This is a genomic window from Variovorax sp. 10N420, assembly GCF_056394705.1.
Genome location: NZ_JBFTIJ010000004.1, coordinates 282,524 through 506,027, shown reverse-complemented (window position 1 = coordinate 506,027; position 223,504 = coordinate 282,524). Strand labels below are relative to the sequence as shown.

At 64.1% G+C, this 223,504-nt stretch carries 219 protein-coding genes, 1 tRNA gene and 2 pseudogenes (2 of these 222 cut by a window edge); 108 read left to right on the top strand and 114 right to left on the bottom strand.

The window, feature by feature from the left end:
- Window positions 1-27 carry the 3' portion of a RibD family protein gene (locus AC1DEK_RS13565; protein WP_478125741.1) on the top strand. Its footprint begins 708 nt before the window's first position, so the window shows 27 of its 735 coding nt (coding positions 709-735); its start codon lies off the left edge, out of view; it ends in the stop codon at window positions 25-27.
- A gap of 394 nt (window positions 28-421) precedes the next feature.
- On the opposite strand, the gene AC1DEK_RS13560 is transcribed toward AC1DEK_RS13565, so the two are convergent.
- The 4 genes from AC1DEK_RS13560 to AC1DEK_RS13545 are packed head-to-tail and all read right to left on the bottom strand — an operon-like array spanning window position 422 to window position 3,804.
- A complete protein-coding gene (locus AC1DEK_RS13560; protein WP_478125740.1) occupies window positions 422-1,303 on the bottom strand; it encodes a hypothetical protein in 882 nt (293 codons plus the stop codon).
- Entirely contained in the window at window positions 1,300-2,346 is a 1,047-nt protein-coding gene (locus tag AC1DEK_RS13555) for a glycosyltransferase family 4 protein (protein WP_478125739.1), read from the bottom strand. The genes AC1DEK_RS13560 and AC1DEK_RS13555 overlap by 4 nt, the downstream gene beginning before the upstream one ends.
- A gap of 20 nt (window positions 2,347-2,366) precedes the next feature.
- On the bottom strand, window positions 2,367-2,780 hold the full coding sequence (locus tag AC1DEK_RS13550; protein WP_478125738.1) for a 6-pyruvoyl trahydropterin synthase family protein: 414 nt from the start codon (window positions 2,778-2,780) through the stop codon (window positions 2,367-2,369).
- Between the two features lie 25 nt (window positions 2,781-2,805).
- The gene (locus tag AC1DEK_RS13545) at window positions 2,806-3,804 is read right to left on the bottom strand and encodes a zinc-dependent alcohol dehydrogenase (protein WP_478125737.1); all 999 of its coding nucleotides are present in this window, start codon (window positions 3,802-3,804) and stop codon (window positions 2,806-2,808) included.
- A gap of 104 nt (window positions 3,805-3,908) precedes the next feature.
- Here AC1DEK_RS13545 and AC1DEK_RS13540 point away from each other — a divergent pair, with 104 nt between their 5' ends.
- The gene (locus AC1DEK_RS13540; RefSeq protein WP_478125736.1) at window positions 3,909-4,136 is read left to right on the top strand and encodes a hypothetical protein; all 228 of its coding nucleotides are present in this window, start codon (window positions 3,909-3,911) and stop codon (window positions 4,134-4,136) included.
- Window positions 4,137-4,151: 15 nt separating this feature from the next.
- On the opposite strand, the gene AC1DEK_RS13535 is transcribed toward AC1DEK_RS13540, so the two are convergent.
- From AC1DEK_RS13535 to AC1DEK_RS13505, 7 genes are read right to left on the bottom strand one after another with little or no spacing between them, the layout of a single operon-like run.
- Window positions 4,152-5,156, bottom strand: coding sequence for an XdhC family protein (locus tag AC1DEK_RS13535; protein WP_478125735.1), 1,005 nt, complete (start codon window positions 5,154-5,156; stop codon window positions 4,152-4,154).
- 26 nt (window positions 5,157-5,182) lie between these two features.
- A complete protein-coding gene (locus AC1DEK_RS13530) occupies window positions 5,183-5,776 on the bottom strand; it encodes a CoxG family protein (RefSeq protein ID WP_478125734.1) in 594 nt (197 codons plus the stop codon).
- A 42-nt stretch (window positions 5,777-5,818) separates the two neighbouring features.
- Window positions 5,819-6,967 (bottom strand): vWA domain-containing protein, encoded by a 1,149-nt coding sequence (locus tag AC1DEK_RS13525; protein ID WP_478125853.1) that lies wholly within the window; start codon window positions 6,965-6,967, stop codon window positions 5,819-5,821.
- A gap of 56 nt (window positions 6,968-7,023) precedes the next feature.
- Entirely contained in the window at window positions 7,024-7,953 is a 930-nt protein-coding gene (locus AC1DEK_RS13520) for an AAA family ATPase (protein WP_478125733.1), read from the bottom strand.
- 9 nt (window positions 7,954-7,962) lie between these two features.
- Window positions 7,963-8,754 carry an FAD binding domain-containing protein gene (locus AC1DEK_RS13515; protein WP_478125732.1) on the bottom strand — a complete coding sequence of 264 codons (792 nt, stop codon included), beginning with the start codon at window positions 8,752-8,754 and terminating at the stop codon, window positions 7,963-7,965.
- Between the two features lie 21 nt (window positions 8,755-8,775).
- A complete protein-coding gene (locus AC1DEK_RS13510) occupies window positions 8,776-11,220 on the bottom strand; it encodes a xanthine dehydrogenase family protein molybdopterin-binding subunit (protein ID WP_478125731.1) in 2,445 nt (814 codons plus the stop codon).
- A gap of 10 nt (window positions 11,221-11,230) precedes the next feature.
- Window positions 11,231-11,725 carry a (2Fe-2S)-binding protein gene (locus AC1DEK_RS13505; protein WP_478125730.1) on the bottom strand — a complete coding sequence of 165 codons (495 nt, stop codon included), beginning with the start codon at window positions 11,723-11,725 and terminating at the stop codon, window positions 11,231-11,233.
- A gap of 189 nt (window positions 11,726-11,914) precedes the next feature.
- Between AC1DEK_RS13505 and AC1DEK_RS13500 the strand changes: the two genes are divergently transcribed.
- From AC1DEK_RS13500 to AC1DEK_RS13490, 3 genes are all read left to right on the top strand, one after another.
- On the top strand, window positions 11,915-13,048 hold the full coding sequence (locus AC1DEK_RS13500; protein ID WP_478125729.1) for a helix-turn-helix domain-containing protein: 1,134 nt from the start codon (window positions 11,915-11,917) through the stop codon (window positions 13,046-13,048).
- 172 nt (window positions 13,049-13,220) lie between these two features.
- Window positions 13,221-14,381 (top strand): ABC transporter substrate-binding protein, encoded by a 1,161-nt coding sequence (locus tag AC1DEK_RS13495; RefSeq protein WP_478125728.1) that lies wholly within the window; start codon window positions 13,221-13,223, stop codon window positions 14,379-14,381.
- Window positions 14,382-14,440: 59 nt separating this feature from the next.
- Window positions 14,441-14,770 (top strand): thioredoxin family protein, encoded by a 330-nt coding sequence (locus AC1DEK_RS13490; protein ID WP_478125727.1) that lies wholly within the window; start codon window positions 14,441-14,443, stop codon window positions 14,768-14,770.
- A 4-nt stretch (window positions 14,771-14,774) separates the two neighbouring features.
- Here AC1DEK_RS13490 and AC1DEK_RS13485 read toward each other — a convergent pair whose 3' ends face one another.
- The 3 genes from AC1DEK_RS13485 to AC1DEK_RS13475 all read right to left on the bottom strand — a co-directional run bounded on the left by AC1DEK_RS13485 (window position 14,775) and on the right by AC1DEK_RS13475 (window position 17,162).
- Window positions 14,775-15,152 (bottom strand): nuclear transport factor 2 family protein, encoded by a 378-nt coding sequence (locus tag AC1DEK_RS13485; RefSeq protein WP_478125726.1) that lies wholly within the window; start codon window positions 15,150-15,152, stop codon window positions 14,775-14,777.
- Between the two features lie 89 nt (window positions 15,153-15,241).
- The gene (locus AC1DEK_RS13480; RefSeq protein ID WP_478125725.1) at window positions 15,242-15,814 is read right to left on the bottom strand and encodes a phosphonate degradation HD-domain oxygenase; all 573 of its coding nucleotides are present in this window, start codon (window positions 15,812-15,814) and stop codon (window positions 15,242-15,244) included.
- 37 nt (window positions 15,815-15,851) lie between these two features.
- Window positions 15,852-17,162, bottom strand: coding sequence for a D-amino acid dehydrogenase (locus AC1DEK_RS13475; protein WP_478125724.1), 1,311 nt, complete (start codon window positions 17,160-17,162; stop codon window positions 15,852-15,854).
- 128 nt (window positions 17,163-17,290) lie between these two features.
- Between AC1DEK_RS13475 and AC1DEK_RS13470 the strand changes: the two genes are divergently transcribed.
- On the top strand, window positions 17,291-17,758 hold the full coding sequence (locus AC1DEK_RS13470) for a winged helix-turn-helix transcriptional regulator (protein ID WP_478125723.1): 468 nt from the start codon (window positions 17,291-17,293) through the stop codon (window positions 17,756-17,758).
- A gap of 17 nt (window positions 17,759-17,775) precedes the next feature.
- Here AC1DEK_RS13470 and AC1DEK_RS13465 read toward each other — a convergent pair whose 3' ends face one another.
- From AC1DEK_RS13465 to AC1DEK_RS13455, 3 genes are read right to left on the bottom strand one after another with little or no spacing between them, the layout of a single operon-like run.
- On the bottom strand, window positions 17,776-18,801 hold the full coding sequence (locus AC1DEK_RS13465) for an alcohol dehydrogenase catalytic domain-containing protein (protein WP_478125722.1): 1,026 nt from the start codon (window positions 18,799-18,801) through the stop codon (window positions 17,776-17,778).
- A gap of 23 nt (window positions 18,802-18,824) precedes the next feature.
- Window positions 18,825-20,117, bottom strand: coding sequence for an SUMF1/EgtB/PvdO family nonheme iron enzyme (locus tag AC1DEK_RS13460; protein WP_478125721.1), 1,293 nt, complete (start codon window positions 20,115-20,117; stop codon window positions 18,825-18,827).
- A 29-nt stretch (window positions 20,118-20,146) separates the two neighbouring features.
- Window positions 20,147-21,199, bottom strand: coding sequence for a TRAP transporter substrate-binding protein (locus AC1DEK_RS13455; RefSeq protein ID WP_478125720.1), 1,053 nt, complete (start codon window positions 21,197-21,199; stop codon window positions 20,147-20,149).
- 116 nt (window positions 21,200-21,315) lie between these two features.
- Here AC1DEK_RS13455 and AC1DEK_RS13450 point away from each other — a divergent pair, with 116 nt between their 5' ends.
- The 5 genes from AC1DEK_RS13450 to AC1DEK_RS13430 all read left to right on the top strand — a co-directional run bounded on the left by AC1DEK_RS13450 (window position 21,316) and on the right by AC1DEK_RS13430 (window position 25,956).
- A complete protein-coding gene (locus AC1DEK_RS13450; RefSeq protein ID WP_478125719.1) occupies window positions 21,316-22,482 on the top strand; it encodes an ABC transporter substrate-binding protein in 1,167 nt (388 codons plus the stop codon).
- Between the two features lie 154 nt (window positions 22,483-22,636).
- Window positions 22,637-23,518, top strand: coding sequence for a branched-chain amino acid ABC transporter permease (locus AC1DEK_RS13445; protein ID WP_478125718.1), 882 nt, complete (start codon window positions 22,637-22,639; stop codon window positions 23,516-23,518).
- 61 nt (window positions 23,519-23,579) lie between these two features.
- Window positions 23,580-24,443 (top strand): branched-chain amino acid ABC transporter permease, encoded by an 864-nt coding sequence (locus tag AC1DEK_RS13440; RefSeq protein ID WP_478125717.1) that lies wholly within the window; start codon window positions 23,580-23,582, stop codon window positions 24,441-24,443.
- Window positions 24,440-25,237 carry an ABC transporter ATP-binding protein gene (locus AC1DEK_RS13435; protein WP_478125716.1) on the top strand — a complete coding sequence of 266 codons (798 nt, stop codon included), beginning with the start codon at window positions 24,440-24,442 and terminating at the stop codon, window positions 25,235-25,237. The genes AC1DEK_RS13440 and AC1DEK_RS13435 overlap by 4 nt, the downstream gene beginning before the upstream one ends.
- Window positions 25,234-25,956 (top strand): ABC transporter ATP-binding protein, encoded by a 723-nt coding sequence (locus AC1DEK_RS13430; RefSeq protein ID WP_478125715.1) that lies wholly within the window; start codon window positions 25,234-25,236, stop codon window positions 25,954-25,956. Before AC1DEK_RS13435 ends, AC1DEK_RS13430 begins: the two co-directional genes overlap by 4 nt.
- Window positions 25,957-25,962: 6 nt before the next feature.
- On the opposite strand, the gene dxs is transcribed toward AC1DEK_RS13430, so the two are convergent.
- From dxs to xseB, 3 genes are read right to left on the bottom strand one after another with little or no spacing between them, the layout of a single operon-like run.
- Window positions 25,963-27,819, bottom strand: a complete 1,857-nt coding sequence (dxs, locus tag AC1DEK_RS13425) for a 1-deoxy-D-xylulose-5-phosphate synthase (RefSeq protein ID WP_478125714.1) — start codon at window positions 27,817-27,819, stop codon at window positions 25,963-25,965.
- Window positions 27,820-27,834: 15 nt separating this feature from the next.
- Complete coding sequence (locus AC1DEK_RS13420) at window positions 27,835-28,752, bottom strand: polyprenyl synthetase family protein (RefSeq protein WP_478125713.1); 918 nt, start codon at window positions 28,750-28,752, stop codon at window positions 27,835-27,837.
- Window positions 28,749-29,033 (bottom strand): exodeoxyribonuclease VII small subunit, encoded by a 285-nt coding sequence (xseB, locus tag AC1DEK_RS13415; protein ID WP_478125712.1) that lies wholly within the window; start codon window positions 29,031-29,033, stop codon window positions 28,749-28,751. The genes AC1DEK_RS13420 and xseB overlap by 4 nt, the downstream gene beginning before the upstream one ends.
- A gap of 196 nt (window positions 29,034-29,229) precedes the next feature.
- On the opposite strand from xseB, the gene AC1DEK_RS13410 reads away from it, so the two are divergent.
- The 7 genes from AC1DEK_RS13410 to AC1DEK_RS13380 are packed head-to-tail and all read left to right on the top strand — an operon-like array spanning window position 29,230 to window position 35,374.
- Complete coding sequence (locus AC1DEK_RS13410; protein ID WP_478125711.1) at window positions 29,230-30,363, top strand: aromatic ring-hydroxylating oxygenase subunit alpha; 1,134 nt, start codon at window positions 29,230-29,232, stop codon at window positions 30,361-30,363.
- A 14-nt stretch (window positions 30,364-30,377) separates the two neighbouring features.
- Entirely contained in the window at window positions 30,378-31,295 is a 918-nt protein-coding gene (locus AC1DEK_RS13405) for a DMT family transporter (protein ID WP_478125852.1), read from the top strand.
- 10 nt (window positions 31,296-31,305) lie between these two features.
- The gene (locus tag AC1DEK_RS13400) at window positions 31,306-32,211 is read left to right on the top strand and encodes a sulfurtransferase (protein WP_478125710.1); all 906 of its coding nucleotides are present in this window, start codon (window positions 31,306-31,308) and stop codon (window positions 32,209-32,211) included.
- A complete protein-coding gene (locus AC1DEK_RS13395; RefSeq protein ID WP_478125709.1) occupies window positions 32,208-32,777 on the top strand; it encodes a DUF2796 domain-containing protein in 570 nt (189 codons plus the stop codon). Before AC1DEK_RS13400 ends, AC1DEK_RS13395 begins: the two co-directional genes overlap by 4 nt.
- Window positions 32,774-33,496, top strand: coding sequence for an ABC transporter ATP-binding protein (locus AC1DEK_RS13390; protein ID WP_478125708.1), 723 nt, complete (start codon window positions 32,774-32,776; stop codon window positions 33,494-33,496). The genes AC1DEK_RS13395 and AC1DEK_RS13390 overlap by 4 nt, the downstream gene beginning before the upstream one ends.
- Before the next feature lie 13 nt (window positions 33,497-33,509).
- Window positions 33,510-34,772 (top strand): ABC transporter permease, encoded by a 1,263-nt coding sequence (locus tag AC1DEK_RS13385; protein WP_478125707.1) that lies wholly within the window; start codon window positions 33,510-33,512, stop codon window positions 34,770-34,772.
- A 2-nt stretch (window positions 34,773-34,774) separates the two neighbouring features.
- Window positions 34,775-35,374, top strand: coding sequence for a DUF3299 domain-containing protein (locus AC1DEK_RS13380; protein WP_478125706.1), 600 nt, complete (start codon window positions 34,775-34,777; stop codon window positions 35,372-35,374).
- 30 nt (window positions 35,375-35,404) lie between these two features.
- Here the strand turns inward: AC1DEK_RS13380 and AC1DEK_RS13375 are convergent, their stop codons facing one another.
- Complete coding sequence (locus tag AC1DEK_RS13375; protein ID WP_478125705.1) at window positions 35,405-35,860, bottom strand: GNAT family N-acetyltransferase; 456 nt, start codon at window positions 35,858-35,860, stop codon at window positions 35,405-35,407.
- Between the two features lie 74 nt (window positions 35,861-35,934).
- On the opposite strand from AC1DEK_RS13375, the gene AC1DEK_RS13370 reads away from it, so the two are divergent.
- Window positions 35,935-36,144, top strand: a complete 210-nt coding sequence (locus AC1DEK_RS13370; RefSeq protein WP_478125851.1) for a dodecin — start codon at window positions 35,935-35,937, stop codon at window positions 36,142-36,144.
- Between the two features lie 147 nt (window positions 36,145-36,291).
- On the opposite strand, the gene AC1DEK_RS13365 is transcribed toward AC1DEK_RS13370, so the two are convergent.
- The 4 genes from AC1DEK_RS13365 to AC1DEK_RS13350 all read right to left on the bottom strand — a co-directional run bounded on the left by AC1DEK_RS13365 (window position 36,292) and on the right by AC1DEK_RS13350 (window position 39,438).
- Window positions 36,292-36,537, bottom strand: a complete 246-nt coding sequence (locus AC1DEK_RS13365) for a hypothetical protein (protein WP_478125704.1) — start codon at window positions 36,535-36,537, stop codon at window positions 36,292-36,294.
- Window positions 36,538-36,655: 118 nt separating this feature from the next.
- Window positions 36,656-37,558: a ZIP family metal transporter gene (locus AC1DEK_RS13360; RefSeq protein ID WP_478125703.1), complete on the bottom strand. Its 903-nt coding sequence runs from the start codon at window positions 37,556-37,558 to the stop codon at window positions 36,656-36,658.
- 75 nt (window positions 37,559-37,633) lie between these two features.
- Window positions 37,634-38,410, bottom strand: coding sequence for an aspartate/glutamate racemase family protein (locus tag AC1DEK_RS13355; protein WP_478125702.1), 777 nt, complete (start codon window positions 38,408-38,410; stop codon window positions 37,634-37,636).
- A gap of 146 nt (window positions 38,411-38,556) precedes the next feature.
- Window positions 38,557-39,438, bottom strand: coding sequence for a transporter substrate-binding domain-containing protein (locus AC1DEK_RS13350; RefSeq protein WP_478125701.1), 882 nt, complete (start codon window positions 39,436-39,438; stop codon window positions 38,557-38,559).
- Between the two features lie 220 nt (window positions 39,439-39,658).
- On the opposite strand from AC1DEK_RS13350, the gene AC1DEK_RS13345 reads away from it, so the two are divergent.
- The gene (locus AC1DEK_RS13345) at window positions 39,659-40,870 is read left to right on the top strand and encodes a D-amino acid dehydrogenase (RefSeq protein ID WP_478125850.1); all 1,212 of its coding nucleotides are present in this window, start codon (window positions 39,659-39,661) and stop codon (window positions 40,868-40,870) included.
- Window positions 40,871-40,887: 17 nt separating this feature from the next.
- On the opposite strand, the gene AC1DEK_RS13340 is transcribed toward AC1DEK_RS13345, so the two are convergent.
- The 6 genes from AC1DEK_RS13340 to xdhC form a co-directional block, all read right to left on the bottom strand.
- Window positions 40,888-42,099 (bottom strand): beta-ketoacyl-[acyl-carrier-protein] synthase family protein, encoded by a 1,212-nt coding sequence (locus AC1DEK_RS13340; protein ID WP_478125700.1) that lies wholly within the window; start codon window positions 42,097-42,099, stop codon window positions 40,888-40,890.
- Entirely contained in the window at window positions 42,096-42,356 is a 261-nt protein-coding gene (locus tag AC1DEK_RS13335; protein WP_478125699.1) for an acyl carrier protein, read from the bottom strand. The genes AC1DEK_RS13340 and AC1DEK_RS13335 overlap by 4 nt, the downstream gene beginning before the upstream one ends.
- A 51-nt stretch (window positions 42,357-42,407) precedes the next feature.
- Window positions 42,408-43,142: a phosphatase PAP2 family protein gene (locus AC1DEK_RS13330; protein WP_478125698.1), complete on the bottom strand. Its 735-nt coding sequence runs from the start codon at window positions 43,140-43,142 to the stop codon at window positions 42,408-42,410.
- Window positions 43,143-43,209: 67 nt separating this feature from the next.
- A complete protein-coding gene (locus AC1DEK_RS13325; protein WP_478125697.1) occupies window positions 43,210-44,544 on the bottom strand; it encodes a glycerate kinase type-2 family protein in 1,335 nt (444 codons plus the stop codon).
- A gap of 121 nt (window positions 44,545-44,665) precedes the next feature.
- The gene (locus tag AC1DEK_RS13320; protein ID WP_478125696.1) at window positions 44,666-45,871 is read right to left on the bottom strand and encodes a urate hydroxylase PuuD; all 1,206 of its coding nucleotides are present in this window, start codon (window positions 45,869-45,871) and stop codon (window positions 44,666-44,668) included.
- A gap of 206 nt (window positions 45,872-46,077) precedes the next feature.
- The gene (gene xdhC, locus AC1DEK_RS13315) at window positions 46,078-46,890 is read right to left on the bottom strand and encodes a xanthine dehydrogenase accessory protein XdhC (protein ID WP_478125695.1); all 813 of its coding nucleotides are present in this window, start codon (window positions 46,888-46,890) and stop codon (window positions 46,078-46,080) included.
- 53 nt (window positions 46,891-46,943) lie between these two features.
- Here xdhC and AC1DEK_RS13310 point away from each other — a divergent pair, with 53 nt between their 5' ends.
- Complete coding sequence (locus tag AC1DEK_RS13310; protein ID WP_478125694.1) at window positions 46,944-47,489, top strand: hypothetical protein; 546 nt, start codon at window positions 46,944-46,946, stop codon at window positions 47,487-47,489.
- On the opposite strand, the gene uraH is transcribed toward AC1DEK_RS13310, so the two are convergent.
- Window positions 47,474-47,836, bottom strand: a complete 363-nt coding sequence (uraH, locus tag AC1DEK_RS13305) for a hydroxyisourate hydrolase (RefSeq protein WP_478125693.1) — start codon at window positions 47,834-47,836, stop codon at window positions 47,474-47,476. The two genes, AC1DEK_RS13310 and uraH, sit on opposite strands and share 16 nt — an antisense overlap.
- A gap of 73 nt (window positions 47,837-47,909) precedes the next feature.
- Between uraH and AC1DEK_RS13300 the strand changes: the two genes are divergently transcribed.
- The 4 genes from AC1DEK_RS13300 to AC1DEK_RS13285 all read left to right on the top strand — a co-directional run bounded on the left by AC1DEK_RS13300 (window position 47,910) and on the right by AC1DEK_RS13285 (window position 52,758).
- The gene (locus tag AC1DEK_RS13300) at window positions 47,910-48,584 is read left to right on the top strand and encodes a GntR family transcriptional regulator (protein ID WP_478125692.1); all 675 of its coding nucleotides are present in this window, start codon (window positions 47,910-47,912) and stop codon (window positions 48,582-48,584) included.
- A 175-nt stretch (window positions 48,585-48,759) separates the two neighbouring features.
- Window positions 48,760-49,707 carry an allantoinase PuuE gene (puuE, locus tag AC1DEK_RS13295; RefSeq protein WP_478125691.1) on the top strand — a complete coding sequence of 316 codons (948 nt, stop codon included), beginning with the start codon at window positions 48,760-48,762 and terminating at the stop codon, window positions 49,705-49,707.
- A 4-nt stretch (window positions 49,708-49,711) separates the two neighbouring features.
- A complete protein-coding gene (uraD, locus tag AC1DEK_RS13290) occupies window positions 49,712-51,517 on the top strand; it encodes a 2-oxo-4-hydroxy-4-carboxy-5-ureidoimidazoline decarboxylase (RefSeq protein WP_478125690.1) in 1,806 nt (601 codons plus the stop codon).
- A 5-nt stretch (window positions 51,518-51,522) separates the two neighbouring features.
- On the top strand, window positions 51,523-52,758 hold the full coding sequence (locus AC1DEK_RS13285) for a M20 family metallopeptidase (protein ID WP_478125689.1): 1,236 nt from the start codon (window positions 51,523-51,525) through the stop codon (window positions 52,756-52,758).
- A 53-nt stretch (window positions 52,759-52,811) separates the two neighbouring features.
- Here AC1DEK_RS13285 and AC1DEK_RS13280 read toward each other — a convergent pair whose 3' ends face one another.
- From AC1DEK_RS13280 to AC1DEK_RS13250, 7 genes are all read right to left on the bottom strand, one after another.
- Window positions 52,812-53,009 carry a hypothetical protein gene (locus AC1DEK_RS13280; RefSeq protein ID WP_478125688.1) on the bottom strand — a complete coding sequence of 66 codons (198 nt, stop codon included), beginning with the start codon at window positions 53,007-53,009 and terminating at the stop codon, window positions 52,812-52,814.
- Window positions 53,010-53,033: 24 nt separating this feature from the next.
- Window positions 53,034-53,282 carry a hypothetical protein gene (locus AC1DEK_RS13275; RefSeq protein ID WP_478125687.1) on the bottom strand — a complete coding sequence of 83 codons (249 nt, stop codon included), beginning with the start codon at window positions 53,280-53,282 and terminating at the stop codon, window positions 53,034-53,036.
- Between the two features lie 107 nt (window positions 53,283-53,389).
- Window positions 53,390-53,707 (bottom strand): hypothetical protein, encoded by a 318-nt coding sequence (locus AC1DEK_RS13270; protein WP_478125686.1) that lies wholly within the window; start codon window positions 53,705-53,707, stop codon window positions 53,390-53,392.
- Window positions 53,708-53,794: 87 nt separating this feature from the next.
- Window positions 53,795-55,837 carry an AsmA family protein gene (locus AC1DEK_RS13265; RefSeq protein ID WP_478125685.1) on the bottom strand — a complete coding sequence of 681 codons (2,043 nt, stop codon included), beginning with the start codon at window positions 55,835-55,837 and terminating at the stop codon, window positions 53,795-53,797.
- An 11-nt stretch (window positions 55,838-55,848) separates the two neighbouring features.
- Window positions 55,849-56,448, bottom strand: coding sequence for a DUF2939 domain-containing protein (locus AC1DEK_RS13260; protein ID WP_478125684.1), 600 nt, complete (start codon window positions 56,446-56,448; stop codon window positions 55,849-55,851).
- 45 nt (window positions 56,449-56,493) lie between these two features.
- Complete coding sequence (locus AC1DEK_RS13255) at window positions 56,494-57,180, bottom strand: hypothetical protein (protein ID WP_478125683.1); 687 nt, start codon at window positions 57,178-57,180, stop codon at window positions 56,494-56,496.
- Between the two features lie 22 nt (window positions 57,181-57,202).
- Window positions 57,203-58,609 (bottom strand): selenium-binding protein SBP56-related protein, encoded by a 1,407-nt coding sequence (locus tag AC1DEK_RS13250; RefSeq protein ID WP_478125682.1) that lies wholly within the window; start codon window positions 58,607-58,609, stop codon window positions 57,203-57,205.
- Between the two features lie 204 nt (window positions 58,610-58,813).
- Between AC1DEK_RS13250 and AC1DEK_RS13245 the strand changes: the two genes are divergently transcribed.
- Window positions 58,814-60,298 carry a nucleobase:cation symporter-2 family protein gene (locus AC1DEK_RS13245; RefSeq protein ID WP_478125681.1) on the top strand — a complete coding sequence of 495 codons (1,485 nt, stop codon included), beginning with the start codon at window positions 58,814-58,816 and terminating at the stop codon, window positions 60,296-60,298.
- 143 nt (window positions 60,299-60,441) lie between these two features.
- On the opposite strand, the gene AC1DEK_RS13240 is transcribed toward AC1DEK_RS13245, so the two are convergent.
- Window positions 60,442-61,308, bottom strand: coding sequence for an aldo/keto reductase (locus AC1DEK_RS13240; protein WP_478125680.1), 867 nt, complete (start codon window positions 61,306-61,308; stop codon window positions 60,442-60,444).
- 65 nt (window positions 61,309-61,373) lie between these two features.
- On the opposite strand from AC1DEK_RS13240, the gene AC1DEK_RS13235 reads away from it, so the two are divergent.
- Window positions 61,374-62,030 (top strand): alpha/beta hydrolase family protein, encoded by a 657-nt coding sequence (locus AC1DEK_RS13235; RefSeq protein WP_478125679.1) that lies wholly within the window; start codon window positions 61,374-61,376, stop codon window positions 62,028-62,030.
- Between the two features lie 9 nt (window positions 62,031-62,039).
- Here the strand turns inward: AC1DEK_RS13235 and AC1DEK_RS13230 are convergent, their stop codons facing one another.
- Entirely contained in the window at window positions 62,040-63,329 is a 1,290-nt protein-coding gene (locus AC1DEK_RS13230; RefSeq protein ID WP_478125678.1) for a LysR family transcriptional regulator, read from the bottom strand.
- 128 nt (window positions 63,330-63,457) lie between these two features.
- Between AC1DEK_RS13230 and AC1DEK_RS13225 the strand changes: the two genes are divergently transcribed.
- The 5 genes from AC1DEK_RS13225 (at window position 63,458) to AC1DEK_RS13205 (ending at window position 68,342) form a co-directional block, all read left to right on the top strand.
- Window positions 63,458-64,486 (top strand): amidohydrolase family protein, encoded by a 1,029-nt coding sequence (locus AC1DEK_RS13225; RefSeq protein ID WP_478125849.1) that lies wholly within the window; start codon window positions 63,458-63,460, stop codon window positions 64,484-64,486.
- Between the two features lie 2 nt (window positions 64,487-64,488).
- Entirely contained in the window at window positions 64,489-65,196 is a 708-nt protein-coding gene (ligK, locus tag AC1DEK_RS13220) for a 4-carboxy-4-hydroxy-2-oxoadipate aldolase/oxaloacetate decarboxylase (RefSeq protein WP_478125677.1), read from the top strand.
- A gap of 13 nt (window positions 65,197-65,209) precedes the next feature.
- Window positions 65,210-66,514, top strand: a complete 1,305-nt coding sequence (locus AC1DEK_RS13215) for a gallate dioxygenase (protein ID WP_478125676.1) — start codon at window positions 65,210-65,212, stop codon at window positions 66,512-66,514.
- A 34-nt stretch (window positions 66,515-66,548) separates the two neighbouring features.
- On the top strand, window positions 66,549-67,529 hold the full coding sequence (locus tag AC1DEK_RS13210) for a Bug family tripartite tricarboxylate transporter substrate binding protein (protein WP_478125675.1): 981 nt from the start codon (window positions 66,549-66,551) through the stop codon (window positions 67,527-67,529).
- Between the two features lie 99 nt (window positions 67,530-67,628).
- Window positions 67,629-68,342: a substrate-binding domain-containing protein gene (locus AC1DEK_RS13205; RefSeq protein ID WP_478125674.1), complete on the top strand. Its 714-nt coding sequence runs from the start codon at window positions 67,629-67,631 to the stop codon at window positions 68,340-68,342.
- A gap of 13 nt (window positions 68,343-68,355) precedes the next feature.
- Here AC1DEK_RS13205 and AC1DEK_RS13200 read toward each other — a convergent pair whose 3' ends face one another.
- The 3 genes from AC1DEK_RS13200 to AC1DEK_RS13190 all read right to left on the bottom strand — a co-directional run bounded on the left by AC1DEK_RS13200 (window position 68,356) and on the right by AC1DEK_RS13190 (window position 78,129).
- The gene (locus AC1DEK_RS13200; RefSeq protein WP_478125673.1) at window positions 68,356-70,275 is read right to left on the bottom strand and encodes a PAS domain-containing hybrid sensor histidine kinase/response regulator; all 1,920 of its coding nucleotides are present in this window, start codon (window positions 70,273-70,275) and stop codon (window positions 68,356-68,358) included.
- Between the two features lie 79 nt (window positions 70,276-70,354).
- Window positions 70,355-72,595 (bottom strand): response regulator, encoded by a 2,241-nt coding sequence (locus AC1DEK_RS13195; RefSeq protein WP_478125672.1) that lies wholly within the window; start codon window positions 72,593-72,595, stop codon window positions 70,355-70,357.
- Between the two features lie 53 nt (window positions 72,596-72,648).
- Entirely contained in the window at window positions 72,649-78,129 is a 5,481-nt protein-coding gene (locus tag AC1DEK_RS13190; RefSeq protein ID WP_478125671.1) for a HAMP domain-containing protein, read from the bottom strand.
- Window positions 78,130-78,429: 300 nt separating this feature from the next.
- On the opposite strand from AC1DEK_RS13190, the gene AC1DEK_RS13185 reads away from it, so the two are divergent.
- The 5 genes from AC1DEK_RS13185 to AC1DEK_RS13165 all read left to right on the top strand — a co-directional run bounded on the left by AC1DEK_RS13185 (window position 78,430) and on the right by AC1DEK_RS13165 (window position 83,982).
- Window positions 78,430-79,680 carry an ABC transporter substrate-binding protein gene (locus AC1DEK_RS13185; RefSeq protein ID WP_478125670.1) on the top strand — a complete coding sequence of 417 codons (1,251 nt, stop codon included), beginning with the start codon at window positions 78,430-78,432 and terminating at the stop codon, window positions 79,678-79,680.
- A 78-nt stretch (window positions 79,681-79,758) separates the two neighbouring features.
- On the top strand, window positions 79,759-80,634 hold the full coding sequence (locus AC1DEK_RS13180) for a branched-chain amino acid ABC transporter permease (protein WP_478125669.1): 876 nt from the start codon (window positions 79,759-79,761) through the stop codon (window positions 80,632-80,634).
- An 8-nt stretch (window positions 80,635-80,642) separates the two neighbouring features.
- The gene (locus tag AC1DEK_RS13175) at window positions 80,643-81,575 is read left to right on the top strand and encodes a branched-chain amino acid ABC transporter permease (RefSeq protein ID WP_478125668.1); all 933 of its coding nucleotides are present in this window, start codon (window positions 80,643-80,645) and stop codon (window positions 81,573-81,575) included.
- Window positions 81,576-81,591: 16 nt separating this feature from the next.
- Window positions 81,592-83,046 (top strand): ATP-binding cassette domain-containing protein, encoded by a 1,455-nt coding sequence (locus AC1DEK_RS13170; protein ID WP_478125848.1) that lies wholly within the window; start codon window positions 81,592-81,594, stop codon window positions 83,044-83,046.
- A gap of 114 nt (window positions 83,047-83,160) precedes the next feature.
- Window positions 83,161-83,982: a YihY family inner membrane protein gene (locus tag AC1DEK_RS13165; RefSeq protein WP_478125667.1), complete on the top strand. Its 822-nt coding sequence runs from the start codon at window positions 83,161-83,163 to the stop codon at window positions 83,980-83,982.
- A 17-nt stretch (window positions 83,983-83,999) separates the two neighbouring features.
- On the opposite strand, the gene AC1DEK_RS13160 is transcribed toward AC1DEK_RS13165, so the two are convergent.
- The 6 genes from AC1DEK_RS13160 to AC1DEK_RS13135 all read right to left on the bottom strand — a co-directional run bounded on the left by AC1DEK_RS13160 (window position 84,000) and on the right by AC1DEK_RS13135 (window position 89,090).
- Window positions 84,000-84,497 (bottom strand): flavodoxin family protein, encoded by a 498-nt coding sequence (locus tag AC1DEK_RS13160; protein ID WP_478125666.1) that lies wholly within the window; start codon window positions 84,495-84,497, stop codon window positions 84,000-84,002.
- Window positions 84,498-84,537: 40 nt separating this feature from the next.
- Window positions 84,538-85,866: an erythromycin esterase family protein gene (locus AC1DEK_RS13155; RefSeq protein ID WP_478125665.1), complete on the bottom strand. Its 1,329-nt coding sequence runs from the start codon at window positions 85,864-85,866 to the stop codon at window positions 84,538-84,540.
- 12 nt (window positions 85,867-85,878) lie between these two features.
- On the bottom strand, window positions 85,879-86,055 hold the full coding sequence (locus tag AC1DEK_RS13150; RefSeq protein ID WP_478125664.1) for a hypothetical protein: 177 nt from the start codon (window positions 86,053-86,055) through the stop codon (window positions 85,879-85,881).
- A 127-nt stretch (window positions 86,056-86,182) separates the two neighbouring features.
- Window positions 86,183-86,512, bottom strand: coding sequence for a four-helix bundle copper-binding protein (locus AC1DEK_RS13145; protein ID WP_478125663.1), 330 nt, complete (start codon window positions 86,510-86,512; stop codon window positions 86,183-86,185).
- 152 nt (window positions 86,513-86,664) lie between these two features.
- The gene (locus AC1DEK_RS13140; protein ID WP_478125662.1) at window positions 86,665-87,906 is read right to left on the bottom strand and encodes a D-alanyl-D-alanine carboxypeptidase family protein; all 1,242 of its coding nucleotides are present in this window, start codon (window positions 87,904-87,906) and stop codon (window positions 86,665-86,667) included.
- A 182-nt stretch (window positions 87,907-88,088) separates the two neighbouring features.
- Window positions 88,089-89,090 carry a phosphotransferase enzyme family protein gene (locus tag AC1DEK_RS13135; RefSeq protein WP_478125661.1) on the bottom strand — a complete coding sequence of 334 codons (1,002 nt, stop codon included), beginning with the start codon at window positions 89,088-89,090 and terminating at the stop codon, window positions 88,089-88,091.
- Window positions 89,091-89,192: 102 nt separating this feature from the next.
- Here AC1DEK_RS13135 and AC1DEK_RS13130 point away from each other — a divergent pair, with 102 nt between their 5' ends.
- The gene (locus tag AC1DEK_RS13130; RefSeq protein WP_478125660.1) at window positions 89,193-89,756 is read left to right on the top strand and encodes a dihydrofolate reductase family protein; all 564 of its coding nucleotides are present in this window, start codon (window positions 89,193-89,195) and stop codon (window positions 89,754-89,756) included.
- Between the two features lie 112 nt (window positions 89,757-89,868).
- Here the strand turns inward: AC1DEK_RS13130 and AC1DEK_RS13125 are convergent.
- Window positions 89,869-91,137, bottom strand: a pseudogene (locus AC1DEK_RS13125) (MFS transporter); the annotation flags it as partial.
- Window positions 91,138-91,276: 139 nt separating this feature from the next.
- On the opposite strand from AC1DEK_RS13125, the gene AC1DEK_RS13120 reads away from it, so the two are divergent.
- Both AC1DEK_RS13120 and AC1DEK_RS13115 read left to right on the top strand, forming a co-directional pair.
- The gene (locus tag AC1DEK_RS13120) at window positions 91,277-92,188 is read left to right on the top strand and encodes a LysR family transcriptional regulator (RefSeq protein ID WP_478125659.1); all 912 of its coding nucleotides are present in this window, start codon (window positions 91,277-91,279) and stop codon (window positions 92,186-92,188) included.
- Window positions 92,189-92,280: 92 nt separating this feature from the next.
- A complete protein-coding gene (locus AC1DEK_RS13115; protein ID WP_478125658.1) occupies window positions 92,281-92,598 on the top strand; it encodes a hypothetical protein in 318 nt (105 codons plus the stop codon).
- Window positions 92,599-92,621: 23 nt separating this feature from the next.
- On the opposite strand, the gene AC1DEK_RS13110 is transcribed toward AC1DEK_RS13115, so the two are convergent.
- Window positions 92,622-93,575 carry a LysR family transcriptional regulator gene (locus AC1DEK_RS13110; protein ID WP_478125657.1) on the bottom strand — a complete coding sequence of 318 codons (954 nt, stop codon included), beginning with the start codon at window positions 93,573-93,575 and terminating at the stop codon, window positions 92,622-92,624.
- 165 nt (window positions 93,576-93,740) lie between these two features.
- Between AC1DEK_RS13110 and AC1DEK_RS13105 the strand changes: the two genes are divergently transcribed.
- From AC1DEK_RS13105 to AC1DEK_RS13085, 5 genes are all read left to right on the top strand, one after another.
- A complete protein-coding gene (locus AC1DEK_RS13105) occupies window positions 93,741-95,477 on the top strand; it encodes an FAD-dependent oxidoreductase (RefSeq protein WP_478125656.1) in 1,737 nt (578 codons plus the stop codon).
- Between the two features lie 24 nt (window positions 95,478-95,501).
- Window positions 95,502-96,479: a Bug family tripartite tricarboxylate transporter substrate binding protein gene (locus tag AC1DEK_RS13100; protein WP_478125655.1), complete on the top strand. Its 978-nt coding sequence runs from the start codon at window positions 95,502-95,504 to the stop codon at window positions 96,477-96,479.
- Complete coding sequence (locus AC1DEK_RS13095) at window positions 96,415-98,094, top strand: tannase/feruloyl esterase family alpha/beta hydrolase (protein ID WP_478125654.1); 1,680 nt, start codon at window positions 96,415-96,417, stop codon at window positions 98,092-98,094. The genes AC1DEK_RS13100 and AC1DEK_RS13095 overlap by 65 nt, the downstream gene beginning before the upstream one ends.
- Before the next feature lie 265 nt (window positions 98,095-98,359).
- The gene (locus AC1DEK_RS13090; protein ID WP_478125653.1) at window positions 98,360-98,578 is read left to right on the top strand and encodes a hypothetical protein; all 219 of its coding nucleotides are present in this window, start codon (window positions 98,360-98,362) and stop codon (window positions 98,576-98,578) included.
- On the top strand, window positions 98,575-106,740 hold the full coding sequence (locus AC1DEK_RS13085) for a glycoside hydrolase family 94 protein (protein WP_478125652.1): 8,166 nt from the start codon (window positions 98,575-98,577) through the stop codon (window positions 106,738-106,740). Before AC1DEK_RS13090 ends, AC1DEK_RS13085 begins: the two co-directional genes overlap by 4 nt.
- A 416-nt stretch (window positions 106,741-107,156) precedes the next feature.
- On the opposite strand, the gene AC1DEK_RS13080 is transcribed toward AC1DEK_RS13085, so the two are convergent.
- The gene (locus AC1DEK_RS13080) at window positions 107,157-107,843 is read right to left on the bottom strand and encodes a Crp/Fnr family transcriptional regulator (RefSeq protein ID WP_478125651.1); all 687 of its coding nucleotides are present in this window, start codon (window positions 107,841-107,843) and stop codon (window positions 107,157-107,159) included.
- Window positions 107,844-107,956: 113 nt separating this feature from the next.
- Window positions 107,957-108,676 carry a Crp/Fnr family transcriptional regulator gene (locus tag AC1DEK_RS13075; protein WP_478125650.1) on the bottom strand — a complete coding sequence of 240 codons (720 nt, stop codon included), beginning with the start codon at window positions 108,674-108,676 and terminating at the stop codon, window positions 107,957-107,959.
- Between the two features lie 274 nt (window positions 108,677-108,950).
- Here AC1DEK_RS13075 and AC1DEK_RS13070 point away from each other — a divergent pair, with 274 nt between their 5' ends.
- From AC1DEK_RS13070 to AC1DEK_RS13060, 3 genes are all read left to right on the top strand, one after another.
- Complete coding sequence (locus AC1DEK_RS13070; RefSeq protein ID WP_478125649.1) at window positions 108,951-109,217, top strand: hypothetical protein; 267 nt, start codon at window positions 108,951-108,953, stop codon at window positions 109,215-109,217.
- The gene (locus AC1DEK_RS13065; RefSeq protein ID WP_478125648.1) at window positions 109,192-109,464 is read left to right on the top strand and encodes a DUF1488 family protein; all 273 of its coding nucleotides are present in this window, start codon (window positions 109,192-109,194) and stop codon (window positions 109,462-109,464) included. The genes AC1DEK_RS13070 and AC1DEK_RS13065 overlap by 26 nt, the downstream gene beginning before the upstream one ends.
- 118 nt (window positions 109,465-109,582) lie before the next feature.
- On the top strand, window positions 109,583-110,626 hold the full coding sequence (locus AC1DEK_RS13060) for a Cj0069 family protein (RefSeq protein ID WP_478125647.1): 1,044 nt from the start codon (window positions 109,583-109,585) through the stop codon (window positions 110,624-110,626).
- A gap of 72 nt (window positions 110,627-110,698) precedes the next feature.
- Here AC1DEK_RS13060 and AC1DEK_RS13055 read toward each other — a convergent pair whose 3' ends face one another.
- On the bottom strand, window positions 110,699-111,343 hold the full coding sequence (locus AC1DEK_RS13055) for a glutathione S-transferase family protein (RefSeq protein ID WP_478125646.1): 645 nt from the start codon (window positions 111,341-111,343) through the stop codon (window positions 110,699-110,701).
- 231 nt (window positions 111,344-111,574) lie between these two features.
- Between AC1DEK_RS13055 and AC1DEK_RS13050 the strand changes: the two genes are divergently transcribed.
- Both AC1DEK_RS13050 and AC1DEK_RS13045 read left to right on the top strand, forming a co-directional pair.
- A complete protein-coding gene (locus AC1DEK_RS13050; RefSeq protein ID WP_478125645.1) occupies window positions 111,575-112,342 on the top strand; it encodes a LysR family transcriptional regulator in 768 nt (255 codons plus the stop codon).
- Between the two features lie 22 nt (window positions 112,343-112,364).
- Complete coding sequence (locus AC1DEK_RS13045) at window positions 112,365-112,544, top strand: hypothetical protein (RefSeq protein WP_478125847.1); 180 nt, start codon at window positions 112,365-112,367, stop codon at window positions 112,542-112,544.
- A 55-nt stretch (window positions 112,545-112,599) separates the two neighbouring features.
- On the opposite strand, the gene AC1DEK_RS13040 is transcribed toward AC1DEK_RS13045, so the two are convergent.
- Window positions 112,600-113,526 (bottom strand): LysR family transcriptional regulator, encoded by a 927-nt coding sequence (locus AC1DEK_RS13040; RefSeq protein ID WP_478125644.1) that lies wholly within the window; start codon window positions 113,524-113,526, stop codon window positions 112,600-112,602.
- A gap of 109 nt (window positions 113,527-113,635) precedes the next feature.
- Here AC1DEK_RS13040 and AC1DEK_RS13035 point away from each other — a divergent pair, with 109 nt between their 5' ends.
- From AC1DEK_RS13035 to AC1DEK_RS13010, 6 genes and pseudogenes are all read left to right on the top strand, one after another.
- Entirely contained in the window at window positions 113,636-114,370 is a 735-nt protein-coding gene (locus tag AC1DEK_RS13035; protein ID WP_478125643.1) for an SDR family NAD(P)-dependent oxidoreductase, read from the top strand.
- Between the two features lie 15 nt (window positions 114,371-114,385).
- Entirely contained in the window at window positions 114,386-114,985 is a 600-nt protein-coding gene (locus AC1DEK_RS13030) for an NADPH-dependent F420 reductase (RefSeq protein WP_478125642.1), read from the top strand.
- A gap of 33 nt (window positions 114,986-115,018) precedes the next feature.
- Window positions 115,019-115,276, top strand: a complete 258-nt coding sequence (locus AC1DEK_RS13025; RefSeq protein WP_478125641.1) for a helix-turn-helix domain-containing protein — start codon at window positions 115,019-115,021, stop codon at window positions 115,274-115,276.
- Window positions 115,277-115,279: 3 nt separating this feature from the next.
- Complete coding sequence (locus AC1DEK_RS13020; protein ID WP_478125640.1) at window positions 115,280-116,596, top strand: M16 family metallopeptidase; 1,317 nt, start codon at window positions 115,280-115,282, stop codon at window positions 116,594-116,596.
- A 30-nt stretch (window positions 116,597-116,626) separates the two neighbouring features.
- A pseudogene (locus AC1DEK_RS13015) lies at window positions 116,627-116,900 on the top strand (VOC family protein); the annotation flags it as partial.
- Between the two features lie 60 nt (window positions 116,901-116,960).
- A complete protein-coding gene (locus AC1DEK_RS13010; protein ID WP_478125639.1) occupies window positions 116,961-117,512 on the top strand; it encodes a GNAT family N-acetyltransferase in 552 nt (183 codons plus the stop codon).
- Window positions 117,513-117,579: 67 nt separating this feature from the next.
- Here the strand turns inward: AC1DEK_RS13010 and AC1DEK_RS13005 are convergent, their stop codons facing one another.
- Entirely contained in the window at window positions 117,580-118,287 is a 708-nt protein-coding gene (locus AC1DEK_RS13005; protein ID WP_478125638.1) for a class I SAM-dependent methyltransferase, read from the bottom strand.
- Between the two features lie 1,022 nt (window positions 118,288-119,309).
- The gene (locus AC1DEK_RS13000) at window positions 119,310-120,188 is read right to left on the bottom strand and encodes an aldo/keto reductase family oxidoreductase (protein ID WP_478125637.1); all 879 of its coding nucleotides are present in this window, start codon (window positions 120,186-120,188) and stop codon (window positions 119,310-119,312) included.
- A gap of 115 nt (window positions 120,189-120,303) precedes the next feature.
- Here AC1DEK_RS13000 and AC1DEK_RS12995 point away from each other — a divergent pair, with 115 nt between their 5' ends.
- The 5 genes from AC1DEK_RS12995 to AC1DEK_RS12975 all read left to right on the top strand — a co-directional run bounded on the left by AC1DEK_RS12995 (window position 120,304) and on the right by AC1DEK_RS12975 (window position 127,404).
- Window positions 120,304-121,203, top strand: a complete 900-nt coding sequence (locus AC1DEK_RS12995; RefSeq protein ID WP_478125636.1) for a LysR substrate-binding domain-containing protein — start codon at window positions 120,304-120,306, stop codon at window positions 121,201-121,203.
- A 1,092-nt stretch (window positions 121,204-122,295) separates the two neighbouring features.
- Window positions 122,296-123,636 carry a C4-dicarboxylate transporter DctA gene (locus AC1DEK_RS12990; RefSeq protein WP_478125635.1) on the top strand — a complete coding sequence of 447 codons (1,341 nt, stop codon included), beginning with the start codon at window positions 122,296-122,298 and terminating at the stop codon, window positions 123,634-123,636.
- 6 nt (window positions 123,637-123,642) lie between these two features.
- On the top strand, window positions 123,643-124,359 hold the full coding sequence (locus AC1DEK_RS12985) for a GntR family transcriptional regulator (RefSeq protein WP_478125634.1): 717 nt from the start codon (window positions 123,643-123,645) through the stop codon (window positions 124,357-124,359).
- Between the two features lie 178 nt (window positions 124,360-124,537).
- On the top strand, window positions 124,538-125,620 hold the full coding sequence (locus tag AC1DEK_RS12980; protein WP_478125633.1) for an AI-2E family transporter: 1,083 nt from the start codon (window positions 124,538-124,540) through the stop codon (window positions 125,618-125,620).
- Between the two features lie 53 nt (window positions 125,621-125,673).
- On the top strand, window positions 125,674-127,404 hold the full coding sequence (locus AC1DEK_RS12975) for a peptidoglycan D,D-transpeptidase FtsI family protein (RefSeq protein WP_478125632.1): 1,731 nt from the start codon (window positions 125,674-125,676) through the stop codon (window positions 127,402-127,404).
- Between the two features lie 9 nt (window positions 127,405-127,413).
- Here the strand turns inward: AC1DEK_RS12975 and AC1DEK_RS12970 are convergent, their stop codons facing one another.
- On the bottom strand, window positions 127,414-128,319 hold the full coding sequence (locus AC1DEK_RS12970; protein WP_478125631.1) for a LysR family transcriptional regulator: 906 nt from the start codon (window positions 128,317-128,319) through the stop codon (window positions 127,414-127,416).
- Window positions 128,320-128,428: 109 nt separating this feature from the next.
- Between AC1DEK_RS12970 and gcl the strand changes: the two genes are divergently transcribed.
- The 8 genes from gcl to AC1DEK_RS12930 all read left to right on the top strand — a co-directional run bounded on the left by gcl (window position 128,429) and on the right by AC1DEK_RS12930 (window position 138,188).
- A complete protein-coding gene (gcl, locus tag AC1DEK_RS12965; protein ID WP_478125630.1) occupies window positions 128,429-130,222 on the top strand; it encodes a glyoxylate carboligase in 1,794 nt (597 codons plus the stop codon).
- 33 nt (window positions 130,223-130,255) lie between these two features.
- On the top strand, window positions 130,256-131,035 hold the full coding sequence (gene hyi, locus AC1DEK_RS12960) for a hydroxypyruvate isomerase (protein WP_478125629.1): 780 nt from the start codon (window positions 130,256-130,258) through the stop codon (window positions 131,033-131,035).
- Between the two features lie 45 nt (window positions 131,036-131,080).
- Window positions 131,081-131,977, top strand: coding sequence for a 2-hydroxy-3-oxopropionate reductase (locus AC1DEK_RS12955; protein ID WP_478125628.1), 897 nt, complete (start codon window positions 131,081-131,083; stop codon window positions 131,975-131,977).
- A gap of 678 nt (window positions 131,978-132,655) precedes the next feature.
- Window positions 132,656-134,956 (top strand): NADP-dependent malic enzyme, encoded by a 2,301-nt coding sequence (locus AC1DEK_RS12950; RefSeq protein ID WP_478125627.1) that lies wholly within the window; start codon window positions 132,656-132,658, stop codon window positions 134,954-134,956.
- A 149-nt stretch (window positions 134,957-135,105) separates the two neighbouring features.
- Window positions 135,106-136,134 carry an ABC transporter substrate-binding protein gene (locus tag AC1DEK_RS12945; RefSeq protein ID WP_478125626.1) on the top strand — a complete coding sequence of 343 codons (1,029 nt, stop codon included), beginning with the start codon at window positions 135,106-135,108 and terminating at the stop codon, window positions 136,132-136,134.
- Window positions 136,135-136,145: 11 nt separating this feature from the next.
- Window positions 136,146-137,006: an ABC transporter ATP-binding protein gene (locus AC1DEK_RS12940; protein WP_478125625.1), complete on the top strand. Its 861-nt coding sequence runs from the start codon at window positions 136,146-136,148 to the stop codon at window positions 137,004-137,006.
- A 16-nt stretch (window positions 137,007-137,022) separates the two neighbouring features.
- A complete protein-coding gene (locus AC1DEK_RS12935) occupies window positions 137,023-137,793 on the top strand; it encodes an ABC transporter permease (RefSeq protein ID WP_478125624.1) in 771 nt (256 codons plus the stop codon).
- A gap of 80 nt (window positions 137,794-137,873) precedes the next feature.
- Entirely contained in the window at window positions 137,874-138,188 is a 315-nt protein-coding gene (locus AC1DEK_RS12930; RefSeq protein ID WP_478125623.1) for an EthD family reductase, read from the top strand.
- A 28-nt stretch (window positions 138,189-138,216) separates the two neighbouring features.
- Here AC1DEK_RS12930 and AC1DEK_RS12925 read toward each other — a convergent pair whose 3' ends face one another.
- Both AC1DEK_RS12925 and AC1DEK_RS12920 read right to left on the bottom strand, forming a co-directional pair.
- A complete protein-coding gene (locus AC1DEK_RS12925) occupies window positions 138,217-138,615 on the bottom strand; it encodes an OsmC family protein (RefSeq protein WP_478125622.1) in 399 nt (132 codons plus the stop codon).
- A gap of 47 nt (window positions 138,616-138,662) precedes the next feature.
- Window positions 138,663-139,706: an aromatic ring-hydroxylating dioxygenase subunit alpha gene (locus AC1DEK_RS12920; protein WP_478125621.1), complete on the bottom strand. Its 1,044-nt coding sequence runs from the start codon at window positions 139,704-139,706 to the stop codon at window positions 138,663-138,665.
- Window positions 139,707-140,003: 297 nt separating this feature from the next.
- Between AC1DEK_RS12920 and AC1DEK_RS12915 the strand changes: the two genes are divergently transcribed.
- From AC1DEK_RS12915 to AC1DEK_RS12880, 8 genes are all read left to right on the top strand, one after another.
- Entirely contained in the window at window positions 140,004-141,032 is a 1,029-nt protein-coding gene (locus AC1DEK_RS12915; RefSeq protein ID WP_478125620.1) for an ABC transporter substrate-binding protein, read from the top strand.
- Entirely contained in the window at window positions 141,029-141,550 is a 522-nt protein-coding gene (locus tag AC1DEK_RS12910; RefSeq protein ID WP_478125619.1) for a nucleoside deaminase, read from the top strand. Before AC1DEK_RS12915 ends, AC1DEK_RS12910 begins: the two co-directional genes overlap by 4 nt.
- Window positions 141,551-141,576: 26 nt before the next feature.
- Complete coding sequence (locus AC1DEK_RS12905; protein ID WP_478125618.1) at window positions 141,577-141,924, top strand: winged helix-turn-helix domain-containing protein; 348 nt, start codon at window positions 141,577-141,579, stop codon at window positions 141,922-141,924.
- A gap of 133 nt (window positions 141,925-142,057) precedes the next feature.
- On the top strand, window positions 142,058-142,741 hold the full coding sequence (gene modB / locus AC1DEK_RS12900; RefSeq protein WP_478125617.1) for a molybdate ABC transporter permease subunit: 684 nt from the start codon (window positions 142,058-142,060) through the stop codon (window positions 142,739-142,741).
- A gap of 18 nt (window positions 142,742-142,759) precedes the next feature.
- On the top strand, window positions 142,760-143,521 hold the full coding sequence (modA, locus tag AC1DEK_RS12895) for a molybdate ABC transporter substrate-binding protein (protein ID WP_478125616.1): 762 nt from the start codon (window positions 142,760-142,762) through the stop codon (window positions 143,519-143,521).
- The gene (locus AC1DEK_RS12890; protein WP_478125615.1) at window positions 143,518-144,297 is read left to right on the top strand and encodes an ABC transporter ATP-binding protein; all 780 of its coding nucleotides are present in this window, start codon (window positions 143,518-143,520) and stop codon (window positions 144,295-144,297) included. Before modA ends, AC1DEK_RS12890 begins: the two co-directional genes overlap by 4 nt.
- Window positions 144,298-144,324: 27 nt before the next feature.
- A complete protein-coding gene (locus AC1DEK_RS12885; RefSeq protein ID WP_478125614.1) occupies window positions 144,325-145,155 on the top strand; it encodes an urease accessory protein UreD in 831 nt (276 codons plus the stop codon).
- 26 nt (window positions 145,156-145,181) lie between these two features.
- Complete coding sequence (locus AC1DEK_RS12880; protein WP_478125613.1) at window positions 145,182-146,606, top strand: MFS transporter; 1,425 nt, start codon at window positions 145,182-145,184, stop codon at window positions 146,604-146,606.
- Window positions 146,607-146,626: 20 nt separating this feature from the next.
- Here AC1DEK_RS12880 and AC1DEK_RS12875 read toward each other — a convergent pair whose 3' ends face one another.
- Together AC1DEK_RS12875 and AC1DEK_RS12870 are read right to left on the bottom strand one after the other, a co-directional pair.
- Window positions 146,627-147,571 carry a VTT domain-containing protein gene (locus tag AC1DEK_RS12875; RefSeq protein WP_478125612.1) on the bottom strand — a complete coding sequence of 315 codons (945 nt, stop codon included), beginning with the start codon at window positions 147,569-147,571 and terminating at the stop codon, window positions 146,627-146,629.
- Between the two features lie 132 nt (window positions 147,572-147,703).
- Complete coding sequence (locus tag AC1DEK_RS12870) at window positions 147,704-148,915, bottom strand: YVTN family beta-propeller repeat protein (RefSeq protein ID WP_478125611.1); 1,212 nt, start codon at window positions 148,913-148,915, stop codon at window positions 147,704-147,706.
- A 133-nt stretch (window positions 148,916-149,048) separates the two neighbouring features.
- Between AC1DEK_RS12870 and AC1DEK_RS12865 the strand changes: the two genes are divergently transcribed.
- Window positions 149,049-149,624, top strand: coding sequence for a sigma-70 family RNA polymerase sigma factor (locus tag AC1DEK_RS12865; protein ID WP_478125610.1), 576 nt, complete (start codon window positions 149,049-149,051; stop codon window positions 149,622-149,624).
- Window positions 149,611-150,291, top strand: a complete 681-nt coding sequence (locus AC1DEK_RS12860; RefSeq protein ID WP_478125609.1) for an anti-sigma factor family protein — start codon at window positions 149,611-149,613, stop codon at window positions 150,289-150,291. Before AC1DEK_RS12865 ends, AC1DEK_RS12860 begins: the two co-directional genes overlap by 14 nt.
- 19 nt (window positions 150,292-150,310) lie before the next feature.
- On the opposite strand, the gene urtE is transcribed toward AC1DEK_RS12860, so the two are convergent.
- From urtE to ppk2, 8 genes are all read right to left on the bottom strand, one after another.
- Complete coding sequence (urtE, locus tag AC1DEK_RS12855; protein WP_478125608.1) at window positions 150,311-151,003, bottom strand: urea ABC transporter ATP-binding subunit UrtE; 693 nt, start codon at window positions 151,001-151,003, stop codon at window positions 150,311-150,313.
- Between the two features lie 627 nt (window positions 151,004-151,630).
- Window positions 151,631-152,506, bottom strand: coding sequence for an urea ABC transporter ATP-binding protein UrtD (gene urtD, locus AC1DEK_RS12850; protein ID WP_478125607.1), 876 nt, complete (start codon window positions 152,504-152,506; stop codon window positions 151,631-151,633).
- Window positions 152,503-153,744: an urea ABC transporter permease subunit UrtC gene (urtC, locus tag AC1DEK_RS12845; protein WP_478125606.1), complete on the bottom strand. Its 1,242-nt coding sequence runs from the start codon at window positions 153,742-153,744 to the stop codon at window positions 152,503-152,505. Before urtC ends, urtD begins: the two co-directional genes overlap by 4 nt.
- 127 nt (window positions 153,745-153,871) lie before the next feature.
- Complete coding sequence (urtB, locus tag AC1DEK_RS12840) at window positions 153,872-155,452, bottom strand: urea ABC transporter permease subunit UrtB (RefSeq protein WP_478125846.1); 1,581 nt, start codon at window positions 155,450-155,452, stop codon at window positions 153,872-153,874.
- A gap of 117 nt (window positions 155,453-155,569) precedes the next feature.
- Window positions 155,570-156,838, bottom strand: coding sequence for an urea ABC transporter substrate-binding protein (gene urtA, locus AC1DEK_RS12835; RefSeq protein WP_478125605.1), 1,269 nt, complete (start codon window positions 156,836-156,838; stop codon window positions 155,570-155,572).
- A 333-nt stretch (window positions 156,839-157,171) separates the two neighbouring features.
- Window positions 157,172-158,020 (bottom strand): lipase family protein, encoded by an 849-nt coding sequence (locus tag AC1DEK_RS12830; protein WP_478125604.1) that lies wholly within the window; start codon window positions 158,018-158,020, stop codon window positions 157,172-157,174.
- Between the two features lie 14 nt (window positions 158,021-158,034).
- Window positions 158,035-159,078, bottom strand: coding sequence for an extracellular catalytic domain type 1 short-chain-length polyhydroxyalkanoate depolymerase (locus AC1DEK_RS12825; protein WP_478125603.1), 1,044 nt, complete (start codon window positions 159,076-159,078; stop codon window positions 158,035-158,037).
- Between the two features lie 87 nt (window positions 159,079-159,165).
- Window positions 159,166-160,080 carry a polyphosphate kinase 2 gene (gene ppk2, locus AC1DEK_RS12820; RefSeq protein WP_478125602.1) on the bottom strand — a complete coding sequence of 305 codons (915 nt, stop codon included), beginning with the start codon at window positions 160,078-160,080 and terminating at the stop codon, window positions 159,166-159,168.
- A gap of 195 nt (window positions 160,081-160,275) precedes the next feature.
- Between ppk2 and AC1DEK_RS12815 the strand changes: the two genes are divergently transcribed.
- The 7 genes from AC1DEK_RS12815 (at window position 160,276) to AC1DEK_RS12785 (ending at window position 166,618) form a co-directional block, all read left to right on the top strand.
- Window positions 160,276-161,316: a transporter gene (locus AC1DEK_RS12815; RefSeq protein WP_478125601.1), complete on the top strand. Its 1,041-nt coding sequence runs from the start codon at window positions 160,276-160,278 to the stop codon at window positions 161,314-161,316.
- Between the two features lie 91 nt (window positions 161,317-161,407).
- Complete coding sequence (locus tag AC1DEK_RS12810) at window positions 161,408-162,262, top strand: 3',5'-nucleoside bisphosphate phosphatase (RefSeq protein ID WP_478125600.1); 855 nt, start codon at window positions 161,408-161,410, stop codon at window positions 162,260-162,262.
- Window positions 162,259-163,200, top strand: coding sequence for a DMT family transporter (locus tag AC1DEK_RS12805; RefSeq protein WP_478125599.1), 942 nt, complete (start codon window positions 162,259-162,261; stop codon window positions 163,198-163,200). Before AC1DEK_RS12810 ends, AC1DEK_RS12805 begins: the two co-directional genes overlap by 4 nt.
- A 60-nt stretch (window positions 163,201-163,260) precedes the next feature.
- Window positions 163,261-163,896, top strand: coding sequence for an L-threonylcarbamoyladenylate synthase (locus tag AC1DEK_RS12800; protein ID WP_478125598.1), 636 nt, complete (start codon window positions 163,261-163,263; stop codon window positions 163,894-163,896).
- 41 nt (window positions 163,897-163,937) lie between these two features.
- Window positions 163,938-164,609, top strand: a complete 672-nt coding sequence (locus AC1DEK_RS12795) for a site-2 protease family protein (protein ID WP_478125597.1) — start codon at window positions 163,938-163,940, stop codon at window positions 164,607-164,609.
- Window positions 164,610-164,618: 9 nt separating this feature from the next.
- Window positions 164,619-165,947: a tryptophan--tRNA ligase gene (locus AC1DEK_RS12790; protein WP_478125596.1), complete on the top strand. Its 1,329-nt coding sequence runs from the start codon at window positions 164,619-164,621 to the stop codon at window positions 165,945-165,947.
- Window positions 165,948-166,015: 68 nt separating this feature from the next.
- Window positions 166,016-166,618: a LuxR C-terminal-related transcriptional regulator gene (locus AC1DEK_RS12785; RefSeq protein WP_478125595.1), complete on the top strand. Its 603-nt coding sequence runs from the start codon at window positions 166,016-166,018 to the stop codon at window positions 166,616-166,618.
- Between the two features lie 54 nt (window positions 166,619-166,672).
- Here AC1DEK_RS12785 and shkS read toward each other — a convergent pair whose 3' ends face one another.
- Window positions 166,673-168,109, bottom strand: coding sequence for a surface-behavior sensor histidine kinase ShkS (gene shkS / locus AC1DEK_RS12780; protein ID WP_478125594.1), 1,437 nt, complete (start codon window positions 168,107-168,109; stop codon window positions 166,673-166,675).
- A gap of 199 nt (window positions 168,110-168,308) precedes the next feature.
- A complete protein-coding gene (locus tag AC1DEK_RS12775; RefSeq protein ID WP_478125593.1) occupies window positions 168,309-168,569 on the bottom strand; it encodes a hypothetical protein in 261 nt (86 codons plus the stop codon).
- A 245-nt stretch (window positions 168,570-168,814) separates the two neighbouring features.
- Here AC1DEK_RS12775 and AC1DEK_RS12770 point away from each other — a divergent pair, with 245 nt between their 5' ends.
- A complete protein-coding gene (locus tag AC1DEK_RS12770; protein ID WP_478125592.1) occupies window positions 168,815-169,819 on the top strand; it encodes a cation diffusion facilitator family transporter in 1,005 nt (334 codons plus the stop codon).
- On the opposite strand, the gene AC1DEK_RS12765 is transcribed toward AC1DEK_RS12770, so the two are convergent.
- Genes AC1DEK_RS12765 through AC1DEK_RS12740 form a run of 6 tightly spaced genes read right to left on the bottom strand, consistent with a single transcriptional unit; the run spans window position 169,812 to window position 176,345 of the window.
- Entirely contained in the window at window positions 169,812-171,548 is a 1,737-nt protein-coding gene (locus tag AC1DEK_RS12765) for an acetyl/propionyl/methylcrotonyl-CoA carboxylase subunit alpha (protein WP_478125591.1), read from the bottom strand. The two genes, AC1DEK_RS12770 and AC1DEK_RS12765, sit on opposite strands and share 8 nt — an antisense overlap.
- The gene (pxpB, locus tag AC1DEK_RS12760) at window positions 171,545-173,158 is read right to left on the bottom strand and encodes a 5-oxoprolinase subunit PxpB (protein WP_478125845.1); all 1,614 of its coding nucleotides are present in this window, start codon (window positions 173,156-173,158) and stop codon (window positions 171,545-171,547) included. Before pxpB ends, AC1DEK_RS12765 begins: the two co-directional genes overlap by 4 nt.
- Window positions 173,158-173,940, bottom strand: a complete 783-nt coding sequence (locus tag AC1DEK_RS12755) for a LamB/YcsF family protein (RefSeq protein WP_478125590.1) — start codon at window positions 173,938-173,940, stop codon at window positions 173,158-173,160. The genes pxpB and AC1DEK_RS12755 overlap by 1 nt, the downstream gene beginning before the upstream one ends.
- Before the next feature lie 17 nt (window positions 173,941-173,957).
- Window positions 173,958-174,632, bottom strand: a complete 675-nt coding sequence (gene pcp / locus AC1DEK_RS12750; RefSeq protein ID WP_478125589.1) for a pyroglutamyl-peptidase I — start codon at window positions 174,630-174,632, stop codon at window positions 173,958-173,960.
- Window positions 174,633-174,642: 10 nt separating this feature from the next.
- Window positions 174,643-175,599, bottom strand: a complete 957-nt coding sequence (locus AC1DEK_RS12745; RefSeq protein ID WP_478125844.1) for a DUF979 domain-containing protein — start codon at window positions 175,597-175,599, stop codon at window positions 174,643-174,645.
- A complete protein-coding gene (locus tag AC1DEK_RS12740) occupies window positions 175,599-176,345 on the bottom strand; it encodes a DUF969 domain-containing protein (RefSeq protein ID WP_478125588.1) in 747 nt (248 codons plus the stop codon). Before AC1DEK_RS12740 ends, AC1DEK_RS12745 begins: the two co-directional genes overlap by 1 nt.
- Before the next feature lie 245 nt (window positions 176,346-176,590).
- Here AC1DEK_RS12740 and AC1DEK_RS12735 point away from each other — a divergent pair, with 245 nt between their 5' ends.
- Window positions 176,591-177,280, top strand: a complete 690-nt coding sequence (locus tag AC1DEK_RS12735) for a GntR family transcriptional regulator (protein WP_478125843.1) — start codon at window positions 176,591-176,593, stop codon at window positions 177,278-177,280.
- 68 nt (window positions 177,281-177,348) lie between these two features.
- Here AC1DEK_RS12735 and AC1DEK_RS12730 read toward each other — a convergent pair.
- Both AC1DEK_RS12730 and serS read right to left on the bottom strand, forming a co-directional pair.
- Window positions 177,349-177,438, bottom strand: a tRNA-Ser gene (locus tag AC1DEK_RS12730).
- 47 nt (window positions 177,439-177,485) lie between these two features.
- Window positions 177,486-178,817 carry a serine--tRNA ligase gene (serS, locus tag AC1DEK_RS12725; RefSeq protein ID WP_478125587.1) on the bottom strand — a complete coding sequence of 444 codons (1,332 nt, stop codon included), beginning with the start codon at window positions 178,815-178,817 and terminating at the stop codon, window positions 177,486-177,488.
- A gap of 61 nt (window positions 178,818-178,878) precedes the next feature.
- On the opposite strand from serS, the gene AC1DEK_RS12720 reads away from it, so the two are divergent.
- Window positions 178,879-179,295, top strand: coding sequence for a VOC family protein (locus AC1DEK_RS12720; RefSeq protein WP_478125586.1), 417 nt, complete (start codon window positions 178,879-178,881; stop codon window positions 179,293-179,295).
- 4 nt (window positions 179,296-179,299) lie between these two features.
- Here the strand turns inward: AC1DEK_RS12720 and AC1DEK_RS12715 are convergent, their stop codons facing one another.
- From AC1DEK_RS12715 to AC1DEK_RS12705, 3 genes are read right to left on the bottom strand one after another with little or no spacing between them, the layout of a single operon-like run.
- Window positions 179,300-180,229 carry a threonine/serine dehydratase gene (locus AC1DEK_RS12715; protein ID WP_478125842.1) on the bottom strand — a complete coding sequence of 310 codons (930 nt, stop codon included), beginning with the start codon at window positions 180,227-180,229 and terminating at the stop codon, window positions 179,300-179,302.
- 29 nt (window positions 180,230-180,258) lie between these two features.
- A complete protein-coding gene (gene ispH / locus AC1DEK_RS12710; RefSeq protein WP_478125585.1) occupies window positions 180,259-181,224 on the bottom strand; it encodes a 4-hydroxy-3-methylbut-2-enyl diphosphate reductase in 966 nt (321 codons plus the stop codon).
- On the bottom strand, window positions 181,221-181,679 hold the full coding sequence (locus tag AC1DEK_RS12705; RefSeq protein WP_478125584.1) for an FKBP-type peptidyl-prolyl cis-trans isomerase: 459 nt from the start codon (window positions 181,677-181,679) through the stop codon (window positions 181,221-181,223). Before AC1DEK_RS12705 ends, ispH begins: the two co-directional genes overlap by 4 nt.
- Window positions 181,680-181,744: 65 nt before the next feature.
- Here AC1DEK_RS12705 and radC point away from each other — a divergent pair, with 65 nt between their 5' ends.
- Window positions 181,745-182,422, top strand: a complete 678-nt coding sequence (gene radC / locus AC1DEK_RS12700; RefSeq protein ID WP_478125583.1) for a RadC family protein — start codon at window positions 181,745-181,747, stop codon at window positions 182,420-182,422.
- 76 nt (window positions 182,423-182,498) lie between these two features.
- Entirely contained in the window at window positions 182,499-183,155 is a 657-nt protein-coding gene (locus tag AC1DEK_RS12695; protein ID WP_478125582.1) for a Smr/MutS family protein, read from the top strand.
- 22 nt (window positions 183,156-183,177) lie between these two features.
- Here AC1DEK_RS12695 and AC1DEK_RS12690 read toward each other — a convergent pair whose 3' ends face one another.
- Window positions 183,178-183,597 (bottom strand): group II truncated hemoglobin, encoded by a 420-nt coding sequence (locus AC1DEK_RS12690; protein WP_478125581.1) that lies wholly within the window; start codon window positions 183,595-183,597, stop codon window positions 183,178-183,180.
- 39 nt (window positions 183,598-183,636) lie between these two features.
- Here AC1DEK_RS12690 and AC1DEK_RS12685 point away from each other — a divergent pair, with 39 nt between their 5' ends.
- Window positions 183,637-184,668, top strand: a complete 1,032-nt coding sequence (locus tag AC1DEK_RS12685) for an isopenicillin N synthase family dioxygenase (protein WP_478125580.1) — start codon at window positions 183,637-183,639, stop codon at window positions 184,666-184,668.
- 33 nt (window positions 184,669-184,701) lie between these two features.
- On the opposite strand, the gene AC1DEK_RS12680 is transcribed toward AC1DEK_RS12685, so the two are convergent.
- Window positions 184,702-187,218, bottom strand: coding sequence for an ABC transporter permease (locus AC1DEK_RS12680; RefSeq protein ID WP_478125579.1), 2,517 nt, complete (start codon window positions 187,216-187,218; stop codon window positions 184,702-184,704).
- Between the two features lie 221 nt (window positions 187,219-187,439).
- Here AC1DEK_RS12680 and AC1DEK_RS12675 point away from each other — a divergent pair, with 221 nt between their 5' ends.
- Window positions 187,440-187,952: a hypothetical protein gene (locus AC1DEK_RS12675; RefSeq protein ID WP_478125578.1), complete on the top strand. Its 513-nt coding sequence runs from the start codon at window positions 187,440-187,442 to the stop codon at window positions 187,950-187,952.
- Window positions 187,953-187,964: 12 nt separating this feature from the next.
- Here the strand turns inward: AC1DEK_RS12675 and AC1DEK_RS12670 are convergent, their stop codons facing one another.
- From AC1DEK_RS12670 to apbC, 5 genes are all read right to left on the bottom strand, one after another.
- The gene (locus AC1DEK_RS12670) at window positions 187,965-188,330 is read right to left on the bottom strand and encodes an FHA domain-containing protein (protein WP_478125577.1); all 366 of its coding nucleotides are present in this window, start codon (window positions 188,328-188,330) and stop codon (window positions 187,965-187,967) included.
- Window positions 188,331-188,472: 142 nt separating this feature from the next.
- Complete coding sequence (locus tag AC1DEK_RS12665; RefSeq protein ID WP_478125576.1) at window positions 188,473-189,672, bottom strand: YncE family protein; 1,200 nt, start codon at window positions 189,670-189,672, stop codon at window positions 188,473-188,475.
- Window positions 189,673-189,710: 38 nt separating this feature from the next.
- Window positions 189,711-190,613, bottom strand: coding sequence for a LysR family transcriptional regulator (locus tag AC1DEK_RS12660; protein WP_478125575.1), 903 nt, complete (start codon window positions 190,611-190,613; stop codon window positions 189,711-189,713).
- A gap of 113 nt (window positions 190,614-190,726) precedes the next feature.
- Entirely contained in the window at window positions 190,727-192,427 is a 1,701-nt protein-coding gene (locus AC1DEK_RS12655) for an OFA family MFS transporter (RefSeq protein ID WP_478125574.1), read from the bottom strand.
- Between the two features lie 128 nt (window positions 192,428-192,555).
- On the bottom strand, window positions 192,556-193,647 hold the full coding sequence (gene apbC / locus AC1DEK_RS12650) for an iron-sulfur cluster carrier protein ApbC (RefSeq protein WP_478125573.1): 1,092 nt from the start codon (window positions 193,645-193,647) through the stop codon (window positions 192,556-192,558).
- A gap of 112 nt (window positions 193,648-193,759) precedes the next feature.
- Between apbC and AC1DEK_RS12645 the strand changes: the two genes are divergently transcribed.
- Window positions 193,760-194,986, top strand: coding sequence for a patatin-like phospholipase family protein (locus tag AC1DEK_RS12645; protein WP_478125572.1), 1,227 nt, complete (start codon window positions 193,760-193,762; stop codon window positions 194,984-194,986).
- A 46-nt stretch (window positions 194,987-195,032) separates the two neighbouring features.
- On the opposite strand, the gene AC1DEK_RS12640 is transcribed toward AC1DEK_RS12645, so the two are convergent.
- Window positions 195,033-195,506: a GNAT family N-acetyltransferase gene (locus tag AC1DEK_RS12640; RefSeq protein WP_478125571.1), complete on the bottom strand. Its 474-nt coding sequence runs from the start codon at window positions 195,504-195,506 to the stop codon at window positions 195,033-195,035.
- A gap of 95 nt (window positions 195,507-195,601) precedes the next feature.
- On the opposite strand from AC1DEK_RS12640, the gene metG reads away from it, so the two are divergent.
- Complete coding sequence (gene metG / locus AC1DEK_RS12635) at window positions 195,602-197,683, top strand: methionine--tRNA ligase (protein WP_478125570.1); 2,082 nt, start codon at window positions 195,602-195,604, stop codon at window positions 197,681-197,683.
- Between the two features lie 74 nt (window positions 197,684-197,757).
- Window positions 197,758-197,946, top strand: a complete 189-nt coding sequence (locus tag AC1DEK_RS12630; RefSeq protein ID WP_478125841.1) for a hypothetical protein — start codon at window positions 197,758-197,760, stop codon at window positions 197,944-197,946.
- 21 nt (window positions 197,947-197,967) lie between these two features.
- Here AC1DEK_RS12630 and AC1DEK_RS12625 read toward each other — a convergent pair whose 3' ends face one another.
- Both AC1DEK_RS12625 and AC1DEK_RS12620 read right to left on the bottom strand, forming a co-directional pair.
- A complete protein-coding gene (locus AC1DEK_RS12625; protein ID WP_478125569.1) occupies window positions 197,968-198,468 on the bottom strand; it encodes an outer membrane protein assembly factor BamE in 501 nt (166 codons plus the stop codon).
- 53 nt (window positions 198,469-198,521) lie between these two features.
- Window positions 198,522-199,190 (bottom strand): hypothetical protein, encoded by a 669-nt coding sequence (locus tag AC1DEK_RS12620; protein ID WP_478125568.1) that lies wholly within the window; start codon window positions 199,188-199,190, stop codon window positions 198,522-198,524.
- Window positions 199,191-199,323: 133 nt separating this feature from the next.
- On the opposite strand from AC1DEK_RS12620, the gene AC1DEK_RS12615 reads away from it, so the two are divergent.
- Window positions 199,324-199,530, top strand: coding sequence for a DUF3460 family protein (locus AC1DEK_RS12615; RefSeq protein WP_478125567.1), 207 nt, complete (start codon window positions 199,324-199,326; stop codon window positions 199,528-199,530).
- A gap of 126 nt (window positions 199,531-199,656) precedes the next feature.
- A complete protein-coding gene (locus tag AC1DEK_RS12610) occupies window positions 199,657-200,454 on the top strand; it encodes a segregation and condensation protein A (RefSeq protein ID WP_478125840.1) in 798 nt (265 codons plus the stop codon).
- Between the two features lie 12 nt (window positions 200,455-200,466).
- On the opposite strand, the gene AC1DEK_RS12605 is transcribed toward AC1DEK_RS12610, so the two are convergent.
- From AC1DEK_RS12605 to AC1DEK_RS12590, 4 genes are all read right to left on the bottom strand, one after another.
- The gene (locus AC1DEK_RS12605) at window positions 200,467-201,468 is read right to left on the bottom strand and encodes an NAD(P)H-dependent glycerol-3-phosphate dehydrogenase (protein ID WP_478125566.1); all 1,002 of its coding nucleotides are present in this window, start codon (window positions 201,466-201,468) and stop codon (window positions 200,467-200,469) included.
- 24 nt (window positions 201,469-201,492) lie between these two features.
- The gene (gene secB / locus AC1DEK_RS12600; protein WP_478125565.1) at window positions 201,493-201,957 is read right to left on the bottom strand and encodes a protein-export chaperone SecB; all 465 of its coding nucleotides are present in this window, start codon (window positions 201,955-201,957) and stop codon (window positions 201,493-201,495) included.
- 99 nt (window positions 201,958-202,056) lie between these two features.
- Window positions 202,057-202,317, bottom strand: a complete 261-nt coding sequence (gene grxC / locus AC1DEK_RS12595; RefSeq protein ID WP_478125564.1) for a glutaredoxin 3 — start codon at window positions 202,315-202,317, stop codon at window positions 202,057-202,059.
- A gap of 20 nt (window positions 202,318-202,337) precedes the next feature.
- Window positions 202,338-202,745, bottom strand: a complete 408-nt coding sequence (locus AC1DEK_RS12590) for a rhodanese-like domain-containing protein (RefSeq protein ID WP_478125563.1) — start codon at window positions 202,743-202,745, stop codon at window positions 202,338-202,340.
- 72 nt (window positions 202,746-202,817) lie between these two features.
- Here AC1DEK_RS12590 and gpmA point away from each other — a divergent pair, with 72 nt between their 5' ends.
- From gpmA to AC1DEK_RS12570, 4 genes are all read left to right on the top strand, one after another.
- Entirely contained in the window at window positions 202,818-203,561 is a 744-nt protein-coding gene (gpmA, locus tag AC1DEK_RS12585; RefSeq protein WP_478125562.1) for a 2,3-diphosphoglycerate-dependent phosphoglycerate mutase, read from the top strand.
- Between the two features lie 99 nt (window positions 203,562-203,660).
- Window positions 203,661-205,103: a S41 family peptidase gene (locus AC1DEK_RS12580; RefSeq protein ID WP_478125561.1), complete on the top strand. Its 1,443-nt coding sequence runs from the start codon at window positions 203,661-203,663 to the stop codon at window positions 205,101-205,103.
- Window positions 205,104-205,156: 53 nt separating this feature from the next.
- Window positions 205,157-205,915: a HesA/MoeB/ThiF family protein gene (locus tag AC1DEK_RS12575; protein ID WP_478125560.1), complete on the top strand. Its 759-nt coding sequence runs from the start codon at window positions 205,157-205,159 to the stop codon at window positions 205,913-205,915.
- Between the two features lie 190 nt (window positions 205,916-206,105).
- Window positions 206,106-206,519 carry a response regulator gene (locus AC1DEK_RS12570; RefSeq protein ID WP_478125559.1) on the top strand — a complete coding sequence of 138 codons (414 nt, stop codon included), beginning with the start codon at window positions 206,106-206,108 and terminating at the stop codon, window positions 206,517-206,519.
- Between the two features lie 229 nt (window positions 206,520-206,748).
- Here AC1DEK_RS12570 and AC1DEK_RS12565 read toward each other — a convergent pair whose 3' ends face one another.
- Window positions 206,749-207,381, bottom strand: coding sequence for a response regulator (locus tag AC1DEK_RS12565; RefSeq protein ID WP_028249172.1), 633 nt, complete (start codon window positions 207,379-207,381; stop codon window positions 206,749-206,751).
- Window positions 207,382-207,490: 109 nt separating this feature from the next.
- On the opposite strand from AC1DEK_RS12565, the gene AC1DEK_RS12560 reads away from it, so the two are divergent.
- The 6 genes from AC1DEK_RS12560 to AC1DEK_RS12535 all read left to right on the top strand — a co-directional run bounded on the left by AC1DEK_RS12560 (window position 207,491) and on the right by AC1DEK_RS12535 (window position 211,001).
- On the top strand, window positions 207,491-208,834 hold the full coding sequence (locus tag AC1DEK_RS12560) for a CHASE3 domain-containing protein (RefSeq protein ID WP_478125558.1): 1,344 nt from the start codon (window positions 207,491-207,493) through the stop codon (window positions 208,832-208,834).
- Between the two features lie 138 nt (window positions 208,835-208,972).
- On the top strand, window positions 208,973-209,137 hold the full coding sequence (locus AC1DEK_RS12555; RefSeq protein ID WP_286602063.1) for a DUF1328 domain-containing protein: 165 nt from the start codon (window positions 208,973-208,975) through the stop codon (window positions 209,135-209,137).
- Between the two features lie 53 nt (window positions 209,138-209,190).
- Entirely contained in the window at window positions 209,191-209,565 is a 375-nt protein-coding gene (locus AC1DEK_RS12550) for a hypothetical protein (RefSeq protein WP_478125557.1), read from the top strand.
- Between the two features lie 53 nt (window positions 209,566-209,618).
- Window positions 209,619-209,999, top strand: coding sequence for a hypothetical protein (locus AC1DEK_RS12545; RefSeq protein ID WP_478125556.1), 381 nt, complete (start codon window positions 209,619-209,621; stop codon window positions 209,997-209,999).
- Window positions 209,989-210,456: a hypothetical protein gene (locus tag AC1DEK_RS12540; protein WP_478125555.1), complete on the top strand. Its 468-nt coding sequence runs from the start codon at window positions 209,989-209,991 to the stop codon at window positions 210,454-210,456. Before AC1DEK_RS12545 ends, AC1DEK_RS12540 begins: the two co-directional genes overlap by 11 nt.
- Window positions 210,453-211,001 (top strand): ferritin-like domain-containing protein, encoded by a 549-nt coding sequence (locus AC1DEK_RS12535; RefSeq protein WP_478125554.1) that lies wholly within the window; start codon window positions 210,453-210,455, stop codon window positions 210,999-211,001. The genes AC1DEK_RS12540 and AC1DEK_RS12535 overlap by 4 nt, the downstream gene beginning before the upstream one ends.
- Before the next feature lie 89 nt (window positions 211,002-211,090).
- On the opposite strand, the gene AC1DEK_RS12530 is transcribed toward AC1DEK_RS12535, so the two are convergent.
- From AC1DEK_RS12530 to AC1DEK_RS12460, 15 genes are all read right to left on the bottom strand, one after another.
- Window positions 211,091-211,288, bottom strand: a complete 198-nt coding sequence (locus tag AC1DEK_RS12530; RefSeq protein WP_478125553.1) for a CsbD family protein — start codon at window positions 211,286-211,288, stop codon at window positions 211,091-211,093.
- A 129-nt stretch (window positions 211,289-211,417) separates the two neighbouring features.
- Window positions 211,418-212,245 (bottom strand): DUF429 domain-containing protein, encoded by an 828-nt coding sequence (locus AC1DEK_RS12525; RefSeq protein ID WP_478125552.1) that lies wholly within the window; start codon window positions 212,243-212,245, stop codon window positions 211,418-211,420.
- A gap of 51 nt (window positions 212,246-212,296) precedes the next feature.
- A complete protein-coding gene (locus AC1DEK_RS12520; RefSeq protein ID WP_478125551.1) occupies window positions 212,297-212,719 on the bottom strand; it encodes a BLUF domain-containing protein in 423 nt (140 codons plus the stop codon).
- A 5-nt stretch (window positions 212,720-212,724) separates the two neighbouring features.
- On the bottom strand, window positions 212,725-213,456 hold the full coding sequence (gene folE, locus AC1DEK_RS12515; protein ID WP_478125550.1) for a GTP cyclohydrolase I: 732 nt from the start codon (window positions 213,454-213,456) through the stop codon (window positions 212,725-212,727).
- 79 nt (window positions 213,457-213,535) lie between these two features.
- A complete protein-coding gene (locus tag AC1DEK_RS12510; RefSeq protein ID WP_478125549.1) occupies window positions 213,536-214,294 on the bottom strand; it encodes an endonuclease/exonuclease/phosphatase family protein in 759 nt (252 codons plus the stop codon).
- The gene (gene nudB, locus AC1DEK_RS12505) at window positions 214,291-214,758 is read right to left on the bottom strand and encodes a dihydroneopterin triphosphate diphosphatase (RefSeq protein ID WP_478125548.1); all 468 of its coding nucleotides are present in this window, start codon (window positions 214,756-214,758) and stop codon (window positions 214,291-214,293) included. The genes AC1DEK_RS12510 and nudB overlap by 4 nt, the downstream gene beginning before the upstream one ends.
- A 26-nt stretch (window positions 214,759-214,784) precedes the next feature.
- Window positions 214,785-216,590 carry an aspartate--tRNA ligase gene (gene aspS, locus AC1DEK_RS12500; protein WP_478125547.1) on the bottom strand — a complete coding sequence of 602 codons (1,806 nt, stop codon included), beginning with the start codon at window positions 216,588-216,590 and terminating at the stop codon, window positions 214,785-214,787.
- Window positions 216,591-216,618: 28 nt separating this feature from the next.
- A complete protein-coding gene (locus AC1DEK_RS12495; protein ID WP_478125546.1) occupies window positions 216,619-217,239 on the bottom strand; it encodes a DUF502 domain-containing protein in 621 nt (206 codons plus the stop codon).
- Between the two features lie 10 nt (window positions 217,240-217,249).
- Window positions 217,250-217,618 carry an FmdB family zinc ribbon protein gene (locus AC1DEK_RS12490; RefSeq protein WP_478125545.1) on the bottom strand — a complete coding sequence of 123 codons (369 nt, stop codon included), beginning with the start codon at window positions 217,616-217,618 and terminating at the stop codon, window positions 217,250-217,252.
- Window positions 217,619-217,701: 83 nt separating this feature from the next.
- Window positions 217,702-219,150 (bottom strand): high affinity choline transporter 1, encoded by a 1,449-nt coding sequence (locus tag AC1DEK_RS12485; protein ID WP_478125544.1) that lies wholly within the window; start codon window positions 219,148-219,150, stop codon window positions 217,702-217,704.
- Window positions 219,151-219,165: 15 nt separating this feature from the next.
- On the bottom strand, window positions 219,166-220,731 hold the full coding sequence (ubiB, locus tag AC1DEK_RS12480) for a ubiquinone biosynthesis regulatory protein kinase UbiB (RefSeq protein WP_478125543.1): 1,566 nt from the start codon (window positions 220,729-220,731) through the stop codon (window positions 219,166-219,168).
- The gene (locus AC1DEK_RS12475; RefSeq protein WP_478125542.1) at window positions 220,728-221,282 is read right to left on the bottom strand and encodes a ubiquinone biosynthesis accessory factor UbiJ; all 555 of its coding nucleotides are present in this window, start codon (window positions 221,280-221,282) and stop codon (window positions 220,728-220,730) included. Before AC1DEK_RS12475 ends, ubiB begins: the two co-directional genes overlap by 4 nt.
- Before the next feature lie 144 nt (window positions 221,283-221,426).
- Entirely contained in the window at window positions 221,427-222,470 is a 1,044-nt protein-coding gene (locus AC1DEK_RS12470; RefSeq protein ID WP_478125541.1) for a Tim44 domain-containing protein, read from the bottom strand.
- Window positions 222,471-222,494: 24 nt separating this feature from the next.
- Entirely contained in the window at window positions 222,495-223,226 is a 732-nt protein-coding gene (ubiE, locus tag AC1DEK_RS12465) for a bifunctional demethylmenaquinone methyltransferase/2-methoxy-6-polyprenyl-1,4-benzoquinol methylase UbiE (protein ID WP_478125540.1), read from the bottom strand.
- A 115-nt stretch (window positions 223,227-223,341) separates the two neighbouring features.
- Window positions 223,342-223,504 carry the end of a gamma-butyrobetaine hydroxylase family protein gene (locus tag AC1DEK_RS12460; RefSeq protein WP_478125539.1) on the bottom strand. 251 nt of this gene lie beyond the right edge of the window, so 163 of the gene's 414 nt are visible here — the last part of the coding sequence; the start codon falls outside the window, past its right edge; its stop codon occupies window positions 223,342-223,344.

Genomic DNA, 223,504 nt, shown 5'->3' with positions numbered 1-223,504 from the left:
TTGAATTTACGCGCAGCTCAGAAGTAGACCTGTAGATCTCTCCGGCTTGGGGAATTGAAATCTGCAATTTCGGAGGACAGATTGGCCCAATGGCTGGAATTGTTTATCCGGTCGTCGGAATGCGTCTGCGGAATTCCTCGCTCCGCAGACGCACGACCGGCAGCATTGGCAACCGAGCCGAGTGGCTCGCAATGCAATTCAATAGTTTTTTGCAGTCGCGGATGCAATATCTTTGCGATTTCTCCCGATCCGGCGACTCTATTGAATACCTCTTGCTGTGACAGCAAAAAGGATTCTATGAGCGGCACTGCGCCCAATCACGTGATCGCGGCGGAAATCAGATATTTCTCAAGGGCGAGGAATTGAGCTGCTCGAGTAAATCAAACGCTATTGCGACTAATCAGAATTTCTGAATATAAGTTCACGGAATGGCAAGAAGGTCCAGGTGGCCCACGGTCAGGCGGCTGCGACCTGTCAGGCGCATCCGCTGCGCCCTCCATTTGCTGACCAGCGCGTGGGCCGCAGGCGCCTGCTCGATTGCGGCATCATTCATTCCGTCCACCATGGCAGTGACCATTGCCGCAGCCTCGCCGTTGGCTCCCTCGATGCACCAGTCCGATGTTCTTTGAGCGACATTGAAACCGGCGGCGGTGAAGCGCTCCGCAGACAGCCGCGCGGCTTCGGCACCCATTGCAGGGCCGAAGCCCTTGGCTCCGCGCTGATGCGACATGAAAAACCCATGCACCTCTTCGTCCCCTTCGATGCCGGGGTCCCACGCCACGCGCCCATCCACAGTCAGGGCGAACAAAGCCGCCGCGTTCGCCGATTTCAGATGTCCTATCAATGCATCAAGCCATTCGATCGACACGAGATCGAGTAGCGCTGAAGCGGTGACGAGATGGGCCTTCGCAAAAGGGACGGCGTCCAACGCACCCGCGAGATCGATGCGCAAGGGTTGCACCTCTGCCGACCAGTCGACCCCCTCGATGCACAGGCCGCCCCCCGTTGCTTCAATCCCGAAGCCATGCACCCGCGCCCACGCACCCAATACGCCAGGCAGCGTGCTCAACAGCAGTGGATCGTGGTCTACGAGCAGCCAGCGCTGCGAACCGCGTAATCGCGGTGCGAGTTCGCGGAAATTGGCGCCGGTGCCGCAAGCCAGGTCCACGACCGTGAGTGCCGGACTGTCAGCACGCAGACGGCTTGCGAGTGCCGGCAAGTCGAAAGAAGCCGCCGCGGCCCGACGCGCCGCATGATCGAAGGGTTCGCGCATGGCGAGCCAATCGGCGCTGAAGCCGGTCATTCGTGGGCCGCCGACTGAAAGCGCGCGAGCGCTGCTGCAAATCGAACGGCGCTTTGCCGCCAACTGGGCAGCAGGCGGCCGGCAGCGCGGGCGCCCTCAGCCAATCCGGCCCGCCAGTCAGCGTCATCCATCAGGCGCCGCAAGGCCTCTCGCAATTCACCGCCGTCTCCGGGCGGTATCAGGACACCCGCTTCAGAGGGCACTGTGTCGGGAATGGCGCCGGCCCGCGAACTGATCACCGGTAGTCCCCGTGCAAGCGCCTCGGCCAGCGCCATGCCGTAGCCTTCGTGGAACGACGGCAGTACAAATACGTCTGCGGATTCGTACAGCGCATTCAGGCCGTTCTCGTCCTTCTCGCCATGGAGAATGACTCGCTCGCCCATTCCATGGTTTTGGATGGCGGACGAAAGCGCTGTGGCGCATTCCGGGTCCATGGTCAGGCTGCCGACGCAATTCAGCGACCAGCGCCGATCCATCAACCCTGCGAGCGCTTCGATCAAAAGACGGTGGCCCTTGCGCGGCGTCACGGTCGCGACGCAAAGAAGGTTCCATGCTTCGGAGCCGGAGCCGGAGCCGGTGGCCATCGCGGCCGGATCGGTCCCGGGCTCGACCACCGCGATGCGGGGCGATGAGACTCCATAGACTTCGAGCGCGCGTCCGGTCGAGGGACTGGTGACGATCACGCCTCGGGCCATTGCCAACGCCTTGCGCTCGCTTTCGAACACCGCGCGCCGCATCTCGTCAGACAGGCCCGTCTCCAACGCCAAGGGGTGATGCACCAGCGCGATCCATCGAATGCGCTGCGCATGCTCAGCCGCCAGGTCGGGCATGGCACCGAAAGCCAAGCCATCCACCACAGCCAAGGTGTCGTCCGGCAACGCCTCGACCCTGCGCCGTGCCAAGGCCAGCGCTTCGGCGCCGGGCGTAGGCCATCTTTCGCCGAGCGACACAACGTCGACCTTCCATCCTTCGGCACGCAAACCATCGACGATTCGGCGGTCATAGATATAGCCGCCGGTGCGAGTGCCAAGATCGCCCGGCACCAGAAAGCTGCAATGGGTGCTCAACGCGAGTGCGCTGGCAGCGCGCCCTCATAGGCCGCCCATGCGACGTGTGATTCATGCAGCTTCACTCGCAGTGACGACAAGCCGCTGGCGTGAGGCCCCAGTTCGCCCTTTTCGATGCGCGCCGCAACGCGATCGAAGATCACGCGGGCCATGAATTCCGTGGTCGTGTTCAGGCCCTCGAAGGCCGGATCGTCGTCGAGATTGCGCAGATTGAGCTCACTCACCACCGCGCGCAGCACCTCCGTTGCCAGGGCGATATCGACCACCACGCCGTCCGCATCCAGTTCGGCGCGGTGCAGTTCGAGATCGACGACATAGGTCGCCCCGTGCAGCCGTTGCGCGGGCCCGAATACATCGCCGCGGAAGCTGTGGGCAATCATGAAGTGATCTCGGACGTTGACGCTGTACATGCAGGCCTCCAGGTAGTGCGAAGTTTCAGGCGTAGTCAATGCGCTGGCACAGGGTGTCCGGCGCGCCGGCCGCCAAGCGGGCCAGCACTGCGGGCAGTTCGTCGAAAGCGGCAGTGTCGGTGATGAGTGCATCCAAAGCCGGTTCGCGCAAGAGCGACAACGCCAATGCGAGCCGCCGCTTGTGGCTCCAGCGTGCCCGCTGCGCCGGCGCCACATGCCCCACCTGCGAACTCTTGAGAACCAGGCGCCGCGAATGGAATCCCTCACCGAGCGGAAGCGCGACTTCACGCCGCCCATACCAGCTCAGTTCGACGACGGTCGCTTCGAATGCCGCCAAGCGCAAGGCGGTCACCAAACCTTGCGCGCGACCGCTCGCATGGACGACGAGGTCTGCATCGGGTGTTGCGTCGGTGGGACTCGCAAACGCGAGACCGAGCGCTTCGGCGATGGGGCGGCGCGATAGCAGTGTGTCGATCAGTTCCACCGTGCAGCCGGGCATCCGGCCCGCAAGCCACGCGACGAGCAGGCCGACCACACCTCCACCGACGACGGCAATGCGGTCGCCGACGCGCGGGGCAGCGTCCCACAGCGCATTGACCGCGGTTTCCATGCATGCGGCGAGCACCGCTCGGCCGGGAGGCACGTCATGCGGAAGCGGATGAACGGCCTCGGCTGGCACCACGTAATGAGTCTGATGCGGATAGAGGCAAAAGACAGCCCGGCCCTGCAATGCATCGGGGCCGTCCTCCACGATGCCAACGCTGGCGTAGCCGTACTTCACCGGCGCCGGAAAGTCGCCCTCCTGGAAGGGAGCGCGCATCCGTTCGAACTCGGACTCGGGCACCTCGCCGCGAAACACCAGCATCTCGGTGCCGCGACTGATGCCGCTGTGCAATGCGCGAATCCGCACGTCGCCGACGCCCGCCGCGTCACACGAGGCGGCTCGAATACCGGCGCGACCCGGCGCGTCGATCCAGCAGGCCCGAGCGTCGTTCGATTTCACGCGTGACGGATAGGCTGGCATGAAGCGGATCTTAGGGCGATGCCTGTACAGCCGGTGTTTGCCCTGAGGTGATCTTCGCCCCTTGCCACCGGAAAATTTCTGAATCTCTGATAGGCTGCACAGCCATGCGTGCTCTTGTCATCATTGCAAACATCGGACTCATTGCCGCCGCTTTCTATTTCGGCTCATGGGCGGGACTGCTGATCGCTCTTGCGGTTTGCATTGCGCTCATCGGCGCGTTCCTGGCGTTCTCCACTGACAAGGTGGAAGCCAGGGAATCGCGCGAAATGCGCAAGGCCATGGGGCGGAACACAACCTTCCTGGCCGGCCTCTTCGAACACACCAAGCGCTGAAGCGGCCTCTTCGATCTATTCGGCCGCGGCCTTCGCCACGGCGACCGCCGCTTCGCGCGGCAACGACACCGCATTCTTCACCGCCAGGATTTCCGCCATCACGCTGACCGCAATCTCGGGAGGCGTCTTGCTGCCGATGTAGATGCCGATCGGGCCGCGCAGCCGCGCCAGCGATTCGGCCGTCTGGTCGAAGTGCTCGATCATGCGATCTCTGCGCGCTTCGGCATTGCGGCGCGAGCCGATCGCGCCGACGTAGAACGCTTCGCTCTGCAGAGCCTCGAGCAGCGCCAAGTCGTCCAGCTTGGGGTCGTGCGTGAGTGCGACGACACAGGTGCGGCGATCGGGTTTGAAGGCGGTCACCGCATCGTCCGGCATTTCGGTCGTGATCGTCACGCCGGGCAAAGTCCAGCCGGTCCGGTATTCAGTGCGGGGGTCGCACAGCGTGACCGCGAAGCCGCAGAACTTCGCCATGGTCGCGAGGTATTCGGCGAGTTGACCGGCGCCAATCAGCAGCATGCGGTATTCGGGGCCGAAGGTATTGACCAGTTCCGTGTCGTCGACCGAAAGCTCCGCCGGCGATTCGGCTTCTGCCAGCTTGACCGAGCCGTCGGCGAGCCGCACGGTGCGCTGCATCAGGCGGCCCTCTTCAAGCGAGGCCACGAGCGTTTGGAGCGAGCCGGGGTCCGGGTCGTATTCGAGCAGCAGTTCCAGCGTGCCGCCACAAGGCAAGCCGAAACGATGCGCTTCGTCGGCGGTGATGCCGTACTTGACCAGCGCCGGCGCGCCCGTGGGCATGACGCCGTCCCCATGCGCGCGGCTGTAGCGCGCGATCAAATCGTCTTCGATGCAACCGCCCGATACCGATCCCACGACCGCACCATCTTCGGCAAGCGCCATGATCGATCCGATCGGGCGAGGCGAGGAGCCCCACGTGCGGACCACCGTCGAAAGCATTGCGCGGCGGCCGGCCAAGCGCCAGTCGCGCAGCGCGCGCAGCACCATGACATCCAGGTTTTCCATCTTCGTGTCTCGCTTTCCGGACCGCCTCAGTCGGCCGGCTTTTCTTCTGTGTCGGCGTCTCCATCTGACTTCTTGCCGAAGCCAAGCTTCTGCATGAATCCGGCCATCGCGCCCTTCTTTTCTTCTGCCGGGGGTGCGTCCGCCGCCACAGCTTCAGGAGGTGGGCCATAACGGCTTTGCATCTCAGCCTCGAAGCGCTTGAAGAAATCGTCGGCGGTCGACTTGGCGGCACCGTCGATCAGGCGCTGGCCCAGTTGCGCGATCTTGCCGCCCACCTGCGCTTGCACCGTGTAGTCGAGTTCGCAGCCTTCGCCGTTGTCGGCGACGGGCCTGAGCGAAACGCTCGACGATCCTTTGGCGAAACCGGCTACGCCGCCCTGCCCTTCAAAAGAAAGCTTGTAGCTGTCCGGCGGGGTGATGTCGGCCAGCGTGACCTTGCCGTTGAACTTGGCCGACACCGGACCCACCTTGACGGCCAACGCAACGCTGTATTGGTTGTCGCCGGTCAGCTCGAACTTGTCGCAGCCGGGGATGCATTTCCTCAGCGTCTCGGGATCGTTGAGCGCCTCCCAGGCTTGTTGCTGCGTGATGCCGAGCTTGCGGTTGCCGAGCATTTCCATGGTGGTTCTTCCTTAGAGTTAGAAGCGGGGCGGTGGCGACTGTTACCGGCCGGACCGCATGAGAGCGGCGAGGCTCGTCGCCAGTTGTTCGAGGGCACTGAGATTGTGGACCGCGAGCATTGCGTCCGCATGGCGATGCAACATGGCCGCACCGCGCGCAAGGGGAGCGTAGCCCTCATAGCGCATCAGCGGGTTCAGCCACAGCACGCGCCGCGAATGGCGCTTGAGCCAGAGCAGTTCGCTCTCCAGCGTCTCGGGCTCGCCGGTGTCCAGGCCGTCGCTGATCACGAGCACCAGCGTGCGACGTCCGGTCAGCCGGCGCGCGTGCCGGCGCCGCAGTTCTGCAAGCGATTCACCCAGGCGCGTGCCGCCCGCGAAGTCGTCGATGGCGTCGCTCGCTGCCGCGAGCATCGAATCGGTATCGGCAATGCGGAAGGCCGGCGTCAGGTCGGTCAGGTGGGTGCCGAAAGCGAAGACATCGCGCCGTCCCGAACGCCGGGTCGCAGCGTGGAGAAAGGCGAGGAGCAATCTGGCGTAGCGCTCCATCGAGCCCGACACATCCACCAGGACCAGCAACGGCAACGGCTGCTTGCGCCGCGCCCATCTCGGCAGTCGAAGGATTTCTCCGCCGGTGCGCGCAGCCTCGTGCAGCACGCCAGGCCAATGCATGCGCGAATGGGCGCCTGCATCGCCGGTAGCGCGCAAGCGACGGGCGGGCAGCGTCGGAATCGGCAGGGCAACGTCGCGCGCCAGGCGCTCCACCAGCCGGTACTCCGCAGCGCCGAGTGCGTTGAAGTCGGCATGGTGGACGCGCGATCGATCGCTCGCCGTCATCGCCGCGTCGAAATCAACCTCGCGATCGTTCTGCACAGGACGCACGGTATCGCGCGGCGCGGCGAGCGCCTCGCGAACGCGCGGGCGGCGCTTCGAAGGCTCCGCCTTGCCTTCCGCGGTCGGCAGCATCTGGGCCAGCAGCTTGTTGGCCAGTTCGGGATCGCGAAACCACGCGTCGAACAGCTCGCGGAACACCAGCCGATCTTCCTCACGGCTGATCATCACGGATTCGATCGCGGCAGCAAGATCGAAGCGGCTTTCCACACCGACGAGCGTGGCCGCTTCGGCGGCGAGCGCGATGCGCATCGAATCAGTGCGCACGCCAGCGCGCCGCAATGCCCGGCCAAAGCCCAGCATGTTGCCTGCAAGCTTGCCCTTTCGAGCATCGCCGAGCTGGTGAACCACACCGTCGGTCAAGGTGCCGCCTCCTCCTGGGGCTTGAGAAGGTCCGATGCCAATTCATGCGTCAGCGCCGCCACGTCGTCACGCTGCTTGAAGAGGATGCCCGCCGTGTCGACGACGATCTCGGGATCGAGTTCGATGGTGTCCAGCGCGACGAGCGCCTTGGCCCACTCAACGCTTTCGGCGATGCCGGGACCACGCTGGAATGCGCTCGCGAACGGCGCACTGCGCAAGCGGCCGACGAAGGCGGCCACCTGCTCTGAAAGCACGCTGCTGGCCTGCGGCACCTGAGCCCGCACGATTGCCAGCTCACGCTCTCGCTCGGGATAGTCGAGCCAGTGATAGAGGCAGCGCCGCTTGACCGCATCGTTGAGCTCGCGCGTGCGGTTGCTGGTCAGGATGGTGACCGGCGAAACCAGGGCTCGCACGGTTCCGAGTTCGGGAATGCTGACCTGATACTCGCCCAGATATTCGAGCAGAAAGGCCTCAAAGGGCTCGTCCGCGCGATCGACCTCGTCCACGAGCAGGACCGCTCCGGGTGCGGGCGCCTGCAGCGCCTGCAGCAGTGGCCGTCGGATGAGATAGCGCGGCTGGTAGACCTCGGATTCGACATCGGTCGAGATACCTTGCGCTTCCGCCGCACGCATGTGCAGCAGTTGCGCCGCGTAGTTCCATTCGTAGAGCGCCTCGCGCTGCTCGAGCCCGTCATAGCACTGCAGGCGCAGCAGTTCGCGCTGCAGCGCGGTCGACAAGGCCTTCGCCAGTTCGGTCTTGCCCACGCCGGGCTCGCCTTCCAGCAGAAGCGGTCGCTGCAGCCGCAGCGCCAGGAACACCGCCGTCGCAAGACGCCTGTCAGCGTAGTACCCGGCGCCCTGGAGCGCCTGCACGACCGCGTCAATGGTGGAGAAGGGTGCGGTCGCTGCAGGCGTGATGTCGGTCATCGCGAAAGCTTATCCGAGCGCCTTCGCGACTGCTCGCTGCGTGAGAACACCAATGAGATTCGCGCGGTAGGCGGCCGAAGCGTGCAGATCGCTGTTGAGATCGCTCGCGTCGATCTTCACGCCGGCTGCGGCTTCCGGCGTGAAGCTCTTGGTCAGAGCCTGCTCGAGCCCCGTGTGGCGGAACACGCCGTTGCCGGCACCGGTCACCGCGACGCGCACGCCGGCGTCGTACTGCGCGACGAAGATGCCGACGAGCGGGAAGTTCGATGCCTTCTGGCGGATCTTTTCATAGGCCGCGCGCTTCGGGATCGGAAAACGGATCGCCTTGATCAACTCGCCGTCCGTCAGTGCAGTGGTGAAGAGGCCCTGGAAGAAGTCGTCCGCCGCAATCTCGCGCTGCGTGGTGACGACAGTGGCGCCCGTCGCCAGCACCGCCGCGGGATAACACGCGGCCGGATCGTTGTTCGCGACCGAGCCGCCGATGGTGCCCATGGCACGCACCTGCCGGTCGCCGATGTGCGCGGCCAGCCAAGCCAGCGCCGGGAAGGAAGCCCGGACGTCGGCGTTGTTCGCCACATCCAGGTGACGTGACATCGCACCGATCACCAGGGCATCGCCAGCCTTGCTGATGCCGGTGAGTTCCTGGACGCCGCTCAGGTCGGCGAGTTGCTCCGGCGCCGAAAGGCGCAGCTTCATCGAAGCAAGCAGAGTCTGCCCGCCGGCCAGCGGCTTGGCACCCGCGGCTGCGAGCTTGACCGCATCCGCCAGAGTCGTGGGGCGTTCGAGTGTGAAGGCATACATGGTGTTTTTTTCCTTCTGTGATCAGGGGGCCGGACGGCCTTGCGTGCTGGCGGCGAGCGAGGGTTGCTGAGGCTGCTGGGTCGGGCTCACGCTGCCCTTCTGCATTGCTTCCCAGACTCGATGGGGCGAAGCCGGCATGTCGAAGTCCTTGACGCCGAGCGGCGCCAGCGCGTCGAGCACCGCATTGATCACCGCCGGTGGCGAGCCGATCGCGCCGGCCTCGCCGCAGCCTTTGGTGCCCAACGGGTTGTGCGTGCAAGGCGTGCACACGGTGTCGAGCTTGAAAGTCGGAAAGTCTTCCGCACGGGGCATGGCGTAGTCCATGAAGCTGCCCGTCAGCAACTGGCCCGTCTCGTTGTCGTAGACGCAGTTTTCCATCAGCGCCTGCCCGATGCCCTGTACGAGTCCGCCGAGCACCTGCCCTTCGACAATCATCGGATTGATGATGGTGCCGAAATCGTCCACGGCCGTGAAGCGGTCGACCTTGACCTCGCCGGTCTGCTTGTCGATCTCGACTTCGCAGATGTAGGTGCCTCCGGGGAAGGTGAAGTTGGTCGGGTCGTAGAACGCGGTTTCGTTGAGGCCGGGCTCGAGCTTGTCCAGCGGATAGTTGTGCGGCACGTAGGCGGTCAGCGCCACTTGCCCGAAGGGGATCTTCTTGTCGGTGCCCTTGACGGTGAACTCACCGTTGGCGAACTCGATGTCGGCGTCGCTCGCTTCCATGAGGTGCGCCGCGATCTTCTTGGCCTTGGTTTCGATCTTGTCGAGCGCCTTCATGATCGCGGCGCCGCCGACCGAGATCGAGCGCGAGCCGTAGGTGCCCATGCCGAAGGGCACGCGGCCCGTGTCGCCGTGCACCACATCGACCGCATCGACCGCGATGCCCAGGCGAGCCGCGACCACCTGGGCGAACGTGGTCTCATGGCCCTGCCCGTGGCTGTGCGAGCCGGTGAAGACCGTCACGCTGCCGGTGGGATGCACGCGGATCTCGCCACACTCGAACAGCCCCGCGCGTGCGCCGAGCGCACCGGCGATGTTCGAAGGCGCGATGCCGCAAGCTTCGATGTAGCTTGAATAGCCGATGCCCCGCAGCTTGCCCTTCGCCTCGCTGGCGGACTTGCGCTGCGCGAAACCGGCGACGTCGGCCAGCGTCTTCGCCTTGTCCATGCAGGCATGGAAGTCGCCCGTGTCGTACTGAAGCGCCACTGGCGTCTGGTAGGGAAAGCTCGTGATGAAGTTGCGCTTGCGGATCTCGTCCTGTCCCAGGTTCATTTCCCAGGCGCAGCGCGACACCAATCGTTCGAGCAGGTAGGTGGCCTCGGGCCGGCCCGCTCCGCGATAGGCATCGACCGGCGCCGTGTTGGTGAACCACGCATCGACTTCGACGTAAATCTGCGGCGTCGTGTATTGGCCCGCGAGCAGCGTCGCGTAAAGGATGGTGGGCACGGCCGTCGAGAACGTCGACAGGTAGGCACCCAGGTTGGCATCCGTGTGCACCCGCATCGCCAGGAATTTGCCTTGCGCGTCCATTGCCATTTCGGCGTGGCTGACATGGTCGCGACCATGCGCGTCGGACAGGAAGCACTCCGAACGCTCACCCGTCCACTTGATGCTGCGATTGAGCTGCTTCGCGGCCCAGGTGAGGCACACGTCCTCGGCATACAGATAGATCTTGGAGCCGAAGCCTCCGCCCACGTCCGGCGCAATCACGCGCACCTTGTGCTCGGGCAAGCCCAGCACGAAAGCCGTCATCAGCAGCCGCTCGACGTGCGGATTCTGGTTGGAGACGTAGAGCGTGTATTCCTCGTTCGCGCGGCTGTAGTTGCCGATGGCGACGCGCGGCTCGATCGGATTGGGCACGAGCCGGTTGTTGACGAGATCGAGCTTGGTGACGTGCGCTGCATTCGCAAATGCCGCGTCGACGCCCGCCTTGTCACCGATCACCCACTTGTAGCACTGGTTGTCGGGCGCCTGTTCATGAATGGTCACGCCACTCTGCTTTTTGGCGGCGTCGCCCACGCTCACGAGTGCCGGCAACTCCTCGTACTCGACCACGATCGCCTCGGCGGCATTCTTGGCCTGCTCGACCGTCTCGGCCACGATCATCGCAACGTGGTCGCCGACGTAGCGCACCTTGCCGATCGCGAGGATCGGATGCGGTGGCTCCTTCATCGGCGTGCCGTCGGGGTTGTTGATGAGCCAACCGCAGGGCAGTCCGCCCATCTTTCCGTCAATGTCCTTGCCGCTGAAGATGCCGACCACACCGGGCATCTTCGAAGCGGCATCGATGTCGATGGACGTGATCTTCGCGTGCGCATGCGGCGAACGCAGGAACACGGCGTGGGCCTGGTTGGCCATGGTCACGTCATCGGTGTATTGGCCAGCGCCGGTCAGAAAGCGATAGTCTTCCTTGCGCCGAAGTGCCTCGCCGATGTGCGGCAGGTTGGAGAAGTCGGATGCACCCATGTCGTTCTCCTCAGGCGGTGACCGTTGCCTTGGCGGGTGCGGCCGCCATGGCCTCGCCGCCCATCTGCACCGCCTTGACGATGTTCTGGTAGCCGGTACAGCGGCAGAGATTGCCGTCGAGCAGTTCGCGGATTTCCGCCTCGCTGGAGTTGGGGTGGTAAGTGCACAGGTCGATGGCGCTCATCACCATGCCGGGGGTGCAGAAACCGCATTGCAGGCCGTGGCACTCCTTGAAGGCGGCCTGCATGGGATGCATCGTGCCATCGGGCTGGGCGATCCCTTCGATGGTCGTGAGTTGGGCGCCCGCCACCTGGGCAACCAGCACGTTGCACGACTTGACGGCCCGGCCGTTCACGTGGATCGTGCATGCGCCGCATTGGGCCGTGTCGCAACCGACATGCGTGCCGGTCAGATGAAGGTGCTCGCGGATCGCCTGGACGAGGAACGTGTTGGGGGGAGCGTCGACCGTGACCTCGCGCCCGTTGACCGTGAATGAAACCTGCATTTGGCTGTCTCCGTTGGAAGGTGATGGCTGTTTTCAGCCACCGAATCTTGGACGTCGGACCTGACCGCAACCCTAGGCAAAACCCTATGCGCTTGCACGATCTCCCTGAAATTCTCAAAATGAAACAGCTCGCCCCTCTCGCCTCTCCGGCGAATCCGCAACCTGGGCCGATTCAGCCCGCCCCACACGATGACCGTCCAAGCCGCTTCGCCCGCACCCGAGCGTTCCCTTTCCATCGCCCAGGCGAGACGCGAATGGATCGATCGCGAGCCGATGCCGAGTTCCAGCTCGCCCGCAACGCGCATCGAGCCGTGGCTTTTGCGATCATGGCAGCGCTGCCTGGACGCCGGGCACCAGCCGCGGCAACGTGTGAGTTTCGATCCCGTCTCCGCACCGGCAGCGCGTCGAGTGGCAGAACGCAATTGCGCCCTGGTCGCCGCGGCACGGCCGGTACTAGATCGGCTGTCGCGCGCCATTGCGGACACGCGGTATTTCGCGATCCTCACCGATGCGGATGGCATCGTTGTCGACGTCGGCGATCTTCCCGGCGGCAGCGACGAATCCGCCCGCCGCGCCCGTGACATCGCCCGCATCGGGGTCGATCTTTCTGAACGCGCCGTGGGCACCACAGCCATCGGCGCCGCCTTGGCCGAGCATGAGTCTGTCTGGCTGCATCGCGGCGAACACTTCTTCGAAGACACCAGCATCTACAGCTGCGCGGGTGCGCCGCTGTTCGGGCCACAGGGCGAATGCATCGGCATGTTGGATCTGACAGGCGTGCAGGTCGTCGAGCGGCCGGAGCTTCGGCATTTGGCGGCGCTGTCGGCGCGCAGCATTGAGAACGGGTTGCTGCAGCATCATCCTTGCGAGCTGCTGCTTCATATCGGCTGGCCGGGGTGTCCCACGGGCGCCGACACCGAAGGGCTCTTGTGCATCGATGCCGACGGAAACGTGACCGGCGCCAATGCTGCCGCCCGCCACATGCTGCATCGGCCACTGGCGGCCGGGCCGCTCTTGAACTGCCACGATCTCTTCGCGCTGCCGCCGCAAATGCTTTTTGACGCGGCACGACGTGGCGAAGCGATGCTTGAAGTGCCGCTCTGGTCGGGTTTGCGCGTGCAGGCTCGGGCTCAGCTGACGAGCGCGCGCACGCTTCATGCGCCGGGCGGAACGAGCCGACCGCGGCTGCGCGACGTCGAAACCGCGCTGATCCGCAAGGCAGTGGACGAGGCGCGCGGCAACGTCGCCGAAGCGGCCCGTGCACTGGGCATCAGTCGCGCGACCGTCTACCGCAAGCTGACACGCAGCCGCCGCTTGAGCTGAAAAGGCAGCCGCTGAAACACGCTCAGCCCACCTGGGCAGACTTCGTGTTGTTTGCCACACCGGCGCAGGTTCAACCTACCCGAGGTAGTGACCGCTTTACATTTAGTTGCTATTGTCAGCAGTTGTTAAAAACAATTGCACGCCTTCCGGCGGCACGACTGGGAAGTTGACCATGAGCGCATCCGAGGCCCGTACCTTTTCCGTGTCGCCGAAGCCCACGCGACGCCAAGTGCTCGGCCGCCTGACGGGCGCTGCGGTTGCAGTCGGCCTTGGCTTTCCCGCATTTGCGCAGGCGAAGGCCATCCGTGTCGGAGCGACTTTCGACAACAGCAGCGTCGAAAAGGCGAACGGAACAGGACTTTTCCTCGGGTCGAGCGCCTACTTCAATGCACTGAACCGCGCTGGCGGGATCAACGGCACGAAGGTGGAACTGGTGATGGCCGACGACCAGTTCAAGCCCGAGAACGCGAAGGCCAACGCCCTCGCCTTCGCGGCGGACAGCTCGGTGCTCGCGATGGTGCATCCGCTCGGCACGCGCCAGACGGCCGAAGTGAGCGACGCCGTCCCCGGCATGGCCGTTGTCGGCCCCAACACAGGCACCGTCTCGCTGCGCAAGAAAGCGGCGCCGAACACCTTCTGGGTCCGCGCGAACTATGACCAGGAGATCGAAAAGCTCGTCGCCACTGCGGCCGTGCTCGGGCAATCACGCATCGGCCTCGTGTATTCGAACGATCCGCTGGGCCAGTCGCTGCTCGCGGGCTTCAAGGCGGCGCTCGCCAAGGCCAAGATCGAACCTGCCGTGATCGCCAGCACGCCGAGCACGACCAGCATGGAAGTCGACCCCGCCGCCAAGCAGATCGCCGAAGCAGCGCCGCAGATCGTCATCATCGGCCTCGCAGGCACAGCGCCCGCCTTCGTTCGCGCCCTGCGCGCCGCCGGCGGCAAGAGCAGCGCCTATGGCCTATCGATCACCGCAGGCTCGCTCGGCGCCATGGGCGAACTTGCGCACGGCTTGGGCTTTGCCATGGTGGTGCCCTCGCCCTTCGCGACCAAGTTCGAAATCGTCCGCCGCTATCAGGCGGACATGCTGGCCAACGGCTCCAAGGAGTTTTCGCTGCCGAGCCTCGAAGGCTACATGGACGCTGCCGTACTTGCCGAAGGCCTGCGCCGCGCCGGTCCTTCGCCCACGCGCGCAGCCGTGATCGCGGGGCTGGAGCACATCGAGGGCTACGACCTCGGCGGCGTGAAGATCAACTTCGGACGCAGCAACCGCGAAGGCAATCAGTTCGTGGACGTTGCCGTGATCAGCGCCAACGGAAGACTGCTGAGCTGATCCTTGCCCGCCAGCGATGCCGCGAGCGCGGTTTTTGCCGGTCGAGCAGAATCACACGAATGAACCAAAGCTATGCGACCGTTGCACCTTCACGCGCTGAAGTCGACGCACTCCCTGGCCTGACCTTGGTCGAATTCGGCACCGACTGGTGCGGCTTCTGCAAGGCAGCGCAGCCGCTGATTTCGGAAGCCCTCACCGGGGCGCCACCGCTGCGCCACCTCAAGATCGAAGACGGCAGCGGGCGACCCCTGGGGCGCTCGTTCCGGGTCAAGCTCTGGCCCACGCTGATCTTCATGCGCGAAGGCAAGGAACTCGCCAGACTCGTGCGCCCCGAAAGCGCAGCGGCGATCCGGCGAGAACTCGAGCAGGCGACCTCGGCCGGCGTCTAGCGACTCAAGCGGCCGCGGGCACCTTGTCCAGGAAGCCGGTGACCGACTGCAGCCTGCCTGCTTCGAGTTGCACGAAGTCAGTGCCTTCGATCAGGTCGTCCGCGCCGCTCGGGCCGAGCGTCCACGAAAAGCGCATTTGATCGCCGTGGCCGTCGGGCCGGCCCTTGAGCGCGAAACGAAAGCCCGGATAGCGCCGATGCACCACGCCGATCAAGGCGCTGATCTGCGCGCGTCCGCTGCCTTGTGCGACAGGGTCAACGTAGCGCGCATCGTCGGTCCAGTGCGTCTCGAGCAGGTCCAGGCGACGCGATTCGTCCGTTTCATTCCACACGGCGATGTAGTTCTCGGCCACATGTTGGGCATCGGGGATGGCGGTGTTCATGGCGATTCCTTTCGGTGTTCAACACCCGCAACGTCGCGGGGTGAGGGAATGGTCGCCGGGACAGCGCAGGCGGTCGATGACCTGGGAGGTCATGTGCGCAGCGGCGCGCTCCGATGCTCGGTCGAGCAGGATTCCATGTGACGAACGAAGTGCGCCAACGAAGGCGCTTCGGCATCTGCCGACTTGGCAGCGTCGTCCCACTGCCTCAGGCGCACGGCGTCGCCGGCATACGGCAGTGCCTCGAAGGCCCGCGCTTGAGCATCATCGAAGACGCCACCCTGCAGCACCAGGCTGCGCCGGGAGTCGGCAGACAGCGACGCGTGATAGCCCTCGACCCTTGCGCACAGGAATCGCTTGGCGTCCACGTGCAACCGGATCGGCTCGAGCGTTGCAGGACTGAACAGCGAGCGGAGAAAGGGCAAGCAACGGTATTGATGCAGATCGTCCAACCCTTGTCGCGTGGGTGTGCCGCCGAAGTCGTGCAGAAGATGCCCCAGATCGTGAAGCAGCGCCCCGGTGATCAAGGCGCTGTCCGACCCCGCCTGCTCGGCCAGATGGGCTGTCTGCAACGCATGCTGGAGCTGTGTGACGGGCTCGCCGTCATATTGGGCATGGCCCTTGGATTCGAACAGGGCGACGATGTCTGGAACGTTGAGGCTCATGCGACTGGTTGTACTTCAATTCCGTCACGGCGTGATGTCAGGCAGGCAAGCCCGCAGGGTGCGCAAGCCGCCTGCCGCGCGAGTCAGGTGCGAGATAGCGATCGACCGAAAGACCATCCGTGCGAATGTCCGGGCGGCGGCCCATCACCTGGTCGGCCACGAGCTTGCCGGAGCCGCAGGCCATGGTCCAGCCCAGCGTACCGTGCCCCGTGTTGAGAAACAGGTTCCCGTACGACGTGCCGCCGATGATGGGCGTGCTGTCGGGCGTCATTGGCCGGAGCCCTGTCCAGAAGGTGGCGCGGGGCAGATCGCCACAAGGGAAGAGATCAGTGATCACGCGCTCCAGCGTCTCGCGGCGGTTTGGATTCAGCCGCAAGTCGAACCCGCCCAGCTCGGCCATTCCGCCGACGCGAATTCGATCGTCGAAACGTGTGACCGCGACCTTGTAGGTCTCGTCGAGCACGGTGGATTGCGGCGCCAGCGCGGGATCGACCAGTGGCACTGTCAGCGAATAACCTTTGACCGGGTAAACGGGAAGGTCCAGGCCGAGCGGCGCGATGAAGTCACGCGAATAGCTGCCGAAGGCGAGCACATAGCGGTCGGCCGTGAGGACTTCCGGGTTCGCGCCAGCAAGGCGTACGCCAGTGATGCGTCCGCTTTCGGTGGCGAGCCCTTCAACCGACTGGCCGAAGCGAAAATTCACGCCCAGCCCGCGCGCAACCGCAGCCAGTCCTTGCGTGAAGAGATTGCAGTCGCCAGTTTCATCGTTCGGCAGGCGCAGGCCACCCGCGAGCAGATCGCCCGTGCGCGCCAGCGCTGGTTCGACGCTGGCCAGTTGGCTTCGGTCGAGCAATTGATAAGGCACGCCGCATTCCTCGAGCACTGCCAGGTCGCGCTGCACGGCATCGAGCTGCGCCTGGGTGCGGAACAGCTGAAGGGTGCCCTGCGTGCGGTGCTCGTAGCTCACGCCCGTCTCCGCGCGCAGCTCACGCAGGCAATCGCGGCTGTATTCGGCCACGCGCATCATGCGTTCCTTGTTGACGGCATAGCGCTCGGGCGAGCAGTTCTTGAGCATGGCGGCCATCCAGCGGAGTTGAAACAGCGAGCCATCGGGCCGAATCGACAGCGGTGCGTGCTTCTGAAATATCCACTTCAGCGCCTTGAGGGGAATGCCCGGCGCCGCCCAAGGTGTCGAGTAGCCGGGGGATACCTGGCCGGCGTTGGCAAAGCTGGTTTCCTGCGCCGGGCCGTCCTGGCGATCGACGAGCGTCACCTCGGCGCCGGAGCGTGCAAGGTAATAGGCTGTCGTGACGCCGATCACGCCACCGCCGAGAACGATCACTTTCATTGCGAGACCTCATTCATGCAGGACAGGCTGAAAGCTTATTGCTTCATTTGCCATAAACTTCGCTGAAATTTGGCACCGATGCAGCGATTTTTGCCGCCGAAGATCGTCCAGGGGCCTGCAAGGAGTGAATGATGGAACTCGACCGTACCGACAGGAAAATCCTGGACGTGCTGCAGCGGCAAGGCCGAATCTCGATGACGGATCTGGCGGAGCAGATCGGCCTCTCCACCTCTCCTTGCTCCGAGCGCGTTCGCCGACTGGAGCGCGGAGGCGTGATCACCGGCTACTACGCCCGCGTGAATCCTCAAGCGATCGGAAAGACGCTTCTGGTGTTCGTCGAAGTCACGCTTTCTTCAAAATCAGGCGACGTGTTCGACAAGGTCAGGCAGGAGCTGCTGCTGGTGCCGGAGGTCATGGAATGCCATCTGGTGTCGGGTGGCTTCGACTACCTCATCAAGGCGCGCCTTCGGGCCATGAGCGACTATCGCGACCTGCTCGGCAGCCTGCTGAAGAAACTGCCGGTGACTGCCGAATCACGCAGCTACGTCGTGATGGAAGAAGTGAAGGAAAGCCTTTACTTGCCCATGGACCGTTGAGTGCGGGCGCTTTAGCTCTAGCTTCGTGGGTCCAGCACGACGCGACCCGCAATGCTGCCGCTGCGCATGGCGTCAAAGACTTCATTGACCCTCGAAAGCGGGCTCGTTTCCACGCGGCAATGCAATTCGCCCCGGGCTGCGAGATCAAGCACCGCGCGCAGATCTTCGCGCGTGCCGACAGCCGACCCGACGATGTGCGCTTCGCTGCCGACAAGCGCCAGAGCGTGGAATCGCAGAGGATCCGACGGCAGGCCGATGACGCAAACAGTGCCGCCCGGGCGAAGGATCGTCATCGCCGCGTCATAAGCCGGGTGAGCGGCCGAAGTAACGGCAGCCACATGTGCGCCACCCTTCTTGCGGATCATCGCCAGGGCTTCGGGATCCGCCGCGTTCAACGCGTGATCCGCGCCCAGTTCGCGAGCCAGATCGAGCTTCGCGTCGCTCACATCGAGCGCGAAGACTTCGGCGCCCATCGAACGCGCGATCTGAACGGCCAAATGCCCGAGCCCCCCAATACCGAACACCGCCACGCGCTGCTTCGGAGCGATATTTGCTTTCTTGAGCGCGCGATAGCTCGTCACGCCGGCGCAGAGCAGCGGCGCTGCCTGCTCGTCGCTCAATGCATCGGGGATGCGGACCGCGTAGGCCGCATTCGCGCACATGAATTGCGCAAAGCCGCCGTCGACGGACATGCCGGTCACTGCCGATCCCTTGCGACACAGGTTCTCGTTACCTTCCAGGCATTGCTCGCATTTACCGCAGGCGCGGTAGAGCCATGGAACGCCGATGCGATCGCCTTCGCGAAGCTCCGTCACCCCATCCGCGATGCGCACGACTCTGCCGACGACTTCATGCCCGGGCACGACGCGCGGCTTGGTGTGCGCACGGAATCCGGGCTGGTCGCCTTCGACGATGTGCAGATCGGAATGGCACACGCCGCAGGCAAGCACTTCAATAAGCACCTCACCGGCCTGCGGCTCGGGCACGGGAATGTCCTCGATGACGAGGGGCTTGCCGAATTCGCCGAGCACGGCTGCTTTCATGGTTGGAGACTCCTGTGAGTGGGTCAGATGGCGCAAGTCCTGAAACCGCAAAATCCATCGTCGCGGTCCGGCAGCGCGAAGCCCCTTCGCTTCGGCGATCGCATTCGCGCCCGGGTCGCGAACGAAGCGCCGCGCAGCACTCTGGCCTTGCCGAATGCAGGCCGCGGATCGAACGGACCGCCTTCGCTCCAAGGATCGACGTGAAAGCCGGGCCATGGCTGGAGCGTGCCCGCGGTCCACTCGTGCACGTCCGACCAGCGGAAGCCGCGGCGCGTCGCAGTGTGAGCGGCAATCTCCCATTCGACTTCGGTCGCGATCCTCCGACCCGCCCATCGGGCATAGGCGTCGGCCTCCCACCAACTCACATGCACCACGCTGTGGCTGCCTGCCGCACGCATGGTCCTGCCGAAATGCTGCCGCAGCACAGAGCCACCGCTGCCGTGGTGCGCGGCGCCGATCTGCTCGACGTGCCGCGGGCCGCGCCGGCCTTCGGTCTGGGCTGCGAGCCATTGCAGGCCCTCCGGGCGCCAGAACTCCGGCCGGTCGTAGCCGCCGTCATCGACGAACTCGACGTACTGGCTCCACGTCAATGGCTGGGCGTCAATCTCGAATTCAGGAACGTCGACGCGCTGCATGCCGCCTTCCTGCGCGAAGATGAAGCCCGCATCCGGTTGTCCGAGTTCCCACGAAGTCGCCGGAACGAGCAGCGGTTCACGAGTCACGGCAGAGGCCGGAAATTCGACGCCCAGGGGCAGCCCGAGCGTCTGCGCCATCACCACGAGTTGCTCGCCGCGAAGGTCCTCATGGAACAATGCGAGCCGATAAAAATAAAGACCCGCATCCGTCTCAGCCGCGTGCTCGAGCAACTCCAGAGTGCTTTCGAGCGTTTCGAGCAGATAGGACTTGGTCTGCGCCAAGTCGGGCATGTCGGCGGACCAGCGCTCCGGCCGATCGATCTGCGAAGGATTCCACCAACCGTCGGCATTCGGTTCGATGGCCGCGAGCCGCGTGGGACGAACCGGACACTGGAGGCCGAAAGCGCGCTGCGTATTGCGCGCGATCCACCATTCCGCGAACCAGCCGATGTGACCCGCGAGCCAGACGGGCGGATCGATGCCCTCTTCCTGCGGCACCACGAGCGCCGCGGAGCCGAGCGCCTGTTCGTACAGCGACAGGAGATGCAGCGTATGGTTTCGCGCGTCGATCAGCGCAAGGGATAGCAATTCACGGCCCGCACTGCGCATGGCCGGGGAGTCGATCGAATGCGGCACGCCCGAGGCGCTGAATGGCGTGCTTGGCGGCAGGCTCGAAGGCATCTGCCATTATGGCGACACCGTGCTTCGACCTACAGCTTCGCGGATTGCATATAGGTGTCGAACGGTGACGCGAGGAAGCGGTCTCCGAAGAGTTGCTCCTTCTGGAATGCGCGGTAGTCGCCGTGGATCTTCTTCCAGAAGGCATCCGAGCCACTGAGTTCGCTGCAGACATCCATCGATGCCTTGAATGCTGCGTCGATCACGCGCCGCGGAAAGGGCTTGAACAATGCCCCGGCCCCGGTCAACTGCCGGATCGCCGCCGGGTTTCGCGCATCGTACTTGGCGAGGACCTCGGAATTTACCGATGCGCTCGCCGCCTGCACGATGGCTTTGTGATCGGCAGACAGCGCATCGAATGCCTTCTGATTGACCAGCAGGTCGAGCTGCAAGGCGCCAGCCCACCAGCCGGGGAAATAGGCATGGCGCACCCCCTTGGCAACGCCGCTCTTCTGGTCGTCGTAGGGGCTCGTTCCTATGGCCGCGCCGACGGCGGCGCCGGCCTGCTCCTGCGGGCTGGCTCCAAGGCGCGCGAAGATTCGCCCGGCCAAACCGCTCGTGCGGACCTTCAGGCCCCTGAAGTCCTGCACATCCCTGATCTCCTTGCGAAACCAGCCGAGCTGCTGCGCACCGGCACTCCCGCATGGAAAGTTGATCGCGTTGAACCCGGCATGAAATTCACGTGTGAGCTTCAGACCGTTGCCTTCATTCATCCAGGCAGCGAGTTGGCGTACGTTCATGCCGAACGGGATCGCCGCGCCGAATGCAAACGCCGGGTTCTTCGCGAAGAAATTGGCTCCCGACGTATGGCAAGCCTCGATCGCGCCTCGCTCCACGCCATCGAGCACGCCCAGCGGCGACATCAGTTCGCCTGCGGCATGAACGTCGATCTGGAATCTGCCGCCGCTCATTTCGCCGACCTTGCGGGCAAAGCTCTGGGCCGCACCCAGGAGGATGTCGAAGGGCGGCGCGAAGCTCGACGCAAGGCGCCAACGTGTCATGGCCTGCGCATGCACCGCTGGCGCGATGCCGGCTGCCAGCACACCGGCGATCCCTCCACGTTGAATCAGAAAACGACGCCGCATCGAACGAGACTCCAGGAAAACGAGAGACAAACAAGGGGGCCAATTGTAGGAACTGGTTACCAGCGGCCTTTAAAATGGCCGCCCCCGTTCCACCCGTTCCCTGAAAGAACCATCTGATGAGACAACTCTCGTTCAAGACTTCGCTGCTCGCAGGCGCCGCGCTTGCTGCCTTTGCCGCTTTTGGCACGGCCGCCCAGGCCGCCGACCTGAAGATCGGCGTGGCCGAAGCCCTGTCGGGCGGCGCAGCCCAGTACGGCGTCGCCATTCGCAACGGCTTCGAACTCGCTGCCGCAGAAATCAACGCTGCCGGTGGCATCAATGGCAACAAGATCGATCTCGTCGTCGCCGACGAGCAGGGCAAGAAAGAAGAGGCCATCAACGTCTTCAAGAAGCTGATCTTCCAGGACCAGGTCCTGATGGTCTTCGGCCCGACGCTGTCGAACTCCGCGCAAGCCGCCGACCCGATCGCCCAGGCTGGAAAGACGGTGGCTTTCGGCACGTCCAACACGGCTGACGGCATTACCTCCATCGGCGACTACGTCTTCCGCAACTCGGTAACCGAAGCCGACGTGCTGCCCGAGACCATCAAGACCGCCGTGAAGAACGCCGGCATCAAGAAGGTCGCCGTGCTCTATGGCAACGACGACGTGTTCACCAAGAGCGGCTATGACAACTTCAAGAAGGCGCTCGATGACCTGAAGATCCCCGTCACAACGACCGAAACCTTCGCCAAGGGCGACGTCGACTTCAAGGCACAGCTGACGAAGATCAAGGCCAGCGGCGCCGATGCGATCGTGCTGTCCGCACTGCTCGCCGAGGGCGCGCCGATCATGGTGCAGGCCCGCCAACTGGGGCTCAACGTGCCGATCATCGGCGGCAACGGCATGAATTCGGTCAAGGTCTTCGAACTGGCCAAGGGCCAATCCGACAACCTGTACGTGGGCAGCCCATGGTCGGCCAGCAATGCGACGCCGGAGAACACCAAGTTCATCAAGGCTTACACCGAGAAGTACAAGACGGCGCCGGACCAGTTCGCCGCCCAAGCGTACGACGCGATGTACATCGCCGCCCAGGCGCTCAAGAACGTCAAGGTCACGGGCAACCTCCCGGCCGACCGTGCCGCCGTGCGCGACGCACTGCCTGCCGTGAAGTGGACCGGTGCGACTGGCGCATTCCAGTTCCGCCGTGCCAACGACAAGAGCGGCAAGCCCGCAGGCTATGACGCGCAGCAGTTGCCGATCGTCAGCGTGACGAAGGGCAACGAGTTCGTCATCACGAAGTAGAGCTCGCCCCCAGGCTTCGCGCACTTCGTGTCGCTTCGCCTACCCCCTGCCGGGGGCAACACCAGCGGCCCGGCATAGCCGGTTCCGCGGTGTTTCACGAATAGCGGGGATCTCCGCCTTTGGGCGGCCCCGCTTTCTTCTGGATAGAAATTCCATGCTTGAACAGCAACTTGTCAATGCACTTTCCCTGGGGTGTGTCTATGCGCTTTTTGCGCTGGGCTTCACGCTGATTTTCGGGGTGCTTGGCGTCATCAATCTTTCGCACGGCGCGGTTTTCATGGTGGGCGCTTATGCGGCCGTGCAGGCCATGGCGCGATTCGATTTGCCTCTTTGGGCCGGGCTGCTGTTTGCGTTCGTGTTTTGCGGGCTTCTCGGGCTGCTGATCGACTTCCTGGTGCTCAGGCCGCTTCGGGCTCGCAACGCACCTCACCTGATTCCCATGATCGCGACGATTGGGGTGGCCATCATTCTCAACAACGGCACACAGGGCCTGTTCGGTGCGCAGAACGTGCGCTTTCCGGCAGGTGTGGTGTCGGGTGAATCGCTGGATCTCGCCGGCATCCATCTCACCGCGCTGGAGCTCGGCATCATCCTGCTGTCCTTCGTGCTGATGGCGGTGCTCATGGTCGCGCTCAAGCGCACGCAGCTCGGCCGCGCCCTGCGCGCCATCGCCGAATCGCCCAAGGCGGCCCACCTACTCGGCATCAATGTCGAAGGGCTGTTCTATCTGACCTCGTTCGCGGCGGCCGCGCTCGGCGGACTTGCTGGCGTGCTGATTGGCCTCTATTCAAATGCCGTGTTTCCGCTCATGGGGCAGCCGATGCTGCACAAGGGCATTGCAGTGATCATCCTGGGCGGCATGGGCGATATTCGAGGCGCAATGCTCGGCGGGCTCTTCCTCGGCTTCGCAGAAGTGCTGTCGGTGGCCTACATCGGTTCGACCATGCGCGACGCGGTCGCTTTCGGCCTGCTTTTCCTGGTGCTGCTCGTGCGGCCGAAGGGCCTCTTCGGCACCGTGCAGGAGCGCAAGGTATGAGCGCCGCGCCGAACCGCTTCAAGCAAGCTCGCTCCGCAGCGCGCAGCGCGGAGGTTTCCAAATGAGCGCTTTGGACAATCTCTGGTCGGTCTACAGCAATCTGGTTCTCACGCTGGGCACGAACGCGCTGCTGGCATTGTCGATCTGGCTCACGCTTTCGTGCGGCATGCTCGCGATGGCCAATGCCGCATTCATGGGAATCGGCGCCTACACCTCGGCGATCCTCACCATGACCTACGGCGTGCCCTTCCCCGTTGCTATCGCAGCAGGCATGGCGGCGCCAGCCCTCACGGCGTTCGTCATCGGCAAGCCGACGCTGCGGCTGTCTGGCGTCTACCTCGCCATGGCCACGCTGGCCTTCGGCGAAGTGGTGCGCATCATCGTGCTCAATGCTGAATCGCTCACGGGCGGTGCGCTGGGCCTGAATGGCATCCCTCAATCCACGCAATGGTGGCATGTCGGCTTGGCGGTGGTGCTCGTGCTGCTGGGCCTATGGCGCATGCGCCGCTCAAAAATCGGCCGCGCCTTCGAAGCCATCAAGGAAGACGAAACCGCCGCCGGCCTGATGGGCATCGACGTCGGCGGGCACAAGATGCTGGCCTTCGTGCTGGGCGCCGCGATCGCCGGCCTGGCGGGCGTGCTCAACGCGCACCTCACCTTCTTCATCGGACCGAACGAATACGGCTTCGACCGCGGAGTCGACATCCTGACGATGACGGTGCTGGGCGGCATCAACGGCCTGACCGGGCCCGTGCTCGGCGGCGTGATCCTGACGATCTTGCCCGAAGCGCTGCGTGCATTCGGCGATTTCCGGCTCGTGCTGAACGGCGTGATCCTGGTGCTGATCGTGCTGTTCCTGCCCAAGGGCATCTGGGACCCCGCGCGCTTCCGCCAATGGTTTGGACGCAAGGGGGTTACAGCATGACGGCGCCGCTGCTTACGCTCGATGGCGTTTCACGTCACTTCGGGGGACTCAAGGTTCTGCAGGACGTGAACCTCGAAATCCCAGAAGGCGGCGTGTTCGGACTCATCGGTCCCAACGGCGCCGGCAAGACCACCGTGTTCAATCTCACGACGGGACTGCTGCCCACCACGGGCGGCACGATCCGGTTCGAAGGACGCGATCTCGCCGGGCTCAAGCCCTACCAGATCACGCGCGGCGGCATCGCTCGCACTTTTCAGAACATCCGCATCTTCAAGGAGATGTCGCTGCTCGAAAACGTGATGGTTGGGATGCATGCGAACTTGCGCTATGGGCCCTTCGGCCTGCTCGCATCGTCGGGCCTCTTCCGCAGCGAAGAACGGCGCGCGCGCGACAGAGCTCGCGAATTGCTCTCATGGGTCAAGCTCGACCACAAGGGCGAAGACGTGGCCGACAACCTTTCGTACGGCGACCAGCGCAAGCTCGAACTCGCACGCGCGCTTGCGACGGACCCCAAGCTGCTGCTGCTGGACGAGCCTGTCGCCGGCATGAACAGCACCGAGAAAACCGACCTGATGCACGAGATCCGCAATATCTCGGCCCGCGGCTACACCATCTTCATGATCGAACACGACATGCGTTTCGTGATGGGACTTTGCGAGCACATCGCCGTGCTGAACTTCGGCCGCATCATTTCGCGTGGCGACCCCGACCACATCCGCAACGACCCCCAGGTGATCGAGGCCTACCTCGGACGCGAAGAGGACGAAGCGACGAACGAGGGAGTCTCTCCATGAGCGCGACACCTCTGCTGAAGGTCGAAGGGCTCAATGTCGCGTACGGCCACATCGAGGCCGTCAAAGGCATCGACTTCGAGTTGCATGAAGGCCAGATCACCACGCTGGTCGGCGCCAATGGCGCGGGCAAGTCGACGACGCTGCTGGCGCTGTCGGGCCTCGTGAAGAAGGCCGCGGGACGCGTCGTGCTCGATGGGCAGGACCTCACCAATCTCTCGCCTCACAAGATCGTCGGCGCGGGCATGGTGCAGGTGGCCGAAGGGCGCGCCACGCTCACGACGCTGACGGTGCGCGAAAACCTCGAACTCGGGGCCTATACGCGGCGCGATGGCCGCGCGCAACGCGCTGACGATCTGGACCACATCTACTCGCTCTTTCCTCGGCTGAAGGAGCGGGCCGACGGCCTGGCGGGCAATCTGTCGGGAGGTGAACAGCAGATGCTCGCGATCGGCCGCGCGCTGATGGCCAAGCCACGCGTGCTGCTGCTCGACGAACCGTCGATGGGCCTCGCGCCGATCATCGTGCAGGACATCTTCCGCACGCTGCGCGAGATCAATAAGGCGGGACTGACGATCTTCCTGGTCGAGCAGAACGTGCGGCAAGCACTCAAGATCGCCGAACGCGCTTATGTCATCGAAACGGGAAAGATCGTGCTGGCAGGCAGCGGCCGCGAACTGCTCGGCAACCCAAAGGTGCAGGACGCCTACCTGGGCGGTTGAGCCAAGTCAGGGCGCAGGCTCGAAGCGCGCGCGGATCGACTGCTCGATGCCCGCCGCATCGAGTCCGATGCCGGCGAGCAGCTTGGCCGGGTCGCCGTGTTCGATGAAGCGGTCGGGCAAGCCGAGCTGAAGCACCGGCTTTTGCAGTTGCGCCGCCTGCAGCGCCTCGAGCACGGCACTGCCGGCGCCGCCCATGATGGCGCCTTCCTCGACCGTCACGATGGCATCGTGCGAGCCCGCGACTTTCAGCAGCAGTTCGACATCGAGCGGCTTGGCCCAGCGCATGTTGACGACGGTGGCATCGAGCGCTTCAGCCGCCTGCAGGGCCGGATAGAGCAAGGTGCCGAAAGCGAGGATCGCGATGCGTTTGCCTTCGCGGCGGATTTCACCTTTGCCGTACGGCAGCGCTTCCAGCGTTTGGTGCGGCACGACACCGGCGCCCGAACCGCGCGGATATCGCACCGCCACCGGATGGCTCTGCTGGTAGGCAGTGGTCAGCAGTTGTCGGCATTCGGCCTCGTCGGCCGGGCAAGCCACGCTCATGTTCGGAATGCAGCGCAAGAACGAGATGTCGTAGGCACCCGCATGCGTCGCCCCGTCGGCACCCACGAGGCCTGCGCGATCGAGTGCGAACACGACGGGAAGATTTTGAATCGCCACGTCGTGAATGAGCTGGTCGTAGGCGCGCTGCAGAAACGTGGAATAGATCGCGACCACAGGCTTGAGGCCCTCGCAGGCGAGCCCGGCGGCGAAAGTGACCGAATGCTGCTCGGCAATGCCCACGTCGTAGTAGCGCTCAGGAAAGCGTTTTTCGAATTCGACCAGCCCCGAGCCCTCGCGCATCGCCGGTGTGATTCCGACCAGCCGCCCGTCCTGGGCAGCCATGTCGCAAAGCCAGTTGCCGAAGACCTGCGTAAACGTCTGCTTGGGCGCGGTCGCAGGTTTGACCAGGCCAACGGCCGGGTCGAACTTGGAAGGGCCGTGATAAGCAACAGGGTCGGCCTCGGCCAGCTTGTAGCCCTGCCCCTTCTTGGTGACCACGTGCAGGAATTGCGGCCCGCGCAAGTGCTTGAGATTCTCGAGCGTGGGCACGAGCGAATCAAGGTCGTGTCCGTCGATCGGTCCGACATAGTTGAAGCCGAACTGCTCGAAGAGCGTGGCGGGCACCACCATGCCTTTGGCATGCTGCTCGAATCGCTTGGCCAGCTCGAACAGAGGCGGGGCCGCGCGCAGCACGCTCTTGCCGACGTTCTTGGCGGCGGCGTAGAAGTTGCCGCTCATCAACTGCGCAAGGTAGCGATTGAGCGCACCGACCGGCGGGCTGATCGACATGTCGTTGTCGTTCAGGATGACGAGCAGCTTGCAGTCGTCGCACACGCCGGCGTTGTTGAGCGCTTCGAAGGCCATTCCGGCCGTCAGCGCGCCATCGCCGATGATCGCGACGGAATGGCGGTCCTCGCCTTTTTGCCGGGCGGCCATCGCCATGCCGAGCGCGGCCGAAATGCTGGTCGAAGAATGCGCGGTGCCGAAGGTGTCGTACTCGCTCTCGGTACGTTGCGGAAAGCCCGAAATGCCGCCGAGCTGACGCAGCGTCGGCATGCGTTCGCGCCGGCCCGTCAGGATCTTGTGCGGATAGGTTTGATGACCCACGTCCCACACCAGCCGGTCGTGCGGCGTGTTGAAGACGTGGTGCAGCGCGACCGTGAGTTCGACCGTGCCGAGATTCGAACTCAGGTGTCCGCCTGTGCGCGACACGTTGTCGAGCACGCAGCTGCGTACCTCGTCGGCCAATTGCTTGAGTTGAGCGCGGTCCAACTGCCGCAGCAGGGAGGGGTCGTTGATGGTAGGAAGCAGCGGAGCCATTGAGTATTCTTGTCGTTATCGATCGCGGTCGACGACCATGTAGGCCAGAGCGCGGAGCGCTGCGGTGTCAGCCAGTGCGCTGCGATCCAGCGCGTCAAGAGCCTGAGTCAACAGTTGACGCGCCTCTGCACGGGCGCTGTCGAGGCCGAGCAATGAAACATAGGTGGGCTTGTCGCTCGCGGCGTCCTTGCCGGCGGTCTTGCCCAGCGTCTCTGAATCGGCGACGACGTCGAGGATGTCGTCGATCACCTGAAAAGCCAGACCCACCGCGGCGCCGTAGTCGCGCAATGCTGCGAGGCTTTCAGGTGCGATGACCTCGCCGCACGCGGCGCCCATTTCCACGCTGCCTTGCAGCAACGCGCCGGTCTTCAGGCGATGCATGTTGCGCAACTGCGCTTCGTCGAGCGCCACGCCGACGCTCGCAAGATCGATCGCCTGGCCTCCCGCCATGCCCTGGCTGCCTGCGGCGCGCGCCAGCAAGCGGCAAAGGTTGGCCTGCACTTCGGCAGGGATCCGATTTCCTTCTGGCGTCAGCAATTCGAAGGCCAGCGCCTGCAAGGCATCGCCGGCCAGCAGCGCATCGGCCTCGCCGTACTTGACGTGCACGGTCGGCTTGCCGCGACGAAGGACGTCGTTGTCCATGCACGGAAGATCGTCGTGCACGAGCGAATAGGCGTGGATCAATTCAACTGAACAGGCGGCTCGGAGTGCGGCCTCGGGGCTGCCGCCGACGGATTCGCTCGCAGCGAGGACGAGCAGCGGGCGCAGACGCTTGCCACCGTCGAGCACGGCATAGCGCATCGCGTCGCCCAACTGAACCGGCGCGTCGACGCCGACCCATTCAGACAGTGCGGATTCAACGCGCGCGAGTAGAGGTTCGCTCCACGCTGCAAGCCGAACGGCGTCCCACCGGAGGGTTTCGGCCACCTTCATTCGGACGCCCAGACCTTCAGGCTGCCCGCATCGAGCACCTTGATCTGGTCTTCGACGGCCTGCAGCTTGTCGCGGCAGAAGGCGAGCAGCGCGGCACCTCTCTGGTAGCTGCCGAGCAACTGGTCGAGCGGCAGCTGCCCCGATTCGAGCTCGGTGACGAGTTGTTCGAGTTCCTGGAGACCCGCCTCGTAAGACGCCGGCAGTGCTCCGGTATCGGGCGCGGTCGGCGACGCCGGCTCAGACGAAGAAGGCGAAGAAGGCGAAGAAGGCACCTTGGGCATGCGGCGTTCGTGGATGAAACCCGCCATTTTAGGGCGGGGGGCTGATTTGAATCTCGAGGGGTACAATCCCCGACACTTTGAGGGCCGGCAATTGCCGGCCCATTTCTTCGGGCCGTCGCAAGCTTTAGCATTACCAGACGGCAGCCTTCCGTTCCTTCTTTCTTCTCTCCCTGTGGGGAGCTTGGTCAGGTCACCCATGTCTGATTTAAGTCTTCAACTGCAGCAGGCTTCAAGCCAACTTCCGGTTTCCGCGTACTTCGACGAGGCGCTCTACGCCCGCGAGCTGCAAACGCTTTTCGCCGCTGGTCCGCGGTATGTCGGTCACCGGCTCGCGGTGCCCGAACCGGGCAACTTCCACACCTTGCCCCAGGAACATCAGGGCCGCGCGCTCGTTCATACGCCGAAGGGCGTCGAGCTGATTTCGAACGTGTGCCGCCATCGCCAGGCGCTGATCCTCCAGGATCGCGGCCAACTCGACGCACAGAGCGGCGGAAACATCGTCTGCCCCTTGCACCGCTGGACCTATGCCGCGGCGGACCCGCGCACGACCGGCACATTGATCGGTGCTCCGCACTTCCAGCACGACCCCTGCCTCAATCTCCAGAACTACCCGTTGACGGAATGGAACGGCCTTTTGTTCGAGAAGAGCGGAATCGCCGAAAGCCGCGATGTCGCATCGGACCTGACAAACCTCGGCGCCCGCGCGGACCTCGACTTCGAGGGCTACGCGCTCGATCGCGTGGAACTGCACGAGTGCAACTACAACTGGAAGACCTTCATCGAGGTCTACCTCGAGGACTACCACGTCGGCCCCTTCCACCCAGGCCTCGGCAGCTTCGTCACCTGCGAAGACTTGCGCTGGGAATTCGGCCGGCATTACTCGGTGCAAACGGTCGGCGTTGCCAACCGGCTCGGCCGCGCCGGCAGTCCGGTCTACCAGCGCTGGCAGGAACAACTGCTGAAGTACCGCGAAGGCAAGCCACCGAGGCACGGCGCGATCTGGCTCACCTACTACCCGCACGTGATGGTCGAGTGGTATCCGCACGTGCTCACCGTCTCGACGCTGCACCCGATCGGGCCGCAGAAGACGCTCAACATGGTCGAGTTCTTCTATCCCGAAGAGATCGTCGCCTTCGAGCGCGAATTCGTCGAAGCACAACAGGCCGCCTACATGGAAACCTGCGCCGAGGACGATGAAATCGCCGAGCGCATGGACGCCGGCCGCCGCGCGCTGATGCTCCGCGGCGACGATGAGAGCGGTCCGTATCAGAGCCCCATGGAAGATGGCATGCAGCAATTCCACGAGTGGTACCGCCGCGAGATGGCCTAGTGCAAGCGCTCTGGATGGTGCTGGGCGCGCTGATCTTCGCCACGATGGGCGTGTGCGTGAAGTTTGCGTCGGCGTGGTTCTCCAGCGCCGAGCTGGTGTTCTACCGGGGCCTGATCGGCATCCTGTTTCTCTGGGTGCTCGCGCGCAGTCGCGGCGTCACCTTGGGCACCCGCTACCCGGGCATGCACGCATGGCGCAGCTTGGTCGGGGTGGTTTCGCTCGGCGCGTGGTTTTTCGCGATTGCGCACATGCCGCTGGCCACGGCGATGACACTCAACTACATGAGCAGCGTCTGGATCGCAGCATTCCTGGTCGGCGGGTCGCTGCTCGCGTGGGTGCCGGTGCCGCGCCGCGACGGCAGCGTACCGCGTCCGCCACTGCAGGGCCCCTTGGTGCTCACGGTGCTCGCGGGCTTCGGCGGCGTCGTGCTGATGCTCAAGCCCACTGTCAACGACAACGAGGGCTTTGCAGGTCTGCTGGGCCTTTTGTCGGGGCTCACTGCCGCATTCGCCTACATGCAGGTGGTCGCACTGTCGCGGCTCGGCGAGCCAGAGGCACGCACCGTCTTCTACTTCGCCGTGGGGTCCGCAGTGGCAGGCGGCCTCGGCACGTTGCTAGGCCCGTTCACCCCCCTGAGCGAATGGACCTGGAGCCATGCGATCTGGCTCTTGCCCGTCGGCGTGCTCGCGGCCTTGGGCCAGTTGTGCATGACGCGCGCCTATGCCACGGCCAAGACGCAAAGCGGTACGCTCCTGGTTGCCAATCTCCAGTATTCGGGCATCGTCTTCGCAGCGATGTACAGCGTGCTGCTTTTCGGCGATCGGATCGATGCGACGGGCTGGTACGGCATGGGCCTGATCGTCGCGAGCGGGATTGCGGCCACGGCGCTTCGCCAGCGCCAACTGCCGAAGGCGCCCGCTGAGGAACATTGAAGGAGTTCGCATGTACACCACCCTCATCACTGTTGAACAACTGATCGGGCTGCAATCAAACGATGCGCGCATGATGGTGTTCGACTGCAGTTTCGACCTGATGAACCCCGAGTCCGGGGCGCTGCAATATCGCGCTGCGCACATCCCGGGCGCCGTGTACGCGAACCTCGACTCCGATCTCAGCGCCAAGCACGGCGTGCCGGGCGCACACGGCATATTGGTGGCGCAGGACGAAGGCCCGCCAGCCTCGGGGGGCCGCCATCCCTTGCCGAGCCGCGAAAAGTTCGCTGCGTGGCTGTCGAGCGTCGGATTTGCCAACGACATGCAAGCGGTGGTCTATGACCGCAACGGCGCCAACTACTGCGGCAGGCTTTGGTGGATGCTCAAGTGGATGGGTCACGATGCGGCGGCGGTGCTCGACGGCGGGCTGCAGGCTTGGCAGGCGGCGGGGGGCGCGGTCACCAACCGCGAGGAACCTTCGCACTTCCAGTCGAATTTCGTCGCCGGCCGGCCGCTGCTCGCGCTGGTCGATACAAACAAGGTGGCAAGCCGGCTCGAGCAATCTGACCAGACGGTGATCGATGCACGCGCGGCGCAACGCTATCGCGGAGAGGTGGAACCACTGGACCCGATCGCCGGTCACATTCCCGGGGCCTTGAACCGGCCCTTTGCCGAGAACCTCGGTCCTGACGGGAAGTTCAAGCCGGCCGCGCAATTGCGCGCCGAGTTCGAATCATTGCTGGCGGGCCGGGACCCCTCGACGGTCGTCCACCAATGCGGCAGCGGCGTCAGTGCGGTGCCCAACCTGCTCGCGATGCAGATCGCGGGACTCGGTCCGACCGCGCTCTATGCCGGCAGCTGGAGCGAGTGGAGCAACACGCCGGGGCTGCCGACCCGGCAAGGCGCGCAACCATGACATCGATGAGCCGGCCAAGTGTTTCGGCGCTTTTTTCGCGACTGCTTTCGCTCACCCTGGCCGCTTTCCTCGCGACTCCATTCGCCGCCCTCGCCCAGGCGCAACGTGCGCACGTGCATGGGCAGGTCAAGCTTGACGTCGTGATCGACGGCCCCACCGTCGTCATCAACATGGATTCGCCGCTCGACAACTTCGTCGGCTTCGAGCGTGCCCCCCGATCCGACGTCGAAAAGCAGGCCGCCGACAGTGCGATCGCCCAATTGCGCGCCGCCGATCAGCTCTTCAAGATCGACCCCACCGCCAATTGCAAGCTCGGTCCCGTGACGCTGCGATCCGCTGCCCTCGGCCTGGGCAAGACGGAGGGCGACGCAGCCGAGGGCCACGCGGATCTCGACGGCACCTTCGCCTTCAATTGCACCAACGCCTCAGCGGCGAAATTCATCGACATCGGCCTCTTCGATGCCTTCAAGGGCCCACGACAGATCGAAGCCCAGATCGCATCGCCGCAGGGCCAGTTCAAGCGAACGCTGAAGCGCCCAGCCGAACGCCTGGTCTGGAGCAAGTGACCGAGCCCGTGAGCTTCATCCTCTCGGCAGAATCGCTGCGCTTCGGCTGGCCAGGGGCCAAGTCCAAGTCTCCCTGCATCGACATCGAGCGGCTCGACATTGCCGCGGGCGAAGCCGTGTTCCTCCATGGCCCGAGCGGTTGCGGCAAAAGCACGCTGCTGTCCTTGCTGGCGGGCGTGCTGGTGGCCGATGCAGGGCGGGTCACGCTGCTCGGGCACGACTGGTCCGCCTTGTCGGGCGCCACGCGCGATCGCCTGCGGGTGGCGCATGTCGGCTACGTCTTTCAGCAGTTCAATCTGCTGCCCTATCTCAGCGTCCTGGACAACGTACTGCTGCCGTGCCGGTTTTCGGCGCGGCGCATGGCGCAAGCCACGCGCGACGGCGCCGCGCGGGCGCAGGCAGAAGATTTGCTCACGCAGATGGGCCTGGATGCCAGCCTGTGGCGTCGGCAAGCCGTGCAGTTGTCGGTCGGGCAACAGCAGCGCGTGGCCGCCGCGCGGGCGTTGATCGGCCACCCTGAGATCGTGATCGCCGACGAGCCGACCTCCGCGCTCGACGAAGACCGGCGCGAAGCCTTTCTCGACGTCTTGCTGGCAGCTTGCAAGAGGAACCACAGCGCGCTCGTTTTCGTGAGCCACGACCAGCGCATCGCAGACCGCTTCTCGCGCCACGTGCTGCTGCCCGACATCAACCGGGCCGCATCCACGGAGGCCGCATGACCGGCCAGCGGCCATGACGGCACTCTTCGGCATCGCCTGGCACAGCGCCTGGAACCGCCGCTTCACGCTGGCGCTCACCGTGCTCTCGATCGCGTTGTCGACGTTTCTGCTGCTGGGCGTCGAACGCATTCGAACGGAGATGCGAGAGAACTTTTCCTCGTCGGTGTCCGGCACCGACCTGATCGTCGGGGCACGCACGGGCTCCACGCAGTTGCTGCTGTACTCGGTCTTCCGCATCGGCACGGCCACCAACAACGTGCAATGGAAGAGCGTGCAAGCGCTCGTCGCGCAACCCGCGGTGGATTGGGTGGTTCCGTTGTCGCTCGGCGACTCGCACCGCGGCTTCGCGGTGCTGGCGACCACGCCTGGATATTTCGAACACTTTCACTATGGCAATCGGCAACCGCTGCGCATGCGCGAAGGCAAGCCATTCGGTGATCTGTTCGATGCCGTGGTCGGTGCCGAAGTGGCCGACAAGCTCGGCTACCACATTGGCCAGAAGATCACGCTCGCGCATGGCGGCGGTGAACTCGACCTGTCCGATCATGCGGACAAGCCTTTCACGGTAGTCGGTGTCCTCGAACGCACCGGAACCCCGGTCGACCGCACGGTGCACATCGGCCTTCCGGCGATGGAAGCGATCCATCTCGAATGGATCGGTGGCGCGCCCATGCCGGGTGTGAAGATCCCGGCGGAGCAGGTGCGCAAGTTCGATCTCACGCCCAAGAACGTGACCGCTGCACTGGTGGGCCTGAAGAATCGTGCCGCCGTCTTCTCGGTGCAGCGCTGGGTCTCGACCTATGCCGGCGAACCCCTGATGGCCATCTTGCCCGGCGTTGCGCTGGACGAGTTGTGGAGCGTGATCGGCATCGGAGAAAACGCGCTGCTGCTGATGTCGGCGCTCGTGGCGCTGGTGAGCCTCGCAGGCCTGGTTTCAGTGGTGATGGCAAGCCTGAACGAGCGCCGCAGAGAGCTGGCCGTGCTGCGCGCGGTCGGCGCGAGCCTTTGGCATGTGATGGCGCTGCTCGCACTCGAAGGCGCTCTGGTCACCCTGCTGGGCGTGGCGATCGGCGTCGTGTTCACCGCATTCGGCATTGCCCTTCTCTCACCCTGGTTGCAATCGCAGTTCGGACTTGCCCTGCACTTGTCCGAACCTACACTGAATGAATGGACATTGCTCGCGAGCCTGATCGCGGCCGGCTGGATCGCCAGTCTGCTGCCGGGCATTCGCGCCTACCGTCTGTCGCTTGCCGACGGACTGTCTCCAAGGATCTGAACATGACACTGCGTCTTCCTGTCTCCTTTCTTCTGGCGGTCATTGTTGCCAGCGGCGCACTGGCGGCAGAGCCTTCGCCGCAGGCCACCTCGCCCACGAAGCCGCTCGGCGGCAAGCCTGCCGATGCCAAGACTTTGCCGGGCCAGCCGCGAATCATCTCGTGGGAAGAACTGGTGCCCAAGGATTGGGATCCCATGAAGGATCTCAAGGGCATGGACCTGAGCAAGCTCGACGACAGCGACCCGCGCGCCAACGAGATGCTGATGAAGCTCCAGGAAGCATCGAACAACGCGCCGACCAACGCCGCCATGAACGGCGTCGACGTGAAGATCCCGGGCTTCATCGTGCCGCTCGAAGAAAACAAGGGCGAGGTCACCGAATTCCTGCTGGTGCCGTACTTCGGGGCCTGCATCCACACACCGCCGCCGCCGGCCAACCAGATCCTGCATGTTCGCCCCAAGCAAGGAGCCAAGTTCCGCGCCATGGACACCGTGTGGGTCAGCGGCAAGCTGCAGACCGTGCGCAACGATTCGATGATGGGCGTGAGCGGCTATCACATCACCGCTGACGACGTCAGCAAATACACCGGCGGCGCGAAGTAGCGGCGACCGGGATTTCGACTGCGACGGCGACTACAGAGGCATCGTCATGAAGACGCTGTGCGGGTCATCGACGTAATCCGCGAACGGACCACAGCGCGTGAACCCGAACGATTCGTACAGCTTGTGCGCTGGCGCGAAAGCCTTCGTTCCGCCGGTTTCGAGGCTCAAGCGGGCATAGCCGCGCGCTTTCGCCTCTTCGATGATGCGGTGAACAACGGCGCGGGCGACCCCACGATTGCGATGTGCCTCCGCCGTTCGCATCGACTTGATTTCACCGTGCTCCGGCGAAAGCTCCCGAAGCGCGCCGCAACCCAGAAGCTGGTCGCCGTCCCACGCCGTCCAGAAGGTGACGTCCGGATGCCGCAGCTTCTCGATGTCCAGCGCGTGCACGCTGCCCGGCGGCGAAACCTCATGCATGCTGCGGAGGTGCTCGCCGAGCAATGCGTGGATCTGCGGACCTGAGAGATCGTCAACTCTGACTTGCATGACCAGAGAGGATATTCCAGCCCGAACGCCCCTGATGTGCCACCATGACGCAATCCATCGCCAAGGAAAACGCCATGTCCAACCACGTCTACAAGCTCATCGAGCTCACCGGCTCCTCCCCCACCAGCAGCGACGACGCCGTCAAGGCCGCCATCGCCAAGGCCAGCGAATCCGTCCGCAACATCCAGTGGTTCCAAGTCACAGAAACCCGCGGCCACGTAGTCAACGGCGAAGTCGCCCACTGGCAAGTAACCATCAAAGTAGGCTTCACCCTGGAAGCGTAAGGAAAACAGGGCCGCGCGAAGCGCGCCCGTTCCCCTTGGGGGCGAGCACCAGAAACACCGCGGAACTGGCTTTGCCAGGCCGCCGGTGTTGCCCCCGGTGGGGGGTGGAGAGCGACACGAAGTGCGCGAGCCTGGGGCGGAGCTCAGTCAATCAGGCGCCTGAATCACCCGATCGAATTCCTCGTCAGCCGGCACGTTGTCGGCATCCAGTTCGCTCGCATCCGTAAGGTCGATGCCCGTTTCTTCCGAAAGGTCGTCAGGTCCTTCGGCCTCCAGTTCGGAGTCCTCGAATTCGCCGTCTTCCGCGTCCTCCGGCAAGGTGTCTTCGGTTTCGTCGATCTCAGGTTCATCTGCGGCTTCTCCGGGACGCAGAAGGGGGTCGGCGCTGCTCATGATCTGACTCCTGGCTGACTGATATTGCGCATGATGCACCCCAAGTGTGAGCTCCGGTCGAACCAGCCGCTTGAACAAAGCGGCAACAAGCGTTTCAGAACGTGCGTTATGTGTCCATTCACTGCTGATGGCCATGCGCCTCGTGCGCGGCGCCCGCACCGTCGCTGCCGTGTTCATGGCCGTGCTCGCCGTGCGCGAGGCGACTCACCAGCGTCACGAGCGCGATACCGATGGCCAGCCACACGATCTGCATGGCCGTCTGGCGGGATGGCAGGCGCTTCTGCAGTTGGGGAATGAGGTCCGCGAGCGCGACATACACGAAACTGCTGGCAGCCAGAACGAGGAAATAAGGCAGCCATGCGTGAAGTCGGTCGACCAACCACCACCCGACCACACCGCCGAGCGCGGTCATCGTGCCGGCCAGCGACACTTTCACCAGCGCGGCCCGCTGATTCGCCGAACTCTGGCGAAGGACGATCAGGTCGCCGATGTGATGAGGCACCTCGTGCGCCAGCACCGCGACGGCGGCGACCAAGCCCAGGCGAAGGTCGGCGATGAATGCGGAAGCGATCAGGATTCCGTCGCCGAAGCAATGAACGCTGTCCCCCGTCAAGACGGCCCAGCCACCGCCCTTGCCGCTGCCGGCTTGCGCATGATGGTCCGCATGACCGTGCGAATGATCGTGTGAATGATCGTGTGCATGGGAATGGCCGTGACCATGGTGATGTTCATGCCCGTGGTGCCAGAGTTCAGCCTTGTCGAGCAGGAAGAAGAAAACCAGTCCGAACAGCAGCACGCCGAACAGCACGCCGGGCTCGATCCGGCTTTCGAAGGCTTCCGGCAGCAAGTGCATGAACGCAGTGGCCAGCAGCGCGCCCGCAGCCAGGCTCAACAGGTGCTGCGGATTCACGCCACCCGCGCCGCTTCTTCCCCTGACCCCGACGCGCAGCAACAGGGCAGCGATCCACACACTTCCGATGCCGGAAACCAGGGTCGCGGCGATGATGGCTAGCAAATTCATGACTACTTGCGCGTTGTTGTCAAAACAAAAGCCGTCCATCGGACGGCTCGGAGCGGGTTCATCTTATCAATCGTGTCAAGCCTGTCGGCGCGGCTCCTGCGCGTCACGTTCATTTGCAGTCGCTGCGTCATAGGCCCGCACGGCCAGCGCCGACGCCAGCACCCATGCAGGATCCACGAGCCGCAAGCCTTCAACCGCGGCGGAGCCATGCAGCCCCAGCGGGATCTCGGTGCAGCCCATGACGATGGCGACCTGTCCATGACGCTTCGCCAACTGCACGGCCACATCGGCAAAACACGATTCCGCCAGCACCATGTTGCCGGCCTTCACGCCGTCATAAATACCCCGCATCAGGATCTGGCGCTCGTCCGTCGTCGGCAGATGACACGCCATCCCCGCATCGGCCATCGCCTTTTCATAGAGCCCCACCCGATAGGTCCCTTCGGTCGCCATAAGCGCCACGTCTCTCACGCCCTGCGCAGCAAGATGGCCCGACACTTCGCGCGCCACGTGCAGGATCTCGACGTTCGGAAAGCGTGTCTGCAAAGCGCCGTGCCAGGCATGTGCCGTGTTGCACGCAATCGCCACTGCGCGACTGCCCAGCGCAGCAAGACGCCCCAGCGCCTGGAGCATCGGTTCGAGCGGCTGATGCGCGCCCAGATCGGACGAGTCCAGCGCACCGCTGCGATCCGGCACCGGCACCTGCGCCAGCCAGTGCTCCGGAAAGCCCTGGTCACTCACGGCCACGCCTCGCGCCCGCATCAGCCGCGCACAGGCCTCCACAAACAGCCGAACAAAGTCCGCCCCAGCCGCAGGCCCCATCCCGCCAAGAATGCCCACAGTCCGTGTCACTTCACACCTTCCAATAGTCAGTCACCCGCGCCCCGCCCCTTCCAGCCGAATTCCAGGAACACCGCGGACCGGCTTAGCCGGGCCGCCGGTGTTGCCCCCGGCAGGGGGTAGGAGGCCACACGAAGTGGGCAAGCCTGGGGGCGAACTCAAGTGGCGGGCTTGTCGCTGGGCGTCTTGATGTTTTCGCGCAGCTGAGGGCTCATCGGCAGGCCCAGCGCCGTACCGCGCGGCGGGATCGGCTGCATGAACCACTTGTCGTACATTTTTTCGAACGCACCGCTCTTCATGAGACCGATGATGGTGTCGTCCACCACCTTCTTGAAGGCGGGATCGTCCTTCGGCAGCATGCAACCGTAGGGCTCGACCTGCAGCGCATCGCCCACGACTTCGAAGTCGCCCGGGTTCTTGGCGTTGGCAATCTGCCCGAAGAGAAGGATGTCGTCCATGGCAAATGCCGCCGCGCGATCGGACTCCACGAGCAGGAAAGCATCGGCATGGTCCTTCGCAAGCACGATGTCCATGTCGAGGTTCTTCTCGGTGTTGTACTTGCGCATGACCATCGCGTTGGTGGTGCCGGTGGTGGTGGCCACGTTCTTCTTCGCCAGGTCCGGGTAGTTCTTGATCTTCGAGGACTTCTTCACCAGCAGTCGCGTGCCCGTGTAGAAGTGATTGATCGCAAACGCGACATCCTTGCCGCGCGCAGTGTTGTTGGTGGTCGATCCGCATTCGAGATCGATCGTGCCGTTCTGCAGCAAAGGAATGCGATTGGCCGACGTGACCGGCATCATCGCGACTTCGAGATTGGGTTTATTGAGCTTCTTCTTGACCGCCTCGACGACCGCATTCGAAAGCTCGACCGAGAAGCCGATCGGCTTGTTGCCATCGAGATAGCTGAAAGGCACGGAGGACTCGCGGTATGCCAGCGTGATCTTGCCGGTTTCGGCGATCTTCGCGAGAGTGTCGGCAGCTTGCGCGCCGGTCGCGATGCCAGCGAGCAAGACGGTGGCCATCAAGGCGGAAACTTTCATGCGAGCCCTTTCAGTGACTAGAACGATGAGGAAGATGCAACGGAGTGTAGGAAGCATTCCTGCGAGCGTCACAATTCCTTTTGCACGCATGCCCATGTCCAAATGTTATGGATGCCGCATCCCATGAGCTTTGGCTATGGCCCGCGGCGCTTTCGGCATTTCCCGGCCACGCTGCATGGCCCTAGAGTCGACCGCTCCAAACAACAAGAGGAATGACGTGATGCACGTGTGCGTGTTGGGCGCCGGCGTCGTGGGGCTGGCCACCGCATGGCAGTTGAACCGCCAGGGCTTCGAAGTCAGCGTGATCGACCGCGCGATACCCGGCGCCGGCGCGAGTGGCGGCAATGGCGCGCAGCTGAGCTATTCGTACGTGCAACCGCTGGCCGATCCATCGATATGGCGGCAGTTGCCAAAGCTGCTGCTGTCACCCGCCTCCCCGCTCAAACTGAAGCCGCAACTCGATCCGGTGCAGTGGCGTTGGGGCTTGGCTTTTCTCGCGGCTTGCAATGCGCAGACCTCGCGCGAGACCACGGCCCGCCTTCTCGCGCTGGCCGCCGAGAGCCGCGATGCGTTCGAGCAGATGCGCGCCGACATCGATCCCGACTGCGATTTCTCGGCCACCGGCAAGCTCGTGCTGTATTCAAGCGAAACGTCGCTCGAAGGCGCACGCCGGCAACTCGAGCTCCAACGCACGATGGGAAGCGAGCAGCGTCTGGTCACGCCCGACGAATGCATCGCGATCGAACCTGCGTTGGCGGATTACCGCGACCAGATGGTGGGCGCGATCCACACGCCCAGCGAGTGCGCGGCGGACTGTCTCAAGGTCTGCTCTGAGCTCGTGCGCGCCCTGCAGGCGCTCGGGGTGCGGTTTCTCCTGAACACCGAGATCAACGGCTTCGACATTCGCAGCGGCAAGGTCGTCGCCGTCCAAACGGGGAGCGGCGATGTCGCGGCCGATGCGTTCGTGATGGCGCTCGGGACCGCGTCGAACCGGCTAGGTCGGCAGTTGGGCGCTTATTTGCCCGTCTACCCGCTCAAGGGCTACAGCATCACGGTCGACGTCGATTCATCGCCCGGCGCGGCGCCCCGTGTGAACGTGACCGACAGTGCCCGCAAAGTGGTGTTCGCGCGCATCGGTTCTCGGCTGCGCGTGGCCGGCATGGCCGAGCTCGTGGGCCATGACGCCAGCATTCCTGCCACGCGCATCGAAACGCTCGCAGAAGCGACCCGCTCGGTGTTTCCGCGGGCGGGCCGGTTCGATTCACTGCATCCGTGGACTGGCATGCGCCCGGCAACGCCTACCGGCGTGCCGATGGTCGGCCGGCTGGCAAGCGCTCCGCGGAACATGCTCTTCAATACGGGCCACGGTGCGTTGGGGTTCACCCTGGCCTTCGGTTCCGCCCGGCAAATCGGCCGGGATCTGGGCGGCTGATCACCGCGCCATGAGGCTCAGGTGCGCGTGAACAGAAGCACCGAGTTCGTGCCGCCGAACGCAAATGAATTGCTGATCGCAGCTTGGAGCCCGGGCGCCGCCATGCCTGATGCCGGTGTCAGGTTCAGCCTGCAGTCCGGATCCTGCGCGGCGCAATGGGCGTTGGGAGGCAGTTCGCGCGCTTGCAAGGCCAGCACGGTCACAGCCGCCTCCAGCGCACCGGCAGCTCCAAGCAAGTGGCCGTGCAAGGCCTTGGTCGAGCTGACACTCAACTGGTCGAGGTCGTCACCCCACACTTCGGCCAGGGCTGCGCTCTCGACCAAGTCGCCGATGCGCGTGGCCGTGCCGTGCGCGTTGCAGTAACCGACGTCACGCGCTTGCAATCCAGCCTGCCGCAAGGCTTGCCGAACGGCCCGTGCCTGGCCGTGCGAATCGGGCTTGGTCAGGTGCGAGGCATCGCAGCTCTGACCCCAGCCGGCGAGCATGGCGCGAATGCGCGCGCCACGTGCGCGAGCGCGTTCGGCGGATTCAAGGACTAGAAAAGCGGCGCCCTCGCCCAGCGCGAAACCCTTGCGATCGCTCGCGAACGGTCGAATGGCCGTCGCCTCTTCGCCAGGCGCGAAGCTGGCGAGTGTCTGCATGGCCTGCCACGCCATGATGACGCCGGGCACGATGAGAGCCTCGCTGCCGCCGGCGATCGCCAGGTCCACGTCTCCGCGCTGGATCGCCTTCGCGGCTTCGGCGATGGCGATGCTCGATGACGCGCAAGCAACCGAATAGGTCAACACCGGCCCATGAACTCGATGGCGCATCGCGATATGCGAGGCCGGCGCATTGGGCATATAGGCGGGAATGGTCAAGGGCGGCACGCGGCCGTTGCCACGGTAGGCAGCATCCAGGGACGCCGCGCCGCCCATTCCGCAGCCAGCGAACACGCCGACACGCTCAGGATCGAGTCCGGCGGCCGCGGCCGCGATGCCAGCGTCGCTCATTGCCATGTCCGCTGCTGCAACCGCAAGTTGGCTGACGCGGTCGACCCCGGCAAGCTGAAGCTTGGTAAACCAACGGGATTCGTCGAACGCCACGGTCGCTGCCGCGGCGGGTTTTGGCAGGTCCGGGAAAACAGGCCTGAGCGCGGACTCGCCTCGCAGCAGCGCCAAGAACATCGCGTCAGGATCTTCGCCGTGCGGCGCCACGACGCCCAGGCCGGTGACCGCTATCGGGTTCACGTCGTCTGCGATGCTCGCGCCTTGTCGACCACGGCGGCCAGCTCGGCCAAGGTGTCGATGTTCGGGTCGTCGTCCGGCATCGTGATGCCGAAGTGGTCTTCGATCGCGAAAACGAATTCGACCAAAGCCAACGAATCGAAGCCTTTCTCGCGCATGGAGGCGTTGGGGTCGAGTCCCGACGCTTCGATGCCGTACTTCTCGTGGATGAGATCCTGCAGTTCCTTGAGCGAACTCTGTGATGCGGTGTCTGTCGTCATACTCTGGCCGTCGACCGGCCGACGGCAATGTTGGTTGTGCCTGCCCGCAACTCAACCCCTCCTGGGCAGTGAAATTCCATGATATCCGCTCCGCCTTTGCGCCCATTCGCCTCGTCCCGGGCGCCAATGCAATGACGGAAGCGCGAAGGCAACCCCCAGCAGCGCGCCGGCAACGGCATCGAGCACCACGTGTTGCCTCACGGCCAGGGTCGAATACGCAATCGCGGCAAACCACGCCCAGTTGATCAGCCGAAGCCACACTGGCGCTCGCGCCCCGCGAAGAATGTGTTCGACCCAGATGGCGGTAAAGATCGCGATCGCCACGTGCATCGATGGGCAGGCGTTGCCCGCAGCGTCGACGCCCTGGAGGATGGCAAAGCCCGGGAAGTCGGAGGTGTCGGTGGAGATCGGCGGGATCTGGGTCGGCCAGAGATAGAAGAGGCCGAGGCCGGTCAGGCAGAGGGCGCCCACCCACAGGCCATACGAGACCAACTCCTTGAAAGTGAGTTGAAGCCCCGGTGCCACGCCCACATAGACCCACAACGAAAAATAGGCAATAAGCGCTTGCGGCTGGAATGGGATCAGATGGTCGAGCGCCGTCAAAGGCATCACCGTGACCGGATTGACTGGCTCGCGCAGGAGATGAAAGTATCCGAGGAAGAAGACCCAGGTAAAGGCCGTGGTTCCGGCCACTTTCAAGAGCAGATGCCGACGAATCCGCAGGCCGATGTCGGCGGTCCAGCGATGGGCTGGATAGGACACGAGGCCCAGATGGCTTTGATTCATGCAGTCGGTGTTTTCGGTTTTCCCGGGGGCGAAGCATGCCTGTTGCCCGCTCGAACCGCAAACCTGATTACAGAATCAACAATGCCCGAAAGTCATTGACGTTGGTGTGTGTCGGTCCAGTGACCAGCAAATCGCCGATCGCGTCGAAGTAGCCGTAGGCGTCGTTGCGGTCGAGGTGATCGTTGAGCTTTCGGCCCGCGGCCTCGGCGCGGCCAAGCGTGTCGGGCGTGACGAAGGCACCGGCATTGTCTTCGACGCCGTCGATGCCGTCGGTGTCGGCGGCGAGTGCCCAGATGTCATCGCGGCCCGCGAGCGCACCAGCCAGGCCCATGCAGAACTCGCCCGCGCGGCCGCCTCGGCCTTTGGCTTGTCCGGGCCGGCGCGGGCGGATCGTGACGGTGGTTTCTCCGCCCGAGAGAATGACGCATGGCCGGGCAAAAGGCTCTCCGCGCAAGGACACCGAGCGTGCCAGCGCGCCATGCACCTTGCCGACTTCGCGTGATTCGCCTTCCATTTCGTCACTGAGGATGTGCGCCACGACGCCCGCCGCGCGTGCCGCCGCCGCAGCGGCTTCCAGCGATTGCTGGGGCGTGGCGATCAGGTGCGTCACGTGGTTCTTGAACACGGCGTCGTCGGGCTTGGGCGTTTCGAGGGCCCCGCTTTCGAGCCGGGCGCGCACGGGCGCCGGCACTTCGATGCGGTAGCGGTCGAGAATTGCCAGCGCGTCGGCGCACGTGCTTGCATCGGGCACCGTAGGACCGCTGGCGATGACGGCCGGGTCATCGCCGGGAACATCGCTGATCGTGAGCGTCACGACCTGCGCCGATCCGCAAGCAGCCGCCAGGCGCCCGCCCTTGATGCGCGACAGGTGCTTGCGCACGCAGTTCATTTCGCCGATGTGAGCGCCCGATTCGAGCAACTGCGTGTTGATGCGCTGCTTGTCCGCCAAGGTCAGTCCTTCGGCCGGCAACGTCAGCAACGACGAGCCGCCGCCCGAAATCAGGCACAGCACCAGGTCATCGGCCGTGAGCCCCTGGGTCAGGGCCAGGATGCGCTCGGCGGCCTTCATCCCTGCTTCGTCGGGCACGGGATGCGCTGCCTCGACAACCTCGACGCGCTGCGCCAACCCTTCGGGACGCGGCGGAACATGACCGTAGCGCGTCACCACCAGCCCCGACAGCGGCGCCTCGGCCGGCCAGAGTGCCTCCAGCGCCTGCGCCATTGATGCGCCGGCCTTGCCCGCGCCAAGGACCAGAGTGCGCCCCTTCGGCGGCTCCGGAAGACAAGGGCCCATGCTCGCAAGCGGCAGCGCGCGTTCGACCGCCACCCGATAGAGATGTTCAAGAAATTGACGCGGCGCGCCCTGAGCGTCGGGAATGGGCGAAGTGTTCAAAGAGCTCATGATCTTTCCTTGTCTCCCCACATTGTCTCAACCCCACTGCCAGCCACCGCCCGCCACCACCTGCCAGAGGGCCGCCGCGCTCGGCTGGGCGAAGCGACACGCAGTGCGCGCAGCCTGGGGGTTACTTGGTACTTGCTCCGCCCTCGAACCACTTGGCGATCAGCCCACGCTCGGCATCGGTGATGCCGGTCGCATTGTTCATCGGCATGATCTTCGTCACGACCACCTGCTGATAGACCGCCTGGGCGTGCGCCGCGACCTGATCGGGCGCGTCGAGCCGCACGTTTTTCATCTGCACCTGCGCGCCGTGGCACATGTAGCAACGTTGCTCGAGCACCTTCTGGATTTGGGCGAACGACACCTTTTGCGACGCTGCGCCAGCCACCGGCTCAGCAGCGGGCTCCGGCTTCATCCACACAATGCTCAGGCCGAGCACCGCAACACCGAAGAGCGCATACGGAGCGGGATTGCGCGCGTTGCCCAGCTTGAACCGATGGCGCACCACGAAGAACTGCCGGATCCCCGCGCCACCGAGCATGATCAGCAGCAGCACGATCCAGTTGTACTTGTGCGTGTACGTAAAGCTGTAGTGGTTGCTCAGCATCGCGAACAGCACCGGCAGCGTGAAGTAGGTGTTGTGCACGCTGCGCTGCTTGCCGCGCTGCCCGTGGATCGGATCGACAGGCCTGCCTTCGCGCAGCGCCGCGACGTTTTTGCGCTGGCCAGGGATGATCCAGAAGAAGACATTGCCGCTCATGGTGGTCGCCATCATGGCGCCGACCAGCAGGAACGCAGCGCGGCCGGCGAACCAGTGGCATGCGAGCCATGCGGCAAACGCGATGAAGATCGCCACCAGCACACCAACGATGGTGTCGCCGTTCTTGCGTTGACCAAAGACCTGGCAGATGCTGTCGTACACCATCCAGAAAACCACGAAGAAGGCCACTGCCACGGCAATGGCAGCCCCGGGCTGCCAGTCCATCTTCGATTTGTCGATGAGGTAGGTGCTGGCATTCCACAGGTAGGACATCGTGAAGAGCGCGAAGCCCGTGAGCCACGTCGAATAGCTCTCCCAGTACGACCAGTGCAGATGGTCCGGCAGCCGCTTGGGCGCCAGCGCGTACTTCTGCATGTTGTAGAAGCCGCCGCCATGCACCGCCCATTGCTCGCCGCCGACCCCCTTGTCCAGCGATTCCTGGTCTTCCGGCTTTTCGAGGCTGTTGTCCAGCATCACGAAGTAGAAGGAAGCGCCGATCCATGCGATGGCGGTGATGACGTGGACCCAGCGCAGCAGCAGATTGGCCCAGTCGAGGTAATAGCTTTCCATTGACTCTCAACCTTGTCGGCGTGTGAGGACGCCGTGGTGTTCAGGCCTGCTCACCACTGCGGGCGCTGTAAGCAGAAATAGTGCCGCGAACGCAGGCCATCGAATGGGCCTCGCTCCGCTGCGGCTTGTGGACTGAAGTGTATACACTCTTGCGAGGGAAGTTTCGGGTTTTGCGCGACGCGACGTGCTGGAAAACCCTGAGCGCCTCATGCGGACGGAAGCGATTGCAACAACTGTGCCGCCACGGCCACCGCGATCACTTCGGGCTCTTTGCGCGTGATGCCGGGCACGCCGATCGGGCAAGTCACGCGGTCCATCTCTTCGGCCGTAAAACCGCGCGCCTCGAGACGATGACGAAAGGTCGCCCATTTCGTCTTGCTGCCGATCAAGCCGATGTAAGGGAGATCGTCGCGCTCGCGAAGGCGCTTCAAGCAGGCGATCACGATATCCAGATCTTCGGCATGGCTGAAGCTCATGATCAGCACGCGCGAGCCCGGCGCGAGCTGCGCCACCGCTTGCTGCACGGGTTCGGAATATTCGGTGTCGATCTGCGCCGGAAGGTCTTCGGGGAAGATGCCGTCGCGGCTGTCGATCCAGCGCACGGCAAACGGCAAGGTCGCGAGCAGCCGCGCCAGTGCCGCGCCGACGTGACCGCCCCCGAACAAGGCCACCGGCTCGAGATGGGCCAGCAGGTCGGATTGCAGCGCCTTCGCGTCGGATGCGTCGATGCGGCGGTACGACAGAAACACGACACCGCCGCAACACTGGCCGAGACTCGGGCCCAGCGGATAGCGCCGCACGCCTTCGATGGGCGGGCCGCCCGCGAGCCAGGCGCGCGCTTCATCGGCCGCCTGGAATTCGAGTTGGCCGCCGCCGATGGTGGCGGTCAGCCCATCAGCCCACACAGCCATCCACGTGCCCGCCTCGCGCGGCACGGATCCCTGGGTTGATTCGACGCGCACAAGAATGCCGGATTCACCCTGCAAGCGCGCAAGCAGTTCGTCCACGGCGCCGGTCATGGACGAAACCTCACGTTGCGGAAGCCAGACCCAGTCACGGTATAACCGCGCCGATGAAATTGCAGATCACGTCGCGCCGCCTCGCACTGACGGCCGCCCTTGCCTCCAGCCTGTGGCTGGTCGGTTGCGGTACCGCCCCGCTGACTGGGGCCGTCCCAGGCCAGCTCAGCAACGCCAAGCCCGACCCGGGCGACAGCAGCCGCCCCCGGCCGCGCGCATCGACCGCGGCGACGGCCCGCGACTACCGGCGCGATGCCGCACGCCACGTCTATGACATCAACAAGCGCCGCATCTATGAAGGCCAGTTGCCGCCGCTGCTCTATGCGGTCGGCACGTTGCAGGTCGATCTCGACGCGAGCGGCAACGTCGTGTCGATGCACTGGATGCGCGCACCGCAGCATGCGCCCGAGGTGATTGCCGAGATCGAGCGCACCGTGCTTTCGGCAGCGCCCTTTCCGGCCCCGACCCGAATGGGCAAGGTGACTTGGACCGATACCTGGCTGTGGGACGAAGGGGGGCATTTCCAGCTCGACACATTGACCGAAGGGCAATTGCAAGGCTTTCAAGACTCGAACGGCTCGGGTCACGAACCCCTGTAGGTCGAGTAGCTCCAGGGGCTCACCAGCAACGGCACGTGATAGTGCTGGTCGGTGCGCGCAACACCAAAATCGAGCGCCACGCGATTCAGGAAATTAGGCTCCGGCAGATCCACGCCGCGCGCCTTGAAATAACCGGCGACATCGAAAACGAGGCGGTAAGTGCCGGCCCTCAACGAGTTGTTGTCGTAGAGCGGGCCATCGCTGCGCCCATCGGCATTCAGCGTGAAGCGCCTGACGAGCGTGGCACGCGCGTCTTCGCCAGTGCCGTCGGTGGTGAACAAGGCGACCTCCATGCCGGCGGCCGGCGTGCCGTGCATCGTGTCCAGTACGTGGGTGCTCAGGCCCATGGATGTGCTCCTTAGTGCATTGGGGAAACTGCGGTCGACAAAAGTGTATACAGTTCCTGGCTTTGGGTCTATCATGAAAAACATGGACTCGACCACGACCCGCGCCATCGTCGACGCACTCACCAAGGCCATTGTGGAACACCGGCTTCAACCCGGCAGCAAGCTCGCCGAACAGAAGCTGGCGGACCACTTCGGCGTGTCGCGGACGCTGGTGCGCCAGGCGCTCTTTCAGCTTTCGCAGAACAAGCTGATCCGCCTCGAACCGGCGCGCGGCGCATTCGTCGCCGCACCCGAGGTCGACGAGGCCAAGCAGGTGTTCGCAGTGCGCCGCATGCTCGAAGCGGAAATGACGCGCGCCTTCGTCCGCAGCGTGACGCCGGCCAAGATCAAGGCGCTCAAGGAGCACGTGGCGCTCGAAAAGGCCGCAGTTTCCGGCGAGGATATTTCCGGCCGCACCGAACTGCTCGGCGATTTTCACGTTCGCATGGCCGAACTCATGGGCAACGCGGTGTTGGCGCAGATCCTCGGCGAACTGATCTCGCGCTGCGCGCTGATCACGCTCATGTACCAAAGCGCGAGCGCGGCCGAGCATTCGAACGACGAGCACGCCGACATCGTGAAGGCGCTGGCCGCCAAGGACGAAGAACGCGCCGTGCGCCTGATGACCGAACACCTCGAGCACGTCGAAGCCAACCTCACCTTTGACCGCAAGGTCCCCACCCACGACATCAGCCTAGCATTGGCATGAAAAACACCCCCGTTGCTTGCTCAGTTCGTGTTTCACCAACGAGCCTGGCTGTGCCGGCTGCGCGAAGCGCGCCCGTTCAGAGGCAGCCATGGAACCGGCTTCGCCGGGCCATCGGCGGCGCCCCCGGCAGGGGGTGGGCGCCCGACACGAAGTGCGGGCAACCTGGGGGCGAGCAATGATTTACGACACCACCCTGCCCTATCCGCGCGATCTCGTCGGCTACGGCCGCAATCCGCCGCATGCGCAATGGCCCGGCAACGCGCGCATTGCCGTGCAGTTCGTGCTGAACTATGAAGAAGGCGGCGAGAACTGCGTGCTGCATGGCGACGCGGGCTCCGAGCAATTCCTCTCGGAGATGTTCAATCCCGCGAGCTTTCCGGACCGCCACATCAGCATGGAAGGCATCTACGAGTACGGTTCGCGCGCCGGCGTGTGGCGCATCCTGCGCGAATTCGAGAAGCGAAGCTTGCCGCTGACGGTCTTCGGCGTCGGCATGGCCCTGGAGCGCTATCCCGAACTGGCCGTTGCCTTCAAGGAACTGGGCCACGAGATCGCCTGCCACGGCTGGCGCTGGATTCACTACCAGGGCCTGGACGAAGCGACCGAGCGCGAGCACATGCGCCTGGGCATGCAGGCCATCGAACAGCTCACCGGCGAGCGTGCGCTCGGCTGGTATACGGGCCGCGACAGCCCGCGCACCCGCCGTCTGGTGGCCGACTACGGCGGCTTCGAGTACGACAGCGACTACTACGGCGACGATCTCCCTTTCTGGATGAAGGTGCGCAAGACCGATGGCAATGTCGTGCCCCAGCTGATCGTGCCTTACACGCTCGATTGCAATGACATGCGCTTTGCACTGCCGCAGGGCTACTCGCACGCCGACCCGTTCTTCCAATACATGAAGGACAGCTTCGACGCGCTGTATGCCGAAGGCGACGAGGCACCGAAGATGATGAGCATCGGCATGCACTGCCGCCTGCTCGGACGACCCGGCCGCATTACCGCGCTGCAACGCTTTCTCGACCACATCGCTGCGCACGACCGCGTCTGGGTGTGCCGCCGACTCGACATCGCGCGGCACTGGAAGGCGACGCATCCCTATGTCGCCACGAACGGAGACTGATTCCATGGCCACCACCGCACCCGCAACTCTCGGCACTCTCACCATTGACCAGCTCAATGCCGCATCCACCGAAGCGTTGGTTTCGCTGCTCGACGGCGTCTACGAGCACTCGCCATGGATTGCCGAACGCGCAGCCAAGGCGCGCCCCTTTCGTTCGCTGGCGCACCTGAAACATGCGTTGGTCCAAGTCGTCACCGCGGCATCGCGCGACGAACAACTGGGCCTCATCCGTGCCCACCCTGAACTCGCCGGCAAGGCGATGGTCAGCAAGAGCCTCACCGCTGAATCGACGAACGAGCAGAACAAGGCGGGCCTCACCAACTGCACGCCTGAAGAGTTCGCCAAGATCCAGCAGCTCAATGCCGACTACAACGCCAAATTCGGTTTTCCGTTCATCCTTGCCGTGCGCGGGCCGCGCGGCACCGGCCTTCTCAAGCGGGAAATCATCGACACCTTCGAGCGCCGGCTGCATCACCATCCCGACTTCGAAATCGGCGAGGCGCTGCGCAACATCCATCGCATCGCCGAGATCCGGCTCGACGATAAATTCGGCGTCGAACCCACATTGGGCAATGACGTGTGGGACTGGCATGAAAAGCTCGCGGTACACACCGATCCCGGCTATGCGGAAAAGGGACAACTCACCGTCACCTATCTCACCGATGCGCACCGCGCCTGCGCGCAGCAGATCGCGCAGAACATGCGCGATGCCGGCTTCGACAGCGTGAACATCGATGCGGTCGGCAATGTGGTCGGCCGCTACGAAGGCAGCACACCCGGCGCCAAGACCCTGCTGACCGGCTCCCACTACGACACCGTTCGCAACGGGGGCAAGTACGACGGCCGGCTCGGCATCTTCGTGCCCATGGCCTGCGTTCGCGAACTCAAGCGCCAGAACCGCCGGCTGCCCTTCGGCTTCGAAGTGGTCGGGTTTGCCGAAGAAGAAGGCCAGCGCTACAAGGCGACCTTTCTCGGTTCTGGTGCGCTGATCGGGCATTTCGATCCGAGCTGGCTCGACCAGAAGGACGCCGACGGCATCACCATGCGCGAAGCGCGCCAGCATGCCGGGCTTAAGGACGAGGACATCCTGAAGATCCAGCGCGATCCGTCGAAGTACCTCGGTTTCGTCGAAGTGCACATCGAGCAAGGCCCCGTGCTGACCGAACTGGATCTGCCACTGGGTATCGTCACCTCGATCAACGGCAGTGTGCGCTATGTCGGCGAGGTGATCGGCATGGCGAGCCACGCCGGCACGACACCCATGGACCGCCGGCGCGATGCTGCTGCGGCGGTGGCGGAACTCATACTGTTCGCGGAAAAGCGGGCGGCAAAGGATGGCGATTCTGTCGCAACCGTCGGAATGCTCGAAGTGCCGAACGGCTCCATCAACGTGGTACCGGGCCGTTGCAAGTTCAGTCTGGACCTGCGTGCGCCGAACAACGCGCAGCGCGACGCATTGGCCGAAGACGTGCTGAATGCGCTGAAGGAAATCTGCGAGCGCCGCGGCGTGCGCCACACGCTCGAGGAGACCATGCGCGCCGCAGCGGCGCCGAGCGCCCCCGAGTGGCAGAAGCGCTGGGAAAAGGCCGTGGACGCATTGGGCGTGCCGCTCTTTCGCATGCCCAGCGGCGCGGGCCATGATGCGATGAAGCTGCACGAGGTCATGCCGCAGGCCATGCTCTTCGTGCGCGGCATCAATTCGGGCATCAGCCACAACCCGCTCGAATCGAGCACCAACGACGACATCCAGCTGGCGGTGCAAGCCTTTCAGCTGCTGCTCGATGACCTCGCCACCGCACAAGCCACCTGAACATCATGACCGACTACAACAAACTCGACGCCTGGATCGACGCGCACTTCGACGAGGAAGTGCGCTTTCTGCAGGAACTCGTGCGCGTGCCCACCGACACGCCGCCCGGCAACAACGCGCCGCACGCAGACAGAACCGCGGAGCTGATCCAGGCCTTCGGCTTCGAGGCTGAAAAGCACGCAGTGCCAGCGCAGGAGGTGAAGGACTACGGTCTCGAATCGATCACCAACCTGATCGTGCGACGCAAGTACGGCAATGCTGGCGGTGGCGGCATCACGGTGGCACTGAACGCCCACGGCGATGTGGTCCCGCCCGGCGAAGGATGGACACACGACCCCTATGGCGGCGAAATCGACAACGGCAGCCTCTATGGCCGTGCCGCGGCAGTGAGCAAGAGCGATTTCGCGAGCTTCACCTTTGCGCTGCGCGCGCTCGAAGCCGTCGCCAAGCCGACCCGAGGCAGCGTCGAACTGCACTTCACATATGACGAGGAGTTCGGCGGCATCCTCGGCCCCGGCTGGTTGCTCAAGCAGGGGCTGACCAAGCCTGACTTGATGATCGCCGCCGGATTCAGCTATGAAGTGGTCACCGCGCACAACGGCTGCCTGCAGATGGAAGTCACCGTACACGGCAAGATGGCGCATGCCGCCATCCCGACCACCGGCGTCGACGCACTAGGGGGCGCGGTGCACATCCTCAATGCGCTCTATGCGCAGAACACGCTCTATCAGCAAGTGACTTCGAGGGTCGAAGGCATCACGCATCCGTACCTCAACGTCGGCCGTATCGAAGGTGGCACCAACACCAACGTGGTCCCCGGCAAGGTGGTGTTCAAGCTCGACCGCCGCATGATCCCCGAGGAGAACCCCGTCGAAGTCGAAGCCACCATCCGCAAGGTGATCACCGACAGCGCGGCGCAGATGCCGGGCATCAGCGTCGACATCAAGCGACTGCTCCTGGCCAATTCGATGAAGCCGATGCCAGGCAACAAGCCGCTGGTGGACGCGATCCAGAAGCACGGCGAGGCGATTTTCGGGGAGCCGATCAAGGCGATGGGAACGCCGCTCTACACCGATGTACGGCTGTACGGTGAAGCCGGCATTCCGGGCGTGATCTACGGCGCCGGCCCGCGCACCGTCCTCGAATCGCACGCCAAGCGCAACGACGAGCGGGTGGTACTTGAAGACTTGCGACGCGCAACCAAGGTGATTGCGCGGACCTTGAGCGACCTGCTCGCCTGAGGCTGAATCGAGCCGCTATGGCGAGCGGCTTGGTCGAAGGCCTGCGTCGCTGCTCAGGCAGCGCGTTGGCCGCTCGGCAGCAGATAGCCGTTGCGATAGATGCCGATCACGAGGCCGCTGACGGAGTCCGTCGGGCGGGCCGTGACGTATTTGCCGGCACCGGCCTGATACACGACGATCGTGCAGGCAGAGGTCTTGCTGAGAGTGCGCGCAACGCCGGTTGCCTGGGAAGCGGTCTGGTAGCTGTTCATCTTTTCACTCCTCGACAGTTCGAATCAGGCACGGGCGACGGACAGAAGGCTGTCGATCGCGAGAACCACTCCTTCCTGGGCGTCCTTGGTCGGCGTGCCTTCGGTCAGCAGCTTGCGGATGAGGCCGAGCGTGTTGAGCAACTCCGCTTCCATGTCGGTCAGCAGAGGGATCACCTCGAACTCCGGGTACTTGCCGCGCGCGCCCAAGGGCCTGCCTGGGCCCGACAAGTCGACGTTGTAGCCTTCACGAATCGCTTCGGTCTGGGTTTTCATGGCGTTGAAAGTAGGTTGAAGATGCCGGTGCCCCGTCTGCACCGCCGGGCAACGCATTCGGCCCTTGCGGGCAAGGCGCCGCAGGACGCGGCGAGGTTGCAGACAACTCAAGACAACCTCATCAGGTCTGACAGGCGCTTGCCCATTTCCTGAATCCGTTTCTGCTTTCCGGCGGCGCGGTTCATTGCCACCAGTTCGAGCGCCTGCGCCACGGATTCGGCGCCGGCGTCGCCTTCGCAGGTTCGGTCACGCCATTCGTCGGCGATGTCGATGAGCTGGCGGTTGCTGAGCGGCGCCGGCGGGGGGCAGGCATCCTGCGACGCGGTCAGCGCCCGCCTCCTGTCCGCAGGAGGCAGGGTCGAGCGCAACAGGCCGAGCAGACCAGCGGTGGTCCATTGCGGTTTGGAGGGGTGTTGCGAATGCATGTAATACATTGTGCCTAGTGATTCTCAAGGTAACAAGATATTTCCTTAACTTTCTTCTTACTTTTGCAAAAGCGTCACGGTAACCACTCAGCGCCCGATCAGTCCGAAGGGATGAGGCGCCTTGAACTTGCGCCCACCTCCCTCTTGCTGCGGCTTGGACTTGGTGCCCTGTCCGCCTGTTGACGACGGCAAGCCGCAATCCTTGGCAGTGCCCGCGTGACCGAAGAGCGCTGGCGCCAGCAGCGAGAGCCCGCCCGTCGCCGCCGCCACGCCGAACGTCGCCGCCTGGCGCACGGTGCCTTTCGGGTCGATGGCGAACTCCGGGTTTTCGAGCGGGCCCTTCAGCAACAGAAGCTGAACCAGGCTTCCCGGATTGAGATCCAGCCCCTTCTTCACCCTCGGCAAGAAAGCCAACTCGATGGTCTGCTTCGCCAGATTGATCTCGCCGCTGGCAGCGACGGCAATCTGCGGGGTTTCCATGACGATCGATCGGTCGATCGCCGCCACGCCGTTGCGCAGCGGGAGCCGTGCGACGAGGCACTGCACGACCAGGTCCTTGCTGGATGCCTGCTTGGGGAGCAGCGTATCGAGCAGGCGCGCGAGGATGTCCTGGTCCAGCGTTGCCGCGCGCCCGGTCAACCCGACATCTCGCACCGACAACTGCACGTCTCCATGGGACGTCCCCGCCAGACTCCTTGGCGTGCGACCCGTCATCCCCAGCTTGAGGTCGAGGTTCGCGCGCCCGCCCTTGAAATGCTTGCCGCCCCGTTGGGCATCCAGGTCCTCCACGGAGAGCGACCGCGCAGTCAGTTGCAAGTCGGTGCGCGGCGCCTCGCCCATTCGAAGCGTGAGCCCGACCCGTCCATGCACGGAGCCGCCGACGGCAGCAAAAGACAGAGGCTCGATCGTCAGCCGGCCCTGGTCTGATATCAAACGGGCCTGCAGTCCGGACACCCCGGGCATTCCGGGCACATTCAGGCGATCGACCTTGACCTGGATCTGCAGCGGGATCTCCGGCAAGGCATCGAAGGTGAACAGCGGCTTGTCGCCGAACAGCGGCGCCCGGGGCGTCTTTGCCGCTGCCGCAGGCTCGGCCCTGAGCCACTTCTTTAGATCGATCGCCGCGGACGACAACTCCGCGTCCACGCGCGGTCTGGGCGGACGGGTCTGCAGGGTGACGCGACCGTTCAGGGCCTGCCCTGCGATGGACAGCTTCAGTTCGTCGAAGCGCCACTCGTCCGGCGCACGCCGCAGCGTCGCTGTGGCTTCAACAGGCATCGGCAGCGCACTCGCCGCCGCCGAGATATGTCGCAATACCTTTGCATCGCTCACCTGAAGCTTCAGCGCGGCTTCCAGGCTCCCTGCACGCGGACCCGTTCCCAAGTTGCCTGCCGCAGAGACTGTCGCGCCATCGGTGCTCAAGGCAATATCGAACGGCCAGTCCTCGGCCCCGGCGAGCATGCGCGCCACACGGCCGACCTCGCCTTCCGCCTTCCACTCTTGCGGGCCCAGCTTGAAGACGCCCGAGAGTTGATCCCGATCGCCGTTGGCGCGCAATCCGATGGAGTCGATCGCTACTTCGACGTCGCGCGAAGCCCCCTTGCGCGCATCGCGGTATGTGACGTGGGCGCCTGACAGCAGGAAGCGGTCCATCTCCAATGACGGTGCAGCCTTTGCCCCATCGCGAGGATGCGGCGCGAATTGCCAGTTGTAGCGGCCGGCGCCGTCGCCTTCGAGCAGGATCTCGGCGTCTTCCACTTCAACGCTCAGGATGCGAATCCGCCGGTCGAGCAGATCCCGTAGCGAAATCTCGAAAGCCGCCTTGCGAAACCGCAGCATGTCGGGCTGCGAACCCCAGTCCGCATTGGCAAGCGCCACATCGTTCGCGCGCACGGCAATGGTCGGAAACAGATGAATCGACAGATCACCGTCGATGCGAAAAGCGCGCCCCGTCGCAGTGCTGATCTGCTCGGCGAGCATCGCCGAAATGCGCGCCGGCGGGTACGCCTGCCTGAGCGCGAAAGCCGCCGCGGCCAGCAACACGGCGACAACCGCAAGCAAGACGGCTGCGATGCGCCAGCCGCCGCGCAGACGGCTTCGGGACGGATTGGCCTGTGCAGCCGAAGACAACTGCCTTCCTCCTACTTTTGGGCGACCGCGATGGGCATCCTGATTTCAGTGAGCTTCCAGTCGACAAACCCACTGCGCTCGAACACAAGTCCGAGCCGTTCGGCATTCGGTTGGTCGGGCTTGCCGGGATCCACCGCATAGGCGGTCATCTTGTTCGCGCCTTCGCGGTCGATGATCCAGTTGGGCTTGCTTTCTGCTTTTTCCGGCGCGCCGCCTCCAGCCGGCGGAGCCGGGGCACTCTCTGGTGCCCGCGCAGGACCGGGTGCAGGTTGGGCCAGCTTGCCGTGGCTCATCGCCGCCATGACCGTCTCCGGCCGGACCATCGCATCCACCAGTTGATTGACGACACCAAGGCCGATGAGGCTCCCCAGTGCGGCAAACGGATTGTCCGAATCCTTCTGCGCACCCATCTTCCGGGCCAGCAGCGCAGAAAACTGGCCTTTGAGGCTCTCCCTGACTTTCGGGTAATCGACGTGCCGATTGAAGGTCTCCGCGTCACCTTTCTGCGCCGCGCTCTGGAGCTCGCGAACAGCCAGGAACGGCGACCAATACCAGTACGCCGCAAGCGCCAACAGGACGACAAGAACCGCAACGAGACTTTTGAGTTTCATGCGGGCCATTCTGCAACGCCCCCGTTCAACCCCTGACCCGCGCGATCAAGGATGGAGCAATGCCGTAGCCACGCCCGCAGCGCCAGACGCGACGAGCCCGAGCGACCACGCCACGTCCAGATCGAGCCAGCTGGCCCGCAGTGCCCGCAGCCCCAGATAGCGATAGACGATCCACGCGGCGCCCAGGCCCGCGCCGATCATCGCTGCAGTGTGAACCAGCGACACCATGACCGCCGTCCCCACGCTGGAGCGCATCAACGCCATCGCCGTCCCTTGATCGATCGGCGCGGACTGCACGTTGCCCGCGGCGGCAGGCGACTCGCAGAGCCCCAGCAGAATCGGCAACAGCATCAACGCAGCTCCATGCGCGGTGGCCATCAGGAAGGACCACAGCACCACCTGGGAGGGCCGAATACGCGCCAACCACCGATGGCGATGGCGCAAGACCAGCCGTGACAGCCCGAAGGCCATCACGAGCAGCCCGGCGCCAAGACGGATCTGCTGGCCCCACTGCAGCATCCACGTCAGCACTGCGAAAGGCACGAGCACAAGCGCCATCGCCAGCAGATGGCCCGTGCCCAACGGCAACCAGGTCGCAAAGACGGCCGTGTCGCGCTTTTCGCCCAGGCCGTTCGCCACTGCAAGCGGCCATCCCATCGCCGGGTTCAGCCCGTGGAAGATACCGAACGCCACCACGCCGAACCACAAGGACGCGGTGGCGGCGGAATTCACGGTAAACCTGAAACGGCCGACTTCACGCCGACGGATAGCAGAACGAATCCGTGGAGCAGTCGCCGCCCTGCAGCCGGACCTGGTGAGCGCCGTAGTCCGCGCCGAAGTCGACGACGAACTTCTTGTCGAGTTCGATGCCGCCGTTCGCACCGACGTGGCACATCACCTGTCGTCCGGGGATGCCGTGGGGATAGAACTGCTGGTCCCATCGGCTGTAGAGCGAGTTGGTGAAATACACGCGCTTGCCATCGCGGCTGATCTCGGTCATTTGTGGGCCGCCGCCGAAGCTCGACCCATTCGGATGCGGCGTGCAATTGGCAACGCCGCCAATGCGCACGCTGCCCGACAGGCGCGGGTTCATCGGATCGGTCACGTCGTACTGCCGCAGTTCGCCGGTACCCCAGCACGCGACATAGAGAAAGCGGTCGTCCATTGAAAGATCGATGTCCGTGATCAACGGTGGCACTGCGCCGAAGCCCTTCAGCAGGTCGGGCAAGAGCGCAGCATCCGCCGGCTCTGGAGGAACGACGGCGGTCTTCTTCGCGTGGAACTTGCCGCCTTCGCGCCACCACGTCCAGATCGACCCTTCGAGGTTGGTGGTGTCGACCACCACGCCAAGAAAACCATATTCGCGCGTTGGATCGTGCGCGGGCCGAATCTCCAGCGCCATCTGATGGTTCGCGCCGAGATCGATGCTCTGCACATGCCGGCGCGCGCGCAAATCCCAGAAGTGAAGCTGGTGCCCATAGCGATTGCCGAGCAAGTCTTCGGGCACGATGCCGTTCTCGAACTGCGGCGGCAGACCCCATTCGCTGGACACCATGTAGTCGCGCGGCAGATTCCACCAGAAGTCATAGTGCAGCTTCTGCGGCCCGCGCTCGATTTCCCACTTGCCGAGCACCTCGAAACTCTCGCAGTCCATCAGGAAGATGCCGGGCGGACCTTCGGTGCCGTCCGGTCCAGCCCCGCCGAGCGTGCTGATGTAGAGCCCCTCGGGGCCGCAATGCACCGTATGCGGGCGTGAATATCCCGTCTTGCGCATGACCTCTTCGGGTTCGATGACATGGCTGATGGTCGGCCGCGCCGGGTCGGGTTGCGTATCGACGACATAGATGCGCGACGATCGAATGCCCGGAATGACGAGATAGCGCCGCTTCAGGAAGGCATGGCCCGACATCGGCGCCAGCGCCGAACTGCAGGCATTCCAGCCGAAGTGATGAAACTCATCGCCGCGGTTCGGCATATCGAGCCGATGCAGCACCGTGCCGTACGTGGCGGAGCCCGGATCGACATCCACGACCGCCAGCGCATCAGGGCGCGAAGCATCGGTCGACAGCAAGGCGGTGTAGGCAATGCGCTCCGGTTCGGCCTCCATCGCCAGGCGCGGCGACGGATAGAAGGTCGGATCGGTACGAAGTGATTCGAGCATGGCGGGCTCCTGCAGAGCAGCGGTCGTGCAAGATACCTCCGCGCGCGGCACCGGAAAAGACCGTGTGTCGGAACCCGGGTTTTCCGCCATATGGATGGGCGGTCAGACTGTATACAGTTTCGCGTACATACCCGTGAACCGCAGTCGCGGCACGATTCCTGAAACTGTCCTATCTTCATCCCCCGCGCCCCAGGAGACCCTGCAATGACGGCTGTCGCCACTTCCATCCACCCCGTCGATCAGCGCCTGCCAGCGGGCAAACTCACCGCCCTGGGCCTGCAACATGTGCTCGTGATGTATGCCGGCGCCGTCGCGGTCCCGCTCATCGTGGGACGTGCGCTCAAGCTCAGTCCGCAAGAGGTCGCGTTGCTGATTTCGGCCGACCTCTTCTGCTGCGGCGTTGCGACGCTCATCCAGTCGCTGGGTGCCACGCAATGGTTCGGCATCAAGCTGCCCGTGATGATGGGCGTGACCTTCGCGTCGGTCGCGCCGATGGTCTCCATGGCCAACACGAACCCCGGACAGGCCGGCGCGCAACTGCTCTTCGGCTCCATCATCGGCGCCGGCATCGTTTCGATACTGATCGCGCCGCTGGTCTCGCGCATGCTGCGCTTCTTTCCGCCTGTGGTGACCGGCACCATCATTGCCGTCATCGGCATCAGCCTGATGCGCGTGGGCATCAACTGGATCTTCGGCAACCCTGTGGGCCCGACGGCGCCGGCGCTGGTCGATCCGGTCTATGCGAAGTGGCTGGCCGACGTGACATCGCCTGGCTCCGCCGTGCCGCCCCTGCCCAAGGGCCTCTCCATCGTGCCTTCGATGCCCAACCCGAGATATGCCGATCTCGGCGGCCTCGGTATCGCAGCACTGGTGCTGGTGTCGATCCTCTTGATCGTGAAGTACGCCACCGGCTTCATTGCCAATATCTCGGTGCTGCTCGGCATCACGATCGGCGCGGTTGTCGCGGCTTTGTTCGGCTTCATGACTTTCGAGAAAGTGGGCCAAGCGGCTTGGTTCGACATCGTGCTGCCCTTTCACTTCGGCATGCCGCAGTTCGATCCGATCCTGATCCTCACCATGTCGCTGATCATGGTGGTGGTGATGATTGAATCGACCGGCATGTTCCTGGCGCTCGGCGAGATGACCGACCGCAAGATCACGCAGCAGGACCTGGCGCGCGGTTTGCGCACGGACGGCCTCGGCACACTCATTGGCGGCATCTTCAACACCTTCCCGTACACCAGCTTTTCGCAGAACGTGGGTCTCGTGGCCGTCACCGGCATCAAGAGCCGCTTCGTCTGCGTGGCCGGCGGGGTGATCTTGATCGTGCTCGGCTTGCTGCCGAAGATGGCTGCGCTGGTCGAGTCCTTGCCGACGGTCGTGCTCGGCGGAGCCGGGCTGGTGATGTTCGGGATGGTGGCCGCCACGGGCATCCGCATCCTTGCCGGAGTGGACTTCAAGACCAACCGCCACAACGCGATGATCGTCGCGGTGTCGATCGGCATCGGCATGATTCCGCTGATTGCGCCCAACTTCAAGCAGTGGATGCCGCATGCGATTCACTCGCTGGTGGAGTCGGGCATTCTGCTGGCGTCCGTGAGCGCGGTGCTCTTGAACCTGTTCCTCAATGGTGCGAAGCACGACGAATCGGCAATCATCGCGGCGGCCAAGCAAGCCGAAGCAGGCTAGCTAAGCTCGCCCCCAGTCTTCGCGCACTTCGTGTCGCTTCGCCTACCCCCTACCGGGGGCAACACCGGCGGCCCGGCAAAGCCGGTTCCGCGGTGTTTCGCGAAGGGGCCTGGCTGCGCCGGCCTTGCTGCGCTGGCCTTTGTTTAGATCATTGCCAGGGGTTTCTTGCGTTGGGGGGGTGGGTGTAGGTGGTCGATTTCTGTGAGGACTTCGGGGGGCAGTTTCAGGGCTGCGGCTGCGAGGTTTTCGCGCTGGTGGGACTCGCTGACTGCTTTGGGGATGACGGCCACGCCTTGGCGGGAGAGCAGCCAGGCCAGTGCGAGTTGGGCGGGGGTGGCGTTGAGGCCCTGCGCGAGTTGGGCCAGGGCGGTGTCGGTGGCCAGGGCACCTTGATCGATGGGGCTGTAGGCCATCAATGGGATGCCGCGGTCGCGCAGCCAGGGGAGCAGGTTGAATTCGGGGCCGCGTTCGGCGACTGAGAAATAGACCTGGTTGGTTGCGCAGTCGAGGTCACCGCCGGAGATCGTGGCGAGCTCTTCCATGTCGTCGGTGTCGAAGTTGCTGACACCCCAGTGGCGGATGCGGCCCTGGTCGACGAGCGCGCGCATGGCGTCGCGGGTGTGTGCGAGCGGATGCTCGCCGCGCCAGTGGAGCAGGTAGAGGTCGATGTGGTCCAGGCCGAGCCGCTGCAGGCTTCGGGCGCATGCTGCCGGTGTGCCCTTTCGGCTGGCGTTGTGGGGATAAACCTTGCTGACGATGAACAGGTCTTCGCGCTTGACGTCGCCAGCGCGCAGGGCCTCTGCCACAGCCTGGCCGACGACTTCTTCGGCGCCGCCTTCGCCATACATTTCCGCAGTGTCGATGAGTCGGCAGCCCATGTCGATGGCTGTGCGGACAGCGGCTACTTCGGCGGTGCGCCTTGCGGCGGATTCGCCCATGTTCCAGGTGCCGAGGCCGAGAACGGGCATCGTGGATGCGCCCTTGGCGCCCTTGAGGTTGAGAGATCGCATGGGGTGGTGCTCCTTGGGTGCATTTTGTGCCGTCGCCGGCCGGCTCGCAGTACATTGGCGGCGAAATGCAGAAGCTCACCATCCGGATCAACGACGACACGAGCGTCTCGGGCATCGTGCAGGCGCCGAGCGACCCCCGCTCTTGTTACGTCTTCGCGCATGGCGCGGGCGCTGGGATGACTCATCCGTTCATGGCCGCCATTGCCGATGGCCTGGAGCAACGCAACATCGCCACGTTGCGTTATCAGTTTCCGTACATGGAACTGGGCAAGAAGCGCACCGACACGCCGCCGACCGCGCATGCGGCGGTTCGGGCGGCTGTCGCGCATGCGGCGCAACTGTTCGGGCCGCTGCGGCTCTTCGCGGGTGGCAAATCGTTCGGCGCGCGGATGACCTCGCAAGCTCAGGCGATCCAGCCTCTGCCGCAGGTCGAAGGGTTAATCTTCGTAGGCTTTCCGCTGCATCCGGCCGGTGAACCTTCCAGTTCGCGGGCGGATCATCTGTCCAAGGTTCAGGTGCCGATGCTCTTCATCCAAGGCACGAACGACAAGCTGGCGGACCTTGATCTGCTAAGTCCAGTGGTGACCTCGCTGGGCTCGCGCGCCACGTTGATGACCGTCGACCAGGCCGACCACTCGTTCCATGTGCTCAAGCGTTCAGGTCGCGACGATGCGGCGGTGCTCGTCGAGATCCTCGACGGAATCGCTCGATGGGTTGGATAGCGACGGCTTTCAAGCACCCGCGCGGAAATCGGGCGACTTTGCCACCATGACGCGGATTTCTTCCATCAACGCCCGCGCGCCGGGCGACGGGAAAGCGCCCATTCGCTGAGTCAGCCCGATTTCGCGCCTCGTCCGGTTTAAAGGGAAGTCGAGCACCACGAGGCTTGCGTCGCGTATTTCGTAGCGCAACTGGTGGGCGGAAATCGCGGTCAGCATGTCGCTCTCGAGCAGCAGGCCGCGCAGCACGGCGAGGTCGCCTGTTTCCACGGCGGGCACCGGGGGAGCCTGTTGCGCCTCCGAGAAGAAGCGCTCCAGCAGTTCGCGCGACGGCGACCCAGGCCGCGACAGCACCCAGCTCGCCTGGCGAAGATCGTCGAAGTCGATGCGCTTCGCGCGCTGGAGCGGATGCCCTGCACGCGCGATCACCGAAATGCGGTCCTCGAAGAGCGCCTCCTGTTGCAGATCCTTTGCCTCTTCGGCACTGCGCAGCGCGCCGAGGATGAAGTCGATGTCACCACTGCGAAGCGATGCCGCCAACACGTCATAGGGGCTTTCGACTGTCGCCACGTGCAGTTTCGGATAGCGGGCGAGCAATGATGCGATCGAGAACGGCAGGACCTGGGTACGCCCGAGGGGCAGCGCGCCGACGACCACGTTGCCTTGCAGCGTCCCTTCGCTGGCCGCGATGTCGGGGCCGATGTGCCGCAATTCCGCCAGCACCCGCTTGAAATGGAAAGCAACGATCTCGCCCGGCGGCGTCGGCGACAACCCGCGCGCCGAGCGGTCGAACAAGGCAACGCCGAGCCCCTCTTCGAGATCCTTCAAGGCGCCGCTGACAGCCGGTTGCGTGATTCCAAACTGGCGAGCCACCGCGGGCATGTTGCGCTTTTCCGCAAGGCTCGCGACCACCGCGAGCCGTCGGCCGTTCAGGAGCGACGTGAACAGCGAGCGAACGTCGGCAGACGGCGGAATGCCGCCACGCGCAGCCAGTTGGGCGCGCGCGTCCTCGAATTCGCGCTCGATGCGGCGGGCCCGCGCCAGCACCAGTTCACCATATGAGTTGAGCGCCATGCCGCGCGCGCGGCGATCGAACAGCGGCCTGCCGAGTCCTGCCTCCAGTTCGAGGATCGACCGCGTGACCCCTGACGGCACCCGGTACAGCCCCTCGGCCGCGCCGGCGATGCTGCCGGCCGCGGCCACGGCAGAGAACGCGCGCAGGTGCCGAAGGTTGATGCCGAGCGCCCCGGCATGGGTGCTGTCGATAACTTTATGTTGCGGGTTCGGAGGCGCAGGATTCACTGGGGTGAATTTACTCCTGCTCGGCAGCATCTCCGATCCCCGCAGAAACCCTGTCCGATAAGAAACTCTGAGGGCACTTCAACCCGAACTCACGCATTGGATCAAGGCCCAGCGCCATACTCTTGAACATGATCATCGACTGCCACGGCCACTACACCACCGCGCCCAAGGCGCTCGAGAGCTGGCGCAACCAGCAGATCGCAGGCATTGCCGATCCATCGCTGAAGCCCCGCCCGTCCGATCTCAAGATCAGCGACGACGAGCTTCGCGAGTCAATCGAGAACAACCAGTTGCGCCTCATGAAAGAGCGCGGCAGCGACCTGACCATCTTTTCGCCGCGTGCGAGCTTCATGGCGCATCACATCGGCGACTTCGAGGTGTCGTCCACGTGGGCCGCCATCTGCAACGAGCTCTGCTTTCGGGTGAGCGAACTGTTTCCCGATCACTTCATCGGCGCGGCGATGCTGCCGCAGTCGCCGGGCGTCGATCCGAAAACCTGCATCGCTGAGTTGGAGAAATGCGTCACGCAGTACGGCTTCGTGGGCGTCAACCTGAACCCCGATCCATCGGGCGGGCACTGGACTTCTCCCCCGCTTTCCGACCGCCACTGGTATCCGATCTACGAAAAGATGGTGGAGCACGACATCCCCGCTATGGTGCATGTCAGCACGAGCTGCAATGCGTGCTTTCACACCACGGGCGCGCACTACCTGAACGCCGATACAACGGCGTTCATGCAATGCCTCACGTCCGATCTGTTCAAGGACTTTCCGGACCTGCGCTTCGTGATTCCGCACGGCGGCGGCGCAGTGCCCTATCACTGGGGCCGGTTCCGCGGCCTGGCCCAAGAGATGAAGAAGCCACTGCTGAAGGACCACCTGCTGAACAACATCTTCTTCGACACCTGCGTCTATCACCAGCCGGGCATCGACCTGCTCACGAAGGTGATCCCCGCCGACAACATCCTCTTCGCCAGCGAAATGATCGGCGCAGTGCGCGGCATCGATCCGGAAACAGGCCACTACTTCGACGACACGCGCCGCTACATCGACGCCGCACAGACGCTCGACGACGCCACGCGGCACAAGATCTACGAAGGCAACGCACGCAGGGTGTATCCACGCCTGGACCGGGCGCTCAAGAGCAAGGGGCTTTGACCATGACCGCGAATGCCGTGAATCACTTCCAGGCGCTGGGCACCGTCCATCGAAACATCCAGCGCGCCGACCCGGCGGCTGTGGAGCAACTGTCGCGCTTAGGGGTGTCGACAGTGCACGAGGCCATGGGGCGGCTCGGACTCATGCAGCCGCGCATCCGGCCGATCTATCCGCAGGCGCGCTGCTGCGGCACAGCTGTCACCGTGCTGCTGCAGCCGGGCGACAACTGGATGATGCACGTGGCCGCCGAGCAGATCCAACCGGGCGACGTGGTCGTGGCGGCGTGCACGGCGGACAGCACCGACGGCTTCTTCGGCGACCTGCTCGCGACCTCCTTCAAGGCGCGCGGCTGCCGGGGCCTGATCATCGATGGCGGGGTGCGTGACGTGCGCGACCTGACCGAGATGAACTTCCCGGTATTCAGCCGCGCGATCCATGCCAAGGGGTGCATCAAATCCACGCTCGGTTCGGTCAACGTGCCGGTGGTGTGCGCAGGCGCGTTGGTCCATCCCGGCGATGTGATCGTCGCAGACATCGATGGCGTGGTCGTCGTGCCGGCGGCGATGGCGCAGCAGGTGGCCGACGCGGCCCAGGCGCGCGAAGCCAACGAAACCAGCAAGCGCGCACGCTTTGCCGCAGGCGAACTCGGCCTGGACATGTACGCCATGCGCGAACCGCTCGCCAAGGCCGGCCTGCGCTACATCGACTGATCGGAGACAAACCATGGCTCGCATCATTGGCGCCGTCGCGTGCTCGCACACGCCCACCATCGGCTTTGCCTTCGACAAGAACAAGCAACAGGACCCCGTCTGGGCGCCCATCTTCGAGGCGTTCGCACCCGTGCAGCAATGGCTCACCGAGCAGAAGCCGGATGTGCTGTTCTTCATCTACAACGACCACGTCAGCTCCTTCTTCTTCGACCACTACTCCGCCTTTGCGCTGGGCGTGGGCGAACGGCACGAGGTGGCGGACGAAGGCGGCGGCCCGCGCGACTTGCCCGCACTCGCAGGTCATCCGGCGCTGGCGCGGCACATCGGCAACTCGCTGGTGGCGGACGAATTCGACATGTCCTTCTTCCAGGACCGGCCGCTCGACCATGGCGTTTTCTCGCCCATGTCGCTCCTGTGCCCTCACAAGCCTTCATGGCCGACTCCCGTGGTGCCGTTGCAGGTCGGCGTGCTGCAGTCGCCGGTGCCTTCGGCTCGCCGCTGCTATCGGCTGGGCCAGGCCCTCCGGCGCGCGATCGAAAGCTACCCCGAAGACCTGAAGGTGGCCATCGTCGCAACGGGCGGCCTGTCGCATCAGGTTCACGGCGAGCGCGCCGGCTTCAACAACACAGCGTGGGACGCGCAGTTCCTCGACCTCATCGAAAACGACCCGGTACGGCTCACCGAGATGACGCAGGCCGAACTCGCTACGCTGGGTGGGCTCGAAGGCGCAGAAGTGATCATGTGGCTGGTGATGCGGGGCGCCATGTCGTCCAACATTCGCAAGACGCACCAGAGCTACTACCTGCCTTCGATGACCGGCATTGCCACGGCCATCTATGAAAACCTTGCAAGTCCGCCGATCGCGGGCGAAGTCGAACGGCATCGGCGGCACATGGAGACGCAACTGGCAGGCGTCGAGGCACTGGAGGGCACCTATCCGTTCTCGCTGGAGAGCAGCGTGCGGGCTTATCGGCTCAACAAGTTCCTGCAGGCGATGACGCGCCCGGGCCATCGCGCGCGCTTCGTGGCGGACGAGGAAGCGGCCTTCGAAGCCGCTGCACTGACCGAACAAGAACGCGACCTCGTGCGCCGCCGCGACTGGCGTGGGCTCATCCACTACGGCGTCATCTTCTTCATGCTCGAAAAGCTCGGCGCCGTCATCGGCGTGTCGAACCTGCACATCTACGCCGCAATGCGCGGCCAGTCGCTGGAGGATTTCCAGCAGACGCGCAACGCGCCCGGTGCGCTGTATTCCGTGGCCGGCAAGGAAGCCGCACCGCAAGCCTGGGACAAGGCCGCTGCGGCCGACCCGCGCTGACCACGGCTCGAATCTCGAAACCTGGACCCCTCTCATGAAATTCTTCGGCCGACGCCACTTCCTTGCCCTCGCGGGATCGCTCGCCTTCTGCATCTCTTTCGGCGCGGCCGCCGCGGATGCATTCCCTTCGAAACAGATCAAGATCCTCGTCGGCTACAGCGCAGGCGGCGCGGTGGACGCGATCGCGCGTTCGGTCGGCCAACGGATGGCGGCCACGCTCGGCCAACCCGTCATCGTCGAGAACAAGCCGGGCGCCGGCACCAACATCGCGGTGAAGGCGCTCATCGCGAGCCCGCCCGACGGCTACACGCTGCTGCTGGCCGCCAACGCACTGGCAGTGAATCCGTCGCTCTTCCAGCCCGCGCCTTACGACCTCCAGCACGACCTGACGCCAGTGGCGATGGTCGGGCGCGTGCCGGTGGTGCTTGCCGTGCGCGAGGCCTCGGAGATCAAGACGCTGCAGCAACTCGTGGCCACCGCCAAGGCCAAGCCCGGAAGCATCACCGTCGCGACGCCCGGCAACGGATCGACGCCACACCTGGCGATCGAACTGTTCCAGCACACCGCCGGCCTCTCGATGCGCCACGTGCCCTACAAAGGCGGTGCGCAGGCGCTCACGGACACGCTCGGCGGGCACGTCGAAGTGGTCGCGGTGAATGCGCTGGAGGTCTTGCCGCTCGCCAAGGCTGGCACCTTGCGTGTGCTCGCGGTGATGAGCCCGGAGCGCTCATCGGTGCTGCCCGGCGTGCCGACGGTGGCCGAATCGGGCTACCCCGGCTTCGAGGCCAGCGTCTGGTACGGCTTTGTCGCCCCGGCGGACTTGCCCAAGCCGATCCTCGCCAAGCTTCATGAGACGGTGCAGAAGGCGCTCCAGTCGCCGGAAGTGCGTGCCCAGCTCGCTGCGGCCGGTGGCACAACGCTGTCGGGTTCGCCGGAAGACTTCGACAAGCTGCTCAAGAGCGACGCCGCCCGCTACGGCAAGCTCATCCGCGAAGCAAACATCAAGCTCGATTGAACGAACGCGCGCGGGCCTTTCATGAATCCGGGAATCACACGCCGACAAGCCTGCCTCTGGGCACTCGGCGGTGCGGCGATGCTCACTATGCACGGCGCCATGGCCCAGTCCGACTCCACCACCATGAAACATCCGATCAAGGGAATCTGCTCGATGGCCACGCGCGGCCTGCTGGACGAGCTCGCGGCGATGTATTCGACGCGCACCGGCATGCCCGTTTCGTTCGAGGCGGTCGGTGGTGTCGACGCCGCGCGACGCGTCCGCGCCGGTGAAAGCTTCGACGTCGTAGCGCTCGCTTCGGATGCCATTGCCAAGCTGGGCGACGAAGGCAAGATCGATCCGGCCACCAAGGTCGACCTCGTGCGCTCAGGCGTGGGTGTGGCGGTGCGTGCGGGCGCCACCCGGCCGGACATCGCCAGCGAGGCGGCCCTGCGCCGCGCAGTGGAAGGGGCGGCCACGGTCGGCTACTCGACTGGCCCGAGCGGTGTCGCACTCGTCGCGATGTTCGAACGCTGGGGCATCGCCGATGCGCTGCAAGGGCGATTGGTGCAGGCGCCGCCGGGTGTGGCGGTCGGGTCGCTCGTGGCACGCGGAGAGGCTGCACTGGGCTTTCAGCAGATGAGCGAACTCATCGGCGTGCAAGGCATCGACCTGCTAGGCCCGCTGCCGCCCGAAGTTCAGATCAACACGATCTTCTCCGCCGCGTTGAGCATCGGCGCGGCGCAGCCCGATGCGGCGCGAGCACTGCTCGAGTTCCTGGTGTCGCCTGACAGCGCCGAAGCAAAGCGCCGTCGCGGCATGGATCCGGCCTGACGCTCCGCAGCATTCAGGGCGGTGCAACCCGCTGGAGCAATGCAGTGAGCTTGTCGATGTCGACAGGCTTGGTGAGGTGAGCGATGAAGCCCGCGTCGTAGCTCGCCTCGCGGTCCCGCTCCTGCCCGTAGCCGGTCACCGCGATCAACGCCGGCTGCTTGAGGATCTCGGTCTTGACCCGCCTTGCGACTTCGATGCCGCTGAGCCCCGGCAGGCCGATGTCCAGCAACACGACGTCCGGCGAGTGCGTCTTGATTGACTCGAGCGCCTGGTTGCCGTCGTGTGCCAGGCTCGCGTCATAGCCGATGGCTTCGAGCAGCATGTGCATCGTCTCGGCGGCGTCGCGGTTGTCGTCGACGACCAATATCCGCGATCTTCGCTTTCCGGAATCATCCTCATCATCGGCAATGTGCGGCGCAGCGACGCTTGGAAACTGCACGACGAATTCGGCCCCCTCGCCCGGCTTGCCGCTGCTGAAGGCGCTGACGACCCCGCCCTGAAGCGTCACCAGTTGCTGCACGAGGCTGAGTCCCAGCCCGAGGCCGCCCTTGGTGCGGGCCAGGTCATCTTCCCCTTGCACGAACAGGTCGAAGATCTGCTTCTGGTCCTTCTCGAGGATGCCGGGGCCGTCGTCGCGCACCGAGATTTCCACCGAGTTCCCGAGGTCGGCGAGGCGCAATTCGACGCGCCCATCCGGCGGCGTGAACTTCGCCGCGTTGGTGAGCAGGTTGGAAACGATCTGGACGATGCGGGCGTGGTCGCCAATCACCCACGGGTCGGAATCGCCCATGTCCACCTTGAATGCCTGCGACTTCGCCTCGCACAGCGGCCGCGCGGCTTCGGCAGCCTGGTCGAGGGCATCGCGCAGCCGCACCGGCTTCGCCTCCAGGTGGATCTTGCCGCTGGTGATTCGGCTGACGTCCAGCAGGTCATCCACGAGCCGCGTCAACTGCTTGAGCTGGCGCGAAACGATATCCTGCGTTTTCTCCACCAGCCTGGACTCCGTCTTCTCCCTCGCCAGGAGCGCCATCGCATTGGAAATAGGCGCGAGCGGGTTGCGAAGCTCATGGCCCAGCATCGCCAGGAAGTTCGTGACACGCTTTCCCTCGTCTTCGAGCGTGATGATCCTTCGCCGTTCGGTGAGGTCTCGCGTGACCTTCGCGAAGCCGATGTGCCGCCCCGAAGGATCATGCAGCGCCGTGATGACGACGCTCGCCCAGAAGCGGGAGCCGTCCTTGCGAATTCGCCAACCTTCGTCTTCGAGGCGGCCGTCGCGCATCGCGATCTTGAGTTCCTGGGCCGGCCATCCTCGGGCAACCACCTCTTCCGGATAGAAGATCGAGAAGTGCTTGCCAATGATCTCGGTCGCGGCGTAGCCCTTGTTGACCTGCGCGCCGAGATTCCAGCTGATGACCCGGCCTTCCGGGTCCAGCATGAAGATCGCGTAGTCCTTCACGCCCTCCACCAGCAGCCGGAAGCGTTCCTCGCTCGATCGCAGCAAGTCCTCTTGCCGGCGGTGCTCCGTGAGGTCACGGGCGACGTGGGAAAAGCCGCGGAGCTCGCCCTCGTCGTCGACCACCTTCGTGATGACGAAGCTGGAAAGAAAGCGGCTGCCGTCGTTGCGGGTTCGCCAGCCTTCGTCTTCGAAGCGGCCGTGTTCGAGAGCCACCGCCAATTCGACCTGCGGCCGGTTTCGCACAACCAGATCGGCCGGATAGAAAAAACCGAAATGCCGCCCGATGACCTCGTCCCGCTCATACCCGTGCAACAGCCGCGCCCCTTCGTTCCAGGAGAGGACGTGGCCTTCCGCATCGAGCATGAAAAATGCGAAATCCGCCAGCGCATCAACCATCAGGCGATAGTCGCGGTCGCTGACCGTTTGCAAGTCGGATGAGTTCGTGGGAGCCGAGGCGCGTTCGATAGGCTGTTTCATAAAACAAGAGGGGACTCAAGAAACACTACCGGGTCTTGCACCAAGGCGCAATCGGACGGGGCGTACAGACCAGTCGGATTCATTCAAGGCGCAGGCCTTCGGCGCTGCCCGCCGCGCCGGACAATCCGGGCGCGGCAGCCTCACCCCGAATCGCCTGCCATTCGTGGATGCAGGCGAGCAAGACGTCCGGATCGGCGGGCTTGACGAAGTGATGGTCAAACCCCGCCTCGCGGGCGGCCTGCCGATCGTCGTGCTGGCCGTAGCCGGTCAGCGCGATCAGCAGCAAGCCGTCTCCGACAGGCAAGGTCCGAAGTCGGCGCGCGACCTCGTAGCCGTCGATCAAGGGCAGCCCGATATCCACGATGGCCACCGCGGGCCGAAACTCGCGCGCTTCGATCAGCGCCCGCTCGCCGTCGGACGCGACCCGAATCTGGTGCCCGTCCAGTTGAAGAATGGCAGCGACCACCTCGGCCGCATCGCGGTTGTCGTCCACCACCAGAATGCGCTCCAACCGCTTGAACGGCACCGGCTCGGTTGTCGTTTCAATGACGATGGCTTCCGGCGCCGGTGCCCGCACCGCTGGCAGCCGCACCGTGAAGACGGAGCCCTTGTCCTGCCCCTCGCTGGAGACGTCGATGTCGCCGCCGTGCATCAGCGCGAGACGGCGGGCCAGTGTCAGCCCGACTCCCAGTCCACCCTGCGAGCGGTCCAGGCCGCGCTTGCCCTGCTCGAAGAGTTCGAAGATCCGCGGCAGCAGTTCGGGGTCGATGCCCATGCCGTGATCGCGCACCGAGACGACGGCCACGTTCTTCTCCGCCCTGCAATGCAGCACCACGGAGGTCTCGTCGGGGCTGTACTTGGATGCGTTGTGCAGCAGGTTGGCGAAGACCTGCGTCAGCCGGGCGAAGTCGCCGTTCAGCCACACGGGCTCGGCCGGCACGTCGATGGTGAGCTTCTGACGATGGCTGTCGAAAAGGCCATGGACGGTCTCCACGCTTTGCGCGATCACCTGCCTGAGATCGATGCGTTCGCGCTTCAACGCGAACTTGCCCTGGCTGATGCGGCTCACGTCGAGCAGCTCCTCGATCAGGCGCGTCAGTTGGCGCAGCTGCCGGGTGGCAATGTCGAGCGCCCAGTTGACCTTCGGGTGCGGGGCCGCGGTGCGACGCACCACCTCCACCGCCATGTGAATGGGCGCAAGCGGATTGCGAAGCTCGTGCGACATCATCGCGAGAAATTCATCCTTGCGTTGATTGGACGCCTGGAGTGCCTCCTGCGCAGCCATGCGTTCGATCGCCTCGTGCTGCAGCACGCGAAACAGACGCGCATTCTCGAAGGCGCTTGCCGCGCGCGCGGAGGTTTCCTCCAGCAGCGCCGCAAGCACCGGGGGCTCCCAGGCACCGCCTGATGCGGGCGCGAGAACCAGCAATGCGCCAAGCACCCGGTCACCGAAGCACACGGGCATTGCGACCGCCAGGTCGGGCGCGGTCCAAGGCAGGCTCGAATCCAATCCAAAGGCGCCGGGCCCGAGCTTTTGCAAGGCGCATTGACTGACGACCCGGCCGCCGCGCGATTCGAGAACTTCGTCCAGCAGTTCGCAAACCCGCGGGTCGAGTCGCTCCTGCCGGCCGCCTTCAACGTGCAGTTGGCCGCCGGCAGCGACCGCAACGACCACTTCGCGCGGGCCGAGGTCGGCGTCGACGAGTTGCACGAGGCCCAGCGTACCGAGCTCCGATGCCAGCAGTTCGGCGCACTGGCGAGCGGCGGCATCGACTTGCAACGAGCCGTTGAGCACGCGGCTCGCCTTCGCGAGAAAAGCGGATCTCCTGTCGTTCTCCTCGGCAACGCGCCGCGCCGCTTCGGCCGCGAGCACCGCCGCGCGGCTGTCCGCCTGCCGCCGGATCTGGCGGTTCATGAGGTAGAGCGAGACGAAGACGCCCACCTTGCTGCGCAGCATCTCGGGCACGACCGGCGAGAGGATGTAGTCGACGGCACCGAGCGAATAACCGCGCGCCGTCTGCAACTCGTCCGCGTAGGAAGTCACGAAGATGATCGGCGTGTGCATCGAACGCGGGTGCTTGCGGATGAGCGTCGCGGTCTCGAAGCCGTCGATGTCGGGCATGTTCACGTCCAGCAGGATGACCGCGAACTCGCGCCTGAGGACCTCACGCAGCGCGGCAGCACCGGACTGGACCTGAACCAGTTCCTGCCCGAGGTCTTCGAGCACCGTATGGAACACGAGCAGCTTCTCGGGCAGGTCATCGACGATGAGGATCGCCGCCCTCTCGTCCGTGGGGTCCGGGAAGCGTTCGTCCAGCATTGCGTCCTCCCGATTGGCTATTAGGGCTATTTGGGCTATTTGAGTGACTTGGGCTATTTGCATAGCCAGCCTCTCAGCACGACGAAAAGGTGCGCCGTGTCCACGGGCTTGGACAAATAGTCCCACGCACCCGCCTCGATGCACTTCTCGCGATCGCCCTTCATGGCCTTGGCCGTCACCGCGATGAGCGGCAAATGCCTTGCGCACTGGAGCTTGCGCAGCTCGCGCATGGTCTGCATGCCGTCCATCTCCGGCATCATGATGTCCATCAGCACGGCATCGATTCCGGGGTCCTCCTGCACGAGCTGGATGGCATCGCGTCCGTTCTCGGCCGACACCACGACCATCCCCCGCTCTTCCAGCACCGTGGCGAGCGCGAAGATGTTGCGGATGTCGTCGTCGACGATCAGGACCTTCTTGCCGGTCAGGATCTTCGACGTATCGTTCGCCACTTCGACGGCTGCGCGCTCCTGGTCGGTCATGGACGCGATGCCGCGATGCAGCAGGAACGCCGTCGCATCGATCAGCCGTTCGAGAGAGTCCGCCGTGCGCAGCGTCGCATCATGATGGAAGTAGTCCCACGGAGGCTTCGGCGCCGCCGGGGAGGTTCGATACAGCAGGATCGGCAACTGGCGCGGCGACGATCTGTTGTCGAGGTATTCGGCCAGATCATCCGAACTGAAGTCCGGCAGCGCGCCGTCTGTGACGAGGCAGTCCATGCGTCCCGCCGCGAACTCCTGGCGCAACGCCTCGCCCGTCTCGACCACCACAGGCTGCAGGTCGCCGCACCGGATGGCGGAGATGTACTGCTCGCGCACCGGCGACGGCTGCAACGCAACCACCAGGCGCTTGGTCGTCGTGAGCACCGATTCATGCAGCTGCCGCAGCGCGACTTCCACTTCGTCGATCGACTGCAAGGGCTTGGCGATGAAGGCGATGGCGCCTGAATCGAGCGCGCGTTCGCGCGAATCATCCGTCGACACCACGCAGATCGGAATATGCCGCGTCGCCAGATCGGCCTTGAGCCTGTCGAGAATCCGCAAGCCCAGCATGTCGGGCAGATGGATGTCGAGCGTGATGAGCGCGGGGCGGTAGTCGCGAATCAGCGCCAGAGAGCCCGCGCCGCTCGGGCTCACGAGGCCCTTGAACCCGCAGTTGTGGCCCGCCTGGAGCAGCATCTTCGCGAACGCGAGGTCGTTCTCCACGATGAGCAGAACCATCTCGCCGGGCAGGATGTTGTCGCGGTCATCACCGGCCACGTTCAGGGCAGCCGAAGCCGGTTCCTCGCTGGGCTCCATGGCCTCGCTTCGAACGGAAGGTCGCACGAGCTGCAACGCAGGCCGCCGCTCCGCGGCGGGTGCCGGCCCCGGCTCGAGCAATGCGCTGCGGCCGGAACGCAGGCTGCGCGACGGGCTGTAGCTCTGCGGCAGATACAGCGTGAACGTGCTGCCTTCGGTCGGGGCGCTGATCAGGCCGATCTCGCCACCCAGCAGCCGCGCGAGCTCCCGACTGATGGCGAGGCCCAGGCCGGTTCCGCCGTATTTGCGCGAAGTCGATCCGTCCGCCTGCTGGAAGGCTTCGAAGACGATCTGCTGCTTGTCGGCTGAAATGCCGATGCCCGTGTCCGACACCGAGAACTTGATGACGCGGATGGCGCGATTGAGCTCCTCATTGCCCGCGCTCCAGCCGGAGCTCGCAGTGGCGACCGACAAGACGACCGAGCCGCGATGGGTGAACTTGAACGCATTCGACAGCAGATTCTTCAGGATCTGCTGCAGCCGCTTCACGTCGGTCACGATCGTCTCGGGCAACACATCCTGTGCGCGGATCTCGAAGCCGACGTGCTTGGCTTCGGCCACGTGCCTGAAGCTGCGTTCGACGGAACGCTCCAGGTCGTCCAACCGCAGTTCGCTCACTTCGACCGCCACGGTGCCGGACTCGATCTTCGACAGATCCAGGATGTCGTTGATCAGCATCAGCAAATCGTTGCCCGACAAGTGGATGGTCTTGGCGAATTCGAGCTGCTTGGCCGTGAGATTGCCGTCGCTGTTCTTGCAGAGCTGGTCCGACAGGATCAACAGGCTGTTGAGCGGGGTGCGCAGCTCGTGCGACATGTTCGCCAGGAATTCGGACTTGTACTTGGACGTCAACGCCAGCTGCTCGGCCTTCTCTTCCAACGCCTGGCGCGCTTGTTCGACTTCGCGGTTCTTGCGCTCGACCTCCTGGTTCTGGTGCACCAGCAAGCGGGCCTTTTCCTGCAACTCCTCATTGGTCTGTTGCAGTTCCTGCTGACGGCTCTGGAGTTCTTCGGCGAGCGACTGCGACTGCTTGAGCAAGTCCTCCGTGCGCATGTTGGCCGAGATCGTGTTGATCACGATGCCGATCGATTCCGTAAGCTGGTCCAGGAAAGCCTGGTGGGAAGGATTGAACCGCTCCAGCGAAGCCAACTCCATCACGCCGCGCACTTCGCCTTCGAAGACGATCGGCAGCACGATCACGTCCATGGCCGCGCTCTCGCTCAAGCCGGTTGCAACGCGGAATGCACCGCTCGGCACATTGGTGAGCAAGATCTTCGACTTCTCGACGGCGCACTGGCCCACGAGACCCTGCCCGAGCTCGATCTCCTTGCCGTGCGTATTCAGCCCGCCCGACGCATAGCTGCCGAAGAGCTTGAGCCTGGCGGCACCGTGGCCACCGGTCAGCACATAGAACTCCGCCTGCTGCGCACCGACCACCGGCGCCAGTTCCGACAGGATCAGCTGGCCGACCGTCAGCAGATCCTTCTGACCCTGCAGCATTCGACTGAACTTCGCCAGATTGGTCTTGAGCCAATCCTGCTCGGTGTTCTTCTGCGTCGTGTCCTTCAGGTTTCGGATCATCTCGTTGATCGTGTCCTTGAGCGCCGCGACTTCGCCCTGCGCCTTCACGGTGATCGAACGGGTCAGGTCGCCCTGCGTCACCGCGGTGGCCACCTCGGCGATGGCGCGCACCTGTGTCGTGAGGTTGGCCGCTAGCTGATTGACGTTCTCCGTGAGCCCCTTCCACGTGCCGGCCGCACCGGGGACCTTGGCCTGCCCGCCCAGCTTGCCTTCCACGCCGACTTCGCGCGCGACCGAAGTCACTTGATCGGCGAAGGTCGCGAGCGTGTCCGTCATGCTGTTGATCGTCTCTGCGAGCGCCGCGATCTCGCCCTTCGCCTCCACGGTGAGCTTTTGCTTCAAGTCGCCCGTGGCGACGGCGGTAACCACCTTCGCAATCCCGCGCACCTGCCCGGTGAGATTGCCGGCCATGAAGTTCACGTTGTCCGTCAGGTCCTTCCACGTGCCCGACACGTCGCGCACCTGCGCCTGTCCGCCGAGCCGGCCTTCGGTGCCCACCTCCCGGGCCACACGCGTCACTTCGGCGGCAAAGGACGAGAGCTGATCCACCATTGTGTTGATGGTCGCCTTGAGCTCCAGGATCTCGCCCTTCACGTCGACGGTGATCTTCTTCGACAGGTCGCCCGCCGCAACAGCCTTCGTCACGTCGGCGATGTTGCGAACCTGCGAAGTCAGGTTCGACGCCATCAGGTTCACCGAATCGGTCAGGTCCTTCCACGTGCCCGCCACGCCTTGCACATCGGCCTGGCCACCCAGGATGCCTTCGGTGCCCACTTCGAGCGCCACGCGCGTCACTTCGGCGGCGAACGACCGGAGCTGGTCGACCATGGTGTTGACGGTGTTCTTGAGCTCCGAGATCTCGCCCTTCACATCCACCGTGATCTTCTTCGACAGATCGCCCGCCGCCACCGCGGTCGTGACTTCCGCGATGTTGCGCACCTGCGAAGTCAGATTGCCCGCCATCGAGTTGACCGATTCGGTCAAGTCCTTCCATGTGCCGGCAACGCCTTGCACATCCGCCTGGCCGCCCAGCTTGCCTTCAGTGCCGACCTCGCGGGCAACGCGCGTCACCTCGGCTGCGAACGACGAGAGCTGGTCCACCATCGTGTTGATGGTGTTCTTCAGTTCCGAGATCTCGCCCTTCACGTCGACGGTGATCTTCTTCGAGAGGTCGCCCGCGGCCACCGCAGTCGTCACTTCCGCGATGTTGCGCACTTGCGAGGTCAGGTTGCCGGCCATGAAGTTGACCGACTCGGTGAGGTCCTTCCATGTCCCCGCAACACCCTGCACGTCCGCTTGCCCGCCGAGCTTGCCTTCCGTGCCCACTTCGCGCGCCACGCGCGTCACTTCGGCGGCGAAGGAGCGCAGCTGATCGACCATCGTGTTGATGGTCGCTTTCAGTTCGAGGATCTCGCCCTTCACGTCGACCGTGATCTTCTTCGACAGATCGCCCGCGGCGACCGCCTTGGTCACGTCGGCGATGTTGCGCACCTGGCTCGTCAGGTTGCCCGCCATCGAGTTCACCGAGTCGGTCAAATCCTTCCACGTGCCCGCGACGCCTTGCACGTCGGCCTGCCCACCGAGCTTGCCTTCTGTGCCCACTTCGCGCGCCACGCGGGTCACTTCGGCGGCGAAGGAACGCAGCTGGTCGACCATCGTGTTGATGGTGTTCTTCAGTTCCGAGATTTCGCCCTTGACGTCGACGGTGATCTTCTTCGACAGGTCGCCGGCAGCCACGGCCTTCGTCACGTCGGCGATGTTGCGCACCTGGCTGGTCAGATTGCCCGCCATGGAGTTGACGGAGTCGGTCAGGTCCTTCCACGTGCCCGACACACCTTCGACCCGCGCCTGCCCGCCCAGAGAGCCTTCGGTGCCCACCTCCCGCGCAACACGGGTGACTTCGGATGCGAAGGATCGAAGCTGATCGACCATCGTGTTGATGGTGTTCTTCAGCGTCAGGAACTCGCCCTTCACGTCCACATCGATCTTCTTCGAGAGGTCGCCCTTTGCCACCGCGGTCGTCACGTCGGCGATGTTGCGCACCTGATCGGTCAGGTTGCCGGCCATGGAATTGACCGAGTCGGTGAGGTCCTTCCACGTGCCCGCCACGCCCTTCACCTTGGCCTGCCCGCCGAGCTTGCCTTCGGTGCCCACCTCGCGCGCGACCCGCGTCACTTCCGCCGAGAAGTTGCCGAGCTGCTCGACCATCTTGTTGATGGTCTTGGCGGTGCGCAGGAACTCGCCTTCCAGTTCGCGGCCCTCGACTTCGAGCGCCATGCTCTTGGAGAGATCGCCCTGCGCGACGGCGCCGATGACGCGCGCCACCTCAGTGGTCGGGTGGACGAGATCGTCGATCAGCGCATTGACGCATTCGACCGACTGCCCCCAGAAGCCGCGGCTTTCCGTCAGGAGCGCGCGCTGCTTGAGCTTGCCTTCGCGACCGACGACTCTGCGCAGCCGGGTGAGTTCAGCGGCGAGATTCGCGTTCTGTTCGACCACGTCGTTGAAGACCTCGGCGACTTTGCCGGCGATGCCGGTCCAGTGCATGGGCAAGCGGACCTTCGCGTCTCCGATTCGCAGCCGTGCGAGAGCGTCGAGCAACAGCTCGAATTCCTCCTGGGGAGCCGCGATCGAAAGTGTTTCTGGAGCATTCATTCTTGTCCTCTCTCTGCACACGGATCCCCTCGCCCCCGGGGCTTCGCCGGCGGCGCCTGTCTTTGTGGGAAACCGCCCACTATTGCGTACGCCGACTTCGTCTGTAACGTACGACAACCGATGCGTGCGGTAGGACCCAACCTACATACAGAGGCGGTGTCGATCCCTTGCGCTGGGCTGAAGTGGCTTCGGCGCCGGAGGCATGAGGGTAATCATCGAGTCCCTTCGCGAGCTCGTCTGCTTGCCAATCAACCAGCGATATGCAAGATTGTGTCGGCTCGAAACACATAAGGAGACATCATGAAAAGGTACTTCCTTGGTGGACTCAGCCGTGTCGGCGCCGCTGCAATGATCGCGAGCGGCACACTGGCGACGTTCAGCGCGGCGTTTGCCGCCGATCCGATCAAGATCGGTGTGATCGCGGAGGCGCAGGCTGTTGCCGGCTCTTCGATTGCACCGGCGGCCCAGCTCGCGGCCGAAGAGATCAACGCCAAAGGCGGCGTGGACGGCCGCAAAGTCGAGATCGTCGTCTACGACGACCACTCCTCATCGGCGGAGGCCGTGCGTGCCTTCCAGCGAGCAGTCAGCGAAGACAAGGTCAACGCCGTCATCGCCAGCTATGTTTCCGAAGTCGTGCTGGCGCTGGAGCCTTGGGCCGGGCGGCTCAAGACGCTCATGATCACGCCGGGCGCGGCGTCCGACGTGATCACGCAGAACATCGCCAAGGACTACGAGCACAACAAGTACACGTTCCATGGCTATCTGACTTCGAGCGCGCTCGCGGGCCTGGTCTGCGACGCCGCCAAGGACCTGCTGGTCGAGCCGCACAAGATGAAGACCGCGGTCATCATGAGCGAAGACGCCGCATGGACGACACCGCTGGACGCCGGCTACGAAACCTGCCTGCCCAAGGTGGGACTCAAGGTTCTCGACCATGTCCGCTTCTCGCCCGACACGACGGACTTCACGCCCATCTTCAACAAGATCGAGGCGCAGAAGCCGGACGTCATCATCACCGGCATCTCGCATGTCGGCACGCAGCCGACGGTGCAGTGGAAGAGCCAGCAGGTGCCGCTGCCGATGCTCGGGATCTCGTCGCAAGCCACCAATTCGACCTTCTGGGCGGACACCAACGGCGCGACGGACGGGGTGCTCTTCAATGCGGTGTCCGGTCCCGGTGTGCCCGTGACGCCGAAGACGCTGCCCTTCGTGGCCGCCTACGAGAAGAAGTACGGCAACTCGCCCGCCTACTCCGGCTACACCGCCTATGACGAGGTCTACATGATTGCCGACGCGGTACGCCGCGCCAAGTCGACCGACAGCGACAAGCTCGTGACCGCGATGGAAGCCACCGATTACGTCGGCACCATCGGCCGCATCGCCTTCTTGCCCAAGGGCAATCCGCACGTGCATGGCCTGAAGACCGGCAGCGGCTACATCACGGGCCTGATGCTGCAATGGCAGGACGGCAAACAGATCAACATGTGGCCGAAGAACCTGGCCAACGGCCAGATGAAGTTCCCGGCCTTCGTCAAGCTGCCGGCGAGTTGATCGCGTGGGCCTGGCCTTCGTCCTCAGCCGTGCGCCTGCCATGCGCCGCCCACCGCAAGGTCCGGCGGTGGCACGCGCATGATCTTCTGGCAGATCCTGGTCGATGGCTTCGCCATCAGCGCGCTCTACGCCCTGGGTGCCACGGGCTTCACGCTGATCTTCGGCGTCTCTGGCGTACTCAACCTGTCGCACGGCGCCATCATGGTTGCCGCCGCGGTCGGCGCCTGGGCAGCGGCCAGCGTGCTGCATGTCGGCAACTATGCGGCCGCACTGATCGGCATCGCGGTCGGCGTCGTGCTGGCTTTCGCGACCTACTTCGTCACGGTGAGGCCCATTCAACGCTCGCGCAAGATCGCTGAATCCGAGAAAGAAATCTTCATCCTCACCGCGACGCTGCTGTGGGGAATCATCGTGCAGGAAACGGTCGCCTACCTCTTCACAGACAACGCGAAGACCGTACTGCCGATCGTCGAAGGCACGGTGCCGTTTCTGGGTGTGCGAACGCCGACCAACGAGTTCTTTACGGCAGCCGTCTGCTGGCTGGCCATCGGCCTGCTCTGGCTGCTGGTCAACAAGACGCGGCGCGGCAAGGCAGTGCTGGCCGCATCGATGAATGCGCGCGGGGTCACTCTGCTGGGCATCGAGTTGTCGAGCATCTATCTCACGGTGTGGCTGGTGTATGGGCTGCTGGCTGGCATTGCCGGCATCCTGCTGGGCATGTTCCTCGGCGTGAGTTCATACAGCGTCGGTCCGCTGACGGCGAGCGCCTTTTCGATCGTGGTGCTCGGAGGCCTCGGCAGCGTCTCGGGCTCGTTGATTGCCGCCTATGTGGTCGGCTACCTGGAGACCGTGACCGCCTACATGATCTCGCCCGCCTACCGAACCATTCCGTCGCTCATCCTGCTGATCATCGTCATGTACGTGCGGCCCCAGGGGCTGTTCGGGCGGAGGTAGCCAAAGCCATGCGCCCTGTCTTCACGTCCCGGCTCTTCTGGATCGCGATCGCAGTGCTCGCGGTGGGCGCGGTGCTTCCGGGCTTCGCCTCGGGCTATGTGCTGGGCCTGCTCACGGTGGCGTTCTATACGGCAGTGTTCGCGATGTCCTGGGATTTGCTGTTCGGCTTCGCTGGCGAGGTCAACTTCGGGCCGACCTTCCTTATTGGGCTGGGCGCCTACACGGCCGGCATCCTCGATGCGCGGCTCTCGCCGGAAATATCGATCTGGATGTGCGTGCTGGCCGGCGCCGCGATGGCTGTCCTCGGCGGCGTGGTGCTCGCACTGCCTGCACTGCGCCTGCGGGGCCCGTATTTCGGCCTCACCACGCTCGTCGCCGTGCTGATGCTGCAAAACTTCGTCGTCGTCTTCGCGGGATTGACCGGCGGTGAGATCGGGCTGTCGGTGCCTGACGTGATGTCGATCAGCGCTACGACCAATTACTGGATCGCCTTCGGCTTCATGGCGGTCAGCGGCGCAGTGCTCTTCGGCCTTTCACGGTCACCGGCCGGGCTCATCCTCCAAGCGAGTGGGCAAGACGCAGTGCAGGCCGGCGCGCTCGGCTTCAACGTGGCCAAGCACAAGCTGGCGGCCTTCATCGTCAGCGCTTTCTTCTCGGGCTTCGCAGGCGCGCTGATGGTCTTCTACATGGGCACGGCTTCGGTCGGCACCTTCGTCAACCTCTCCGTCGGCGTGCAGATCATCATCGCGGCTGTTCTCGGTGGCCGGCGAACGGTGGTCGGCGCGGCGATCGGCGCGATCTTCCTGATCGGCATGGGCGAACTGCTGCGGCCGCTGGGTGAGCTGGCGACGCTGATCGTCTCGGTCATGGCGTTGCTGGTGATCCTGTTCTTTCCCGACGGCTTCCTCGGGATGCTGCACGGAGGCAGGCGCCGTGGGTGAGCGTGAAGCAGCGCCGATGCTGGAGGTATCCGGCCTCACCAAGCAGTACGGCGGTCTCGTCGCGGTGAAGGAGCTCGCCTTTGCGATCCGGCCGGGCGAGATCCTCGGCCTCATCGGGCCCAATGGCTCGGGCAAGTCGACCGCGATGAAGACCATCATGGGGGTCGAACAGCCGACCGCTGGCTCGATCAAGCTCGATGGCGTGGAGATCGGCGGACTGGCCTCGCACAAGGTGGCGCGCCTGGGCGTGGGACTGGTGTTCCAGCATTCGCGCCCGCTGCAGCGCCAGACGGTGCTGGAAAACATCAAGGTCGCGCTGCTGCCCGATCGGCTGACGCAGTTGTTCGCCGGCACGGAGGTCGACGCCAAGGCGCGGTCCATTGCCGCTCGCGTCGGCCTCACGGCGGTCATCGATCGCAAGCCGCCCACGCTCGCTTTCGCGGACCTGCGGCGGCTGGAGTTGGCCAAGGCGATCGCCCGGCATCCGAAGCTGGTGCTGGTCGACGAGCCTTTTGCCGGACTGACGACGCGCGAGGTGGCTGCTTTTTCCGAGCTGATCCGCGAGTTTCGCGATGAAGGCCGCGCGGTCCTGCTGGTGGATCACAACGTCAAGGGCGTGTCGGCGCTGGTGGACCGCGTGCTGGCGATGTACCTGGGCGAGCGAATCGCCGAAGGCGCCGCTGCCGACGTGATGAAAGACGAGACCGTGCGCCGGGTCTACCTGGGCGGCGCGCTGACGCGAACGGGCCGTGAGTCGACTGTTTCCACGGATCGCGCGCCGATCCTTCAGGTGGAGAACGTCGGCGTGCTGTACGGCAAGGCTCTCGCGCTGCAGGACGTTTCGCTGCACGTGCGCGAAGGCGAATTCGTCTCGTTGGTGGGCTTGAACGGTGCCGGCAAAACCACGCTCTTCAACGCGATCTCGGGGCTGGTGCCCTATTCCGGCACGGTGAAGTGGGCCGGCGAATCATTGCAAGGACGCACCGCCGCGGAGATCGCGCGCGGAGGCGTCGTCCACTGTCCGGAGACGCGGGAACTCTTCGGCGACATGAGCGTGCGCGAGAACCTCGATCTCGGCGGCAACACGCTCGACAAGGCCGAGCGCGCGGAGCGTCTCGACTGGATGTTCGAGATGTTCCCGATCCTGCGCGATCGACAGTCGCAGTTGGCGCGCACCTTGAGCGGCGGCGAGCAGCAGATGCTCGCCATTGCGCGGGCATTGATGATGAAGCCCCGGTTGCTGATCCTCGATGAGCCGACGCTGGGACTCGCGCCGGTGATCCTGGAAGTGTTGTCGAAGGCCCTGGAACGACTGCGCAGCACGACGTCGATCAGTGTGTTGCTCGGAGAGCAGAACGTGACCTTCGCCCTGCCGCATGCCGATCGCGTCTACGTGCTCGACCATGCGCGCGTGGTCTGGGAAGGACCGCCGGGGCGCTTCGAGCAAGAAGCCGGCGCGACCTACCTGTAAGGGCCAGCGCGCGGCCAGCACGGTCGTGGCGCTCAAGATCGGACCATCGGACAATCGGCGTCCGCCGCGGCAGTCTTGCCCGCGAAGCCACCCGACCTTTCTCTTCAGCGATACATGTTCACCCTGACCCGTTTGACGATCCAGCGCGCAAGGAACGAGCGCCTGCCTCAGGTTGCCGGGAGCCTGACCTTCACCACCTTGCTTTCGGTCGTGCCGTTGCTCGCGGCCAGCTTCGCGCTCATCGCGCATTTCCCGATCTTCAAGCACCTCAGGAATACGCTCCAGGAGTCGTTGCTGAGCAGGCTGCTCCCCACGGACATCGCGCGCACCGTGTTGAGATACCTGAACCAGTTCGCCGGCAATGCCAGCAGCCTGACGTGGGTCGGCTCGCTGTTCCTGCTGGGCACGGCGGTCGCGATGCTGTTGACGGTGGAGAACGCGCTGAACCAGATGTGGAAGGTCAAGAAGAACCGGCCGTTCTTCAAGCGAGTCGGCCTGTACCTCCTGATGCTGGCGATCGGCCCGCCGGTCCTGGGCCTGAGCCTTTGGGCGACTTCATATCTGCTGGGCACCTCCATGGGCCTGCTGGGTGTGTTGCCACGATCGCTCGCGTTCGTGTTCGATCTGGGGCCGCTCGTCCTCGGCGTCGCTGCACTGACGAGCATGTTCTACCTCGTCCCGAACACCGAGGTCCGGCTGCGCGATGCGCTCGCGGGCGGCTTGATCGCCAGCATCGGCTTCGAGCTCGGCAAGCGGGGCTTCACGGCGTATCTCGTCAAGGTGCCTACGTACAAGGCCCTCTACGGAGCCTTCGCCGCTCTCCCGATGTTCTTGCTGTGGGTCTACTTCTCGTGGCTGGTCACGCTGGTCGCGGCGATGACGACCGCGAATCTGGCTCTGGCTCGACAGAGACCGGGCAAGCGCGGTCGCGCCTAGCCTGCCGTAGACGACGATCAGTAAATGCCCAGTGCCAGCCCGGTCGCGAGAGCGGCCCCGAGCTCCCGGCATTGCGCGAGATCTTCGACGCCGATCGTCTTGGGCCGCGCAATGGCTTCGGGTGTCTGCGCGTGAGTGCAGACGATCAACGCCGGGGCGACGCTGCGCAGCCGCCAGCCCGTCGCGATGCGATCGATCTGCCGGACAGCGTTCTGGCCGTCGCTGCCGGCGCACACCATCGCTGCATAAGGCCGGCCGTTCACGCGATCCAGCGCCGCGTAGTAGCAGCGATCGAAGAAGTCCTTCATCAGCCCCGCCATGGAAGCCAGGTTCTCCGGTGTCGCAAATAGATAGGCATCGGCGCCCAGCACGTCATCGGGGCCGGCGTCGGGCGCGCGCAGCAAGCGCACATGAACGCCGGGTTCATCGCGCGCACCTTGGACGGCGGCCTGCGCCATCTGTTCGGTGCCACCAGTCATGGTGTGATAGACGACGAGCAGCGTCTTGGAGGTCATGCCGCCAGCATAGCGGCCCTCTCCCGTGCTGCTTGCGTCGCTACTTTCCGGAAGGGAAGGTTTCCGGCACTTCGGCGGAGTGCCATTCGACACTGTGATCGAGCGGACGCAATGCCCGAGTGCTGTCGATGTGCACGATCGCGTCGAACTGGTCCGCCGGCTCGGCCAGGAAGTAATGGCTCGCGCGCTCGGTTTCCGGGCGGTAGATGACGCCGATGGCGCGTTCCAACCGTCGCTCGCGCAAGGCATCCGCGTGGAGCCCGCCATCGCGCAATGGCAGGAAGAAGCGCGGCAGGCCCGTCGAATGGAGCACATGTTCGACGCTGTCCTCCCTTGACGGAACCACACGCTTGAACTCCGTCGGCGCGCCCCAATCGGACGCAGCCGTGACCGTGCCCGTGTGCGTCGTGAACCCGATGAGGACTGCATCGCTGGCGTGTCGTTCACGCATGAGCTGGCCGACATTGAGTTCGCCCCGGCGGCCCATTTCGGTAGCCCGTGCATCACCCAGGTGCGAGTTGTGGGCCCAGACGATGATGCGCGGGCGCACGCCGTCCTTCTTCAGGCGCGTGTCGATGGCGTCGAGCGACTCCACCATGTGCCGGTCGCGCAGGTTCCATGACGAAACATTGCTCAGGTACATCGAGCGGTAGTAGGCTTCGGCGTTCTTCACGAGACGGGCGTTTTGCTCGGCATCGAACGCGTCCTCGCCATCGTCGTACGGGCCGGCGGCACGCGCCTGCCGCCGCAGCTCGACAAGTGTCTTGATGACTTCCTCTTCGCATCCCGGCAGTCCGCGCAGGCCGGTCATCATTCCGTAGACGTTGCTGTCCTCGCCGAATCGATCGAAGCAGGCATAGCGTTCACGCGTGGCTTGCGCGAGCTCTGGGTGGGCGTTGTCGAGATATTGCAGGACGGCGTTCATGGAGGCATGGAGGCTGTACATGTCCATGCCATAGAAGCCGCACTGAAGATCGGCCGGACGAGCGCTATTGAAGTCGCGCAGCCATTCGACGAATTCCTGCACAACCGTGTTGCGCCACATCCATGTCGGAAAGCGCTTGAATCCGCCCAGCGCTTCAACGGCGGACGCATCGCCGCCCAAACCGCGCACGAATCGATTCACGCGGTTGGCGTCGGGCCAGTCGCCTTCGATCGCCACCGCGTTGAACTGGCCATAGGCCAGAAGCTGGCGCGTGATTCGTGCGCGCTCTGCATAGAAATCGTACGTGCCGTGCGAGGCTTCCCCCAGGAGAACATAGTGCGCATCGCCAATCCATGCCTGCAGTGGGCTCCAGTCGTGTTCAGTGCCCATCGGCACCGCTGCGGAACGCACTGCGGACGCTGCCTGTGCCGCGCTCGTGGACATGGCTGCCCGGCGTCAAGCGCCCGTCCTGCCCCTGCGCTGCTGGGACTGGTTGGAACTTCCGGCTTGCGTCTCGCGGTCGTTGCGGCTGTCGGTCGTACGCCGGCCTTCGTTTTTCTGGGTCGATGGCTGCGCACCGGTCTTGTTGTGCTGCGAGCCCGTGCTCTCCGAGGGATTCCTGGCCTTGCTCATGGCTGCTCCTTTGCTGTCTGGAACACCCCACTTTCGGCACACAGTGCTGAGCCGGCCATCGGACCCGGGCGCTGCACAGTGGCGGCGTTCGCTGACACGATAGTGTCTTGGAGCGCCTTGGCGCAGTTCAGGCCGCCATCTTTCGGCACTCTTCCGCGCACTTCCGGCAGGCCGCTGCACAGGCTTGGCAGTGATCATGCGGATGCCTCGCGCACTCATCGCCGCACGCCTGGCACACCTCGGCGCACAAGCGGCACAGTTGGCGGGCGAAATCACTGCCGCGGGACATATAGCCAGCCGAGAGCCTGCAAATGGCCGCGCAGTCCATGTCGAGCGCGATGCAACGCGCCATGGCCTTGACGTCCGGCTCCTGCAGGCAGGCCGTCGAGCAGTGGTCGCACGCATCGGCGCAAGCGTTGCACGCGTCGATACAAGACTGGTGTTGTAGGTGGGCCATCGCGGATTCCTTCAGACGAGCTGTCGTTGAACGAATGCGGCCGCTGATCGGCCGCGGATGACCTACGTTTACCCCTCGATTTCCCGCAAGCTGTGTCGGACTTCGCCCACAGTGCCGTCAGACCACTGGGGCGAAGCACGCATCGGCATCGCTCATTTGCCGAACAACCTGGTCACGTGCTGCCACGAGCGCAGCATCAAGCCCGAGCGTTCCACATCGGCCTGCGCGACCAGCGGCGCTTCGCCCACCGGCTTGCCATTCGAGTTCGCGACCACCTTGCCGATGACTGCGCCCTTGGCCACAGGAGCCTCCAGGTCCGGCTTGATCTGCACCGAGGTTTGCACCTGCTGGCCGCGCGGCACAGTCACCGTCCAGGGCGAGGCCAGAGCCGCGGCAACGGTGTCGGCCTTGCCGAAGCTCACCTTGGGCGTCGCGACGACGGCGTTCGGCTGAATGGGCGTCGCCTTCTCGAAGTTGCTGAAGCCCCAGCCGAGCAGCGCGCGCGTCTCGTCGGCACGTGCCTGCGCGCTGTTGGTGTTGAGAATCACCGTGATCAGGCGCATCCCGTTGCGCTTGGACGAAGTGACGAGGCAGTAGCCCGCCTCTTGCGTGTGGCCGGTCTTCAGTCCGTCGACGGTCGGGTCGGTATAGAGCAACGCATTGCGGTTGCCCTGCTTGATACCGTTGAACTTGAACTCGCGCTCCGCGTACATCGGATAGAAATCGGCGCTGTCGCGGATGATGGCGCGCGCCAGGATCGCGAGGTCGCGCGCAGAGGCCTTGTGATCCGGGTCGGGAAGGCCGGTGGCGTTCACGAAATGCGTGTGCGTCATGCCGAGGCGCTGGGCTTCGGCGTTCATGAGCTTGGCAAAGCCCTCTTCGGAGCCGGCCATATGCTCGGCAATGGCCTTGGACGCATCGTTGCCCGACTGGATGATGATGCCGCGCAGGATGTCGACCACCGTCGCCTGGCTGTTCAGCGGCAGGTACATGCACGATTCTGTGCTCGAGCCACGGCACCAGGCGTTCTGGCTGACGGTCACGAGATCGTCCTTTTTGAGCTTGCCCGAGCGAATCGCCTGCTCGACGAGGAAGCTCGTCATCATCTTAGTCAGCGATGCCGGCGGCAGTGGCTCGTCAGGGTTGGACGAGGCGAGCACCTCGCCGGAGTCGAAGTCCATCAGCAGCCACGCCTTGGCCGGGAGCGCCGGCGGCCCGCCGGCGACGGCGGTCTGTCCCGCCGCTGGCGCCACTGCAGGCGCTTCTGCGACGGGCTTCTTGTGGGTTGCGGGCTTGGCGGCGTGAGAGGCCGCGAAGGACACGGAATGGGGGACCAGGGCGCCCGCGGTGATTGCGAAGACGAGCGGGAGAATGGAGAAGATCTTGGGTTGCATGGGTTTTCAGGGGGCAGGAACGGCGATTGTGGCGGATCGAGCATCGATTTTCGACCGTGCACAGAGGATTGAAGATTGCAGCGCAAGTTCAGCGCAATCCGCTGCGGCGCAGGCCTGACATGGCGCGGAGGGTCTGGCGAGTACGGTTTGACGGTTAAAAAAAGTTTTGTGAGGATTCGTAGCTACAGCGGCAACTCCAAAGACTCCCAGTTGCGCAACATGGTCACCTGTCGACGCAGGTAGTCAGTCGGAATTGCCTGAGAGCCCCAGACGGGAATACGGCCCGCGTACTCTCCGAGCAGCCAAAACTGCCGCACTGCCATGAAGCGAGCGATGGCGAAGAGGTCAACGTCGGCGACGGGGTTTGTATCGCGGTAGGCAGAGATAAAGTTCCGCCATTGCGTCTTCGCCTTTTCGCTCAGTACGCCGTCGGGGATGCGCGGACACAGGCTCCACGGATAAACCGCCAGCTCGTAGGCCAGGAAACCAGGCCCCGCCTCGTCGAAGTCAAAGAACACTGCCTTGCGTTGGCCTTTTGCATCGAGCACGATGAAGTTGTTGCTGCCGTGCGCGTCTCCATGGCAAAGCACGTGGCTGAGATCCCCCAGCGCCGAGATTTCATCGTGCAGGCGATGCCCGAGCATCTCGAACTGTGGGCGCAGCTCGGCAGTCATCGTCGGCGCGCGCAGCAGGCCTTCGAGAGGTCGCAACAGCAGGTAGTCCAGGTCAAGGCAATAGGCGCTCGGCGGCCCTTGATAGCTTTCCCCACTGATGTGCAAGGAGGCCAGTCCCTGCGCGAAGGCTTGGATGTCTTCGGCCGATTCGCCCGTGAACTCGCCCTCGAGATGCTCGAAGAGCATCAGCGCCCGAGGGCCCTCGGGCAACGGCACCTGCATGGCGACTTGCCCATCGGCAGTAGGCAAGCAACGGGCTACGGCGCATCCGACCTGTGCCCAATGGTCCAACGCGGCTGATTCGAACAAGACGTTGGGCTCGCCTCGCGGACGCTCGGCACAGAGTCGCGCCACGACACGTTGTCCGCTGGCCAAGCCCAGTCTGTAGACCTGATTGAAGCTTCTTCGCAGGAATTCGCTCTCGACGACCTTTCCCAGGGCGTAGTGTTCCTGGACCAGCACCGCGATGCTGGCGGCTGTTGGAGTGGATTGCGCGATTTCGAACTGCATCCTGGCCCCCGAGGAAAAAGGGCGCGATTATGCCGGGGGCGGTGGAATGCGAGTCACCGCACTTGCGAACGTCAGAATTTCAAAGAAAGCCCATGAATACCCATGAAAACCCAGTACTTCACATCGACAAGCCTTGACGGATTCCTGGCGACCGAGGACGACTCACTCGAGTGGCTTTTCCCGCTGGGGAGCCTGGACAACTCCAGCTATCCGGACTTCATCTCGAAAGTCGGTGCCCTGGCAATGGGCTCTGCGACTTATGAATGGATGGTGCGCAATGCTGAAACGGTCGCTGCCGAGACTGGCTCGCCGTGGCCGTACACCCAGCCGGCATGGGTGTTTTCCAGCCGCAATCTTCCGGCAATTGCCGGCGCAGACATTCGGTTCGTCAGCGGCGACGTGCAAACGATCCACTCGGAAATGCAGTCGGCCGCTGGCGGCAAGAACATATGGATCGTTGGAGGTGGCGACCTCGCCGGCCAATTCCACGACGCGGGTCTGCTGGATGAACTCATCATCCAGATTGGCTCGGCGACTCTTGGCAAAGGCAAGCCCCTGTTCCCGCGGAGAGTGCTGAGCCCGAGCCTGCGCCTGGTGTCCGTTCAACAGATGGGTGCTGGCATGGCGGAACTGCGCTATGAAGTGAACAACTTCTCAACAAACTGACCACTCCGCCAGCCAGCGCGGCCAATGCCGCGAGGGTCAATCCCCAGTGCACAGCACCGGCCGATGGCAGCAACGCGAACAAGAGTCCCATCGATAGGCCGCCGAGCGTCAATCCGGTAAGCCGCGCGGTTCCCTGGGCACCTCCGGCCGCTCCGCTCCGCTCTTTCGGGGCAGCCAGCAGCATGTTCTGGTTGTTGGGCGTCTGGAAGAATCCAAAGCCGAGACCTGCCAGGCTCGTGAAGATGGTCAACGGCAGCCGAGGATCACCGTGAAGCGGCCACACGGCGCACAACGCGAGGCCGGTCGCGAGGCACGCACCTCCGGCTGCGCAAAGCCACGCCGTCGGCACTCGCTTGGCCAGTCGCGCCGACAACGGCGCAGCCACCATCACTGCCAGAGGCCACGGCGTCATCAAGGCGCCGGTCGCCATGGCGCTCAAGCCCAGCTCATGCTGGAAGTAGAAGGGCAACGCCAGGTAGCCGATCATTTGCCCGGCAAAGCAGCACACAGACGCAACGATCGAAAGCCGAAACGATCGCACCCGCAGAAGATCGAGCGGGATGAGCGGCGCCGTCTTGGTCTTCTCGCGCCGAACCAGCAGAACCATCGAACCGGCCGCCGCGGCGAGCAACGCGGCGCCGTACCACGGCGACGAAGGCAGCCGATCGCTGCCCAGCACCACGGCGGCGAACATGATCGCGTTGAGGGCGATGCTCACGAGGTCGATGCGACGGCCAGTGCCTCGCGGGTTCGGCAATCCGGCACAGGCGACCAGCACCAGGGCGCCAATCGGCAGATTCACGGCGAAGAGCCACGGCCAGCTCGCGACCGACAGCATGGCGGCACCGACGGCCGGCCCCGCCGCCGAGGCGCCTGCCACCGCCAGCGCGTTCCATGCGATCGCCTGGCCCAGCAATCGGCGCGGATAGGTGAAGCGCAACAGCGCAAGGCCCAGCGGCATCACGGCAGCACCGCCCAGGCCCTGAAGGCACCTTGCCGCCAGCAGCCAGGGCAATGACGGCGCCAGCGCGCACATCACCGAAGCCGCGGTGAACAGCGCGACACCGCCAGCGAACACACGTCGATAGCCGAGGCTCTCGCCGATGGCCGAAGCGGGCAGCAGGAACATCACCACCGCGAGCTGATAGGCGGTGACGATCCAGACAGCGTTGGCCGGCGCGGCCCCCACTTGCTGGGCAATGCTCGGCAATGCGATGTTGGCGATGGCGCCGTCGAGCACCACGAGCACGCCCGCACCGAGGATCGCGGCGACCGCCGCGCAGCGCTGGGGCAGTGGCAGACCGTCCAGCTCGCTTGCCGCAGCGGATTCGGCGCGGCGGGCGACGGTGGGAGAGTCTGGTTCGAGGACAGGTGACAACATACGTAGATTCCATCTGGGCACGCTCGATCGCGCCAAGTCAGCATAGGTCGAGGGTGTCGGCCCAACCAGCGCGTGGCGCGCATCTTGTTGATGCATGCGGCGCCACCCTTGCGCTCCCAAGCCGTGCTAGCTTCGGCGCATGCCGGCCGACACCGACCTCAACCTTCTGATCGCGTTGAACGCCCTTCTCTCCGAGGCCAGCGTCTCGCGAGCGGCCGAGCGCCTGGGCCTGAGCGAGTCGGCCATGAGCCGCACCCTGGCGCGGTTGCGTGAAGCGACCGGCGACGAACTCCTGGTGCGCGCCGGCCGGGCCATGGTTCCCACACCCCGCGCGCTGGCCCTGCGCGACCGCGTCAAGGAACTGGTCGAAGAAGCCAGTGCCGTGCTGCGGCCGGAGGGCCCCGGGCTGAACCTGGGCACGCTCGTGCGCATGTTCACGGTGCGGGCCAACGATGGCTTCACCGAGGCCTTTGCGCATCTGCTCGTCGCGCGCACCGCCCGCGAAGCGCCAGGCGTGCGCCTGCGCTTCGCGCCCAAGCCGGACAAGGACGTGCGCCCGCTGCGGGAGGGACTGATCGATCTCGACGTCGGTGTTCTCGGCGAGTCCGGCCCCGAGGTGCGCGTTCAGGCGCTCTACCGCGATCGCTTCGTTGCCGTGGTGCGGCAGGCGCATCCGCTCCTGGCGCAAGGCGAAATCACCCCTGAGCGATATGCCGCATGCGACCACGTGGTCACATCGCGCGGAAGACGGATCACGGGTTTCGTGGACGACGCGCTGGCCGCTTCCGGCTTGACGCGGAATGTCGCGGTCGTCGTGCCCAGCTTCGGCACCGCGCTGTCGACTGCGGCCGCGACCGACATGGTGGCGCTGATACCCGCGTCGTACTTCGAGCACCTGAGGGCAAGCACCGGGCTGCGCTCCTTCGAACTGCCGATGCCCACGGAGCACATCACGATCTCCCAGATGTGGCACCCCCGACACGACCGGGATCCGGCGCATCGATGGCTGCGCGGCGTCGTGCTCGAGGTGTGCCGGAACCAGCGGCAATAGGCAACGACTGTCACCGTGCGAGGCCAGCATCGGTACTTCCCTTTAGGGCAGTTGCCAACCATTGGGCCAGTCTGTCAGCATCGGACGGGCCCATGCAACTGTTGCAGGGATCACGTTTCGAAGAGTACAAGCACATGAACGCCGGCAATGGGTCCGAAGCAGCCGTGCGTGGCGATGAGCAGCGCGTGAATTCACCGTCCGAATTTGAGAATCTCAGCAACGACCAGTTGGCCGCGCTGGCTACACAGTGGCGGACTCGCGCGTTGCATGGAGAACGAGACGCGAATGGTCGGGCTCATGAACTCGAGCGCGAACTGCGCCGAAGAAGCGGAGCCCAATCTACGCTCGGGGCGGACCTGCACGCCAAAGACAAAGGTGCAGGTCCTTGGTGGGCATTCTGGCGCAAGTAGTTCGCCCTCCCAAGCTTTTATGGCTACTTCGGAAGTTGTTCAAGGTTGGGTTCCCGGTAGTGCTCGAACGTTCGCTTCACGAGGGCACGCAACCAACACACCGCCGGGTCGTTGTGAAACCGGGGATGCCAGTGCTGGCTCAACGCGAACTGTGGAAGCTCAATCGGCGGTTTTACGATTCGCAGCGTGCCGTACCTGGCGAAGGCGCTCGCAAGTTCCATCGGAACGGTAGCGATGAGGTCTGGATGCCGTTCAAGCAGTAGTGGCACAACGAGAAAATGAGGCGTCGTCAGGAAGACGTTGCGCTCCAGGCCCTGCTCCTCAACCAGCTTGTCGTAGGCAGTGCCAAGCTTGCCTTCGAGGGAAACCACAACCTGGGGCATCTGCTGGAACTGCTCCATCGTCAGGCTGTCACTGATCGAAGTGTTGCGGGAGCTTACGACGGTGACGAACGTATTGAGGAAGAGGCGCTGGCGGTAGAGGCCTTCTGGGGCCGACCTGATGGAGCCCAAGGCCAAGTCCACCTCGCCAGAGGCCAGTAGACCTTCAATTTGTTCGATGGGCACCTGCACCGTCCGCACAGTGCAGTTAGGCGCCTCCTGCCGCAGTTCGGTAAGAAGGGGCGGAAGGAACACCAACTCTCCGACGTCCGTCATCGCAAACACGAATGCTCGGCGCGAGCGAGCTGGGTGAAAGCCAGCTTCCGCCAAGACTTGCTGCTGGACGGTGGCCATGATGTCGACGACAGGCTGTCGCAGTAGCTCTGCCTTTCGCGTGGCGACCATCCCCCGTGACGACTTCACGAAAAGGGCGTCGTCGAAGAAGAACCGAAGCCGGCCAAGCGAGTGACTGATAGCACTCTGGGTCGTTCCAAGTGATTCGGCCGCACGGGTGACACTCTGTTCGCGCAGCAATGCGTCGAGGACCCCCAGAAGGTTGAGGTCAAGTTGCTTGAGGCTTGAGTCGGTAGGGGCCATGGGTGGCAAGCGTGCCGCAATGCAGCATGAATCGCGCTCATTCTAGGCATGAGCGTCATCGCGTTGTCTCATTTCCAGGCCAGCCGTATCGTCTGCCCGCTACTCCAAGGCAGACCCAATGAGACAAGCGCCCACCTGCAAGACGGCCTCAAACGGAGGCCAGGAATGAAGTTCGCCGACTTGCCTGATGCAGATACAAGCGGATTGGACTTTCAGGCCCTCGAATTCGACTTTCAGCGGTCTCCTGACCAGGACATTCCCAAAACAGCACGCAAGCCGGTGGTGGTGGTTGGCGCTGGGCCTGTCGGCTTGAGCCTCGCGATTGACCTGGCGCAGCGGGGCGTGCCCGTCGCCTTGCTCGACAACGACTTCAGGCTTTCGACGGGCTCACGTGCCATCTGCTTTGCCAAGCGCACCCTTGAGATTTTCGATCGGCTCGGGTGTGGCGACCGGATGGTCGACAAGGGCGTGTCTTGGAACTTCGGCCGCGTCTTCTTCGGGGCCGAGCAAATCTATGAGTTCGACCTCTTGCCAGAGGACGGGCACGAAAGACCAGCCTTCATCAACCTGCAGCAGTACTACGTCGAGGGCTACTTGGCAGAACGAGCCGCACATCTGCCGCTCATCGACCTTCGTTGGCACAACAAGGTGTCAAACGTAGAGCAACAAGCCGACCACGTTCTGCTGACCATCGATACGCCAGAGGGTCCTTACCGACTGGCAGCCGACTATCTGGTCGCGTGCGACGGATCCAGATCCTCGGTTCGCCAACTCATTGGCGAGGAGAGCAAGGGCCGAATTTTTCGCGACCGGTTTCTCATCGCCGACGTGAAGATGAAGCTGGAACAGCCCGCCGAGCGATGGTTCTGGTTCGATCCTCCGTTCCATCGCAATCAAAGCGTGCTGCTTCACATGCAGCCCGACGGCGTGTGGCGCATTGACTTCCAACTGGGATGGGACGCCGATCCCGAAGTGGAGAAGAAGCCGGAGAACGTCGTTCCTCGAGTCAAGCAGATGCTCGCCCACACTTCGCTGAAGGACGCCGAGTTCGAGCTTGAGTGGGCAAGCGTCTATACCTTCGCATGCCTGCGCATGGAAAAGTTCAGGCATGGGCGCATCTTCTTCGCGGGTGACTCTGCGCATGGTGTGTCGCCCTTCGGAGCGCGCGGCGCGAATTCCGGCGTGCAGGATGCCGAGAACCTGGCCTGGAAGCTTGCAGCTGTCTTGCAGAGGCGGGCGCCGGATGCGCTGTTGGATAGTTATGCAGCGGAACGTGAGTACGCCGCCGACGAGAACATTCTCAACTCGACCAGAGCGACCGACTTCATCACGCCCAAGAGCGAAGTGAGTCGGCTTTTCCGTGACGCGGTGCTGGATCTCGCCCGGAAGCACCCGTTCGCGCGCTCGCTTGTCAACAGCGGGCGTCTCTCGGTCCCATCCACACTTCGCGAGTCATCCTTGAATACGCCGGTGCCAGATGGTGCTTGCGAACGAATGGTCCCTGGTGCGCCGGCGTGTGATGCGCCAGTTCGGCATCCTGATGGCAGGTCGACCTGGCTGCTGCGCCACCTTGGGCCAGACTTCACCGCGCTCGCTTTCGCCGACGGGGACGAGAGCGCAAATCTGGCGAGACTTCGTGACGCAGCAGGGGCAGTGGGTCAGTTGAAGGTGCTCGCAATAGCCGCAACTTCTGCTGTCGCCGACGCAGATTTCATTGACGCACAAGGACTGGTGGCGAAGCGGTACGAGATGCAACCAGGCTCAGTCCTGCTCGTGCGTCCCGACCAGCATGTTTGTGCACGCGGCAGCCTTTCGGACCCGGGTTGGCTTAGCGCCGCCCTGCAGCGTGCACTCGCCGTGCATTGCGAGGCGCTCCGCGCCGCTCGCGGCCAGCCCGCTTAATTTGAAACTACCAACGGAGACAAGATGAACCGCATAAAACTTTCACGTCGCAGCGTGCTGCAAACCGGGCTTCTCGCGGCCGCGATGCCTGCGCTTCCGGCGTTCGCTCAGGATAGCCGGCCTATTGAGTGGGTTGTTGGATACGCTGCCGGTGGCGGCTCGGACGTTGTGGCAAGAAGTGTGGGCGACGCCATGAGCAAGTCGCTCGGTCAGGCCATTGTCATCAACAACAAGCCAGGCGCTGCAACCAATATCGCCGCGGGCTACGTGGCGAATTCCAAGGACTACGGGCACGTCTTGTTGTCTGCGGATTTTGCGACCTTGGCTGTCAATCCGTGGTTGTTTTCGAAGCTGCCCTACGACCCTGCGAAGGACTTTCAACCTGTCGGCATGCTCGCACGATTCCCCATGCTGCTGGTGATCAGTCCGAATGTGCCGGCGAAGAACCTTGCAGAGTTTCTGGAATGGGCCAAGGCCAATGGACCGGTAGCGTATGCATCGGCAGGAGTCGGGAGTCCCCACCACTTGGCAGCAGAGCTCTTTCGGGAGCGCACCGGCTTGAGCTTGCAGCACGCGCCATATCGAGGCGCCGCCCCTGCCGTTCAGGACTTGATGGGCGGGCAGATTCCATTCGGCTTCATCGATACGGCGAGCGTGCAGCAATACATCGCCACAGGGAAGCTGCGCGCACTCGGCGTCGCGAGCCCGTCTCGGTTGGCCACGATGCCTCACGTTCCCACTCTCAGCGAGCAAGGCGTGAAGGACTTCACTGCCTATGCATGGCAAGGTTTGGTCGTCCCAGCCGGCACCTCCGCTGAGGTGGTTTCGAAGCTGAGCAAGTCGTTGCAGGAAGCGCTCAACTCGACACCGGTCAAGGCCCGCTTCCAAACCCTCGCATTGGAAGGAATGCCTGGCACACCACAACAGATGACCGCCTATGTGGAAGCGGAGCGAGAGCGCTGGGGGAAGGTCATCAAGGCAAATTCCATCAGGCTCGACTAAGCCTCCGAATCGCTTCACCCACAACAACCCACAGGAGACAAACGTGATGATTCCTTCAGTTCAAACCTCGGAACCTGCTTCGCTTCGAGTGCCCTTGGCTTGCTTTGTTGCAGCGGCCGCACTCATTGCTGGATGCGGCGGCGGCGGCGGGTACGCTCTCCCGCCAATTGCTGGAACACCAAGCGGTAGCGCACCTTCGAGTGGAACCGCCCCCGGACCCACCGGAGGTGGCGAATCACCTACCGCTGACGTCGCCCCAGCAATCTCGTGCGACACGCTGGCGGGGCAAACCATCGAGAACGTCCAAGTTACGGCCGCCGTGAACGTTCCCGCCACAGCAACGTTGCCAGCGTACTGCAAGGTCAATGGAACGCAGGTTGGCACGCAGCACGACATTGAGGTCCGTCTGCCCGATGTCTGGCAGCGGCGGTTTGTTCAGCAGGGCGGAGGAGGGTTCGATGGCTCCATTCCTCCCGTGGGAAAAACAAACGTCGCCTTGTCGCAGCACGCGGTGCTCACTGCGAACAATGGTGGCCACCGCGACCCGAGCGGTGCCGTACTCCTGAATAACTCTGCTGTCGTGCAGCTGTATGCGCATACCGCCATCAATGTTGCTACGAAATTCGGCAAGGCAGTCGCGGAGAAGTACTACGCGAAGACAGCCAGCTACTCGTACTACCAAGGCTGTTCGAACGGGGGCCGAGGAGCGCTGAACGCCGCGGCAAAGTACGGCTCGGATTTCGATGCTGTTATCGCGGGCGCGCCAACTCGAAATCTCCCTGGCCAGATCGAGCAGTGGACGCGTGCATCGGCACTTGCAATGCCCTCGTCGACCAAGCTCGCGGCGGTCAATGCCGCCGCCGTTGCCAAGTGCGATGCACTTGACGGGGCGGCCGACGGAATCGTCTCGAACTGGTCAGCATGCCAATTCGATCCAACGACTGACGTCCCCGCTGCGGCAGGCCTGACTGCCGACGAAGCCTCCGCCGTCAAGGCGCTCATGACGGACCTCAAGCTGGTGGACGGCAGAACGATTTACTCGGGCTTCGGCGTCGGAAGCATGGCCCAATGGGGCCCGGCCTATGCTTCGCTCGGCGTGGGCCATATGAGGAACATTGTCCTCAACGACGCGAATTGGTCGCCTTCCGGCTTCAGCGTAGACACCTACTACCCTAGCATCGCGGGCGTGATTGATGGCTACTACGGCTTCAGTGCATCGGTAAGCGGCCTTTCCGACTACCTCAAGGCAGGCAAGAAGATAGTGATTTGGCACGGCTCCGACGATGCATTGCTGTCGCATAGGGACACGATCCGAACATGGGAGCCCGTGGCTTCGTCGGCAGGTGCCGCAGCTGCTGCCAATTCGCGGCTCTACATTGCTGCTGGTGTGAACCACTGCGGAGGCGGACCGGGCGCTGACACCTTCGACTTGCTGACGCCGACCATGGCCTGGGTGGAGAAGGGTACTGACCCGGGCACGCCAGCCGCGACCAAGGTGAATTCGTCCGGAGCAACGCTGTTTTCGCGCCCGCTCTGCCAATACCCGGCGTACCCAAAATACAAGGGTAGCGGTGACATCAACGATGGCGCGAACTATCAGTGCAGCGCAACTTGAGGTAGCGAGCATGGCATCGCGTGGTCCCCACGCGTGACGGGGCCGCGGGCGTCTTCTGCAGACAAGCGAAGACGCCCGCTTGTTCGGGCGCGTAGGCGCGCATCCAGGACCTCCCGCAAGCAAATTCGCTGAACAAGGCGCAGCTTCCTACGTCGAAACCAGACAAAGAAGACACAAGAGTCTGCAATTAAGAGTACCCTGACAGTCACGTTCACAGCTCTCGCAATTGCGCGGTGGTCAAGGTTCGTCCACAGGAATCTTCGCCATGTCGCCCCCCCAATTGCTCGCCGGTTCTCAAATCGAATTCATCACCGGCGACTTTGACGCGCTGTCTGCCCACATGCGACATTGCGCGTTGGCACGAGGGCGATGGTTTTCGATCAGGAGCCATCTACAGCGGGTGCGTTCAGTCGCCGCTGGCCGCCTCGTGACCATGGCCTGCGTGGCCGCGGTGCTCGGCATCGGACTGTTCGCGGTCGCTTGAGTGCCGCTGCGGTCGTCGCCCGGCTCGCCATGCTCAGCGAATATGCACGCCGTCTCCTCTTTGGCCCCCATCCGCAGGTAGAACCCCCGATTCGGGCGGAGCTGTTCGGTGCGCAACGTTTCGAGCAGCACGGCCAAAGCCTGGCCCGCGCGCAGGTGGTGCAGCACGACGCCTCTCGCGGCGGCAGCGCTCCTTTTTTCCCGAGGGTGGACAAAAACCTCGAATCGCTGCGCGAGTCCTTCGACTACATCGCACTGACTTCGCGCAGCGGCCGCTATGTGACGCCGGCGGCCGAATGGCTGCTCGACAATTTTCATTTGGTCGAGGCGCAACTCCATCAGATTCGCGAGGGCGTGCCCCGCAGCTACTACGCGCGCCTGCCCAAGCTCTCCGAAGAACCTTTGACCGGCCTGCCGCGCGTCTACGGTATCGCTTGGGCCTATGTGGCCCATACCGACAGCGTGCTGAACGAGGAGCTGTTCACCGCCTTCCTCAACGCCTATCAAGACGTCGACGAACTCGCGCTCGGTGAACTGTGGGCTTTACCGACGACGCTACGCGTGGTGCTGCTGGAAAATCTGCGGCGCGTCGCCGAAAGCATCGCCGAGCACAAGGCCGCACGGGAGATCGCACATGCAGTGTGGGATGCGGCGGGGGCGCTGTGCGTGCAGGACCTGGATGTGCTGTACCGCGCGCTTCAAAGCCGCGGCATGCAGTGGATCTATCTCACCCAACTGTGGCAGCGTCTTCCGGTCGAGCACGGGGACGACTTACCTGTGCTCGTGAAGTGGACGGAACAACACTGCCCCAATGGTCCCGCGCTGATTGCAGAGGCGCAAACCGCGCAGGCGGCCGCCAATCTCACCGTCGGCAACATCATCACGACGCTGCGCATGATCGGCCAGCTCGAGTGGGCCGACTTGATCGAACCGGTCAGCCGGTCTTTGCGCGTGCTGCGAACACTGCCGAGCTTCAGCCGCGAAAGTGAAATCACCAGACGGCAGATCACTCACGCCATGGAGCAGGTCGCGCGCACAAGTCGCCACCCTGAAAGCGAAGTCGCTCGGGAGGTATTGCGCCAGGCATCTGACGCCGTGGCCGAGCCGCGCAAGCCAGAGGACGACACGGACCCTTGGTTGCTGGCCCAACAAACGGCAGGCTATTACCTCTTCGGTGAAGGTCGTACGTCATTGATCGCTGCGCTGGCGGCGGGCGGCAGCGGCGCGCGCCCTCTCGCGCAGCCGAAGACTGCGCCCGGCAACTGGCGCCTGCCGCTTTACGTGATCACGATCATCAGCGGCATCGCGCTGCTGCTCGCAGCAGCGGTACACGAACTCGATCGCGTCGGATGGCAGGTCGCAACTTGGAAGTCGATCGTGGCGCTGGTACTGCTTGCCTGGCCGCTTTCTGAAGCAGTGATTGCGCTGCTGCACCGCATCTTGGCTGAGTCGACCCATGTCAACGCATTGCCGCGGCTGGATTTTGCGGAGGGCATTCCGCAAGCGCATTCCGTACTCGTGGTCATTCCGTCCATGCTGGATTCGCTCGAAGCCAATGCGCAGCTTGTCCATCGCCTCGAGCTCCATTGGCTTGCGAGTCGCGAGGACCATGCGCAATTTGCGCTGTTGACGGACTGGGAAGATGCGCCGCACGCCGAGATGCCGGACGACTCGGCCTTGCTGGATGACGCAGTCCGGCGCGTCTCAGCCCTCAACGAGGTATATCCCGCTCCGGCGTCCGCTCCTCCTCGCTTCGCGCTTCTGCATCGTCCACGAACGTGGTCCGACACCGAACAGCGCTGGATGGGCTGGGAGAGAAAGCGCGGCAAGCTCGAGATGCTGCTGCGGGTGCTCGCGGTCGGCGATACGAGCGGATTTGTTCCGATGGCCGCGGGATTTAGGCTTGCGGCACGAATCCCCTATGTATTGACGCTCGATAGCGACACCGGCCTGCCTCCAGGCACGCTACGCGAACTCGTCGCGGTGGCGGCTCATCCCCTCAATGCGCCGCAGATCGACCAAGTCGGCCGACGCGTCGCTGCTGGCTTTGGCATCTTTCAGCCGCGCGTCGTCGCACCCTTTCCCGAGCGGCGCGAGCGCTCGTTGTTTCACTGGATGTTCGCGGGCCAATGCGGACTCGACCCTTACAGCAACGGCGCTTTCGACATCTATCAAGACTTCTTCGGCACCGGCTCCTTCACCGGTAAGGGCCTGCTCAATGTGCAGGCCGTGCATTTCGCGCTGGATCGGCGCGTGCCCGATGGCCTCGTGCTGAGCCACGATTTGCTCGAAGGCACGGTTGCCCGCTGTGCGATGGTGAGCGACCTGGTCCTGCTCGAAGACCATCCCCACCATCCCGGTGTCGCCGCCTCGCGCATTCACCGCTGGACGCGCGGCGACTGGCAGCTGTTGCCGTTCATGTTGCACGCGCGACGCTTCGGAATTGACGCACTCGGCTTGTGGAAGATGACTGATAACCTGCGGCGTGCCATGGTAGTGCCAGCGTCCGCGGCGCTGCTCGCATGGGTTGTCTTCACCGATTCATTCCCCTTGAGCTGGGCGCTCACCGCTGTGGGCGCGGCGCTCGTTCTCGGTCCGTTGCTGGGAGCGCTCGCGGGGCTGGTGCCGACGCGGCGCTCGATCGAGCTGCCCCACTTTTTTGATGTCGGTTCCGTCGAGTTGCTTCGCGCCACGGCCAGCGGTGCATGGCAGTTCGTGCAACTCGCGGCGCAGACGCTCCTGCTTCTGGACGCCTCCGCACGCGCTGCGTGGCGGATCGCAGTCAGTCGGCGACATTTGCTCGAATGGACGACCGCAGCCCAGGCGCAAATGCAGGCGCGCTACGACCTGCCTGCGTTCCTGCGAGGTGCGGGTTTGACGAGCGCGGTGTGCATCGCGCTCGCGGTGGCGTCGCTATGGAGCCCGCACCCCCAAGTGGGTGCTGTTCTTTTCGTGCTGTGGATGCTCGCCCCCCTCGTCGCTTGGTGGAGCAGCCGCACGCCAATCGAAGGCGCGCTGACTGGCGAACAGCACGGCTATCTCGAGGCCCTGGCACACGACACCTGGCACTTCTTCGAGCGCGTGGTCGGCCCCGAGGACAACCATCTGCCGCCTGACAACCTGCAACTCGATCCCGAACCGATCATTGCCCATCGAACTTCGCCCACCAACATCGGCATGTACCTTCTGTCATGCTGCTGTGCACGTGAGTTCGGGTGGATCGACACGCCAGCGCTTGCTGCTCGGCTGACCGCGACGCTTGACACTGTCGATCGGCTCGAAAAGCATGAAGGCCATCTCTACAACTGGTACGACACGCAAACGCTGCGGATGCTGCCGCCCGCCTATGTATCGAGCGTGGACAGCGGCAACCTGGCGGGCCATCTGATTGCCGTTGCGCAGGCGTGCCGCAGCTTTTCTTCCGGAAGCATCCAGTTGGAGACGATCGCTCGGCGTTGCGAGATCTTGTGCGCCGGAATGGATTTCCGAGGGCTCTATGACGTCAAGCGGCACCTCTTTCACATCGGCCTGCGGGTCGAAGAGAACGCCCTCGATGCGAGCTACTACGACCTGCTCGCCTCCGAATCGCGCCTCCTGAGCTTCCTTGCCATTGCGAAGGGCGACGTCCCCCAGCGGCACTGGATGGCACTCGGCAGGCCCTTTCTCTCGGTGGGCGTGAGAGCCGGCCTCAAGTCCTGGTCTGGCTCGATGTTCGAATACTTGATGCCGGCGCTCGTGATGGCGGAGCCGGTCGGCGGTTTGCTGCAAGTCGCCAACCTTGCCGCCATCAGTGAGCAGCAGAACTTCGGCTCGACGCAGAACCTGCCATGGGGCGTTTCGGAGTCGGCCTACTTCGCGCGGGACCATTCGCTCGCCTACCAGTACTCCCCCTTTGGCGTGCCCCGCCTTGCGCTGCGTAGAACGCCCCCGACCGATCGCGTAGTCGCGCCTTACGCCACCGCAATGGCGGCGCTGCTGCGGCCGGTCGATGCTTTCGAGAACCTTCGTCTGCTCGAGTCGCTCGGCACACGCGGCGAGTTCGGCTTCTTCGACGCGGTCGATTTCACCGTCTCGCGTCAGCCCGCCGGCCAGCCCTTTACCATCGTGCGCAATGTCATGGCCCATCACCACGGCATGACGCTCGTGGCGCTTTGCAACGCCGCGCGCAACGGTGCGCCGCGCCGCTGGTTCGGCAGCGCACCCCTCGTGCAGGCGCATCAGTCGTTGCTTCACGAGCGTACGCCGCGGCAGATCATCGGCAGCGCGGATCCGCGCACACCGCCAGTGCCGGCAATTGGCGAAGCGCCTCCCATCTATCAACCACGGGTGGTCGATCCGATGGAGCGCGGCTTTCAACCCACGCACTTGCTGTCCAATGGTCAATACACAGTGGCGCTGCGCGCCAATGGCGCGGGCGTGAGCCGCTGGCGGGCGTTCAACGTGAGCCGTTGGCGCGACGATCCGCTGCGCGACGGCTACGGCACGTTCTTCTACGTGCGCGATGCAGGCAGCAGCGCGCTGGCCTCCTTGACAGCCTTGCCTGCCCCGGGCGAAGACTGGCGCTACCGTGCGCGCTTTCTGGCCGACCAGGTTCAGTTCGACGCGAGCGGGCCGGGATTGCAGGCGCGCATCACGGTGCTTATCAGTCCCGAGGACGACACGGAACTGCGCACTGTATCGCTGCACAACACGGGCGCCGAGACGCGCACCATGGAACTCTTTTCATATTTTGAGCCGGTACTCTCCGACCCGAAGGCAGATGAGGCGCACCCGGCTTTCGCCAATCTTTTCCTCGAGAGCCGCTGGGACCCGGATTGGCGCGCGCTGCGGATGTCCCGCAAGCCTCGGCTGCAAGGCGAACCCATGATGGCGGCCGCGCACTTCATCGCAGCGGTCGATGCTCTGGTGCTGGCTGTCGACTGCATGACCGACCGGCGCGCCTTCGTCGGGCGCAATCGCACGCTCGCGACGCCGGTGCTCGATCCGCAACCGCGGGGGGCCGACGGCTTGCCGATCAATGGCCTCGATCCTATTGCCTGCTTGCGCGTGCGTCTTTCGATTGCGCCAGGAGCCACTGCGCGCGTGACCTTTGCGACCGCTGCCGCCGACAGCGCGGAGGAACTGATGCCCCGCATCGATCGGTATGCGCAGCCGATGCACGTCCAACGCGCGACGCGCATGGCAGCCACTCTCGCGCAGGTGAGATTGCGCGACCTGAGCATCGACCCGGCGACGAACGTGGCGCTGCAGGACCTCACCACGATCCTTACATACACCACGCCTCGTGTCATGCGCGATCGCGGCTTGATCGACCTGCATCAGATCTGGCGCTTCGGAATTTCGGGCGACAAGCCGATCGTTCTGGTCACCATCCACTCCATCGCTGGAATGGGCCTGGTCGACACGTTGCTGCGCGCGCAACCTTGGTGGGGATTTGGCGGCGTGGCTTGTGACCTGGTGGTGCTCAATAGCGAGCCGCAGTCATACCTGATGCCGCTGCAACGGGAGATCGAAGCGCTGCGCACTCGTGTCGGCCAACAGACGCAGAACAGCTTCCCGCGCAACGACGCCGCGGGGTTCTACCTGCTGCGCGACGCCGAAGTGGCGCCTCCGGAAAAAGCGGCGCTGTCCAGTCTGGCGCGCGTGGTCTTTACCGCCGACGGAAGAGCGCTCGAATCCCAGGTGGCAGCGCTGCGCCAGGCCGCAGTCAGCCCGAACAACCTTCCCAGGGTAGTGCGCTTGGCGGCTCCGCCGGTCCAGGCGGCCCCGCAAGCGCGCCAAGTCGATGCAGCAGCGAACTCGTTGCAAGGCGACTTCGACCCCGAGAGCGGCGAGTTCCGCTTCGATATCGACATGCACCGTCGCCCGATGCGGCCCTGGATCAACGTCATCGCCAATGCGTCGTTCGGCTTTCAGGTCTCGGAATCGGGCGCCGGCTACACATGGGCCGTGAACAGCCGGCTCCACCAGATCACACCCTGGTCCAACGATCCTGTCTGCGACCCGACGTTTGAACACTACCTGCTGGAAGATCTTGACACTCGCGAATTGCTACCGCTGACGCCTGGGGGATCAAGTACCGCCACCGCCACAACGCACCGCGTGCGCCATGGCCAGGGCTACACCGTCTTCGAGTGCCTGCACCGCGGCGTGATGATGGAAACGACATTCTTCGTTGACCGTGACGAGCGGATGAAGCTTGTGCACGTCGAAGTACGCAACGACGGTGCAAGTGCGCGCCGGCTACGTGCGCTTGCCATGGTGGAGTGGCAACTCGGGGCGGCGCGCGGGGAGCGCCGCACCGTGCATACGTGGAAGGCCAATGATCTGCCAGCGGTGTTCGGCCAGCAGCGCGAATCGAGTGCAGGCTTCGGCGGCAGCACCGCCTTCGTGCAACTTGCAGGGCTCAACGCAGCGGCACAGTGGACCTGTGACCGCGGCGAATTCTTCTCAGGCGGCCAAGGCGCGATCGAACTGCCTCAGACACTGAACGCGCGCGGCGGCAGCGGCCTCGATAGCTGCGCGGCCATCGCGGGCGAGTTCAGCCTGCCGGCCAGCGAGAGCGTCAGCTTCACCTTCATGCTGGGACACGCGGACGATCCGGAGGCCGCTATGCAGATGGCCCGCCGCTGGCAGCAACGCAGCGGTGCCGAAGCGTTGTCGCAGGCGCGCGCATTCTGGGACGAACTGCTGGGTCGGCTGCAGGTGCGCACGCCAGACCCGCTCTTCGATGCGATGGTGAACCGTTGGCTGATGTACCAAACGCTGTCATGCAGGCTCTGGTCCAAGGCCGGCTTCTACCAGGCCGGCGGCGCCTTCGGCTTTCGCGACCAGCTGCAGGATGCAATGGCCTTTGCACTGACTGATCCGGCGCGTCTTCGCGACCAGATACTGATCAATGCGGCGCGTCAGTTTCCCGAAGGCGACGTACAGCACTGGTGGCACATGCCAGGCGGCGCAGGCGTGCGCACGCATTTCTCAGACGATCTCTTGTGGCTGCCCTATGCTGTTTCGCACTACATCGACGTGACGGCGGATCGCTCTGTGCTCGATGAGACAGCGCCCTTCATCGAAGGGCCGGAAGTTGCACTTGGGGCCGAGGACGCGTACTACGCGCCGCAGATCGGCACCCGGGCGGCCAGCATGTACGAACATGGCGCGCGCGCCATCGATCGCAGTCTCGCGACCGGCATACACGGATTGCCGCTGATGGGCACGGGCGACTGGAACGACGGTATGAACCGCGTCGGCCATGAGGGCCGCGGGGAGTCGGTCTGGCTGGCATGGTTCCTCTGCGATGTGGTTGAGCGCTTCGCGCCGTTTGCGGAATCGCGCGGCGATCGAGTTCGAGCGCAGCGATGGCAGACGGCTCGGCGGGGCTGGGTCGAGGCCTTGCATGCATCGGGCTGGGATGGCGCGTGGTTCCGGCGCGCCTTCTTCGACAACGGCGCGCCGCTGGGCTCATCGAGCGATGAGGAATGCCGCATTGACCTGATCGCCCAAGCGTGGGCGACGATCTCGCGTGCCTCGGACAAGGAACACACGTCGAGAGCGCTGTCATCGATGAAAGAACTCCTGCATGACGTGCCCCACGGCTTGATGCGCTTGCTGCACCCGCCCCTGGTGCAATCGACGAACAACCCCGGATACATCCAGGCCTATCCCCCCGGCGTGCGAGAGAACGGCGGGCAGTACTCGCACGCGGCCGTGTGGGCACTGATGGCGCAAGCACTGGAGGGCGATGTCGAAGCGGCCTGGCTCACATTCGAGGGCCTGAGCCCCGCACATCGCGCGCGACATCCGCAAAGGGGACCACTGTATGAGCTCGAGCCCTACGTGATGGCTGGAGACGTCTACGGCGGGGCCCCCTACGCCGGTCGCGGAGGCTGGAGCTGGTACACCGGCTCGGCGGGATGGTTGCATCGGGCCGCCGTCGAGACCCTGCTGGGGCTGACGGTGCGAGGGGACCGACTTTCGGTCACGCCCAGGGTGCCGGCGGACTGGCCGGGTTTCGAGTTGACGCTGAAATTGGCGGAACGCGGGTTCGTGCTGCGATACGGCCATGTCGAATCGGACGAAGCGACGCACCGCATCGCCGTGGGCGAATGGATCGCATGGGCGGCGTTGCCGGAAGGAGCGGTGGTTCAGGTGGACCCAGCGTGATGCTTGCGCGCGGGTATGCCTTTGACAACGACCAATGCCACCTGCAGCGCTTTCGTTCAGTGATGGAGGCAGAGCGAGAAAGCTGCGACAACAGCGAGCCCGCGAACCATTCGGGACCGAGCCGGGGCGCTGGCGGCGACTTTCAGAGCGTCTGCAGCCCACACTGCTACCGGCCCTGACTCAATCGACGCGCCCCTTGATCAGTCAGGTATTCGCAGCCTCTTGGGTCGGATGCCACCAAGCCATTGGACCTCAAGCGATGTGATACGCCAGTCGTTTCGGCGGGCCGGCTCCTCCCATTTTCATTTGCCAGGCTTTGCAACCTATTCCACTGTGCATCGTTGAGCTGGATTTTCTTGGCCATTTCCCCGCGTGTGGAATTTAACTCTTGGCAGTAGACGAAGGCTTGCGTGACGTCACAGCAATTCATGATATGCCCTCCGGTCTGCGCCGTAGCACGCGCAGGCCACCGCTTCGAGCCCCTCGCGATCCAGTACTGTCAGGGTGCCGCGACGGTACTCGATCAGCTCCTTCCGCTGAAGGGCACCAGCGGCTGCCGTGATGCCAACACGACGCACGCCTAGCATGTAGGCCAGAAATTCCTGCGTCATGGCGAAGCTGTCGGCATGCGCGCGGTCCTGGCTCATCAGCAACCAGCGCGCCAGGCGCGGCCCGATCAGATGAAAGCGCAGGCATGCAGCGGACGCGGCCAACTGCATCATGAGGACATGCGTATAGCGGGCCATTGCGCGCCGCAGCGCGGAGCTATGCTCAAGCTCGCGCCGGAAGTTGGCAGCGGTGAGGCGCCAGGCGGTGCCAGGGCCCTGCACCACCGCGCGTAACGGCGTGGTCGAAACGCCAAGTGCCAGATGCGCTCCGAGCATGCCTTCGCGGCCGACCATGCCGACCTCCAGGCCCGGATGGCTATCGATACGGGCGACTAGTGAAATGAAGCCGTCGACTGGAAACCAGGCAAAGCGGGTGTGCGCTGCGTGCTCGTACACCACATCCCCCAGCACCAATTGAACCGGCTGGCAAACAGCAAGCAAACGCTTGCGATCTGCGCGGGGCAGCAATTGGATGAGATGGTTTTCTGGGGCCAACGGACGCTTTCGAAGGGTAAGGCGCCGTAGTCTGCCCGCCGCCGCGCACCCTGACTGTCTGCCAACGCACACAGCGGCAAGTGATCGGCAGCGCCTCGCTCACGCACGAACGCTCAGGTCGCAATGTCGGCCGGAAGCAGCCGGTCGTACTCGGACTTGACGACCGCATAGCACTCGCAGGTGCGCTTCTCCAGCCCCGCGCGATCCAGCACCGAGATGTGGCCGCGCGCATAGCGGATCAGGCCGGCCTGCTGCAGCTTGAGCGCACCCTCGGTCACGCCTTCGCGCCGAACACCGAGCATGTTGGCAATCAACTCCTGCGTCATCACGAGCTCGCTACCCTGCAGGCGGTCGAGGCTCAGCAAGAGCCAGCGACACAGTTGCTGGTCCAGCGAATGGTGCCGGTTGCACACAGCCGTCTGGGCCATCTGCGTAATCAATGCCTGGGTGTAGCGCAGCAGCAGGTGCAGCACAGGACCTGCCCGGTTGAACTCCTCTTTCATGAGATCGGCCTGCAATCGGAACCCCCGGCCGGCGCTCTGCACCACCGCACGGCTGGGCGTCGATTCGCCACCCATGAAGAGCGAAATGCCGACGATGCCCTCATTGCCCACCACCGCGATCTCGGCCGAGGCGCCGTTCTCCATCACGTACAGCAACGACACGATCGACGTGGTCGGAAAGTACACGTGACTCAGCGTTCTGCCCGATTCATAGAGTACCTGCCCCAACGGCATGTCGACAGCCTCAAGTTCTGGGAACCAGCGCTCCCGCTCGGGGTCCGCCAGCGCGGCAAGCAGATGGTTCTTCAACGGGTCGGGGGACTTGGGCATCGCGCAAACTCCGCAGCAAAGAAGACACCTAGGATCAGCCGGAGCGGCGCCCCTCGCGCACCCGACAAAGCCAGTATAGGGGTCGCTGCTTGCCTGTGTGCGGTGCCGCACAGTAACCGCGACGCGACTCGAAGATCAAAGCAGAGGATAGGCGTCGACTTGAGCGGCCAAGCCGCCGGCCGATGCATTGTGTCTGTGCGCTACCGAACTGACGACCGGCCGTGCGTGGCGTAGAAGGGACCATCGGGCTCAGCCCCTGCTCAAGCAAGGCACCATGGAATACGACCGCGACTCGACGCGCCTTTCTTATCAAGGCTGGGAGATAAGCAGCCACCTCAGCAGTGTTTCCTTGGGCGGCACGGTGGCCGCAGGCGCGATGCTGTACTTCAAAGACGCGTGCCAGTGCCACATCATCTCGTGCAGGCAATTCGCCCATGGCAGCGATGCCATCCATGCCATCGAAGCAAGAGCGTCGCTCTGGATCGATGACCGAAGAAGCAATCCCAGAACCTCCCATGTCGTACCCTCCTTTCTTTCATGAGGCCTCGGGCTCCGTCCACTTTTGGGTTCCCATCGATGGCGCGCTGGTGGGCGCGAGCATTGGCAAGGAGACTCTGCATTACTGCTATCGGCCGACCGCCAGTGACGACGAGCCGCTGGCGACCTACCAGCATCACGCGCAGGAAATCGATGCGGCTGTGCGCAGGCGCGTCTCGGGCGGTTCCGTCGAGCCGGTGATGTTGCGCGACTACGACCTGCACGAAGCAACGGGAAAGGGCATCGAATAACCTCAGAACGACTCGGCCTCGGAGTCTCAGCAAACTTCGCAGCTTCACAAAGGCCGGCCGGTGGGCGTGGTCGGCCGAGCACTCCTATCAGATGGCTGAAACCGCGCGGATGAACGTCATGCCATCTACTCGCCCGCCATCTGTGGCCTTGCTCTACCCGGGCGATCGTCCGATCCGCGAGCGCAGCGATCCGGCCGAAAGCCGCTTCGCGGCCTTGTTCGCAGCCTTCGCGAGGGCCGGCGTGGCCGCGGAACCGGCTGTCTATCATGACGAATTTGCCGATGAGGTTGCCGCGCAGCTGCGGCGCGTCGACGCCGTGCTCGTCTGGTGCAATCCAGTCGAGGGCGGTCGCCGCCGCGATCGGCTCGACGCTGTGTTGCGTGAAGCAGCGCAGGCAGGCGTCTTCGTCAGTACTCATCCCGACACCATCCTGCGCCTGGGCACAAAAGATGTGCTGGTTGACGTACGTGACCTGCCCTTCGGCAGCGATGCGGTCCGCGTCGACACCCTCGACGAGCTTGCAGCCGGGCTGCCCGATCGCCTGCGCCACGGAGCGCGCGTGCTCAAGCAATATCGAGGGCATAGCGGCATCGGCGTGTGGCGGGTCGAGGGTATCGAAGACTCGCCGCTGCTGCGCGTGCGGCATGCGCAACGCGGCAGCGAGGAAGAGCGCATGGAGCTGCCGATATTGCTCCAGCGCATGGCGCCGTATTTCGAACCTGTCAACGGCGGTCACATGATCGACCAGGCTTGGCAACCGCGTCTGGTCGACGGCATCGTGCGCGCCTATATGGTCGAGGACCGCGTGACCGGGTTCGGCCACCAGGCCATCAATGCGCTGCACCCGGCACGTGCGGGCGAAGAGGCGCCCACGCCGGGGCCACGTCACTATCACGGCGCCGAGCTGCCGCAATTCCAGACGCTGAAGCGTCTGCTCGAAACGCAATGGATAGCGCAACTGCAACAACGCCTCGGCTTGACGCGCGCGCAGTTGCCGATGCTGTGGGACTGCGACTTCATGCTGGGCGAGCCGGCCGACGGTGATCCCGAACGCTTCGTGCTCTGCGAGGTCAACGTCAGCAGCGTCTCGCCCTTCCCGCCTTCGTCGATCGATCCGCTGGTGCAGGCCGTGAAGGCGCGTCTTGCATTGCGGTCCGACTGAGCAAGTGGCCACGCGGCGTCGTGGGTCAACACCGAACCGTGGCGGTACGGGCCAAAGGCCTGATTGCCTAGATCAGAGAGGGCCAGCGTTGATTGCCAGCTGCGCTGCGAATGCCCGCTGGTAAGCAGGCCGCGCTTCGCCGCGAGAGACATAGGCGGCGAGGCTGGGAAACTCGTTCAGAAGGCCAGACGGTCTCAGCCGAAGCAGCACCGACACCATCAGCAGGTCGCCCGCGCTGAAATCGCCGTCCAACCAGTCACCATTGCCCAGGCGCACGGCCAACTGGTTCGAACGGGCGCGCACGCGGTCCTCCACGAGGGGCAGCCGCTCGGCTGACCAAGGCCTGCTGCCTTCCACCACCCTGGCTGTGACGAGTTCGAGGATGGGAGGCTCGACGGTATTGAGCGCCGCGAACATCCACGTGATGGCACGCGCCCGTGCATTGGCATCGGCGGGAAACAAGCCGGGATGGTGCTCGGCGATATGCAGCACGATGGAGCCGGTCTCAAACAGCGCGAGGTCGCCCTCCTCGTAAGTGGGTATCTGCCCGAAGGGATGCAGCGCCAGATGCGCGGGCTCCTTCATTGAGCGAAAGGACACCAGGCGCACCTCGTAGGGCAGGCCGGCTTCTTCCAGTGCCCAGCGGACGCGCGTGTCGCGTGCCAGCCCCCTGCCTCCGTCGGGCGACCGTTCAAAGGCGGTGATGGTGATGGTCATCTCGAGAGTCCTCTGTGAAGTGGTTGTCAGTGATGATGCTGCCATCCTTATCTACCAGAAGAGACTCCAGCCCGACCAACCGGTACAGGGCTGTGCCAATCCCCTACCCTTTGACGTAGCCCATCGCTTCGACGATTTGCCCGCCGCGGACCCGCATCAGATTGATGCCGCGGATGGTTTGGGTGTCGTCGTCACCCCAGCAATAGCGCCATCGGATGACGACGCGCTCACATGGCACGCATCGATGTCTTCTCTGGCCTGACCGAGTTCATGGCCGTGGCCGACCAGGGCAGCTTTCGCTCTGCGGCTGCGCAACTGCGCGTGTCGCCCGCGGCCGTAAGCCAAGCCGTGAGAGTGCTCGAAGTACGAGTGGGCATGCCTCTGTTCCTGCGCACCACACGCAGCGTGGCACTCACCGAGGCCGGTGCACAGCTGCACCGGCGCCTGCGCTCGGCCACCGGCGAGATCGTCGAGGCGCTGGGCGATATCGATGCGCTGCGCCAGCGGCCCAGCGGCGTGTTGCGCCTTTCGGTGCCGCGCATCGCACTCGATCTGGTGGCGCTGCCCGTGCTGCCGGGCTTTCGCTGGCGCGTGCTCGGCACACCGGCCTACCTGGCGCAACACGGCGTGCCCAGGAAACCCGAAGACCTGTTTCAGCACCAGTGCATCGGCTATCGATTTCCGACCGCCAAGATGGTCTACCGCTGGCAGCTCCAGAACAAGGGACGGCCGCTATCGGTCGACGTGGCGGGCGGCACCATCGTCAACGATCACCTGACGATGATTGCGTTGGCCAAGGCCGGCGCCGGCCTCGTCTACACGGCCGACCTGGTGGCGGCGCCCGAGATCGAATCCAAGCGCCTGCGCGCCGTGCTGTCGGCGTATTGCATCAGCGGGCCGGGCTTGCACCTGTACTTTCCGATGCGCAGTCAGCAGCAGCCCAAGCTGCGCGCCTTCATCGACTTCGCGAAGCAGGTGTTGCGAGCCCGCGCCGGCTGAAGCGTTCTCGCATTGAGAACGCATATGGTTCGCTGCCGATCCGAACACGCGCATGGCATGCCTGTTCCTGGAAGCTATTCGCCATCCGGAGCGCCTCGCCGCTGCCGTGGCCGCGATGCGTGCCGCGGGCAAGCCGGTCGTGGCCCTGAAAGTCGGGCGCACCGCCCTCTCGATACGGGCTTTGGAGTGCATGACACATTGAGGTCGAGGTGAGGTCGAGGAGTTGGATCTCTATTCACTCGTCGAACTGATATGGCTTACCGGCCGGTTGGCTGCGAATGCCCTTCTTCGGCGTAGCGTGCTTTGAGGTCATCGATCAGCCACCGGGCTGCGGGTCCGAGCGGCTGCGATGCCCGGTGAAACGCAGCGATCGTCATCGAGTAGCCCTTCGGCAGCATGTCTTCGACATCGATTGACACCAGCGTGCCGTCTGCAAGGTCGCCGCTCACCATGTGCAGCGGCATGTTGCCCCACCCGACACCATCGCGCAGAAACGCGTGCTTTGTCGAGAGGTCTGCAAGGCGCCACGTCGAAGCCGACTTCACCCCATAGTCGCGGCCCGCGCTCAGTTCGGAGCGGTCCGTGAGCACCAGTTGCACCTGATCGGCCAGCGCCGCTTTCGGAATGCGGTGTTTGAGACGCGCCAGCGGGTGGCCGGGCGCGGCGACCGTCACCAGGGACAGCGGACCGATGCTTTCGCTGACGAGCGAAGGAAATTCGAGGGACAGCGGCGCCAGGATGCCCAAGCCGCAGCGACCATCGATCACCGGTTCATAGCCGGCTCCGAGCCCTTCCACGAACACGCGCAGCGGCGTGAGCGGGAACTGGCTTGCAAACGCTTTCGCCGCAGCACTGAAGACGGCAGTCGGGAAGAACACATCGACCACAACCGAGAGTTCGGCCTCGAGCCCAGCCGACAACAGCCTGGCGCGAGCCTTGAGCGTTTCGACTCCCGAAACAACCGTGCGAGCGTCCGCCAACAGGATGACGCCTTCGGGTGTGAGCTTCGGGTAGCGGCCCGACCGATCGAAGAGCTTGACGCCGATCTGGGCCTCCAGACTTCCGACCCAACTGCTGACTGCGGACTGCACGCGATGGAGTCGCCGCGCAGCAGCCGAGAAGCTCCCCTCATCCACGGCGGCCACGAAAGTTCGAAGTTGATCGAGAGACACGCCGTCCAACATGAATGCTCCTTCCATCTTTGAGCCAGATGGGTTGCATCTCAATATACCGGCTTCTCAGATCCGAGCACCCGTCTCAAGATTCGGCCATGTACAAGCAAGGATTCATCACATGACCAGACTGAATGGAAAGACCGCCGTGATCACCGGTGGCGCGACCGGCATCGGCCGCGCCGCGGCAAAGCGCTTTATCGATGAAGGCGCCTTCGTTTTCATCTTCGGCCGTCGGCAGGAAGCGCTCGACGCCGCTGTGGCCGATCTCGGCCCCAATGCCCGCTCGGTAAAGGGCTCGGTGTCCGATTTGGCAGACCTCGACAGACTCTACGCGGCTGTGAAGGCAGAGCGCGGAACCCTCGACATCGTCTTCGCCAATGCCGGGGCGGGAAGCCAGCTCGCGCTCGGAAAGATCACCTCCGAGCACATCGACGAGACCTTCGACACCAACGTGAAAGGTGCGATCTTCACGGTTCAGAAGGCGTTGCCGCTGATGAGCCAGGGCGCGTCGATCATCCTGACCGGATCGAGCGCCGGCACCACGGGCGCTGCGGGGATGAGTGCCTACAGCGCGAGCAAGGCGGCAGTGCGCAACCTCGCGAGGACCTGGGCAGAGGATTTGAAGGGCAGCGGCATCCGAGTCAATGTGCTCTCGCCCGGAGCGACGGCGACCGACCTCGCGAAGGAAGCGCTGGGTGAGGAGGGCCAGAAGGCCTTTGCTGCGATGACTCCGCTTCAACGCATGGCCGATCCGGCAGAAATCGGAGCGGTGGCCGCCTTCCTCGCCTCGTCGGACAGCAGCTTCATGACCGCCAGCGAGGTCGCCGTCGACGGTGGCTTGGCGCAACTCTGACCAAAGGAAGCAAGAATGAGCTACGCAATCATTGGTTTCGGCAGTATTGGCCAGGCTCTGGCCAAGGCATTTGCCCGCAATGGGCTCGAAGTATCTGTTGCAACGACACGCGATCCAAAGAGCTTTGCAGCCGACGCGGCCGTGATCGGTCCCGAAGTCATTCCCAAGACGCTGGCCGAAGCAGTCAAGGCGGACATCCTCTTTTTGGCCGTTCGTTTCGACTCGCACCGAGATGTCGCAAAGGCACTGCCGACATGGAAAGGGAAGATCATCATCGATGTGACCAATGCCTATGGCGTGTCTCCGGAGGACCTGCAAGGACAACCTTCATCCAAGGCCGTCGCGCAGGCCTTCAGCGGTGGAAGACTGGTCAAAGGCTTCAACCACTTGGCTGCTACTGTCCTTGACCAAGAACCGGCGGTACACGGTGGCAGGCGCGTCGTGTTCCTGGCAAGCGACGATGACGATGCAGCGACGGAGGTTGGTGCGCTGGCGGCGAATCTCGGTTTCGCGCCGATCAACCTTGGCGGACTATCTGAAGGTGGATTGCTTGTGCAGGCGCGCGGGAACACCTGGGGTCGGCTGATCTTCAAGGACCTGGTCAGGTTCGAATGACGAAACACGACAAGGCGCAGCGACAATGCACCGATGGCCAAAGGAAAGCGCATATCGGCAGGCATCGGCGACGACGCCTTGCATGCAATCCGGGAATTGGGGGCAGCGGCAAGGCTGGCCCGATCGGCGTGCGGCGAGGGCCAGGCAGCCGCGGCCGCGCGCCTTGGTGTGCATGTCCAAACCATCGGCCGCATTGAAGCGGGTGAGCCCGGCGTGGCCATCGGGCACGCGCTGGGCCTGCTCGCGCTCTACGGCATCGGCATCAGGCTGCAGCAGCCGGAAGGCCGCTGAGCCATGGTCCGGCTGAACGCGGAGCGCACCACCACGGTCCTCCACACGCTTCCAAACGGGGTGAGGCTGCTCGCCATTCACATTCCCCATGTGCAGAGCGCGAGTGTGGGCGTGTTCCTGCGTGTCGGCTCCCGGGACGAGACGCAGGTCACCAACGGCATCGGGCATGTCCTGGAGCACATGGCGTTCAAGGGGACCACCACCCGCTCCGTTCAGGCCATCAACCTGGATGCGGAGCGGCTCGGAGCAGATGTCAACGCGTTCACTGGCAAGGACACCACCGGCTACTTCATGACCGGCCTGGGACGGCACGCGGAGCAGCTGCTGCGCATGACGGCAGACATCGTTTTGAACAGCACATTTCCCGAGAGTGAACTGCAGCGCGAGCTGGAAGTGATTCGCCAGGAGGCCATCGAGTACGAGGAGGATCCACAGGATTACTCCAACGAGTTGCTCGACCGCGCGATCTGGGGCGATGACCCAATGGGCATGCCTGTGATCGGCACCATCGGCAACATTGAAAGCTTTACAAGGCACGACCTGATCCGCCACGTGCAGTCCCACTACGTCGCGGAAAAGACCGTCGTCGCTGCGGCCGGGAATTTCGACGTCGACGCCTGGGTCGCGGTCGCAGGGGAACTCTTTGCAGCGATGCCCCCGTCGGCCGACCTACTCGTGTCGCGGCAGCCGGTGCCCGCGAAGTACATCGGTCATGCCATGGCCCGGCGCTTCACGCAGGTGTCGCAGGTGTTCCTGAACATTGCCTATCCGCTGGCGCCCGCGCTGCAGGAGGAGATGTCGCAGCAGCGCTGGCGCCTTGCGGCAACGCTTGCGGCCAACCTGTTTGGAGGCGGGATGTCGGCGCCCCTGGTTGACACAGTCCGTGAACAGCTCGGCCTGGCCTACACGGCGCATTCCACAATGGACAGCGGGGACGTCTGGGCCACCTTCGTGGTGCATGCGGTCAGTACCCCGGACAAGCTGGATGCGCTGATGACGGCGACGGGCGGCCTGCTGCGTGCGCAGGCCACCACCGTCGATCCGGTGCACCTGGAGCGGGCGAAGAATCAGTTGACCGTGTCCCGCGTGCGCGCAGAGGAGCGGACCTACGCAACGATGGAGCATGCCGTCGAAGAGCTCTTTGCCAGCGGGACCGTGACGCCGATGAGCGAAGCGATTGCGGTGATCGACGACATCGGAGCGGAAGAAGTGCGGGCGGTCTTCGAGCGGATGCTGGCCAACCCCCCGGCGCTGGCGATTACCGGCAAGGGCGCCAGCGCGCGAACCGTCCGGCAGCTTGCAGCGCGCCTGGCCGGCTGACGCCGTTAGCGGGTCCGCGAGAAGCCATAGGCCGGCTGGCACAGCACCGACGGGGCGCGCCCCTTCTTCGTTATCTGCAAGCCCTACGACGGACAGTTGCACCACCCTGGAAACGGGCAAATGGTCCTCCAGGGAGGCCGTCCGAGCGTCCTACCAAACCGCGTTGGACCATGGCGGAACCTGTGAGGGGCCGCCAGGCCTTCGCCCGCAGTACCACGACAACTACTACGGCGCGTACTTTCGCGACCCGGACGGGAACAAGCTGTGCGTCGCGTGTCATGCCCCGACGCTCGACGGTGCATGAAGCGTTACTCCCATGATGGACGGCAGTCGTCAACAACCAGACCTTCCGACGTAACCTCTCATGGACCAGACCTCCCCGGCATTTCCCGGCTTCATTGAGACCCCGCGCCTCGCGCTGCGCGCTCCGAAACTCTCAGACGCTGAGGGAATGTTCGCCTCGTACACCCAAGATGCGGACGTCGCGCGGTACATGGTTTGGCAACCGCATGCCTCGTTGGAGGCCACCTGCGATTTCATCACTGGCTGCGTTGCTCAGTGGAACGCCGGCTCGGCTTACCCGTACATCATCACCCTGAAGTCGAGCGGCGAACTCATCGGCATGCTCGAAGCTCGTCCAAGCGCCCAAATTGTCAATATTGGGTATGTGCTCGCACGCCAGCACTGGGGCCAAGGCTTGATGGTTGAAGCCATTCAGGCGCTTACAGCCCTGGCGCTTCATCTGCCAGCGGTGTTTCGCGTTGAAGCGACCTGCGATGTCGACAACCGCCCGTCCGCCCGGGCGTTGGAGAAAAGCGGCTTTCTATTGGAGGGGCGGCTCGCCCGCCACACGGTCCATCCGAACATCTCAGCTCAGCCCCGTGACTGCTTCATCTACGCCGCTTGCCGGCCGTAGCGACAGGCAGAATGCGGCCACAACCCGACGTTCCGGCACGCCTACCTCAGGCAGCTTCGTGTACCGATTAGGTGCACTTGAAGGCAATCCATGCGCTCCAGAAAAGGCTTGAGAAGAACCGAAGCGGGCGGTCAAATCCTGATGTAGCAAGCTTCGCCTCCACTTCGGCCTCGGAGGCCGGGGGGACGGCACCCAGGCGAATCTTGGCAAGCTTTGCAGCAACCTCTTCCTCACTTGCGCCGGCCATGCGCCAGCGCCGGGCCCATGCCTCCAGAAACAAGGGCTGCGATTCATAGGCGCAACGATTGCACGCGACGATAAGCGGTGCGCCAGGATGGAGATGCGCGGCCAGGTCGCGCAGAAGCCTATCCTTCCCTTCATCGCTCGGAACATGGTGTAAGACCCCGATGAGTGTTGCGGCATCGAACTGGCGCGACATGGGCAGAGCGTCCATCGCGCCGCTGAACCGCTCGACCCGATTCGAAAGACCCGCTCGCTCCACGCGTCCCATCGCTTGCTCAAGCATCGGGACGGACGGGTCCACCGCAACGAAGGTCCACTGAGATTCCAGTTTGCCCATCGTGAGGAATTCCTGACCAGTCCCTCCGGCTCCGGCGACCAAAATGTGCTTTGGCTCGGACCCGAGAGACGCCGACAAGAGGCATGCAGAAAGGTCGTGGCAGGCGTCGTAGCCGGCGAGTGCAATGCGGCTTTGTGTCTCGTACTCTGCGGCTCGCGAATGGTCGAATTTGGCGGTAGGGTCTGCTGTGGTCATAGGACAGCATTCTGTCCAGCGTGTGCGAGCACCGAAAGCATCGTTCCAAGAGCGCCCACATCTAAAACCGAGAGGGGTGCGTCCGGCAGAATGCGGCCACAACCGGACCCTCGGCGCTGCCGCAGATGCGCCCAAAGCGGACATGCAACCAGCGAACGCGATGACTCTGACTGAATTTCTCAACTCGATCGGCTTCAAGCCCCATGCGTCGATCATGAACTCGTGGGACTCATTCAACGTGGCGGGCGACGTCATGATGCAACTGTGGTCCGAACCGGGACAGAGGGTACGCGACCATGCCCTTCCTAGTGCGTACCTGCGAGCGAACTGCTACGACGTCAAGGAGTTCGAGGAAAGTGGACACACCGTGCCGGTGGGGTATGCCGGGCGCCGTCGGGCAATCGCGGCGGTCGAGGCTGGAGCTCGAGGTTTGCGGCCATCTCGGCGGCACCGAATGGAGAGCGCGGGCCGGGATCCTGGGCGAAGCATGCCGACCTCAAGCGCGTATTCCCGATCCTCGCCCTCGAGCGCACCACCGAAGGCGACGTCTTCTTGATTCTTGGCGCCCCTATCCTGTCCACCGAAATCAAGGCCTAGAGCAGAGCACCCGCGTTGCCTCACAGCAAGCATCACGCAAGAACTTCCTAGCCGCGAGTGGCACGGCGCACATCATCCGTGGGCATATAGGCCTCACTGCTTTCGATGGATGGGCTCCGATATTGTTGGCATCAACTTTCTGCCCGTTGCGACAGGGATGCGCGCGTGGCTCGACACCGGCGACGGCCATTCGTGGCGCGTGCCATTCCGCATCTACGCCAAATGCTCGACATCTGATCGCCATCGATCAGACCGTCAAGAGGGTGTTGCGCCCACACTTACGGGCCTGGGCAGCAGTCCCGGAGTCAGCGTCTGGTTCTCCCACCCCGCCGGCCGCAGACGACCGCCGCGTGTCAGGCGACACGACAAACTGACCCCCGGGGGGTCAGGATTCCATGGAAATCAACAGTTCGAGGCACCCAGAGTCATCCGGCCCTGGCCGCAGCCACACGGTCCAAGGCTTCCATTACGTCGGCAGGCAACTCCAGCTTCGCTGCTGCCAGGTTCTCGCGCAGGTGCGCGACCGACCCGGTGCCGGGAATCAGCAGGATGTTGGGTGAGCGGCGCAGGAGCCAGGCCAGCGCCACCTGCATCGGCGTGGCGCCCAGGCGCTGCGCGACCTCGAAAAGCCCGGAGGACTGCAGCGGCGTGAAGCCGCCCAGCGGGAAGAAGGGAACGTACGGAATGCCGTCGCGCGCTAGGTCATCAATCAGCGCGTCGTCGTTGCGATGCACGAGGTTGTACTGGTTCTGCACGCAGGCGATACGGCAGATGCTGCGTCCCTGTGCGACCTGTGCGGAGGTGACGTTGCTCAGGCCGATGTGGCGCACGAGCCCTTGGTGCTGCAGATCGGCCAGCGCCGCCAGCGGCGCCTCGATCGATCCTTCGGCCGGGCCGTGCACATCGAACATGATGCGCAGGTTCACCACCTCCAGCACGTCCACCCCGAGGTTGCGCAGGTTGTCGTGCACCGCCTGCGTGAGCTCGGCGGCAGAGAACGCCGGCAGCCAGTCGCCCGTTTCGGAGCGTTTCGCGCCGATCTTGGTGACGATGACGAGGTCCTTCGCGTAGGGCGAGAGCGCCTCGCGGATGAGCTGGTTGGTGATGTGCGGGCCGTAGAAGTCGCTGGTATCGATGTGATCGACGCCGCTGGCAACCGCTTCGCGCAGCACGGCCAGTGCCGCCTCGCGATCCTTGGGCGGGCCGAACACGCCGGGGCCGGCGAGCTGCATGGCGCCGTAGCCGAGCCGATGGACGGTGCGATCGCCGAGGGTGAAAGTGCTGCGGGTCTGCGTGCTGGGCATGATGGCTTTCCTGGATGTCGTGTCGACGAAGAAGGTGTCGTGAAGCCAGTCTAGGCAGCGAGCTCGTGCTTGATAAGCCCTGATAATCGGCACGGGCTGTGCAGGATTCAGAACAATGAAAGTCGATCTCGGAGATCTCAACGCCTTCGTGGCGGTGGCGGGCGCCAAGGGCTTTCGGGACGGGGCGCGCCTGAGCGGTGGGAGCGCTTCGAGCTTGAGCGAGGCGGTGCGCCGGCTGGAAACGCAGCTCGGGGTACGTCTGCTGCATCGCACGACGCGCAGCGTGCGACCGACGGAAGCTGGCGAATGCCTGCTCGAGCGGCTGCGGCCTGCGCTCACCGAGGTCGAGGCGGCGCTCGATGTGGTGAACGGCTTTCGCGACCGGCCGGCGGGCACGCTCAAGCTCAATGTGCCGATCAGCGCCGCGCGACTCGTGCTTCCGTCGATCGTGCCGCCGTTTCTGGCCGCTTATCCGGGGATCTCGCTGGAGGTGATCGCGGAGGACGGTTTCGTCGATGTGCTGGCCGCTGGTTGCGATGCCGGTATTCGCTACGACGAGCGGCTCGAACAAGACATGGTCGCGGTGCCGATTGGCCCGCGCGTGCAGCGTTTCGCGGTGGCCGCAGCGCCTTCGTACTTGGACCGCCGCGGCAGGCCAGAGCATCCGCGCGACCTGCTCGGCCACGCCTGCCTGCGCGGGCGCTTCGCCAGCGGGTCGATGCCCCCTTGGGAGTTCGAGCGCGATGGCGAAGCCCTGCGCATCGACGTGACCGGCCAATTGATCGTTCGGATCGGCTCGGCCGCCGATCTCTCGGTCGATGCGGCCATCGCCGGTGCCGGTGTGATCTACCTGTTCGAGGACTGGCTGCGGCCCCATCTCGACAGCGGCGCCCTCGAGCCGATCCTGGAGCCTTGGTGGCTGCGTTTCTCTGGCCCCTTCCTCTACTACCCCGGCCGCCGGCTGCTGCCCGCGCCGTTGAGGGCCTTTGTGGACTTCATACAGCGTGAGGGCTGAGGGCGCGAGTCGTCGTCCAGGCACTGTGGGCTGAACCACAGGGATCCGCCACATGCCGTACAGTGCTTCGCGCGCACGAATTCCTCGTCGTTGAATTTCGTTCGCAAGCGTCGCGGAAATGGTCGCACGCAGCAACGGTCGAAGGGCCGGCAAGTCGCGCAGCGTCGGAGAGTCGCTGATCCTGCCGTGTCGAACCATCGCCGGAAGCAATGCCGAGATCATCACCTTCAGCCGCTTCGAACAAATGCGGTCGGAGACCTCCCAGAGGGCACCCAGAGCGTCGCGTACGTCTGCGCCATACCGGGCATGGGGATTGCGCTGCTTCGGCGGCTCAGCTGGCTTCGACAGCAGGCGGATCACATGCTTGCGGTGGTAGCCGGTGATCGCCGCAAACTCATCGAGGATCGAGCCCCGCTCTGCCCTGGGACTCGATCGATACCGGGCACCGACAACGTCGATTAGCTCCTTGCGTGTTGACATGCTCACTCGCCTCGTCACGTTGGGGTGCTCCGGCTGGACCATCCAGCAGGTAGCACATTACGTGAGGCTTGGAGCTGAGCTCATCTGGTAGCAGACCGGATGAGTCAATGCGGGGGTCAGTTCCTGATGTCGCTCGACACCGCGAGCTGACCCTCAGCGCGCGGGTTGCCAGTAGTGGGGGCTGATTTACGTTGCTCAAGATTGCCCACAGTTCGCACGCATGGGTCAAAGTCGTTGCCTCCATCTGGAGGACCGCTTCGGAGAAATCTGTACAGCCGCTTCAGGGCCCTGAACGGCTGTACAGCTTGCTCCGAAGCGGCTGTTCGTTTCCGCTCCAGAGGGTGGCTTCAGGCGGTCCGTTTGCAGCACGCGACACCCCGCCGCCCCTCCCCTGCACGCCATGAAGCTGGCGAATATGCCCTTCCGTCCCTAGGAGGCTGTTTGCGCATCTATTGGCTTGTTTGCGCATTTATTTACCTAGAACAACCGGTTTGAAGCAGCTGCAGGACCCGGGAATACCCGCAAACCAAAATCTCAAATCTTGCCTACATTGCTTGTATGCAAGACAGCGGACGCCTTGCATGCAAACCTACCCACCCTGGGAGACCTTCCATGCCCCGCTTCGCCAAATCCCTCTTCGGTCAGGTCGTCATTGCGCTGGTACTCGGCGTCGTGGCGGGACTCTTCTTTCCTGACTTCGCCGTCAAGCTCAAGCCCTTGGGCGACGGCTTCATCAAGCTGATCAAGATGATCATCCCCGTGCTGGTGTTCTGTGTCGTGGTGCACGGCATCTCCGGTGCGGGCGACCTGAAGCGCGTGGGACGCGTCGGCGTCAAGGCGCTCGTCTACTTTGAAGTGCTGACGACCATCGCGCTCGGGCTGGGGCTGCTGCTGGCCTTCATATTCAAGCCGGGCGTCGGCATGAATGTCGACCCGTCCAAGCTCGACGCCGCGGCCATGAGCGCCTACACCTCCACAGCCGACAAGCTCACCAGCGGCGGCACGGTCGAGTTCATCATGAAGCTGATCCCGACAACGGTGGTCAACGCCTTCGCGACGGGCGACGTGCTCCAGGTGCTGCTCTTCGCGGTGCTCTTCGGCTGCGCGCTTTCGCTGCTCGGCGAACGCGGCAGGCCGGTCTCTGCCGTGGTCGATGCCCTCTCGCTGGTGTTGTTCAAGATCATGGGCATCATCATCAAGCTGGCGCCGCTGGGCGTGCTGGGCGCTATAGCCTTCACGGTCGGACAGTACGGCATCGGCTCGCTCAAGCAGCTCGGCATGCTGGTCGCGCTGTTCTACGTCTCGGTGCTGATCTTCGTCTTTGTCGTGCTCGGGACCGTGATGCGCCTGTCGGGGTTCAGCCTTCTCAAGCTGCTGCGCTACCTGCGTGAAGAACTCACCATCGTCTTCGCGACCACCTCGTCAGACAGCGTGCTGCCGCAGATCATGGCCAAGCTGCGCAACATGGGCATTCGCGACTCGACCGTCGGCCTGGTGATCCCGACCGGCTATTCGTTCAATCTCGACGCCTTCTCGATCTACATCACGCTGGCCGCAGTCTTCATTGCGCAAGCAACCAACACGCCGATTTCGATGTCCGACCTGCTGACGATCCTCGCGATTGCGCTGGTCACGTCCAAGGGCGCGCACGGCGTGCCGGGTTCCGCGATCGTCGTACTGGCGGCCACGTTGCACGCGATTCCGGCGATTCCCGCCATCGGACTGGTGCTGGTGCTGTCGGTCGACTGGTTCATGGGGATCGCACGCGCGCTCGGCAATCTGGTGGGCAACTGCGTCGCGACCGTGGCGATTGCCGCGTGGGAAGGAGACATCGACCGCGAGCGCGCCCATGCGGTGCTCAACGGCACGCACTCGCTCGAGGACGAGCCGCTGGCCGAACCGCTCGTGCCCCAATCTCCCGAAGCGCCCGGCATCGTCCAGCCGGCACACTGAACAAAAATGGCCGACGTCACACCCACCACGATCGCCGAGCGCGTCGTCGAAGCCATCCTCGCGCAAAAGCTCGCGCCCGGCGATCGTCTCGGCGAGCAGGCGCTGGCGGAAAACTTCGGCGTCAGCCGCACCATGGTGCGCGAGGCGTTGATGCAGTTGCAGGCGCGGGGTTTCGTGGAGGTCCAATCGCGCAGAGGGTGGTTTGTCGTCGAACCCTCCGCCGAAGAGGCGCGAGACGCCTTTGCCGCACGCCGTATCGTCGAATCCGGCATCCTCGGCGAAGCGGGCCGCCCTCTGTCGAAAGTCATTCGCAAACTGCGCGAGCACATTGCCGACGAAAAGCGCGCCATCGCCGGTGCCGACGCCGCCACCCGCGCCTTCCTCCTCGCCGACTTCCACGTCTGCCTGGCCGACCAGATGGGCCACCGCCTCCTCTGCGATGTCCTCCGCGATCTCACCGCCCGAACCACCCTGGCCGCGACCCTCTTCCAGTCAAAGCACGAAGCCGCCCAATCGTGCGCCGAACACGCAGCCATCGTCGCCGCCCTCGAAGCCGGCGACACCCCCCGCGCCCGCCAACTGATGCTCGACCACATCGGCAACGTAGAAGAAGCCCTGCAAGTCGAAACCCCCGCCGACCCCTCCGCCGACGAGCGCCTCCGCGCCACCCTGGCCCCCATAGCCCTCCCCCGCCCCTCCCGCCAACGACCCGAAGTTCGGTGAACACCGCGGAACCGGCTTCGCCGGGCCGCCGGTGTTGCCCCCGGTAGGGGGTGTCTGGGGGCGAGCAACAGGAACACCGCGGAACTGGCTTTGCCAGGCCGCTGGTGTTGCCCCCTTCAGGGGGTTGGCGAAGCGACACGAAGTGCGCGCAGCCTGGGGGTAGACTTAAACCCCGCCTATGAACACCCCAGACCTCCAGCGCGGCACCTTTCTCTTCCTGCTGGCGATCGTCACGATTGCCTTCGGCTGGATCCTCCTCCCCTTCGCCGGTGCCGTCATGTGGAGCATCGCCCTGGCGATTCTCTTCACGCCCGTCTACAAGCGGCTCGTCAAGAAAATGCACGGCCGGCGCAATCTCGCGGCGCTCACCACGCTGTTGATGGCGATGGTCATCGTCATCATTCCGCTCGCGGCCGTCACGGCGTCCCTTGTGCAGGAGGTGTCGATCGTCTCGGTCAAGGTCCGCTCCGGCGACATCAAGTTCAGCAGCTATTTCCAGCAGGTGGTGGGCGCATTGCCGCGCTGGGCGCTCGACCTTCTCGACCGCTTCGGGCTGAACAACGTCGAAGGCCTCTTCAGCCGCATTTCCGATTCCGCCATGAAGGGGAGCCAGACGATCGCGACGAACGCGCTCGCCGTCGGACAGAACACCTTCGAATTCGTCGTGAGCTTCGGCCTGATGCTCTATCTGCTCTTCTTCATGCTGCGCGACGGCAGCGACCTGTCGAAGACCGTGCGCGGCTCGCTGCCGCTTGCAAAGCCCCACACGCACTATCTGCTCAACAAATTCACGACGGTCATCCGCGCAACGATCAAGGGCAACGTCGCCGTCGCCGCAGCCCAGGGCCTCATCGGCGGTGTCGCTTTTTCGTTCCTGGGCGTGCAGGGCGCCTTGCTCTGGGGCGCGCTGATGGCCTTCCTTTCTTTGCTGCCGGCAGTCGGCGCCGCGCTGATCTGGGCGCCGGTCGCCATCTACTTCCTCGCCGTCGGAGCGATTGCCAAGGCATTGGGATTGATCTTCATCGGCGTCTTCGTGATCGGCCTGGTCGACAACATCCTGCGACCGGTGCTCGTGGGCAAGGACACTCAGATGCCCGACTACATCGTGCTGATGTCCACCATCGGCGGCCTTTCGATCTTTGGCATCAACGGCTTCGTGATCGGACCCGTGATTGCGGCGCTGTTCATGGCGGCGTGGGATCTTTTCGCGTCGTCGAAGAGCGAAGAGGACGATGAGAACGGGCCTCCCCTGAAACCCTGAGCATTTCGCGCGCAACGTCAGAACCCATCGGCACCCATCGGAATCCACCGTCAATGAATCGAACCGGACGCAGCGTCCAATACGCAACCAGTCCCCTCCTCGCGAGCAAAACCCCCGTCTGGCGCAGCAAACTGATCGTGGCCGCGATCGCTTTCGGCTTTCTCGTACTGGCCGCGCGCGCGTTCTACGTGGAAGTGATCGGCAACGAGTTCTTCCAGCACCAGGGTGAAGTGCGCTTCGCCCGGACGCTTGAACTGCCCGCCAATCGCGGCCGCATTCTGGACCGCAACGGAGTCATCCTGGCGTCCGACATTCCGGCGCCCAGCATCTGGGCGATTCCCGAAGACGTCGACCCCGCCGATCCAGCCACGCAGCCGAAGATGAAGAAACTGGCCGAGCTGCTCGGAATTCCACTGGCCGAACTCACGCGCAAGCTGAACGCGGACGACAAGAGCTTCGTCTGGCTCAAGCGCCAAGTGGACGACACCGTCGCCAAGCAGATTGCAGGGCTCGACATCAAAGGCATCTACCAGCGGCGGGAGTACAAGCGCCAATACCCCGAGGGCGAAGCTGCGGCGCATGTGGCGGGCTTTACCAATATCGAGGATGTCGGCCAGGAAGGCGTTGAGCTCGCCTTCGACAAGCAACTTGCCGGCAAGTCCGGCTCGCGCCGCGTGATCAAGAACCGCCTGGGCGCAGTGGTCGAGGACGTCGGCGAACAGGTGCCGCCCATCGAAGGCCATGACATTCAGCTCAGCCTGGACGACCGGATCCAGGCGGTCGCCTACGAAAAGCTGCGCGACGCCGTGACCGCGAACAAGGCCAGAGCAGGCAGCGCCGTCGTGGTCGACGCCAACACCGGCGAACTGCTCGCGATGGCCAACTACCCGAGCTTCGACCCCAACGACCGGCACAGCCTCAACGGCGAGCAGCTGCGCAATCGCGCGATGACCGACGTGTTCGAACCCGGCTCGACGATGAAGCCCATCACCGTCGCCACGGCGCTGCAACTCGGCCGCGTCACGCCGCAGACGATCATCGACACCAATCCGGGCCGGATCACCGTGTCTGGCGCGACCATCCACGACGACGAGAACTTCGGCGTCCTGACAGTCGAAGGCGTGATCCAGAAATCGAGCAACGTCGGTGCGACCAAGATTTCGCAGCGCATGACGCCCAAGGAAATGTGGGATTCGTTCACCTCGCTCGGATTCGGGCAAAAGCCGCAAACGGTATTCCCCGGCGCAGTGACCGGGCGCCTGCGGCCTTACAAGTCGTGGCGGCCCATCGAGCAGGCGACCATGTCCTATGGCTACGGGTTGTCGGCCTCGCTCTTTCAGATCGCCCATGCCTACACGGCGTTCGCCAATGGCGGCAAGGTCATTCCGATCACGATGCTCAAGTCCGACGAACCGCCGGTCGGCGTGCCGGTGTTCTCATCACTGGTCGCAAGCCAGGTGCGCAAGATGATGCACATGGCCGCCGCGCCCGGAGGCACCGCGCCACTCGCGCAGACCGAAGGCTATTCGGTCGGCGGCAAGACCGGCACCGCCCACAAACAGGTGGGCAAGGGCTACGCCAGCAACAAGTACCGCGCCTGGTACACCGGCATGTCGCCGATCGACAAGCCACGCGTCATCGTCGCGGTGATGATCGACGAACCCAGCGCGGGCAAGTACTTCGGCGGGCTCGTGGCCGCGCCGGTGTTCAGCCAGGTGGTGCAGCAGACCTTGCGGATTCTGAATGTGCTGCCGGATCTTCCGGTCGCGTCGCAGGCACATTGACGCATCGCGTCAGCCGCTGGTCCACCACCTCTCCCCAAAACGCCCCTGCAGGAAAGCCACAAAGCTCGACACCTTCCCCGGCACGAGCTTGGGCGAGGGAAACACCGCGTGGATTTCCTGCTCGGCCAAGGCGTGGTCGGCGAGCACTTCGACAACGTGCCCCGTGGCAAGTGAGTCGCTCGCCACATAACGCGGCATCAGCGCGATGCCCAGCCCCGCACGCGCGGCGGCCAGCACTGCCGACACATTGTTCGAGCGCAACCGGCCTGACACTGGCACCGTGACCGGCTCGCCCCTCGGCGTGTGCAGGTGCCAGACATCGTCGCCCACCACACTGCTGTAGATCAACGCCACGTGGGCGCTCAGGTCCTGCGCCTTCTTCGGCATTCCGTGCTCCTTCAGATAGTCCGGCGCCGCGACCATCACCCATGGATTCATGCCGAGGAACCGCGCACCCAGGGACGAATCGGCGAGCTTGCCCATGCGGATCGCCACATCGATGCCCTGCGCAACCAGGTCGACGTAGCGGTCCTCGAAGCTCAGATCGACTTGCACCTGCGGATGGCGCGCCATGAATTCGAGCGCAAGCGGCACCATCACGCGGCGACCAAAGGCCGTCGAAGTGCCGATCCGCAGCAATCCTTGCGCCTGCGACTGCCGCAACTTGACGACGCTTTCCGCTTCCTCGGCGTCGCGCACGATCGCCTTGCACTTCTCGTAGTACAGCGCGCCGGTCTCGGTGAGGCTCACGCCGCGCGTATTGCGGTTGAGCAAGCGCGCCTTCAGCCGGGTCTCGGTCGCCGCGATCTGCTTTGTCACGGTCGGCTGGGTCGTATTGAACTCGCGCGCCGCCTTGGAGAAGCTTCCGGTCTCCACCACGCGCACGAACATCTCCATTGCAAGCAGTCTGTCCATTCGCGGATCGTAGCCAGTTATTCCGCCTTGGAATAGGTTTTATGGCCCCCTGCCGTCTTCTGCCGGATGCCTCGAATTCCTAAAGTGCAAGCACCCAAGGAGAACAGACATGACAAAGATGACCGCGGCCCAAGCCGCCGTGCTCGTGATGGAAAAAGAAGGCGTGACGCAAGCCTTCGGCGTGCCCGGCGCCGCCATCAACCCGCTGTATTCGGCCCTGCGCAGGCAAGGCAGCATCGCGCACATCCTGGCGCGCCACGTCGAGGGTGCCTCGCACATGGCGGAGGGCTACACGCGCGCCGTGGCCGGCAACATCGGCGTATGCATCGGAACCTCCGGCCCGGCGGGCACGGACATGATCACCGGCCTCTACTCCGCGTGGGCGGATTCGATCCCGATCCTCTGCATCACCGGGCAGGCGCCACGCGCAAGGCTCTACAAGGAAGACTTCCAGGCGGTGGACATCGAATCGATCTCCAAGCCGGTGACCAAGTGGTCGGTCACGGTGCGCGAGCCCGGCCAGGTGCCGCAGGTCTTCCAGCAGGCCTTTCACCTGATGCGCTCGGGCCGACCCGGCCCGGTGCTCATCGATCTGCCTTTCGACGTGCAGATGGCGCAGATCGAATTCGACATCGAAGCCTACACGCCATTGCAGCCTTACAAGCCGGCTGCCACGCGCGCCCAGATCGAGAAGGCGATCGGGATGCTGAATGCGGCAGAGCGTCCGCTGATCGTCGCGGGCGGCGGCATCATCAATGCCGATGCGAGCGAGCTGCTGGTACGTTTCGCCGAAGCCACCGGCGTTCCGGTGATCCCCACGCTCATGGGCTGGGGCGTGCTCCCGGACGACCATCCGCTCATGGCGGGCATGTGCGGCCTTCAGACGAGCCACCGCTATGGCAACGCGACGATGCTCGCCAGCGATTTCGTGCTCGGCATCGGCAACCGCTGGGCCAATCGTCACACGGGCTCGGTCGAGGTCTACACCAAGGGCCGCACCTTCGTTCACGTCGACATCGAGCCCACGCAGATCGGCCGCGTGTTCACGCCCGACTTCGGCATCGTGTCGGACGCGAAGGCGGCGCTCGAACTCTTCGTGCAGGTCGCCGAGGAATTGAAAGCCAAGGACCGCCTGCCCGACCGCGGCGAATGGGCCAGCGACTGCCGTGATCGCAAGAAGACCATGCTGCGCAAGACCAACTTCGCGGATGTGCCGATGAAGCCGCAGCGCGTGTACCAGTGCATGAACAACAACTTCAGCCACGACACCTGCTATGTCAGCACGATCGGCCTTTCGCAGATCGCGGCGGCGCAGTTCCTGCACGTCTACAACCCGCGCCACTGGATCAACTGCGGCCAGGCCGGCCCCTTGGGCTGGACCATTCCGGCCGCCCTGGGCGTGCGTGCGGCAGACCCCGCCCGCAAGATCGTTGCGCTCTCGGGCGACTACGACTTCCAGTTCATGATCGAAGAACTCGCCGTGGGTGCGCAGTTCAAGCTGCCTTACATCCACATCGTGGTCAACAACTCCTACCTCGGATTGATCCGCCAGGCACAGCGCGGCTTCGAGATGGACTATTGCGTGCAACTGGGCTTCGACAACATCAATGCCGGAGAAGACAGCGGCGTCGAGCGCAGCTACGGCGTCGACCATCTCAAGGTGGTCGAAGGCCTCGGCTGCAAGGCGATCCGCGTCTACAAGCAGGAAGAGATGACGCCGGCAATCAAGCAAGCCGAGAAGCTGATGGCCGAGTTCAGCGTGCCGGTGGTGATCGAGGTGATGCTCGAGCGGGTGACCAACATCGCGATGGGCACCGAGATCGACGCCATCAACGAGTTCGAGGCACTTGCCGAAAGCCGCGAAGACGCACCGACGGCAATTGCCGCTTCGATGCTCGACTGACTGGTCATTTCCGATTCCCGAGGAGACAAGACAATGCCCAAATTCGCAGCCAATCTGACGATGCTGTTCAACGAGCTGCCTTTCATGCAGCGCTTCGAAGCCGCTGCCAAGGCGGGATTCAAGGCGGTCGAATACCTGTTCCCATACGCCTACGACAAAAAGGAACTGGCCGCTGCACTGCGCACCAACGGCCTCGAACAGGTGTTGCACAACCTGCCAGCAGGCAACTGGGAAGGCGGCGAACGCGGCATCGGCTGCCACCCCGATCGCACCGGAGAGTTTCGCGAAGGCGTGGCACGCGCCATCGACTATGCGACAGCGCTTGGATGCCCGCAGGTCAACTGCTTGCTCGGCAAGTTGCCCGATGGCCTGACGTCCGCCGACGCACGCAAGATAGTGGTCGATAACCTGGATTTCGCGGCGAACGAACTGCAGAGCGCGGGCATCCGGCTGCTGATCGAACCCGTCAACAGCTTCGACATTCCCGGCTTCTATCTGACCCGAACCGACCAGGCCCTGTCGTTGATCGAAGAGGTCGGCTCGCCCAACCTGCTGCTGCAGTACGACATCTATCACGCGCAGCGGATGGAAGGCGAACTCGGCAACACATTGACCAAGAACATCACGCGCATCGGCCACATCCAGCTGGCCGACAACCCCGGCCGAGGCGAGCCGGGAACGGGCGAGATCAACTACCCGTGGCTCTTCAATCACATCGATTCGCTCGGCTACTCCGGCTGGATCGGTTGCGAATACAAGCCGCGCGGCACGACCGTCGAAGGCCTCGGATGGCGCTCGGCGCTCGCTCACTGACCCACAAGGCAATACGGCCATGAGGCCACAAGGAATCTTCAAGACATGTCCAACAGCAACGCACAGAAAATCGGCTTCATCGGTCTCGGCATCATGGGAGCCCCCATGGCGGCTCACCTGCTCGATGCGGGTCATCAGCTTTATGTGAACACGCGCGGCACCACGCCAGAGCCCTTCGCCTCGCGATCGATGGTTTGCGCATCGGCGACCGAAGTCGCGCGGCAAGCCGATATCGTCTTCATCATGGTGCCGGACACTCCCGACGTGGAGAAGGTGCTGTTCGGCGAAGGCGGCGTGGCGGCGGGCCTGTCCAAAGGCAAGATCGTGGTCGATTGCAGTTCCATCGATCCGATCGCAACCAAGGGATTCGCCCGGCGGATCATCGACCTTGGATGCGGCTATGTCGACGCACCGGTCTCCGGCGGCGAAGTGGGCGCAAAGGCAGCGAGCCTCACGATCATGTGCGGCGGCGACGAAGCAAGCTTTGGCCGCATCCGCCCCCTCCTCGAAAAGATGGGCAAGAACATCACGCTGGTCGGCGGCGTGGGCGATGGCCAGGTGTGCAAGGTCGCCAACCAAATCATCGTGGCGCTCAACATCGCGGCAGTCGGCGAAGCACTGGTGTTCGCGTCGAAGGCCGGCGCCGATCCTGCCAAGGTTCGGCAGGCGCTGATGGGCGGCTTCGCGTCTTCACGCATCCTGGAGGTGCATGGCGAACGAATGATCAAGCGAACCTTCGCACCTGGTTTCCGGATCGCTCTGCACCAGAAGGACTTGAACCTGGCCCTGCAAGGCGCGCGATCGATCGGCGTGGCACTTCCGCAGACCGCCAGCGCGGCACAGCTCATGAATGCTTGTGTGGCGCTCGGCCATGGGCAGGAAGACCATTCAGCGCTGGTGCGGGCGCTTGAGGCCATGGCGCAGCATGCCGTGGCTTCTTGAGGCTCTTCGAAGAGTTTGATGGGGGTGGCGGAGGCGGGCGGTGTGCCCTGGGCCGGCCGACGTCACCGGCCGCTGCGCGGCTTCCCTGCGCTGCTCACGGTACGCGGGGTCCGCGCGAAACTCGCCTACGGCTCAAACACGCGCAGCCCTGATCCGCGTACCGCTGCGCTGCTCGGCGGTGCCTCAACGGCCGGCCCAGGGCACACCACCCGCCTCCGCTGGTAGGTTGGGGGTAGTTTGTCCGCCGCCATCGCCGTCACCAGCGCGCAGGCCATGGACGTTCGAGACGCGCGCATCAGCCGCACAACCACTGAGCCCGGTATGCGGTGTGGGCTGTGGCGACCCTTCTGTGCCGCCGAAGCGCGCAGACTCAGGCGGATCAGGGCCGCGTGTGTTTGAGCCGTAGGCGAGTTTCACGCGGACCCCGCCTGAGTCGAGCACTGCAGGGAAGTCCGAAGGACCGGCACAGCGGGGTCGCCACAGCTCACACCGCATACCGGGCGCCCCCCAAAAAGGCCCACCCCGCTTCACCAACAACCCACTCACCCCCCAACTCACCCCTCGTTCCACAGATGAATAATCCAGAAAAAAAGCAGAGCAACTACCACCCCCATTCCCCCCTCACGAGCCAAAGTTTGGGTTAGCCTCTCTCTTAGCCAAGAAGCAAGGAGACACCCGATGGCCAACGCACTTTCCCCCGCCGAAGAGGCCCTGCGCGATGCAGCACGCGAATATCACCGCTCGCCCGTCAGAGGCAAGATCTCGATATCGCCCACCAAGCCTCTCCTGAACCAACGCGACCTGTCCCTGGCCTACTCCCCTGGTGTCGCCTATCCCTGTCTGGACATCGAGGCCGACCCGTCGCTTGCGGCCGAATACACCTCTCGCGGCAATCTCGTCGGCGTCGTCACCAATGGCACTGCCGTGCTCGGACTCGGCAACATCGGCCCGCTCGCCAGCAAGCCCGTCATGGAAGGCAAAGGCTGCCTCTTCAAGAAGTTTGCCGGCATCGACGTCTTCGACATCGAGCTTGCTGAAAACGACCCCGACAAGCTCGTCGAAATCATTGCCGCGCTCGAGCCCACTCTGGGCGGCATCAACCTTGAAGACATCAAGGCGCCCGAGTGCTTCTACATCGAGAAAAAGCTGCGCGAGCGCATGAACATCCCCGTGTTTCATGACGACCAGCACGGCACGGCCATCATCTCCGCCGCAGCGCTGATCAATGGTCTCGAGCTTGTCGGCAAGAAGATCGAGAACGTCAAGATTGCAGTGTCCGGCGCCGGCGCGGCCGCCATCGCGTGCCTCGACGTCATGGTGGGACTCGGCGCCAAGCGCGAGAACATCTACGCTGTCGACTCCAAGGGCCTGATCTACGTCGGCCGGCCCGGTGGCTTCGATGATTCGAAGACGCGCTATGCGCAGAAAGACACCGGCGCCCGCACGCTGGCGGACGTCATGAAGGGTGCGGACGTGTTCCTCGGCTGCTCGGCACCCGGCGTGGTCTCGCAAGACATGGTCAAGAGCATGGGCAGCCAGCCGATCATCCTCGCGCTGGCCAATCCGGAGCCCGAAATCAGGCCCGAACTTGCCAAGGAAGTGCGGCCGGATTGCATCATCGCCACCGGCCGCTCGGACTATCCGAATCAGGTCAACAACGTGCTGTGCTTTCCGTACATTTTCCGTGGCGCACTCGACTGCGGCGCCACCAAGATCACGGAAGAAATGAAGCTGGCTTGCGTGCGCGAGATTGCCGAACTCACCAAGGCGGACATCAGCGAAGAAGTCGCCACGGCTTATGCCGGCCAAGAACTCGCTTTCGGCGCCGACTACATCATCCCCAAGCCCTTCGACTCGCGCCTGATTTTGCGCATTGCGCCGGCGGTTGCCAAGGCCGCGCAAGCCTCCGGCGTGGCTACCCGCCCCATCGAAGACCTGGAAACCTACCGCCAGCACCTGACACGCTTCGTCTACCAGACCGGCATGTTCATGCGCCCCGTGTTCACCGCGGCCAAGTGCGCGGTTGCCAAGCGCGTCGCCTTTGCTGAAGGTGAGGATGACCGCGTGCTGCGCGCCGCTCAGTTGGCTGTCGACGAAGGTCTTGCCAAGCCCATCCTCGTGGGCCGCCCGGCGGTCATCGAATCACGCATCCAGAAGGCCGGCCTGCACATCAAGCTGGGTACGGACGTCGACTGCGTGGATCCTGAAGACGATCCGCGCTTCAGGACCTACTGGGAGGCTTATCACAAGATCATGGGCCGCCGCGGCATCACGCCGGAGGCATCGAAAGCCATGGTGCGCCGCTCCAATACGACCATCGCATCGCTGATGGTCCACCTCGGCGATGCGGACGCCATGCTGTGCGGGCTCGTCGGCCGCTTCGACAGCCACCTGCGAATCCTGCACAACGTGCTCGGTCTGAAGCGCGGTGCACCGGGCTTCGCGACGCTGAATGCGCTCACGCTGCAGAAGTACACGCTGTTCATCGCCGACACCAACGTGCATGAGGATCCAAGCGCCGAAACGCTCGCAAACATCGCCTTGATGGCCGCGGAGGAAGTGCGCCGCTTCGGGCTGCCGCCCAAGGTGGCATTCCTGTCGCACTCGAACTTCGGCTCTTCCGAGCGCGGATCGGCCCGCAAGATGCGACAGGCACGCGACCTGTTCGCGAAGATGGCGCCCGACATCGAATGCGACGGCGAAATGCACGGCGATGCCGCGTTGTCCGAAGAGGTACGTCGCAAAGCCCTGCCCGAAAGCCCGCTGACGGGCGAAGCCAACCTGCTGATCTGCCCGAACCTGGACGCCGCCAACATCCTCTTCAACGTCCTGAAGATGACTGGCGGAAACGGCGTCACGGTCGGCCCGATCCTCATGGGTGCCGAAGGTCAGGCGCACATCCTGACACCTTCGGCCACCGTGCGGCGCGTGGTCAACATGACGGCGCTCGCGGTCGCGAACGCGAACTCGTCCAGGTAGGCACTGGTACTGCCTGCTATCCGGCGGGCGGGAGCGTAGGGAACCACCGGTCTGGCTGGCCGTGGCTCACTGAAAGGGTTCGCACCAAGTGCGTGCAGGCATCGTTTTTGCTTCAATTCCGTGCATTCACCAAAACACGGAATCTCTGCATGAACAAGCGCCAACTGCTTCAGTCCTTCCTCGCCGCCTCGGCACTCAGCTTCGGCCTGGGCGTCGCCCATGCCGAGACGACACCGATCAAGTTCCAGCTCGACTGGCGCTTCGAGGGACCCGGCGCTTTCTTCACGCATCCGGCGGCCAAGGGCTACTTCAAGGCGAACGGGCTCGACGTCACTGTCGACGCCGGCAATGGCTCGGGCGGCGCGGTCACGCGCGTGGCTTCGGGCGCCTATGACATGGGCTTTGCCGACTTGGCGGCGCTGATGGAGTTTCATGCCAACAACCCTGACAGCCCGAACAAGCCCGTCGCGGTGATGATGGTCTACAACAACACGCCGGCTTCGGTCATGGCGCTCAAGAAGAGCGGCATCACAAAGCCCGCCGACCTCACCGGCAAGAAGCTCGGCGCACCGGTGTTCGATGCCGGCCGCCGCTCTTTCCCGATCTTCGCCAAGGCCAACAACATCGGCGCGGTGAACTGGACCGCCATGGACCCGACGCTGCGCGAAACCATGTTGATGCGCGGCGACATCGATGCCATCACCGGCTTCACCTTCACCTCGCTGCTCAACCTCGAAGCGCGTGGCGCCAAGACGGCGGACGTGGTGATCCTCCCCTATCCCGACTTCGGCGTGAAGCTCTACGGCAACGCCATCATCGCGTCGCCCAAGCTCATCAAGGAAAACCCCGCCGCGGTGAAAGCCTTCCTCGTGGCCTTCACGAAGGGCGCGAAGGAAGTGATCGCCAATCCTGCCGTGGCCATCGAATCCATCAAGGCCCGCGACGGCATCGTCAACAGCGAACTCGAAACGCGCCGCCTCAAGCTCGCGATCGACACCGTGGTCAACACGCCGGACGCACGTGCGGAGGGCTTTGGCCAAATCAATACCGGCCGTCTCGCGTTGATGGCCTCGCAGGTGTCGGATGCTTTCGGCACGAAGACTCGCGTGAACCCCGACGCGGTGTGGAACGGTTCGATGCTGCCCACGTCCACCGATCTCAACATTCTTCGCAAGTAATGAAGGGGCCAATGAAGGGGGCGGACACCACACCCCTGGTCACGCCCTTCGTCGATTTCCAGGACGTCTGGCTCGCCTACAACGAAGAGCTGCTGCGCGCCAATCACTTCGCAGTCGAGGCGATCGACCTGAAGGTCAACCGCGGTGAATTCATCGCCATCGTCGGACCCTCGGGCTGCGGCAAGTCGACCTTCATGAAGCTGACGACGGGTCTCAAGATGCCCTCGATGGGCAAGATCCGCATCGACGGCGCGCCTGTCACGGGCCCGCTCAAGATTTCGGGGATGGCCTTCCAGGCGCCATCGCTGCTGCCGTGGCGGACCACCGTGGACAACGTGCTGCTGCCGCTCGAGATCGTCGAACCCTACCGCTCGACTTTCAAGGCCAGGCGCAAGGAATACGCGGAGCGCGCAAGGCGGCTGCTTCAGAAGGTCGGGCTTGGCGGCTATGAGGACAAGTTCCCGTGGCAGCTCTCCGGCGGCATGCAGCAGCGCGCGAGCATCTGCCGTGCGCTGATCCACGAACCCAAGATGCTGCTGCTTGACGAGCCCTTCGGCGCGCTGGACGCCTTCACGCGGGAGGAGCTCTGGTGCATCCTGCGCGACCTCTGGACGGAGCAGCAGTTCAACGTGATTCTGGTCACGCACGATCTGCGCGAATCGGTGTTTCTGGCCGACACCGTGTACGTGATGAGCAAGAGCCCCGGCAGATTCGTCGTGAAGCGCCACATCGACCTGCCCCGCCCGCGCGAACTCGAACTGACCTACACCAAGGAGTTCACCGACATCGTGCTTGAACTGCGCAGCCACATCGGCGCGATCCGAAGCACCACCCCGGCGACGGCTCAAGCGCCCGCCACAGCCCCGCAGTGAAAGCCGGCAAGACAGCATGAAAAACAACAAGCAAATCGAACGCTGGTCGCCCTGGCTGCTGCTGGTCGCCGTCATCGTGCTGTGGCAGGTCATCTGCTCAGGCTTTGGCGTGTCGGAATTCATCTTTCCGAGCCCCTGGCGCATCTGGACGCAGTTCTGGGAATTCAAGGAAATCATCGCGGCCCATGCGTGGCGCACCTTCTGGGTCACGATGGCGGGCTTCGGCATCGCCATCGCGGTTGGCGTGTTGATGGGCTTCGTGATCGGCAGTTCGCGCATTGCGTATGCGGCGGTTTATCCGCTGATGACGGCCTTCAACGCACTGCCCAAGGCGGCATTCGTGCCGATCCTCGTCGTGTGGTTCGGCATCGGCATCGGGCCGGCGATCCTCACGGCGTTTCTCATCAGCTTCTTCCCGATCATGGTCAACATCGCGACGGGCCTCGCGACGCTTGAACCCGAGCTTGAAGACGTGCTGCGCGTGCTCGGCGCCAAGCGCTGGGACGTGCTGGTGAAAATCGGCCTGCCGCGATCGCTGCCGTATTTCTACGGTTCGCTCAAGGTCGCGATCACGCTGGCCTTCGTCGGCACCACCGTCTCGGAGATGACGGCCGCGAACGAAGGCATCGGCTACCTGCTGATTTCCGCCGGATCATCGATGCAGATGGGACTGGCCTTTGCGGGGCTGATGGTGGTGGGTGCGATGGCGATGGGGATGTACGAGGTCTTCAGCGCGCTTGAAAAGCACACCACGGCGTGGGCGCATCGCGGTTCGCAGAATGAGTGAGCGAGTGACTGAATCTGAATGACACTCGACGCCGTGAGCGGCATCTCCTATGCTTGCCTGCTTGCACACAGGAGACCCTCATGATCAAAGTCAGCGTCATGTACCCGCATTCCCCCGGCGCCCGGTTCGACCACGACTACTACCGTGACTCGCACATGCCGATGCTCAAGCGGTTGATGGGCGATGCCTGCAAGTCCTACACGATCGACAAGGGCATCGCCGGCGGCGCACCCGGCGCGCCACCCGTGTATGTGGGCATGTGCCATCTCTTCTGCGACTCGGTCGAAGCTTTCCAGGCGGCCTTCGGCCCGCACGCGAAGGAGATCCTGGCCGACGTCGCGCACTACACCGACCTGAAGCCGGTGATGCAGATCAGCGAAGTGGTCGTCGGCTGAACTTCCGGATCCGGAGTGCCCGGTTCCGTCAGACGAGCCGCGTCTCGATCTCGGTCTTGACTTCGGTCATCAGCCGGTGCAACGGGCACTTGGCCGCCACGCGCAGCAACTCGGCGCGCTGCTCTTCACTGAGATTGCCCGTCACTCGCAACGATGTGTCGAGCCGGTAAGTGCCTTGGCGCTCCTGGGTGTCGTCGCGGTCGACGATCACCTCGATGTCCTCTACCGGGATGCCCTTGCGCTGCGCGTAGACGAGCACCGTCAGCGCCTTGCAGGCCCCCAGCGATGCGTCATAGAGGTCATGCGGCGAAGGCCCCGCATCGTGCCCGCCTGCCGATGGCGCGGCATCGATCGGAATCTCGTGCGCACGGATCTTGACGATGTGCCGGGTGCCGGTAATGCCGTCGCGGCGTACAGTGATGCTCATGGAGGTCTCCTGATGGTGCAGCCAGCATGGTAGCGACCCGGCGGACTTCAGCCATGCACTTCGGCCTCGCCGTGCCTGGCGAGCAACTGCATCAGGTGTTTGCGAATCAGCATCCCGGGCCGGTCCGATTCCATTGAATATTCGACACCGCGGCGCCGCGTGTCGACCAGCGCATCAGGATCGGTGGATTCAAGAATGTCCTTGTCCTCGCGCGTGATCTCCTCGTCGAAGTCGATGAGCATCCGAGCAGGGCAATCGGCTTCCGTGTCGTTGCGAAACAGCCATTGGCACAGCTGCATGCGGCCATCGTCGATGGGCGTGAAGCAGTTGATGATGATGTGGCGAATGCCCGAGGGATATTCGATGTCGAGCCGGCGTGAGAACGGCAGGAAGTAGGCGTTGCGCATGTGCCGCGTGGTGATCGGATCCGTGACGCCGCTGATCGCATGGAACTTCGCCGGGTTCGCCGCCTGGATGACGGTCTCCGCATAAAAGCCGTTGTCGTTCTCGATCAGCTCGTACTTGCTCGGTTGCGGGCTGGCCGCCACGCCGAAAGTCGCACGGTGCACGAAGCTGAAATGCGAGTTGTCGAAGGAGTTCTCCAGCGCGCGCATGGGGCTGGTCTTCCACTCTTCATGGAACTGGAAGATCGTGCGAAAGGCTGGATCATCAAACTCGGGGATGTCCGGAATCGGCGCGATCGGCGCTTCGAGCGCCACCCACGCGTAGCCGTAGCGCGCCGTGCAGTGGTAGGCGGTGGTCCTGTAGTCGGGCGAGATCTTCCGATCGGGCTCGTACTGCGGGATGCGGATCACCTGTCCGCTCCGGTCGTACGTCCATCCGTGATAGCCGCACTGGAGCGCCCCCTGCCCGCAAGACTTGCCCTCGCCGTCGACGCACCAGCCCTTCGAAAGCTTTGCGGTGCGATGGCAGCAGCGATCGCGCAATGCGGCAGGTTCGCCTTTGGCGTCGAGGAAGAGCACGATGTTTTCGCCCAGCAGCGTGAAGGGCTTCGGCCCCTGCTGCAGGTCTGCCAGTGGCATGACGGCATGCCAGAACTTGCGGAAGACGGGTTGTTGCGTGACGAGCATGAAAAGACTCCTTCGGGTGTGCGCACGGACGACCATGAAAGAGCAATTTCCCACCGCAAGCCGCCTGTGATTCCAGGCACGCCGGGCTGAACGCTTCTACTCTGCGCGGCTACTCACGCAAGTTGCAGGCCTGCATTTCGCCGTGTTCGGCTGGCACGCGTCATGCAATGACGGTTCAAGAGTAGAAGCGTTCAGCTGCGCACGCATCTCACGCATGCGCCGCCCGGAAATTGCTCTTGAAGCGACCCGCCGCGAGGCGGGCGATCAAGACCCACGACTTTCCGGAGATCTCCCGTCATGCAACGCCGTACCTTCTTCACTTCCTGCGCAGCCGGGGCCGCCGCCCTCGCCGCTCCCTCTGTGTTCGCGCAGGGTTCGAAGCTCACCCCGCTGAAGTTCACGCTCGACTTCCGCATCAATGGCCAGACGTCGCCCTTCTTCCTCGCCGAGACCAAGGGCTACTACAAGGACGAAGGCTTGGACGTGACGATCGACACGGGTGCGGGCTCGGTCGCCTCGATCACGCGCATCGCAAGCGGCGTTTACCAACTGGGCCTTGGCGACATCAGCTCGCTGATCGAGTTCAATGCGCAGAACCCCGGCACACCCATGGTGCAGGCGGTCTATCAGTACTACAACCGCGCACCGTTCGTGATCATCGGCCGCAAGGACCACGGCGTCGGCGACAACTTCAAGAGCCTTCAAGGCAAGAAAGTTGCCGCCGCAGCGGTGGAGTCGACGCGCCGCGCGTGGCCCCTGGTCGCGCGCAAGCAAGGCATGAGGAGCGACGCATTGCTCTGGCAGACCACCGACTTCAGCGCGCGCGACAACGTGATGGTGCGCGGCGACGTCGATGCGGCCACGTACTTCCATGACTCGGCCGTGTCGCTTTTCGCGCGCATGAAGATGGACGAACTCTCGGTGCTGAAGTATTCGGATGCGGGCGTCGATTTGTACGGAAACGCCATCCTCGCCAGCAGCAATCTGATTGCGCAGAACCCCAAGGCGGTGGCCGCTTTTCTGCGCGCGACCAACCGCGCAATCGTCGAGACCTTCGCGAACCCGGCGCCGAGCATTGCTGCGATGCGGCAGCGCGAGCCCATCCTCGATGCGAAGGTTGAACTCGACCGCTGGGGCATCACCGCTCAGTACGTGGGCGCGGCGGACGCGCGGGCCGACGGGCTCGGCGCCATTCGCAAGCTCACGCTCGAACAGCAAGTCGACGAAGTGGCCGACGTGTTCGGCCTGAAAAGCAAACCCTCGGCAGATGCCATTTTCAACAGCTCGATGCTGCCTGCGCGCACTGAACGTAGCATTCGCACATGAGCGCACCCAACAAAGACATCTTTCCTCCTGAAACCCCGCTCGACGAACGCGACGGGCGGTATCTCCGCAAAGCCATCGTCTGGTCGCATGCGGCGCGGCGGCGGGGCAACCGGCCGTTCGGCGCCGTGGTGGTTTCCGCCGCCGGCGAGGTGTTGGCTGAAGCCTTCTGCAACACGGCCGAAACCGGCGACGTGACAGGTCACGCCGAAACCAATGCGGTGCGCATGCTGGGCGAACGCAAGCTGTCGCGCGACGAACTGGCCAGCGCAACCCTCTACTCGTCCGGCGAGCCCTGCGTGATGTGCGCGGGCGCTATCTTCTGGTCGAACATCGGCCGCGTGGTGTTCGGCATCGACGCCGAGCGACTGCGCGTGTTCCGCGGGGAGCACGGCGACCAGCGGGACGCCGAACTGTCGTGCCGGGATGTGTTTCGCTCGTCACCGCATCCGATCGAATGTATCGGCCCGGCGCTGATCGACGAGGCGAGCGCGGCGCACGTCGGGGCGTGGAAGACCTGAACGCGTGATCGATTAACCTCCCCAGCATGAAATCCAAAGTGCAGTTCCGCCTGCGCATCTACAGGGACGACAGCATCGCCATAGGCCCCGGAAAAATCGCCCTCCTCGAAGCCATCGCGGAGACCGGTTCAATCTCGGCTGCCGGACGCCAGCTCGGCATGTCGTACCGACGCGCCTGGATGCTCATCGACGAGATGAACCGCGCGCTCAGTTCGCCCGCGGTCAGCACAGCCGCTGGCGGCACGCATGGCGGCGGAACGGCGCTCACTCCTGTCGGCGAACAGCTCGTGCGGCACTACCGCGCGATCGAGAGCACGGCGCGCGTCGCGGCCGCGCCGGACATCACCGCATTGACGCGCCTGCTGGCGCAATGAGTTGCACGATCGGGAGCGATCGAATGATCGTTTCGCTGTATCGCTCAGGATATGGAGGTGGCCGAGAATTGACGTCCGGCTATCGTTCTTTGACGCTTGCTGAACCCCCGTGCAACAATGCCGTCATTCCCATATGAACACGACGCCCTCGCTGCTTGCCTCGATGGACTGGTCACCGCTGGTGCTGTCGGTGAAGGTCGCTGCATTCGCGACATTGCTGGCCCTGCTGGCCGGCGTGGCGCTCGGATGGGTCTTTGCGCGCAAGCAGTTCCCGGGCTCCACGCTGCTCGAAGCGCTGTTCATGCTGCCGCTCGTGCTGCCGCCGACCGTGATCGGCTACGGCATCCTTGTCGCCGCAGGGCGGCGCAGTCCGCTCGGCAGTTGGCTTCGCGAGCACTTCGACTACACCATCATCTTCAGCTGGCACGGAGCCGTCGTAGCCTCGGCCGTCGTGGCGTTGCCGCTGGTGCTCAAGTCCGCGAGTGCGGCGTTCAATGGCGTCGATCGCTCGCTGGAAGCCGCCGCCAGCACCCTGCGGCAGTCACCGCTTTCGGTTTTTGTGCGCGTGACTCTGCCGCTTGCCTGGCCGGGCATCCTGGCGGGCACCCTGCTGGCGTTTGCGCGAGCCATGGGTGAGTTCGGCGCTTCGCTGATGGTGGCCGGCTCCATCCCGCAGCAGACGCAGACCCTTTCAATGGCGATCTACGACGCAGCCCAGGCCGGGAACGACGATCTCGCGCTGGTGCTGGTGATCATCACGTCGCTGCTGTCGATCACCGTGCTGGTTCTTTCGAACCGCTTCTTCTCCCTCCGCTGAATTCGAAGAGTCACACCCATGCATACGTCGCGTTTCGCCGCTTCCCTCACCGCGCTCATGTTCGCAGTGGCCCTCCCCCTGAGCGCTGCCGCCCAGCAGATCACCGTGTCGGCAGCCGCAAGCCTGACGGATGCATTCAAGGAACTCGGGCCGAAGTTCGAGGCCAGCAAGCCGGGCGCGACGGTCCGGTTCAACTTCGCCGCTTCGGGCGTGCTGCTGCAGCAAATCAGCCAGGGCGCTCCTGTGGATGTGTTCGCCAGCGCGGATCAGGAAACCATGAACCGCGCCGCCGACCAGAAGCTGATCGACGCTGCGACACGGAAGAACTTCGCAAGCAACAGTCTGGTCCTCATTGAACCGGCCAAGGAAGGCGTGGGCATCAAGTCGCTGCAGGACCTGAGCGGCGCCGCCGTCAAGAAAATCGCCATCGGCAAGACGGCGACGGTGCCCGTGGGCCGCTACACCAAGGAAGTGCTCGACGCGGCCCATCTCTGGACCTCGCTGGAACCCAGGTTCGTTCAGGCCGACAGCGTGCGCCAGGTGCTCGACTACGTGAGCCGGGGCGAGGCCGAAGCGGGATTCGTCTATCGCACTGATACAGCAGTCATGGGCGACAAGGTCAAGGTCGTGCTGACTGCGACCGGCCACACGCCGGTGACTTATCCGGTCGCGGTCATCGCCGACAGCAAGGAAAAGAGCCTGGCGCGAGATTTCATCGCCTTCCTTTCGACAGATCCTGCGCAGCAGACGCTGGCGCGATACGGCTTCGGCAAACCGTGATCGATGTCGATCTTCAACTGACTGTCACGGACAACGCCAGGCGTTTCGATCTTGCCGCGCGCTTCGCGACGGATGTTCCTTTCGCGGCACTCTACGGCCCTTCGGGCGCAGGCAAGTCGCTCACATTTCAGGCGATCGCAGGGCTGTTGCACCCGGCTCGCGGCCATGTGCGGCTGGATGGGCGCACGCTGTTCGATTCGACGCGGCACATCGACATCCCGGCGCCCGAACGCCGCATCGGCTATCTCTTCCAGAACTACGCCCTGTTTCCGCATCTCTCGGTGCGCGACAACGTCGCATTCGGGCTCACCTCCTGGCGCCACCGAAGAATGTCGCGTGAAGACAGCGACCGTGTCGAAGCCCTGCTGCGAAGCTTCGACTTGTCCGCCATGGCCGACAGCAGGCCCCGGACGCTCTCTGGCGGCCAGCAGCAAAGGGTGGCGCTGGCTCGCGCACTGGCGTGCCGGCCGCAGGTTCTGCTGTTGGACGAGCCCTTCGCCGCGCTCAATCCAATGCTGCGCAGCAGTGTTCGCCAGGACCTCGCGGTCATGCGCCGCGAGTGGGGTATTCCGGTGCTGATGATCACCCACGACATCGACGACGTGCTCGAACTCGCCGACGTGGCCTTCGTCTATCAGGCGGGCCAGGTCGTGCGCGAGGTCGACTTGCGCAATGGCGGCACGCGCGAGTTCATGGCGCAGAAGCTGGGCGTTCCCCCGCGCAGGGAAGAGACCCCGCTTCGCGGCAAGCTTCGCCGCCTTCTCAGAGGCGAGTAGCGTCACGCTGCCCCTACACTCGCGTTCATGCCATGGCACGCGCGTCTCGAACTCGACTATCAGCTTGAAAACCATCGCAGCGTTGCGCGATTCAGCCACGACGGCCCCCTGCGCATTCTCCAGAGCCTCTATCCGGAGGGCGACACCGTTTGCCACAACGTTCTGGTCCATCCGCCCGGCGGGCTGGTGGGCGGCGACACGCTGGACATCCGTGTGCGCGCCGCGGCCGGCAGCCATGGCCTGATCACCACACCCGGCGCAAGCCGCTTCTACCGCTCTGATGGCGAGCTCGCACTGCAACGCACCGAGCTGACGCTGGACGCCGGCGCACGCCTCGAATGGCTGCCGCTCGAAGCGATCTGCTTCAGTGGCTGCCGTGCAGAAAACCGCCTGATGCTGCGCGCCGCGCCCGGCGCCGAGCTGATCGGCTGGGACGTCACCGCGCTCGGACTGCCCAATGCCGGCAAGCCCTTCGAGCAAGGCACGCTGCAGCAACACATCGAAGCACCGGGGGTCTGGCTCGAACGCGGACGCATCGATGCATCCGACCATCGGCTGCTTCAGAGCCCTGTGGGCTTTGCGGGCCATCGCTGCATCGCGTCGATCTTCTTCGTCGCCGGTTCGCCAATTGCCCGCGAGCGGCGCGAGGCTGCGCTGGACGCCGCACGATCGCTGATCGACGGGCACGCGCTGCAGGAAAGCGCCGGCGCGACCAGCCCGCATGCGGAAATCATCGTCGTTCGCGCGCTCGCGCCGGTGGTCGAACCCGCGATGCAACTGCTGCGCAAGATCTGGATGGCCTGGCGCGCCGAACTCTGGAAGCTGCCCGGCCAGCCGCCGCGCATCTGGGCGATGTAGAAGGACGCGGCCGGACCGAAGCCGACATGGACTCCGCACGCAGCGACATCCCGGCCCGCCTCGACCGCCTGCCCTGGTCGCGCTGGCACTGGCGCGTGGTCATCGCGCTGGGCGTGGCCTGGGTGCTCGATGGGCTCGAAGTCACGCTGGTCGGCTCCATCGGCAGTGTGCTGGAGCGCTCCGACACGCTGGCACTCACCGCAGCACAGATCGGCGCTTCCGGGTCGCTCTACATCGGCGGCGCGGTGATCGGCGCGCTGGTGTTCGGCAGGCTCGCCGACCGGCTGGGGCGCAAGCGGCTCTTCCTGCTCACACTCGTGATCTACGCGGTCGCCACGCTGGCGACGGCCTTCTCGCCGGGATTCATCTTCTTCGCCGTGTGCCGATTCGCGACGGGGCTGGGGATCGGCGGCGAATACGCGGCCATCAACTCCGCGATCGACGAACTCATTCCGGCGCGCGTGCGTGGCCGCGTCAATCTGACGATCAATGGCAGCTTCTGGATCGGTGCGGCGCTGGGCGCAGGCCTGAGCCTGTGGCTGCTCGATCCGCGCGTGCTGGGCCCGGTGCTGGGCTGGCGCGCCGGCTTCGCGCTCGGGGCAGTGCTGGCGGTGGCGATCCTGCTCGTGCGGCGTGACGTGCCGGAAAGCCCGCGATGGCTGATGACGCATGGCCGCGCGGCTGAGGCCGAAGTCATCGTGCAGCAGATCGAAGCGCAAGTGGCGGCGCAACATGGCGCACTGCCTGCCGCTGCCGGCCATGTGGCTCTCGGTGACGGCGCCCGCCCCGGCTGGCGCGAAGTGGCGAGTGTCCTGCTGCGTCGATATCCACAGCGCAGCATGGTGGCGATGGCGTTGATGATTTCGCAGGCGTTCTTCTACAACGCCATCTTCTTCACTTACGCGCTGGTGCTGACGCGCTTCCATGGGGTCGCGGAAGGCAAAGTCGGGCTCTATATTTTTCCGTTCGCGCTTGGCAACGTGCTGGGGCCGTTGCTGCTGGGGCCGCTCTTCGACCGCGTCGGCCGTCGCCGGATGATTGCGCTGACCTATGTGCTCTCGGGTGTGGGGCTGGCGCTCACGGGCTGGGCTTTCATGCAGGGCTGGCTCGATGCGCGCAGCCAGGCGCTGTGCTGGTCGGCCGTGTTCTTCCTGGCGTCGGCCGCGGCCAGCTCTGCGTATCTCACGGTCAGCGAAGTCTTTCCGCTGGAGATGCGCGCGGTCGCGATATCGATCTTCTATGCGGTGGGCACCGGCGCGGGCGGCTTCGTCGCGCCGGTGCTGTTCGGTGCGCTGATCGAAACCGGCAGCCGAGGCGCCGTCGCCGCGGGCTACGCATTCGGGGCCGTGCTGGTGATCGTGGCTGGCCTGATGGCGCTGCGCTGGGCGGTGGATGCGGAGCGCAAGCCGCTCGAGGAGATTGCGCCGCCACTCGGCACCGAGGGGCACTGAGCGGCACTGACGAGCGCTGATCAGTATTGCAGGGTCGGGTGCCCAGCCTCGACCCAGGCTTCGAGACCGCCTGCAAGCGGGCGGGCGCGCTTCATCCCTCGCGCCAGCAGTGCCTGCGCACCGAGGGCGGCCGAAATCTCATTGGGGCAACTGCAATACAGGATGATCTCGCGGTCATCGCCTTCGAAAGGCAGTCGGGCTCGCCGCTGCTGGATTTCCTTGAGCGAGATCGGCAGCGCACCCGGAATGCGCCTCGGGTCGACCTGCACGCCCCCTTCGCCCCGCACGTCGATCACGATCGGCGGCGGCTCGCCTTCCAGCAACCCGAGCAATTCACCAACCGTCACCCGCGGCAACCCCGTGAGACGCAGCATGACGCGACGCCGCCAATAGCGAAACGCCACGAACACGACCAGCGCAATCACCAATGCAACGACAGCGACTCCGCCTGCCTCTGAAAGCGTGTCCAGCACGGACTGGATCTGGTCGCGGAACAGCCAGCCGAGCGCCAGGAAAATCGCGGTCCACATCAGCGCCCCGGCGGTCTCGAAAGCGAGAAAGCGCAGCGAGCTCATGCCCAGCGCACCGGCCATCGGCGGTGCCACCACCGACACGCCCGGCACGAATTTGGCCGCCACCAGGGAGAGGCCGCCCCAGCGCCCGATCATCGTTTCGCTGCTGCGGACGCAGGAATCGGGCGAGACCGAGATCTTGCAGAGAAGGCGCATGAAGCGATAACCGTAGAGCCGGCCCGCGTAGAACCAGACCCCATTGCCCAGCACGTTGCCCAGCCAAGATGCCGCCACCAGCGCCACGACCACCAGCGGCTGCGCCGCAGCGGCCAGAGCGCCGGCCACCACGAGCAAGGGCGCTGCCGGCAAGGGCAGCCCGATCCGCGAGACGAAAGTGGCGATGAACACCACCGCCACCGCGTGCTCGACCATGAGAGCGGTCAATTGATCCACGCGGCGCTCCCGGGTGGCGATGGGCGAACGGACGGGCGCAATGACATGGCGGGTCTCGGGCTGTGAAAGCAGCCCAGAGCGTAGCGCGTCCGCGATGCCAGCGTGCGCGATCGCCCCGCCGCGGACCGAGGCTCAGTTCACCGTGACGCGCGCCGTCATGTAGGGATGCACGGAGCAGACGTAGTCGTAGACGCCCGCCTTCGAGAAGGTGCGGCTGAAATCCTGCCCCGGCAGCATCAGATCGGTGCCCGGTGCGCCGTCCCCAAAGGCAATGCCATGCGGCGCGCCGTCGTGGTTTGTCCACGTCACGCGCTGCCCGGCCGCGACCACCAACTGCGGCGGCCCGAAAGCGAAGTTGTCGATCGACACCTTGGCCGTTGCGCCGCCGCCAGCCGCGTGCTGCACAGCCACCTTGCGCGGTGCCGTACCGACCGGAATCGTCGCCACCGGCCCGCCAGCTAGCGTGACCACGCTCACGTCATTCGACCCCTCGTTGGTAACCATCACCTTCGCGTGGTCGGGCAGCACATCCACCCAATGCGGCTGCTTGCCTACCGAGACGCTGCCGGTGGCCGTCCGCGTGGCCGGGTCGAAGAGCATCAGCTCGCCCGGCCCCTGAACCACCACCACGCCCGAACGCGTGTCCGCGAAGTGGTGCGCCACGTGCGGCGATATGCCGGTCGGAATCTCTCCCATCACCTTGTTCGATGCCGGGTCGAACACCTGCACCGCGCTCACGCCCGCCAGCGTGACATACAGCGCCTTGCCGTCAGGGCTGAATTCGAGATCCCGCGGCGTCTTTTCGACAGGCACGCTGGTCGTCACTGCACGCGACGGCAGGTCGATGACCACCAGCGCGAAGTTGCCGGGCGTCTGCGAAGAGACATAGGCCTGTCGTCCGTCCGGCCGAACCGCGATCGTGTGCGGCTTGGGCACCGGCACCGTGGCCGCGACGTCGTGCGTCTTCGTGTCGACCACCGCTACGCGGTCCTCACCGTTGACTGCGACCAGCAGCCAGCGCCCGTCCGGCGTCAGCGCCACGCCCTGCGGCCCCTTGCCGACCTCCACGGTGCCTGTGACCTTGTCGCTCGCGGTGTCGATCACGCTCAGGCTGGTGGCGCCCGAGCCGCTGACAAACACCTGCGTGTCGTCCCGCGCGACGGCGATGCCGTCCGGTCCGGTAGCCACCGGCACCGTCGCGACGACCCGGCCGGCCGCGGTGTCTATGACGCTGACGGTGTTGTCCTTGAAGTTGCCGACATAGGCCTTGGGGCCCGCAGCAGTGGCGGAGGCCGCCACGCACAGTGCCGTCAGCGCGGCGACGAGGATCGAGGATGGTTTCATGAAGGGACTCCTAAGTAGGGCGAGAAGGAACAGAATCGCCATCACGCATGACGGCCCGAAGCCCTCGCCTATTCCCTGAAAAGTCTCCGGAATAAATCGCCGACCCCGTCCGTCATGCAGGGGAAGGACTTCGTTGAACGACCGCACGCGCCGATTCGAGACCGCGGCCCTGCCGCACCTGCCCGCCGCCTACAACCTGGCCCGCTGGCTGCTGCGCGACGACCAGCAAGCCGAGGACGCGGTGCAGGAGGCCTGCTTGCGCGCGTTTCGCTTCTATGACGACCTGCGCGGCGAAAGCGCGCGGCCGTGGCTTTTGGGGATCGTGCGCAACGCCTGCTATGACGCCATGCGCCAGCACCGTCATCTCGCCGATCAGGTCGAATTCGACGAAGTGCGTGACAGCGGCGTGGACGCGGCCGGCATCGGATCGCGTCCGCGCGACGGCGGCGATCCGGCGATCTCATGGGAACGCCGCGCGCTCGGGCGCCGCGTCGACGCCGCCATCGAGGCGCTCGCGCCGCCGCTCAGGGAGGTGATCGTGCTTCGCGAACTGGAAGAGATGTCGTATGAAGAAATCGCGCGCATCGCCGGGATTCCGGCCGGGACCGTGATGTCGCGCCTTTCGCGCGCCCGCGCCCTTCTGCGAGACGCGCTGCGTGAAGAAGCACCCGCCCCAAAACCTGGAGCCCAGCGCGATGCAAGCACCTGAAGACGACGAACTCGGCTTGCTGATCCGGCGCGAAGCCACCCGGCATGCACCGCCCCAAGCGCTTGCCGATCGAATCGGCGCGCAACTGCGCAATTCGGAGGTGCAGCCGGTGGTTCGTCGGCAGCCGCCCGCCCGTTCATGGCGATGGCTGCAGGCCATTGCGCTTTTCGGCGCCGGTGCGGCCACGGCCTGGGGCCTCGCGTTCACGCTGTTGCTCGGGCCCACTGCGGAGTCGCTCGACGACGCTGTCGCCGACAGCCACGTGCGTTCCCTTATGGCGGCGCATCTCACCGACGTCGCGTCGTCGGACCATCACACTGTCAAACCCTGGTTTGCCGGCAAGCTCGACTTCTCGCCGCCGGTCGTCGATCTCGCCGCCGAGGGCCAGCCGCTGATCGGCGGGCGCCTCGACTACATCGAAGGAAGGCCCGTCGCTGCGCTGGTCTATCGATCAGGCCAGCACATCGTCAACCTCTTCATCTGGCCTGCCTCGAATGACAAGGCGAAGCCGCCCCGGATGCTTGCACGACGAGGCTACAACCTGGTGCAGTGGACGCAGGACGGCATGCAAGTGTGGGCTGTGTCGGATCTGAACGCAGCCGAGTTGCAGGCGTTTGCGAAGCTGGCGCGCGAGCGGATGGCCACTGCGGAACTGCCCGTGCGTTGACAAGGATCAGCGGTCAGCGTCAGATCGCGACCATCTGGCGCACGCCTTGTGCTTCCATGTCCTTGCCCAGGCCGCGGGCAATGACCTCGCCGCGCTCCATCACCAGGTAATCGTCGGCGAGTTCTTGTGCGAAGTCGTAGTACTGCTCGCACAGCAGGATCGCCATGTCGCCACGGTCCGCGAGCATGCGGATCACGCGGCCAATGTCCTTGATGATGCTGGGCTGGATGCCCTCAGTGGGCTCGTCGAGGATGAGGAGCTTGGGCTTCGGTGCAAGAGCGCGGGCAATGGCGAGTTGTTGCTGCTGGCCGCCCGAGAGGTCGCCGCCTCGGCGGTTGAGCATCTGCTTGAGGACGGGGAAGAGGTCGAAGAGCTCCGGAGCGATGGGCGTGCTGCCTGGTTTGTAGGCGAGGCCCATGCGGAGGTTTTCCTCGACGGTGAGGCGGGCGAAGATTTCTCGGCCCTGTGGGACGAAGCCCATGCCTGATCTGGCTCTTTCGTAGGGGGTCTTTTTTTGGATGGGGGCGCCGTTGAATTCGATGGTGCCGCTTTTGATGGGGACCAGGCCCATTAGCGACTTGAGGAGGGTGGTCTTGCCTACGCCGTTGCGGCCTAGGAGGACTGTGACTTTGCCTGTGTGGGCTTGCAGAGTGACGTCTCGGAGGATGTGGGAGCCGCCGTAGTACTGGTGGATGTTTTTTACGGTTAGCACGTTGGGCTCCTCTGGTATTGGGGTGGTTTGTTGTTGTCCGTGTTTGCGGGTTTGAGGGTGGGGGCCGGGACTCGCCCCGGCGGGCGACTTCCTTTCTTTTGCTTCGCCAAAAGAAAGGAAGCAAAGAAAAGGCGACCCTGCTGTGGGCGTCCCTTCGCTACGCTACGGGCAACCTGCGGTGCTCGCTTTTCGTGGGGTCCGCGCAAACTCGCTGCGCTCAAACACGCGCGGCCCTGATCCACGAAAAGCTCCGCTCCTCGGCACCCACAGAAGGGAGTGCTCGGGCCGTCGCTTCGCTCGGCTCTTTGAATACCAACAGCCAAATTCAAACCGGAAGGACGCGCCACGGCGCGTTCTGCCTTGGTATTGGTATCGGTATTCGTGTCGGGGTCCCCTCTGTGCGTGCCGAGGAGCGCAGCTTCAGGCGGACAAGGGCTGCGCGTGTTTGAGCGCAGCGAGTTTCGCGCGGACCCCGCCTGAAGCGAGCACCGCAGGTTGCCCGAAGCGAAGCGCAGGGACACGCACAGTGGGGTCGCCTTTCTTTTGCTTACTTTTCTTTGGCGAACCAAAGAAAAGTAAGTCGCCCGCCGGGGCGAAACCCGGCCAACAACCTCCAAAAGACCCACATCACCGCCCAAGATAAACCTCAATAACCCGCTCATCCCCCTGAACCTCATCCAACGTCCCCTGAGCCAACACAGCCCCATCACAAAGAACAGTAACGATTTCCGAGATAGCCCGAATAAAGCTCATGTCATGCTCGACAACCATCAGCGAATGCTTCCCCTTCAGCGAAAGAAACAACTCCGCAGTCCGAGCAGTCTCCTCATCCGTCATCCCCGCAACAGGCTCATCGAGAAGCAGCAACTTCGGATCCTGCATCAGCAGCATCCCAATCTCCAGCCACTGCTTCTGCCCATGACTCAGATTTCCCGCCAGCCGCAACACACTCCCATCGAGATGAATCGTGTGCAGCACCTCCGCCAGCCGATCGCACTGCTCCGAATCCAGCCTGAACAACATCGAAGCCTTCACACCCTTGTCAGTCTTCAGCGCCAACTCCAGGTTCTCGAAGACGGTCAGATGCTCGAACACAGTCGGCTTCTGAAACTTGCGCCCAATGCCGAGTTGCGCAATCTCCGCCTCCTTGTGCCGAAGCAGGTCGATCGTGCTGCCAAAGAAGACCGTCCCCTCATCGGGACGCGTCTTGCCAGTGATGATGTCCATCATCGTCGTCTTGCCCGCACCGTTCGGTCCGATGATGCAGCGCAGCTCACCCGGTGCGATGTCCAGCGACAGCTTGTTGATCGCCTTGAATCCGTCGAAGCTCACGCTCACATCTTCGAGATAAAGAATGCGGCCGTGCGTGACGTCGACTTCACCGGCGGTCATGTGCCGGCCATAGCCGGCCGAGCGTCCGCCCGACTCGGTCTGCAATGTGTGGTCGAAGGCGATGTGCCGGGCGACGCGCTCGGCACCGGCGTCCATGAGATCGGGGGTCATGCGCTTGCTCCCTTCGGTTCGACCGCGAGCGGCGGTGTCAGCGCCGAGGGCTCGACGCCGTGCTCGGCGGCCAGGGCGCGCTGCGCCTCGCGGCGGCCTTCACTCGGCGCCGCTTCTTCGTGCGGCGCCTTTTCCCGCGAGGCCCACTTCTTCACCAGGCCGACGATGCCGTTCGGCAAGAACAGCGTGACGGCAATGAACAGAGCGCCGAGGAAGTACAGCCAATATTCGGGATAGGCAACGGTGAGCCAACTCTTCGCACCATTGACGATGAATGCGCCGATGATCGGGCCGATCAGCGTCGCGCGCCCGCCGACTGCCGCCCACACCGCAATCTCGATCGAATTCGCGGGGCTCATCTCGCCGGGGTTGATGATGCCGACTTGCGGCACATACAACGCGCCTGCAACGCCACACATCATGGCGGAGATCACCCAGATCGTGAGCTTGTAGCCAAGCGGGTTGTAGCCCGAGAACATCACGCGCGACTCCGCATCGCGAATGGCCTGCAGCACACGGCCGAACTTGCTGCCGATCAACCATTTCGAGAACAGGAAGAAGCCGAGCAAGGTGAGACCGGTCAGTGCGAACAGCGTCATGCGCATCTCTTGTGTCGCCATCGGGATGCCGAGAATGCGCTTGAAGTCCGTGAAGCCGTTGTTACCGCCGAAGCCGGTCTCGTTGCGAAAGAAGAGCAGCATCGCCGCGAAGGTCATCGCCTGCGTGATGATCGAGAAATACACACCCTTGATGCGCGAGCGAAACGCGAAGAAGCCGAACACGAACGCGATCAGGCCGGGCACCGCGACGATCATGATCAGCGTGGCGACGAAGCTTCCGCTGAAGGTCCAATGCCAGGGCAGCGTCTTCCAGTCGAGGAACACCATGAAGTCCGGCAGGTCGCTCTTGTAGTTGCCGTCGCGGCCAATCTGCCGCATGAGGTACATGCCCATCATGTAGCCTCCCAGCGCGAAGAACATGCCGTGGCCGAGCGACAGGATGCCGGTGTAACCCCAGATAAGGTCCATCGCCAGCGCACAGATCGCGTAGCACATGATCTTCCCGACCAGCGCCACGGCGTAGTCGCTCATGTGCAGCGCACTGTCGGTGGGCACAACGATGTTGAGCACCGGAGCCAGCGCACAGACAGCGATCAGCGCGACAAAGAAGACAGTCCAGCCCTTGCCGCTGAGCAGCGGGCCCTTGGAAGGAAGAACAGGAATCACGGCAGATTTCATCGAGACAACCATTCAGGCGCAAAGACCGCCCCAGCCAGGAACACCGCGGAACCGGCTCCGCCGGGCCGCTGGTGTTGCCCCCTGGAGGGGGTGCAGAGCCACACGAAGTGGGCGAGGCTGGGGGTGTTCATACTTCTGCGCTCCGACCCTTCATGGCGAAAATCCCCTGGGGCCGTTTTTGAATGAAGATGATGATGAAGACCAGCACCGCAATCTTGGCGAGCACAGCGCCGGCCCAGCCTTCGATGAACTTGTTGAGGATGCCAAGGCCCATTGCCGCGTACACCGTACCAGCGAGCTGGCCGACACCGCCCATCACGACCACCATGAACGAATCGACGATGTAGCTCTGCCCGAGGTCAGGCCCGACATTGCCGATCTGCGAGAGCGCGCATCCCGCCAACCCGGCGATGCCGGAACCGAGTGCAAACGCGTAGGTGTCGATGCGAGCCGTGTTCACGCCCATGCAGGAGGCGATCGGGCGGTTCTGTGTCACGCCGCGAACGAAGAGACCGAGCCTCGTACGACCAATGAGCCACCCCATCGCCAAGAGCACGAGCCCCGCGAAGATGATGATGCAGATGCGATTCCATGGCAGCGTGACGTTGCTCAGCATCGTGAAGCCGCCGCTCATCCAGGCCGGGTTTTCAACGCCGACGTTCTGCGCACCGAAGATCGATCGCACCAGTTGCTGCAGCATCAGGCTGATCCCCCACGTGGCGAGCAGCGTCTCCAGTGGCCGGCCATAAAGGAAGCGGATCACGCCGCGTTCGAGCACGGCACCCACCAACGCCGAAGCCATGAAGGCCACAGGAATCGCCGCGACCAGGTACCACCCAAATGCCGCCTCAGGCAGATAACGCTGAAAGATGCCTTGCATCACATAGGTCGCGTAGGCTCCGATCATCATCAGCTCGCCATGAGCCATGTTGATCACGCCCATCAACCCGTAGGTGATCGCCAGCCCCAGCGCCGCCAGCAACAGCACCGACCCCAAGCTGATCCCGCTGAAGACCGCATTGATGCGGTCACCCCAGACGAGCGAGCCGTCAATACTGCGGATCGAAGCCAGGATGGCCGCCTTGACGTCGGCTTCGGTCTCGTCGGCCAGGCGCTGATTCAGCAATAGCTTGGTATCCGGACTGCGACTCTCGCCAAGATCCCTTGCCGCAGCCAGGCGCTTGCCTTTGTCGCTGCTGTTCAACATGCTCGCGGCACGCACCAGTTCGAGTTGCGCCTTGATCTTCGGTTTCGTCTCCGCCGCGAGCGCCTTCTCCACCATCGGAAGACGAGACTCGTCCGGTTCCTTGAACAGTGCCTGCGCAGCCTCGGCCCGTGCCGCATCGTCCTTGCTGCTGAGCTTGAGCGCCGCTTGCGCCGCATCGAGCGCACCGCGCATCAGGTTGTTGTTGATCACATCCTCGGCATCGTCCGGCAGCTTCACTTCCGCCCCGGTCACCGGGTCATAGGCTTTGTCATCCTTGACGACAAAGACCTGGTTCTCAGTGAATTTCACAGCGTCATCCGACATCGCCTGGATGAACGCCGCAGTCTTCTCATCAGCAGCAATGACCGCTTGATTCAGCGCAGCGATTCGCGCTTCGGTATCCCCCGACGCAATCGCCTTGGCCTCGTCACCAGTCAGCGCGTACCCCGGCAAAGCAGCGCTCAGAAGGACCGCCACCAAGAAAAAATAAACAGAGCGAATAAAAGAGCACACAGCATTCCCATTTCCAGAAACACCGCGGATCCGGCTCCGCCGGTCCGCTGGTGTTGCCCCCTGAAAGGGGGTGCCCGAGCCACACGAAGTGGGCGAGGCTGGGGGTTAGAGCGACTTTCCGGCGGGGTAGTCAGGCTTCTTGTCGTTGCCCTCGATGTACGGGCTCCATGGCTTGGCCTTCACTGGACCCGGTGTCTTCCACACGACGTTGAACTGGCCATCGGCCTTGATCTCGCCGATGAACACGCTCTTGTGCAGGTGGTGGTTCTTCTCGTCCATCTGCGAGACGATGCCGGACGGAGCGGTAAAGGTCTGGCCGGCCATCGCTGCGATCACCTTGTCGGTGTCGGTGCTCTTGGCCTTCTCGACAGCCTGCTTCCACATGTGGATGCCGATCCACGTGGCTTCCATCGGATCATTGGTCAGTGGCTTGTCCTTGTGGCCGGGGATGTTGTGCGCCTTGGCGTACTCGCTCCACTGCTTGATGAACGCCGTGTTGGTCGGGTTCTTGATGCTCATGAAGTAGTTCCATGCAGCCAGGTTGCCCACCAACGGCTTGGTATCCACACCGCGCAGTTCTTCTTCGCCCACCGAGAAGGCGACCACCGGCACGTCCTTGGCTTTCAGGCCCGCGTTGCCGAGTTCCTTGTAGAAGGGCACGTTCGAGTCGCCGTTGATCGTCGACACCACGGCCGTCTTGCCGCCTGCCGAGAACTTCTTGATGTCGGCAACGATGGTCTGGTAGTCGCTATGGCCGAAAGGCGTGTACTTCTCGTCGATGTCCTTGTCTGCAACGCCCTTGCTTTTCAGATAGGCCCGCAGAATCTTGTTGGTCGTGCGCGGATACACGTAGTCGGTCCCCAGCAGCACCCAGCGCTTGGCGCCGCCGCCTTCCTTGCTCATCAGGTAGTCGACCGCCGGAATGGCTTGCTGGTTTGGCGCGGCACCCGTGTAGAACACGTTCTTGCTGAGCTCTTCACCTTCGTACTGCACGGGGTAGAACAGCAGGCCGTTCATTTCCTCCACAACGGGCAGCACCGACTTGCGCGACACGGAGGTCCAGCAGCCGAAGATCACGGCGACCTTGTCCTGCCCGAGCAGCTGCTTGGTCTTCTCTGCGAAGAGCGGCCAGTTGGAAGCCGGATCGACCACCACAGGCTCGAGCTTCTTGCCGAGCACGCCACCCTTGGCGTTGATGTCGTCGATGGCCATGAGCACCGTGTCTTTCAACACGGTTTCGGAGATTGCCATCGTGCCGGACAGCGAGTGCAGCACGCCGACCTTGATGGTGTCCTGCGCGAACGCGGGAACGGCGGACAAACTCGCCAGAGCGACGGCGGCAGTGAGCGCCTTGAGGGTGAAACGACGTTGCATGTGGACTCCTTCTCCTGGTGTGTGAACGATGGAGGGAGTCTGCGGACGGGCCCGCATTGCGGAAATACGCCGGGTGGCGTACGGCATGTTGCTCGCCCCCAGGTTGGGCTCACTGCGTGTAGCCCGCCCACCCCCTACCGGGGGCAACACCAGCGGCCTGGCAAAGCCAGTTCCGCGGTGTTCACCGTGGGGCCCGGCTTCGCGGGCATGAGCACAGCTTCGCGAGACCCCTCTTCACGCGAGCTGCCGCGGAGCCGGCTTTGCCGGGCCGCTGGCTGCGCCCCCGGTAGGGGGTGGGCGGGCTACACGCAGTGAGCCCAACCTGGGGGCGAGCTAAAAGAACCCTCGCGCATAGTTGATGGGTGCGTGGTCCGCCAACTCGCGCAACAACACGGAGCCGGACTTCCACGCATGGTCCGACGCATACCGTGCGCGTCCTTCGGCCCGGTCCGCTTCGATCATGGTGGGCGAGGGAGCTTCGACGCAATGGCCGTCGACACAGGTGATGTAGGTCACCACACCGGCGTGCGCATAGAAGGACAACGCGGGCGGCAATTGCGTGACGACGTCGCAGCCATCGACCAGACGCATGATGTCGATGTCCGCCAGCGCACCGACGAAATCCGCATCGCCGACGCGGGGGGAGCCGAGCGTCACGAGCAACTCGGGCTTCAAAACCGTTGCGCTCAATGTGGCGAGCGCCGCACCGAGGCTGTGTCCGGCCAGGACAAGGCGGCTGCGCCGACTGCCCTCGCCCGCCAACCAATCGAGCACTTGCGGCAGCACACCTCGGGCTGCTTTCGCGAAGCCGGCGTGCACACGCCCTCCACTTTCGTTCCACTCGATCTGCTGCGCCTGAAGATTGGTCGCGAGATGCCGGATGTCGTCCGGCTGCGTGCCGCGGAACGCGACGAGCGCGCTGCCGTCCTCGGTATGCAGCGCGCCGAATGCGTAAGTGGCGGCGTCGCGAAAGAGCTGCGGCTTACCAAAGCCAGCTTGCGCCAGCGCGTCGGTCAGACGCTGCACTTCGGACTGCCCCTGCTCGACCCGGTAGTAGGTGAGTCGCGCGGCTTCGACCGCCCACTGCACCGGCGTGTATGCGCGGCCGCGTTCGAAGAGCGTCTCCTGCCGCTCCGGAGCGTAAAGGGCCGTTCGGCTGGCGTCATAGGCAATTGCAGACATCCGATGCCTCCGGTTCAGATCGGCAGCCGAACAGCGCTCAGCCGAAACTGGCGGGCGGCGAAGGCCCAGACCAGCTTGGTCGCGTCCGGGCCTGCCGGATCGGTGAAGAGCATGCTCGACACGCCACCGCTCCATGCATGCCCGAGGCTCGCGATCTCGCAGAGCGTGACGACAGTTCGCCCGCGACGCACGTAGTTGGTGACGCGCATCGCATGGCGCTTGCCGCGCTGCCGCACGCGGCTCACGCCGGGCTTGGCTCCGTTCGCGACGGCCCAGACGGCGGCGCTGCTGACGGCATTGCTGGCGGACACCACTTTGTCGCCATCGCCGTGCAGCACGAGCAGCGCCGGCAATGTGGTGAATGCAGCCGCGGCGCCCATGGCCTTGCCGACCGCCGTGGCAGGCATCGGCGGCACGTGCTGCCCCCGCATTGCGCCCAGTGCGGTCGCCGGCGATTTTGCGGCACCCGGCGCAACGCCCGAATGCATGGCGACAGCCTTGAACCGCGCTGGATAGCGCGTCGCGAGCAGCGCGGCCATGCTCGCGCCCGCCGACAGCCCCGCGACAGCCACGCGCTCCCGGTCTATGGGGTAGAGCATTTGGACCTGATCCACGGCCACCATCAGTGTCGCGGCCTCAGCGTCGGCCTTTCCGGAACGGCGGTCGTACCAGTTCCAGCATCCCTGCGGATTCGCAAGCCTGTCCTGCTCTGGATAGAGCACCATGAAGCGCTCGCGGGCGGCCAGTTGGTTCATGCGCGTGCTGATGGCAAAGTCGCGCCCCGTCTGGCCGCAGCCGTGCAGCATGACCATCAGCGGCACCTTCTCCCCCAACGGAAGGCTGGGCGGACGATAGAGGTGATAGCGCCGCGCGCCCGCCGGGCCCATCGCCACCCCCGGCAGCCAGTCACCGCGCCCCGGAGGCGGCTTGAGTTGCTTGACGGCCGCACGCTGGACCTGGTTGGCAATGCGCTTGCTGCTGCTGAGCGTCGCCTTGGTCAGCGCCTTCAGGTTGCGCTGGTAGGCACGAGTGAGCGGGGAAAGTAAGCGGCGTGGCATCGATGTGCGGGGAGCAGTCGAACACGGTAGCAGCTTCGAGCGCTGCCATCCATCGGACGACGCCCTTGACACGCCCGCCGCGGCGCGTCAGTACACCTCGGGCACGTACATGCTAAGCGGCACGGGATGGCGCAAGTAGTCCGCGTTGCGCACCCGCGCGGGCAGCGTCACCGGCGCATGCTCGACATCGTGGTAGGGCAGCTGGCCCAGCAGGTGGCTGATGCAGTTCAGGCGCGCCTTCTTCTTGTCGACCGCCTGAACGACCCACCAGGGCGCCTCCGCAATGTGCGTGCGCTCCAGCATCGTTTCCTTGGCCTTGGTGTATTCCTCCCAGCGGCGGCGCGATTCCAGGTCCATCGGGCTCAGCTTCCACTGCTTGAGCGGATCGTGAATGCGGCCGAGAAAGCGCATGTGCTGCTCTTCGTCCGTGATGGAGAACCAGTACTTGATCAACTGGATGCCCGAGCGAACGAGCATCCGCTCGAAGTCAGGGACGGTACGGAAGAACTCCTCGTACTCATCGTCGGTGCAGAAGCCCATCACGCGCTCAACGCCGGCGCGGTTGTACCAACTGCGGTCGAACAGCACCATCTCGCCCGCCGCAGGTAGATGCGCCACGTAGCGCTGGAAGTACCACTGGGTGCGCTCGCGGTCATTGGGTGCCGGCAGCGCCGCGACCCGAGCCACGCGCGGATTGAGCCGCTGCGTGATGCGCTTGATCACGCCGCCCTTGCCCGCTGCATCGCGGCCTTCGAACAGGATCACGACCTTCTGCTTGCTGTGCTGGACCCAGTCCTGCAGCTTCACGAGTTCGCCCTGCAGGCGGAACAGCTCCTTGAAGTAGGCCTGCCGCGCCGCCTTGTCGGTGATGCGGCCCGTTTCGAGCTCCTCAATGCTGCGGTCTTCCAGTTCGAGTTCGATTTCCTCGTCGTAGCTGTCCACGAGATCGCGCGCGATGCGCTGCATCAGGTCTTCGTGGTCGTTCAGGTCGGGAAGCGTCATGGTCGGCTCGCAGTCTCTCGGGCAGGGAAAACCTCATCCTGCGGCCATCGAATGACGGTCCTGTGACAGAAAGTGAGCGATTGCGGTCTCAGTCACGAGACTGACATGTCGCAGGAGGACCATGACTGGCCCCACACCCGTCACACCCGTCACACCCGTCACACCCGTCACACCCACCTGTTCTGACCTTCGACCTTGGCACTTCTTCAGGATTGGCCGACCGGCGCCTACGGCAGCGATGAAGCCGGTCTGATCTACGGCTACTTGTTCGGCCAGGCCGCGACCACGCCGGCTTGCGCAGTCAGCTCGGCACAAGCGGCCCGATGGCTTGCGGATCGGGCCGCAGGCGATGCAGGCACGGACGGCGCCTACATGTGGCTGCACTTCAATCTCAGCCATGCGCAGTCGGAACGCTGGCTGGCGAGACACGCCGGCCTGTCCGATGTGTTCTTCGAGACGCTGAAGGAAGGGCTGCATTCGACCCGCATCGAGCGCGCCGACGATTCGCTGATCGCGGTCATCAACGACGTGCATTTCGATTTCAGCTTCGAGCCATCGGACATCTCGACGCTCTGGATCAGCGTGGGCCCACGACTGGTGGTCACGGCGCGCGCCCAGCCGCTGCGATCGGTCGATGCGTTGCGAACGGCCGTCAAGGCCGGCGACGCGCCGCGGTCCAGCACCGAATTGCTCGAACATCTGCTTCGCGCGCAGGCCGACGTGCTAGTCAAGGTCGTTCGCGGCGTGACGACGCGCGTAGACGCGATCGAGGACGAACTGCTCACCGGCCGTCTGGTCCACAAGCGGGCCCAGCTCGGCGTTCTGCGCCGGGTGCTGGTTCGGCTGCAACGCTTGCTCGCGCCCGAGCCGGCTGCTCTTTTTCGCCTTCTCCAGAATCCGCCCGCATGGATCGATGGGGCGGACGCGCAGGAGCTCAGCGGCGCGACCGAAGAGTTCTCGGTGGTGCTGCGTGACATGGCTGCGCTGCAGGAGCGCATCAAGCTCCTGCAGGAAGAAATCGCCGACAACGTGAACGAGGACAACAACCGCAGCCTCTTCGTCTTGACCGTGGTGACAGTGCTGGCGTTGCCCATCAACATCCTGGCCGGACTGTTCGGCATGAACGTCGGCGGGATACCGCTGGCCGACCACAAGCACGGCTTCTGGATCGTGGTCGGCATCGTCGTCACCTTCACGGCAGCCGCGGCCTGGCTGGCGTTTCGCAAGAAGCGCTGAGCCATCGGCATTCACTGCTATGCATTCAATAGCACCTGCCTCAGACGCCACGCGCCCTGCAGGCAATATCGAGAAGGAATAAGATCGCGGCGTGACTTCCATCCTGAACGCCGACCTGCATTGCCATTCCGTCGTTTCCGACGGCACGCTGACCCCCGAGGAACTCGCAGCGCGGGCGGCCGCCAACGGCGTCGAACTCTGGGCGCTGACCGATCACGACGAGATCGGCGGCCAGCACCGCGCCGCAGCCGCAGCCCGCGCACACGGCATGAAGTACCTCACCGGAACGGAGATCTCTGTCACCTTTGCCGGCGAAACCGTGCATATCGTCGGATTGGGCTTCGACCCCGAGGACGCGGCAATGACCGAGGGCCTCTACGACACCCGGGGCGGCCGAGGAAAGCGCGCCCAGGAGATGTCTGAAGGCTTGGCAAAGGTCGGCATCCATGGCGCTTACGAAGGCGCGCTCAAGTTCGTCGGCAATCCCGAACTGATCTCACGCACCCACTTCGCCCGCTTTCTGGTGGAGACCGGCCACTGCCGTGACACCTCGGAGGTGTTTCGCAAATTCCTCACCGAAGGAAAGCCAGGCTACGTGCCGCACCGTTGGGCATCCCTCAAGGATGCGGTTCACTGGATCACGGGGGCCAATGGCCTGGCCGTGATCGCCCATCCCGGCCGCTACAAGTTCACCGCGAACGAGGAATACGCCTTGTTCGTCGAGTTCAAGGCCCACGGAGGCCGCGCGATCGAAGTCGTGACCGGCAGCCACACCCCCGCCGAATACGTCGAATACGCCGACAAGGCGCTGGAATTCGACTTCGCCGCCTCGCGCGGCAGCGACTTCCACAGCCCGGGCGAAAGCCATTGCGACCTGGGCAAGCTGCCCTGGCTGCCTGGAAAACTCACGCCCGTCTGGGAGTTGCTGGAGAGCCGTATCCAGTGAGCGCGTTAGACAGCGGCGCCACCGTCGCACAAAAGAGCACCCGCGACATCGAATCCGAGCGCATCCTTGCCGGCATCGGACTTGTCTTGCTCGCAGTTGCCTGTTTCGCGACGCTGGACACCGCCACCAAGCTGTCGACCGCGGCAGTCCCGATCCTCATGGGCGTCTGGGTCCGCTATGCCTTCCAGGCGGTCGCAACCACGCTGGTGCTGCTTCCCAGGCACGGCACGTCGCTTTTGCGCACACGCCATCCGCGCTATCAATTGCTTCGCGGCGCATTGCTGCTGGTATCGAGCACGCTGGCCTTCTTCAGCCTGCGCTACATGCCGCTGGCAGAGTTCACTTCCATCGTGCTGATCGCGCCGCTGGTGATCACGCTGCTGGCCGCGACCACCCTGAAGGAACACGTCTCGCCGCTGCGCTGGGGACTGGTGATGGGCGGCTTCACGGGCACGCTCGTGATCCTGCGGCCGGGCGGAGACGCTTTCAGTTGGGCGATGCTGCTGCCCATTGGCCTGGTACTGACCAACGCGTGGTTCCAGGTGCTGACCAGCAAGCTCGCGCAGACGGAAAACCCGCTCACGATGCATTTCTATACCGGCTGGGTCGGCACGCTGCTGGCGTCGTTCGCGGTGCCTTTTGCGTGGACTGCGCTGCCGTCATGGCACTGGTGGGCACTGCTTTGCCTCATGGGTTTCATGGGGACGGTCGGCCATTTCATCCTCATCCTCGCCTACCAGCGCGCGCCGGCATCGACGCTCACGCCCTATCTCTATGCGCAAATCGCTTTCGCGATGATTGGCGGATGGGTGATGTTCTCGCACGTGCCGGACCATCTTTCGCTTTCCGGCATGGCGATGATCGCCGTCTGCGGGGCGGCCGGCGCGTGGCTCACCGTGCGCGAGCGCCGGGTGCCGATCGAGCCGGCGGAATCGTGATCGCCGTTCTCGCGGCAGAATGTCGCCCTCTTACCCGTCCCCGTTCTCGCCCCCGGTCCCATGGCCCAATTCTTCGAAGTTCATCCTGACAATCCGCAGCAGCGGCTGCTCAAGCAAGCGGCGTCACTGCTCGCGCGCGGTGAAATCGTCGCCGTGCCGACGGACTCCAGCTATGCGCTCGTCTGCCACCTTGATGACAAGGATGCGGTCGACCAGTTGCGGCGCATCCGCCAGGTGGACGAGAAGCATCACCTGACCTTGATCTGCCGCGACCTGAGCGAACTGGCCAACTATGCGCGAGTCGACAACAAGCAGTACCGGCTGCTGAAGGCGGCCACGCCCGGCCCCTACACCTTCATCCTCGAAGCCACCAAGGAAGTGCCCCGCCGCGTGAGCCATCCGCAGCGCAAGACCATCGGCCTGCGCATGCCCGACCACAAGGTGCTCTGTGAATTGCTCTCGCTGCACGGCGAGCCCCTGCTGGCCACCACGCTCATACCGCCCGGCGAAACCGAGGCACTGAATGACGCCGCGCTGATCCGCGAGCGCTTCGAAAAGCAGATCGGCGCGGTCATCGATTCCGGCGCCTGCCCTTCGGAGCCGACGACTGTCGTCGACCTCACGCCGATGGGCACGGGCGGCGATCCGTTGCTGGTGCGGCAGGGCCGCGGATCGCTCGCGGTGCTCGGTCTTTGAGTCGCCCGAGGGGCATTCCGGGCGTCTGAGACAATCCGCCGGTGGATATATCCAATCTCATTCAAACCGTACTCATCTACGCGTTGCCCGTGATCTTCGCCATCACCGTGCACGAAGCCGCGCACGGCTACGTTGCCCGCTACCTGGGCGACAACACGGCCTATGTGCTCGGGCGCGTCACGCTCAACCCTTTCAAGCACATCGATCCGGTCGGCACCATCCTGATGCCGCTCCTGCTTTATTTCGCGACATCGGGCTCGTTCCTGTTCGGCTATGCGAAGCCGGTCCCCGTCAATTTCGGGCGGCTGCGCAATCCGAAGCGGGACATGGTCTGGGTGGCGCTGGCCGGCCCCGCATCGAATTTCATCCAGGCGATCTTGTGGGGGCTGTTCCTCGTCTGGCTCGTCGGCGCGGGCATCAATGAAACCTTTTTCGTCAAGATGGCGCAGGGAGGCGTCCTGGTCAATCTGGTGATGTGGGCCTTCAATCTGTTTCCGCTGCCACCGCTCGACGGTGGTCGCGTGCTCGCGGGGCTGCTGCCTCGCGGAGCCGCGCAGAACTTCCTGGCTCGCATCGAGCCCTATGGTTTTTTCATCGTGATGGGACTGGTCCTCGCCGGCGTCCTGAGCAACTACTGGCTGCGTCCATTGATGGCCCTCGGCTATGAGGCCGTGAACCTGCTGCTCACACCCGTCGTCGCCCTGATCCGCTGAGTCTTCTCCATGGCCTCCTCTTCGAATCCCGATCCCATTCGCTTTCTGACGGGCATCACCACCAGCGGCACGCCGCACCTGGGCAACTACGTCGGCTCGGTGCGCCATTCCGTGCGCTTCAGCCGCCGTGCAGACGTGCAGAGCTTCTACTTTCTCGCGGATTACCACGCGCTCATCAAGGTCGACGAGCCTGCGCGCATCCAGCGTTCGACGCTCGAGATCGCCGCCACCTGGCTCGCCTGCGGCCTCGATCCAGAACGCGTCACGTTCTACCGGCAATCCGACATCCCCGAAATCCCGGAGCTGACATGGTTGCTCACCTGCGTGACGGGCAAGGGCCTGCTGAACCGGGCCCATGCCTACAAGGCATCGGTCGACAAGAACGTCGCCAAGGGTGAAGACCCCGATGCCGACGTGACGGCGGGACTCTTCATGTATCCGGTGCTCATGGGCGCCGACATTCTCATGTTCAACGCGCACAAGGTGCCGGTGGGCCGCGACCAAGTCCAGCACATCGAGATGGCGCGCGACATGGCGCAGCACTTCAATCACCTCTACGGCGAGCATTTCACCCTGCCGGAGGCCGAGATCGACGAAGCCGTGGCCACGCTGCCGGGCCTCGATGGCCGCAAGATGAGCAAGAGCTACGACAACACGATCCCGCTCTTCACGCCGCGCGCTCAGTTGCAGAAGCTGATCGCCGGCATCGTGACCGATTCCCGCGCGCCCGGCGAGCCCAAGGACACCGAGGGCTCGGCGCTCTTCCAGATCTACCAGGCCTTTGCGGACAACGAAGAAACCGAATCGCTGCGCAAGGCCTACGCCGACGGCATTGCATGGGGTGACGCAAAGCAGATCCTGTTCGAACGCATCGACCGCGAAATCGCGCCGATGCGCAAGCACTACGACGACCTCATCAACGACCCGGCGCAAATCGAGAAGATCCTGCGCGCCGGCGCCGAAAAGGCACGCGCACTGTCGCGTCCGTTCATTGCCGAGTTGCGCCAGGCCGTCGGGCTGCGCAATCTTGCCGCCAGCGGCAAGAGCGCCGCCGCGCCCAAGGCGGCCAAAGTCTCGCGACCCAGTTTCAAGCAATACCGGGAGCGCGACGGTCTTTTCTATTTCAAGTTCCTCGACGCAAGCGGCGCACAGCTGGTACAAAGCCGTGGATTCGCGTCGCCGCAGGAGGCGGGCCGCGCGATCGCCTCGCTGAAGGAACAACGGGGCGCGGCGCTGGCGCAGCTGGCCGAACAACTTGAACCGATCGACAACGAGAAAATGGGTGCGGCATCGGCCGCGCTGGAGGCGTTGGCTGCCGACGCAGCGAGCGAAGGTTGAATTAAAGTGACAGCAATTGAGCGGCGCCGGAATTCAGTCCACCGGCCCGCGGACACAGTGAGAAAACCATGAGTATCTACGTCATCGATGACCACCCCCTGATGCGCGACGCCATCGTGATGGTGCTTCGGCGCCTTCGACCTGCCGAAAACATCGTCGAGCTCGAACGCCTCGACAAGCTCGCTGGCGCGGTCAAGCAGCATGGCGCTCCAGGGCTGTTCTGCCTGGACCTGAAACTGCCCGACACGACCGGAGTCTCCGGTGTGGTCGCGGTGAAGCAGGTCTACCCGGACGTGCCGATCGCGGTCTACTCCGCATCGCCCTCGGCCGATATGGAAGAAGCTTGCATCGAAGCCGGTGCCGACACCTACATCGAGAAATCCGCCAGTTCGGCCGAACTCACCGCCGCGCTGCGCGGCCTCCTGATGGCCGATTCGGATGCCGAAGAGCCGGTGGCGGCGACCAACAGCAAGCTGTCGAAGCGCCAGACCCAGCTGATTGCGATGCTCGACCAAGGCATGAGCAACCGCGACATTGCCACCGAGCTCGACATCAGCGAGCACACCGTGAAGGTGCACCTGTGGCGCCTGTTCCGTCGGCTCGGCGTGAAAAGCCGGACCCAGGCCCTGCACCACGCGCGCACCAACGGACTGCTGTCCTCGTCCAGTTGACCCAGGCTTGCCCCTGACACGGGGCAACGCCCAACACCCGCGCCAGCGGCAATGTCAGCCGACGGCGCCTGAAATCCTCGTCTGGGCTTGCGATTCATCGGCGTCGTGCAATGCGACGCGGAAAACGCTGCCACGGCCCAGGCGAGACCGAACGCTGACCGGATGGCCCAGGGCATGCGAGAGCCGGGCCACGATGGCTAGGCCGAGACCAAAGCCGTCGGAAGTACCGGCATGGTCGGCCACCTTGTAGAACTCCAGGAACACGTCCCGCAAGTGCTCCCTTGCGATGCCGATGCCGGTGTCCCACACCTCCACCCGCAGGCCGTCACGCGTTTGTCTCGACGCCAGCAAGACGCCGCCTTCGGCCGTGTACTTGATGGCGTTGGCCAGCAGGTTGCCGATCATCCGGCGCACGCGGATCGGATCGGTCAGCACCGTCCCGGGCGTCACGTGGATCCTGAAGGTCAGGCCCTTGGCTTCAGCGACCGGGCGGTACTGCAGCTCCAGGTCATGCAGCAGTTGCGCAACATCGACGCGCTCGATATGCAGCCTCACTTGCCCCGAATCGATGCGCGCAAGGTCGAACAACGAATCGAAGAGCGCATTCACGGCATGCGTGGCGCGAACGATCTTGGGCGCGATCTCCGCCACCAGTTCGGGCTCGTTGCGCAGCCAGTCGGCGTAGAGCGAGAGCGCCAGCACCGGTTGCCGCATGTCGTGCGCCGCGCTGGCGAGAAAGCGGTTTTTCATTGCCACCGCAGATACGGCGGCCTGACGCTGCTGGGTCAGCGAGTTGATCAGGATGTGGTTGTGGAACAGCAGTTCGAAGCTGTTGCGCGCAGTCTCGTGGATGCGCCGCCCGGCCCTCAGCAGCAGCCACCAATGCAGGCCCGGCAACATCAGAAAGCCGTAATGAAAATGCGGCCGCTCGAAGTTGAGCTCGATCATCCGAAGGATGATGGCCGCCAGCATCGTGAAGAACAGCGTATTGACGTAGCGCTTGAGCAGTGGTGGATGCAGCGCGAGCCCGTTGAGCGGAAAGGTCGCCACGCCGGCCACGATCAGCCAGCTCATGAACTGATTCACGAGCGGCGTGCGCTCGAAGAAGATCAGGATCGACAAGCCCCAGGCGAATGAGCTGGTGCTCCAGAGAAAGCGATAGTGGTCGACGAAATACTGCTGCGCGGCGGAATCGCGATCGGCGTAGTGGCGCGCGTAGATCTGCTCGCCCCAGATGCGGCAACCGGTGGCGGCAATGCCGATGCACAGCCACGCGATCAGTTGCCAGCTCGGTACATAGCCCCAGCTCAAGCCCACCATGGCGGGCATCAACGCCGCGGCCAGCAGGTATGAGCCGCGCGATGCCCGCATCAGGCTGCGAATCAACTCGCCGCGAACCCACGGTTCGGCTTCGTCGGCGGAAGCAGGCGCCGGCGTGAGACTCGCAAAGGATGAATTGCCCAGACCTGCGAACGACGAATTTCCCATCATGGCATTACTGCCCCCCAATCAGTCAGGCGCAAAAAAGGCCCCTCGCGAGGGGCCCTGCATCCAGTCGCAGACCACCCACTCAACGGAGCGGCATGCCACGTGCTCGATCTTAATTGCCCGCACTGGTGTCTTTGACGCAGACCTTCCCGAAAGCGTCGCGTTCGCACAACGCGGGCCGTGGCCGTCAAGGCGTCGGCCGTCAGATGTCCAATTCGCTGAAGCCGGTATTGCCCGTGTGTGACCGGGACGTCCATTCGGACACGAAGAATTCAGCGCGGATCTTGACGCGATGCAACGCCGCTTCGCGGCTCGGTTGCTGGGCGATGACGAGGACACAGCGCTGCTCGCCCTCGAATCTCAGTTCGGCCTTGCCGGAGTACGTGCCTTCGGGTGTGGAATTCAGGTCGATCCTGCAGGTCCAGCCGACCGGAAGGTCTGGCGCAAGTAATGAGTCGGGCATAAGCCATAGGATAACAACGACAGTCGATGGCATCGGGGAACCATCCGGATCCGAATGGTCGCCGCAGCATCCCCTACCAGCGCCGATCGACTGTCTACGCGCCCATCTTGCGGCAACCCTGTTTCACCTCCATGACGGGCGCGAAGGAGGCCCCGCGTGCCGGCGGGGTATGTCAGCCAGTGGTCAGGCCGGCAAGCATTCGGCCGGTGCGCTTAAAGTTGGCGACCATCAATCCTGGATCCACCATGAGGGAGTTCAGCCGCTTCCACCGCCGCCTGGGCACGGACGTTCAGGTGCGCCAACTCAGAGTCACGATCGCTATCGCTTTCGCCGGCAGTGCATTCGTTGCTGCATGCAAGACGGCGGCGGCCGCGTCCACCGGCTCGGTCTCGATGCTGGCAGAAGCCGTGCATTCGTGGATCGGCACGGTCTCCGAGATCTTTCTGGTGGTCGGCTACCTGGCCGCCCGCCGCCCTGCTGATTCCGAACACCCGCTGGGATATGGCCGCGAGTCCTTCGTGTGGTCGCTGTTCGCGTCCATCGTCATGTTCGTCGTCGGGGCGCAGATCGCCATCTGGCGCGGCATCACCCAACTCGGCAGCGCCGAGACGCCGAACGACTATCGATTCGGCTATGCGGTCATCGGCGTGTCCTTCGTGCTCCAGCAGGTGTCGTTCTTGCGGGCCGTCCGCTTCGTGCGAGCGCGCGCCGCCGAGAGAAACTCGGGCATCTTCAAGCACGTGTTCGACACCTCGGATTCCCAGTTGCGCGCAGTCGTGATCGGCGACTTCATCTCGCTCGTCGGGCTCGTCGTGGCCGGCCTGGGCATGGCCTTGCATCAGCTCACCGGCAAGGCGGTCTACGACGCGATGGGATCGATCCTGATCGGGCTCTTGATGGGCGTCGCAGGCCTGTTCCTCATCAACCAGAACCGCCGCTACCTGGCCGGCGTGCCGCTGTCGGACGAACGAAGCGCAATGGCGGTGCAAGCGATCGAGAAGGATCCTCGCGTGGAACGGGTGACGTACTTCTTCGCGGAATTCGTCGGGCCGGACCGTCTGCTCGTCGCCGCACGGGTCGTGATCGCAGGCGAGCCCACGCAGGTCGAGCTTGCGCGCATCCTTCACGAGCTCGAACTGCGCGTGATGGAACACAAGTCCGTCGCCCGCGCGATCTTTGCGCTCGCAACGCCAGAGGACATGGCCATGCCAGGGGCGTCGCGCCAGAAGGTCGCATCGACCGTCACGTGATCCGCGCGATGACCGCGCCGACGTTCACGTATGCGCCGGCCTGCATGGTGCGCACGAGCCGACCGGCACGGTGTGCGCAGACCTGCATTTCCATCTTCATTGCCTCCATGACGCCAATCACTTCGCCTTGGGCAACCTCGGCGCCCTCCTCGCTCTTCCACGCGCGCAGGGTTCCTGAAACGGGAGCGGTGACGCTGGACGGATCGGTTTGCGGTGAGGATTCCGGTGCGGGCCCGGAGGAGGCATCGGCGGCGCCGGCAGACTGAAGCCCGCGCAGCAATTCGGCGGGCAAGCCCAGCGCCACGCGGCGGCCGTCGATTTCCATGGCCGTGCGATACAGCGCCGTCGCGGGCAAAGGCTCCGGACGCGCCGCTGCAGCCAGTTCGGCAGCAAAGTCTGTCTCTATCCAGCGCGTATGCACCTTGAAGCCATCGCTCCCGGTGAAGTCCGCGTGAGCCACGACCGCGCGATGAAACGGCAACACCGATGCTACGCCTTCGATGCGGAACTCCGCCAAGGCGCGCCGCGCGCGGGCGATGGCCTGCGCGCGAGTGGCGCCAGTGACGATCAACTTCGCCATGAGCGAATCGAAGGTGCCGGGCACGGTCGAGCCGGACACCACGCCGGTGTCCAGGCGGACGCCCGGTCCTGTCGGCGCCTCGAAGCCGACCACAAGGCCCGGCGAAGGCAGAAAACCGCGCCCCACGTCTTCGGCATTGATGCGGAATTCGATCGCGTGGCCGCGCGGCGTGGGCGTCTGGGTGACTGACAGCGGATGTCCATCGGCAATCCGCAGTTGCTCCACCACCAGATCGATTCCGCAGGTTTCCTCCGTCACCGGATGCTCGACTTGCAGCCGCGTGTTGACTTCGAGGAAGGACACAGCGCCCGAAGCACTGAGCAGGAACTCGACCGTGCCTGCGCCCACGTAGCCCGCTTTCGAGCAGACATCGCGCGCGGCCTTGTGAATGCGCTGGCGTTGCGCTTCGTCGAGGAAGGGGGCGGGCGCCTCTTCCACCAGCTTCTGGTTGCGCCGCTGCAGGGAGCAATCTCGCGTGCCGAGCACGACCACATGGCCGTGCGTGTCTGCAATCACTTGCGCCTCGATGTGGCGCGGCCGGTCGAGGAACTGTTCGACGAAGCACTCGCCCCGGCCGAACGCCGTGACTGCTTCGCGCACTGCGGAATCAAAAAGATCGGCCACTTCATCCATGCGCCAGGCTACCTTGAGCCCGCGGCCACCACCGCCGAAAGCCGCCTTGATCGCGATCGGCAGACCATGCTTTTCAGCGAAGGCGAGCACCTCTTGCGCGCCACTCACCGGATCGGCCGTACCGGCCACCAGCGGGGCGCCAACTTGCAGAGCGATCTTCCGCGCCTGCACCTTGTCGCCAAGCAGTGCAATGGCGGCCGGCGGCGGGCCGATCCATGTCAGGCCGGCATCGATGACCGCCTGCGCGAAGGCCGCGCTCTCCGAGAGGAAGCCGTAGCCGGGATGCACCGCGTCCGCGCCGGATCGCGAGGCGACTGCCAGCAGCTTGTCGATGCTCAGGTAGGTATCGGCCGGGCTGTCGCCGCCCAGGCCGTAGGCCTCGTCGGCCATGCGGGCGTGTAGCGCATCGATGTCGGCGTCGGCATAGACGGCGACCGATTGCGCGCCGTAGTCGGCACAGGCACGCACGATGCGCACCGCGATTTCACCGCGATTGGCAATGAGGACTTTTTTCATGGCATTGAGAGTTGACGAGCGAAATCGGGCGAAATCGGGCAAAGACGAACGCGGGCGCCGATCGGCAACTGACCCGCGCGATCGATGTCATAGCTGGCGACGGACGCGATGACGGGATAGCCGCCGGTCAGCGGATGGTCGGCCATGAACAACACAGGCTGACCGTTGGGCGGCACCTGGAGCGCACCAAGCGCCGTCCCTTCGCTGGGCAGTTCGGCGCCTTGCATCGCCGCAGTGCGCGCGAGCGGCTGTTCGCCTGAAAGGCGGACGCCGACGCGGTTGGATTGCGGCGTGACGGTCCAGATCTGCGTGGCCAGAAGCTCGAGGGACTCCGGCGCAAACCAGTCGGTGCGCGGACCCATCACGACATCGAGCGTGACGACTTCGTCACGCATCGGCAGGTCGGCCGGCGCGGATTCAGGCAGCCCCACCACAGTGCCGGGCGCTGGCGGCCTTATCGGCAGCACGTCGCCCGCCGCAAGCGGCCGGGGCCCGATGTTCGCCAGCGTGTCGGTTGCGCAACTGCCGAGTACCGGCGCGACGGCAAAGCCGCCGCGCACCGCCACATACGAGCGAATGCCAGCGCTCGGCTCGCCGATCAGCAGGGCGTCGCCATCGGACAGCGCGATGGGCGCATGCCGCGGCACGGGCCACCTCGATCCATTTCTGGCGAGCAACTCAAGAGGACCCTGTGCGCCCGCGACGGCCACGACGGCATCGCCGCGACAAACGACTTGGAGACCGCCGTAGACGGCCTCCACGCAGGCTGCATCAGAGCGATTGCCCACCAGTCGGTTGGCTGCGCGCAGCGAAGCACGGTCCATCGCACCCGAAGTCGAAACGCCCTGCCCTGCCTGGCCATGACGGCCCAGGTCCTGAAAGAGCGCCTGCAGCCCGCTCTGCCGGACTTCCAGCGCACTGCCGCCCATCGAAGGAGCCGACAGCGGCTCCATCGTTGCCATCTGTGGCACGGCGGGCGCCGTCGACGCGCTGGTCTGCGGCCCCGCATCGACGAAACGCACGCGCTGGCCGGGTTGCAACAGTGCGGGTCGATCACGCGAGAGATCCCACATGCGCGTTGCCGTCACGCCGATGATCTGCCAGCCGCCCGGACTCGCCTGTGGATAGACACCGCTGAAACTGCCCGCCAAGCCCACCGCCCCCGCCGGAATCCGCGTGCGCGGTGTTGCGCGACGGGGCACATTCAAGCTCGCATCGCCACCGCTCAGGTAAGCGAAGCCCGGCGCGAAGCCGGTGAAGGCCACGGTGTAGTCGCTGCCAGTGTGGCGCCGCACGACCTCTTGCAGCGAGATGCCGAGCAAGCCGGCCACTTCTTCCAGGTCTTCGCCGTTGTATGTGACGGGAATCTCGATGCGCTCTCCAGCGGCTTCGACGCGCACGTCGAGGCGGCGAACACTGATGCGGTCGATGAGCTCGGCACGAGAGACAGCGGCGGGCCGGAAGGTCACCAACAGCGTGCGCGCGGCGGGCACGACGTCGTCGACGCCTGCGATTGGCTCAGCCTGCAATGAAGCCAGCAACGCCAGCGTTTGCGACAGGTCGTCCAGCTCGACGAGCACGGCGTCGAGGTTGACCGGGAGGAAGCGCATCACGCCCCCTGGTTCGAGTCCGCGACGCCGGCGAAAGAGCGAACGACGATGCCGGCGCCTTCGAGAAGCCGGCGCACCTGTCGCGCCATCTCCACCGCGCCAGGGCTGTCGCCGTGAACGCAAACCGAATCGGCCTGGATGCGCACCGTGCTGCCGTCGATGGCCGTGACCACGCCTTCCTGCGCGAGGCGCAGCATGCGCTCGGCGACTTCCTTCGGGTCGTGCAACACCGAGCCGGCCTGGCGGCGCGACACCAGCGAGCCGTCGGGCATGTAGGCCCGGTCGGCGAAAGCTTCAGCCACCACGTGCAGGCCCTGGGCGCGCGCCCAGTCGAGCAACGGCGAACCAGCCAGTGCGACGAGGGTCAGTCCGGCATCGACTTCGCGGATCGCGGCGATGACGTCGTTGGCCTGCCGCTGGTCATGCGCGATGGTGTTGTACAGCGCGCCGTGCGGCTTGACGTAGCGCACCCGGGTGCCGGCCGCTGCGGCGAGACCTTGGAGGGCGCCGATCTGGTAGATCACGTCGGCTTGCAGATCGGCGCTCGCCACATCCATCGCACGGCGCCCGAAGCCGACGAGGTCGGGATAGGACACATGCGCGCCCACCACGACTCCCTTTGCCTTCGCCCGCCGCACGGTCTGCAGAATGCCGGCCGGATCGCCGGCATGGAAGCCGCAAGCCACGTTCGCGCTGCTCACGATGTCGAGCATGGCGTCGTCGTCGCCCATGCGCCACGCGCCCAGGCTCTCGCCGAGATCGCTGTTCAAGTCGATGTTCATTCGTGGCCCCTGAATGGTCAATGAAGCTGGCCGCCGGTCTCCCGCACATCTTCATGCACGGTGAGTGCCGTTCGCACCAGTGTGCGCACGCCTTCGATCTGCGTCGCGAGCGCCATGCTGGGCGCTCCCGCGATGCGGGCCGCCTGCTCCGGAAGGCAAGGCAGATGGACGAAGCCACCGCGTGCGCCGGCAAGTTCCGGCCGCGTGGTCAGCCGATGCATCAGTGCGTAGAAGACATGGTTGCAGACGAAGGTGCCCGCGGTGTTGGACACGGATGCCGGAACGCCTCCCGCACGGATGTCGCGCACGATGGCCTTGATCGGCAAGGTCGAAAAGTAGGCCGCCGGCGCACCCGGCACCACCGGCACGTCGATGGGCTGGTGCCCCGCGTTGTCGGGGATGCGGGCATCGTCGACATTGATCGCCAGGCGCTCAGGCGAAACATCGATGCGGGCGCCCGCGAGCCCCAGTGCCACGACCAGTGTCGGCCGGTGCTCGGCTAAGGCATCGTCGAGCCGTTCGATGGCTTTTCCGAAGACGCACGGCAACTGTGCCGCCCTGACTTGAGCGCCTTCGCAGACCCAGCCGTCCAGTGCCCTGGCCACTTCCCAGGAAGGATTGACGGAATCGCGCTCGAAGGGCTCGAAGCCCGTCACCAGGACGCGGCGCTCCGATTCGGGTAGGTGTTTCATGGCATGGCCCTCAGCGGAACATGAGGAAGTAGAGCAGGAAAACGTTGACGGTGAGCAGCATCAGCGCCGTGGGCACCTGCACACGGATCACCGCGTTCTTGTCGGGCAGTTCGAGCAGCGCGGCCGGCACGATGTTGAAGTTGGCGGCCATCGGCGTCAGGAGCGTCCCGCAATAGCCCGACAGCATGCCGATCGCGGCCATCACCGCCGGATTGCCGTGATACACGCCCACGAGAATCGGCACGCCCACGCCGCCGGTCATCACCGGAAACGCCGCAAAGCCGTTGCCCATGATGACGGTAAACAGCGCCATGCCGATCACGAAGACGGCCACGGCAACGAAGCGCACATCCATGTTGATGTAGCTGGTCGTGAGGTATGCCACCGCCTTGCCCACGCCCGCGTCCGAGAACACCAGCCCCAGCATGCCCAGCATTTGAGGCAGCACCAGCGCCCAGCCGAGCGCATCGGTAAGCCGGCGCGATTCGCGGATCGCCTGCGCAGGCGTCTCGCGGGTCAGCCAGCAGGCCAGGCCGAGCGCGACGATGCACCCCACACCCAGGCTCACCAGCGTCGTGTTCTTCGGGTCCAGCAAGGGCACGCCGCCGACGACAAGGTGGCTCGCGGAGAGCGTTCCAGCCATGGTCAGCAACGGAATCGCCAGCGCCGGCACGAAGAGCTTGTTGCCCAGCCGCTTGGCACTGGCGGCGTACTCGGCGGCCGAGCGGGTCACATGATGGCCCATGCCGACCCCGCCGAATCCGGCGATCAGCGCCATCACGATGGCACCCACGCCAACCCACACCGGCGGCAATTGGTCGCCGACCAGGAACACAAGCGAATACAGGCCCCAGAACAATGCGCTGGAGTAGCGCTTGGGATGCCGGCGGTCGGCCAGCGTCATCATCGCCGTGAGCGCCAGGATCGCGCCGACCAGGTAGTAGAGGTGAACGATGGACAGCATGATCAGACTCCCTGCTTGCTGATGGCGGCTGGCGCCACTTCGGACTCCGAACCGGCAGGGTTCTTTGCCAGTTCGGCGGCCAGCGATTTGTCGAGCCTGCGCAATCGCCAGGCGTGGATCACAAATGCCGAAATCGCGGTCGGGATGCCCCACAAGGCGACGTGGATGGGTTCGACGTCGATGCCCGCCTCGTGCAGGAAAGTGGTCATCAGCACGATCGCGCCAAAGGCCACGAACATGTCTTCGCCGAAGAACAGACCGACGTTGTCAGTCGCAGCGGCGTACGCGCGCAGCTTGTGTCGCACAGTTTCGGGCAGCTTGCCATAGCGCGCTTCAGTGGCGCCTTCGGCCATGGGCGCGAGGAGCGGCCGGACCATCTGCGGATGGCCGCCGAGGCTCGTCAATCCGACGGCCGACGTCAGCTGCCGCGCGGCCAGATAGACGATGAGCAGCCGCCCGGCGGTGGCCGATTTGATGCGGCTGATCCAGTCTTGTGCGTGCTGGCGAAGCCCATGTCGCTCCAGCAAGCCGATCACCGTCAACGGCAACAGGATGATCAGCGGCAGGTTGCGTGTCTTCACAAAGCCGGTACCGATCGTCGCGAGGATTTTTTCGATCGGAAAACCGGCAGCGAAGGCCGTCACGACCGCGGTCACGATCACGACCAGCATCGGATTGAAGCGCAGGATGAAGCCCGCAATGATCACGGCCACGCCGATGAGGGGCCAAAGATGAATGTCGCTCGCCATGGGATCGCTCCTTAAATGAGGCAGGAAAAGAACAGGACCTGCTCCAGCCGTCGCAAAATGCGTGCCATTCGATCAACCAGAATTCTCATTGACTGGTTTAAATCTATGACATTGTTGAACAATACATTTATTGTTGATCCATCATTCGTCGCAAATCATTGGTGCAAACCCGCGCTAGGGTTGCGGGAGATGCGTGCGTGACTCACTGATCTGCTACAACCGCTGGCAACTTCTCCATGCCATCAATGACACAAATCGCGCCGGTGCCATCGACTCTCCTGACCCTCGGCGAGCGCGTGGCCGAGCAGCTTCGCGGGATGATTACCCAGGGTGAGTTTTCACCGGGCCAACGCCTGTCGGAGCAAGCCCTGAGCGAAAGGCTCCAAATCTCCCGCAACACATTGCGAGAGGTGTTCCGGGTTCTGACCAAGGACGGCTTGCTCAAGCACGCGCCCAACCGAGGTGTGTTCGTAGCGATCCCGAGCATCGCGTCCATCATCGATATCTACCGTGTACGCCGGCTCATCGAATGCCAGGCCCTGAGGCAGGCGTACCCGCGCCACCCCGCCAAGGCACGCATGCGAGAAGCCGTCGAAACTGGAATGCGCAGCCGCGCTGCGTCCGACTGGCTGGGCGTCGGCACAGCGAACATGGCTTTTCACATGTCGATCGTCCAGCTGGCCGACAGTGAGCGCCTCAACCTGATGTTCGCGCAGGTGCTGGCCGAACTGCGGCTCGCGTTCGGGCTGCTGCAGGACCCTGAATTCCTGCATGCGCCGTACGTCGACATGAACATGAAGATCCTGGAACTGGCCGAAGCGGGGGAATTTGCCAAGGCTTCGAACGAGCTTGGCGACTATCTGGTGCACTCCGAGCGGATCGTGCTTGCTGCGTACGCCCGACGTATTGAAAGCGCGGATGTGACGGCGGCCTGAGCGGGCGCTTTTCTCCGCGCGGCCTAAAACAAGAAGCCCCGGCAGCTTTCGCTGTCGGGGCTTTTGTTTGGAGGAGAGGGAGGGATTCGAACCCTCGGTACGTTCGCACGTACGCCTGATTTCGAGTCAGGTACATTCGACCACTCTGCCACCTCTCCGGTGTCTGTCGAGCCCGCGATTCTAGCAGACCGAAAAGCGCGTTTTTTCAGCCGCGCAGCACTTCGAGGCCGCCCAGATAGGGCCTCAATGCAGCCGGCACATTGACCGAACCGTCTTCCTTCTGATGGTTCTCCAGAACCGCAACCAGCGTTCGCCCCACCGCCAGACCCGAGCCGTTGAGCGTGTGCACGAGTTCGTTCTTTCCCTGTGCATTCTTGAAGCGAGCCTGCAGTCGACGCGCCTGGAAGGCTTCGCAATTGGAGACCGAACTGATTTCGCGATAAGTGTCCTGCGCCGGCAGCCACACTTCCAGGTCGTACGTCTTGGTCGAACCAAAACCCATGTCCCCTGTGCTCAGCAGCACGACGCGGTACGGCAGTTCCAACGCCTGGAGCACGGCCTCGGCGTGGCCCACCATCGCTTCGAGCGCCTCGTAGCTCTTCTCGGGATGGGTGATCTGCACCATCTCGACCTTGTCGAACTGATGCTGGCGAATCATTCCGCGGGTGTCGCGGCCGGCACTGCCCGCTTCCGACCGAAAGCATGGCGTGTGAGCGGTGAGCTTGATCGGCAACTGGGCCTCCGCCACCACTTCGTCGCGCACGAAGTTGGTCAGCGGGACCTCGCTCGTCGGGATGAGGTAAAGCGCCGAATGATCAGGCGCCGGTTCACCGTCCTGACCGCCCTTCTTCGCAGCAAACAGATCGCCTTCGAACTTGGGCAACTGACCGGTACCGCGCAGCGTGTCGGCGTTGACGATGTACGGCACATAGCACTCGGTGTAGCCGTGCTGCTGTGTCTGGATGTCCAGCATGAACTGCGCGAGCGCACGATGCAGGCGAGCGATCGGGCCCTTCATCACGGAGAAGCGCGAGCCGGAAAGCTTGGCGCCGGTCTCGAAATCGAGCCCGAGCGGCGTGCCGAGATCGACGTGATCCTTGGCTGCGAATGGCAGCGGCGCTGCGGAACCGCCGGCGCCGCTCTTCGGGCTCCATCGGCGGACTTCGACGTTGGCCGCTTCGTCCTCGCCGACCGGCACGCTGGCGTGCGGAAGGTTCGGCACGGCCAACAGCAATGCATGCAGTTCAGGCTGGAGTTCGTCGAGACGCGTGGCCGAGGATTCCTGCTCCGCCTTGAGTGCGTTGACCTCCGTCATCAGCGCATCGACCGATTCGCCCTTGGCCTTCAACGGGCCGATTTGCTTGTTGAGGGCGTTACGGCGGGCTTGCAATTCCTCGGTGCGGGTCTGCAAGGTCTTGCGCTCGGCTTCGAGTGCGCTGAACCTTGCCACGTCGAGGTAGGGCTGGTTCTTCTTGCGCGTTTCGAGGCGCGCGACCACCGAAGCGAGGTCCTTGCGTAACAGAGTGATATCGAGCATTGCGCGATTTTAGGTGCGCGTAGCATCGTTCCCCCCGACCACTTCAGCTCAAGGAGATCGCATGGAAGCCTATCTGACATTCAACGGCAACACGGCCGAAGCATTCGCGTTTTACGCCAAGTGCCTCGGCGGCAACATTGCATTCAGCATGACCTTCGGAGAAAGCCCCATGGGTGCGGAGATGCCGGCGGACTTCAAGAACAAGATCATGCATGCCACGCTGCACGCGCGCGGTCAGCAGATCATGGCGTCCGATGCACCACCGGGGTACAACTTCGAAGGCTTCAAAGGCTTTTCGCTTTCGGTCCAAGCCAAGGACGTGAAGGAAGGCGAACAGCTCTTCAAGGCACTGTCCGAAGGCGGCAAGGTGACGATGCCCTACGGCGCCACTTTCTGGTCAGCCGGCTTCGGGATGCTCGAAGACAAGTTTGGCGTGCCCTGGATGGTGAACTGCCAGCAGGCACCAGCGCAGGGCTGAGCTCTCAGCCCAGAGTAGCTGGATCGACGTTGGCACCGCAAACGATCAGGCAAATCTTCTCGCCTTCTCGCGGCGCGTAGGCGCCGCATTGCAATGCGGCCAACGGCAAGGCAGCGGCGGGTTCGACGGCAAGTTTCAGTTCCTTCCAAAGCCACGACTGCGCCGCCCGGATCGCGTCGTCCGACAGCAGCAGCGCATCGCGCACATGGCCTTGCGTGACGTCCCACGCGATCGCGCCGATGCGCTTTGCGCCGAGCGAATCGGCTGCGATACCGCCGACCTCGACGTCGACCGGCTGGCCAGCCTCGCGAGCACGGAACAGCGTCGGCGCACGCTCAGGTTCGAGTGCGACGACGCGCGCACGTTTCTCGAACCATGCCGCGAGTCCACCGATCAGGCCACCTCCGCCGACGCTGACGAGCACTGAGTCGGGCAGACCACCCTGGCGCTCGATCTCACGCCCCAGCGTGCCTGCGCCGGCCACCACTTCGGGTTGATCGTAGGCGTGGGTGAGCAATGCGCCTGTGGCGCCTTGGCGCTCCAGACAGGCAGCGAGCGCGTTCGCATACGCTTCGCCGCCGACCACCACCTCAGCGCCGAGTGAGCGCAGTTTCGCGCGCTTGGCTTCGGGCGAAACCATCGGAAGGAAGACTTCGCAATGCACGCCGAGTGCCTGTGCCGCGGCGGCCGTCGCAATACCCGCATTGCCGCCCGAGGCAACGATGACCCCGCTCGCCGGTATGTCGTTGGCCAACAGCCGGTTCATCATGCCGCGCGCCTTGAAGCTCCCGCTGGTCTGCAGATGTTCGAGCTTCAGCCAGATCTCCACGCCTTTCACGCTCATACCCAGAGCGGAGCCATCGAGCTTCCAAAGCGGCGTTTCGCGCAGAAAGCCTGGCGCGCGGTCTTGCATGCGCGCGGCGGCGGCTTCGATCTCGGCGCGCCAGCCCGTCTTGACGCCGCTCACGAAATATGCCCCGGCGCAGGAATGTCGTCGAGCTTCAGGCCCTTCGGCAACGGGAACTTGAGGGTTTCCTGTATGCCGTCCATCTTGCGCACCGACACGGCGCCGAGCGCCTTGATGCGGTCGATCACGTCGCGCACCAGCACCTCGGGGGCCGAGGCGCCTGCGGTCAAGCCGACCCGGATCTTGCCGTCAAACCATTCAGGCTTGAGTTCGGCGGCCGAGTCGACCATGTGGCTTTCGGTGCCCAGGCGCTGCGCCAGCTCGCGCAGGCGATTGCTGTTGGAACTGGTCGGGCTGCCGACCACGATCACCAGATCGACCTGAGGGCTCAGCATCTTCACGGCGTCCTGGCGGTTCTGTGTGGCGTAGCAGATGTCCTGCTGCTTGGGCTCGCGCACGCTCGGAAAGCGCGCGCGCACGGCGGCGGAAATCTCGGCGGCGTCGTCGACCGAAAGCGTGGTCTGCGTCACCACCGCGAGCTTCTCCGTTTGTGCCGGTGAGACGCTCGCCACATCCGCCACGTCCTCGACAAGATGGATGCCGCTGGAAAGCTGACCCATCGTGCCCTCGACTTCAGGATGGCCCTTGTGGCCGATCATGATGAACTCATAGCCTTCCTTCGCGAGCTTGGCTACTTCGACGTGCACCTTGGTCACGAGCGGACAGGTGGCATCGAATATGTAGAAGCCACGCTCCCGCGCTTCAGCCTGCACGGCCTTGCTGACGCCATGGGCGCTGAAGACCAGCGTCGAACCGGGGGGCACTTCCGCAAGGTCTTCGATGAAGACCGCGCCCTTCGCCTTGAGCTCGTTCACCACGAAGGTGTTGTGCACGATCTCGTGGCGCACGTAGATGGGAGCGCCGAACTTCGCGATCGCGCGCTCGACGATCTCGATGGCGCGGTCCACGCCCGCGCAGAAGCCGCGCGGCTCGGCAAGGATGACTTCTTCGACGCCGCTCACAGCACGCCAATCAGTTTGACCTCGAAGGTCACTGGCTGACCCGCGAGAGGATGGTTGAAGTCGAAGCGGACGGCCGAGTCGCTCGACTCGATCACAGCGCCCGCATAGCTGCCGGTGCCGTCGGGGGTCGGGAACTGCACCACGTCGCCGACGGCGTATTGCTCGTCGGGATCGCCCATCTGCGCGAGCAGCTTGCGCGCCACCCACTGCTGCATCTCGGGATTGCGTTCGCCGAAAGCGTCGCCGGCCGGCAGCTCGTAAGTGGCGTGCGTGCCCTCTTCCATGCCGATCAGGCGCTGCTCCATGGCGGGCGAGAGTTCGCCGGTGCCGAGCGACAGCGTCGCGGGCTTGTCCTGGAAGGTGTTGATGATGTCGCCCGCGGGGCCGGCGAGCCGGTAGTGCAGGGTGAGGAAGGAACCGGCGGTGACGACGGCGGGGCGAGTGGTCGAAGACAAGGTGAGACGTCGCTTTAGACTGGGGCCCACATTTTAGGGAGTGGGGCTCGAACCCCGTAGAACACATGTCTTTCAAGGAACTGATCGAAGAATCGCGCCCGCGCGAAAAGCTCATCGGACTCGGCCCTGCCGCACTGGGCGACGCCGAACTGATCGCCCTGCTTTTGCGCACAGGAGTCGCCGGCAAGAATGTCCTCCAACTGTCACAGGAACTTCTCGATCAGTTCGGAGGACTCGCGGGGCTGCTCAACGCAGGGCTCGACGACCTGAAGCGCGTCAAGGGTCTCGGTGGCATCGCCAAGCGCGCCGAACTCACCGCCGTGCTCGAGCTCGCCCGCCGCGCGCTCGCCGAGCAACTCAAGGAAAGAGCGGTTTTCGATTCGCCCGAGGCCGTGAGGCACTACTTGCAGCTTCATCTCGGGGCACGTCCGCACGAGGTGTTCGCCGCTCTCTTTTTGGACGCGCGGCACCGGCTGATCGCCATGGAAGAACTGTTTCGCGGCACTCTCACGCAGACCAGCGTCTACCCGCGCGAGGTGGCCACCCGCGCCCTGCACCACCACGCCGCCGCCGTGGTGCTGGCCCACAACCATCCGAGCGGCTGCGTGGAGCCCTCCCGCGCGGACGAGATGCTGACGCGAACGCTCCAGACCGCGCTGGCGCTCATCGATGTGCGCGTGCTCGACCACGTGATCGTCTCCAGGGGTTCCAGCCTTTCGATGGCCGAGCGCGGGCTGGTCTGACGCCACGGCTTTCCTGAATTGCAAATGTGGACAATGGTTGTCGCCGCCCGAACCCGCCGAATTCCGTCTGCCACGCATGCCTTCCAAGCCCAAGAACCTCAAGAGCCTCGCCGATCTCAAGCACGTTCAACAATCACTGGCCGAACAGCGCGAAAGGGAAGCCGCTGAGGCGGCCATCCGAGCGGCGGCGCACAAGAAGCGCGCGGCCGAGCAAGACCTGTTCGCGCGTGCCATAGGCGCGACCAAACCGTTGCGGCGGAAAGCGGCCGTCCCTCTTGCGCCCGAACCACCGGCCCCCATCCCCGTGCAGCAGCAGTTGGACGAGCAACGCGTGCTGCGCGAATCCCTGTCCGACGAATTCGACGTCACCACGTTGCTCGATGCCGACGACGCGATGAGCTTTCGCCGGCCCGGCATCAACACCGATGTGACGCGCAAGCTGCGTGCGGGCGAATGGTCGATTCAGCGCGAGATCGACCTGCACGGCATGCGAAGCGACGAGGCCCGCGACGCGCTCGGCGCCTTCGTGCGCGACGCGCACAAGCAGGGCATACGCTGTGTGCGCGTGGTTCATGGCAAGGGGCTGGGTTCGCCGGGCAAGCAACCCGTGCTCAAGGCCAAGGTGCAGCGCTGGCTGATCCAGAAGAACGAAACGCTGGCCTTCGTGCAAGCCAAGCCCGCGGAAGGCGGCGCCGGTGCGCTGGTGGTGCTGCTGGCGCCTTCGCGGCGCTGAACCCCTCGCTGAACCGCGTCGCCTACTCGCCCCTGTTGCGCATCCAGTCGGCCGTTTGAAAGAACGACGTGCGAAGGCGCTTACGAAGGTCCTCCGGCACGCCCGTTTCGCCCATTGCCTGGTCCATGCACGCCAGCCACTGGTCGCGTTCCTTGATACCGATCGAATGGCCGCCGATGCTCTGCGGCAAATGCCGGGCGCGAAGCATCGGATGTCCGAAGCGATCGGTGTAGTGCTGCGGGCCGCCCAGCCATCCGCAAAGGAACCAGAAAAGACGCTGGCGCGCGTTGTCGAGCGTCGTGCCGTGCACCGCCCGCAGTTGCGCATAGGCGGGCTCGAGGTCCATGAGGTCGTAGAAGCGCTCGACCAGCGCATGAACCTTGGTTTCGCCGCCGATCCATTCGAAGGGCGTATCGAATGGCGGCTTGTCCTGAATTTGCATGGCCGACATTGTCCCCAAGAGTTGGGGCAACATCCGGGGATGCCTGATTTGCCCCTTTCCACCGCTGGCGGCGCCCTGCCGGTCATCGACCTTTCGGCGCTTGGCGACGAAGCCGGCGCACTTGCCGAGGCCGCATCGCGAATCGGAGCCGCCTGCCGCGCGCACGGCTTTTTCTACGTGACCGGCCACGGCGTAGACCCATCGCTCGTCCGGCGCCTGGAAGATCTCAGCCGCCGCTTCTTCGCGCTCGAGGAGTCGGCCAAGATGCGTTGGCGCATGGCGCTCGGCGGCCGGGCTTGGCGGGGCTATTTCCCGCTCGCCGGCGAACTCACCTCGGGTCGGCCCGACTGGAAGGAAGGCATCTACTTCGGCACCGAGATGCCCGAGACCCATCCGCTGGTGCAGGCGGGCACGCCGGTGCACGGGCCCAATCTGTTTCCCGACATCGAAGGCTTTCGCGAGACGGTGCTCGCCTATATCAATCAGGTGACGAAGCTCGGCCATCGCCTGATGCAAGCCATCGCCGTGAGCCTCGGCCTGCCGCCCGCATATTTTGCCGAGCGCTATACCGCCGATCCGCTGATCCTCTTTCGCATCTTCAACTACCCGACCCAGCCCGTGCCGGAAGGGATGGATGTGCTCTGGGGCGTGGGCGAACACACCGACTATGGCTTGCTCACGATCCTGCATCAGGACGACGTCGGCGGTCTGCAGGTGCGCACGCCGGAAGGCTGGATCGACGCGCCGCCCGTACCGGGCTCGTTCGTCTGCAACATCGGGGACATGCTCGACCGAATGACGGGCGGGCTCTACAAGTCGACCCCGCATCGCGTGACGCGCAACACATCGGGCCGCGACAGGCTTTCGTTCCCGCTTTTCTTCGACCCGAACTTCGAGGCGCGCGTGCAGCGTATCGAAGGTCTCGCGGGCGCCGAGGCGCAAGACGATAGCGCCGCCCGCTGGGACCGTGCCAACGTGCATGCGTTCAACGGCAGGTACGGCGACTATCTGCTGGCGAAGGTATCGAAAGTGTTCCCGCAGTTGCGCGACGAGGTGCTGAAGCACCCCTAGCGGCTCTGTTCGGTTCCATCCCCTTCATCGCTTCTATTCCGAAGCCTGCCGCAGCGTCGCGACCACTGGCCGCCGCAGCACTTCGCGCAACCCCCACCAGCCGGCTGCCCACGCCAGCACCGCGCCAGCGAGCGCTCCCGCGATCGGCACGAAGGGCGATGCGGTCCAGGTGAAGTCGAACACGTAGCGCGCCAGCGCCCAGCCGATCACCGAGGCGACGATGCTCGCGAGAAAGCCCGCCAACAGGCCGACGCCGGCCAACTCGGCGCGCTGGACCTGGCGCAGAAGGCTGCCCCGTGCACCCACCGCGCGCATCACGGCGAATTCGCGAGCCCGTTCTTCGCGCGTGGCGGTGACCGACGCGAAAAGCACCACCAAGCCCGCCGCCAGCGTGAATCCGAAGAGAAACTCGACGGCGCGAATGACCTGATCGAGCACGCGCTGGACCTGATTGATCGTGGCGCTCATATCGACATTGGTGACGTTCGGGTAGGTCCGCACGAGCGCGTTGTCGAATCCCTTCACGTCGGGCGCCCTGAACGCACCCATGTAGGTCACCGGCACATCGGCCATGTCGGCGACGGTGTACATGACGAAGAAGTTCGCATGCATCGATCCCCAGTCGACCTTGCGCAGCGAGGTGATGCGCGCCTCGTTCTGCATGCCGCCGATGTCGAAGCGCAAGGTATCGCCGAGCTTCAGTCCGAGCGTTTCGGCGAGGCCCGCCTCGACGCTTACCTCGCCCGGAGCACCGGGCTTCCACGCGCCGGCTGTGATGATGTTGTGGGGAGGCGCATCGGCGCTATTGCTGAGGTTGAACTCGCGGTCCACGAGCCGCTTGGCGCGGTCGTCCGCATAGTCGTCCGGAGACACCGGTTTGCCGTTGATGGAGACCAGTCGGCCGCGGATCATCGGATACCAGTCGAACTTGCTCACGCCGCTGTCGCGCAATGTCTTCTGGAAGTCCGCGCTCTGGTCGGGCATCACGTTGATCACGAAGCGGTTCGGCGCGTCCGGCGGAGTGGCCTTGCGCCAGCTCGAGACCAGATCGGTGCGCAGAAGCACGAGCAGGATCAAGGCAAGCAAGCCGACCGCCAAGGCGCTGACCTGCACCACCGCATAGACGGGCCGGGCCGAAATCTGGCGCGTCGCCAGAACCAGCCAGCGCGGCGCCGTGGTCTCGTTGACGCTGCGCCGCAGCAGCAGCACGGCAATCCAGCTCAGCAATGCAAACACGGCCACTGCGCCGGCAAAGCCGCCCACCGCGATCAGCCCCAGCTTCAGGTCGCTGCTGGCCGCCACCAGCAACGCGGCAAACCCAAGCACTCCCAGGCCCAGCACCGCAATCGATGTGGGCTTGAGACCGCCGATGTCGCGGCGGATCACCCGCAGCGGCGGCACGCGCGCCAGTTGCAGCACTGGAGGGAGGCCAAATGCGAACAGCAACGTCAGGCCCACGCCCATGCCGAATGCGACCGGCCAAAGCGTCGGCGCGGGCAGAGCGCTCTCGACCAGCCCGGCCAGCAGCAGCACGAATGCGTAATGCACGGCAAATCCGATGGCGACGCCGAGCGCACTGGCAATCACGCCAATGACCGCGAATTCGAACGCGTAAGCCCCGGCAATGGTGCGCTGGCTCTGCCCGAGCACCCGCAACATGGCGCAATCGTCGAGGTGGCGGGCCGCAAATCCGCGCGCCGCCAGGGCGACCGCCACCGCCGACAGCAAGGCTGCGAGGAGCGCGACCAGATTCAGAAACTTCTCCGCGCGGTCGAGCGTCTGGCGCATCTCGGGGCGACCGCTTTCGAAGGATTCGAGCCGCGCCCCGCGCACCTCCGCCTTCTTGATTGTTTCATCGGCCCAATCGCTGAACTGCTTCACCGCGCCAGCTTCACCCGCCACCGCGAAGCGATAGCTCACCCGGCTCGCCGGCTGCACCAGTCCCGTGCGCGGCACATCGGCCTGATTGAGCATGACCCGCGGCGCAAAGCTCATGAAACCGGCGCCCCGGTCGGGTTCGAGAGTGATCACGCGCGCAATACGAAGCCCTGCGTCGCCAAGAAGCAGCGTGTCGCCCACCTTCAGCCCCAGCGAATCGAGCAACGAGGCATCGACCCATGCGTCGCCCGGCGCCGGAACCTCACGGGTCGCCTCGCCGGCCGCAGCCGGGTCCTGGCTGACCTGCAGGTTGCCGCGCAGCGGATACCCGGCCGACACCGCCTTGAGCCCTACCAGCTTGCTCGCGCCGCCCTGCGCATCGCCAGCCCGCGCCATGGTCGGGAACCCGTAGGTGATCGCGCCCTGCAAGCCCAGCGCCCGCGCACGTTCGATGAAGGCCGGCGGCGTCGGGTTGTCGCTGGCCAGGACGGCATCGCCCCCCAGGAGTTGGCGCGCGTCGCGCTGCAGCCCGCCCTTGAGCCGGTCGGCGAAGAAGCCCACGGCGGTGAGCGCCGCCACCGCGAGCAGCACGGCGACGATCAGAAGGCGAAGTTCGCCCGCGCGAAGGTCGCGCCAGAGCGTTCGCCAGCCAAGACGGAGGGAGGCGATCATGGCAGTGCGAGGAGTTGCCCTTGAACGAAGGGCGGTTGAGGGTCGTTCATGTGGGCGGCCATTCTTTCACGCCGAAGCAGAGAAGCGCGTGTGAAACCACCGAATGATGGTTGTAGTACTTTTGTGACAAACGTCTCCAAAAATGCGAAACCATAGTTCTCATTTTTGGGCGAGATGCGGTTTGTGCGCTCCAATCAAGCCATCAGAAACGAGGTCACCGCATGAGCTACTACAACGATCGCGACTACGCCCACGATGCCCTGGAGGTCACCGTGTCGGATTTGCTCATCGCCACCTCGGACCTTTGCGACCCGCTTGTCGACAACGGAATCCACCAGGTTCTCAAGCTCCTGCGTGAGCAGCACGGGATGGAAGCCGCTTTCGCCTGCGAGGTGATCGATGGCAGGCGCGTGTCGCACCGTTCGCAACCTACCCACGGCGCTCAGTTCATCGACGAACAGGCCGAACCGCTGGAACTGGCCTTCTGCAAGCAGGTGCTGCATGCCCGGGTGCCCGCCGGTTGCTATCTCAGCGCGCCGGTACTGCTGGCCAACGGGAACACCTACGGCAGCCTCTATTCGTTCAGCTTCAGCACCGATCCAGCCGTCGAAGCGCGCGACCTCAAGAAGCTGGAAATGGCGGCGCAGCTCGCCGCCCGCCTGGTCAACGAACGCCGCCCGAGCGCGCCCGCACCGATGCCTCAGCGCAAGGCCGAGGCGCTGATGGCCTCCTGAAGGGCCGGCGGCTCACCGTATCGAGGTGGGCTGCAGGAGATCGTCAGGTGTCGTCAGCAGCCGCAATGCTTCGGCGGCCGACACTTCCGTGCTGCTGTACAAGAACCGTAGTTGGCAATCGCCGATCACGATGGCGTCGCCATTGCTCAATGCACGCGCCCTCACCTTCTGGTTGTTGACGAACGTGCCGTTGCGGCTGCCCATGTCGGTCAGCAGGAATCCGTCGCCCGTCCACTGGATCGCCGCGTGATGCCGGCTCACCCTCTCGCTGTCGATGCACACGTTGTTGGAGCCGGATCGCCCGATGGTGGTGATCTGAGTCGCGATGTTGACCTGCCGCACGCTGTTGCGCCGGGCCAGGATGATCAGTCTTGCCATACCTCTTCCTGTTTTTGATGGACTGCAGGAAGCTTAGGCGGGCAGGTCGTTTCCGAAAGACCGAAACAGAAGGATTAATCCCTTCCTGTTCGTTTCAAGCAGGCAAATTTCAGCGCTGCCATCGGGCCGATGCATCAATGGGTCAATGCGTGAGCCGGCCCCGCATCGAAGCCGGATGTCCCGCGAGCCCAAACGACTTGCCCGTGTTGACCAGCGTGTCACCGTCTACGCGCAGAATCGTGATGTCCTGGTCAAGGAAGTTGCCCACGTAGAGATATCTGCCGTCCGCGCTGAAGACCGCGCCTTCAGGCAGCCCGCGCACCTCGACCTCGTTGACGCGCGTGACCTTCTTGCCGTCGATCTTCATCGCCACGACGGAGCCGTTGCGGTTGTAGAAGTAAGCGTTCTTGGCCGCATTGCTGCCGCGCAGGATGACCGCCACCGCCAGCTTGCCGGTCGGGCTGACGGCCAATCCTTCGGGGCCGTCGCCGACCACCACCTTGTCGATCACCCGTGGCGGCCTGGCTTCCAGGTCGATCACGCTCACGGTGTCGACCTGACCATCCGAGGCGCCCGAATTGCCGTTGTCGGCGCTCAATGCGAGCTTGCCGTCTGGCGTGACGTCGACGTTGTAGGGCCAGAGCCCGACCGCGAGATCGACCTTGTTGTAGGTGACCTTTTCGCCGTCGACGTCGAGCAGCGCAATCTTGTGATTGGGAAACTTGGCCGCGAGCGCACGCCGCCCATCGGGCGTGAAGCGCACGTGCGATACCGATTCGCCCATCGGCACCGTGTCGATGAGCGTGACCTTCTGCCCCGCGATGCGAAGCACGCTGACGGAGTTGTCGGCGCGGTTCGCGACCAGCGCGAGCGTGCCCGCCCTGTTGATCGAGAGCCCGGATGGCTGCTTGCCGACGGTGATCGTGTCGATCAGCTTGGGCGGCGTCGCAGTGAGGTCGATCACGAACAGGCGGTTGTCGGGCACCTGGCGGCGAACGCCGTTTTCCTCGACCACGTTGAGCGAATTGGCCACCAGCGCCAACCTTTCGTCGGCCGTGATCGCCAGGTTCGTCGGCGGGCCGGCGATGGTGTTGTCCAGCGGGAGTGTTCCGATCGACCGGGGCGCCAGCGGATCGGTGCCGATGTCCAGGATCTGCAGCGTGTCGCGCTCAGGTGCGCCCAGCTTGACAGCGCCTGCGTCGTCCCAGGATTGCTTTTCGTCATTCGCGACCAGCATGAGCTGGCGCTGGGGCGGTGCGGTCGTCATGCCGCCACATCCGGCCAGCGTCACGGCCAGCGAGAACATCGCGAAAAGATTCAAAGGTCGAAAGCAGGGTCGCATGTTGTCTCCTTGTTGTGATCCGACGCGGCCCCGGCCCGTCAACTCTTGGCCTTGGTCCGCCCGCTGAAGCGCGATTCGAGAAAATCGAGCAGCGCGCGCAAGGCCGCGCTGTTGTGGCGCCGCTGCAAATACGCAGCCGACAGCCACATATCGCTGCGAACGTAGTCGTGCAGCACCGGCACGAGTTCACCTTGGTCCACGTGAGGCTGCACCAGCATCTCGGCGAGATAGATCACACCGAAGCCCTGCAAGGCGACCTGGATGAGCGGCGCAGCTTCCGTGGCGTCCATGCGGCTCTTCACGGGCACGTCGAAGGGCTTGCCGTCGACCTCGAAACGCCACTCGGGATGCAGCCCGAGGCGCGACAAAGTCAGCGCATCGTGCCGGGAGAGATCGCTCGGATGCGTCGGCTTGCCATGCTTCTTCCAGTACACCGGCGACGCACAGGCCACGAGGTTTCGGCGCGCGAGCTTGCGAACGATGAGGTTCTCGTCCTCGATCGGACCGAAGTGGAGTGCGATGTCGATGCCTTGCTCGGCCATGTCGAGGGCACGGTTCGTCAAGTGCAGGCTGATGTTGACGTCGGGGTAGTGCCCCATGAACTCACCGAGCAACTTGGGCAGGTCGCCCTGTCCCGCCCCCAGAGGTGCCGAGATCCGCAACCGACCGGTGGGATGGCTCGCGTGCTCCTGCACCTCGGCTTGCGTGAGTTCGAACATCTCCATCATCGGCTTGCTGCGTTCGAGCAGCAGGGAGCCGGCATCCGTCAGGCTCACGGCGCGTGTCGAACGGTTGAGAAGCCGCACCCCGAGCCGGGACTCCAGCTCGGCGATGTATTTGCTGACCGTGGCTTTCGAGACGTCCAGCTTGGCGGCGGCGCGCGAGAAGCTCCCATGGGAAGCGACTTCGCGAAAGGTCCTGATCAGGTCGAGGCTGTCCATGTCTGGGGAACATTGTCACTTGTTGCGCCTGTTCCGTAACCTGTGCGCTCCCTCGCCCTGCGCCTTCTTCACCTCGGGCGCCCGCTGTTGGCGCGGGCGCCGCTCCGCCAGCGTCAGGCGAAGAACTTCGCCGCGGCCAGCAGCGTGCGGTACACGCCCCAGGCCAGCGGAATACCCACCGCCAGCCAGGCCAGCCACACCACCATCGGGGTGACGGCGTCGTTGCTGCGCCCATTGGCTGCAGATCCCACCTCGGCGGCAAGCGCCTTTTCATGCGCGAGCTTCTTTTCGTGCGCGAGTTCTTCTTCGCTCATGAAGTACTTGTCGGCCACCGGCCGCACCAGCAGATTGCAGATCAGCCCGATCACGAGCATCCCCACGAGGATGTACATGGTCTGGTTGTAGACCTGCTCGCGCGGGATGCCGAGCCCCAACTGGTATTCGCGCATGTAGTTCACGACCACCGGGCCCAGGATGCCGGCCGTGGCCCAGGCAGTCAGCAGGCGACCGTGGATGGCACCGACCATCTGCGTGCCGAAAAGATCGGCGAGGTAAGCGGGCACCGTCGAGAAGCCGCCGCCGTACATCGAGACGATGATGCAGCAGGCGCCGACGAACAACAGCATGCTGCCATGGTTGGCAGAGGACGGAATGCTCCAGTAGAGCACCCCACCGAGCACGAAGAACACGGTGTAGGTCAGCTTGCGGCCGAGCTTGTCCGAAAGACTCGCCCAGAAGAAGCGCCCGCCAATATTGAAGAGCGACAGCAGCGCCGCAAATCCGCCTGCGACCGCGGCGATCGCCGCGAGTTGAGTCTTGTCAAGTTCGCCGAATCTTTTGGCGACGCCGATCAGGTGGCCGCCGAACACTTCCTGCAGCATCGGGCTGGCCATGCCGATCACGCCGATGCCCGCGCTCACGTTCATCGTCAGCACCATCCACACGAGCCAGAACTGCGGGATACCCCACACCTTCTTCACGTGGACGTGGCGCTGCGTGATCATCGCGTTCTCGGCACGCGCCACCGGCGGGGTCCAGCCTTTGGGCTTCCAGCCGGTCGGCGGCACTCGGTAGCCGAATGCGCCGCCCATCATGAAGACGAAATACACGATCGCCATGACGACGAAGGCCTGCATCACGCCGACGTCGGTCGGGCTGGAGAAATTCTTCATCAGGTCCACAGCCAGCGGCGAACCGATCATCGCGCCACCGCCGAAGCCCATGATCGCCATGCCGGTCGCCATGCCGCGGCGGTCAGGGAACCACTTGATGAGCGTGCTCACCGGCGAGATGTAGCCGAGCCCAAGGCCGATACCGCCGATCACGCCCGAGCCGATGATCATCAGCCAGAACTGGTGCAGGTAGATGCCAAGGGCGGACAGGAGCATGCCGCCGCACCAGCAAACTGCCGACACGACTCCAGCCTTGCGCGGACCCGCGCGTTCGAGCCAGCCGCCCCACAGCGCTGCCGAGCAGCCCAGGAAGACGAAGAAGAGCGTGTACATCCAGCCCAGGGTGGCAATGCGCCAGTCACAGCCGGTGGCGAACAGCTCGGCGAAGAAGCTCATGTCCTTGGGACAGGACTGGGCGCCCGTGCCCGCAGCCGACAGCGCCTTCGACAGCGGCAGCCAGAACACCGAAAAGCCATAGGCCATGCCGATGCAGAGGTGGATGGCCAATGCCGCGGGCGGGACGAGCCAGCGGTTGAAGCCGGCCCCCGCGATGATTCGTTCCTTGTCGAGAATTCCCGGCCGCGCGCCGGGATTGCCAGTGATTGCGTCTCCGTCGAAGACGCCCGCGTTGGAAGCTGCCATTTAACTCTTCTCCTGTTATGTGGGAGCGCCCGCAAGGGAGCTGCCGGAGTTTGAGCTATTGTTACAAGACGTCAAATAGGTGTTGTCCTACATGTCAAAAAAACAACTTCCGCCTCCGCAGCGCCGAGTCAGGTGTCCTTGCTGACCGTGATCGTCGGGAACTTGGCCGAGAAATCCTTTGCCTTTTCGGCGATGCCTACCGCCACCCGACGGGCGACGGCCTTGTAGATACCGGCCACTTCGCCGTCCGGGTCGGCCACGACGGTCGGCTTGCCGCTGTCGGCCTGCAGGCGGATGTTGATGTCCAGTGGCAGCGCGCCCAGGTAGTCCATCTTGTACTCCTCCGCCATCTTCCGGCCGCCCTCGGCGCCGAAGATGTGCTCCACGTGTCCGCAGTTGGAACACACGTGCACGGCCATGTTTTCGACGATGCCGAGGATCGGCACGCCGACCTTCTCGAACATCTTGATCCCCTTCTTCGCGTCGAGCAGCGCGATGTCCTGCGGCGTGGTGACGATGACCGCACCCGTCATCGGCACCCGCTGCGAAAGCGTGAGCTGGATGTCGCCAGTACCGGGCGGCATGTCGACGATGAGGTAGTCGAGGTCCTTCCAGTTCGTCTGCCGAAGCAGTTGCTCCAGTGCCTGCGTGGCCATCGGCCCCCGCCAGATCATGGCTTGGTCCTGATCGACGAGAAAGCCGATCGACATGACCTGCACGCCATGGTTTTCGAGCGGCTCCATGGTCTTGCCGTCCGCGCTGTCAGGCCGGCGATCGATGCCGAGCATCATGGGTTGACTCGGTCCGTAGATGTCGGCATCGAGCAGACCGACCTTCGCACCTTCGGCCGCCAGCGCGAGCGCCAGATTGGCCGCCGTGGTGCTCTTGCCGACGCCGCCCTTGCCTGACGCCACCGCGACGATGTTCTTCACATTGGGCATCAGCTGCACACCGCGCTGCACTGCGTGACTGACGACGTTGGTGGTGATGTTGACGGACACGTTCTCCACGCCCGGGACCGTCTTCGCAGCCGCGATGAAGGATTTGCGCAAGTCCGGTATCTGACTCTTTGCCGGATAACCCAGTTCGATGTCGAAGGCGACGTCTCCGCCGTTGAGCTGAAGGTTCTTCAAGCCCTTGCCGCTGACGAAATCCTTGCCCGTATTGGGATCGAGGACGGACCTGAGCGCGTTCGTGACCGCCTCTTGTGTAACTGCCATGGATAACTCCTGAATGGCAGCTAGTCTAGTGCGCCGCTGACCAGGCATTCCGGCGGCAAATCGCTTGACCCTACGCCCGAAGGCAAAGGCCGGGTACGCTCGGGCGCGTCACATGCCATCTGTCCGGACCGCATCTCCCTCCCGTTCTCCGCCCGTCACCGGCCTCGTGCTGACCGGCGGCGGCGCTCGCGCCGCCTACCAGGTCGGCGTGCTTCAGGCCTTGGTGAAGCTTCGACGCAACGCCGCTGTACCGGGGAGGGCGAACCCCTTTCCGATCATCACCGGCACGTCCGCAGGCGCGATCAACGCGGCCGCACTGGCCTCGGGCGCCGATGACTTCGACGCCACGGTGCACAAGATCGCACACGTGTGGGCCAGGCTCAAGCCGGCACAGATCTACCGGACGGACGCCCTTACGGGCTTGCGCAGCGATGCACCTTGGGCGCGATTGCTTTCGGCAGGCTGGCTGATCGCACGCTGGCGACGCAGCGGCCTGCGCTCGCTGCTCGACAACGCGCCGCTGCGCGAGCTCCTGGAGCAACTCGTCTCGCTCGACAGACTGCCTGAGCTGATGTCGCAGGGAAATCTTGACGCGCTGGCGGTCACGGCGTCCAGCTACAGCTCGGGCGAGCACGTGACCTTCTACCAGGCGGGCCCGCACCAGTTGCCCTGGGTCCGGTCCAAGCGGCAAGCGGTACCGGCGCAGATCACGCACGAACATCTGCTGGCCTCGTCGGCAATCCCGTTCCTGTTTCCGGCAACGGCCTTGCAAGCCGGACGGCACGTCGAGTATTTCGGCGATGGCTCCATGCGGCAGTCCGCACCGCTGGCCGCAGCCATTCATCTGGGCGCACGGCGCATCCTCGCCGTCGGCGCCGGCCGGATGCAGGAACCCGACCACGTGCTGGCGCCCAATGCGCTGACCGGTTATCCGTCACTGGCACAAATCGCCGGCCACGCGCTTTCGAGCATCTTTCTCGACTCGCTCACCGCGGACGTGGAGCGCCTTCGACGCATCAATGCGACCCTTGCGCTGATCCCGCCCGAAGCGCGTCGCGGCACGGCACTCCAGCCGGTCGAACTGCTTCTGATCGCGCCGTCGCAGCGCGTCGACCTCATGGCTGCGAAGCATGCCCATGCACTGCCCGCCTCGGTGCGCAGCCTGCTCGGCCAACCCGCGGTGCCGGCCGCGACTACGGATCTCAAGGGCTCGGCACTTGCCAGCTACCTGCTCTTCGAATCGGCTTTTACGCGGGAACTGATGGCGCTCGGGCGCAAGGACACGCTCGAGCAGCGTGACGCCGTGCGGGCTTTCATGGGATGGGGCCGCGCCGCGTAGTGCATGAAGCAGCACCGTTTGCTCGATCGTTTGCCCGATCGTTTGCTCAAGGCGCTGGCTCAGGACCAAGCCGCTTGACCATGCGCACCGCGTCCTCCACATCCTCGTAATAGCCGGGGCTGGATCCGTACTCCGTGAATCCGTGCTGACGATAGAACGATTTCGCGGCGGCGTTGCCGGCCCTGGCTTCGAGGCGGATCGTGCGGATGCCCGCAATGGCCGCGGTCGCTTCGAGCCAGCTCAGCAATGCGGTGCCCAAGCCGGCGCGGCGCTGCGAACCTTCGACGGCGAAGAGCACGATGTGCGCATCGTCGTCGCCATATTGCATGATCGCGAAGCCGAGCAGGACCCCGCCACGCCGGGCCACCACCACGTTGGTCGCCGGATCGCGAATGGCGCGCAGCACGCGCCGGTGTGTCCAGCGCCACGAAAGGCCGCGTTCGATCGCGTCGCGCGACAACGCGGCGATGTCCGAAGCGTCGGACGCGTGGGCGAGGGTGATTTCGTAGGCGGCAATCACTGGAACTGCTTCTGGCCGGGTTTTGCGGGGAAGACTATAGCCCCGCCACCTAAAATGCCCGGTCCTCTCTCCCTCGTCCCGAAAGCGCCCCCGCGATGTCTCAGCGCAAACTCTTCGTCACCACCGCCCTGCCGTATGCCAATGGCAAGTTCCACGTCGGCCACATCATGGAATACATCCAGGCCGACATCTGGGTGCGCTTCCAGCGCATGCAGGGGCACATGGTGCACTTCGTGGGTGCCGACGATGCGCACGGCGCGCCCATCATGATCGCGGCCGAGAAAGCCGGCAAGACGCCTCAGGAGTTCGTCGGCGAGATTGCCGCCGGGCGCAAGGAATACCTCGACGGCTTCCACATCCGCTTCGACAACTGGCACTCCACCGACAGCACCGAGAACACCGAACTCGCGCAAGGCATCTACAGGAAGTTGAAGGCGGGCGGCATGATCGCCACCCGCACCATCGAGCAGTTCTACGATCCGGTCAAGGGCATGTTCCTGCCCGACCGCTACATCAAGGGCGAATGCCCCGTCTGCCATGCCAAGGACCAGTACGGCGACGCCTGCGAGGTTTGCAGCAGCGTCTATTCACCGACAGAGCTGATCAACCCGTACTCGACCCTGACTGGCGCGACGCCCGAGCTGCGCAGCTCCGAGCACTTCTTCTTCAAGCTTTCAGACCCGAAAGTCGTCGACTTCCTCGAGACCTGGACACAGGACGGCAAGCTGCAGCCTGAAATGGCGCGCAAGGCCGGTGAATGGTTCGAGGCCGGTATGGCCGACTGGGACATCTCGCGCGAAGCACCCTACTTCGGCATCGAGATTCCCGACGCGCCGGGCAAGTACTTCTACGTGTGGCTCGATGCGCCGGTCGGCTATCTCGCCAGTCTCAAGAACCACTTCGACAAAGGCCAGTCCGCCAACCACTGGCATGAACCCTCGCGCACCCTGCTGAGCTTCGACGACTTCGTGGCCGATCCAGCGGTGGAACAGGTGCATTTCATCGGCAAGGACATCGTGTACTTTCATACTTTGTTCTGGCCCGCGATGCTGCAGTTCAGCGGCCGCAAGACGCCGAGCCAAGTCAACGTGCATGGCTTCATCACCGTGTCCGGAGAGAAGATGAGCAAGAGCCGCGGCACAGGCATCGATCCGCTCAAGTACCTCTCGATCGGCATGAACCCCGAATGGCTTCGCTACTACATCGCGGCCAAGCTCAACGCCAAAGTGGAAGACGTCGACTTCAACCCCGACGATTTCATGGCTCGCGTCAACGCAGATCTGATCGGCAAGTACATCAACATCGCGAGCCGGGCAGCCGGCTTCATCACCAAGCGATTCGGTGGCAAGCTGGGTGCGATTTCGGCGGACGGTGCGGCGCTTCTGTCGGCACTGCAGTCGGCTTCCACGCAGATGCAGGCGCTTTACGACGGTCGCGACTACGCGCGAGCCCTGCGCGAAATCATGCTGCTGGCCGACAAGGTCAACGAATACGTCGATCAGAACAAGCCATGGGAGCTCGCCAAGAAAGAAGGCATGGATGCCCGCCTGCACGACGTGTGCACTACATGCATCGAGGCGTTCCGCTTGCTCACGATCTATCTGAAGCCGGTGCTGCCGACGCTCGCGGCGCAGGTCGAGGCTTTCCTGGGCACGGCGCCGTTGTTGTCCGCCGACGCGGCCACGTTGCTGGGTTCGGGACACGCCATCAATGACTACAAGCACCTCATGCAACGGGTGGACACAAAGCAGCTCGACCAGCTCTTCGAGCCGCCGGAGCCCGTCGCCGAAGCCGCTTCCGAAGCCACCGAGCTGCCGGGCGGTGAAGGCATTGCACCGACCATCACCATCGATGACTTTGCCAATATAGATCTACGGATCGCGAAGATCGTGGCCTGCCAGAAGGTCGAGGGATCGACCAAGCTGTTGCACCTGACGCTCGACGCCGGCGAAGGCAAGACGCGCAATGTCTTCTCGGGCATTGCGTCGGCCTACGAGCCGGAGCAACTCGTCGGCAAGCTCACCGTGCTGGTCGCGAATCTCGCACCGCGCAAGATGAAGTTCGGCATTTCCGAAGGCATGGTGCTGGCGGCCAGCCACGCGAACGAGAAAGCGTCTCCCGGCATTTATGTGCTCGAACCGTGGCCGGGAGCAACACCAGGAATGCGAGTCAGATGATGCAAACCTCCATGCAAGCAGCCCCGCGAGGCCGGCTCCGCGACGCCTCTCGAATTTCGCTACTGGCCGCTGCGATGGCCTGCGCGCTCGTGCTCCAAGGCTGCGCGGTCGCGGGTGCCGCAGTCAGCGTCACCAGCACCGCCGTGAGCGTGGGCGCCGGCGCAGTGGGACTCGCGGCCGATGCGGCGATCGGGACGGCCCACATCGCGGGCAAAGCCGTCGGCGCCGCAGCCGATGCGGTGTTGCCCGACGACTCCAAGTAAAGGAACAAGGGCTCTGCGAGCCTAGTTCGCCTCGGTCGTGCGGTCGGGCGATGAGCCCGCGCTCACCACTCGCTGGTCGTCATTGAGCGTGGCAGTGAACACCATGGGCGAATTCGGGGGTTGAACCCAGCGCCATTCCCATTCGGTCTGATTCTTGAGCGGAAAGGGCGTGCGCCTGGCAGGCTTGCCCAGCAACTTGCGAAGATCTTCCATCGGCATGCCGGGCCGCACCTTGGAGAAGTTTTCCGGCGTGAGCACCTGGCGCAAGGCGCTCATCTTGCCGTCAGGGCCAATGGTGATCATGTAATTCTTCTGTCCCTGCGGCTGGCGGTTGTATTCGAACACTCTCCCCTGGGGCGTGTCCCAGATGTTCTCGGGCTGGCCGAAACGAGCGCGCACGTCGGCTTCGGTGGACACGCCCTCCTCCAGCTCGCTGATGCGCTTCGAATCACAGCCGATCAGCCACAGCGCGGCACCCAGCAGCAGCACGGCCAATGCGGGGCGGATGACTTGTTGCTCCATACCCTCCTCGGGACTTCAGATCGAAGCGGCCAGTCTATCCGCCGGCCCCGTGCTCAGTTCGCCGCGAAGCAATAAAGCAGACCGCCCCCGCCGGTCTTCTGCAGCGCCTCGAGGCTGCAGCCCTGAGTGGGATGCGACGAGTTCCAGGACTTCATTGGAGGGCTCTCGTTGAGGCCCATGCGGTCGTGGTGGCCGACGATGGCCGAGCCGTCACCGCTCTTGGTCCAGTTGCCGCATGTCGTGTCTTTGGCATCGTTGATGGCGCGACCGTCGGGCGACGAGCCAGTCAGCATGTCGTGCAGGTTCACGGCGTCGCCGCGGCCGCTGATCATCTGGCCCTTTTCTGTCAGAGCCGTCTGCTTGCTGATTTTGTTCACGCTGTGCAACTCGTCGAGGTTGTTGGCAACTGTCTCTCCCTTCGCGTTGACCCACGGGCCGTTGCCGATGCGGTCGCGCGCATTCACGGCGGGACTGCCGGGCGTTGCGATCGTGCTCAGATAAGCCCGCCACGTGCGGCCCCCTGCACCGACGCCAGCGGCGAGGCTCTGGCAGTAGCGGTCGGCGCCCGCAAGTCCGCCAAAATCACCACCCTTGCCTGGGTTCACGCTGGTGACGAAGAAACTCATCTTGCTTTGCGGCGTTGGGGGACTGCTCGTGCTGCATGCCACCAGCAGTGCGGCGGCGGCAGTCGTGGCGAGAATCATCGAGTAACGGCGCTTCATCGGCAGTCTCCTTGGGTGGATGGAGCCGCCACGCTAGCTCACGCGGCTTGCACGTTCAATGCGGAATCCACCCGGTTTCCAAAGCCTGTCCGGCCCCAGCCAGTAAAATCCCCGCCCAAAGGTCCTTATTGCCATGTCCATCTTCGCCCGCCCCCACTACACGTCCGAAATCACCAACTTCATCGACCAGATGAAGGAAAAGAAGCCGACGCTGGAGGCCGAACAGCGCGCCGGCCGCGCCCTTCTCTGGGACAAGCACCTCGACCGCAGCCTGCTCGAGCAATACAGCGAGGCCAACGTTCCGCAACAGCCCTACGTCTATCAGACGCAAGTCAAGTAAGTGACCATTCGGGCCATTCCGGGCTCCGGCGCCCGCCGGCAAGGTGATGGCTCCGAAGCGGACAGCACCGTCGGCTCAGGGCAGGACGAAATCATTGCCGACGACGGTGCCGCCACCGTGGCATCGATGCCGGAGGTGGTCGACCAGGTAGCGCTCGCCCGCCTTTACGGCGAGCCGTTGTTCGCCCTCCCGAACGATCTCTACATCCCGCCCGAGGCGCTGCAGGTCTTCCTGGAAGCCTTCGAGGGCCCGCTCGATCTGCTGCTCTATCTCATTCGCAAGCAGAACTTCAACATTCTCGACATCCCCATGGCGGGGCTGACGCGTCAGTACCTCAGCTACGTCGACGAAATCCGCCAGACCAATCTCGAACTCGCTGCCGAATACCTGCTCATGGCGGCGATGCTGATCGAGATCAAGTCGCGCATGCTGCTGCCGCCAAAAAAGAGCGCCGACGGCGAAGAAGCCGAGGATCCGCGCGCCGAGTTGGTTCGCCGTCTGCTCGAATACGAACAGACCAAGCTCCAGGCGGCCTCGCTCAGCGCCATGCCCCAAGCCGGGCGCGACTTCTGGAAGGCGCAGGTCTACATCGAGCAATCGCTCAAACCACGATTTCCCGACGTGAACGTCGTCGACCTCCGCGAAGCCTGGGCCGACATCCTCAAGCGCGCAAAGCTGGTGCAGCACCACAAGATTTCGCGCGAAGAACTGAGCGTTCGCGAGCACATGAGTATCGTGCTGCGCCATCTGCAAGGGCGCAGGTTCGTCGAATTCGAAACCTTGTTCGACGTCACGCGTGGTACTTCGGTGCTGGTCGTGACCTTCATCGCGATGCTCGAGTTGGCCAAGGAAACGCTCATCGAGATCACCCAGGCCGAAGCCTTTGCGCCTATTTACGTGCGGCTCGCCTACTCTCCGACCTGATCGCTCGTGAGCTCAGGCGGATTCGACGCCCGGCTCGCGACCCATGAGTTCAGCAACCGCTTCGGCCGGCCGGACGAGCCCGTCGAGCACCGCGACGACGCTGTCTGAAATGGGCATCTCCAAGCCCAGATGCCGCGCACGCTGCACGACCGTGCGAGCGCAATAGACGCCCTCGGCCACATGCCCAAGCGAATCGACGGCCTCTTCCAATGACCGCCCCTGTGCAAGCAACAGGCCGACCTTGCGATTGCGCGAGAGGTCGCCGGTCGCCGTGAGGACAAGATCGCCAAGACCTGAGAGACCCATGAATGTATCGAGCCGCGCGCCCAGCGCGATGCCGAAGCGCGTCATTTCCGCAAGTCCCCGCGTGATGAGCGCGGCGCGCGCGTTCAGGCCAAGGGCGAGACCATCAGCAAGGCCGGTCGCGATGGCCAGCACGTTCTTGACGGCGCCTCCGACTTCGACGCCGACGATGTCGTCATTCGCGTAGACACGCAATGAAGGGCCGTGAAAAGCATCGACCAGCGCATCGCGCAGTTGCGCATGCGTGCTGGCGGCGACCAGGGCGGTGGGCCTGCCTTCCGCCACTTCCATTGCAAAGCTCGGGCCGCTCAGGACGCCCGCAACCAGTCCAGGCGCGACTCTGGCCTGTATTTCGTGGGCGAGAAGGCCTTCCTCGCCGGAATCCGCCACGGCGGGTTCGACGCCTTTGGACAGCCATGCGACCGGAGAGGCGAGTGCGCGCAACATGTGAAGCTGCTCGCGCAACGCAGCCATGGGGGTAGCGACGATGACAAGGTCCGATCCCTTGACCGCTGCGAGCGGATCCCCCGCATGGATCGCGAGGGATGGAGAAAGCGCAATGCCCGGCAGGTATCGCGCGTTTTCACGCGTTGCCACCATGGACTGCACCTGCGCGTCATCACGGGCCCAGAGAGTGACCGCATGCCGACCGGATGCATTGACCGCCAGCGCCGTACCCCAGGCACCGGCTCCGAGCACGCAGATTTTCATCGGCGGCGACGGGCGCTGCCCGGATTACTGCGCGAGAGTGGGCGCGCCCTGGGCGGCTGCCTGGGCTTGCTGCTGTTCGAACATCGCCTGGAAGTTGACTTCGGCGAGGTGCACGGGCGGGAAGCCGCCGCGCTGGATGATGTCTGCGACGTTGCCGCGCAGATAAGGGTAGACGATTTGCGGGCAGGCAATGCCGAGGATCGGGCCCATCTGGTCTTCAGGCAGATTGCGGATCTCGAAGATGCCGGCCTGCTTGGCCTCGACCAGGAACACCGTCTTCTCGCCGATCTTGGTCTGCACGGTTGCCGACACGACGATCTCGAAAATGCCGTCAGCCACGGGCTGCGCGTCGATCCCGAGCTGGATGTCGACGGTGGGTTGCTGCTGTTCGAGCAGGATGGCCGGCGAGTTGGGTTGTTCGAGCGACACGTCTTTCAGGTAGACGCGCTGGATCTGAAAAACGGGGTCTTGGGCTTGCTGGTCGGCCATGGCTGAACTTTCTAGGGTCAAAACAACGCCCGCCTCGGGAATCTCCCGGAGCGGGCTTCTGGATGTAGCCGGGGATTATCGCCCGCGCGCGATGCGAATTCAGGCGCCCTGAAGCAGGGGGATCAGACCGCCGCGGCCATCGAGCGCGATGAGATCATCGCACCCGCCGACGTGGGTGTCGCCGATGAAAATCTGCGGCACGGTGCGGCGCTGCGTGATGTCCAGCATCGTGGCGCGCGCTTGTGGATCGCTGTCGATGCGGATCTCTTCGATCTGCTCCACGCCCTTGGATTTGAGGATTTGCTTCGCTCGGATGCAGTAGGGGCATACGGCGGTGGTGTACATCTTTACGGCTTGCATCGGAAATATCTCTGGAGTAATCAGGCCTTTTCAAGCGGCAGATTAGCGTCTTTCCAGGACTTGAGTCCGCCCGCCACCGCTTGGGCCTGCTCATAACCCAGCTTCTTGGCGGTTGCCACTGCGCGCTGAGCGCGGGCGCCCGTCGCGCACACGAGCAACAACGGCAATGATTTGTTCTTGACCGCCGACTGAAGCTTTTGCTCCAGCTGGCCCAGAGGCACGTTCTTTGCGCCAGTGACATGGCCAGCCGCGAACTCCTCCGGCTCGCGAACGTCGACCACCACTGCACGCTCGCGGTTGATAAGCTGGACTGCGCCCTGTGCCGTCAGCGAGCCGGCATTGGCGCCGCGCACCATCGGCCAGGCGAGCATGCCGCCCGAGCTGAGCGCAATCAGGATCAACATCCAGTTGTCGACGATGAATTTCACGATGTTCCTTGAGTGGCAAACCCCGGATTTTAGAATGTCGGGTTTCCGCACGTGTTCCCAAAGGCCTCCCCCATGCACAAACTGGTACTGATCCGCCACGGCGAATCGACCTGGAATCTCGAAAACCGCTTCACCGGCTGGACCGACGTCGACCTCACGCCCACCGGCATCGAACAGGCCAAGCTGGCCGGTCGGCTGCTCAAGGCGGAAGGCTATGACTTCGACGTGGCCTACACCAGCGTTCTCAAGCGCGCCACGCGCACGCTCTGGCACACGTTGGATGAGCTGGACCGGACCTGGCTGCCGGTGGTGCATTCGTGGCGCCTCAACGAACGCCACTACGGCGGACTGCAAGGCCTGAACAAGGCGGAAACGGCCAAGAAGTATGGTGACGAACAGGTCCTGGTCTGGCGCCGGAGCTACAGCACCCCCCCGCCGCCACTCGAGCCGAACGATCCACGCAGCGAACGCAGCGACGTGCGCTATGCAAAACTGGCCCCCGAGCAAATCCCACTGACCGAATGCCTGAAAGACACCGTCGCTCGAGTGCTCCCCTTCTGGAACGAATCCATGGCGCCTGCAATTCGCGCCGGACGGCGGCTTGTCGTTGCGGCGCACGGCAATTCCATCCGGGCGTTGGTCAAATACCTCGACGGAATCTCCGACGACGCGATCGTCGGGCTCAACATTCCGAACGGGATTCCACTTGTGTACGAGCTGAACGACGAACTCAAGCCGATGCGCCACTACTATCTCGGCGATCCCGAGGCGGCTGAGAAAGCCGTTGCAGCTGTGGCCGCGCAAGGCAAGGGCTGACAAAGTCCGAAATAGATTGAAGGGATTCACGGAACCCCGGCACACAACCAGCTTCCAAGCTGTGTATATTGGTTTGACAGGCGACAAGGACTCTTACACATGGGCCAGAAATTGAAAATCACCGGCTGGGTTGCCGCGGGCGCCTTTGCCGGCGCGCTGACCACGGTCTCGTTGCAAACCGTTGCACGCGGCTCCCTGGCTCCCCTGCCTCTGGAAGAACTGCAGCAGCTCGCTGCCGTCTTCGGAATGGTCAAGAGCGATTACGTCGAGCCGGTCGACGAAAAGAAGCTCATTTCGGATGCGATTTCAGGGATGGTGGCGGGGCTCGATCCGCACTCCCAATACTTCGACAAGAAGTCTTTCAAGGAATTTCGCGAAGGCACCACGGGCCGATTCGTCGGTGTCGGCATCGAGATTTCGCAGGAAGACGGCCTGATCAAGGTCGTCTCTCCGATCGAGGGTTCACCGGCTTTCCGGGCCGGCCTCAAGCCGAACGACCTGATCACCAAAATCGACGACACCGCCGTGCGCGGGCTGTCGCTCAACGATGCCGTCAAGCGCATGCGTGGCGAGGCCAACACCAAGGTCCTGCTCACGATCTTCCGAAAGGACGAGAACCGCACCTTCCCCGTGACGATCACGCGCGAAGAAATCCGCACGCAATCGGTGCGAGGCAAGGTGATGGAGCCCGGCTACGCGTGGATCCGCTTGTCGCAGTTCCAGGAGCGCACGGTCGACGATTTCGTCAAGAAGATCGAGGAAATCTACAAGCAGGAGCCCAATCTCAAGGGCATGGTGCTCGACTTGCGCAACGATCCAGGTGGGCTCCTCGATGCCGCAGTCGCCATTTCCAGCGCCTTTCTGCCTGAGAACGTCACCGTTGTCTCCACCGATGGCCAGCTGGCTGAAAGCAAGGCCGTTTACAAGGCGGCGCCCGAGTTCTACCAGCGTCGTGCAGGCAGCGACCCACTGCGCGGACTTCCGGCAGGACTGAAGACCGTGCCGCTCGTGGTGCTCGTCAACGAAGGCTCGGCGTCCGCCAGCGAAATCGTTGCGGGTGCTTTGCAGGACCACAAGCGTGCGACAGTCATGGGCAGCCAGACTTTCGGCAAAGGATCGGTGCAAACCGTGCGGCCGCTCGGTCCGGACACCGGCCTGAAGATCACGACGGCTCGCTATTACACGCCGAGCGGCACCTCTATCCAGGCGAAAGGCATCGTGCCGAACGTGCTCATCGACGAAAGCGCGGAAGGCAGCCCCTACGCCGCGTTGCGCATGCGTGAGGCCGACCTCGAGAAGCATCTGGCGAGCGGCCAGGGACCCGAGGCCAAGGACCCCGAGCGCGAGAAGGCTCGGGACGAGGCTCGCAAGCGTCTCGAGGAAGAGGCCAAGAAGCCGCCGCAGGATCGCAAGGTGCCTGAGTTCGGCTCGGACAAGGACTTCCCGTTGATCCAGGCGTTCAATCGCCTCAAGGGTCAGCCTGTGGTCGCGAGCAAAACCCAGGTGATCGTCGAAAACAAGGAAGAGAAGAAGGAAAACTGATCCCCACGGCGGGCTCCGCCAAGGAGCCTTTGCCGCGGCGATCCGAGAAGCGCATGGAAGACCACGACCTCCTGCGCTATTCGCGCCACATCCTGCTTGAAGAATTCGGCATTGACGGCCAAGCGCGCGTCAGTGCGTCGCACGCGCTGGTCATTGGGGCCGGGGGGCTCGGCTCTCCGGCCCTTCTCTATTTGGCGGCGGCGGGAGTCGGTCGTATCACGCTGGTCGACGATGACGACCTCGACCTGACGAATCTGCAGCGCCAGGTCGCCCATACCACCGCGCGGGTCGGCGTGCCCAAGGTCGATTCAGCCGCTGAAGCGATGCGCGCCATCAATCCCGACATCTCTATCGACACACACAAGCTGCGCGCAGACGACGAACTCCTGGCGCAATGGGTTCCGACGGCCGATGTCGTGATCGATTGCAGCGACAACTTCAGCACTCGCCACGCGGTCAATCGCGCCTGCGTGACGCACGGAAGGCCCCTGGTCGCTGGCGCGGCCATCCGCTTCGATGGGCAGCTCAGCGTTTATGACACGCGCGACCCGGCCTCTCCATGCTATGCATGCCTGTTTCCGCCAGACGCCGAATTCGAGGAAACGCGTTGCGCCGTGCTGGGTGTCTTTGCGCCGGTCGTGGGCACCATCGGCACCTTGCAAGCCAGTGAGGCGCTGAAACTGCTTGCCGGTATCGGTCCTTCGCTTGCCGGCAGCCTGCTGATGTTCGATGGCCGCCGGTCGAGCTTTGACACGCTTCGCGTTGTACGCGATCCGGGCTGCACGGTATGCGGTCACCGGGCGAGCACTTGACTCCCTAGCTGCCCAACCGCCGAACTGGCTTGGCGTCAAGACGGCCGCCGCCGCGTAAGAACAGGCCTACACATGCAGGCCGCGTAACCCTGCATCATCGCCGCCAACAAAAAAGATAACATTTGGCGGGCGGCTTTCCTTGGGGGCAAGCATTGCGTCGCATGGCTCGCCAAGGGAGCAAGTGGTTCTCATGGACCCAAGATTGAAAACCTATATCGTCGAAGACAACGTCACCATCCGAGAGAATCTTGTCGGCACTCTGGAGGAACTCACGTGCATTTCGGCCATCGGCTTCGCGGAAACCGAGGCTGACGCGAGTCAATGGCTGAGTCAGAACCCCGACGCATGGGAGCTGGCGATCGTCGATCTTTTTCTCAAGCAGGGAAGCGGTCTGGGAGTCCTGCAGACATGCATGTCCCGCCGCCCGCACCAACGAGTCGTAGTGCTCAGCAACTACGCAACTCCTGATATCCGAAAACGCTGCGCCCAGTTCGGAGTAGATGCAGTCTTCGACAAGTCCAACGAAATCGACGCCCTCATCGATTTCTGCGTAGAACAAGCCGCCTCCCGCCCCCGTCAATCCACAAAGATCAGCCCCAACTAAACGGAAGTCCCTCCGAGTGCGAGGGCGAGCGCCAGAAACACCGCGGAACCGGCTTAGCCGGGCCGCCGGTGTTGCCCCCGGCAGGGGGTAGGCGAAGCGACACGAAGTGCGCGAAGCCTGGGGGGCGAGCAACAGGAACACCGCGGAACCGGCTTAGCCGGGCCGCCGGTGTTGCCCCCGGTAGGGGGTAGGCGAAGCGACACGAAGTGCGCGCAGCCTGGGGGCGAGCTCAATCAATGAGCTTGTTCTTCAAAGCGTAATACGTGAGATCGCTGTTCGAAGACAGGTTCATCTTCTCCATCAAACGGGTTCGGTACGTACTCACTGTCTTGACCGACAACGACAGCGTCTTGGCGATGTCGCCCGCTGTCTCGCCCTTGGCAAGCTTCAGGAACACCTGGAATTCGCGCTCCGAGAGTTGCTCATGAGGCGCAGCGTCGTCCTTGCGATCGAGTTGGCGCGCCAGCAATTCGGCCACGGCCGGCGTGATGTAACGGCGGCCCAGCGAAATGGTGCGAATCGCGTTCACGATCTCGATCGGATCGCACTCCTTGTTGAGATAACCGCTCGCACCCTGACGGATGAGATTCATCGCATAGTGTTCTTCGGGGTACCCGCTCAGGATGAGGATGCCCACGTCGGGCGCCTTGGCGCGAATCATCGCCAGCGCATCGATGCCGCTTTGACCTGGCATCGACAGGTCCATCACGAGCACGTCCAACTCTGTCGTGCGCACGAGTTCGATGGCCTCGCGGCCACTGGCTGCTTCCCCCACCACACGCAGGTCAACGTGCTCGGAAAAGAACTGCCGCAAGCCGGACCGCACGATGGCATGGTCGTCCACAATTCCGATCTTGATCATCTGTTACCTTCGCCGTTGTATGACGGCCTTTTCTGCGCCGCAACCTGTCGACCCCTTGTCGACTTCAATTATTCCCGAATTTGGGACGTAGGCATCTGTCGGAGACCTCATGCGCTGGTTAGCTTTCCCGAAGATGGCCCTGAGCCTGACGCTCGCCACGCTGGCGGCGCTTGCGCTGGTCAGCATCAACGAGGCGAGCTATCGCCAATCCCACCGGGCGCTCGTCGAAGTGGGCGATGCGCAGCGCGCGCGCATGGTGCTCAACCTGATGCTACAGAACATCCTCGATGCAGAAACGGGCCAGCGGGGCTATTTGTTGACCGGCGAGGCGCGCTATCGCGAGCCTTACGACCAGGCAGTCAAGCAAGTTGACGGCCACCTGGCCACGCTGCAGAGCCTTTATGCCCGGCGGCCGGTTCAACTCGCACAGCTGGGCCAGCTCGCCAAGCACGTTTCGCGAAAGCTCGCTGAAATGGACATGAGCGTCCGCCTGCGGGAAAGCGGCAACGAAGATGCATGGAAATTCGTGATCACCACCGATGTAGGCCGCGAGGAAATGGACGCCATCCGCAACCAGGTCCGCCAGCTCGTTGCGGTCAGCAGCGACGAGCTTGCGCGCGGGCAGCTCCAGATCGCAAGCTCCTTGCGATTCGCACGCATCGGCATCGGCATCGTCGCGCTCGCAGGGCTCATCGCCTTTTATCTGTACCTGAGGCAGACGCATGCGCTGCGCTCTGTCGGCGAGCTCCAGCAATTGGCGCTCGAACGCGAACGCAACGCATTGGAGGGAGAGGTCCGCGAGCGCACCGCGACCCTCGCGGAGCTCGCCACCCATTTGCAGCAGGTGCGCGAGACCGAGCGCGGCTATCTGGCGCGCGAACTGCACGACGAGCTGGGTTCGCTGCTGACGGCTGCCAAGCTCGATGTCGCCCGCCTGAAATCCCGGCTTGCCGATTCTCCCGATGCCACACAGCGCCTACAGCATCTGAACGACCTGCTCAACAGCGGCATCGCGCTCAAGCGCCGGATCATTGAAGACCTGAGGCCTTCATCGCTGGCCAACCTCGGTCTGGTCGCATCGCTCGAGATTCTCGGACGGGAGTTCGCGGAACGCTCGAACATGGAGATCGAGATGGTGCTCGAACCCGCCACCCTGGACGAAGCGAACGAGCTCACGGTGTATCGGATGGTGCAGGAAAGCCTCACCAATATCGGCAAGTACGCGCAGGCGAGCGAGGCCAGCATCGTGATGAAGAACTACGGCAATCATGTCGTGGTCGAGGTCACCGATAACGGCAAGGGCTTCGATCCGCAGCGCAACGGCCCGACGAGTCATGGCCTTCAAGGCATGCGGCACAGGGTGGAAGCTGCCAAGGGCAAGCTCACCGTCACCTCCAAACCGGGCGAGGGAACGCGCCTGAGCGCGGTGCTTCCGTCGGCTCCGGCCCGTTAGCCAGGCGCGCCATTGCAGCGCGCTTTTTCATTCGACCCTCTCCTACGCCCCTCAGCCGTGGCTGCTGACAGGGGTGAGGTCAGCGGCCACTTAACGTTGAATCCACATCAACGAGACCGTTCTCGGAAGGAGTTCAGCATGTTGCATTACGCAGTCGTGTTCCTCGTCATTGCATTGATTGCCGCCCTCTTCGGGTTCGGCGGCATCGCGGCAAGCGCCGTGGGTATCGCGAAGATTCTCTTCGTGATCTTCCTGATCCTCGCCCTCGCAAGTTTCATCGCAGGCTTGATACGACGCGGGTAGCGTCGTTACGATGAGCGGGCTCTCGCAATAACTCTTCTGGAAGGAATATTTTCATGAACACGAACGTGAAGTCACCCGGTCAACTGGCAGAGGATGCTCGCCAGACTGCGAGCGACGCCGTCGACTCGACGCGCGCCTATGCACAAAACGCCGTGAACGCCGCCGGGGAGAAGGTTCGTGACCTGCGCCGCGACGCGGAGCCGGCGGTCGAACAACTTGCCGCGCGGGTGCAGCAGGCAGTCCAGCGTGGGCTCGACGCAGCTTCGACCACGAGCGCTCGCGCGCAGCGGCGACTCGAAGAAGCCGCTGACGTCACCGGCAAATACATCGCAGACCAACCCGTTCGCTCCGTACTCGTGGCTGCCGCAGCAGGCGCCGCAATCACGGCTTTGATCGTGTTGGCAAGCCGCCGCCGGGACGACTACTGACCTGAGCCGTTTCTTCATCGGCTCTCAGCGAGCCCTTCAACCCGCCTGGCACCATGCTTCATCCCATTTATTCCACGGTGCTAGGGCATCCGGAGTTGATCGCTGATCACCTTGCAAACTACGGCGCCCTGCTTCGGCAAGAGACCGAGGAAGCGAGCCGAGACCTGATCACCCGAACGGTTGCGGGCGTGCTGGCCGCTGTGAGCGCCATGCTGGCCCTGGGCCTGATCGGCATCGCCTTCATGCTGGGGTTCTTGCACGGCAGCTTTCACTGGGTGCTCGCCGTCGTGCCCGGCGTTGCGGTGCTGATTGCCATCGTGCTGGCGGTCGTCGCCGCGCGACCCCGCGAATTCCATGCGTTTTCGGATCTGCGGGCGCAAGTCGATGCCGACCTGCATGCGCTCCATCTGGCAGGAGAGCGCCATGAGTACTAGCGCCATGGGCACTGAGCGGGACCAACTCACGCCCCAGCAACGCTTGGCACTTTCGCGTCGCGCGCTGATGGCGCAACTGCAGGGCGAAGAGCCGTACCCGGACGAAATGGATGTGGGCGCCGTGCCGCAGCTCAGTCACAGCGATGATGAAACCAGGAGTCAGCCTTTCAGCTGGGCGGCAGTGGCTGGCAACGTGGTTCGGCGATGGTGGCGCAGGCACCCGGCGAACGCGGCCGGTCAGCTCGCATTGCCCTTGCTCGAACGCTATGCCCGCGAAGAGCCGGCAAAGCTGGTCGCTGCAGCAGCCGCCACGGGGGCACTGGTGGTGCTCGTCAAGCCTTGGCGGCTGCTCTCCATCACCGCCGTGCTGGCGGCCGTCCTCAAGACATCGGACGTGGCCGACCTGGTCACTACGCTCATGAAGAAAACCACGAACCCACGAAAGGATGCACCATGAACACTGCTGTCGAAGAACGCCCGAATCGCCTGGTGCTCGACCAATCGGCCATCGACGCGGCGGCCTCCCAGAGCCTCGATGATGGCGCCGTCACGCCCAGCTACGGGCCATGGCGCGACGATATCGTCAAGCTCTTGAACGACGCTCTGGCGACGGAGTTGGTCTGTGTGCTGCGTTACAAGCGCCACTATTTCACTGCCACGGGTGAAGCATCGCCGCCGATCGCGGACGAGTTCCTCGTTCACGCCAACGAAGAGTCGGCGCACGCAGACAGGATCGCCGAGCGCATCGTGCAACTTGGCGGAGAGCCGGACTTCAACCCCCGTTCATTGCTCGAGCGCAGCCATGCCCAATACGATGAAGCGCTGGACCTGCAGGCGATGGTGCGCGCCAACCTCGTTGCCGAGCGAATCGCCGTGGAGACCTATCGCCAGATGATCGTGCTCATCGGCGACAAGGACCCAACGACCCGCCGCATGCTCGAAGAAATCCTCTCGGACGAGGAAGAGCACGCCGATGAGCTGAGGGATTGGCTCGACCGCTGAACATGGGGCTTTCTTCCGACCATCAAAAAACCCGGCAGCTGCCGGGTTTTTGATGGTCTTTCGATGGTCGACAGGGCGTCCGGATCGACTCAGATCTTGTCCGGATCTTGACGCACAGCGTCCTTCACTTGTTCCTTGGTATCGCCATAGGTCTTCTGCACCTTGCCTGCGGCCTGGTCGACAGCACCTTCAGTCTGCATCTTTTCACTTCCGACGACCTTGCCGGCACCTTCCTTGAGCTTGCCCTTGGCTTCCTCGACACGGCCTGCCACTTGATCCTTGTTCATACAGAACTCCTTGATGGATGGTTGAATGGTCCAACTGAACCATCTCGATCAATCTAGTCAGCAGCGATGCGAGGTGCGTGGCCTGTGAGCGCGAACTCCTGTAGGACATGGGGAAATCAGGCCAGAAAATCAGGCCGTCACGATCCAGCCCTCCAGCGGATCGAGCGTCTCGGGGAGGCCATATCCGGGCCCTGCGCTCGTTTTGCGCGATGCACCCCAAGCCGCTTGCACCAGACAAAGCGCTGCATCGATGAAGTCGCCCTTGGTATCTTCCAGCAGTCGTTGGTGCAGCGGTGCGGGCACTGCCAGCTTCAGTCCGAGGCGCGTTGAACCTTCCTGCACCGCCGCCACGAGTTCGCCGCGGGCCAGACGGCGTTCGGGCGTCTGGGATGCTGAATCGTCGCTCTTGTAGCTGCGCCGGCCGATCAACTCCCGCGCCAGCAGCCCCGGGTAGCCCTCCAAAGCGATGCGCCTTCCGCTGTCGCCTTGCGACCTATGCACCGCCGGGAAATCGGCGCCCGCCCGGATCAAGCAGGGCACGCCCGCATGCAACATGAAGGCGACCGGCGGATTGACCCACTTCATTGACGAGCTCGAACCTGCCGGGACATCGGTCGCGCGGTGCGCAAACTTCCCGCCCACGGGTCGCGACGCGCAAAAGGACGCGAAAGTCTCCCGGATTTCGGACCGCCGGAGCGCAGCGTAGTGGTCGATGAGCCGCGGCCATTCCAAGGGCCATCCCAGATGAACAACCAACTCGCGCGGCAAGCCGAACGGAAAATCGAATGCGCCGATCCATTCGGGGGTTTCGGCCAGCCATTGGCCCCAGGCGGTCAGCGATGCAAAGCATTCGAAGCCGGTGAGTTGGACGCATTTGTCTTGCACCAGACCCAGCGCAACGACGATCGGCTTGCGCGCGTTCGGCGAGCTTGAAAAATCGCACCCGAGCAGCAGCATGGACGGCTCAGTCCGCCGCAAAGTCCGCGGGGATCCGCACTGATGGAAGACTCAGTGCCGCCCGACGATGGCGGCAGTCGCCATTAACTCTTCCAGCAGCGCCAACGACACGTTGCCGGACACCAGATAAGGATTGAGTTCGGCCGTTTCGGAGTACTTGAGCAGGGTCGAGGCGTTGAGCTTCGACAGATTGACCTGTCCCATGGTCCATCCACCGAAACGGCGCTCCGAAATCTCTTCATAGTGGAGCAGCACCACGTCCTTGTGGCGAGCATCTCGCTGGATGTGACCATACAACTCGCTGATGGCCGTGCGCCCGCCTTCGATCGCCTGCAGGAAAACGCCGCCGCCATAGCAAAGGATGCCGGTCACACCGCAAGCGGGGTTGTGCAAACGGGATTGCGCGAGGATTTCGTCGATGGCGCTCTGGCTCGTGTCCACAGCGCGGCTTGCATAGAGAAGGCGTACGAGCATGGCGTTCAGCGCTTGCGTGGAATAAGGGACAGAAATTCGCGGCGGAGGTTCGGGTCTTTGAGAAACACGCCGCGCATCACGGAATTGATCATCTTGCTGTCCATTTCCTTGACGCCACGCCATTGCATGCAGAAGTGCTCTGCCTCCATCACGAGCGCGAGACCATCAGGTTGCGTCTTTTCCTGGATCAGGTCGGCGAGTTGAACCACGGCCTCTTCCTGGATCTGCGGGCGCCCCATCACCCACTCGGCGAGCCGCGCGTACTTCGACAAACCGATCACATTGGTCTTCTCGTTGGGCATGACGCCGATCCACAGCTTGCCGATGATCGGGCAGAAATGGTGCGAACACGCGCTGCGAACGGTAATGGGGCCGACGATCATCAGTTCGTTGAGATGCTCCGCGTTCGGGAATTCAGTCAGTGATGGAGGCGCCACGTAACGGCCCCTGAACACCTCGTTGACGTACATCTTTGCGACGCGGCGGGCCGTATTGCCGGTGTTGTGATCGTTCTCGAGGTCGATCACGAGGCTTTCGAGCACGCCCTTCATCTTGATTTCGACCTCGTCGAGCAGACCCTCGAGTTCGCCCGGCTGGATGAACTCGGCGATGTTGTCGTTGGCGTTGAATCGTCTCCGGGCGGCCTGAAGGCGCTCCCGGATCTTGACGGACACGGGTGTGCCTTCGTCTTCAGCCCCTTCGTCGGGGCGCCGTGCGGCGTCGATGGTCCTTAGCATCCGAGCATCCTACCAGCGAATGGACTTGGCGCCATTAGCCCTACTGTGCCCACACGCCCCTTGCCGCCTGCCTCGGCAGCTACTGTTTTGATAGCAAAAAATCCGTCACCAGAGGCAGGTGATCGGACATCCGAGCCCAGATCGGCCCACGCGGCACGCTGCAGGCGAGGAGTTCGAGCTGCCTTCCATAGATGAAGTCGAGTTGGGTCACGGGCAGGCGCGACGGGTAGGTCAGCGGGCGCGGGCCGCGCAGATCATTCGAATCGCGCATGCCCATCGCGTTCATCGCGTAGCGCATGCGCGCGCCCCAGTCGTTGAAATCGCCTGCGACCACCAGCGGCTCTTTGGCCGGAATCTCGCGCTCGATGAATTCGCGCAGGCGCGCAACTTGGCGAACGCGGCTTCCCTTGATGAGCCCCAGATGGACGACGATGGCATGGACGGGCTGCCCGTCGACCTCGATGGCTACATGCAGCAATCCGCGCTGCTCGAACCGGTGGTCCGAGATGTCCTGGTGTGTCTTGCGAAGCACGGGCCAGCGCGTGAGCAACGCATTGCCGTGCTCGCCGTGCCGTGTCACGGCATTGGTCTCGTAAATGGCGGTATAGCCCTCGGGCGCCAGAAAGTCGGCCTGCGGCAGCTCCGGCCAATGCCTGAACCGCATGGCTGCCTGGCGGTTCATTTTGCGGACCTCCTGGAGGCACACGATGTCCGCATCGAGCTGCTCGATCGCGTGACCGAGGTTGTGGATCTCGAGGCGGCTGGCGGGGCCGATCCCCTGAACACCCTTGTGGATGTTGTAGGTAGCCACTCGGAGCTGGTTGGCCGGCGAATTCATCGCGCAAATTGTGGCAGGAGCAGTATCGCTTCGGCGTTAGACGGTGAAAAACAGGCGTCCGCCGCCTCCCGGTATGGCAGCCAGCGCCAAGCGGTATGTTCGCGAGGGTCGAGCTTCGGCGTCATGCGATCAGGCACGCACAAGCCAAAAAGATGCTCGGTGTTGTGCGTGATCTCGGGCGCATAGCGCGAGCGCCAACGCGGGTAGATCTCGTAGATGTTCTGCAGATTCCAGTCGATCAGCCGGTCGGCCAGATCGGTGCCGGGGCCGCACGCGATACCGGTTTCTTCCTCGACCTCGCGCGCGGCCGTGAGCGCCAGAGCTTCGTCCTGGGAGTCCTTGCTGCCCGTGACCGACTGCCAGAAGTCATTGGCGTCGGCACGGCGGATCAAGAGGGCATCGAGTGCCGGCGTATGGATCACGACCAGCACCGACTCCGGAATTTTCCAGGGACGCTCGCTCATACCGCGCCCCTCCGTCGTCGGCCCGCTCAGGCCGCAGGCTGGGTGTTGCGCAGCCTGATGTGCAACTCGCGAAGCTGCTTTTCGTCCACCGGGCTCGGCGCCTGCGTGAGCAAGTCCTGCGCGCGCTGGGTCTTGGGGAACGCGATGACGTCGCGGATCGACTCGGCGCCGCTCAACAGCATGACGAGGCGGTCCAGCCCGATCGCGATCCCGCCATGAGGAGGCGCACCGTACTGGAGCGCATCCAGCAGGAATCCGAACTTGTTCTGCGCGTCTTCGGCGCTGATCTTCAGCGCCCGGAACACCTTGCTCTGGACTTCCTCGCGATGGATACGCACCGAACCACCGCCCATCTCGATACCGTTGAGCACCATGTCGTAGGCTTTGGCAATGCACTTCTCGGGCGCCGTGTCCATGAGGTCCTCATGACCGTCCTTCGGAGCCGTGAACGGATGGTGCACGGCCGACCAGCGCTGGCCTTCCTCATCGAATTCGAACATCGGAAAGTCGACCACCCAGAGCGGCGCCCAGCGATCATCGAAGAGACCGTTTTTCTTGCCGAAAGCGCTGTGGCCGATCTTGACCCGCAATGCGCCGATGGAGTCGTTGACGACCTTGGCCTTGTCGGCACCGAAGAAAAGGATATCGCCGCTGCGAGCACCCGTGCGGGCAACGATCTCCGTCAAGGAAGCGTCGTCGAGGTTTTTTACGATCGGGCTCTGCAGGCCCTCGCGGCCTTGCCCTGCATCGTTGACCTTGATGTAGGCCAAGCCCTTGGCACCGTAGATCTTGACGAACTCGGTATACGCGTCGATGTCGCCGCGCGAAAGACCGCCCTCGCCGCCGCCGCCCGGAACGCGCAGCGCCACCACGCGTCCGCCGACCATGCTGGCCGCCTGCGAAAAGACTTTGAAGTCGACATTGCGCATCACGTCGGTGAGTTCGGTGAACTCGAGCTTGACGCGAAGGTCGGGCTTGTCGGAGCCGTACTTGAACATGGCGTCGCCATAGCTCATGACCGGGAATGGTGGGAGTTCGACCTCGGCCGCGGCACGGAACACCTTGCGGATCATGCCCTCGAACATCTCGCGGATTTCTTCCTCGGCCATGAACGAGGTCTCGATGTCGATCTGCGTGAATTCGGGCTGGCGATCGGCGCGAAGATCTTCGTCGCGGAAGCACTTGACGATCTGGTAGTAGCGGTCGTAGCCCGCAACCATCAGCAATTGCTTGAAGAGTTGGGGCGATTGCGGCAAGGCGAAGAAGCTGCCGTCATGCACCCGGCTTGGAACGAGGTAGTCGCGCGCGCCTTCCGGCGTGGACTTGCCCAGCATGGGCGTTTCGATGTCGATGAAGCCATTGGCGTCGAGGAACTTGCGCGCCTCCATGGTCACTTTGTAACGCAGCATCATGTTGCGCTGCATCACCGGGCGACGCAAATCCAGCACCCGGTGCGTAAGGCGCGTCGTCTCGGAAAGGTTGTCATCGTCCAGCAGGAACGGCGGCGTCACGGAAGGATTCAGCACCTTCAGGTCTTGGCACAGCACCTCGATCTTGCCGCTCTTGAGGTTGTCGTTGGTGGTGCCCGCAGGGCGAGCGCGCACCAAGCCGGTGATCTGCAGGCAGAACTCGTTGCGCGAACCTTCGGCGGCCGCGAAGGTGGCGGCGCGGTCCGGGTCGCAGACCACTTGAACATAACCCTCGCGGTCGCGCAAATCGATGAAGATCACGCCACCGTGGTCACGCCGGCGATTGACCCAGCCGCAAAGGGTGACGGTTTGGCCCAGCAGGGCTTCGGTCACGAGACCGCAATAGGTTGTACGCATGGCCATAGATGATTCCCGGCGCCGGTGGCGCGTTTTATTTGATCGCAATCGCCGCGGGGCCGCCAGGAACGACAACCCCCATCGACACGATGTACTTGAGCGCGTCGTCCACGCTCATCCTGAGTTCGATGCAGTCGCTGCGCTTGAGCATCACGAAATAGCCGCCCGTCGGGTTGGGCGTCGTTGGCACGTACACGCCCAGGTAGTCACCGCCGCCGAGATGGCCGACGACTTCCTGTCCGGGAGTGCCTGTGACGAACGCGATCGTCCACACGTCCGGACGTGGCCATTGGATGAGGACGGCGGTGCGAAACGCATTGCCGTTTTCAGAAAACAACGTGTCCGAAACCTGCTTGACGCTGGAATAGATCGACCGCACCACAGGGATTCGGCGGACCACCGCATCGCCCCAGCCGAGCAGCCGCTTGCCGACGAAATTGCTCGCGATCGCGCCAACGGACAAGAGGATGCCGAGCGTGAGCAGAACGCCCAGGCCGCGGACCTTGTGGTCGTTGAGATACTTTTGCCAATCTTCAGGCAGCAGCCACAGCGTCTGGTCGAGCGTGCCGATGATCCAGTTCAGCACGCCGAGCGTGATGGCCAGCGGAACGATGACCAACAAGCCGGACAACAACCATTTGCGCAGCGCGAGCATCGGGTGGCAGTCAGTCTGCTTTGGGTGCGGGTGAAGCCGCGGGCGTTGGGGTGGCGGCGGGCGAAGGAGCGGTTGCCGCTGCCGGCGCATCGGCCGGCTTCGCGCTGGCATCGGCGAGTGAACCGGCGTCAGCGCCCTTTTCGGCACCCTTCTCGCTGCTCTTGTCAGAGGCTTTGTCGCCCCCCGCCTTCTTGCCGCCATCGCGGAAGTCGGTCACATACCAGCCCGAGCCCTTGAGCTGGAAGCCAGCGGCAGTCAGTTGCTTGCTGAACGCGCTCGCACCGCAAGCCGGACACTCCGAGAGAGGCGCATCGGACATTTTCTGCAGCACGTCCTTGGCAAAGCCGCAGGCGCTGCACTTGTAGGCGTAGATAGGCATGGATAGAGACGAAAAGAGCGACCGGCGGCCGCTCGCAAAGCCCACGATTATAGGGGCCGCCCTCCCCCCGGACCGCGCGCGTATCAGGCGGGTCCGGTGGCAAGCGGGCGGTGGGGCGTCCGGCTATTGGACACCCACTGCGGCGCCAGCGAGCCCACGACCATGCCGCCGAAAGAAGCAAGCAGGCCCGCCAACTGGGCCGGGAATTCCTGGCCCCATGGCATGGCCAGGAACACCAGCCAGACGCCAATCCCCAGCACTACTGAAGCCACGGCCCCTTGAGTGGTCGCGCGCTGCCAGTAGAGGCCGCACACCAGCGGAACGAAGGCCCCGACCAGCGGCACCTGGTAGGCGCCCGAGACCAGTTCATAGATGGGCGTTCCCTGCATGCGGATTGCATAGAGCAACACGGCCGCGCTGAATATCAGCACGGTGATCCGCATCGTCATGAGGTTGGATCGATCGCTGCCGGCGGGCCGGAACTGACGCCAGATGTTTTCGGTGAACGTCACGCTCGGCGCGAGCAGCGTCGCCGAAGCAGTGGACTTGATGGCCGAGAGCAAGGCGCCGAAGAACAGCACCTGCATCACGAAAGGCATTTTCTCGAGCACAAGCGTCGGCAGCACCTTCTGTGGGTCTTGCTTCAAAAGCGTGGCGGTCTCCTCCGGCATGATGAGGAGAGCGCTTGCCACGAGGAACATCGGGACAAATGCAAAAAGGATGTACGCCACGCCGCCGATCACAGGCCCGCGTGTTGCGGACTTGACGCTGTTGGCCGACATGACGCGCTGGAACACGTCCTGCTGCGGGATCGAGCCCAGCATCATGGTGACGGCCGCGGCAAAGAAGAAGATCATGTCCTTCAGATTCGGTTCGGGCCAGAACTTGAAGAGGTCCTTGCTGACTGCAAACTCGACCACCTTGTCTGCGCCCCCGGCCATGTGGCCCGCGAACATCGCGATCACCGCAAGCCCCAGGACCAGGATGATCATCTGGATGAAGTCTGTCACCGCGACCGACCACATGCCGCCGAAGAGCGTATAGGCCAGGATCGAAACCACACCGATCACCATGCCGAGCGCAACAGGGATCGCGCCGGCGGACAGCACGTTGAACACCAGCCCCAACGCCGTGACCTGCGCGGACACCCACCCCAGGTAGCTCAGCATGATGATCAGCGAACAGGCAACCTCGACGACGCGGCCATAGCGTTCGCGGTAGTAGTCGCTGATGGTGAGCAGCGTCATGCGGTAGAGCTTGCCGGCGAAGAAGAGCCCGACAAGGATGAGGCAAGTACCGGCGCCGAACGGGTCTTCGATTACGCCGTTCAATCCACCCTCGATGAACTTCGCAGGGATGCCAAGCACGGTCTCCGAGCCGAACCAGGTCGCAAAGGTCGTGGTCACGATCATGTAGAGCGGCAGATGCCGCCCTGCAATCGCGAAGTCAGTGGTGTTCTTGACGCGCTTGGCTGCATAGAGCCCGATCGCGATCGTGATCAACAGATAGACGATGACCAAGGTCAACAGCACGGCACATTTCTCCCGTCAGAAAAGACGCACGCGCACCAGCACCTGCATCGCGATCAAACCCAATACAAAACCTATGCCGCCATAGATGATGGCCTGCAGCAACCGATTGGTGCGCTTCTGGGCGGCCAGCAGTTCCAGCAGTTCGCGGCGGTGGTCTGGGGGGCGATTTTCCAGGAAATCGTGCATCAACCGAGGCAACTGGGGCAGTAATTTAGCGTACCGCGGGGCCTCGGCGCGCAACTGCTCGAAGAGCTTGCGAGGGCCGATCTGCTCGCTCATCCATTTCTCGAGGAATGGCTTGGCTGTGTTCCAGAGATCGAGTTCGGGGTCGAGCTGCCGGCCCAAGCCTTCGATGTTGAGCAGCGTTTTTTGCAGCAGAACGAGCTGGGGCTGGATTTCGACGTGGAAGCGGCGCGAGGTCTGAAAGAGGCGCATCAGCACCATGCCAAGGGAGATTTCCTTGAGCGGCCGGTCGAAGTAAGGCTCGCACACCGTGCGAATGGCCGCTTCGAGCTCGTCGATGCGCGTGCCCACGGGAACCCAGCCGCTTTCCAGATGGAGTTCAGCGACACGCTTGTAGTCGCGGCGGAAAAACGCAACGAAGTTCTGTGCAAGGTATTCCTTGTCGGACTCCGTCAGCGTTCCGATGATGCCGAAGTCGAGCGATATGTAGCGCCCGAAGGTCGCCGGCTCCAGGCTCACCTGAATGTTGCCCGGGTGCATGTCGGCGTGGAAGAAGCCGTCGCGAAAGACCTGTGTGAAGAAGATCGTCACACCGTCGCGGGCCAGCTTGGGGATATCGACTCCGGCGACGCGCAAGCGGTCGAGCTGCGCAATCGGAACACCCTTCATGCGTTCCATCACGATCACTTCGGGATGGCAGAAATCCCAGAACATCTCCGGGATCAGCACCAGTTTCAGCTTCTCCATGTTGCGGCGCAGTTGGGCCGCATTGGCCGCTTCGCGCACAAGATCGAGCTCGTCGTGCAGGTACTTGTCGAACTCCGCGACCACCTCGCGAGGCTTCAGGCGTTTTCCGTCCGCGGAGAGTCCCTCGACCCAACCGGCCATCATGGCCATCAGCGCGAGGTCCTTTTCGATGACGTCGCGCATGCCGGGGCGCAGCACCTTCACGGCCGCTTCGCGCACGTCTCCGTTGGTGGCACGAACGGTCGCGAAGTGCACCTGGGCAATGGACGCGCTCGCCACTGGTGTCTCGTCGAACTCCACGAAGATGTCGCCCACAGGTCGGCGGAACGCGCGCTCGATCGTTGCAATGGCCACCTTCGACGGAAACGGCGGTACTCGATCCTGAAGCCACGCAAGCTCGTCCGCAATGTCGGGAGGCAGCAGGTCGCGCCGCGTCGAAAGGACCTGGCCGAACTTGACGAAGATCGGCCCCAGCCGTTCCAACGCCTCGCGCAGGCGCTGGCCGCGCGGCGCTTCGAGGTTCCGGCCGACCGACATAACCCGGGCTACCACGCGAAGCCAGGGCTTCTGGAAGCTCGTCAGGACAAGTTCGTCCAGGCCGTAGCGAAGTGCGACCCAGACGATAAAGATGCCGCGATAAAAACGCCTCATTCGGCGCCTGCGGGGCCGCCGGCCTTGCCGGAGCGTTCGCCGACAAAGCGCCGCAAGCCTTCAACCACGCGACGAGCGCTGGACGCTATCGTGTGCGCCGGCACGTCGCCGATGACGCGCGCAAGATCGTCCTCCACGTCCCAGCGCACATGATCAACCAGCCAATTGACCTCAGCGGCCAACTGCACGTCGCCCTCGATGCGAACGGCGGGCTTCTCGCCGCGGAAAGCAGCCTGGGCAAGGCCGAAAGGAGACTCTTCCGTCATGGTCAGCGTGAGTTCGGGCGCGGCTTCTTCGGGCGCAAGGTCGAGCAGACCGGCCGGGGTGACAACGAACTTCATCGTCACGAAGCGCCACTCGAAAAGCGCCACGCGCCCCCGCTGACGCGTCAGCCGCTGCTGGGCTTCGGGCTCCTGCTGCAGGACGTGGTTCAGGAACAGCACCGTTCGGTGCTGGATCTCATGGACCGCCCAAGCGGGCGGTTGCAACCGCTCGCCCACGCGATTGAAAAGATCCTCGACAAATGAAAATGGGGACGATGGTGTAACCATGTCGGTATTATCGGCTCGCCCCCAGGCTTGCTCACTTCGTGTAGCCGCCCACCCCCTACCGGGGGCAACACCAGCAGCCCGGCTAAGCCGGTTCCGCGGTGTTCTGTTGCTCGCCCCGTGTTTCGCGAACGGGCCTGCCCGAGGCTACTGCAATGCCTGGACGCCAGCGACCAGCCAGCCGCTTGTGCCGCTCGTTGGCTTGGTCATGTTCCAGACTTCGCGGAAGGGGCTCGGGCCGGAGGACATGTCTTCGCGGATCATTCCGGAGAACTCGACGCTGGCCAGGTAGGCGTCGGGCAGTTCCTCGATGCCCAGCAGCTTGGCATCGAGCATCACGACTTCGGTCTTGTTCGGCTGCCCGCCCGTATGCGCTTCGCGTTCGGCCAATTGCTGGCGGATTTCGCCCACCATGCCGTCGGTCATCATCGAGCGCAGCATGGTAATGTCGGCACGGTCCCATGCGTCCTGCAGCGTCACGAAATTGCGCTTGGCAGCGTTGAGGAAACCGTCAGCATCGAAGCCTGCGGGAACACCCCAGGTCTGCGAGCCGGCGAGAGCGGAGCCGATCATGCTGCCGCCTGCCGCCGCAGCGCCAGCCATCGACGACCCGCCGCTGCGCTCTGCCGAGTGATCGAGCTGTGCCGGAGAAGCGTCGAAGGCCGCCTGGTTGCGCTCCCAAGGACGCGCAGAAGCATCGTTGCCCACGTTGTTGGGGCTGTACTGCGCCGGTGCGGTCGCATCGGCCGGACTGCCTGCGCCCTGGAAAGCGAAGCCGCCGGTGCGCGATGCGGGCGCCGTGCGCGAACGCGCGGAAAAGATGCGCCACACAACCACGGCAGCCAGCACAAGAAGACCGATCAGCAGGATGTTGCCGAACGCGGCGCCGAGCCCCAACGAATGCGCAAGCCAAGCGAGGCCCAGCCCTGCAGCCAGTCCGCCGAGCATGCCCGCCCAGGGACGCTTGGGTGCAGCGGCAGGTGCCGCGGCTGCGGGCTTGGCCGCGGCGTTGTTCGCGCTCTGTGCCGGCGCGCCCGGTGTGACCGGCGCTGCCGGCGGTGTCGCCTGGCGCTGGGTGACGTTGTTCGACTGTCTGCCGAACGACTTTCCGCCGCCCATGCGTGCCGCGTCGGCATCGATGCTCACGATGGCCAGTGCGCACACGAACATGACGGACCAAAATTTCTTCATAACGTCTCCTCTAGGCAAACAGCTTCAACACTTGATTCCAACATGCAGGGCCACAACACCACCAGTCATGTTGTGATAGTCCACATGCCCGAAACCGCCCTCCTTCATGAGGGTCTTGAGTTCGTCCTGGCCGGGATGCATGCGGATGGACTCGGCCAGATAGCGATAGCTGGCGTCATCACCGGCGACAACCTTGCCAAGCCGGGGCAGCACGCTGAACGAATACCAGTCGTAGGCCTTCTGCAGCGGCTTCGCGACCTTGGAGAATTCAAGCACCAGCAACTTGCCGCGAGGCTTCAGCACGCGGTTCATTTCCTTGATGGCGAGGTCCTTGTGCGTCATGTTGCGCAAGCCGAAGGCCACGGTCACCACATCGAAATGGTCGTCTGCAAAGGGCAGCTTCTCGGCATCGCAAACCATCGTCGGCAACGCGACGCCCGCATCGAGCAGCCGATCGCGTCCGGTGCGCAGCATGGCTTCGTTGATGTCGGTGTGGACCACTTCGCCGGTGACGCCAACCTTCTTGGCGAAGGCGAGTGCGAGGTCTCCGGTACCGCCTGCGATGTCGAGCACCTTGGAGCCCTCGCCCACGTTCGCGACCATGATCGTGTAGGCCTTCCAGGCTCGATGAAGCCCCATGGACATGAGGTCGTTCATGAGGTCGTAGCGCGAGGCGACAGAGTCGAACACACCGCGCACGCGGCGTGCCTTGTCGCTCTCGTCGATCGATTCGAATCCGAAATGGGTGGTGCTCATTGAAAACCTTCGTGCTGCGCACTTCGTGCGAGCTCATGCACGCGATGTTAAGACGGAAGCGTTAGTACCGAGGCGACGACCCCGCAGGGCCACCGGGCATTCGTCACTGAATGACTCAATGGCTGCCGCAGGCGTGGCCGCCCTTGTCGGGCATGGGCGCATCGCGATCGACACCCGCCGCTGCCAAGCGACGCTCGTACTCGGCCCACCTCTCTTGCTGGCGTGCACCGAGTTCGTACAGCAGGTCCCAGGTGAAGATGCCGGTGCTGTGGCCGTCG

Excerpts from the sequence above, each read along its gene's own strand:
- AC1DEK_RS13560 (WP_478125740.1), bottom strand. The coding sequence starts at position 1,303 with ATGACCGGCTTCAGCGCCGATTGGCTCGCCATGCGCGAACCCTTCGAT.
- AC1DEK_RS13550 (WP_478125738.1), bottom strand. The coding sequence starts at position 2,780 with ATGTACAGCGTCAACGTCCGAGATCACTTCATGATTGCCCACAGCTTC.
- AC1DEK_RS13545 (WP_478125737.1), bottom strand. The coding sequence starts at position 3,804 with ATGCCAGCCTATCCGTCACGCGTGAAATCGAACGACGCTCGGGCCTGC.
- AC1DEK_RS13540 (WP_478125736.1), top strand. The coding sequence starts at position 3,909 with ATGCGTGCTCTTGTCATCATTGCAAACATCGGACTCATTGCCGCCGCT.
- AC1DEK_RS13535 (WP_478125735.1), bottom strand. The coding sequence starts at position 5,156 with ATGGAAAACCTGGATGTCATGGTGCTGCGCGCGCTGCGCGACTGGCGC.
- AC1DEK_RS13530 (WP_478125734.1), bottom strand. The coding sequence starts at position 5,776 with ATGGAAATGCTCGGCAACCGCAAGCTCGGCATCACGCAGCAACAAGCC.
- AC1DEK_RS13525 (WP_478125853.1), bottom strand. The coding sequence starts at position 6,967 with ATGCTGGGCTTTGGCCGGGCATTGCGGCGCGCTGGCGTGCGCACTGAT.
- AC1DEK_RS13520 (WP_478125733.1), bottom strand. The coding sequence starts at position 7,953 with ATGACCGACATCACGCCTGCAGCGACCGCACCCTTCTCCACCATTGAC.
- AC1DEK_RS13515 (WP_478125732.1), bottom strand. The coding sequence starts at position 8,754 with ATGTATGCCTTCACACTCGAACGCCCCACGACTCTGGCGGATGCGGTC.
- AC1DEK_RS13510 (WP_478125731.1), bottom strand. The coding sequence starts at position 11,220 with ATGGGTGCATCCGACTTCTCCAACCTGCCGCACATCGGCGAGGCACTT.
- AC1DEK_RS13505 (WP_478125730.1), bottom strand. The coding sequence starts at position 11,725 with ATGCAGGTTTCATTCACGGTCAACGGGCGCGAGGTCACGGTCGACGCT.
- AC1DEK_RS13500 (WP_478125729.1), top strand. The coding sequence starts at position 11,915 with ATGACCGTCCAAGCCGCTTCGCCCGCACCCGAGCGTTCCCTTTCCATC.
- AC1DEK_RS13495 (WP_478125728.1), top strand. The coding sequence starts at position 13,221 with ATGAGCGCATCCGAGGCCCGTACCTTTTCCGTGTCGCCGAAGCCCACG.
- AC1DEK_RS13490 (WP_478125727.1), top strand. The coding sequence starts at position 14,441 with ATGAACCAAAGCTATGCGACCGTTGCACCTTCACGCGCTGAAGTCGAC.
- AC1DEK_RS13485 (WP_478125726.1), bottom strand. The coding sequence starts at position 15,152 with ATGAACACCGCCATCCCCGATGCCCAACATGTGGCCGAGAACTACATC.
- AC1DEK_RS13480 (WP_478125725.1), bottom strand. The coding sequence starts at position 15,814 with ATGAGCCTCAACGTTCCAGACATCGTCGCCCTGTTCGAATCCAAGGGC.
- AC1DEK_RS13475 (WP_478125724.1), bottom strand. The coding sequence starts at position 17,162 with ATGAAAGTGATCGTTCTCGGCGGTGGCGTGATCGGCGTCACGACAGCC.
- AC1DEK_RS13470 (WP_478125723.1), top strand. The coding sequence starts at position 17,291 with ATGATGGAACTCGACCGTACCGACAGGAAAATCCTGGACGTGCTGCAG.
- AC1DEK_RS13465 (WP_478125722.1), bottom strand. The coding sequence starts at position 18,801 with ATGAAAGCAGCCGTGCTCGGCGAATTCGGCAAGCCCCTCGTCATCGAG.
- AC1DEK_RS13460 (WP_478125721.1), bottom strand. The coding sequence starts at position 20,117 with ATGCCTTCGAGCCTGCCGCCAAGCACGCCATTCAGCGCCTCGGGCGTG.
- AC1DEK_RS13455 (WP_478125720.1), bottom strand. The coding sequence starts at position 21,199 with ATGCGGCGTCGTTTTCTGATTCAACGTGGAGGGATCGCCGGTGTGCTG.
- AC1DEK_RS13450 (WP_478125719.1), top strand. The coding sequence starts at position 21,316 with ATGAGACAACTCTCGTTCAAGACTTCGCTGCTCGCAGGCGCCGCGCTT.
- AC1DEK_RS13445 (WP_478125718.1), top strand. The coding sequence starts at position 22,637 with ATGCTTGAACAGCAACTTGTCAATGCACTTTCCCTGGGGTGTGTCTAT.
- AC1DEK_RS13440 (WP_478125717.1), top strand. The coding sequence starts at position 23,580 with ATGAGCGCTTTGGACAATCTCTGGTCGGTCTACAGCAATCTGGTTCTC.
- AC1DEK_RS13435 (WP_478125716.1), top strand. The coding sequence starts at position 24,440 with ATGACGGCGCCGCTGCTTACGCTCGATGGCGTTTCACGTCACTTCGGG.
- AC1DEK_RS13430 (WP_478125715.1), top strand. The coding sequence starts at position 25,234 with ATGAGCGCGACACCTCTGCTGAAGGTCGAAGGGCTCAATGTCGCGTAC.
- dxs (WP_478125714.1), bottom strand. The coding sequence starts at position 27,819 with ATGGCTCCGCTGCTTCCTACCATCAACGACCCCTCCCTGCTGCGGCAG.
- AC1DEK_RS13420 (WP_478125713.1), bottom strand. The coding sequence starts at position 28,752 with ATGAAGGTGGCCGAAACCCTCCGGTGGGACGCCGTTCGGCTTGCAGCG.
- xseB (WP_478125712.1), bottom strand. The coding sequence starts at position 29,033 with ATGCCCAAGGTGCCTTCTTCGCCTTCTTCGCCTTCTTCGTCTGAGCCG.
- AC1DEK_RS13410 (WP_478125711.1), top strand. The coding sequence starts at position 29,230 with ATGTCTGATTTAAGTCTTCAACTGCAGCAGGCTTCAAGCCAACTTCCG.
- AC1DEK_RS13405 (WP_478125852.1), top strand. The coding sequence starts at position 30,378 with ATGGTGCTGGGCGCGCTGATCTTCGCCACGATGGGCGTGTGCGTGAAG.
- AC1DEK_RS13400 (WP_478125710.1), top strand. The coding sequence starts at position 31,306 with ATGTACACCACCCTCATCACTGTTGAACAACTGATCGGGCTGCAATCA.
- AC1DEK_RS13395 (WP_478125709.1), top strand. The coding sequence starts at position 32,208 with ATGACATCGATGAGCCGGCCAAGTGTTTCGGCGCTTTTTTCGCGACTG.
- AC1DEK_RS13385 (WP_478125707.1), top strand. The coding sequence starts at position 33,510 with ATGACGGCACTCTTCGGCATCGCCTGGCACAGCGCCTGGAACCGCCGC.
- AC1DEK_RS13380 (WP_478125706.1), top strand. The coding sequence starts at position 34,775 with ATGACACTGCGTCTTCCTGTCTCCTTTCTTCTGGCGGTCATTGTTGCC.
- AC1DEK_RS13375 (WP_478125705.1), bottom strand. The coding sequence starts at position 35,860 with ATGCAAGTCAGAGTTGACGATCTCTCAGGTCCGCAGATCCACGCATTG.
- AC1DEK_RS13370 (WP_478125851.1), top strand. The coding sequence starts at position 35,935 with ATGTCCAACCACGTCTACAAGCTCATCGAGCTCACCGGCTCCTCCCCC.
- AC1DEK_RS13365 (WP_478125704.1), bottom strand. The coding sequence starts at position 36,537 with ATGAGCAGCGCCGACCCCCTTCTGCGTCCCGGAGAAGCCGCAGATGAA.
- AC1DEK_RS13360 (WP_478125703.1), bottom strand. The coding sequence starts at position 37,558 with ATGAATTTGCTAGCCATCATCGCCGCGACCCTGGTTTCCGGCATCGGA.
- AC1DEK_RS13350 (WP_478125701.1), bottom strand. The coding sequence starts at position 39,438 with ATGAAAGTTTCCGCCTTGATGGCCACCGTCTTGCTCGCTGGCATCGCG.
- AC1DEK_RS13345 (WP_478125850.1), top strand. The coding sequence starts at position 39,659 with ATGCACGTGTGCGTGTTGGGCGCCGGCGTCGTGGGGCTGGCCACCGCA.
- AC1DEK_RS13335 (WP_478125699.1), bottom strand. The coding sequence starts at position 42,356 with ATGACGACAGACACCGCATCACAGAGTTCGCTCAAGGAACTGCAGGAT.
- AC1DEK_RS13330 (WP_478125698.1), bottom strand. The coding sequence starts at position 43,142 with ATGAATCAAAGCCATCTGGGCCTCGTGTCCTATCCAGCCCATCGCTGG.
- AC1DEK_RS13325 (WP_478125697.1), bottom strand. The coding sequence starts at position 44,544 with ATGAGCTCTTTGAACACTTCGCCCATTCCCGACGCTCAGGGCGCGCCG.
- AC1DEK_RS13320 (WP_478125696.1), bottom strand. The coding sequence starts at position 45,871 with ATGGAAAGCTATTACCTCGACTGGGCCAATCTGCTGCTGCGCTGGGTC.
- xdhC (WP_478125695.1), bottom strand. The coding sequence starts at position 46,890 with ATGACCGGCGCCGTGGACGAACTGCTTGCGCGCTTGCAGGGTGAATCC.
- AC1DEK_RS13310 (WP_478125694.1), top strand. The coding sequence starts at position 46,944 with ATGAAATTGCAGATCACGTCGCGCCGCCTCGCACTGACGGCCGCCCTT.
- uraH (WP_478125693.1), bottom strand. The coding sequence starts at position 47,836 with ATGGGCCTGAGCACCCACGTACTGGACACGATGCACGGCACGCCGGCC.
- AC1DEK_RS13300 (WP_478125692.1), top strand. The coding sequence starts at position 47,910 with ATGAAAAACATGGACTCGACCACGACCCGCGCCATCGTCGACGCACTC.
- puuE (WP_478125691.1), top strand. The coding sequence starts at position 48,760 with ATGATTTACGACACCACCCTGCCCTATCCGCGCGATCTCGTCGGCTAC.
- uraD (WP_478125690.1), top strand. The coding sequence starts at position 49,712 with ATGGCCACCACCGCACCCGCAACTCTCGGCACTCTCACCATTGACCAG.
- AC1DEK_RS13285 (WP_478125689.1), top strand. The coding sequence starts at position 51,523 with ATGACCGACTACAACAAACTCGACGCCTGGATCGACGCGCACTTCGAC.
- AC1DEK_RS13280 (WP_478125688.1), bottom strand. The coding sequence starts at position 53,009 with ATGAACAGCTACCAGACCGCTTCCCAGGCAACCGGCGTTGCGCGCACT.
- AC1DEK_RS13275 (WP_478125687.1), bottom strand. The coding sequence starts at position 53,282 with ATGAAAACCCAGACCGAAGCGATTCGTGAAGGCTACAACGTCGACTTG.
- AC1DEK_RS13270 (WP_478125686.1), bottom strand. The coding sequence starts at position 53,707 with ATGCATTCGCAACACCCCTCCAAACCGCAATGGACCACCGCTGGTCTG.
- AC1DEK_RS13260 (WP_478125684.1), bottom strand. The coding sequence starts at position 56,448 with ATGAAACTCAAAAGTCTCGTTGCGGTTCTTGTCGTCCTGTTGGCGCTT.
- AC1DEK_RS13250 (WP_478125682.1), bottom strand. The coding sequence starts at position 58,609 with ATGCTCGAATCACTTCGTACCGATCCGACCTTCTATCCGTCGCCGCGC.
- AC1DEK_RS13245 (WP_478125681.1), top strand. The coding sequence starts at position 58,814 with ATGACGGCTGTCGCCACTTCCATCCACCCCGTCGATCAGCGCCTGCCA.
- AC1DEK_RS13240 (WP_478125680.1), bottom strand. The coding sequence starts at position 61,308 with ATGCGATCTCTCAACCTCAAGGGCGCCAAGGGCGCATCCACGATGCCC.
- AC1DEK_RS13235 (WP_478125679.1), top strand. The coding sequence starts at position 61,374 with ATGCAGAAGCTCACCATCCGGATCAACGACGACACGAGCGTCTCGGGC.
- AC1DEK_RS13225 (WP_478125849.1), top strand. The coding sequence starts at position 63,458 with ATGATCATCGACTGCCACGGCCACTACACCACCGCGCCCAAGGCGCTC.
- ligK (WP_478125677.1), top strand. The coding sequence starts at position 64,489 with ATGACCGCGAATGCCGTGAATCACTTCCAGGCGCTGGGCACCGTCCAT.
- AC1DEK_RS13215 (WP_478125676.1), top strand. The coding sequence starts at position 65,210 with ATGGCTCGCATCATTGGCGCCGTCGCGTGCTCGCACACGCCCACCATC.
- AC1DEK_RS13210 (WP_478125675.1), top strand. The coding sequence starts at position 66,549 with ATGAAATTCTTCGGCCGACGCCACTTCCTTGCCCTCGCGGGATCGCTC.
- AC1DEK_RS13205 (WP_478125674.1), top strand. The coding sequence starts at position 67,629 with ATGGCCCAGTCCGACTCCACCACCATGAAACATCCGATCAAGGGAATC.
- AC1DEK_RS13200 (WP_478125673.1), bottom strand. The coding sequence starts at position 70,275 with ATGAAACAGCCTATCGAACGCGCCTCGGCTCCCACGAACTCATCCGAC.
- AC1DEK_RS13195 (WP_478125672.1), bottom strand. The coding sequence starts at position 72,595 with ATGCTGGACGAACGCTTCCCGGACCCCACGGACGAGAGGGCGGCGATC.
- AC1DEK_RS13190 (WP_478125671.1), bottom strand. The coding sequence starts at position 78,129 with ATGAATGCTCCAGAAACACTTTCGATCGCGGCTCCCCAGGAGGAATTC.
- AC1DEK_RS13185 (WP_478125670.1), top strand. The coding sequence starts at position 78,430 with ATGAAAAGGTACTTCCTTGGTGGACTCAGCCGTGTCGGCGCCGCTGCA.
- AC1DEK_RS13180 (WP_478125669.1), top strand. The coding sequence starts at position 79,759 with ATGATCTTCTGGCAGATCCTGGTCGATGGCTTCGCCATCAGCGCGCTC.
- AC1DEK_RS13175 (WP_478125668.1), top strand. The coding sequence starts at position 80,643 with ATGCGCCCTGTCTTCACGTCCCGGCTCTTCTGGATCGCGATCGCAGTG.
- AC1DEK_RS13170 (WP_478125848.1), top strand. The coding sequence starts at position 81,592 with ATGCTGGAGGTATCCGGCCTCACCAAGCAGTACGGCGGTCTCGTCGCG.
- AC1DEK_RS13165 (WP_478125667.1), top strand. The coding sequence starts at position 83,161 with ATGTTCACCCTGACCCGTTTGACGATCCAGCGCGCAAGGAACGAGCGC.
- AC1DEK_RS13160 (WP_478125666.1), bottom strand. The coding sequence starts at position 84,497 with ATGACCTCCAAGACGCTGCTCGTCGTCTATCACACCATGACTGGTGGC.
- AC1DEK_RS13155 (WP_478125665.1), bottom strand. The coding sequence starts at position 85,866 with ATGTCCACGAGCGCGGCACAGGCAGCGTCCGCAGTGCGTTCCGCAGCG.
- AC1DEK_RS13150 (WP_478125664.1), bottom strand. The coding sequence starts at position 86,055 with ATGAGCAAGGCCAGGAATCCCTCGGAGAGCACGGGCTCGCAGCACAAC.
- AC1DEK_RS13145 (WP_478125663.1), bottom strand. The coding sequence starts at position 86,512 with ATGGCCCACCTACAACACCAGTCTTGTATCGACGCGTGCAACGCTTGC.
- AC1DEK_RS13140 (WP_478125662.1), bottom strand. The coding sequence starts at position 87,906 with ATGCAACCCAAGATCTTCTCCATTCTCCCGCTCGTCTTCGCAATCACC.
- AC1DEK_RS13135 (WP_478125661.1), bottom strand. The coding sequence starts at position 89,090 with ATGCAGTTCGAAATCGCGCAATCCACTCCAACAGCCGCCAGCATCGCG.
- AC1DEK_RS13130 (WP_478125660.1), top strand. The coding sequence starts at position 89,193 with ATGAAAACCCAGTACTTCACATCGACAAGCCTTGACGGATTCCTGGCG.
- AC1DEK_RS13120 (WP_478125659.1), top strand. The coding sequence starts at position 91,277 with ATGCCGGCCGACACCGACCTCAACCTTCTGATCGCGTTGAACGCCCTT.
- AC1DEK_RS13115 (WP_478125658.1), top strand. The coding sequence starts at position 92,281 with ATGCAACTGTTGCAGGGATCACGTTTCGAAGAGTACAAGCACATGAAC.
- AC1DEK_RS13110 (WP_478125657.1), bottom strand. The coding sequence starts at position 93,575 with ATGGCCCCTACCGACTCAAGCCTCAAGCAACTTGACCTCAACCTTCTG.
- AC1DEK_RS13105 (WP_478125656.1), top strand. The coding sequence starts at position 93,741 with ATGAAGTTCGCCGACTTGCCTGATGCAGATACAAGCGGATTGGACTTT.
- AC1DEK_RS13100 (WP_478125655.1), top strand. The coding sequence starts at position 95,502 with ATGAACCGCATAAAACTTTCACGTCGCAGCGTGCTGCAAACCGGGCTT.
- AC1DEK_RS13095 (WP_478125654.1), top strand. The coding sequence starts at position 96,415 with ATGTGGAAGCGGAGCGAGAGCGCTGGGGGAAGGTCATCAAGGCAAATT.
- AC1DEK_RS13090 (WP_478125653.1), top strand. The coding sequence starts at position 98,360 with ATGTCGCCCCCCCAATTGCTCGCCGGTTCTCAAATCGAATTCATCACC.
- AC1DEK_RS13075 (WP_478125650.1), bottom strand. The coding sequence starts at position 108,676 with ATGCCCAAGTCCCCCGACCCGTTGAAGAACCATCTGCTTGCCGCGCTG.
- AC1DEK_RS13070 (WP_478125649.1), top strand. The coding sequence starts at position 108,951 with ATGGAATACGACCGCGACTCGACGCGCCTTTCTTATCAAGGCTGGGAG.
- AC1DEK_RS13065 (WP_478125648.1), top strand. The coding sequence starts at position 109,192 with ATGTCGTACCCTCCTTTCTTTCATGAGGCCTCGGGCTCCGTCCACTTT.
- AC1DEK_RS13060 (WP_478125647.1), top strand. The coding sequence starts at position 109,583 with ATGCCATCTACTCGCCCGCCATCTGTGGCCTTGCTCTACCCGGGCGAT.
- AC1DEK_RS13055 (WP_478125646.1), bottom strand. The coding sequence starts at position 111,343 with ATGACCATCACCATCACCGCCTTTGAACGGTCGCCCGACGGAGGCAGG.
- AC1DEK_RS13050 (WP_478125645.1), top strand. The coding sequence starts at position 111,575 with ATGGCACGCATCGATGTCTTCTCTGGCCTGACCGAGTTCATGGCCGTG.
- AC1DEK_RS13040 (WP_478125644.1), bottom strand. The coding sequence starts at position 113,526 with ATGTTGGACGGCGTGTCTCTCGATCAACTTCGAACTTTCGTGGCCGCC.
- AC1DEK_RS13035 (WP_478125643.1), top strand. The coding sequence starts at position 113,636 with ATGACCAGACTGAATGGAAAGACCGCCGTGATCACCGGTGGCGCGACC.
- AC1DEK_RS13030 (WP_478125642.1), top strand. The coding sequence starts at position 114,386 with ATGAGCTACGCAATCATTGGTTTCGGCAGTATTGGCCAGGCTCTGGCC.
- AC1DEK_RS13025 (WP_478125641.1), top strand. The coding sequence starts at position 115,019 with ATGGCCAAAGGAAAGCGCATATCGGCAGGCATCGGCGACGACGCCTTG.
- AC1DEK_RS13020 (WP_478125640.1), top strand. The coding sequence starts at position 115,280 with ATGGTCCGGCTGAACGCGGAGCGCACCACCACGGTCCTCCACACGCTT.
- AC1DEK_RS13010 (WP_478125639.1), top strand. The coding sequence starts at position 116,961 with ATGGACCAGACCTCCCCGGCATTTCCCGGCTTCATTGAGACCCCGCGC.
- AC1DEK_RS13005 (WP_478125638.1), bottom strand. The coding sequence starts at position 118,287 with ATGACCACAGCAGACCCTACCGCCAAATTCGACCATTCGCGAGCCGCA.
- AC1DEK_RS13000 (WP_478125637.1), bottom strand. The coding sequence starts at position 120,188 with ATGCCCAGCACGCAGACCCGCAGCACTTTCACCCTCGGCGATCGCACC.
- AC1DEK_RS12995 (WP_478125636.1), top strand. The coding sequence starts at position 120,304 with ATGAAAGTCGATCTCGGAGATCTCAACGCCTTCGTGGCGGTGGCGGGC.
- AC1DEK_RS12990 (WP_478125635.1), top strand. The coding sequence starts at position 122,296 with ATGCCCCGCTTCGCCAAATCCCTCTTCGGTCAGGTCGTCATTGCGCTG.
- AC1DEK_RS12985 (WP_478125634.1), top strand. The coding sequence starts at position 123,643 with ATGGCCGACGTCACACCCACCACGATCGCCGAGCGCGTCGTCGAAGCC.
- AC1DEK_RS12980 (WP_478125633.1), top strand. The coding sequence starts at position 124,538 with ATGAACACCCCAGACCTCCAGCGCGGCACCTTTCTCTTCCTGCTGGCG.
- AC1DEK_RS12975 (WP_478125632.1), top strand. The coding sequence starts at position 125,674 with ATGAATCGAACCGGACGCAGCGTCCAATACGCAACCAGTCCCCTCCTC.
- AC1DEK_RS12970 (WP_478125631.1), bottom strand. The coding sequence starts at position 128,319 with ATGGACAGACTGCTTGCAATGGAGATGTTCGTGCGCGTGGTGGAGACC.
- gcl (WP_478125630.1), top strand. The coding sequence starts at position 128,429 with ATGACAAAGATGACCGCGGCCCAAGCCGCCGTGCTCGTGATGGAAAAA.
- hyi (WP_478125629.1), top strand. The coding sequence starts at position 130,256 with ATGCCCAAATTCGCAGCCAATCTGACGATGCTGTTCAACGAGCTGCCT.
- AC1DEK_RS12955 (WP_478125628.1), top strand. The coding sequence starts at position 131,081 with ATGTCCAACAGCAACGCACAGAAAATCGGCTTCATCGGTCTCGGCATC.
- AC1DEK_RS12950 (WP_478125627.1), top strand. The coding sequence starts at position 132,656 with ATGGCCAACGCACTTTCCCCCGCCGAAGAGGCCCTGCGCGATGCAGCA.
- AC1DEK_RS12945 (WP_478125626.1), top strand. The coding sequence starts at position 135,106 with ATGAACAAGCGCCAACTGCTTCAGTCCTTCCTCGCCGCCTCGGCACTC.
- AC1DEK_RS12940 (WP_478125625.1), top strand. The coding sequence starts at position 136,146 with ATGAAGGGGGCGGACACCACACCCCTGGTCACGCCCTTCGTCGATTTC.
- AC1DEK_RS12935 (WP_478125624.1), top strand. The coding sequence starts at position 137,023 with ATGAAAAACAACAAGCAAATCGAACGCTGGTCGCCCTGGCTGCTGCTG.
- AC1DEK_RS12930 (WP_478125623.1), top strand. The coding sequence starts at position 137,874 with ATGATCAAAGTCAGCGTCATGTACCCGCATTCCCCCGGCGCCCGGTTC.
- AC1DEK_RS12925 (WP_478125622.1), bottom strand. The coding sequence starts at position 138,615 with ATGAGCATCACTGTACGCCGCGACGGCATTACCGGCACCCGGCACATC.
- AC1DEK_RS12920 (WP_478125621.1), bottom strand. The coding sequence starts at position 139,706 with ATGCTCGTCACGCAACAACCCGTCTTCCGCAAGTTCTGGCATGCCGTC.
- AC1DEK_RS12915 (WP_478125620.1), top strand. The coding sequence starts at position 140,004 with ATGCAACGCCGTACCTTCTTCACTTCCTGCGCAGCCGGGGCCGCCGCC.
- AC1DEK_RS12910 (WP_478125619.1), top strand. The coding sequence starts at position 141,029 with ATGAGCGCACCCAACAAAGACATCTTTCCTCCTGAAACCCCGCTCGAC.
- AC1DEK_RS12905 (WP_478125618.1), top strand. The coding sequence starts at position 141,577 with ATGAAATCCAAAGTGCAGTTCCGCCTGCGCATCTACAGGGACGACAGC.
- modB (WP_478125617.1), top strand. The coding sequence starts at position 142,058 with ATGAACACGACGCCCTCGCTGCTTGCCTCGATGGACTGGTCACCGCTG.
- modA (WP_478125616.1), top strand. The coding sequence starts at position 142,760 with ATGCATACGTCGCGTTTCGCCGCTTCCCTCACCGCGCTCATGTTCGCA.
- AC1DEK_RS12885 (WP_478125614.1), top strand. The coding sequence starts at position 144,325 with ATGCCATGGCACGCGCGTCTCGAACTCGACTATCAGCTTGAAAACCAT.
- AC1DEK_RS12880 (WP_478125613.1), top strand. The coding sequence starts at position 145,182 with ATGGACTCCGCACGCAGCGACATCCCGGCCCGCCTCGACCGCCTGCCC.
- AC1DEK_RS12870 (WP_478125611.1), bottom strand. The coding sequence starts at position 148,915 with ATGAAACCATCCTCGATCCTCGTCGCCGCGCTGACGGCACTGTGCGTG.
- AC1DEK_RS12860 (WP_478125609.1), top strand. The coding sequence starts at position 149,611 with ATGCAAGCACCTGAAGACGACGAACTCGGCTTGCTGATCCGGCGCGAA.
- urtD (WP_478125607.1), bottom strand. The coding sequence starts at position 152,506 with ATGACCCCCGATCTCATGGACGCCGGTGCCGAGCGCGTCGCCCGGCAC.
- urtC (WP_478125606.1), bottom strand. The coding sequence starts at position 153,744 with ATGAAATCTGCCGTGATTCCTGTTCTTCCTTCCAAGGGCCCGCTGCTC.
- urtA (WP_478125605.1), bottom strand. The coding sequence starts at position 156,838 with ATGCAACGTCGTTTCACCCTCAAGGCGCTCACTGCCGCCGTCGCTCTG.
- AC1DEK_RS12830 (WP_478125604.1), bottom strand. The coding sequence starts at position 158,020 with ATGTCTGCAATTGCCTATGACGCCAGCCGAACGGCCCTTTACGCTCCG.
- AC1DEK_RS12825 (WP_478125603.1), bottom strand. The coding sequence starts at position 159,078 with ATGCCACGCCGCTTACTTTCCCCGCTCACTCGTGCCTACCAGCGCAAC.
- ppk2 (WP_478125602.1), bottom strand. The coding sequence starts at position 160,080 with ATGACGCTTCCCGACCTGAACGACCACGAAGACCTGATGCAGCGCATC.
- AC1DEK_RS12800 (WP_478125598.1), top strand. The coding sequence starts at position 163,261 with ATGGCCCAATTCTTCGAAGTTCATCCTGACAATCCGCAGCAGCGGCTG.
- AC1DEK_RS12790 (WP_478125596.1), top strand. The coding sequence starts at position 164,619 with ATGGCCTCCTCTTCGAATCCCGATCCCATTCGCTTTCTGACGGGCATC.
- AC1DEK_RS12785 (WP_478125595.1), top strand. The coding sequence starts at position 166,016 with ATGAGTATCTACGTCATCGATGACCACCCCCTGATGCGCGACGCCATC.
- shkS (WP_478125594.1), bottom strand. The coding sequence starts at position 168,109 with ATGATGGGAAATTCGTCGTTCGCAGGTCTGGGCAATTCATCCTTTGCG.
- AC1DEK_RS12775 (WP_478125593.1), bottom strand. The coding sequence starts at position 168,569 with ATGCCCGACTCATTACTTGCGCCAGACCTTCCGGTCGGCTGGACCTGC.
- AC1DEK_RS12770 (WP_478125592.1), top strand. The coding sequence starts at position 168,815 with ATGAGGGAGTTCAGCCGCTTCCACCGCCGCCTGGGCACGGACGTTCAG.
- AC1DEK_RS12765 (WP_478125591.1), bottom strand. The coding sequence starts at position 171,548 with ATGAAAAAAGTCCTCATTGCCAATCGCGGTGAAATCGCGGTGCGCATC.
- pxpB (WP_478125845.1), bottom strand. The coding sequence starts at position 173,158 with ATGCGCTTCCTCCCGGTCAACCTCGACGCCGTGCTCGTCGAGCTGGAC.
- AC1DEK_RS12755 (WP_478125590.1), bottom strand. The coding sequence starts at position 173,940 with ATGAACATCGACTTGAACAGCGATCTCGGCGAGAGCCTGGGCGCGTGG.
- pcp (WP_478125589.1), bottom strand. The coding sequence starts at position 174,632 with ATGAAACACCTACCCGAATCGGAGCGCCGCGTCCTGGTGACGGGCTTC.
- AC1DEK_RS12740 (WP_478125588.1), bottom strand. The coding sequence starts at position 176,345 with ATGGCGAGCGACATTCATCTTTGGCCCCTCATCGGCGTGGCCGTGATC.
- AC1DEK_RS12735 (WP_478125843.1), top strand. The coding sequence starts at position 176,591 with ATGACACAAATCGCGCCGGTGCCATCGACTCTCCTGACCCTCGGCGAG.
- serS (WP_478125587.1), bottom strand. The coding sequence starts at position 178,817 with ATGCTCGATATCACTCTGTTACGCAAGGACCTCGCTTCGGTGGTCGCG.
- AC1DEK_RS12720 (WP_478125586.1), top strand. The coding sequence starts at position 178,879 with ATGGAAGCCTATCTGACATTCAACGGCAACACGGCCGAAGCATTCGCG.
- radC (WP_478125583.1), top strand. The coding sequence starts at position 181,745 with ATGTCTTTCAAGGAACTGATCGAAGAATCGCGCCCGCGCGAAAAGCTC.
- AC1DEK_RS12695 (WP_478125582.1), top strand. The coding sequence starts at position 182,499 with ATGCCTTCCAAGCCCAAGAACCTCAAGAGCCTCGCCGATCTCAAGCAC.
- AC1DEK_RS12690 (WP_478125581.1), bottom strand. The coding sequence starts at position 183,597 with ATGCAAATTCAGGACAAGCCGCCATTCGATACGCCCTTCGAATGGATC.
- AC1DEK_RS12685 (WP_478125580.1), top strand. The coding sequence starts at position 183,637 with ATGCCTGATTTGCCCCTTTCCACCGCTGGCGGCGCCCTGCCGGTCATC.
- AC1DEK_RS12680 (WP_478125579.1), bottom strand. The coding sequence starts at position 187,218 with ATGATCGCCTCCCTCCGTCTTGGCTGGCGAACGCTCTGGCGCGACCTT.
- AC1DEK_RS12675 (WP_478125578.1), top strand. The coding sequence starts at position 187,440 with ATGAGCTACTACAACGATCGCGACTACGCCCACGATGCCCTGGAGGTC.
- AC1DEK_RS12670 (WP_478125577.1), bottom strand. The coding sequence starts at position 188,330 with ATGGCAAGACTGATCATCCTGGCCCGGCGCAACAGCGTGCGGCAGGTC.
- AC1DEK_RS12665 (WP_478125576.1), bottom strand. The coding sequence starts at position 189,672 with ATGCGACCCTGCTTTCGACCTTTGAATCTTTTCGCGATGTTCTCGCTG.
- AC1DEK_RS12660 (WP_478125575.1), bottom strand. The coding sequence starts at position 190,613 with ATGGACAGCCTCGACCTGATCAGGACCTTTCGCGAAGTCGCTTCCCAT.
- AC1DEK_RS12655 (WP_478125574.1), bottom strand. The coding sequence starts at position 192,427 with ATGGCAGCTTCCAACGCGGGCGTCTTCGACGGAGACGCAATCACTGGC.
- apbC (WP_478125573.1), bottom strand. The coding sequence starts at position 193,647 with ATGGCAGTTACACAAGAGGCGGTCACGAACGCGCTCAGGTCCGTCCTC.
- AC1DEK_RS12645 (WP_478125572.1), top strand. The coding sequence starts at position 193,760 with ATGCCATCTGTCCGGACCGCATCTCCCTCCCGTTCTCCGCCCGTCACC.
- metG (WP_478125570.1), top strand. The coding sequence starts at position 195,602 with ATGTCTCAGCGCAAACTCTTCGTCACCACCGCCCTGCCGTATGCCAAT.
- AC1DEK_RS12630 (WP_478125841.1), top strand. The coding sequence starts at position 197,758 with ATGGCCTGCGCGCTCGTGCTCCAAGGCTGCGCGGTCGCGGGTGCCGCA.
- AC1DEK_RS12625 (WP_478125569.1), bottom strand. The coding sequence starts at position 198,468 with ATGGAGCAACAAGTCATCCGCCCCGCATTGGCCGTGCTGCTGCTGGGT.
- AC1DEK_RS12620 (WP_478125568.1), bottom strand. The coding sequence starts at position 199,190 with ATGAAGCGCCGTTACTCGATGATTCTCGCCACGACTGCCGCCGCCGCA.
- AC1DEK_RS12615 (WP_478125567.1), top strand. The coding sequence starts at position 199,324 with ATGTCCATCTTCGCCCGCCCCCACTACACGTCCGAAATCACCAACTTC.
- AC1DEK_RS12610 (WP_478125840.1), top strand. The coding sequence starts at position 199,657 with ATGCCGGAGGTGGTCGACCAGGTAGCGCTCGCCCGCCTTTACGGCGAG.
- AC1DEK_RS12605 (WP_478125566.1), bottom strand. The coding sequence starts at position 201,468 with ATGAAAATCTGCGTGCTCGGAGCCGGTGCCTGGGGTACGGCGCTGGCG.
- secB (WP_478125565.1), bottom strand. The coding sequence starts at position 201,957 with ATGGCCGACCAGCAAGCCCAAGACCCCGTTTTTCAGATCCAGCGCGTC.
- grxC (WP_478125564.1), bottom strand. The coding sequence starts at position 202,317 with ATGCAAGCCGTAAAGATGTACACCACCGCCGTATGCCCCTACTGCATC.
- gpmA (WP_478125562.1), top strand. The coding sequence starts at position 202,818 with ATGCACAAACTGGTACTGATCCGCCACGGCGAATCGACCTGGAATCTC.
- AC1DEK_RS12580 (WP_478125561.1), top strand. The coding sequence starts at position 203,661 with ATGGGCCAGAAATTGAAAATCACCGGCTGGGTTGCCGCGGGCGCCTTT.
- AC1DEK_RS12575 (WP_478125560.1), top strand. The coding sequence starts at position 205,157 with ATGGAAGACCACGACCTCCTGCGCTATTCGCGCCACATCCTGCTTGAA.
- AC1DEK_RS12570 (WP_478125559.1), top strand. The coding sequence starts at position 206,106 with ATGGACCCAAGATTGAAAACCTATATCGTCGAAGACAACGTCACCATC.
- AC1DEK_RS12565 (WP_028249172.1), bottom strand. The coding sequence starts at position 207,381 with ATGATCAAGATCGGAATTGTGGACGACCATGCCATCGTGCGGTCCGGC.
- AC1DEK_RS12560 (WP_478125558.1), top strand. The coding sequence starts at position 207,491 with ATGCGCTGGTTAGCTTTCCCGAAGATGGCCCTGAGCCTGACGCTCGCC.
- AC1DEK_RS12555 (WP_286602063.1), top strand. The coding sequence starts at position 208,973 with ATGTTGCATTACGCAGTCGTGTTCCTCGTCATTGCATTGATTGCCGCC.
- AC1DEK_RS12550 (WP_478125557.1), top strand. The coding sequence starts at position 209,191 with ATGAACACGAACGTGAAGTCACCCGGTCAACTGGCAGAGGATGCTCGC.
- AC1DEK_RS12545 (WP_478125556.1), top strand. The coding sequence starts at position 209,619 with ATGCTTCATCCCATTTATTCCACGGTGCTAGGGCATCCGGAGTTGATC.
- AC1DEK_RS12540 (WP_478125555.1), top strand. The coding sequence starts at position 209,989 with ATGAGTACTAGCGCCATGGGCACTGAGCGGGACCAACTCACGCCCCAG.
- AC1DEK_RS12535 (WP_478125554.1), top strand. The coding sequence starts at position 210,453 with ATGAACACTGCTGTCGAAGAACGCCCGAATCGCCTGGTGCTCGACCAA.
- AC1DEK_RS12530 (WP_478125553.1), bottom strand. The coding sequence starts at position 211,288 with ATGAACAAGGATCAAGTGGCAGGCCGTGTCGAGGAAGCCAAGGGCAAG.
- AC1DEK_RS12525 (WP_478125552.1), bottom strand. The coding sequence starts at position 212,245 with ATGCTGCTGCTCGGGTGCGATTTTTCAAGCTCGCCGAACGCGCGCAAG.
- AC1DEK_RS12520 (WP_478125551.1), bottom strand. The coding sequence starts at position 212,719 with ATGCTCGTACGCCTTCTCTATGCAAGCCGCGCTGTGGACACGAGCCAG.
- folE (WP_478125550.1), bottom strand. The coding sequence starts at position 213,456 with ATGCTAAGGACCATCGACGCCGCACGGCGCCCCGACGAAGGGGCTGAA.
- AC1DEK_RS12510 (WP_478125549.1), bottom strand. The coding sequence starts at position 214,294 with ATGAATTCGCCGGCCAACCAGCTCCGAGTGGCTACCTACAACATCCAC.
- nudB (WP_478125548.1), bottom strand. The coding sequence starts at position 214,758 with ATGAGCGAGCGTCCCTGGAAAATTCCGGAGTCGGTGCTGGTCGTGATC.
- aspS (WP_478125547.1), bottom strand. The coding sequence starts at position 216,590 with ATGGCCATGCGTACAACCTATTGCGGTCTCGTGACCGAAGCCCTGCTG.
- AC1DEK_RS12495 (WP_478125546.1), bottom strand. The coding sequence starts at position 217,239 with ATGCTCGCGCTGCGCAAATGGTTGTTGTCCGGCTTGTTGGTCATCGTT.
- AC1DEK_RS12490 (WP_478125545.1), bottom strand. The coding sequence starts at position 217,618 with ATGCCTATCTACGCCTACAAGTGCAGCGCCTGCGGCTTTGCCAAGGAC.
- ubiB (WP_478125543.1), bottom strand. The coding sequence starts at position 220,731 with ATGAGGCGTTTTTATCGCGGCATCTTTATCGTCTGGGTCGCACTTCGC.
- AC1DEK_RS12475 (WP_478125542.1), bottom strand. The coding sequence starts at position 221,282 with ATGGTTACACCATCGTCCCCATTTTCATTTGTCGAGGATCTTTTCAAT.
- AC1DEK_RS12470 (WP_478125541.1), bottom strand. The coding sequence starts at position 222,470 with ATGAAGAAATTTTGGTCCGTCATGTTCGTGTGCGCACTGGCCATCGTG.
- ubiE (WP_478125540.1), bottom strand. The coding sequence starts at position 223,226 with ATGAGCACCACCCATTTCGGATTCGAATCGATCGACGAGAGCGACAAG.